This window comes from Luteibacter anthropi (genome assembly GCF_011759365.1).
Taxonomy (GTDB): domain Bacteria; phylum Pseudomonadota; class Gammaproteobacteria; order Xanthomonadales; family Rhodanobacteraceae; genus Luteibacter; species Luteibacter anthropi.
This window is the reverse complement of the sequence record NZ_JAARLZ010000005.1, coordinates 230,687-420,254: the sequence shown is the minus strand read 5'-3', so window position 1 is coordinate 420,254 and position 189,568 is coordinate 230,687. Positions and strand designations below refer to the sequence as shown.

Here is a 189,568-nt window from a genome sequence, read left to right as displayed (position 1 = left end):
CAAAGAACTAAACCAGCGACCTCGGCAGACACTGGGCTTCCAGTGTCCGGCTGAAGTACTTCATCAAACTGTTGCACCGACCGGTTGAGATCGCCCCGTGCCTCGGCAGGAAAGGCCGGCCATCCTGGCCGGCCCCGCTACGCGGCCTTATCCGCCCACTCCCCTCACCTCCATCACCTCGCGCCAAGGGCCGCCCCCGCCGCCTCTCCCCACGTGATCGCAGGCTGTTGTAGGAGCGCGCCTGCGCGCGACCGGTTATCGCGAATATGTTCATCGTTTCGATTCATCCGGTCGCGCGCAAGCACGCTCCTACAACGCTATGTGGCTACCGGAGGGGCGATCAGCCTTGCGATGACGCTTGCCCTGTAGGAGCGCGCCTCGCGCGCGACCGGTCAATACGAGGTGTCGATGATGTTCGCGACAACCGGTCGCGCGCAAGGCGCGCTCCTACGGAGAGGCGTGGTCGCGATGGTGTGGATGCATCCGAAGGACGAAACGACGTTCGTGTTGTTTCGCCTCGCGATGACCGGGATGGGATTGGCGACATCGGGTGTGGTGGCGTTCTGGGTGTTGTCGCGGTGGAAGGTGCAGGGTGTCATTCCGGTGGATGCATCGATGAAACGCGGCGTTGCTGTTTCTCCGAATCGCCGATGCGATCGGCTTCCACCCCTTTGGTAGCACCGTTGCGTTGTAGGAGCGTGCTTGCGCGCGACGGGTGATATCGAAACGATGATGATGTTCGCGATAACCGGTCGCGCGCAGGCGCGCTCCTACAACACGCCGCGATGACGTGGGGAGAGGCGGCGGGGGCGGCCCTTGGCGCGACTTGATGGAGGTGAGGGGAGTGGGCGGATAAGGCCGCGTAGCGGGGCCGGCCAGGAAGGCCGGCCTTTTTCGCCGAGGCAGGAGCCGAGTCGAAAAACCGCGCCCGCTACCCGTGCCCGAAGGGGCGAAGCCATAAGACACTAGCCGCGCAGCGGCTCTCCTTTCCCGAGGGACACCGTAGGCCGGCGCGCCAAGGGCCGCCCCCGCCGCCTCTACACCGCCACGTACCAGCGCCAAGCGCGAGGCCGACAGGCGAGCCCACCCAACAAAGCAAGACCCAACACAAAAACCACACTTCAGCGACACACGTTCACGCTCTCGCAACACCCCGATGCGTCACTGTGAGGGCTCCTCCGCGTGCCCGGGTCATTGGCACGATGCACACATACGGCCCGGCATGCTTGTGTCTACCCTGCAAGGAACACGAGTCACATGTCGGTAAGCACGCGTGCGCCTTTTCGTATTTATTACCTGCATCCGCGGCTCGCGGGGCCGCTGACCGCATGGAACGCATGGATCGAGCACGCGGCGTCGCTGGGCTTCGCGCAATTGCTGGTCGCGCCGCCGTTCGATGCATCGGCATGCGGTGACATTTTCGTGACACGCGATGTCGAGCATCTGGATGCGTCGATTGCCGATGGCGATGCCGAAGCAAGGCTAGGACAAATCGCAAAAGCCTGCCGGGCGAGAAAGCTTGAGCTATGGCTCGACCTTCCTCTGGATGAACTCGCTTCCGATGCGCCGCTTCGCCAGGAACACCCCGAATGGTTCCGGGCGGTTGCCGCGCAGCACGGTACGCCCGACCCACGCTGGACGCCCAGCGAAAGCGAGAGCGTGCGCTGGCGGCTCAATGATCCGGATGTGGCGGGGGCTGCCACGCAATGGTGGATCGATCGGCTGCGCCGCTGGGTGGCTGCGGGTGTCACGGGGTTTCGCCTGCTGCATCCACAGCGTCTGCCTGCCTCCCTGTGGAAGACCCTGATCGATGCCGTCCGGCGTGATGTGCCGGACGTGGCCTTTCTTGCATGGACGCCGGGGTGCACGCCCGAGCAGGTTGCCGCGATGCGTGGCGCGGGCTTCGATGCAACCGTCTCGTCGGCAAACTGGTGGGATTTCCACGCACCCTGGTTTGCGGAAGAGTCACAGCGTCTGGCCACGGTGGCTCCGGCACTCGCCTGTGCGGAAGAGCCTTTCGGTCAGCGGCTGGGCGATGAACTGGGTGAGGAAAACCAGCTCGATCATGCCTACCGGCGTGCGACCGCGTTTGCCGCGACGTCGCCGGCAGGCTGGCTTATGCCGATGGGCTTCGAATTTGCGGTGCACGAAGCGCTCGACGCGCGCCGTGGCGATGCGATCGACCCGGCAGCACTGAAAGCCAAAGGACTTCTCGATCTTACCGACACGGTGAAGGCCGCGAACGCGATCGTTAGCGAGCATATGGGTCTTGCACCTGCGATTGGCGTGCATGGTGGTGTGGCCTCATTCCTGACTGTTCAAGGCGCCGACCCGCGCACGGCGTCGTCTGCCACGCTGACCCTGGTCAATGCCTCGCTGGATCGCGAGGTCGCGGTGCAGGCGGCCGATGTATTCGTTGGCGCGGCCAGTCATTTCGGTCCTTGGGTGGCGCCGGACGGGCACCGGCTCTTCGATCAGGGCGAAAGTCTTGTGCTTGCACCGGGAGCTGTCATGACGCTGGATGCTTCACCTTCTGCACCTGTGGTTCGCAAGATCGGCGCGAGCGCGAAGAAAGACCTTCTCCAGGTGGCCACCAGGGGGCCGCGCGTCGTGATCGAGTCGGTCCAGCCCAGCGTCGATGGCGGTCTGTTTCCCGTAAAGCGCATCGTAGGGGAGGCGGTGACCGTCACGGCGGATATCTATGTCGATGGGCACGACGTGCTGGCCGCGCGCCTGTGCTATCGCGCACAGGACGAAAAAGTCTGGCGTGAAGTGCCCATGCTGCCGGTGAACAACGATATCCATACGGGCAGCTTCACGCCCACCCGCATTGGCCGGTACGAGTTTCGTATCGAGGCGTGGCGCGATTCGTTCGGAACCTATCACCACGAGCTGGAACTCAAGCACGAGGCGGGCGTTCCCATCGAGCTGGAGCTGGAAGAAGGACGGCGGCTGGTAGAAACGCGCGCGGCGTCGCAGTCGGGCGCAAAAGCCAAGGCGTTGCGCAGTCTTTCCGCTGCCGTGAACAAAGCCTCGGGAGACGAGCGCGTGGCGCTGTTGCTCGCCGACAACGCGGTTGAGCTGATGGCCGCCACTGACCCGCGCGAGCGGGCCACGGCGACGGATGCCTTCGTGGTGGAAGTCGACCGCCGCGAGGCGATGTTTGCCAGCTGGTACGAGCTGTTCCCGCGATCGATGACGGAGTCGAAGCAACACCACGGCACCTTCCGCAACACCATCGGGCGCCTGCCGGCCATCCGGGACATGGGTTTCGACGTGCTGTATTTCCCGCCGATCCATCCCATCGGCAAGGCCTTCCGCAAGGGGCCCAACAATACGCTTACGCCGGGCCCGGACGACCCCGGCAGCCCGTATGCCATCGGCTCGCCCGATGGCGGGCACACTGCGATCCATCCGCAGCTTGGCACGCTGGACGACTTCCGTGTGCTGCGCGACGCCGCCCACGAGCATGGGCTGGAACTGGCGCTGGATTTCGCCATCCAGTGTTCGCCGGATCATCCGTGGCTGAAAGAGCATCCGGAATGGTTCGACTGGCGCCCCGACGGCAGCATCAAGTACGCCGAGAACCCGCCCAAGAAATACCAGGACATCGTCAATGTCGATTTCTACGCGGATGGGGCGGTGCCTTCGCTGTGGCAGGCGCTCTGCGACGTCGTGCTGTTCTGGGCAGGAGAGGGCGTGCGTACCTTCCGCGTGGACAATCCGCATACCAAGCCGTTCCCTTTCTGGGAGTGGATGATTGCCCGCGTTCGATCAAAGTATCCGGGTGCGTTGTTCCTGTCCGAGGCCTTCACCCGGCCCAAGCCGATGTACCGGCTGGCCAAGGTGGGCTTCAGCCAGTCGTATACCTATTTCACCTGGCGCAATTCGAAACAGGAGTTCATCGACTACCTGACCGAGCTGACGACCACGGCGCCGAAGGATTTTTTCCGTCCCAATTTCTTCGTCAACACCCCCGATATCAATCCGTATTTCCTGCAGACGTCGGGACGCCCGGGGTTTTTGATCCGTGCGGCGCTGGCTACAACCCTCTCAGGGCTGTGGGGCATGTACTCCGGTTTCGAGATATGCGAATCGGCACCCATGCCCGGGAAAGAGGAATACCTCGATTCGGAGAAGTACGAAATCCGCATTCGCGATTTCAGCGAGCCGGGCAACATCGTTGCCGAGATCACCCGGCTCAACCAGATTCGCCGTGCACACCCGGCCCTGCAGACGCATCTTGGCGTGCGTTTCCTGCCGGCGAACAACGATCAGGTGCTGTTCTTCGAAAAGCGCCGCGGCGACGACCTGGTGCTGGTGGCCATCAGCATGGACCCGCATAACGCACAGGCCGCTGATCTCACTCTCCCCCTGGATGACTGGGGCCTGGCGGCCGACGCCACGCTCGACGTCCACGATCTTCTGCATTCCCAACCCATCGCCTGGCGTGGTCCGGCTCAGCATGTGTGGCTTGGCCTCGGCCAGCCCTATGCGATCTGGCATGTACGGCTACCCGGAGTCTGATCCATGGCAACACGCGGCAAAGGCAAGAAGCAGATCAAGGCGCCGGATTTTTCCAGTGATCCGCTCTGGTACAAGGACGCGATCATCTACCAGGTGCACCTGAAGTCGTATTTCGACGCGAACGATGACGGCGTGGGCGATTTCCAGGGCCTGATCGACAAGCTCGACTACATCGCGGACCTGGGCGTGAACACGCTCTGGCTGCTTCCGTTCTATCCCAGCCCCCGCCGGGACGATGGCTACGACATCGCCGAGTACAAGGCGGTGCACGAGGACTACGGCAAGCTGGCCGATGCGAAGCGCTTCATCAGCGAAGCGCACAAGCGTGGCCTGCGTGTCATCACCGAGCTGGTCATCAACCACACTTCCGACCAGCATCCGTGGTTCCAGCGCGCACGGCAGGCGAAGAAGGGCTCGGCTGCCCGTAATTTCTATGTCTGGTCGGATACGGATCAGGCCTACGACGGCACGCGCATCATCTTTCTCGACACCGAGAAGTCGAACTGGACCTGGGACCCGGTGGCGGGCCAGTACTTCTGGCATCGCTTCTTCTCGCACCAGCCGGACCTGAATTTCGATAATCCTGCGGTGCTGAAGGCCGTGCTCGACGTGATGCGCTTCTGGCTGGATATGGGCGTGGACGGCCTGCGCCTGGACGCCGTGCCCTACCTGATCGAGCGCGAAGGCACCAATAACGAAAACCTGCCTGAAACGCACGCGATCCTGAAGCTGATGCGTGCCGAGATCGACCAGCACTACCCGGATCGCATGCTGCTGGCCGAGGCCAACCAATGGCCCGAAGATACCCAGGACTATTTCGGCAACGGCGACGAATGCCATATGGCGTTCCACTTTCCGCTGATGCCGCGCATGTACATGGCGATCGCCCGTGAAGACCGTTTTCCGATCACCGACATCATGCGGCAGACGCCGGCCATTCCGGAAAACTGCCAGTGGGCCATCTTCCTGCGCAACCATGACGAGCTGACGCTTGAAATGGTCACGGACAACGAGCGCGATTACCTGTGGCAGACGTACGCCGCAGATCGCCGTGCCCGCATCAACCTCGGTATCCGTCGTCGTCTTGCGCCCTTGCTGGAGCGCGACCGTCGCCGCATCGAACTGATGAATGCGTTGCTGTTGACCATGCCGGGCACGCCGGTGCTTTACTACGGCGACGAGATCGGCATGGGTGACAACATCCATCTTGGCGACCGTGACGGTGTGCGCACGCCGATGCAGTGGTCGGTGGACCGCAACGGGGGTTTCTCGCGTGCCGATCCCGCCAGCCTGGTGCTTCCGCCGATCATGGACCCGCTCTATGGCTTCCAGGCGATCAACGTCGAAGCCCAGCAGCGCGATCCGCATTCGCTGCTCAACTGGACGCGCCGCATGCTGGCCGTGCGCAAGCGCTACAAGGCGTTCGGTCGCGGCACGCTGAAGTTCCTGTATCCGGGCAACCGCAAGGTGCTGGCTTACCTGCGCGAGTTCGGTGACGAACACGTGCTGTGCGTGGCCAATATGTCGCGCACGCTTCAGGCCGTGGAGCTGGATCTCAATCTTTTCGAAGGCCAGGTGCCGGTCGAGATCGTCGGTGGCACCTCGTTCCCCCCGGTGGGGCAGCTGCCGTATCTGCTGACGGTGCCGCCTTACGGTTTCTATGCGTTCCAGCTTCTGCCTAACGCCCAGATGCCCGACTGGCACGAAGTGCCGGCCGAAACCCTGCCGGACTACGAGACCCTCGTCTTGCGCGGTGCGCTGGTCGAAGGGCCCGTGATGGAACACCACCGGGGTGTGATCGAGAAGCAGGTGCTGCCGGGTTATCTGGCGGTGCGCCGCTGGTTTGCGTCGAAGGATCGCGGCATCGAGCAGGTAAAGGTGCTGCATGCCGCTCCGTGGCCTGATCGCGGTGACGACCTGATCTTTACCGAAATCGAAGCCACGCTGGCCGATGGGGGCAAGGAACGCTACAGCCTGCCGGTGGGTATCGTCTGGGAAGACGAAAGCCCCACCGCGCGGCAGCAGAACCTGACTCTCGCACGGGTACGCCGTGGCCGTCGCATCGGTATTCTCACCGATGGTTTCTCCCTCGATGCCTTCGCTTCCGGCCTGCTGATCGGGCTGCGCGCCGGAACGGCACTGCCGATCCATGGCGGTACCATCCGTTTCGAGAAGACGGATATCTTCGACACGACCGAGTTCGACACGGAGATCGAGAGTCGCTGGCTGACCTCGGAGCAATCGAACAGCTCGATGATTCTGAACGATGCCGGCGTGGTGAAGCTGTTCCGGCGTACGTCGGCCGGCATCAATCCCGAAGTGGAGATGGGCCGGTACCTCACCGAGCACGGCTACGCCAATACGGCGCAGCTGCTTGGTGAGGTGGTGATGATCGGCGATGGCGGCGAGCGCACGACCGTTGCCGTACTACAGGGTTTCCTGCGCAACCAGGGCGATGCATGGCGCTGGACGCTGGATTACCTGCGCCGCAGCTACGACGAATACAACCATTCCAGCCATGCCGCCGAAGACGCGCGTCGCAATGAGATCGAGGCGGGCTATGACGCCTTTGCCACGGCGGTAGGCACCCGGTTGGCCGAATTGCACGCCTTGCTGGCCCAGCCCACCGATATCCCTGCGTTCGCCCCCGAGCGTGCGAGCGATGCGACGGTGGCCGGCTGGGGTGCAGGTGTTCGCGAGCAGGTGGCGCGTGCGCTGGCCTCGGTCGACAGCACGGGCGGCATGCCGGATGAACTGGTGGCGGACGTGGAGGCCTTGCGCGGACTGGCCTCGACGCTGGACGAACGGATCGCCAGGCTGGCTAGGGCCGGGCACGGTGCGCCGATCACGCGCACGCACGGCGACTTCCATCTTGGTCAGATCCTCGTCGTCCAGGACGATGCCTACATCATCGATTTCGAGGGCGAGCCGGCACGCACGCTCGACGAGCGTCGTGGCAAGAGCTCGCCGCTTCGCGATGTGGCCGGCTTCCTGCGCTCGCTCGACTACGCGGCAGCCATGGCACGGCGCGGCGAGGATGGCCTGGCACCGGTGGAGGATGAAGGTTTCGCCGTGTACCTGACCCGCTTCCGCGAGCGTTCGTCGCGGGTGTTCCTCGAAGCCTATCGCCGGGTGCTGGATGAAGCCCCGGTGCGCTGGATCGATGCCGACGCGCTTGCGCCTGTGCTCGAACTTTTCGTGATCGAGAAGGCGGCTTACGAGGTGAGCTACGAAGCCGCCAACCGACCCGGCTGGCTCGATGTTCCGCTGCGCGGCCTGCTTCAGGCGGCACGCGGTGACACCGCCCAGGAACTGAAGGAGGATACGTGATCGACTCACGGACCTATGGTCTCGACAACCCGGCGGCGATCGATGCGCTGGTCGAAGGCACGCATGGCGACGCGTTCGCCGTGCTGGGCCCCCATGTCGCGAACGGCCGTCGCGTTGTTCGCACCTTCCAGCCAGGTGCCGACGGGGTCGAACTCATCGATGCCGGCGGACGGGTGCTGAAAGCGCTGGACAGGCTCCACGATGCAGGGCTGTTCGCAGGCGATACGGGAGACACCTCCGGTTACCGCCTGCGGGTGCGCTGGCCGGGCGCCACGCAGGACACCCACGATCCCTACGCGTTCGGTACGTTGCTCGACGAAGACGATTTACACCGCTTCGCGGAGGGTACGCATACGGGGCTGTTCCGCTTCCTGGGCGCGCACCCTTCAGTGGTCGATGGCGTGCATGGCGTGCGTTTCGCGGTCTGGGCGCCGAATGCCCGACGGGTGAGCGTCGTCGGTGACTTCGACAGCTGGGACGGGCGCCGTCATCCCATGCGAAAACGCGTGCCGGCCGGTGTCTGGGAGCTGTTCGTGCCCGGCCTGCTGCCCGGCGCCCGCTACAAGTACGAGGTGCTGGGCGCGGATGGTTCGCTGACCCAGCGCGCTGACCCCGTGGCGCTGGCCGCCGAGCTGCCACCTTCGACGGCATCCATCGTGGCCGACCCGGCGGCCTTTCACTGGACCGATGAGGACTGGCTGCGCCGGCGCGGCGCGCTGCACCATGCAGGCTCGCCACTGTCGATCTACGAACTGCATGCCGGTTCGTGGTTGCGCGGCCAGGATGGGCGTGAGCTGCACTGGGACGAACTGGGCGAACGCCTGATTCCCTACGTGGCGGGCATGGGCTTTACCCATATCGAGTTGCTGCCGGTTTCCGAGCACCCCTTTGGCGGCTCCTGGGGCTACCAGCCGCTGGGCCAGTTCGCGCCTACCTCGCGTTTTGGCACGCCCGAGGCGTTTGCGCGTTTCGTCGATCGCTGCCACGAGGCCGGCGTGGGCGTGATCGTGGACTGGGTGCCCGCGCATTTTCCGACCGATATCCACGGCCTTGCGCACTTCGACGGCACGCCGCTGTATGAGCATGCCGATCCTCGCGAAGGTTTCCACCAGGACTGGAACACGCTGATCTTCAACCTCGGCCGCAACGAGGTATCGGCTTTCCTTGTGTCCAGCGCCCTGGCATGGCTGGAGCGTTTTCATGTGGATGGCCTGCGCGTGGATGCCGTGGCCTCGATGCTTTACCGCGATTATTCGCGCAAGGCCGGCGAATGGGTGCCCAATATCCATGGCGGCCGTGAAAACCTCGAATCCATCGCTTTCCTGCGCCGGGTCAACCAGCTGGTGGTCGAGCGTCATCCGGACTGCATGACCATCGCGGAAGAATCCACGGCATGGCCGGGCGTCACGCGGCCGGTGGAGGAGGGCGGCCTGGGTTTCACCTTCAAGTGGAACATGGGCTGGATGCACGATTCGCTGGAATACATGTCGCGCGATCCCATCCATCGCCGCTGGCACCATGGCGAGATGACCTTCAGCATGATCTACGCGTACTCCGAGCGTTACGTGCTACCGCTGTCGCATGATGAAGTAGTGCACGGCAAGCGCTCGCTGCTGGGCCGCATGCCCGGCGACGAATGGCAGCGCTTTGCCAACCTGCGTGCCTATTACGGCTTCATGTGGGGCCACCCCGGCAAGAAGCTGCTGTTCACCGGTGGCGAGATCGCCCAGCCGCACGAATGGAACCACGACGCCCAGATCGCCTGGGATCTGCTCGACCATCCCCTGCACCTGGGCGTGCAACGGCTCGTGCGAGACCTCAACCGCGTTTATGCCGACACGCCCGCGCTGCACGCGCTGGATGCCGATCCGCGCGGATTCCGCTGGGTGATTGGCGATGACGCGGACCAGAACGTCTTTGCATGGATGCGCTTTGCCGAAGGCGAGGCGCCTGCCCTGGTCATCAGCAACATGACCCCCACGCCACGCCATGGTTTCCGCATCGGCGTGCCGCAGGACGGTCGCTGGCGAGAGGCGATCAATTCCGATGCCGACGCCTACGGTGGCTCTGGCGTGGGCAATGAAGGCGAACGCCATGCCCAGGCGGTGCCGTCGCACGGTTTCGACCACTCGCTGGTCGTCAGCCTTCCACCGCTATCCACGGTCATTTTCGTGGCCGACTGACGAGGACCCCGATGCCCGCTCTTCCCGAACGCATGCAGTCCGGCTCGCCGTATCCCCTCGGCGCGACCTGCGACGGCATGGGCACCAATTTCGCCGTGTTCTCCGCGCATGCCGAGCGCATCGAGCTTTGCCTGTTCGATCCCTCCGGCAAACGGGAGATCGCACGTTACGAGCTGCCCGAGTGCACGGATGAGATATGGCACGGCTACCTGCCACGGGTGCGTGGCGGCACGCTGTACGGCTTCCGCGCCTATGGTCCTTATCTGCCGGAAGAAGGTCACCGGTTCAATCCGAACAAGCTTCTGCTCGATCCCTACGCAAGGCTGCTTCACGGGCAGGTTCGCTGGTCGGACGTGCTGCACGGATATCGCGTGGCGTCATCACGGGCCGATCTGTCTTTCGACCGTCGCGACAGCGCGGCGGCCATGCCGAAAGCCGTCGTCGTCGATGAACCGATGCACTGGAACGGCGGCCATCGCCCACATACACCGTGGAATCGCACGGTGGTCTACGAGACCCACCTGAAGGGTTTCACGCGCAACCTCAAGCGCATCCGTCCGCATGAGCGGGGCACGTTCATCGCGCTGGCCGACCCTTATGTCATCGAGTATCTGGTGAAGCTGGGGGTGACGGCGGTCGAACTGCTGCCGGTACACGCCTTCCTGCAGGACCGTCGCCTCACGGAGATGAAGCTGCGCAATTACTGGGGCTACAACACCCTGGCGTTCTTCGCGCCCGAGCCGGCCTACCTGGCGGAAGGCGCGCTCAACGAGATACGCGCCGCCGTGCAGGCGCTGCATGCGGCAGGCATCGAGGTGATCCTCGACGTGGTGTACAACCACACCTGCGAAGGCAGCGAACTGGGCACGACGCTGTCGTTCCGTGGCCTGGACAACAAGAGCTATTACCGTTTGATGCCGGACGATCCGCGTTACTGCATCAACGACACCGGTACGGGTAACACCGTGAATACGGCGCATCCGCGCGTGCTGCAGCTGGTGATGGATTCGTTGCGCTACTGGGTGCAGACCTTTCATGTCGATGGCTTCCGTTTCGACCTGGGCGTAAGCCTGGGGCGCGAGGAGCATGGTTTTGATCCCAACAGCGGCCTGTTCGACGCCATGCGCCAGGACCCGGTGCTCAACAGCGTCAAGCTGATTTCCGAGCCGTGGGATATCGGCCCGGGTGGCTACCAGCTGGGCAACCATCCCCCGGGCTTCGGCGAGTGGAACGGCAAGTTCCGCGATGACGTGCGCCGGTTCTGGAAGGGTGATTCGGGCATGCGTGGCACGCTGGCCGGGCGTTTGCAGGCATCCGGCGAGCTTTTCGACCACCAGCGCCGCAAGCCCTGGTCATCGGTGAACTTCATCACCGCGCATGACGGCTTCACGCTGGAAGACCTGGTCAGCTACAACGACAAGCACAACGACGCCAACGGCGAAGACAACCGCGACGGCGGCAACGACAACGAAAGCTACAACCACGGCGTCGAAGGCCCCACCGACGATCCCACGATTCTTGCCACGCGCGACCGGGTCAAGCGAGCCCTGCTGTCGACCCTGTTCTTTTCGCACGGCACGCCGATGCTGCTGGGCGGCGACGAGTTCGGGCGCACGCAGCATGGCAACAACAACGCGTACTGCCAGGATAACGAACTGTCCTGGTACGACTGGAAGCTGGCCACCTCCGATCGCGGCAAGGAGCTCACCGATTTCACGGCAAGACTCGTTCGCCTGCGCGACCAGCATCCCACCCTGAGGGCCGCACACTTTCTTCGTGGGGACACCGAGGTGGTGCCTGGCATAAAGGAGGTCAGCTGGTTCGACGAAAGCGGATCGGAAATGACCCAGGAAACCTGGGACTACACGGAGGGCCGTCTGCTGGCCTTGCGCCGTGCGCAGTCCCAGGGTGAAAAGCGGGCCGATCTCACCCTTATCCTCATCAACGGTACGCCGGACATGCATGTGTTCCAGCTCCCACAGCCTGCGGTGGCCTGGCGCGTGCGCTCGGACAGTTCGAAACCGGGTGCTCCCGAGAAGGCCTGGCCGGAGGCGTCGATCGAGGTGGAAGGGCATAGCGTCATCCTGCTGGCGGCTTCCGCACGGGTGGAGCCGGCGGCATGACGAGCCGGTTCGTTCACGCCATGCCTTACGGCGCGAAGCCGCTGGGTGACGACAAGGTGCGCTTCCGGTTATGGGCACCCGATGTGGAGACCGTGTCCATCGAGTGCGACACGGGTCATCACTCGACCATGCGTGCGCTGGACGATGGCTGGTTCGAATGTGTCTGCCCGGCCCCGTTCGGTTCGGGCTACCGCTTCCGGGTGGGCAAGGATGTGGTCGTGCCCGATCCCGCTTCGCGTCGACAGCGCGAGGGTGATGTACATGGCTACAGTGTTGTCGTAGACCCTTCTTCCTATGCATGGAAGCACGATACGTGGCAGGGCCGGCCATGGCACGAGGCGGTGATCTACGAACTGCACGTGGGTCTTCTGGGTGGTTATCGTGGCGTGGAGATGGTGCTGCCGCACCTGGCGTCGCTGGGCATTACCGCCGTGGAACTGATGCCGATTGCCGAATTCCCTGGCGATCGCAACTGGGGCTACGACGGTGTGCTGCCCTATGCGCCATCCGCGTCCTACGGCACGCCCGACGACCTGAAGTCATTGATCGACACGGCGCACGGCCTGGGGCTGATGGTGTTCCTCGACGTCGTCTACAACCACTTCGGGCCGGAAGGTAATTATCTGGGCGCCTATGCCTCGCGTTTCTTCGATGAGGCCACGCATACGCCCTGGGGCGCGGCCATTGGCGTATCCACGCCACAGGTGGGCGATTACTTCGTGCACAACGCGCTCTACTGGCTTGAGGAATACCGGTTCGACGGGCTTCGCTTCGATGCGGTGCATGCCATCGGCAATCCGGGCTGGCTGGGCTCGCTGGCAGCGCGCATCCACGCGGCGATGGGATCGGAGCGCCATGTACATCTGGTGCTGGAGAACGAAGCAAACCAGGCGAATCTTCTGGGCAGGGGGCGTTTCGATGCACAGTGGAACGACGACTTCCACAATGCGATCCACGTGCTGCTGACCGGCGAGGACGAGGGTTACTACGCCCATTACGAGCCGGCAATGGACAAGCTCCTGCGCAGCCTTCGTGAAGGCTTTGCGTATCAGGGCGAAGTGATGGGCGACAAACGGCGCGGCGAGCCCAGCGCGCATCTCGCGGCCTCCCGGTTCGTCAATTTCCTGCAGAACCACGACCAGATCGGCAACCGCGCCTTCGGTGACCGGCTGAGCGCGATGATCCATCCGGAAACGATGGAGGCGGCACTGGTTCTTCTGCTGCTGGCCCCGTTCGTGCCGATGCTGTTCATGGGCGAGGAGTGGGGTAGTCGCACACCCTTCCTGTTCTTTACCGATTTCATCGACGAGCGGATGCGCCGCGCGGTGAGAGAAGGGCGTCGCAAGGAGTTTGCCGCCTTCGCAAGTTTTGCCGGGGAGGAAATCCCCGACCCCAATGACTACGACACGTTCACCGCCTCGATTCCCGAGCGCGATATCGCGCTGGGTGAAGCGCGGCGTACGTTCGTGCGCTCGTTGATCGCCGTCCGGCGCGAGTACATCGGGCCGCATATAGCCGACGCCCATGGGCAGGATGCACAGGCGCTGGGTGCACAGGCTTTTGTGGCGTCCTGGTCGTTGTCGGGGCGCACGTTAACGATCTTCGTCAATCTCGGCGACACCGACGTCACGATCGAACGGACACCATCCTCGTCCGCGGCGTGGCTGCATGGTGACGCCGCCACCGTTGCCGCCGTTTCGCGTGGCCTGCTCCCCGCCCGCCGCGCCGTTGCCTGCCTGGAGTCGTAACGCCGTGAATGCCCCCCTGGACGATCGTCTGGTCCTGCTTGCCGAACAGGCGGGCGTGGACGTGAACTGGCGCGATGCGCTGGACAGGCCCCGAACGACACCCCCTGACACCTTGCGCGCCGTGCTCCGGGCACTGGGCCTGCCGGCCGACACGAAGGACGACATCGATGCGAGCCTGCATCGCATCGAGGGCGAGCGTAGCGGGCGTACGCTGCCCCGGCTGGTCACGGCCGACGTGGCCGGCGAAATCCACCTGCCGCCGCTGCCCCGCGGACGTCGCTGGAAACTTATCGGTGCCGACGATGTTGCCGTGGGAGAAGGGGAGGTGGCTTCGGGCGGCGCATCCATTCCGGCACCTGCGGTGCCGGGCTACTACACCTTGCTGCTGGACGAGCAGGACGTGACGGTTGCCGTTGCGCCGGCGCGGGCGCTGGGTGTCGGCGAGATCCCGCGCATGCGTCGTGCCTGGGGCATGGCCGCCCAGGTTTCGGCGCTGCGTCGTCCCGGCGACGGCGGCCTTGGCGATTTCACCGCGTTGGAGCTATGCGTACGGGCTGCTGCCGAGAAGGGTGCCGATGCGCTGGCGATTAGTCCCGTGCATGCCTTGTTCGCTGCCGCGCCGGAGCGTTACAGCCCGTATGCTCCGTCGAGCCGCCTGTTCCTCAATAGTCTTTATATCGATCCGGTCCGGACCAGTGGCGAGCAGACCGTGCGCGCCGTGATCGATACGCACAACCTGCGGCAGGAACTGGCCGAACTGGAATGGCTGGAGCTGATCGACTGGCCGCGCGCGGCGCGCGCCAGGATGACGATCCTGCGATCGGTCTACGAATGGGCGTCGGTGGACTTCAATCATTCCGAACGGTTCGCCGCCTTCCGCCGCGAACAGGGCGAGCCACTGGAGCGGCATGCCCGCTTCGAGGCCCTGCATGCGGACTTCACCGCGCATGGCCGGCCGGGTGGCTGGCAGGGGTGGCCGGAGGCGTTTCGTGACCCGGCGGGTGCCGAGGTCGCTGCGTTTGCCCGCGAGCATTCGCGCGAGGTGGCCTTCCATGCATGGCTGCAATGGCTGGCCGCGCAGGGGCTGTCCGATGCACAGAAGGCCGCGCGGGATGCGGGGATGGGTATCGGTCTCGTGGCCGATCTTGCGGTCGGTGCCGACGCGGGCGGAAGCCACGCCTGGGCGCATCAGGCAGAGGTCTTCCATGGCCTTTCGGTGGGAGCACCACCGGATGCGTTGAACCGGTTGGGACAGGACTGGGGACTGACAACCTTCTCTCCGCGCGGCCTGCGCGAATCAGGATTCCGCGGATTCATCGGCATGCTGCGTGCGGCCCTGGCTTACGCGGGTGGCGTGCGCATCGATCATGTGCTGGGGCTGAAGCGATTGTGGATGGTGCCGCAAGGGGCAGGGGCGACCGAAGGTGCTTATGTGCGCTACCCGCTGGACGACCTGCTGCGACTGATTGCGCTGGAATCCCACCTGCATCGGGCCATCATCATCGGCGAAGACCTGGGCACCGTACCGTCGGATTTCCGCAAGAGCATTGGCGACAAGAACGTGCTCGGTATCCGCGTGCTGTGGTTCGAGCGCGCAGCCGATGGCGGTTTCATCGCGCCGGAGGAATGGTCGGACAACGCCATGGCCACCACGAGCACGCATGATATCGCGACGGTAGCCGGCTGGTGGAGCGGGCGCGACGTGGAATGGCGCAAGCGCACCGGACTCGATGATCCCGACGTGGACGAGGCCGCACAGCGCGAGACCGAGAGACACCGCCTGTGGAGTGCCTTGTGTGCATCGGGTTCTGCCTGGAACGCCGATGCCCCCCCGGCCCCGGACGATATCTCACCGGTGGTGGTGGCTGCCGCGAAACATGTGGCGCAGACGCCGGCCCCGCTGGCGATCTTTCCGGTGGAGGATGTGCTGGGCCTGCATGAACAGCCCAACCTGCCGGGCCCCACGGATGCCATTCATCCGAACTGGCGTCGACGCATGCCCGATTCGTCGGCGCGGCTGTTCGACGGACCCATCGCCCATGCCGTGTGCGCGACGATCGACCAGACACGGAATCGTACGTGAGCCCGCCCAGGTCCCTTGCGCGTCTGCAACTGCATGCGGGGTTTACCTTCGACGATGCGGCGCAGGTGGTGCCGTATTATGCGCGACTGGGTGTGAGCCATCTTTATGCATCGCCGATCCTGCGGGCAAGGCTGGGTTCCACGCATGGCTATGATGTCGTCGATTGCAACGAAGTCAGTTCTGAAATAGGTGGCGAAGAGGGTTTGCGTCGCCTCGTTGGGGCGCTGCGCGAGCATGGCATGGGCCTCGTGGTGGACATCGTGCCCAACCACATGGGCACCGGTCCTGAGAACGCGTGGTGGATGGACGTGCTGCGGCATGGCCGCGACAGCCGTTACGCCGGACACTTCGACATCGACTGGCAGTCGCCCGATCCACTGCTGCGTGGACGACTGCTGCTGCCCGTGCTGGGTGCGGGATACGAGCAGACGCTTCGCGAAAGTCACCTGCATCTGGTGCGCCGGCATGGCGAGTGGATGCTGCGCCTGTATGACGATTACCTTCCGCTGTCGCCCGCCTCGGTGCGCGACCTGACGGACGATGCGCCGGCGCAGCACGATCCCGGTAACGACGAAGGTCGCGCCCGGCTGCATGCACTGATCGAGAAACAGCACTATCGCCTGGCATTCTGGAAGCTTGCCAGCGACATGGTGAACTACCGGCGCTTCTTCGATATCAATGATCTCGTCGGCCTGCGCATCGAGCGCACGGCGGTGTTCGAGGACACGCACCGCACGATTTTCCGGCTGTATGCGGAAGGGTTGATCGACGGCGTTCGCTGCGATCACGTGGATGGCCTGGCCGATCCACGCCGCTATTGCCGGCAGTTGCGGCATCGTTTCGAGCGGTTGCGGTCACAGCGCCCAAAGGACGCGCCGCATGATGCGGCCTATATCGTCGTGGAGAAGATCCTCGCCGAGGAAGAGAGCCTGCGTAGCGACTGGCGCGTGGATGGCACCACGGGTTACGAATTCATGGACCAGGTCTCCGCCGTGCTCCACGACGAGGAAGGCGAGGCGCCACTCAGTGGATTGTGGCGCAGCCTGACCGGTGACGGTGCCGACTTCGCCACGCAGGCGGTCCGCGCGCGGCGACAGATCCTGGTCGACAGCTTCGAGTCGGAGCTGGAGCGTACCGCCCGTGCCTTGTTCGCTTCGGCGAGGGCTTCCGTGGTGACCCGGGATGTATCCCTCGCGGCGATCCGTCGTGTGCTGGTGGAACTGCTGGTGCATTTTCCCGTGTATCGCACCTATGTCGGTGGTGCGGGGCGTGATGCCGTCGACGAGGCGGTCTTCGCCCGGGCGGTGGAGGGCGCCCAGCGCACGGTGCGCGGAGAGGATGCGGACCTGCTGTACCTGGTCGCGACGTGGCTCGGTGGTGAAGCGCCGCGCAGCCTGCCACCCGGCCCGGTACGCCGGGCGCGGGAGCGGGCCATCGCCGTGTTCCAGCAGGCGACCTCGCCGGTGGCCGCCAAGGCCGTCGAAGACACGGCGGGCTACCGCTATGGGCGCCTGTTGTCGCGCAACGAGGTGGGCGTGGATGCGGCGCATCTCGCGCTAGCGGTCGAGGCCTTTCATCGTTTCGCGGTCGAGCGGGTGGAGACCTTTCCCCATACCTTGCTCACCACGGCGACCCACGATCACAAGCGAGGCGAAGATCTCCGGGCCCGACTGGCCGTGCTTTCGGAAGTGGCTGCACGCTGGGTGCCGACCGTGGAGCGCTGGCGCATGCGCCACGAAGCGTTCCGGCGTCGGGCGGAGGGGCGCATGGCGCCTTCGGCCGCCGATGAGCTGATGCTCTACCAGATGCTGGTGGGAGCGTGGCCGTTCGACCTGGAAGTGAGCGACGAAGACGGGTTGGAGGCGTTTGCCACGCGCATCGCCACCTGGCAGCGCAAGGCCTTGCGGGAGGCGAAGCGCTGGACGCGCTGGACGTCGCCGAACGAACCCTATGAAGACGCCTGCGAGGACTTCCTCCGGGCGATGCTCTCGGGGGAGGCTGCGGCCGAGTTGCGGGCTTTTGCCAGTTACATCGCGGTGCCGGGTGTGGCGAACGCGTTGGCCCAGGTCGTGCTGCGGCTGACGATGCCTGGCGTGCCTGATCATTACCAGGGCACCGACTACTGGGACTTCAGTCTCGTGGACCCCGACAACCGGCGGCCAGTGGATTTCGAGGCGCGTTCACGTTCCATGGCGCGGAATGGGTCGCCGCTCGATGCGCTGGCGGGGTGGCATGACGGGGTGGTCAAGCAGGCCGTGATTCATCGGCTGCTCTGCCTGCGCAAGACGCATCCGGCGCTGTTCGCTCAAGGGGGGTATCGCCCGGTGGAGGCGCAGGGGCCCGGGGCGGGGCATGCACTGGCCTTTCTTCGCGAGCATCGGGGACGGATGCTGTTCGTGGCGGTGGGGCGGCATCTGGCATCGTGGCTGGCGGGGGCCGATACGCCGGAGGTTCCGGTTGAATGCTGGGAGGGCACGACCCTCGCGCTGCCTGAGCGGGCATGGCGTGGGGTATTGGTCGAGGGCCAGCTGGAAGGCGGGGTGGTCCCGGCGGCCGCGGTGTTTGGTGGGTTGCCTGTGGCGGTCTGGGAGGCTGGGCGTTAGGGGCGGCCGGATTGGGTGGGGTTTTTCGGCTTCGCCGGTCGCGCGCAGGCGCGCTCCTACACAAGCCGGGCCGCCGAGCGCGCCTGCGCGCGACCGGCCGTGGCGACACCCCCAGAGCCGCCGCCCCCACCCTGTAGGAGCGCGCCTGCGCGCGACCGGCGAAGCCGGAACATCCACGCACGCCGCAAGCCCCCGTAACAAGGCCGCGCCTGCCCCCAGGGCCGCTACCACGCCCTCCCGAACCTGTCCACGACGATATGATGCGGGTTTCCCGAGCGAGGTATTCCCCATGGCCCACCCGACGGTCGTTCCCGTCCTTACCATCGACGGGCCTTCCGGGTCCGGCAAGGGCACCATCAGTCGCCTGGTGGCCGAGAAGCTCGGCTGGCGCCTGCTCGATTCCGGGGCTCTGTACCGCGCAGTGGGCTACGCCGCAGGCGAGCAGGGTATCGACCTCTCCGACGTGGACGCCGTCACCCGCTGCGCCCAGACCGTGAAGATCCGCTTCCAGGCCAGTCCCGACGGCGGTGAGACGCATGTGCTGGTGAACGGCCACGATGCCACGGACGAACTGCGCACCGAGACCGCCGGGGCGGCCGCTTCGGCCATTGCCGTCATCCCCTCCGTCCGCCAGGCCCTGGTCGACCTCCAGCTGGGTTTTCGCAAGGCCCCCGGCCTGGTCGCCGATGGCCGGGACATGGGTACGGTGATCTTCCCGGACGCCGCCCACAAGGTATTCCTGACCGCCAGCGCGGCCGAACGGGCTAAAAGGCGCTATAAGCAGTTGAAGGATAAGGGTCTAAGCGTTACACTTGCAGGCCTTCAGCGAGAGATCGAGGCGCGCGACGAGCGTGACGCGTCGCGGGCGGTCGCCCCGCTGAAGCCCGCCGAGGGCGCTGTGGTGGTCGATACCACTGGCATGCCCATCGAGGTGGTGGTGGCAAAGGTTTTCGCCGTGGTGCGTCCCTGACGCGTCCGGCACAACGCCCATGCAGTGCGCATGGGTTCTTGGCAACGGTGCCGGGGGGCACACTTGATATCTCCCCTGAGCACCCACAACCGGTGGGTCCCCTGACCGCTAGCGTTCAAGAAGCACGCCTGCGCCGGGTACGACCTTTCATAACCCTGGAATCAACATGACTGAAAGTTTTGCCGAACTGTTTGAACAGAGCCAGCAGGCCATTTCGAAGCTGAAGCCCGGCTCCATCGTCACCGGTATCGTTGTGGAAATCCGCAACGACGTGGTGGTGATCAACGCCGGCCTGAAGAGCGAAGGCATCGTTCCGATCGAGCAGTTCAAGGACGAAAACGGCGCTCTCGAAGTGGAAGTGGGCGACGAAGTCAAGGTCGCGCTCGACGCGCTCGAAGACGGCTTCGGCGAGACCAAGCTCTCCCGTGAGAAGGCCAAGCGTTCGATGGTGTGGGACGACCTCGAGCAGGCGTTCGACAAGGAAGAGACCATCACCGGCAAGATCTCCGGCAAGGTCAAGGGCGGCTTCACGGTCGACATCAAGGATGTCCGCGCATTCCTGCCGGGTTCCCTGGTCGACGTGCGTCCGGTCCGTGACCCGGTCTACCTCGAGGGCAAGGACCTCGAGTTCAAGATCATCAAGCTCGACCGCAAGCGCAACAACGTGGTCGTCAGCCGCCGCGCCGTCGTCGAGACCGAGTTCTCCGAAGAGCGCGAGAAGCTGCTTGAGCGCCTCACCGAAGGTGCGGTCGTCAAGGGCGTGGTCAAGAACCTCACCGATTACGGCGCATTCGTGGACCTCGGCGGCATCGACGGCCTGCTCCACATCACCGATATGGCGTGGAAGCGCGTGCGTCACCCGTCGGAAGTGGTCAACGTCGGCGACGAGCTGGACGTCCGCGTCCTCAAGTACGACCGCGAGCGCAACCGCGTCTCGCTCGGCCTGAAGCAGCTCGGCGACGACCCGTGGGTCGCCATCGCCCGCCGCTACCCGGTCGGCAGCCGTCTGTTCGGCAAGGTCTCCAACGTCACCGATTACGGCTGCTTCGTCGAGATCGAGCCGGGCGTCGAAGGCCTGGTGCACGTCTCCGAGATGGACTGGACCAACAAGAACGTCAACCCGGCCAAGGTCGTCCAGGTCGGTGACGAAACCGAAGTCATGGTCCTCGACGTCGATGAAGAGCGTCGTCGTATCTCCCTGGGCATCAAGCAGACCCGCTCGAACCCGTGGGAAGCCTTCGCCGCCATGCACAAGAAGGGCGACAAGGTCTCCGGCCAGATCAAGTCGATCACCGATTTCGGCATCTTCATCGGTCTCGAAGGCGGCATCGACGGTCTCGTCCACCTGTCCGACATCTCGTGGCAGGCATCGGGTGAAGACCTCGTCCGCAACTTCAAGAAGGGCGACGAAGTCGAAGCCGTGGTCCTGGCCGTTGATCCGGAGCGCGAGCGCATCTCGCTCGGCATCAAGCAGATGGAGCAGGATCCGTTTGGTCAGTTCATGGCGACCAATCCGCGCGGCACCGTTCTGAACGGCACCGTGAAGGAAGTCGACGCCAAGGGTGCGATCATCGACCTGGGCGAAGGCGTCGAGGGCTACATCCGTGCCAACGACATCGCCAAGGAGCGTGTGGAAGACGCCACGCAGCACCTGAAGGTCGGCGACCAGGTTGAAGCCAAGTTCACCGGCATGGATCGCAAGGGCCGTCAGCTCCAGCTGTCGATCCGCGCGAAGGACGAGGAAGATCTGGCCGACACCATGGCCGACTACCAGTCCGCCGCCGGTGGCACGACCAAGCTCGGCGCACTCCTCAAGGAGCAGATGAACAAGGCCGACTAACTGGCCTGATCGTCGGAAGAGGGGCGGTTCGCCGCCCCTCTTCATGCAAGATCCAAGTCTCGAGCCTCAGCTTTAAAGAAGAAAACAGGGGACCCATGACAAAGTCGGAACTCATCGAGGCGCTGGCGCGGCGCCAGACCCACCTTGCCTTCAGCGACGTGGAACTTGCCGTCAAGAGCGTGCTTGAGCAGATGAGCCAAGCTCTCTCCACGGGCGAGCGCATCGAGATCCGCGGCTTCGGCAGCTTCGCTCTGCACTTCCGTCCGCCGCGCATGGGGCGCAACCCCAAGACGGGCGATGCCGTGGCTCTGCCCGGCAAGCACGTCCCGCACTTCAAGCCAGGCAAGGAATTGCGCGAACGCGTGAATCTCGCCCTGGAAAACGACGCCGCGTTCTGACGCGGCGTTTTTTTATGTCCCTGTGGGCCATGGCCCATCCATTGCCGTAAACAGGCCTTGTCAACCTGTACGAAATCGTAATCGCGGCACACCACGCCATTCATGATTCGGGTACAGTCGCCGGATGCGTCTGATCGCCATCATCCTTCTGCTGCTGTTCGTCGCCGCCGGCATCGTTTTCGGCGCGCTCAATGCCGACCTCGTTCCCTTCGATTTCGGTTTCGCACGCGCCTCCCTCCCGAAGGGTGCCGCCATGCTGGTGGCCCTGCTGATCGGCTGGATACTGGGGGGCATCACCGCATGGGTGGGTACGTCCTTCGCCCATCAGCGCAGGCGCCCTCGTGCACTGGGTGACCGCAAGGCAGGCAGCGCGACGTCCGCATGAATCCTATCTGGCTGCTGGCGCTGATACCCCCGCTGGCCTTTGTTTCCGGCTGGTGGTTTGCCCGTCGCACGCATACGCGGCGTTCCGGTGAGCGGGTCAACGAGCTTTCCTCCGATTACTTTCGTGGCCTGAACTACCTGCTCAACGAGGAGCAGGACAAGGCGCTCGAGGTATTCCTGCGCCTGGCCGAATACAACCGCGATACGGTGGAAACCCATCTCGCGCTGGGCAACCTGTTCCGCAAGCGTGGTGAGGTAGACCGCGCCATCCGCGTTCACCAGCACCTGGTCTCGCGACAGGGGCTGTCCGACGAAATGAAGACCATCGCCCTGCTTGAACTGGGCGAAGACTATATGCGCGCAGGTTTGCTTGATCGCGCAGAGACGCTGTTCTCCGATCTCGTCGCGATGGACGCCCTGGCACCGTCGGCCTTGCGCCATCTGATTGCGATCTACCAGCACGAGCGCGAATGGCACAAAGCCATCGACCATGCGCGCCGCATGGAGGCCATGACCGGCGAAGACGAGTCGGCCATGATCGCCCAGTTCTATTGCGAGCTGGCCGAGCAATCGCGTCTGCACGGCGCGCGTACGGAAGCCCGTGACTATGTGCGCGAGGCTTTTTCCTGCCAGGCGGATTGCGTGCGTGCCCACATGATCGCCGGCCGGCTTTCGGCCGAAGACGACGACATGCCGGCGGCCATTGCCTCCTACGAGGCGGCCATTGCCGCCGACATCGCTTTCGTGCCCGAAATCCTGCCACCACTGCTCATTTGCTATTCGCGCTCACAGCAGATGGATCGCGCGGAGGACTTCCTGCGCGAGATCATGCAACGCTATCACGGCATTTCGCCGGTACTGGCGCTGACGCGACTCTACGAGGGCAGGGACGGTGAGCGCACGGCCATCGACTTCCTCACTGGCCAGCTGCGCAAGCGCCCCTCCGTCCGTGGTCTCATGGCGCTCATCGATGCCACCATGGACAAGGTGTCCGGCGAAGCCCGCGAAAATTACCTGATCCTCCGCGACCTGACCCGCAAGCTGCTGGAAGGGCAGGCCATGTACCGGTGCAGTCGCTGCGGTTTCGGTGCAAAGGCCCATCACTGGCAGTGCCCGAGCTGCAAGAACTGGGGCACGGTTCGTCCCATCCACGGTGTGGCCAACGAATGACGCTGCCGGTCATGGATGGGGTACAGACCCTGGCCGGCTGTACGGCCATTGCCTTCATCGTTTCCTTCCTTTGCGTCCGTGCCGCCATTGCCTACGCGCAGCGGCGGGGCATGCTCGATACCCCGGGGCGTCGTCGCTCGCACTCCATTCCCACGCCGCGTGGTGGTGGTATCGGTATCGTCCTGGGTGCGCTGGTGGGCATGCCGGCAGCACTTCTGCTGCTTCCCATGTCGCCGGGTGGCCCGGTGGTAGCCGCATTCACGGTGGCCACGGTGGCTGTCGCCGCCATCGGCTGGCTCGACGACCACGGTTCGCTGCCGATCCGGCCCCGTCTGTTCATCCAGCTGGCCGCCACTCTGCTTCTATGTGTGGCCGTGGCCGCGACGACGACCAGCCTCTGGTGGGCGCTGCCCCTGCTGCTGGCGGGTGTCTGGTGCATCAACCTGCATAACTTCATGGATGGCATCAACGAGCTGGCGGCCCAGCAGGCGATGTTCTTTGGTGCCGCCAGCGCGGCCCTGGCCTGGAGTGCCGGATCCCAGGCGCTTGCGGGGGCCGGCCTGGCCATGACGGCGGCATCCGCAGGATTCTGGTGGTTCAACCGGTCGCCAGCCCGTATTTTCATGGGTGACGTGGGCAGCGGCACCCTGGGCCTCTTTGTTTTCGCGATGTCCGCGATGCTCTGGGCATGTCGTACGAACTTGCTGTGGCCCGCCCTGGTGTTCTCGTCGGCCTTCGTCATCGACGCCACCTTGACGCTGCTCGTGCGAATGCTTCGTGGTGCGCGCTGGTACACTCCGCACCGCGAGCACCTCTATCAGTGGCTCGTGAGACGGGGTTCGTCCCACCGGCGGGTGGCCGCAGGCTACCTGGCATGGAACGTTCTCGTCTGCGTTCCCGTCGCATGGATCGCGTTCCGCCTGCCCGAGGCGGGGCCCTTGTGTTTCGTGGCAACGTATGTGGTAGGGGCAGCGGTCTGGCGTACTGGCAAGCGTTATTGCTTGCGTCGAAGGGAGCGACATGTTTCTGCGTAAGTTCATCGGCATCATCCACCCGCGTACCGCCGTGGTCGCCCACGACCTGGCCATGGCCGCGCTCGCCTGGTGGATCGCCAAATCGTTGCGCTATGCCCTGATGCCGTCGCTGGAGCCGGTCACCTACCTGCCGATGGAATTTCCCATCGTGCTTCTGGTGCAGGGCGCGGTGTTCAACTGGACGGGGCTCTATAAGGGCGTATGGCGGTTTGCGAGCCTGCCCGACCTGTGGAACATCATCCGTGCCACGGTGATCGGCTCGCTGATCATCGGCCTGGCCATGGTCATGTATTCGCGGCTCGACGGTGTGCCGCGCTCGGTGCTGCTGGTGTATCCGGTGGTGCTAGTCGTACTGCTGGGCCTTCCTCGCCTGAGCTACCGCTTCTGGAAGGACAGCCGCATCGACCTGTTCCAGTCCACCCCGACCAAGCGGGTGCTTATCGTGGGCGCGGATCGCGCAGGCGATGCGCTGGCGCGCGATCTTCGCCGCGACAGCCGTTACAGCGTGATCGGTTTCGTGGACGACAACACGGCCCTTCGTGGCGCGCAGATCGGTGGTGTTCCGGTACTGGGTACGGTCGACCAGCTCGCCGAACTGTCGCGGGCCGTGGCAGTGCAGATGCTGCTCATCGCGGTACCCGGTGCCAGCACGGCGCAGATGCGCCGGATCGTCTCGTATTGCGAAAGCACGGGCCTGCCGTTCCGCACGGTTCCGCGTCTCGAAGACGTCGTGGCCGGTCGCGCCCAGTTCAACGAGATCAAGGAAGTGGCCATCGAGGATCTGCTGGGTCGCGATGCGGTCGAGCTGGACTGGACGGCTATCCGCGAGAACGTCAGCGGCCGCCGCGTCCTGGTGACCGGCGGTGGTGGTTCGATCGGTTCCGAGCTCTGTCGCCAGGTTGCCCGGCTCGGCGCCCAGTCGCTGACCGTGGTGGAGATGTCCGAGTACAACCTCTACCGGATCGGCCAGGAACTGACCTCGGCCTATCCAGAGCTCATCTTCAACGGCGTGCTGGCGGATGCCCGCGAGGCGGTGGCGATCAACCGCCTGTTCGAGGAAACCCAGCCGCAGATCGTGTTCCATGCGTCGGCCTACAAGCATGTGCCGATGCTCCAGGGGCAGCTGCGTGAGGCCTTCCGCAACAACGTGCTCGGTACCCGCGTGGTGGCCAATGCGGCCGTGCGCTGCGGTGTCGAATCCTTCGTGCTGATTTCCACCGACAAGGCGGTCAACCCGACCTCGGTCATGGGTGCCTGCAAGCGCATGGCGGAGATCTGGTGCCAGAACCTCGCCGCGCATACGTCTACACGTTTCATTACGGTCCGCTTCGGTAACGTACTCGACTCGGCCGGCTCGGTGGTGCCGCTGTTCCGCAGGCAGATCCGCCAGGGCGGTCCGGTGACGATCACCCATCCGGAGATATCGCGCTACTTCATGACGATTCCCGAAGCCTGTCAGCTGATCCTGCAGGCGGCGAGCCTCGGCAAGGGTGGCGAGATCTTCGCGCTCGACATGGGCGATCCGGTGAAGATCCGCGACCTGGCCGAGCAGATGATCCGTCTGGCGGGCAAGCGTCCGGGTTCGGACATCCAGATCGTGTACACCGGTTTGCGCTCAGGTGAGAAGCTCTTCGAGGAACTGTTCCACCCCCTCGAAAACTACACCAGCACGACGCACGCCAAGATTTTCCAGGCCCAGCACCGGCAGGTGTCGTGGGACCTGTTGCAGACCCAGCTGGCCCGTGCCGAAGAGGCGGTGGCGCAGTTCGATGAAGATACCCTGCGCCGCTGCGTGTCGCAGCTGCTGCCGTCCTTCCGCTGGACCGAGCCGCAGAGCGACAACGTTGTGCCGCTACGACGCAATGAGAACGGAGACAACGCATGACCCAACCCCTGCGCACGGTCGTATTTCCAGTAGCCGGCCTCGGGACGCGCTTCCTTCCCGCGACCAAGGTGGTTGCCAAGGAGATGCTCCCGGTGCTCGACCGGCCCCTGATCCAGTACGCCGTGGACGAGGCCGTCGACGCCGGTGCCGACACGCTGGTGTTCGTCACCAATCGCTATAAGCATGCCATTGCGGATTACTTCGACAAGGCCTACGAGCTGGAAGCGAAGCTCGCGGAGAAGCACAAGGAAGAGCTGCTCAAGATCCTTCGTGACATCCTGCCGAGCCATGTCCGTTGCATCTTCGTCACGCAGCCCGAAGCTCTTGGCCTGGGTGATGCGGTACGTCGCGCCTCGTCGGTGGTGCAGGGCGAGCGCTTTGGCGTGATGCTCCCGGACGACCTGATCTGGAACAAGGGCAAGGGTGCGCTGCGCCAGATGGCGGAAGCCGCCGCCGCTCACGAGGCAGGCGTGATCGCCGTCGAGGAGGTGCCGGAGAAGGACACCGACAAATACGGTATCGTCGACGCCACGCAGAAGCTTGATGAGCGTTCTTCCGTCATCAAGCATATGGTCGAGAAGCCGAAGCCCGCCGATGCGCCGTCGAACCTCGCCGTGGTCGGTCGCTATGTATTGCCGACGGCTATCTTCGACTACCTGGAGAAGACCACCCCGGGTGCCGGCGGTGAAATCCAGCTGACCGATGCCATCGAAAACCTGTTGAAGGACAATGGCAAGGTGCTGGCTTATCGCTTCGAAGGCACGCGCTTCGATTGCGGCAACAAGGCCGGTCTTGTGCGCGCCACCATGGCGATGGCGCTCGAAGACCCGAAGCTTGCGCCGATCGTTCGCGAGTTTGCCAACAAGGCCTGAGCTTCGTCCGGTGGTCATCGCAAAGGGCCCGCCACTGGCGGGCCTTTTTTTGTTGAGGGGCAGGAGGCAGCCCCGTCGTTCCTGCGAAAGCAGAAACCCAGCGCCCCGGTTCACCAGCAAACACCGCCACGTTTCATCGGCTTGTGTGTAGGTAGCCCTCTCGCAAAAACCCACCGCACTGCACTGGGTCCCTGTTTTCACAGGGACGACGTGAGGGTTAGGTGGGGAGCTGCAATCTCGCAACCCGTCGTTCCTGCGAACGCAGGAACCCAGCGCCCCAGTCCACCAGCCAACACCGCCACGTTGCATCGGCTCGTGTGCAGGTAACCCTCTCGCAAAAACCCACCGCTCCGCACTGGGTCCCTGTTTTCACAGGGACGACGTGAGGGATAGGTGGGGAGCTGCAATCTCATAGTCCGCCGTTCCTGCGAACGCAGGAACCCAACGCCCCGGTTCACCAGTAAGCGCCGCTGCGTTGCATCGGCTTGTGTGTAGGTGACCCTCTCGCGAAAACCCACCGCACCGCACTGGGTCCCTGTTTTCACAGGGACGACGTGAGGGTTAGGTGGGGAGCTGCAATCTCATAGTCCGTCGTTCCTGCGAACGCAGGAACCCAGCGCCCCGGTTCACCAGTAAGCGCCGCTGCGTTGCATCGGCTTGTGTGTAGGTGACTCTCTCGCGAAAACCCATTGCACCGCACTGGGTCCCTGCTTTCACAGGGACGACGTGAGGGATAGGTGGGGAGCTGCAATCTCATAGTCCGTCGTTCCTGCGAACGCAGGAACCCAGCGCCCCGGTTCACCAGTAAGCACCGCTGCGCTGCATCAGCTTGTGTGTAGGTGACCCTGTCACGAAAACCTGTTGCACCGCCCTGGGTCCCTGCTTTCGCAGGGACGACGTGAGGGCGAATGATCAGGTTGTTTTTACAACGGCAGCGTAGGCAGGAAAGTGGGGCGCCTGAATGCCTGGGCTTTCTGCTCAACACCGTAAGCGATAGCGATCAAAGTCGGTTCGCTCCATTTCGTGCCGAAAAAAACGACACCCACGGGCAAATGATGCACAACGTCCACAGGCAGGGTGATCGACGGGTAGCCCGCGATGGCCGCGGGTGCGGAAACGCCGCCGATCGTGGGATCGCCACTGACTACGTGGTCACCAAGCAGCAGGTCGGTCGTGAATGCAGGTCCCCACGACGGCGCAAGCAGGGCATCGAGATGATCTTTCTTCAGCGCTGCATCGATGCCTTCCGGGCCGGCAAGACGGCGGTTGGTTTCGCGTTTTTCGATGTAGGAAGGATCATCGATTCCGCCTTTTGCCTGTGCGGCAACGAAAAGCTCCTGGCCGAACCATGGCATTTCCTTCTGCGCCATGCGTTCGTTGAAGGCGATCAGGTCGGCTAGCGTTTTCATGGGCTGATCCGGTCGCGTTGCCAGATAGGCGGCGATGTCGTGCTTGAAGTCCGTCAGCATGACGTCCAGTTCGCGATCGCTCAGCTCGCTCAGGTGAGGGATCTCGACGGGATCGACTACCGTGGCGCCCTGGGCCTTCAGTATGGCAATGGTTTTTTCCAGTGCGCGATCGGCATTGGGTTCGATACCTGCCAGGCGGCGTACGACACCGATACGTTTTCCACGGAGCGCATCCGGGTCGAGATAGCGCGTGTAGTCGGTCGCGTGACGATCCGCTTCCGCCGTGGCCGGGTCGCGTGGATCGCTGCCCGCTATGACGCCAAGCACCGCCGCCGCATCGGCTACGCTGCGCGCCATGGGGCCGGCAGTATCCTGCGTGGAGGAAATAGGGATGATGCCGGCACGACTTACCAGGCCAACCGTAGGCTTTATTCCCACCAGGCCATTCATCGACGCAGGACACAGGATCGAGCCATCGGTTTCGCTACCAAGCGATACCGTGGCAAACCCGGCAGCAACGGCAGCCGCAGAACCGGCACTTGATCCGCAGGCGTTCCGATCGAGGATATAAGGGTTGCGGGTGAGGCCGCCGCGCGCAGTCCAGCCACTGGTGGCATGAGGCGAGCGAATGTTTGCCCATTCGCTCAGGTTGGCCTTGCCCAGGATGATGGCACCCGCCTTGCGCAGTTTTTCGGTCACTGTGGCGTCACGTGGCGCAGGCTTTCCCAGCAGTGCGAGCGAACCTGCAGTGGTCTGCATGCGATCACCCGTATCGATATTATCCTTCAGCAGCACAGGAATGCCGGCCAGTGGTGTATTCGCAGGCACGTTCGCGGCAAGGGCGAGCGCATCCGGATTGGTTTCAATCACCGAATGGATCGAAGGGCCTGCCTGGTCCAGGCGCGTAATGCGATCCAGGAACAAGCGCGTAAGTCCTTCAGCGGTGAGTTCACCGGATGCATAGGCTTTGTGGATATCGGCAATGGACGCGAACGCATCATGGTCCACGGATGTACGTGCGCTCGCGTGCCCTGCGAAACAGGCCAGCGCGAAACCGGTGATCGTTGCCTTCAACGTTATGTGCATGGCGCCTCCCCCTGAATGACAAGAACGTGCGACCACGCATGTCGCCCATGGCTATACTGCCTGCATGCCACGTCCGTAGCGAGTGTGCGGACGCCCAAGGTATTGCCCAGGGAGAGCCACATGCGATCGTTCGTTCCATGGCTGGTTTTTGTATGGATCATGTCTTGCTTCGATTCCGTTGTCGCTGCCGATACACCGGTTCCCGACACGCTGGTGCAGCGCATCGCAGCATGCACCAGCTGCCATGGTGAGCGGGGTGAGGGCGGGGATAACGGCTTCAATCCCCGGCTGGCCGGCAAGCCGGCGGGCTATCTGTTTCGCCAGATGCAGGATTTCCAGAAAGGCCTGCGCCACTACCCGCTGATGGAGCATCAGGTGGCCTACCTGAGTCATGACTACATGCGGGAGATCGCGGAGTATTTCGCAGCACAGGATGTCCCGTATGTCACGCATCCGGCGCCGGGCGTCACCCCCGAGGCCATGGCCAGGGGAGAGCGGCTTGCCACGCAGGGCGATCCCACTCGCCGGATACCGGCATGCATGGCCTGCCACGGTACACAGCTCACGGGCGTGCAGCCTGATATCCCTGGCCTGGTCGGCCTGCCTTACGACTACATCAGTGCGCAGCTCGGCTCATGGCGCACCAATACGCGAAATACGACGGAGCCCGACTGCATGGCGACTATCGTCAGGCGATTGAGCGATGCGGATATCAGTGCCATTTCGGCGTGGCTGGCGACACGCCCCGTGCCGGAGAATGCGCATGCCGCCCCCGAGGGCAGCGTGACGCCTCCGCTGCATTGCGGCGTACTGGGGAGCTGACGATGCATGCCAAGCGATGGACACTCCTCTTCCTGGGGCTGCTTTTTTCCTGTGCGTCGCAGGCCGACGACATCGTGGAACGAGGTCGCTACCTCGCCACCATCGGCGACTGTGCGTCATGCCATACGGCACGCAATGGCAAGCCACTGGCCGGTGGTCGCGTCATCGGTACGCCGTTCGGCACCATACCTGCGCCCAACCTCACGCCGGATCCCGATACGGGTATCGGCCGCTGGACTGCCGATGATTTCTACCGCGCGCTTCACGAGGGCAAGGGGCACGATGGAACATCGCTGTATCCGGCGTTTCCGTTTCCCTCCTATACCAAGGTCACGCGTGCGGACAGCGATGCCATGTTCGCGTGGCTGAAAAGCCTGCCACCGGTGCATCAGCCCGCCTTGCAGGACACGCTGCGGTTTCCCTACCGCATGCGCTGGCTCATGGGTTCCTGGCGCACGATGTTTTTCGACAAGGGCGAGTACGAAGCCGATGCATCGCAGACGAAGGCGTGGAACCGCGGAGCCTACCTGGTGCAAGGCCTGGGGCACTGCAACGAATGCCATGCGCGTCGCAACAGCTTTGGTGCCGCAGTGACCGACCCCTATCTGGCTGGCGGCATTGTTCCAGTACAGAACTGGTATGCCCCCGACCTGTCCACGGGACCGCACGGAGGGCTGGCCGGCTGGACCGAGGCGGACATCGTCTCGCTGCTGAAGACAGGGCGCTCGCCACGTGGCACGGCGCTCGGCCCCATGGCCGAGGTTGTGATGAAAAGCACCCGCCACCTGACCGACGACGATCTGGCTGCTATCGCCACGTATCTGGTCGCATTGCCCCAACGCCCGGCGCGTCCGCTGGGCGAGTCGGCGGCCGGCTGGAAGGACCTGGTAGCCAACGGCAAGACGACCTACGACAAACACTGCGCCAGCTGCCATGCGGGAGATGGTCGCGGAAAGGGCGATGCCTATCCGCCGCTGGATGCAAACCCCACGGTGACCGAGCCTACGGGCATCAACGCCATTCGCGTGGTGTTGTCAGGTGGGTTTGCGCCTGCCACGGAAGGCAACCCCAGGCCCTATTCGATGCCGCCGTTCTCCCAGCGTCTCAGCGATGACGAGGTGGCGGGCGTGGTGTCGTACATCCGCCAGGCGTGGTCGAACAGGGCCATTGCCGTGTCCCCGGAAGACGTCAGGGCCTATCGGTCGGTGCCCGGCGAGTGAATCGAAACGATCCGGGCGAGATCCTGCCAGATGGCGGGGTTCCAGGAGCGGCGCGCCTGACCTGACGGGGAGGGCAGCACGAACAGGCGCGTCGCGCCCCACGAGATTTGCTGGAGGCCATAGCCGGCCTTCGGTCCCAGGGCTGCGCGTCCTGCGTGCTTGCTGGTGAAGGCCAGCATGCGTGGCTGGAAATGGGCCATCTTGGCGCGAAGGGAGCCTGCGTCGAAGGCATCGCCGGGGAGTTCGTCGTCGTTGCCGAAGTGGTGTTTCGACAGGTCGGTGAGTCCGATGCCGAAGCCATGGACGAGTGGAAATTCCGCTGGCGCGAGCAGGCGCGGCGTGAGTCCCACGGCAAACAGGGTTCGCCAGAACATGTTGCCGGGATGGGCGTAATAAGCGCCGTCCCGCGCCGACCGGGTGCCAGCCGCGGTGCCACAGAAGACGACGGCGAGCCCCGTGTCCAGGACGTCGGGCAGGATGGCCTCAGTCACGGGCGGGCGGATCGCCGACATCGCCGCGTTTGTCCTCGATGTAATAGAGCGGCCGCCGTTTTGTCTCGGCGTACGTACGGCCCACGTATTCGCCGATGAGGCCGATGGCCAGCAACTGGGCACCCCCAAGGAACAGGATCACCACCATCAGCGTGGGATAGCCGCGTACCGGGTCACCCCAGAACATGGCTTTCAGGAACACCCAGGCGGCGTAGAGAAAGGCCAGGAACGCAGCGGAGAAGCCCAGCCACGAGGCGACGCGCAGGGGCGCCGTGGAGAACGAGGTGACGCCCTCGATGGCGAGGTTGGCCAGCCGCCAGTAGTTCCACTTCGTCGTGCCGGCGTTGCGCGCATCGCGGTCGTACACCAGGGAGCTCTGCCGGTAGCCGATCCATGCGAACAGGCCCTTCATGAAACGCTGGCGCTCCCGCAGGGCATTCACCGCGGCCACGGCACGTCGGTTCATCAACCGGAAATCGCCGGTATCCCGGGGTACCGGCGTATGCGAGAGCCGTTCCATGGTGCGGTAGAAGGCGGCCGAGGTGAACCGCTTGAACCAGGTTTCGCCGTCGCGGCGGGCGCGGGTGGCGTAGACCACGTCATAGCCCTGGGCGGCCCGCTCGAGCAGGGCGGGGATGAGTTCCGGCGGATCCTGAAGGTCGGCGTCGATGACCACCACGGCATCGGCATCCATGTGATCCAGGCCGGCCGTCATGGCTGTCTCTTTGCCGAAGTTGCGCGACAGGCGCAGGGCCTGCACGCGTTCATCGCTTCGCGACAGGGCGTCGATCAGGTCCCATGTAGCATCCCGGCTGCCGTCGTCCACATAGAGAACACGGCTGCGCAAGGGCAGGGCATCGAGCACGGCAGCCAGGCGCCGGTGGAATTCACCGATAACCTCAGCCTCGTTGTAGGCGGGCACCAGCACGGCCAGGGTGGACGGGGTGGTCAAGCGACACCCTGGAGCAGGCGACGGCCCCCACGGGCTGCGGATAGAATGCCCGCCACGTCGCAGGCCTTGCGGTACTTCATTCAACGGATCCTCATGTCCAGGTTTTCGCTATCGCGCGGGCTCGCGGTGCTGGTGCTGCTGTGGGCCGCGCTGCATCTGCCGTTGCTGCTCGGCTTCCGCGTGCTTCCCGGCGACGCGATGAGCGAGTTCTATCCCGTGGCGTACTTTAATGCGCACAGTCTAAGGGAGGGACTGGCTCCATGGTGGAACCCTTTCATCTTCTCCGGGTATCCACAGATCGCCGACCCCCAGGGCATGCTGTTCTCGCCCCTGCTGACGGGCTGGATGCTGCTGCGCAAGGTGCCTGGCCCGACCTGGTTCATATGGGGTGCCCTGCTGCATCTGTTGCTGGGGGCGGTGAGCATGTTTGCTCTGTTGCGCCGGCTTCGCTCGGCCTGGCTCGGTGCGCTGGTCGGCGCGACGGTCTTCATGGCCGGAGGCGTTGCCGCATCGCGCATCCAGTACACGCCCATCCTTATCGTCTACTGCCTGCTGCCGCTGGTATTGCTTGCGCTGCTACGCCTGTTCGAGCAGCCCGGCGTGCTGCGTGCGGGCATGCTGGGCCTCGTGATCGGGTGGATCCTGGTCCAGCCTGTGCAGTTGACCTATTTCGTCGGATTGCTGCTCTGCGGGTTCACTGCGGTGTCGCTGGTCCGCCGGTGGCGTCGACAGCCTGGCGAGCCACACTGGAAGCTCATCGCCCTGCTGGTGTTCGCGGGTTTCCTCGGCGTAGTGCTCGCGCTGCCACAGCTGCTTTTCAGTTATGCCTTCGTGCAGGTATCCAACCGACCGGCACTTCCCCTGGCCGATGCGCTGGAGCGTGCCCTGGACTGGCGGAGCCTGCTGACCCTGGTCGATCCCAATGCCTTGCACAGCCTGCGTGGTCACTACGATGGCCCGGCCGATCCCATCGAAACATTCTTCTACGTCGGCGCGCTTCCGTTGTTATGCATAGGGTTCGGCGCCCGGCGCATGTGGGCCGAGCCGTCATGGCGGCGCTACCTCGTGTTCTTCGGTGTGGCGGCGTTGCTGGCCGTCATCTACATGGTGGGCGATCACACGCCGGTATATGCCCTGCTTTACGAGTGGTTTCCCGGCGTGAAACAGTTCCGGCGTCCGTCGGACAGTGCTTATCTCATCAATTTGCTGCTTGCTTTCGCATCGGCATTCGCCATCTCGCGCATGGATCTCGGCTGCCGGCGCCAGCTGTCATGGCTGTTCGGCCTGTCTTTCGCATGGCTGTTGCTGGCCAGCATCCACATGCGCGGCAATGGTGCCTCGTGGCAGGCGCCCAGCATCATGGCAGCGGTGGTCGCTGCTATGGCGTGGGGGCACGTCCGGTACAACCAGCGTATCGGCGTCGTTGCGTTCTGGATGCTGGCGCTGATCGTGGTGGACTACCGCTGCTTCAATCTCAATGGTGCGTTCAACCAGCGCGGTGACCCGGTGAAGCGGTTCCAGCGTGAAGGTGCCACGCATTTCCTTGCCGCGCGTTCGCGGGCTGAAGGCCACAACGGATTCGGGCCGCGTACGGAGACGCAGGAACTCGGCGCGGGATGGCGCAATAACTTCATCCTGGACGACATCCCTGCAACGCACGGTTACGGACCACTGCGCTGGTCGGTGTACGACCGCTGGTACGGCGCATCGGTGTACACCATCGGTGACGGGCCGCGTCCGCTGACGGACTACAACCCCGACCCCGGTGGCGCGCTGAACCGGCTGCTGGGGGTGCGTTACGTCGTCCAGCGTGCGGGCATGGGAAGTACGGACTGGCAGTCACCGTTGCCGGATGACGCACGTGTGTATGCAGATGCCAAAGTGGAGGTGCTGGAAAATCCGGCGGCCTATCCCAGGGTGATGACCCCGGTGCACGTTCGTACGCTTGCGCCGGGGCAGGCGCCTGCACCCGAGGCCTTTGCGGCTACCGATTTCGCCACGACGCTCTGGCTTACGCCGCGCGATGCCGCGGACGCGAGCGGCATCCCATCCCACTGTAACGGCCTGCGCCAACTGGACGGCACGGATGCGACACATATCCAGACCACGGTTCGTAGCTCTGGCGAAGAGGCCGGCTGGATCCTCGTGACAGACCAGGATTTTCCTGGCTGGGTGGCGCGCGTCGACGGCGTCGAAGTACCGTCGCACCGCGCGGATGGCCTGTTGAGGGCGGTCTGCGTACGGGCCGGGCCACACACCCTGACCTTCACGTTCCAGCCCTGGCGCATGGTTGCAGAGGCCTTCCGGCGCCCCGACAGCTGGCGCTGAATTTCCTGCGCCACGACATGTCGTGGACATCCGGGTGGTTAGGCTGGGAAACCATGAGCCTTTCCGATTGGGTGCCCGACATCTCGCATCCGTGGACGCGCTTCGCGCTGACCGTCGTGGTCGCGCTGGTCGCCGCGGGAATCCTCCGCCGGATGGCGCATGCCTTGCTTCGCCGCCTGGCGGTGCGTCACCCCATGAGTGCCGCTATCCTTGCCCGGGCGAGCGCCCCGCTGGATGTGATCGTGCCGCTGACGATGCTGCTGGTGTCGTTTCGCGGCGCCCCCGACCAGCCTGCACGGCTGATCGCCGGTGCCGAGCATCTGGTGGGGCTGGCACTGGTGGCGGCCGTCACATGGTTTCTCGTGCGTTGTGTCGGTGCGCTCGAAGCCACCGTGTCGCGCTTCAACCCGATCGACCTTGAAGACAATCTGCGCGCACGGCGCGTACAGACGCAGGCGCGCGTGCTCAGCCGCACGGCTATGGTGGTTATCGTGGTGCTCGGCACCGGCGTGGCGCTGATGACGTTTCCCGCCGTGCGTCAGTTTGGCGCGAGCCTGCTTGCATCGGCGGGCCTGGCAGGGCTTGCCGTGGGCCTGGCTGCCAAACCCGTGCTGGGCAACCTCATCGCAGGCATACAGATCGCACTGACCCAGCCCATCCGCATCGATGACGTGGTGATCGTGGAAGGCGAGTGGGGGCGCGTGGAAGAAATCACCAGCACTTATGTCGTGGTGAAGATCTGGGATGAACGCCGCATGGTCGTTCCGCTTCAGTATTTCATCGAGCATCCATTCCAGAACTGGACGCGCCGAAGCTCGCAGATCCTGGGCTCCGCCATGCTCTGGTTCGATTACGGGCTGCCGCTTGACCCCCTGCGCGACGAGCTGCAACGCATATGTCGCGAGGCACCCGAATGGGATGGCCGCGTCTGCGTGCTTCAGGTGGTGGATACCAACGACAAGGCCATGCAGCTGCGCGCGTTGATGAGCTCAGCCAACTCCGGCAAGTCGTGGGACTTGCGCTGCAAGGTGAGGGAGGGGCTCATTGCCTTCGTGCGTCGCGAGTATCCCGGGTTTCTTCCTCGCCTGAGGGGCGAGATCGGGAGCGCCGGGGAATCGTCGGCGCTCCCTGAGGCTGCCCGGACTCAGACCAGCCCGTGATCGCGTACGTAGTCACCGAGCAGGCTGTCGTGGTCTACGCCGAGCTTGCGCATGGCGTCACGCTTCTGTCGGCTGATGGTCTTTACCGATTTGCCTTCGCGGTCGGCTATCTGTTGTAGCGACATGCCGTTGACGAAGGATTTGATGACCTCTTTTTCCCTCGGCGAGAGGGGGGCACCCGGCATGGATGCAGAAGACTCGTCGGCTTCGTTGAGGATGTCGAGCAGGGTTTCACTCAGGTAGGTTTCACCTTCGTGGATCGCCTTGGCGGCGGTGGCCAGTTCATCCATGGGGGCCCGCTTGTCGATGACGCCGCGGGCGCCGCGGGTCAGCATCGAATTGAGGGCGGCCGGACGGTTGATCATCGTCAGGACGATGACGGCCAGTTGTGGATATTTCTCGCGCAAACGGTCGAGCAGGACAAAACCATCGTCCTGTTTGTCGGTTGGCATGAGAAAATCCGTAATAACCACATCGCAGGGTGTGGTCTCAAGCAGGGCGAGAAGCTCTTCCGGGCTTTTCGCTTCTCCTACGACGTCGATGTGCGCATTCCTTAGCGCCAGGGCACCTCCGACAAGGACGAGCGGGTGGTCGTCCGCCAGAATGACTTTGAGTGGCATGCCTCGATTTCTCCTTAAACTTGCATTGCGGTACAGCTGATATCAGACCGATTATGCCTACTAAGGTTCCACTTACGAAGACGAGGCAGTGACCCGAGCCCTATTTCTGTTAATCCTGCTCGTGCTGGCACCCCTGGCCCGGGCCGTTCCGGAGGGTGCGCTGTCGGCGCAGGACGCCGACTGGTTGCGCAAGCACCCGGTCTGGACGGTCGGCGCCTATCGCGAAGGCTATCCGCCCTTTGAGGAACTTCGTGACGGCGAGCTGGAGGGCCTGGGCCCGGACTACCTGAAGGAAATCGCACGCCAGCTCGGGGTGACCCTGCAGACGCGTGTCTATCCCAGCTGGCCGGCCCTGCTTGCGGCGCTTGCACGGGGGGAGATCGATGTCGCCACGTCGGTCACTCCGCTGGAGCAGGGCATGCCGGGCATCCGGGTGGGGGCCACGTATTTCGAGTCCCTGCCGGCGCTGGTGGAGCGCCTGGATGCAGCGCCCATCCATCGTCCGGGCGACCTCAGTGGCAAGCGGCTGGCCGTGCATGCGGGCTATTTCGATATCGCCGCACTGCGTCGCGAGTTGCCGGAAACCACCCTTGTGGAGACCGAATCCACGGCTGATGCATTCGCTCGCGTGCAATCGGGCGAGGCCGCGGCCTATATCGACAATCCCTATTCCGCGCGCGAGTTCATCGGGCGCCTGGGCATGGATCACGAGCTGGGGGTTGGCCTGCCGCTGGCGCTGCCGATCAGCTCACTGGCCTTCGCCGTGCCGGAAAAGCGTGCTCCGATCGGGCGGGCGATCGATCATGCGCTGGGCGAGCTGACGGCGGCCGACCATGGGCGCCTGCGTGCCCGTTGGGTGGGCCGGGATATCGCGCCGCGGCCTCGACTGGGCGGTATTCCCCTCAGCGAGAACGAAAAGGCCTGGCTGCACGATCTGCCGCCCCTGCGACTCGGCGTGGACCCGAGCTACGTGCCTTTCAGCCTCATCACGGGGCAGGGTGAGGCCGAGGGCCTGGCACTGGATTACGTGAGGGAAATCGCCGCGGAACTGGGTGTGCGCGTCACACAGGTGCCCAGTGACGACTGGGCCGGCACGGTGGAGAAGGTGCGGCACGGGCAGGTGGACCTGGTCGCGGCGATCAATCCGCAGAGCGCGACATCGCCCGATCTCGAGGCCAGCGTGCCCTACCTCGACTTTCCCATCATGATCGTCACCCGCGAAGGGTCTCCGACGATCGCCGGGCTGGACGACCTCGCGGGCAAACGGATCATCGGCAACGTGACGCGCGAGCCCATTCGCCGGCTGCTTGCGCAGGTGCCCAACGCGCAGATCATCGCCGCACCGACCGAGGCGGAGGGGCTGCGTCGTCTGGCCGCAGGCGCGGGCGATGCGTTCGTGGGCAACCTGGCGTCCATCGATTACCTCATTCGTGAGAATTTTCTCGGGCAATTGAAGGTCGCGGCACCTACGGGCGAAAACGAAGCCATCGCGATCGGCGTGCGCCACGAACTGGCACGGCAGCTGCTGCCGTTGGTCAACCGTGTCCTGGTCAACCTGCCGACCCATCGCCAGCAGGAAATCCGTAACACCTGGTTCGCCTCGCACTACGTGGTGGGGCCCACCTGGAAAGAAATCGCAGGGCGGGTGCTGCCTTTCGTTGCCGTGCTGTTCGCATCGCTGATCGCGATCAGCTACGCATACCTGAACCTGCGTCGTGAAACACGCCGGCGCGAGCGTACCGAGCGCCGCCTGGCGGAAGTGACGGCGCATGTGCCCGCCGTGGTCTACGAAGCCGTTCGCGGTACGGACGGCTCGTACAGCATGACCTACGTGGGTGGCGACCCGCAGTCCATCCTGGGCATGGAGCCCGGCCAGATGCTCGCCGGCGGAGAGAGCATGCTCGTGCCCGTGGCGGCGGAAGAGCGCGCAGCGATGCGTGAAGCCTTCGAGCGTTCGGCGCGCGACCTGCGCCCCCTGCACCTGACCGTGCGCGCCCAGGTAGGTGGTCGTGTCCGTTACCTTAGTTCCGACGCCGTGCCTCTGGCTGCGGCGGATGGCACGGTGCGCTGGAACGGCTACTGGGTGGATGTCACGGCGCAGGAGCTGGCCTCGCGTCACCTCGCCCATGCGCGCGATGAAGCGGAGGCGGCAACGCGCGCAAAGAGTGATTTCCTTGCCACCATCAGCCATGAAATACGCACGCCGATGAACGGCGTGATCGGCCTGCTCGACGTGCTCGAACGCACGCAGCTGGACGGATCGCAACGGCGCATGGTGGCTACGATCGAGCACTCGGCCGAAGCCTTGCTGCACATCCTCGACGACGTGCTGGATTTCTCCAAGATCGAGGCCGGTCATCTCACCCTGGATGCGCGCCCTGCCGATCCGCGGGCCATCGTGGAAGGTGCCGTGGCCATCATGGCAGGGCAGGCGGAGCGCAAGGGATTGAAACTGGTCGCGCACCTCGACGAGGCCCTGGCTTCATCGGTGCTTGTCGACGATGGCCGCCTGCGCCAGGTGCTGCTCAATCTGCTGGGCAATGCCATCAAGTTCACTTCCGACGGCGAGGTGTCCATCGAGGTGAGCGTGGCGGAGCAGGTGGGTGCCCGCCAGCGGCTGGTCATCGTGGTGATCGACACGGGTATCGGCATCCATGCGGCCAAGTTGCGTCATGTTTTCGCACCCTTCAGTCAGGCTGAATCGTCTACGACGCGACGTTTCGGCGGCACCGGCCTGGGCCTGAGCATTTCGCGACGCCTGATCGAGCGCATGGGCGGTCATATCGGCATCGAGAGCGAACCGGGGCAGGGCACACGCGTGACGGTGACGCTGGAGCTTCCCGTGATCGAGTTGTCACGCAAGCCGGAATCCGCCGAAGCAGCTCATGGCGCCGTGCAGGCAATGCATCCCGGAGCCCGCATCCTGCTGGCGGAAGACCATCCCGTGAACCAGGAGCTGGTGCGTGTGCAGCTAGGCATGCATGGTTACGCCTGTGATGTCGTCGACGATGGCGTTGCCGCCATGGAAGCGCTTGATCGTTCGTCGTACGACCTGCTGCTGGTGGACTGCCACATGCCCCGGATGGACGGCTATGCCGTGGCTCGCGAAATCCGCAGGCGCGAAGCTGGTGGCACCACGCGCCTGCCGATCGTGGCCATGACGGCCGATGCGCGTGCGGACCAGCGCGATCTGTGTCTTGCCGCGGGCATGGATGATCTCCTGCGCAAGCCCATTCGCCTGGAAGCCTTCCACGAGGCCGTGGAGCGCTGGCTTGGCCGACATGACGCGCCACTGCCGTCCCTCGACATGCCGCGTATGCGCCGGGCTTTCGGTTCCGACGAGAATGTCGCCCAGGTGATCCGTGCGGGTGTGACCACGACACGCGATGCGCTGGGCCGTCTTGCGCCGGTACTCGAGCGGGCGGAGCGGGAAGAAACGGCAGGCTGGATCCATCACGTCCTCGGCGGCGTCAACGTCTTCGGCACGTCCGACGTAGGTCAGCAGGGCGAGCGGCTGGAGCTTGCCCTGCGTGGCGGTGCGCCGGTAGACGTGGAAGCGGTCAGCCGGTTTGCCGAGGCCGTGCGTGAGTTCAATGACGGCCTGGAGCGCTTCGCCGAACGCCTCGTGCCCCTGGCGGGTGCTCAGTCGTAGTCGACGCTGAGCACCGCGAAACGTGTCCTGCCACCCGGCAGTTCGGCTTCGAATTCGTCGTCCACGCGCTTCTTCAACACGGCACGGGCAAGTGGTGAGTCGACGCTGATCCAGCCCAGTCGGGCATCCGTTTCGTCGGGGCCCACGATGCGATAACGCACGGTGTCGCCGGTATCCACGTTTTCCAGTTCCATCGTGGCTCCGAAAAATACGGCGTCACGCTGCGATGGTGCGGTTTCGACGACCTTGAGCACCGGGATGCGCTTGCTGAGATAACGCGCGCGCCGGTCGATCTCGCCAAGTTGCTTCTTGCGATAGATGTACTCGGCATTTTCCGAGCGATCGCCTTCGGCGGCGGCAGCGGCGAGGGCCTTTACCACCTCGGGCCTGACGGTGTGCCAAAGGTGGTCCAGTTCGGACTTGAGGCGTTCGAATCCGTCGCGAGTGATGATCGCGGTGGATGACGGCGAAGGTGGTCGCCAGCGACTCATGAGCGCACGCCTGCGCCAAGGGTATCGAGAAGGGCTTCGAGATCGTGCACGACAGGGTGTTCCGGATAAGCGTGGATAAGGGAGCGCGCCAGGGAGGCAGCGTCGTCGCGCCGGTCGAGGCGGTGAAGCATGCGCACGGCCAGCAGGCCGTAGTGCGGCGCGCCTTCGTCTTGTGGCCATGATTGCAGGTAGCCTTCGGCCAGGTGCAGCGCAAGACGCAGCATGCCACCGTGCGCGGCGACATCGGCCAGCGCGCCACAATTGGCTGGCGCATCGGGGATGAAGGCGGGATCGATGTCGATGGCATCCTGCACGACACCCAGTGCGCGGCGGGCTTCATGGCCGGTGACGAGTGCCGCAATCCATATCTGCGCATGCACGAGCAGTTCAGGACGCCTTTGCTGCGCGCGAAGCAGCTCCCGGTAACGCAGATGAAGCGGCGCAGGGGCAACGCCTTCGCGAAGGCGCTCGGTTAGGATATCCGTTGCGGCGGCCATGTCGGTTCGGGCGATTTCGTTGACGTGCTTCAACAGTGCCGTGTCGTCATCGGGAGTCACGGCCATGGCGAGTGACTCGGCATCGGGGCGATAACCGAGCGCTTCATGGCGATGCAGGATCAGCGCTCCCATGAGGTGAAAGTTGTACACGGTGAGATAATTGGCAATCGCGAAGTAGGCGATCACTCCGAAGAAACCCGGGCCATGATCGCTCATGGCGTACTGTGCCCCGCCCTGCAACAGGCTGGTGACCAGCACGACGCCGAACAAGGCCATGTAGTGGCCACCGAGCCGGCCGATTACCGCTACCCAGGTCAGCGGGTTCAGTGCCGTGAGCACGCCATCGAACGTGAGCGACATGGTGATCGCGGGCAGGATGAACGCGAATACCAGCGATACCAGAAAGCCCGGAATGCCGAACAGGATCGGAGCCAGCACGGCAAGCGCATTGCCCGTGACCTGGATGATGATCAGGGCGAGGCTGGTGCCGTCCCGGGATTCCAGGGCCACTTCCGGTGGTTCGGCATAGCCATCGGCGGATCGCCTCAGGCATTCGAAGGCATAGGCATAGATGGCGATCCAGCCGAGGCCGGTAATCAGCAGCTGGGTGCCCGGCAGGAATCCCAGTGTCTCGAACAGGGTGACGGCAACGATGACCATCGGGCCGGAGCCGCGCAGGGGATAACGAAAGCCGGTACGTATGCGCTCTCCGAAAGACGTTTCCGGGTCCAATCGTTCCAGGCGCATGTCAGCGCTTGCCACCAAAGATGCTGCCGAGGATGCCGCGCACGATCTGCTGGCCCGCGCGCGTGCCGACGCTGCGCACCACGGACTTCGTCATCGTTTCCAGAATGCCCTGGCGTCGCGAGGTTCCCAGTACGGCATCACGCACCGCGCCACTCCAGCCGCTATCGGTAGCATCCGCCGACTTGCCAGCGCTTTTGACTGCGGGCGCGTCATCCGCGTTCTTCTGGCTGGCTCGTGCAGCGAGCCGTTCCTCGGCGGATTCGCGATTCACCGACGTGTCGTATTTCGCGCCTACGGGAGAGCGCGAACGCACCGTTGCCCGTTCCTCGGCGGTAATCGCCCCGATACGGCATTCAGGCGTGGACACCAGCACCTTCTGCACGGGTGACGGGACGCCGCCTTCGCCAAGGGTGGAGGCGAGCGCTTCACCCGTGCCGAGCGTGCCGATGACCTCGGCCACATCCAGTTTCGGATTGCGTGCGAAGGTTTCAGCAGCCGCCTTGACCGCTTTCTGGTCGCGGGGCGTAAATGCCCGCAAGGCGTGCTGCACGCGATTGCCAAGCTGGCCCAGGATTTCGCCCGGCACGTCATCGGGATTCTGCGAGCAGAAATAGACGCCCACGCCCTTGCTGCGGATCAGTCGCACCACTTGTTCCACGCGCTGGCGCAGAGCGGCGGGTGCATCGTCGAAGAGCAGGTGCGCCTCGTCGAAGAAGAACACCAGCTTGGGTACATCGAGATCGCCTACTTCAGGCAGTTGCTCGAACAGCTCGGACAGCAGCCAGAGAAGGAAGGTCGAATACAGGCGGGGTTTCAGGATGAGCGTTTCGGCGGCCAGCACATTGATGACGCCGCGCCCGCTCATGTCCTGGCGCATCAGGTCGGCCAGTTCCAGGGCGGGCTCACCGAAGAAGGACTGCGCCCCGTCCTGTTCCAGGCGCAGCAGGGCCCGCTGGATCGCGGCGACGCTGGTGGCGCTGACAAGGCCATAGCGGGCGGAAATGTCTTTCGCATGCTCGGACGCAAACGCCAGCATCGCGCGCAGGTCGCCCAGGTCCAGGAGCAGCAGGCCCTCGTCGTCCGCCACGCGGAAGATGACCTCCAGCACGCCTTCCTGGGTGTCGTTCAGCTCCATCACGCGGGCGAGCAGGGTGGGGCCCATTTCGCTCACGGTCGCTCTTACCGGGTGGCCGAGCTTGCCGTAGATGTCCCAGAACACCACGGGATTGGCCTGGGGCTTCCAGGACGAAAGCCCAAGCCTGGCAAGGCGGCCCTGCAGCTTTTCGGTGGGAGCGCCGGCGGCCTGGGAGAGACCGGCCAGGTCGCCCTTGGCGTCGGCCAGGAAGCAAGGCACGCCCAGGCGGGAGAATCCCTCGGCCAGCAGCATCAGCGACACCGACTTACCGGTGCCGGTGGCGCCGGCGATCATGCCGTGGCGATTGCCGAAACGGGAGTCCAGCTCGACCGTGGTGTCGTCGTTGCGTCCAATGAGGATCCGGGACATGGCTATTCCTTAAGAAAGTCCTGAACAAGTTTACGCAACGGTATGCCGCTGCGGGAAAAATCCGGCCATTCCCCCTTGAGTTGCAGGGTGTCCGGGATTAACGTTGCGGGCATTGTCGTACCCGAGCCATGAGAATGCCTCTTCGTTTCCCTCGTTCTGCCATTGTCCTGTCCCTCGTCGTCCTGGCCGGTTGCGCGTCGGGCGGTGCCCCGCGTCCGGGCAGGGCCGCGCCGCAGGTCAATGTGTTGTACGACCGGATGAACCAGGCGAGCAAGGCTTACGAGGCGTCCATCGACCAGGCTCGCCGGGGCGACACCCCTCAGGCCGCGCAGACCCGCAAGCAGGCGCTCGACCAGCTGAAGGATGCCTCGGCACGGTGCAGCCTTACGCCGGGCTGCGACCCGCAGCGTTTTGCCGCCGTGTTCGATCGCCTGTTGCGCCTGAAGGACGGCAGCTTCATCGAGGGCGAGGACACCGACGACACGCCGCAGTCGGCCGAGGTCGGTGCCCAGCCGGGCGACGCCTCGGGCTCGCTGGCAGTAGGTGCACTGCCGCAGGCACAGCGTAGCGTCACCCTGCTCAAGGGCCAGAAGTTCGCCGACATGATGGTGATGAACGGCCCGGTGAAGGCATCGCTGGAAATGTGGCTCACCCAGCTGCGCCCGAACCTCATGGACGCTTACGTCAACTACCAGATGATGCGCTACAAGATGTGGCCGGCCTACAAGAGTGCCGACCTGCCCGAAGCGCTGCTGTTCGGCATCATGGCGAAGGAGTCGGGCGGCAAGGTGCATGCGGTGTCGCGCTCCGGCGCTTCGGGCCCGCTCCAGTTCATGTACGCCACGGGCCTGCGTTTCGGCCTGTCCAACGACAGCGGGTTCGACCAGCGCTTCGATCCGACGATGGCCGCGCAGGCCAATGCGCAGTACATCAACGAGCAGCTGGCCAACTTCAACAACAACCTCGAACTCACGCTGGCGGCCTACAACGGCGGCGAAGGGCGCATGCGTCGCATCGCCGCGGCGAATCCAGGCGCCGGCTTCTACGATCCGCAGATCTACGGCCAGATGTCGGCCGAAACCCGCGATTACGTACCCATGGTGCTCGCCGCCGCGTGGCTGTACCTGCATCCGGACAGCTACCACCTGCGCTGGCCGAAGATCGACGGCGAAGCAGGGCAGATCGTGCTGAAGCGCCCGGCCTCGATTTCCGAACTCACCATCTGCCTGGGCTCGGCCGAGGGCATGCAGGGCGGCTGGTTCCGCACGTTGCGTAACCTCAATCCACGCCTTGATCCGCAGGTGAGCCAGCCGGTGGGTACGCGGCTTGATGTGCCCAAGCAGCTGGAAAAGGCCTATGCGTCTGCCTGTGCGGATGGCCCGTGGCCCATCCTCGCCAGCGACCTGCACAACGCCGTGAAGATCGTCGCACCGCCGCCGCCTGCGGCCACGTCGGCAGCGCTGGCCAATGGCCCGGCATCTTCGTCGTCTTCTTCGTCGAAGCCGTCCTCTACGGCATCGAAGAGCTACACGGTGCGTCGCGGCGATACCCTTGTGAGCATTGCACGCAAGAGCGACTGCGCCGACGTGGAAGCCATTGCGCGCATGAATGGTCTCAAGGGGCACCAGTTACAGGTGGGGCAGTCCCTGCGCGTGCCGGTGTGTCGCTGAGCGGAATCAGCCTGCGGCGCGGGGTGCCATCCAGTCGGACGGTGCTTCGCGGCGCTCAAGGGCCGATAGCTCCTTGACCTGGCGCATCAGGCGGAGGATCTGCCGATGCAGTTCTTCCATGCCCGGGCGGTGCGAATCCAGCGTCTCGTGATAGACGGCGGCGATCCACAGGGCGACGCCACGCGTGGCGATCAACGGGTTTTCCGAGCGGGCCTTGGTGAGGCCGATGTCAGGCCCGTGGCCGTAGGTGCTGTAGCGTTCTTCCGGCGGGGTGCCGTACAGGTGCGGGAAGTCACATGCCGCTGCCTGCTCCATCTCGCGCCGAACCAGCTGCTGGAGATCGGCATGCGCGCGCACGGGCAGGTCGAGGACAACGCGCTCGATGTCGGCCAGCTGGCGACGCAGGCGGATCTCGCGGTTCAAGGCGATGAGATGGCTGACCAGACGCATGAACGACTTCCCCCAGTACGGATGCTTCCCGGCTTCGACGCCTCCCTCTAAAGAGGTATCGAAGGCCCGAAGCATACCGCCGGTCAGGTCTGAATGTAAGTCGTTTCGGTCACAATGTGACGCAATATGTCACGTTTTTGCGCCTGCCCAGTGACCCAGGCGCTGGCCCATCTGCACCACCTGCTGGGGCTCAAGGGCGTCGATCTCGTAGCCCTCGGGCAGCAGCAGGATCACGGTGGAGCCCATGTTGAAGCGGGCCATTTCGGCGAAGCGCTCAAGCGCGACGCCACGCCCGCTGCAGTCCACCCGGCGGATGTCGGCCGCGTAGGGCGGGATGGTCAGGCCGTCCCAGACCGTCGCGACGCTGGATACCAGGATGGCGCCCACCATCACCGACACGAAGGGGCCGTGCTCGCCGTCGAAGCGGCAGACCAGGCGCTCGTTGCGGGCGAACAGGCGAGGGATGGCCTCCACGGCGAACGGGGCCACGCTGAAGATGCGGCCCGGCACGTGCGTGGTCCCCTGGAGCCTGCCGTCCAGCGGCATGTGCACGCGGTGATAGTCGCGCGGCGAGAGGTAGATCGTCACGAAGCTGCCGTTGCGGAACGCCTCGGCGCTGGCCTCGTCGCCCAGCAGCTCGGCGGCGGTGTACTCCTGGCCCTTGGCCTGGAAGATGCGGCCGTCGCGGATGCGGCCCGACTGGCTGATGCGACCGTCGGCCGGGCACAGGATCGCCTGCGGATCGGGGTCGGCGCGGCGCGCATCCGGCTTCAGCTTGCGGGTGAAGAAAGCATTGAAGTGCTGGTACGCCAGCGGATCGGGCTGGGCGGCCTGGCTCATGTCCACGTCATAGCGCCGCACGATCTGCCCGATCAGGAAGTTCTTCCAGGGAGCCCATTCCCAGCGGGTGGCGTGGTAGACGATCCGCGACAGAAAGCGGTGCGGAAGAATGTATTGCAGCAGGACATTGGGCTTCATCGGCGGGAGTATAGACGACGCGCTTGCCCGCAAGACCATGCGCCTGCCGTAATCCCATAGATCGCGGCTATCGATGCAAAAATGATTATGAATTTCACTTTTTGATACATGGCACCTATCGTTTTGAGGCATGAAGCGCCACGACGAGATAGCGCCCATGGTCGACTACACCTGACGGAATTTCTTTCCGAGGGGCATGCGCTACGGCAATCCATCCATTGACGATGCCGTAAGACCACCTGCCAGTCGCGCTTTGGGTACGCAAGGTTGTCGATCCTGGGAAAGTGGCCGCTATTCAGGGCGTTGTGATTTGCGTGGCCGGATCGACATCTCGATCGTGTTGTCCAATGGCTTGGTTCGTTGGTTACCTCATTGCAGAATCGGCAGCGTGTCTTCTCAGGATGAGGCCAGGTATGTCGAGGATGCTCTTTGTTGCCCTTCTGGGGCTTGTGGTGTCATGCGGAACGCTCCCTCCCCGCAGAGAAGGGGCGGCGCAGTCGATGGCGCCACAAGATCGAGGGGATGCCGTTTCATCCACAGCGACAGTGGCGGCAGACGTTGCGATGCCCGCGTCGGTGGGCAGTCAGGCGCTGGCGGATATCCAGGGCTGGTACAACGACGTGGCGGTCAACTGCAATGCCAGCGTCAATCAGCCTGCCGTGCTGTGCAGCGGCGTGATGCTGCGCGCAACGGAGCCCACGCCTTCGTTTTTACCCTGGGATCCGAGCTCCAACTCGATTACCAGTGGTGGCATCTCGTTCTCGTATATCCGCAACGATGTCAATTTCACCAAGCTGGCGTACGGCCACAAAAACGGCTTCATCCTCTATCCGAAGAACAAGGCGCCGGGCAGCGATCTGTCCATAGAGGTGCTTTGTTCGTTTCCCATGGATGCCTCCACCAGTGACCGCAAGGACCAGGGATGTGGCCAGCATCCTCTCTACGCCGTACCTGCGAGGACCGAGGCATGTGACAAGCAGGGCCTGAACACACTGGCAGCCTGGCAGGCGTTCTACGCGCAGATCGGTAACGATGACCATCGGGGCCAGTGTGGATGGGGCGTACGCAAAGGCGAGAATGGGACGGCTGCGCGATTCATTCTGAGCCTGCAGGCCCATGAAGTCATGACGGGCTATCATCGCAACACCCAGAACGAATTGCGTCTTGCTACCTGGCCCACGGGCAGCGGCGCATCGCTTCCGATTCGCGCGTTCTTTTACCTGACCGGAGGGTTGTCCGACGCGCAGGACGACCAGCGGCGCTACTACCAGCAGTTCGGCGTTTTCGTGCCGGTTGTCAGGGTCAATCTTCCAGCGGTTGTCGGCGGTAAGGCGACGTTTGCTTACGTGACGGGCGAGCAGGTGATCGCAGATGGTGCCGGTGAGGTGTTCGAGCACTTCGAGGGGGAGCATCGTGGTGAGTTCACGACGCTGCGGGTCCGTGGCGGAATGATCGAGAACGCAAACCGGCCCGTAGGCTCTACGGAAATCGTCGATGTCGTCAATGCCTGGAACCATGTCAATCATCGGGCCGTGTTGCTTCGCAACGGCGCGAATTCCAAGGTCACGATGAAGATGACGCTTGCCTCTCCGGCTCTTGAAGTCTCGTTCGGATATGCTTACCAGGATGCTATTTCACCCACCGTTATGGCCTGGTATAGCGACAACACCACCCAGAGCTGGGGATTCAAACCCGCACCGAAGGACGGCAGGGAGTCTTTCAAGGCCAAGCCGGGCACACGCATCACGGCCTTTAGTGTGCGGGTGGAGGCGGTTGCTGCGTCGAAACTGTACATCGATAACATTGCATTGACCGGGGTGGTTGGCCCAGGCGATGTCAGCGGAACAACCGAGCCAGAGCCCTAGGCATCCCTTGCCGGATTGCGAACGCTCTTATCGCATAGCTTCGTCGGGCGAGGGACAATCCGCAGCCTTCGGCCCATAGGGCTCGTCCCCAAGGGGCCGCTTTCTCTTGAGTCTGCGCGCCCATGAAGCCATGCCGGAGCAGCAGCGCGCCCTGGCAAACGAAGTTCGCCTGGCGACCTGGCCGAAGGAAAGCGGCATACGCTTGCCGATACGTGCATTTTTCTACGTTCCGGCAGCCTCGGGTGCCCTCGCCAAGGCACAGGGTGACCAGCGCAGGTATCGCGATCAGTACGGCCTTTCCGTGCCCATCCTGCAACTCGTGCTGCCGGTCGGGGTGGGTATGCCCACCCGTTTCGATTACAACCCGGCTGACCAGGTGGCGCCTATGTAGGAGCAGGCGGTGTCCCCGGCATCCTTGGGCTATGGGGAGTGACCGCATATGTCGAAATGCGTCGAAAGATCAATTATCTACGAAACCAGCAACGGCATTTGCATAGCGATGGCCTGATCTCGGGATCCCATTGCTACTTCTCATGAGCAATGATGTGCTTCAGGTGCCTGACTCTGGTGTGGTGCCAATACACGTCTTGATGTGCAGGCGATGCGGGTCGGGAAAGGGAGTTCGCGATGAAAAGGATCTTTGCCGTACTTCTGCTGGTTGCGCTGGCGGCGTGCGACCACGTGCGGCCCGTCGCACCACCGGCCCCGCCAGGTTCAATCTCATCTCAATCGGTGCAATCGCCGTCGGGGGCGCCAGTTGCTGGCTCACCCCGGGCACTCATCGGTGATCAGGCGGTGGCCGACCTCCGCCGCTGGTATGACGACACCCGGTCGGATTGTGGGGGTGCCACGTCTCCGGCGTTCGTGTGCTCCGGCGTGATGTTGCGGGCTACGGCCAACAGTGCCAACTACTTGCCCTGGAATCCCAATCCGAATTCGACCGGAGTGTCGTTCTCGTGGATTCGCAAGGATACAAATTTCAGCAAGCTGGCCTATGGCTACGGCAACGGGTTCATTTTCTATCCGAAGAGCGAAAACGCGGCAGGTTCACAGGTCATCGATGTGGAGTGTGCCTTTCCACACGACGGGGGAACGAACGACCGGCCTTCGTTGAGTGGATGCGGGCCGACGACGCAGTATCCGCAGAGCAGCCGCCCCTGTGATGACCAAGGCATACAGACCTACTCGTCCTGGCTTCAGAGCTTCAATGGTCTGGTCAACAAGCATCAGGGGCAATGTGGATGGAGCATGCGGTCGTCGGCGCGGGCGAATCGCTTCACGCAATTCATCCTGGCCAGGCAAGGTATGGCCGTGGCGAACTGGAGTACTCAGAACGAATTGCGCATGGTGAAGTGGGCGCAGAACAGTATTGTGCCTGTGCGCGCCTTTTTTTACCTTCCGGGCATAGCCGGCGCGCTAGGGTATGCGCAAGAAGATCAGCGGCGCTACAAAATCGCTTTCAATACTTTTGTGCCGATTATTCGTTTGACACTTGCATCCTCGAAGAGCGATGCGGCGTCGTTTGCCTATGTGGGCGGTGATCAGGTGGTTCCCGATCCCGGGGACGGTGGTTCCGGGCCCGGCCCGGACCCGGGCCACGGGGATATCATTGACTTTGAAAATATCCCTTTGCAGGGACCTATCGATTCTACCCGCGGAAAAATCGAGATTCCATTGACTACCGGTTGGATCGAATTTGGCGGCTGGCTTAGCGGCGCACCGACGTATGTTGCAAACGCAGCCACGCCGACGCCCTTCATATCGGGCCACCACCTGATGACAATAACCCGGCCTGGGCAATATGACAGAATCGGTTTCACTGTGTTCCGTGGCGCATTCCGGTCTTTGGAAGTGAGCTATACCATCGAAGGCGGGAAGCAAGCCTACATGATGGCGGAGATAGGTAACGAGGACGAAATCAAATGGCTTAAAGGCAGCGGAACGCTAGTGTTTGACGCGAAAAAAACGGTTAATTTCGCCCGCGTGTCGTTTGAAGGTAACGTAAATGAAGCTCCAGTGACCATTCGTATCGATAACGTTAAAGTAAAAGAGTAAGGAATCAAGCAATGCTTGATCGGGCCAAGGCTGATGGAATAGCCCTAATGGCGAACACAATGCGGTCGCCCGATTCCTGCCTGGCTATGCATGTGCATGAGGACATGCCGCAGATGCAGCGAGCACAGGCGAACGAACTGCGCCTGGCAACATGTCCAAGGCACAGCGGCACGCGCTTGCCCATGCGCGCACGTCGAGATGTCCTGAGAGATCGCGGACAAGGTTCGCTCCTGAAGGGGGTGGCGTAGAGGGATCAGCGTTGAGAGGTAACGGGCAGGCTTATGTACGTGCCAGCCTCGCCGTCGCGCAAGACCGTCTGCGTCGCCTTTTTGTAATCCGCCGGCTTGGCGTTGAAGATGTTCGGCACGAAGGTCTGTGGATTGCGGTCGTACAGCGGGAACCAGCTCGACTGGACCTGCACCATGACACGGTGCCCCGGCTCAAATACATGATTCACCGTGGGCAGTGGAAAGTTGTAGGCCAGTGGCTTGCCCGGTACAAGCGCCTTCGGCTTGTCGTAGCCCTCGCGATATCGCCCACGGAAGATCTCCATGGCGATGGGTAGCTGGTACCCACCCATCGACGGCTTGTCTTCCACGTCATCCGGATACACATCGATCAGCTTCACTACCCAGTCGCTATCCGTACCTGTGGTGGAGGCCAGCAGGTGCACAAGCGGCTCGCCTGCCACGCCCATCGGTTTATCCAGCACGGGAGATACATACGTCAGTACGTCGGTACGTGTGGCGAACTGACGCTGGTCGTCCACCAGCCATTCGGGCCAGGTATCTTCACGCTCGGCGACCCCATGCGACCACGACTGGATCGGGCGCACGCGGTAGGGCACCGGTTTCGCCGGGTCGGAGATGTACTCGTCACTTCCCTTGTCCGGCACCTGCGTACCGAAGCCACCATGGGCTTCGACATACCAGCGCTGCATGGTCGGCGTGCAACCCTGTGCGCAGGACGAGGGCCATGTATCGAGCCGTCGCCAGGTGTTTTCACCGGTGACGAAGGCATTGACCGGAGAAACATCGGCCCTGGGTGCGCCATCCTTGAGGTATTGCGCGAGGAAAGGTCGCAGCATCTGCTGGCGGAAGGTCTTGCCCGTGTCGCTGCCAAGCTCGATGGCGCCGATGGTACTGGCGTTTTCCCATGTCTTCGCATGACGCCAGGGGCCGAGCACCAGCCAGAGCTTTTCATGGGAGGGGTCGCGCGGGGCGAGTGCACGGTAGACGGCCATGTCTCCGTAGTTGTCTTCCTGGTCCCAAAGGCTGTGGACGAGCATGGTGGGAACCGTCATCGGTTCGTTTGCTGCGATGCGGTCCAGCGCCTGCTCGGACCAGAAGTTGTCGTAGGCAGGATGGGCGAGGATCTTCTGCCAGAAGCCCAGCGCCTCCATGCCATGGGCGCGACCGATGTCGCCTGCCGAGCCGCCGTTGAGGTACAGGTCGTAGTCGTCGCGGTAAGCCGTGGTCCAGGGAATGTCGCTGCCGCGCGAGTTCACCATGCCGTAGATGTAGGGAATCATCTGCTGGCGGAAGGCACCCCGATGAAACCAGTCGTCGCCCATCCAGCCGTCGATCATCGGATTGATCGGTACGGCGACCTTGAGCGCCGGATGCGGATGGATGGTGGCGATCATCGCCTCGAAACCATCGTAGGAAATGCCGATGATGCCGACCTTGCCGTTGGACTCTGGCACCTGCTTCACCAGCCAGTCGATGGTGTCGTATATGTCGCTGGATTCGTCGATGTCGGTGGGATTGCCATGTCCGACCGGTGGCCGGTTCATCACGAAGTCGCCTTCGGAGCCGTGCTTGCCGCGGATATCCTGGATCACCCGGATATAGCCGTCCTGCACGATGATGTCGGCCGGGTTGTCGTACCCGCGCAGGGTCGTGCCAAGGCGCGGGCTGTCGGTGCGGTTGCCCATGCCATCGGCGCCGTAAGGCGTTCGCGTGAGCAGGATGCCCGCATGCCTTGCTCCCTTGGGCACGAGGATAACGGTATGCAGCTTCACGCCGTCGCGCATCGGTATGTTCACCGTGCGCCGTTCGTAGTCGTAACCGGCGTGGCTGGGAACGAAGTGGGCCGGCGTTTCCGTCGGCAGATCCTTGTAGGTGCGTTCGCCGCCGGTCACCGGAGCCGCGAGGGCTCCGGTGACGAGCGCGACGATGGACAGTCGCAATAACGGATGCATGGTGTCTCCGTCAGAAGTCGTAGGTGATGCCGAAGCGGGCGTAGCGCGGCGGCGTGTAGCTGATCACGCGCTGGTAGGCGTCGTTGACCGAGTGGATGCTGCCGGAAACGGGTTCGGTCTGGTCCGGGCGTTGCTGGTTGAGCAGGTTGAACACCGAGACGTTGAAGGCCAGCTTGCGATCGGCCCACAGCGGACGATACTCCACGTTTACATCCAGCAGTTCCTGCCAGGGCTGGCGACCCATGTCACCCGGGCGCGAGGCCACGCCGAAACAGAAGTGGTAATAGCTGCCGTAGCCCGCCGGGTCGGTCTCGGCGGCACCGTAGCGCCCCAGGCACTCCTTCGGGCGGCCCGACTGCACGGTGAGGTTGGCCGAGACCATCCATTCCGGTGCGATCTGGTACGAGCCGTACATCTTCAGCTGGTGCTTGCGATCGTTGGAGAGATAGCCGTTGGCGTAGTCCATCAGCGTGGCGTAGTCCCAGTCACGCGAGGCGGCGACCGAACCCTGACCGACGTCGGATCGCACCTGGCCTTCGGTGTTGCCGTAGCTGCGCGAGTACAGGTAGTCGATCTTGCCCGACCACTTGCCGTCGAACGGATGCGACAGGTACACGTCCAGGCCGTAGTAGTTGCGCTTGAGGTGGGTAAAGCCGAAGTCGTCGTTGGTCACCGTTACATCGGTATAGCCGCCATTGGCGTTGGCCAGCTGGTAGACGTTGGCGCGACCGGGATTGGACAGATAACAGCTGCCGATCGTCACCGACTTCAGATCCGCGCCCTGCGCGGCAGCGGCGCGCGAAATCGCACCGTTGTCGCAGACGTCGTCGAGCGCGTTGCGCAGCTTGCGCACCGTGGCCTTTGCGCCCCAGATCCAGGCCGGATCGAACTGGTGGTCGAAGCCCAGGATGAACTCGTCCTGGTATTCCGACTTCAGGTTCTTGGAGCTGACGGTCTTCGGGTCGGGCGGCTGGCCATATTCGCCGTTCGGTGACACGGCGCCACCGGTGGCCGACTTGATGAAGGTGACACCGGTGGGCAGGCCGTTGGCATCGATGCCGGTATAGGTGAAGTACTGGTTGGTGGCCAGCGAACCGGCGGACGTGCGCAGGGCCACGGAGGCCGGCATGGAAAGGTAATAGCGACCGGCGTTGCCGTAGATCTTCAGCGTGGAATCGCCCTTCACGTCATAGCTGAAGCCGAGGCGGGGTGCCCACTGCGGCTTGGTCAGGCGAAGGTACGGCTGGCCGGCCGGGTTGTAGTTGGTAAACGCATCGTTGCGCAGGCCCAGCGAGAGCAGCAGCTTGTCGTTGACCTGCCAGTCGTCCATCACGTACTGGGCGCGCTGGCTCACGCGAACCGTGGCCAGCGTGTTGTAGTGGCGGTAGTAGCCGTAATAGCCGGTGGCACCACCAGGATAATTGCCGACCTTGTCGACGAAGGGGTTTTCGCTGATGTTGAGGTTCGGATCGATCTTGCCGTACCACAGCTCGTAGCCGACGCCACCGATGGTGGTGCCGTCTTCGTAGTCCTTGGTGTCCTGGTTGTCGATGCCCGCCGTGATCGAGTGCGAGCCGATCTTGTAGTTGAGGTCCACCCGCAGGTTGCGCGCATTGGACTCATGCCCGGGGTTGTCCACCGTATCGAGGGTCTGGTGGTTGGTGATGGGCGTGCCACCGGTGTACGCAGGATTCTGCTGGTCGATGGCACCGATGAAGGGACCGACCACGCCGGTCTGAGCAGGTTCGTTATAGTAAGTCAGCTTCGACTTGCCATAAAGTGCTGTCAGCGTCAGGTCGTCGGTGATATAGCTGGTGAACTTGCCGATATAGATGCGGGCCTGCGTCTTGTCGGTTTCGCCGATGCTGTTGAAGCTGCCGGTGCTGAGCGTGTTGTAGTCGTAGTTGTACTTGCTGCCGCTCGTGCGATGCGTCTCGCCGACGCTCGTGAGCTCAAGGATGTTGTTGTCCGTGATGTTCCAGTCGATCTTGCCGTAGAACTTCGGGTCCTTGTACGTGTACTTCGTATCGTAGGAGTGATTCAGGTCGCCGACATTGTTGCCTTCCGTGCGGGCCGCTTCCACCGCGGCGAATACATACAGCTTGTTCTCGATCAGCGGGCCGCCGGCGTAGGCGCTGATGGTGCTGGTCCAGTCGCGGTTGTCCTTGTTGCGCAGGAAGATGCTGCCCTGGGTCTTTGCGTCACCGTGTACATATCGGATATCACGCGCATCGGACAGCGCAAACTCCGGCTCCCAAAGCACTTGCGCACCGAAGTGCCATTCATTGGTGCCGCGCTTGCCGACCTGGCTGATCACGCCGCCATCGGAGCGGCCGTACATCGCGGAATAACCGCCGCTCAGCACTTCCTGCTGGTCGATCGCGCCATAGGGCAGGCTCACGCCACCGAAGCCGCTGAGCGGATCGGTCGTGTTGAAGCCGTTGATGTAATAAGCGTTCTCGCTGACCGACGAGCCGGCAAAGGAGACCAGCGAGCCGCCGAAGGCGCCCTTGAAGCTGGCGATGCCACGCGATGCACCCGGGGCGAGCAGTGCAATGCCTTCGGCCGAGCGCTGCAACGGCAGGCGGGCCAGGTCGGCCGAGGTGATCACGGTGCTGGAAGCGACGGTGGCGACGTCGATCTTCGGCACCTGGTTGGCTGAAACGGTCAGGCCTTCGAGTTGCTGGGTGCCGCTGGCGGCTTCGAAGGAGACATCGGTGGCGGCACCGACACGCAGGGTGATGTTGTCCCGCGAGTCGACGACCGCGCCTTTCTTCTTGAGCGAGACCTTGTAGGTGGCCAGCGGCAGGGCTTCCACGGCATAACGGCCACGGCCGTCGATGCCGACTTCGCGGGAAAGACCGTTGCTGCCTTCGATGAGCACCGTCTCGCCATCGGCGATGGGCGCCTGGCCAGTGATGCGTCCGGTCGTAGCCTGGCCATGGGCGAGGCCGGAAAGCGACGCGGCGACGGCGGCGCAGATCAAGGTCCGTCGTAGGGAAGGTCGGGGTTGCATGGTAAAGCTCCAGAAGGCTTTCGATTGGGTGGGTATGGCTTCAATCGATCTAAAAATGCAGCGTGGAGCGGCCTTCCTGGCACGTCGTTTTCTTAGGCGTATTCGATGGCGCCGACGATGCCGGCAATGGCAGCGATGGCGCGGGATTTCTCGGCGCGGCGGTCGGTGACCAGTACGTCGATGCGATCGGCGGGGCACCAGGCCACGCGGCTGCGGACACCGACCTTGGCGTGGTCGGCGGCGATCATGATGGAACGCGCATTGGCACACATGGCGCGGGCGATCTCGGCTTCTTCCAGCTCGAAGCTGCTGGCACCGGCGGCGGCGTCGATGCCCACCGGCGAGAGGATGGCCAGGTGCGCCTGGTAACGGGCGATCTCGGCAATGGTGGCGGAGCCGTGCGTGCAGCCGATGCGTGCGTCGAAGCGGCCGCCGAGCAGGCGCACTTCGTTATCGGGACGTGCGGCGAAGCGGGTGGCGACGTCCACGGAGTTGGTGACGATGGTGAGGCCGCTGCGTGCGGAGAGCGCTTCGGCGACGAGGGTCATGGTGCTACCGGCGTCCATGAAAACGGTCTGGCCGCTTTCCACCAGGGACGACACCTTGCGCGCGATGGCGCGCTTCTCGCGAACACGGGTGGCGTGGCGGACATCGATCGGCGGTTCGTCGTCGGCCAGCACGGCACCGCCGTGGACGCGGCGGATCTCGCCGCGATCGGCCAGTTCCACGAGGTCGCGGCGGATGGTTTCGCGCGACACGCCCAGTTCGGTGACGATGCGCTCCACGGACACCTTGCCGCTGGCACGCAGCAGGTCACGGATGCGGGTATGTCGTTCTTCATGCCACATGGCGGCGGTCCTTCAATACGTGCAGGGCAAGGCGCATGGCGCCCAGTGCTAAGGCACCGGCCAGCACCACGCACATGGCGTATGCAGCGGCCTGCGCCAGGAATCCGTTTTCGTCCAGTCGCATCACGCTGACGGAGGCGAGGCCGAGGTCGGGGGTAACGAGAAAGATAACGCCGGACAAGGTCACCATCGAGCGCATGAACAGGTAGAAGAAACCGGCGATCGTAGCCGGTGCGGCGAAGGGCAGGATCGCATCGCGAAGCACATGCCGTGTGTGGCCGCCAAGACTGGAAACCACGTCTTCCAGGGCGCCCGGTACCTGGCGCATGCCTGCCTGCATCGTGAGGAAGGCCTGGGCGTGGTAGTGATAGAGGCTGCACGCCGCGACGATGGCTGCGCTGCCATACAACCACGCCGAGAGCGTCCCATGGTTGAACGCCAGCACGTAGCCCAGGCCAAGCACCATGCCGGGTACGGCAGCGGGCAGCGTGGCGAGGAACTGGATCGGTCGCGCCCAGCGCGGTGGTACGGAGCGCAGGCCGGCGGCCAGCGCGAAGATGAGTGCGATGCCGGCAACGGCGGCAAGCAGCGACACGCCAAGCGAGGTGGCAACCGGGCCATACCCTTCGGGCATGTCGAGGTAGTGCGCGAAGGTGATGGCCGGATCGTAAGGCCACAGGCGGACCAGGCTCACGTAAGCCACGGTGGCGACGACGGCAAGCATGGGCAGCAGTGCGAGCGCACCCCCGAGCCCGAGCAGGACATCGCGCAGCACGCAGCGTGACGCAACCAGGGGCAGGCCGACGACGCCTTCACCGGCGTCCTGGCGACGGCGCGCCATGCGACCCAGCGCCACGGAAAGCAGGGCGGGCAGAAGCAGGATGACGCCGAGCGTGGCGCCCATGCCGAAGTCCATCTGTCCGACCACCTCGCTGTAGATTTCCATCGCCAGCACACGGTAGTTGCCACCCACCACCACGGCGCTGCCGAAGTCGGTGAGCGTTTCGGTGAATACCAGGAAGGCGGCGGCTATCAGGGCAAAGCGCAGGCGCGGCAGGGTGACGTCGAGGAACTGGCGCAGCGGGCCGGCACCCAGCGACGCGGCGGCATCGTAATGCCGTGCGGGCGTGCGCTCCAGCGCGGCGGAAATCACGATCACCGCCTGGGGCAGGCTGTACAGCGTGTTGGCGATCAACAGGCCCCAGAATCCATAGATGTCGGTAGGCAGGCCAGTGAGGCGGTGTACCAGGCCGTTGCGACCCAGCAGGCAGACCAGTCCCAGGCCGATCACCAGCGACGGCGCGAGCATCGGCAGCAGCAGGATGCCGCGGATCAGTGCCTTGCCGGGAAGGCGCGAGCGGTGCAAGGCCATGGCGAGGCATAGTCCGAACAAGACGGTGGCGAGCGTGGTCGCCGCGCCGATCGCCAGGCTGTGCAGGGCCGCACGCGGCAGGCCGGGATCATCGAGCAGATGCGTGTAGTTGGCGAAGGTGATGTGTCCCTGGGCATCGGTGACACTGCGCCAGAGCACGGTGACCAGCGGATGCAGGAAGAACAGGCACAGCACTGCAACCGGAACGCCGACCAGCAGCCACGTACCGATGCGCGGCATCGAAAGCCCCCGTATCGTCGCTACGGCATTCATGCGCAGACCCATGCACCGCGAGCTGCGTTCACCATCACGGCTTCGCCCGGGGACAGCGTGCAATGGCCCGGCAGCTCCGCGATCAGCCGGCGGCCGCGCCAGTTCAATGCGGCGCGTGCGAGGTTACCGAGGAAGGTGATGTCCTCGATGACAGCCTCCCCGCGGGGATCGGCATCGATGTGCAGGTCTTCAGGACGCACGCAAAGCTCGAACGTGGTGTCCGCACCTGGCGGCCGTCGCTCCAGGAAACCCGGCATGGCCTCGCGCACGAAGGTCGTGGGCAGCAGGTTGGCACGGCCGACGAAGTCGGCTACGAAACGCGAGCGTGGACGCTCGTAGAGGTCGCGCGGCGAGCCGGATTGCTCGATGCGGCCGTCACGCATGCAGATGATGGTGTCCGCCATCGACAGGGCTTCATCCCGGTCGTGCGTGACCATGATGGTGGGAATGCCCAGCGAGCGCTGCAGGGCACGGATATCCGTACGCAGCTGGGCGCGCAGGCCAGGGTCCAGTGCGGATAGTGGCTCGTCGAGCAACAGCAGGTCGGGTTCAGTTGCCAGGGCGCGGGCGAGGGCGACGCGTTGCTGCTGTCCGCCGGACAATTCGCCCGGATACTTCCCGCCGGCATGAGCGAGGCCGACCAGGGTCAGCAGTTCGTCGACACGACGACTGACGTCGTTGCCCTTGCGAGCCTTGAGTTTCAACGGATAGGCGACATTGGCGGCGGCATCCCGGTCGGGAAACAACGAATACGACTGGAACACCAGGCCCATGCGCCGCTCGCTCGCCGGCAGCCGGCTGATGTCGCGGCCATCCAGCCACACCGTGCCGGTGTCGGCAGGCGTCAGCCCGGCGATGATGCGCAGCAGGGTGGTCTTGCCGCAGCCACTGGGGCCAAGCAGGCAGACGAAGTCGCTGGCCGCGGCGGCAAACGAAATGCCGTCCAGCACGGCCTGACCGTTCCAGCGCTTGCCCAGCTTGTCGATACGAAGATGCATCCGCGTTGTTTCCCCTGGGCTGGCGCGTCAACGCGTCAGCTTCTTGTACCTGGCGATGAGCGAGGTCCGTTCGCGGGCTGCCGCTGCGAAATCACGGGCGGGCAGGGTGGCGACGATGTCTGCGGGCAATCCGGCACGCTGTTGTTCGTCGGTGGGCACGCTGCCCGGCGCGGCGACGATTTCCTTGTAGCCTCGATAGAGCGCCGCCGCCTGTGGCGATGCCGTCCAGTCGAGAAAGCGCTTCGCATCGTCGGGATGCGCGGCGGCCGTCATCAATGCAGAGCCTTCCAGCTCGTAGCCACTGCCATCGGTGGGTAGCACCATATCGATGGGATAACCCTGGCGAATGGATTGCATCGCGGCAAACGCAAAGGAAATGCCGATCGGGAATTCACCGATGCGCGCAAGCTTGCACGGTGCCGAGCCGGATAGGGTGACCTGTCCGATGTTGCGCGACAGTTGCACCATGCGCTGCATGGCGGCGTCATCGCTGCCGTTGGCGGTCAGCGATGAAAGCACCATATAACCGGTGCCCGACGATGCGGGATCTGGCATGGCGATCTGGCCGCGGTACATCGGATCGCCCAGGTCGCTCCAGCGTCGGGGGGCGGGCAGGCCACGCTCCGCCAGCGCCTTGCGATTCACGCACAGCGCCGCGAGATAGCCGGTGGGAGCGAACCAGCGCGCGTCGCTTGCGCGGAATGCCGGGGGCATCGCATCGATGTTCTTGCTGTGCACCGGTGTCAGCAGTGCAGCGATGCGCGGCTCCTGCATGTCGGTGACGGCCATGCCCCAGACAACGTCGTTGCGTGGCTGCGCGGATTCCGCAATCAGGCGCGCGGCGAGATCGCCACTGGAAAGGCGCAGCACATGGATATCGATATCGGGCAGTGCCTTGTGCGCTGCATCGAGATACGTGGCGATCTCGTCGCTTTCCAGCGCGGAATACACCGTGATCGATCCGGCATGCGCCACGCCCTGCATCGCGGCGAAGCCGAGGAGGCTGGCGATGAGTTGAGGGTAAGAGGGCATGGCGGGCCGTTCGTGCTAAGGATCGTTGAAACGTGGTGTGATCGTGCCACATCTTGTGTGGCGATTTGGGTATATTTGCAAACCTGTGGCTTCAACGTCCACCGAAAAATTTTCGTTTTTGTCATCAACCCGCAACGTGCAAACGCTAGTTCCCGCACGTTCTTTCGCGAGGAGTGTCGCTTGAAGGAGCCGTTGTCCGCCGCAAGGCGGAAGGAGTTCGAAGACTTCGCCGCTGCCATCGCCGATGGTGCCAGATCCATGTCACTGCCACGTTTCCGTCGGCCGGTGGATGTGAGCCTGAAGGGCGACGCGAGTCCGGTGACCGAAGTGGACCGTGGCGTCGAGGCCATGCTGCGCGATCGCATCGAGGCCGCCTGGCCGATGCATGGCGTGCTGGGCGAGGAATTCGGTGCCGAGCACACCGATGCAGAGTACGTGTGGTCGATCGACCCCATCGACGGCACCCGTAGCTTCATTTCCGGCTGGCCGCTGTGGGGCACGCTGATCGCGCTGCTGCGCGATGGACGCCCCGTGCTGGGCGTGCTCGACATGCCTGCCTTGAACGAGCGCTGGATCGGGCATGTGGGCGTGGCGACCACCATGAATGGCGAGGCCTGTCGCACCCGCGACTGCACGTCGATTGCCGAGGCTACGCTGTATACCACCACGCCCGACATGTTCACACCGGACGAATGGGCGCGTTTCGACCGGACGAGCCGGGCGGCCTATGCGCGCCGCTTCGGTGGCGACTGCTATGGCTACGGCATGCTGGCCTCCGGCTATATCGATGCCGTGGTGGAGTCCAACCTGATGCCTTACGACTACCTGGCCATCGCGCCGGTCGTGCAGGCGGCCGGCGGCGTCATCACCGACTGGGAAGGGCGCCCCCTCGGATTGCACAGCGGCAGCCGCGTGGTCGCCGCTGCCACCCCGCAGTTGCATGCTGCCCTGATCGCATCGCTTGCCTCGGACTGACCCTATGTTTTCGCCCGATCGTCGCCGTTTCCTGCATGCCGCCGGTGCCACCGTCGCCGCCTCGCTCATTGCGCAGGGCTTTCCGGCATCCATCGCCAGGGCTCTGGCCACCAGCCCCGACCGGCGCACGGGCACCATCGCGGACGTGGGGCATGTGGTGATCCTCATGCAGGAGAACCGCTCGTTCGATCATTACTTCGGTTGCCTGCGCGGGGTCCGTGGTTTCAGTGACCCCCGCGTGCTCGAACTGGGCAACGGCGATCCGGTGTGGAAACAGCCGATGGCCGCCACCCACACGAAGCACTGGAAGTCGCGCGGCGTGGGCGACGACGTGGCCTGGGTCTATCCCTTCCACTTGGATACAGGGAAGACCGGCGACCATCATGAAGGCACCGATCACGGCTGGAGCACGGGACACGGCTCCTGGAATCTCGGGCACAACGACCGCTGGATCGAGCAGAAGCAGGACGTGCTCACCATGGCCTACCTGCGCCGCGAGGATGCCGCGTTCCATCATGCGCTCGCCGATGCCTTCACCATCTGCGATGCCTACCATGCCTCCGCGCTGGCCGACACGGCCATCAACCGCATCTACCTGTGGAGCGGCACGTCCGACCCTTCCGGCCGGCTCGGCAAGAAACCGAATGGCCCGGGTACGGAGGAGCGCGCGAATACCAACGGCTATACCTGGACAACCTACCCGGAGCGCCTGGAGAAAGCCGGCGTCAGCTGGCGCGTCTACCAGGGCGGCACGGGCGATCCGGGTTCGCCGACCGACAACTACACCGACAATTCCCTGGAGTTCTTCGCCGCCTATCAGGTGAAGGAGGGTGCCGACCCGCAGGGTGCGCTCGTGCGCAACGGCGTATCCACGCACACGCTGCGCGAGCTTCGTGACGACGTCATCCACGACCGCCTGCCGCAGGTCACCTGGATTGTCGCGCCCTATGAATACTCGGAGCACCCCAAGGCATCGCCGGCGGACGGTGCCTTCTATATCCGCCGCGTGCTTGATGCGCTGACGGCCAATTCGAAGGTCTGGAGTCGCACCGTCCTGTTCCTCAACTACGACGAGAACGACGGCTTCTTCGACCACGTGGTGCCGCCGGCGCCACCTCTGGCCGACGGGCAGGGCGGCAAGGTCTCGGCGGATATCGCGCCGGGCCTGCGCGATGAAATCATGGACCTCGATGCGCATCCGGGTATCTCCGGTCCGCTGGTGCCGGGTAGCGATCCGCTGGGGCGTCAGCCGGTCGGCCTGGGCAATCGCGTGCCGATGATCGTGGTGTCGCCGTGGACACGGGGTGGCTGGGTCTGCTCGGAAACCTTCGACCACACCTCGGTGCTGCGTTTCCTCGAAAAACGCTTCGATGTCGAAGAACCCAACATCAGCACCTGGCGTCGCGCGGTGTGCGGCGACCTCACCAGTTGCTTCGATTTCGCCGGCACGGCGGATGCCTCGGTGCCGACGCTGGGTGTGCCCCACGGCTCGGACGGCAAGGCACCCATTACGGTGCCTTCGACGCAGGTCATGCCGGTACAGGAGCCGGGTACGCGCCGCGCCCGGGCGCTGGCCTTTCGCTGGCATGTGGAGCATCGCCTCGACGCGGGTGAGAGCCATATCCGCTTCGTCAACGAGGGTGCGCTGGGCGCGGCCTTTCTCGTCTACGACGGACTGGATCGCGATGCGGCACCACGCCGTTATGCCGTGAGTGCCGGCGATCATCTCGAAGACGCCTGGGCGCTGGCCCCCAGGGGCGACGGATACGACCGGCGCATCCATGGTCCCAACGGCTATGTCTGCGCCCTGCGCGGTGCCTCGGATGACACTTTCGAAGCCACGCTTCGTGGCGTGGCCGGGGAGCGGCAGGTGCAGGTCATGCTGGTCAACCACGGAACCTCGCCGCTGGGCTGCCGGGTCGCCAATGCCTATGGCGAGGCCGGGCCATCGCTCATCACGCTGGCACCCGGTGCCACGCAGAGCCTGTCCATCGACCTGGCCGACAGCGCCGGCTGGTATGACATCTCGGTGACCCTGCCGGAGGCGCCGCGCTACCTGCGTCGTTTCGCGGGCCACCACGAGGACGGCCGGCCCGCCACGAGCGACCCCGGTCCACGCCGCTGAGTGGCCCCGTGGCGGGCGCGAGCAGGCCATGGACGGCTATACTCCTGTGTCAGCCACACTAGATATCCCCACGTGACCAGCGAACTGTCCTCCATCATCGATTTCATCCGCTACGGCGCCAGCCGTTTCTCGGCCGCCGGCCTGACCTTCGGGCATAGCCACGACAATCCGATCGACGAAGCCACGCACCTGGTCCTGGCTGCGCTGCACCTGCCGCCCGACCTGCCGCCGGCCTATGGCGCGGGCAAGCTGGTGGCCGACGAGAAGGCGAAGATCCTCGCCCTCATCGAAAAACGCATCGACGAGCGCGTGCCGGTGGCCTACCTGGTGGGCGAAACCTGGTTCGCCGGCCTGAAGTTCAAGAGCGACCGCCGCGCCCTGGTGCCGCGCTCGCCCATCGCCGAACTGATCGAAAGCGGCTTCACCCCGTGGCTTGACGACCGCCACGTCGAGCGCGCGCTCGACCTGTGCACCGGCTCGGGCTGCATCGGCATCGCCATGGCCGAGTACAACCCGCACTGGCAGGTGGACATCGTCGACGTCAGTGACGACGCACTGTCCCTGGCCAACGAAAACATCGTGTACCAGCACGTGGAAGGCCGTGTCCGTGCCGTCAAGTCCGACCTCTTCGCGGGCGTGAAGGGCGAGGTCTACGACCTCATCGTGTCCAACCCGCCCTACGTCACGAATGACGAATATGCCGCCATGCCGGCCGAATACAGCCATGAACCGGTCCTCGGCCTGACATCCGGCGATGATGGACTGGACATCACCCTGCGCATCCTCGACGAAGCGGCCGATCATCTCTCCGAAGACGGCCTGCTCATCGTCGAGGTGGGTGACAGCGAACATGCACTGGTCAACCTGCTGCCCCGCGTGCCGTTTGTCTGGCTGGAGTTCAAGGTAGGCCCCATGGGCATCTTCGCGCTGGAACGGCGCGACCTGGTGGCCCACGCCAACGAGATCGCCGCGGCACGCGCCGCAAGAAACTGAACATTTCACCGGAAGTACCGTGTCCTCCAATACGTTCGGCAAGCTTCTTTCCGTCACCACCTTCGGTGAAAGCCACGGCCCCGCGATCGGCTGTGTGATCGATGGCTGCCCGCCCGGCCTCCCGCTGGAGGCCGGCGAGTTCCGTGCCGATCTCGAGCGTCGTGCCACGGGGCGCTCGCGGCATACGTCGCAGCGCCGCGAGGCCGACGACATCGAGATCCTCTCGGGAGTCTACGAGGGCGTCACCACCGGTACGCCCATCGCGCTGCTCATTCGTAACACCGATGCGCGCTCGAAGGACTACGGCAACATCCTCGATACGTTCCGCCCCGGGCACGCCGACTACACCTACTGGCGCAAGTACGGCATCCGTGATCCTCGGGGCGGCGGTCGTTCCTCCGCACGCGAAACCACGATGCGGGTTGCCGCGGGCGTCGTCGCCAGGAAGTGGCTGGCCCAGCGATATGGCGTGATCGTGCAGGGCCACGTCAGCCAGATCGGTGACGTGCAGCCGCGCGGTTTCGATGCCGCTGCCATCGAGGGCAATCCGTTCTTCTGGCCCTGGGCCGAACAGGTGCCCGAGCTGGAAACCTATATGGATGCCCTGCGCAAGTCGGGCGATTCGGTGGGGGCGCGGGTGACCGTGGTGGCTGACAACGTGCCGGCCGGCTGGGGCGAGCCCATCTACGGCAAGCTCGACGGCGAGATTGCCGCCGCGATGATGTCGATCAACGCCGTCAAGGGCGTGGAGATTGGCGATGGCTTTGCCGCCGTCGCCCAGCGCGGTACCACGCATCGCGACGAGATCACTGCCGATGGCTTTCTCTCGAACCATGCCGGCGGCATCCTGGGCGGCATCGCCACGGGACAACCCGTGGTGGTGTCCATGGCCTTCAAGCCCACCTCCAGCATCCTGGTGCCGGGTCGCAGTGTCGACCGGGCAGGGCAGCCGACCGAGGTGGTGACCAAGGGCCGCCACGATCCCTGCGTCGGTATCCGTGCCGTGCCCATCGCCGAGGCCATGCTGGCCCTGGTGCTGATGGACCAAGCGCTGCGCCATCGCGCCCAGTGTGGCGACGTGGGCGAAGTGCCTCCGATGATTCCGTCCGCACCGGAAGGGGGCCCGCGATGAGCAAGCCGAAGGTCTGGGTATCGCGGCCGTTCTTCCCCGATATCGTCGACCGCCTGCGCGAGCATTTCGACGTGCGTGCCGAGGCGGAAGATCGCCCCTTCAGCCCAGCCGAACTCACCGAGCGCCTCGCCGATGCCGACGCCGCCATCGTCGGCCTGGTGGACCGCATCGATGCCGACGCCCTGGCGAAAGCGCCGAAGCTGCGCTTCGTCGCCAATCTCGGCGTGGGCTACAACAACCTCGACCTCGATGCCCTCACGGCCCGCGGGGTCGGTGCGTCGAACACCCCTGACGTACTCAACGAGACCGTGGCCGACTATGCCTGGGCGCTGATGCTCGCCGCTGCCCGCCGGGTGGGCGAGGCCGAACGCTGGCTGCGCGATGGCCAGTGGAAGGGCTCGCGCTTCGAGGGCTGGCTGGGGGCCGACGTGCACGGCAAGACCATCGGCATCCTCGGCATGGGCCGCATCGGCCAGGCCATCGCGCGCCGCGCCATGGGCTTCCGCGCTAAGGTGATCTACCACAACCGTTCGCGGCTGGACGCGGCCATCGAGCAGGAATGCGCCGCCACTTATGTGGACAAGGCCACATTGCTGGCCCAGGCCGATCACCTGATCCTCGTGCTGCCGTTCACTCCGGCCAATCGCCATACCATCGGCGAGGCCGAGCTGAGGGCCATGAAGCCCACGGCCACGCTCACCAATATCGCCCGTGGCGGCATCGTCGACGATGCCGCGCTGGCCCGGGCACTGGCCGATGGCGTGATCGCCTCGGCGGCGCTCGACGTGTTCGAGGGCGAGCCCCAGGTTCATCCGGACCTGCTCAAACTCGGAAATATCGTCCTTAGTCCGCACATCGCAAGCGCAAGTCGCGACACACGTCGCGATATGGCTTCGCTGGCTGTGGACAATGTGCTGGCGGCGTTCGGGCATGGTCCTCACGCCGGTCGGCCACCCACGATTCTCAACCCGGGTGTGCTGGCCGACGCCAGCTGACCCTCTACCCACGCCAACAAGAGCGAAGATGAGCAAGAAGACGAGTTACAAGGTGGCCATGGTGGGTGCGACCGGCGCGGTCGGTGAAACCCTCCTTTCGATCCTCGCCGAGCGGGACTTCCCGATCAGCGAACTGATTCCCCTGGCGAGCGAGCGCTCGGCGGGCGGAACGGTCGATTTCGCCGGAAAACCTTGTGTCGTCAAAGACCTGGCCAAATTCGACTTCGCCGACGTGGATATCGCCTTCTTCTCGGCCGGCGGTTCGGTCAGCCGTGAGCATGCTCCGCGCGCGGCGGCTGCCGGTGCCGTGGTGATCGACAACACCTCCGAGTACCGCTACCAGGACGACATCCCGCTGGTGGTCTCCGAGGTGAACCCGCACGCCATCGCCGACTACACGGTGCGCGGCATCATCGCCAACCCCAACTGCTCCACGATGCAGATGCTGGTGGCGCTGGCACCGATCCATCGCGAGGCGGGTATCGAGCGCATCAACGTCGCCACCTATCAGTCGGTGTCGGGCGCCGGGCGCAGCGGCCTGGAAGAACTGGGCAAGCAGACGGCCCAGATGCTCAACTTCCAGGAAGTCGAGTCGGCCAAGTTCCCGAAGCAGATCGCCTTCAACGTGATCCCGCACATCGACGACTTCCAGGCCAACGGCTACACCAAGGAAGAAATGAAGATGGTCTGGGAGACCCGGAAGATCCTGGAGGATGCCTCCATCCAGGTGAACCCCACGGCCGTGCGCGTGCCGGTGTTCTACGGCCACGCCGAGGCGGTGCACATCGAAACTCGCGACAAGATCACGGCCGAGCGCGCCCGCGAACTGCTGGAGCAGGCCGAGGGCGTGGTGGTAATCGACGAGCGCAAGGCCGGCGGCTATCCCACGCCGGTGACCGACGCCGCAGGCAAGGACCCCGTATTCGTGGGCCGCATCCGCGAGGACATCTCCCACGACAAGGGCCTCGATCTGTGGGTTGTCTCGGACAACATCCGCAAGGGTGCTGCCCTGAACGCCGTGCAGATCGCGGAAATCCTCGTGAGGGATTACCTGTAATGAAGTGCGCCGCCCTTGCCGGAATGCTCCTGATCGCGTTCGCCCCCACGGCGGGCGCGCATCAGGCCTCGTTGAAAGCGAAGGCGGCGAAAGCCGAGGCGGCGGCCCAGGCCGCCGCCGCTCGCGAGAAACAGAAACTCGAAGACTCCCGCGGCCAGGCCGCTACCGAGGGAGCAAAAGTTGAAAAGCTGAAGACCAGGGTCGACGCGCTGGAGGCGAACTCGCACGCAACCAGCAAGGCGCTGGACGAGCGCGATCGCAAGATCGCCGATCTCCAGCGACAGCTGGATGCGAAGCAGCATCCATGAAGCACCCCGGGCCGCTCCGGCCGGGTCAGTATCGGGGCGTGTACGGGCCTCGCGAACGACTTAACGTTGTCTCGTAAACCCCCGTGGCCGCTATTGTTAGTTGTTGCTGGGGTGCGTACAGTGGCGCCTTCGCGGTGACCCGCCCGACGAAGGCGCGCCGCCAGCACGGGTATTTGTTCGGGGGAAGCGATTAATGAACCGCACACTCAAACTGTCCATCATGCTGGCGCTTGCCACCGGCAGTGGCCATGTACTGGCACAGAACCTCGGGCCGGCGCAGGTGCGCTCGACCATGGATCAACCGCTGGTCGCCGAGATTCCGCTGACCGGCGTTTCCGGCAACACCGACGACATCCATGTCGCCCTGGCGTCGGAGGAAGCATTCTCCCGTGCCGGACTGAATCGCGAGGGCCTGCCGGTCGCGCTGAGCTTCGCCGTGGCGAAGAATGCCGCCGGTCAACCGGTGGTCCGCGTCACCAGCAGCGCGCCGGTGCGTGACACCTATCTCGACTTCCTCGTCGAAGTAGGCAGCGGCAACAACAAGGTGATCCGCGAGGTCACCATGCTGCTCGATCCCCCGGGCAGTACGCCGTCGGCACCCACGGCCAGCGCCGCCCCGGGGCCGCGTCCATCGCGCACCTCCGATGTGCCGGCGCGCGTGCCATCGGCTGCCGAGCCGACACCTTCCCGTGCGGAGGCTGCTCCCCGTCCTGTCGCGGAGCCCCGTCCCCAGGTCGCCGCTGCGCCGAAACAGCACGCCGCCGCCCCGAAGGCCGCCGCTGCGGCGTCGGGCCAGGTCGGCCCGGTGCAGCGCGGACAGACGCTGTCGTCCATCGCCCGCGAGAACGCAGGCGGTGGCGACCTGAACCAGGTGATGGTGGCCTTGCTGAAGGCCAATCCCGATGCCTTCTATCGCGACAACATCAATGCGCTGAAGACCGGTGCCGTCCTGCGTATTCCGTCGCCCGACGACATCAAGGCCCAGTCGGTGGCGGCCGCGCTCACCGAAGTGCGCCGCCAGAATGCCGATTGGCGTGCGGGTACGGCCCGTGCGCCGGCCGTGGTGGCCGATGGCGCCGCTACGGGTGCCGCACAGGGCGGCAAGAACAAGCCTGCGGCAGCCAATGACCGCCTCGCCCTGGTCCCGTCGAAGGACGGTGGCGAAGCCGCTTCCAGCCGTGCCGGCACAAAGGGTGGCACGGGCGATGCCCAGGTCGCCGGTCTCAAGCAGGACCTCGCCAGCTCGCAGGAGGCCGTGGCCTCGTTGCGCCAGCAGGGTGAGGAACTGAAGTCGCGCGTGACGGATCTCGAAGCGATCCAGAGCAAGAACGAGCGCCTGATCAGCCTGAAGGACGCCGAGATCGCCGAGCTCCAGCGCAAGCTGGGCGAATCGAACAAGGCGGGGGGCCAGCCGGTGACGGCGGCGGCACCTGCGCAGCCCGCTTCCACTCCGGCGGCAGCTCCCGCCGCCGCATCCACGGCCAAGACAGCCCAGGCCGTTGCGGCCGCGACGCCGGCCACGCCGGCCTCGGCCAAGGCACCCGCCACGCCGTCGCCGGCACCTGTCGCCGCAGCGCCGGGTGCCACGAAACCTGCTGCTACCGTCAAGCCAGCGGCCACGCCGGCGCCGGTGGAAGAAGATCCCTGGTATCTCCAGCCCTGGGCGTGGGGCGGTGGCGGCGTTGCGGTGTTGTTGCTTCTGCTGGCAGCCGTATTCGGCCGCCGCAAGAAGGCGGAGCCTGCGCCCGTGGCCAGCGGATTCGCGGGCGATTCGCTCGCCGACCGTTTCCCTGACGAGCCGATGATCAACGGCCTTGACGGCATCGACCCGGACCAGCGCGAGATCCTCGACGCCCTGGCCGAGCACCCGGATGACATCGGCCTGCATCTGGAACTGGTGAGCCTGTACTACGGACGCCGCGATGCCGAGCATTTCGAAGGCGCGGCAGAAGCCATGTTCGCGCACGTGGCCGACCCCGAGCAGCACGAGTGGCAGGAAGTACTCGGCATGGGTCGCGAGCTGGCGCCGACGCATCCGCTGTTCGGTGGCGAGCCCACGGACGAGGTCGACGAGTACGGCCACGACACCTATACCGCCTCGTCCACGCACCATCCGGACGATATCGCGGCGCTGGAAGAGTTCGACCTGGGCAACTACGTCACCGGCCCGGAAGACTCTGAAGCCGCGCCGCAGCCGCAAAAGCACAGCGAATATCACTTCAATTTCGACCTGTCGCCGGTACAGCGCGAAGAGGCGGAACATCGCCCGAATGCGCCTGACGTGTTCGACGTGGATGCGCCGGCCTCGCCCTATGCCGAGCCGCACACCCCGGCTGCGACGAGCAGCTTTGGCGACCTGCTCGCGGAAGAAACCCTGCGCGAGCCGGAGCGTCCGTCCTGGTCGTTCGACGACGAACTGCCGCCGGCCCATGCGGACACCACCCATGAAGGCTCCGTTGCACCGCATACATCGGAGCCGGATTTCGACGAATGGAAGATGGACGAGCCGAAGGCCGACGTATCGAAAGCCGAAGCGCCGTCGTTCGACCTGCCGAAGTTCGACGAGCCCAGCTTCGACGAGCCGAAGTTCCATGAGCCAAACCCGCTGGACAGCTTCAGCGACGATCCGGTGGATACCAAGCTCGACCTGGCCCGCGCCTATCTCGACATGGGCGACGCCGAAGGTGCCCGCCTGATGCTCGACGAAGTGCTGGCCGAAGGCTCGCAGATGCAGCAGGACACCGCGCGCCGGATTCTTGCCGACATCGTCTGATCCCAACGGCGCCTGACCCACGAAACGCCCCGCCTTGCGCGGGGCGTTTCGTTTCTGCCGACAGTTGAAGGGCGGGGCGACTACGACGATGGCACTACTCATTGCGAACGGTTCGCATTATCGTATGCGTCATTCAATCGTTCCCAGGGAATCCGCCCATGCACACCCTGCCAGCACGGCGCCGCCTCGGCGTCGCCTTGGCCCTTGCGCTTTGCGCCGGCCACGCCTCTGCCGCCGATGACCAGGACAAGAGCCGCACGCTCGACGCCGTGGTGGTAAAGGGCACCATCCTTGGCGCATCGCGCAGCGAAGACGTGAAGCACTACGCAGGCAGCCGTCAGGTCATCGCCAGGGACACGCTCGACAACGGCGCCAATCGCTCTCTCGACGATGCCCTGCAGCGCGTGCCCGGCGTGAAGATCTTCGACGAGACCGGTACCGGTGCGTTGCCGCAGATTGCGCTGCGTGGCCTTTACGAGAGCCGCAGCGGCCGCGTGCAGGCCCTGCTGGATGGCATTCCACTCTCGCTGGCGCCCTACGGCCAGACCAGCCTGTCGCTGTTCCCCGTCACCCTGAACCAGATCGACCGCGTCGATATCGTCCGCGGTGGTGCAGCCGTGCAGTACGGCCCCAATAACGTGGGCGGCGTCATCAACCTGGTGAGCAAGCCGATTCCCGAACGCTGGACCTCCGTGCTGGGCGAGCGCATCACCGCCTATGGTCGCGGCCAGATGCTGCGCGATACCTCGTTCTCCAGCGGAGGTTACCTCAGCCCCAACTTCGGCATGCAGGTGGATGCCGACTGGCAGAAGGGCGAGTACTTCCGCCAGCACAGTGCCACCAACGTAAAGAACGTGCGCCTGCGCACCGAATGGTGGCTGTCGGAAGACAAGGTGCTGAAGGCCGACATACAGCGCTATGTCGCCAACATGGACCTTGCCGGCGCGCTTTCGGTGCCGGACTACCTGCGTGATCCCCGTCAGGCCACGCGTCCGCTCGATCGCTTCAAGGGCACCACGACGCGCGCCTCGGTCACCTACGAGCAGGACCTCGGCAACTGGTGGATCTTCGACAACTCGCAGTTCACCTGGACCAACTTCAGCACCGACAGCGAGCGCAACTTCATCGTGGGCATGCGCCGCGCACAAACGGAAACCTGGCGCGACGACCTGCCGCCGCAGCTGTTGCAGAGCGCGCCGCGCGGTTTCAAGGTCTACGGCACGCAGCCGCAGTTCAACCTGCACATGGAAAACGGCGGCGTCACCCAGCAGTGGACGGTGGGCGCGCGTGCGGTCCGCGAGGACGTCGACTTCATCGTGGGCAACACGGGCCTGGACAACGGCGCCTACACCCTGGTGCGCGACTGGGGTTTCAAGGATCGCGCCTGGGCTGGCTATGTCAGCAACGCCATCGGCTTCATGGATGATCGCTTCGTCGTGACGCCGGGCGTGCGCTACGAGCACCTGGATGCCACCTACCGCAACCGCGCCAATGGCACCTCGTTCGAGAACAACGTGCGCAACTGGCTGCCGGGCCTGACCCTGGGCTACAAGGCTTCCGACAAGTGGTACGTCTACGCGGACGCCCAGCGTTCGCTGCGCGCACCACAGGTCACCCAGATCGTCTTCGGCGACAACCTCGATTCCGAGCTGGCGTGGAACTACGAACTGGGCGCGCGCTTCAACCCGACCTCGCGCACGATGATCCAGGCCGATGTCTATCGCATCGACTTCGACAAGCAGATCCAGCTCGACAACACCACGCGCACCTACGGCAACATCGGCAAGACGGTACACCAGGGTGTCGAGGCCAACATCGAGTGGTCGCCGGAGGCGCTCGATGGCCTGAAGCTCAACCTGGGGTATGCCTATCTCGACGCCAAGCAGAAGTCCGGGCAGTACGACGGCAAGCTGGTGCCCTACACCTCGCGTAACCAGATCACCCTGGGCGCGTCGTACACAGACGGCCCCACGGTCTACTCGCTGTCGAGCTACTACTTCAGCAAGGCCTACACCGACACGGCGAATACCAAGGCCGAAAACGCCATCGCCTCGGTAGGCCAGCTGCCGTCCTATGCGGTGTGGAACGCGCAGGTCACCCACACCTTCGCCACCTGGGGCACGTCGTCGCTGAAGGGCTCACTGGCCCTCAACAACATGTTCGACAAGAAGTACTGGTTCCGCGGCATCGACACCAGCCCCTGGGGGCGCCAGCCCGCGCCCAGCCGCAGCGTGACCCTGGGCGGCGAACTGACGTTCTAAACCCGTGCACGGATGCCATCACTCCGTGCACGGAATCGACACCCCTGTAGGAGCGCGCCTTGCGCGCGACAGCTTTTCGCGAAAACCGGTCGCGCGCAAGGCGCGCTCCTACAGGAGACAGGTAAACCCCAAAAAAAAGCGCCGCTCTCACGAGCGGCGCTTTTTATGTCATGAACCCTTACCTCAGCTATCGTCCCGCCAGCGCCGGAACCAGATGGCGCCACCGATCATCGCGATGCCTGCCAGTGCGCCGATCCATGCCGAAGGCTGGGCGAGTGCGCTGTAGTGGTAGGCGAGGTTGAACTTGCTGAGCGCACCGGCCGGGTCGTCGGAGTCGAGACCGGCAAGCCGGGAGGTTTCGCTGAGCCAGCCACCGGGGAGCAGGCTGCCGAGCAGGCGGGCGACCACGTAGTGCCAGTAGCTGTTGGTCAGGCCATGGAGGCCGGCCATCATGCTCATCCATGCCACGATCACACCGCTGCCCAGCGGAAGGGCGATGGCCCACAGGAACGGCTTGCTGCGTGCCCAGGCCGAGCAGAGCATCAGCCAACCCACGGTGGGCAGGGCCCAGATCGCATACAGCGGGATCAGCAGGATCAGGGTGCCGACCACCTTGAAGGGGTGGGCTTCCATCAGCAGCGGCCACAGGGAGAAGCCGTGATAGGTGCCGACCAGGGAGAACATCATCGCCAGCATCAGGCCGCTGATGACGCCCACCACCACGGCCACTGCTGGGGCAATCAGGATGGCGCTGACCAGCTTGGAAAGCACGGTGTCGGTGTCGGACAGCGGCAGCGACTTCCAGAACAGGATGCTGCGGTCGCGGCGGTCGTCGTACAACGAACCCAGGCAGTAGAAGAACACCACGATGGCGGTGACGACCAGCACCATCAACGTCACGCCGTAGAGCAGCCCGTCGATGACGGCACCGGCCTGTGCCAGGTCGGCACCTTCGTAGGCGCGGGAGAAGTTGGTGTGGAAGTTGCCGTCGCCAAAGCGCATGCGGGCTTCGCCGATGGCGATGAGCATGGCATTGATGACGAAAGTGACGATGCCGACCACGATGGGCGCGGTGATGAAGCCGCCCTTGTTCTCCCAGAACTCGCGCTTGACCAGCCAGTAGAAGGTTTTCATGCGTAGGTGCCCTTCATGGTGGCGACGAAGAGATCGCCGATCGACGGACGCCGGACTTCACCCAGGCGCTCCAGTTCGTGACGGCTGACGTTGTCGAACAGGAAGATGCTCTTGCCGAACACCTGGCGCTCGTCCATCGGATTCATCTGGCGGGCGCTGGGGGCCAGCTCGGCACTGACCAGCACCTCGATGAAGCGTTCGCCCACGGCGTCCATGTCGGCATCGAGCACGATCTTCCCGTCGCGGATGAACATGAGGTCGGTGAGGATGTGCTCGATCTCCTCGACCTGGTGCGTGGTGACCAGGATGGTCTTCTCCTCGTCGAAGTAATCTTCGAGTAGGGTCTGGTAGAACTGCTTGCGATAGAGGATGTCCAGGCCCAGCGTCGGTTCGTCCAGCACCAGCAATCTGGCGTCGATGGACATCACCAGGGCGAGGTGCAGCTGCACGATCATGCCCTTGGAAAGCTGTTTCACCTTCTGCCGCGGCTGGAGCTTGGTGCGCGCCAGGAAGGCGTCGCACTTGGCCCGGTCGAAACGGGGGTGGGTGTTGGCGACGAAGTCCACCGCATCGCCCACACGCAACCAGCGGGGCAGGACAGCCACATCGGCGATGAAGCAGACCTGCTCCATCAGCTTGTCGCGCTCCTTGCGCGGGTCCAGGCCCAGGACATTGAGCTGTCCGTCGAAGGTGGTAAGCCCGAGGATGGCCTTGAGGGCCGTGGTCTTGCCGGCGCCATTGGGGCCGATGAGGCCAACGATCCGTCCCGGACCGATCTCGAACGAGGCGCCGTCCAGGGCCAGCCCCGACTTGTAGCGCTTGCTCAGGCCATTGGCGGTGACGACCGCATTCATGACGGGTCCTTCGTGGGGCCATCGGCCTCACGCATCAGGGTTTTCAGGTCGAGGCCCATGCGCAGGAGGCGGGCGTACAGTGCCGGCCATTCCTCGCGCAGGAAGCGCTCCCTCTCACTCTTGAGCAGCGCCTCGCGCGCTCCATCGATCACGAACATGCCAAGACCCCTCCGTTTCTCAACCAGTTGTTCGTCGACCAGCTCCTGGTACGCCTTGGACACGGTGAGGGGGTTGATCTGGAAATCCCCCGCGACCTGGCGGACCGACGGCAGCGGGTCGCCTTCATTCAAGGCGCCGTCCAGGATCATGGCCACTACGCGTTCGCGCAGCTGGCGATAGATCGGGATGCTGTCGTTCCAGGTGATGGACATCTAATTCATTCCTTCGCCGATTGGCGCAGTGCGTTGCCAAACGAATAGTAGGGCATGCTCAGCTGTGCGCCGATAAGCGCTGCGGCACGATCTTCTGCGCTGCGCTTGATGGCGTCTGCCGCCGAGCCGAGCGAAGCCTCGGTGGCGAGCATGGCCTGGCGGACGTCGGCGTCCGTCGGGCGGACCGTCAACGACGGCAGGTCGGTGACCCGGATGCCGTTGACGTAGTGCGGTGCGGCGGTCATGGCGGCCACGCGGTCATCGAAGGAGCGCAGGGCGAACACGCTGGTCCCGGCGATCAGGATGGACGCGGACAGGGCGATGAGGTTCGGCGCTTTCATGGTTCTACGACTCCGATGACGTTCGGACAGGTGTCCGGATTTAGAGGGCCGCGACGCTGTCGGCGGTGCTGGCGTAGACGACGATGGGGGCCAGGTTCGTAACGCGGGTGCCGTTGATCTCGCTGAGCGGGGCGGCGGTGGTCGAGGTGCTGCTGAAGACCAGCAGGGCGGCCGTGGCGATGACGAAGGAGGCGGCCAGGGCGAGGTAGTTGGGGCGGTTCATGGCGTTCATGGTGTTTCTCCTCTAGTGAACTGGGTGACCGGTGTTGTAGTGAACTATAACACCAGATTTGTAGCCGTCAACGGGAATTTTGTGAATTTCCATATGACTTATGGCCTATGCCCGGCCGGGGTGTGCTGGTGAGGTAGCGATCCGGGCAGGCATGAGATGCACCGGTTTCGAAAAGGGTTTACACGCTCCGCACAGGGTTTTCTCACCCCCTGTAGGAGCGCGCCTCGCGCGCGACCGGGCATGGCAGGGCGCATCGCCATCTACCGGTCGCGCGAGGCGCGCTCCTACAAAAGCAAACGGCCGGCCCCGGTGGGGCCGGCCGTCGCCGGATCGGTCTCGCCGTGCGCCTTAGAGCTCGGCGCGGAACTCCACGCCGATGATGCGCGGGTCGTTCACGAAGGCCGTGCGGTTGTTGAAGTCGATACCGCCGGTGATCACGCGCTTGTTGGTGATGTTGCGACCATAGAGTGCGACCTCGCGCTTGCCGAAGTCCCAGTTGTAGCCGACGCGCAGGCCGCCTTCGAGGAAGGGCTTGCTGCGGAACTCTGCCGAGTCGTACAGGAAGAAGTTCACTTCGCTGCGGTAGTTCCAGTCGGTGTACACGAAGAACTCACCGCTTTCGCCGTAGGGAATGCCATAGCGGGCGGTCCAGGTACCGATCCACTTCGGTGCGTTCGGCAGCGGGTTGCCGTCGATGAGTGCATTGCCCGAGGCGTTCAGCGGATCGAGCACGGTGCAGCCGCCGCCGCACGGAGCCACCGCGAGATTGCGGTCCTTCAGCTCGGTGTGGTTGTAGCTGCCGCCGGCGGTCATGTAGAACTGCGGCGTCAGGTAGGCTTCGAGATCGAACTCGGCGCCGTAGCCTTCCGTCTTCTTCGCATTGATCAGCTGGGTGACATTGGTGGCACCACCCACAGCCGTGAGCTGCTGGTTATGCATGTTGTACTTGTAGATGTCGGCGTTGAAACGGATCTTGTTGTCTTCCGTCGTCGACTTGAAGCCCACCTCGTACGAGGTGATGGTTTCCGGCTTTGCCGTGGAGATGCTGTTGGCGAAGTTGATGCGGCCCTGCACGCTGGGTGCGCGGAAACCGTTGGCGATGCGGGCGTAGATGTTCGCGTTGTTCGAGAACTGCCAGGTGGCCGTCAGGTCGCCGCTCCAGCGCGCATCGACGGGATCCGAGGCGAGGGGACCCACCGGGCCGGTGAAGCCCAGGAAGCGCTGCGCCTTGAAGTCGCGCTTGTCGTGCGACCAGCGTGCACCGGCACGCACGTCGAAGGTGTCGGTGACGTTGTAGTCGGCCGAGCCGAACACGGCCCATGCCTTGGTGCGCTGGCTCTGGTTCACCCAGCCATTGAGCGCGTGGTTGTTGAGCGTGTCGTACGAATAGTTCGCGATGGCGATGTCTTCGTCGAAGTAGTACGTGCCCACCTGCCACTTCAGGCGGTCGGAGCTGTCGTTCGACAGGCGGAATTCCTGCGTGATCTGGCGATCCTTCGGCAGGGCATCGGCCGTCTCCGAATAGAACGGCGTGACGTAGCGGTTGCCGAGGCCGGCCTTGGCCGGGGTGCCGGAAGCGTCGTAGCCGCCGTCCACATCGCCCAGGCTGTAGGTGGTGGCGCGCTCGAGGCCCGTGATGGACGTGAAGTTGAGATCGCCGAAGTGCCAGTTCAGGTGGACGTTGCTGCCCCAGGTGAACAGGTGCTGCTTGTTGCGGCCGTCCTGGGCCACCTTGTCGCGATCGAAGCCGGACACGAACTGGTCGCTGCCCAGGGTGATGGCGTTGGCGCGATTGACCATGGCACTGCCGTCGAGCAGGCGGCCGTGCACGTTGATGAGGGCGTCGAAATCGTCCGAGGCCTTGTAAAGTGCCTGCAAACGCACGGCGCGGTCGTTGTAGCCGCCCAGGGCGTCATTCTTGCCGGTGTATTCGTTGTCGATCCAGCCATCGCGATGCTGGGCGATGGCGGAGACGCGGCCCGACCAGCTGGAGGTGAGCTTGCCGCCCAGGGCAGCTTCGGCGTTGGCCGTGCCGTATGAGCCATAGGAGACGCGGGCGTAGCCCTCGGTTTCCTGGGTGGGCTTGCGCGATTCGAACTTGATCACGCCGGCCGGGGAGTTGCGGCCGAACAGCGTGCCCTGCGGGCCGCGCAGCACTTCCACCTGGTCGAGATCGAACAGCGGGAAACCCTTGAGGATCGGGTTTTCCTGGACGATGTCGTCGTAGACCATCGAAACCGGCTGCGAAGCGTTGAGGTCGAAGTCGCTGTTGCCCAGGCCGCGGATATAGAAGCGGGGGAATTCGCGACCGTACGAGGTTTCGGCGTAGACGCTCGGCGCGCGCGAGGCGAGCTGGAGCACGCCGTCGCCGGCCTGTCCGAAGGCCTCGAGCTTCTCGCTCGTCACCACGGTCATCGAGATGGGCACCTTCTGGAGATCTTCGGTGCGCTTTTCGGCCGTCACGGTGACGGTCTGCAGCGTGGCCGTCTTGGCCGGGGCGCTGGAGGGCTGCGCGGGGGACGTGGCGTCCTGGGCGATGGCAGCGCCAGCGGACAGGGCCGTGGCGATGGACAGGGCAATGACGAGACGTCGCGGCGAGCGCGAGCTTGCGAGGGACATGGTTTTGGGTTCCGCCTGGGGGTGGTGCCTGGGTGAGAGTGCCTCGCCAAATCGCGGTCGAGCCGATCCCCTGGCGAGGGCGCGTCTGCCGCACATTATCGCTGTGACAGGGTGATGACGAAAGTGCTGCATTGCGCAAACCTTTGATCGGATTCGTCATAAACCCTGTCATATCACTGCAATCAGGGGTCGATAACTTGCCGGCCGGTTGGCAGGTTCTTGTCATTTATCGAAAGAAGACGACTGGATCGCCGACGTTTGAGTAATTTCTCACCCGAATCGGAGTTTCCGTCGCATGAAGAGATTTCCCCTGGCCGCCGCGTTCTGGACGATGTGCGGCACCGCCGCCGCGGAGGGCGAGCCACAGGCGGCCATCGAGCTGTACGTGGACACCACGACCCGGCAGATCTTTGCCGAGCCCGGTCCGGGCCGGCAGCGCCTGGGCCGTTTCGTGCAGGCGGGGGATGCGCCGGCTCAGGCTGCCGTGCAGGCGGCCCCGGCAGCGACGCAGGTGGCAACGGCTCCGGCCGTGGCGGCTGCGGCAAAGAGCAAGCCCTGGTACGAAAAACTCTCTATCCGCGGCTACGTGCAGATGCGCTACAACCAGGAAATCGGCGCGGGGGCGAAGGACCTGCGCTCACCGGGCGATCGTTTCATCGGACGGGAGCAGGGCTTCGGCATCCGCCGGGCGCGCGTGGTGATCAGTGGCGACGTCAGCGACCGGGTGTCGATCTATCTGCAACCCGACCTGGCCAGCACGCCCTCCGGCTCTACCACCACTCATTTCGCCCAGCTGCGCGATGCCTATGCCGATCTCTGGCTGGATGCCGACAAGGAATGGCGCATCCGCGCCGGCCAGTCGAAGATTCCGTTCGGCTGGGAAGACCTGCAATCGAGCCAGAATCGCATCGCGCTGGACCGCGCCGATGCACTCAACTCGGCCGTGCGCGATGAGCGAGACCTGGGCGTTTTCCTTTATTGGTCCCCGAAAGAGATCAAGGAGCGCTTTGCCTATCTGCAGAAGTCGGGCCTGAAAGGCTCGGGCGACTACGGCATGTTCGGTGTTGGTGTGTATAACGGGCAGGGCGCAAATCGTCCTGATCGCAACGACCAGCTGCACACGGTGGTGCACTTCAGCTACCCGTTCAAGTTTGCCAATGGGCAATACCTGGAGGTGGGCGCGGATGCATACGCAGGTCGCTACAAGGTGTCCACCGCGTCGATGACGATCGACGGGCGTAGCATCACGCCGGTGGTCGATGCGCCCGTGACAGGGTCTACTGATCGCCGCGTGGCGGCACATGTCATCTACTATCCGCAGCCTTTCGGTTTCCAGGCCGAATGGACGGTAGGCAAGGGGCCCCAGCTGGATATCGCGAATCGCAGCATCCGTACGCGCGCGTTGCGCGGTGGCTACGCGCAGGTGATGTACAAGTTCGACAGTGACAACGGCAGCTTCATTCCGTACGCGAAGTGGCAGACGTATCGCGGCGGGGCCAAGTTCGACACCAATGCACCGAAGATGTCGGTGGATGAGCTGGAGGCTGGCGTTGAGTGGCAGCCGTCGAATGCCGTGGAGCTGGCGGTGGCATTCGCCAATATGCGCCGCACGGACGTGGGATCGGCACCGTACCGGAAGATAGAAGGCAAGCTGCTTCGCGTGCAGTTGCAGGTGAATTACTGACGTCGTTCCTGTGAAAACAGGAACCCAGCACCCCAGTTCACCAGCACCGCGACGACGCTACATCGGCTTTGCGTAGGGGGTGCCCTCGCGACAACCCAGTGCCTCGCGCTGAGTTCCAGCTTTCGCTGGAACGACGGCTTCGGGTGGGGTTGTCGTTATCTTCCCTACTCGTCGTTCCTGTGAAAACAGGAACCCAGCGCCCCGGTTCACCAGCACTGTGATCACGCTGCATCGGCTTTGCGTAGGGGATGTCCTCGCGACAACCCAGTGCCTCGCGCTAGGTTCCAGCTTTCGCTGGAACGACGGCTTTGGGTGGGGTTGTCGTTATCTTCCCTACTCGTCGTTCCTGTGAAAACAGGAACCCAGCGCCCCGGTTCACCAGCACCGCGACCACGATGCATCGGCTCTCAACCGATGCAGCGCGTTACACGATCACTTCTTCTTCGGCGCCTTGGCAGCATCCGCAAGCGATTTCTCACGCACGGCCTTGAACTCGCTGCCATCCTTCCATACCGGCCACACATCGCTGTTGGCCAGCTTCTCGCCCAGCTTGTAAAAGGCAACCACGTTCTGCGTCACGCCAGTGAAGTCCCAGCGCATGTCGTAGACATCCGTCACCTGGTGATAGTGGTTCTTCACGTAATCCTCGGCCGCCGCTTCACCGGCTGCCTTGCCACCGTTCACCATATCGCTGCCGCCATTGGCGGCCAGTGCCGGCACGCCCGCCTTGGCGAAGTTGAAGTGATCCGAGCGGAAGTAATGGCCTTTCTCTGGCGTCGGATCGGCGCTCACCACGCGGCCATCGGCCTTGAGCACATCGGCGAACATGTCTTCCAGATCGCTCTGTCCACGACCGACCACTTCCATGTCCTTCGTCGGCCCGGTGACGGGCAGGGCGTCCATGTTGATGTCCGCCACGGTCTTCGCGAGCGGGAAGGGCGGATGGGCGACGTAGTACTTCGAACCCAGCAGACCGGACTCTTCCATCGTTACGGCAGCAAACACGACGGTGCGCTTCGGCTTGTCCTCGGCAAACTTACCTGCGATTTCCAGCAACGCGGCGATGCCCGTGCCGTTGTCGATGGCGCCGTTGTAGATCTGATGGCCCTTCAGTGCCGGGTCGTGACCCAGGTGATCCCAGTGGGCGGTATAGACCACGGCCTCGTCGGGCTTGTCTGTCCCCTTCACCATGCCGATCACGTTGTTGCTCAGCGAATGCGTGATGTTGCTATGCAGGGAGATGTTCGCCTTCGCATCCAGCGGTACGGCCTTGAAGCCACGCACATCGGCCTGTTTCGCCAGTTCGTCGAAGTTCTTGCCCGCCTTGGCGAACAGTCGCTGGGCAGCCTCATGGGTAAGCCAACCAGCCACGGGCAGGCGGGGTGCCGGGTCTTCGCTTTCGGGCAGGTCAAGGCGCGGCATGGTCCAGCCGCTCTGCACCACGTTCCAGCCGTAGGCGGCCGGGTCGGTCTGATGCACGATGAATACGGCAGCGGCTCCCTTGCGTGCGCCTTCCTCGAACTTGTAGGTCCAGCGGCCGTAGTAGGTCATCTCGCGGCCCTTGAACAGCTTCGGATCGTTGCCGTTCCAGCCCGGGTCGTTGACCAGCACGATCACCGTCTTACCCTTGACGTCGATGCTGTCGAAATCGTTCCACTGGGCTTCCGGCGCATCCACGCCGTACCCGGCGAACACGATGTCGGAATCCTTCAGCTCCACATCCGACTTCGCCTGGAGCGTGCCGGCGACCATATCCTTGCCAAAGGCGAAGGCCTCGGTGCCGCCGCCTTCGCTGACGTCGAGCTTGAGCGTGTCCTGCCCGGTCAGTTCGGTGGCGACGGCCGGAACGGTCTGCACCCACTCGCCCTTGTTGCCGGGCTGCAGGCCCATGCGCTTGAACTGTTCGATGATGTAGTTGGTGGTCAGGCGCTCCCCAAGGGTGCCCGGCTTGCGGCCGTCGTACTCGTCCGATGAGATAACCCTCAGATGAGCTGCGAAGTCACCGGCGGTGATCTCCGGGGTGAAGGTGTGCTGCTCGTTGGCTACCGCGGGAAGCGGCGGCGGGGGCGATGTAGACACTGGCGCGGGGCCCGGCGGGGCGGCCTTGGCCGGGGTGTTGTCGTCATGGGACTGGCAGCCGGCCAGGGTCAGGGCGGCAAGGCAGGCGAGTGCGAGGCGTCGCATCGGCAGGGCATTCCCTTCGTTTGTGGGTGGACACCGAGTGTAGCGATTGGGCGTGTCCTGTCACCCATGCCCCGGACGGGCGATAATGCACGGTTTTTCGCACCGGGAACCCCACATGCGCATCGGCATCGACTTTGGAACCAGCTATTCGGCGGCGGCCGCGGTGGTGGACGGGCAGCTTGAGCTGGTCCGCTTCGGCGAGGCGCGGCAGTTCCGCACGGCCGTGTTCTTCCCCGAGGTGGTGCCCGACGTGGACGACTTCGTGCTCACCCCCGCCCTGGAAGCCCAGGTGGAAGCCTTCATCCGCTCGACCCGAGCCGACGAGCGGCAGAACGGGCGCTCGCCGCGCCCTGACGGCACCCTGCGCCGCGACGCCATCCGCGTCGTACGGCGGCAGTGGATGGAAGAGCGCATCCGCGAGGCCTCGGGCTCGGTGGCCAGCTTCCAGGATGCCTTGTTCGGCGAGGAGGCCGTCGAGGCCTATCTCGAAGAGGGCACGGGCAACCTCATCGAATCCCCCAAGTCCATGTTCGGTTACCGGCTGGACCCCCGTGTGCGCAAGACCATCGTCAGCATCGCGGCCCATATCCTCGAGCACGTTCGCCTTGTGGCCACCCGCCAGTTCGGGACTCCGGTGCGATCGGCCGTGATCGGCCGGCCGGTCGAATTCCGCAGCTCCATGGGACCGGCAGGCGGCGAGCAGGCCCTGTCCATCCTGCGCGAGGCAGCCGGCGTGGCGGGTTTTGACGATGTGTCCTTCCTGGAAGAGCCGGCGGCAGCGGCCATGCACTACCACCTCTCGCTGGCGGAGCGGCAGCGCGCCCTGATCGTGGATATCGGCGGTGGTACCACCGACGTCGCCTACGCCGAGCTGGGCGCAGGCCAGCCCCCGGTCATGCGTCGCAGCTGGGGCCTGCCCCGGGGTGGCACCGATCTGGACGTGGGCATGAGCCTGCACGCCTTCATGCCGCTGTTCGGCAAGGATGCCGGAGCCGTGCCTGTGCACCATTTCGTGGAGGCGGCCAGTGTCCACAACCTCCCCAAGCAGCGTGAATTCCGCAAACAGGACTACCGCATGGTCGAAGAACCTTACGGTGCGCGCCTGCGCGCCCTGCAGGGCAGTGGCCAGACCACCCGCCTCAACCAGGCGGCCGAACGCATGAAGATCGATCTAAGTGGAAAGCCCTCGGCCAGCACCTCCCTCGAATTCATCGAGTCCGGACTGGCTGTTAATGCGGCTTCCGACGATTTTTTCGTGGCTTCGGAGGATTTTCTCGATCGAATTTCCAGGCTGCTGATTCAGGCCGGCGCGGATATTGAAGAGGCACCCTCGAGTATTTTCCTGACCGGAGGAACATCACGCTCGCCGCAGGTTCGCGACAGGGTGGCCGCAAGCTTCGAAGGCATCCCGGTGGTGCACGGAGACCCCTCGCTCGGCGTAGTATCCGGCCTTGCGCAGGCGGCACTTTTGCCAAATTCGTCAGATAGTTTCATCTGACGTTACGCGAAATCGGCATTTTCACAACGTACTGGCAATTCCTGCATTACATCGTTAGATATAAGCACGGGCGATTCGTGCCGGGAGCTAGCCGATCGCCCTATTTTGGGAGTATTTTCCAATAGCATGCAGGCTGGCGTGCTGGGACGTTTGTGGGGGGTAAATATGGGAGTGAGGTGCGTTCGGTTCAGGAAGGGCAACGAAAGGGGCGTTGCCGGGACAAAGCATCGCCACGTCGATACTGTCCCGCCGATGCGACAGTTGTTGAATAAGTTCCACACGGAGGTCCATGCATGAGCCGTCCATCCGATGTGCAGGGGTTGGAGGACTACGATCTGGTGACGCTGGGCGCTGCGCTCGGGGTCTGTGACGTCGACCTGCTTACCTTGAGTCCGGCACGTCCGCGTGCTGCCATCGCCACGAAGACCCATGACGGGGTCACCTACTTCAGTGCGCATATCGATTTCGACGTGCGCGGATCGCTTACCGTTCCCGACGATTCCTGCATGCTGGTCTACCTGCACGAAGCCGGTGAACGCAGCTGGTGCCAGGGCGTGGGCATCGAATCGGACATGGCCGTGACCCTGCTGAGGGGAACGCCCACCGATTTCATGTTCGAACGGGGCACGCGCTTCACCCTGGTGATTGCGCCTTACGCCCGGTTCCGCACGCGCTTCATGGCGTCGGACCACGCTGACGTCGATATGGCGGCGCAGCGGCTACGGTTGTTCTCGGTGCATTCCGAGCACCTGAAGCGGGCCTATCGCCAGATCCGTGACCGCGTGAACGAATCCGACGATACGGCCTTCGGCCCCGTCGAAGACCTGCTCGACGAGCACATCCGCGTGGCATTGGCCTCGTCGTCCGAGGAGAGGCCGGTGGCCTCCCGTGGTCGTCGTGCCCATTACCAGGTGATGCGCCGGGCAGAGCGGTTCATGCGGGCCAACCTGCGTCGCGACATCTACTCGCACGAGCTCTGCCAGGCGGCAGGCGCGAGCGAACGCGGATTGCGCTACGCCTTCGACGACCTGCTGGGCATTCCGCCCAATCGCTATCTCGCCATGCTTCGCCTGTGCACGGCTCACCGTAGCCTGATCACCGCGGAAGCCGGACGTCGTTCGGTGAAGTCGGTGGCGCTCAGCTGCGGCATGTGGGACCTCTCGCGCTTTGCCGAGAAGTACCGCAGCGTGTTCGGCGAGCAGCCGCGCGAAACGCTCACGCGCAGCGTGGCGGCCGAAGATCTCGCCGCGGCAGGCGAGGGAGGATATGACGGCTGGTGACCGTGATCGATTTGGCATTGTGCCGTTTAGGGCTAGCTGATTGCCGCAATTGATCAACGGTATCCGGGCGGGACACCTCTAATCGAACCCTACGCGTCCTGTACGCAGGGAAATCGAAGCGGGGGAGACTGCCGTGAAACGTTCAGTAGCCTTGTTCATGGGGCGCGTCGCGCAAGCGACGCGCCTTTTGTTTGTCGCATTCAGCCGCCTTGCCATGGTTCGTCTTGCGCTCGTGGCAGCCGTGGTTTTCCTCGCTGGCACTGCCGGCGCACAGCAGGCGGCCCCGCAGGCAGGCACTGTATCGAACGGTACCGTGACGCCTTCTGCCAGCAAGGAAAAGGCACCGGTTGCCAGGAAGGCAAAGAATAAAAAGGCGCAGGACGACGAGGACGATACGGCCACGACATCGTCTACGAAGGATGAAACGCCGGTGACCTCATCGGTGGCCGGTTCAGGCCCACTGAACACCTTCGGTGCAGGACGCCAGGCGCTTACGTCGTCGCCTGCAACGACCAACTTTGTCTCGGCACAGGGTATTTCGCCATCGATCATCGCCCCGGGCGATCCGCGTTATCCGCTGCCTGCGGAGCCTTTCCGAGCGGGCCTGATCCTCGGTTCCGGTGGCCTCATCGCACCGTCGAACACGTCGCTGGCGCCCACGATCACCACGTTGCTCAACCCCAGTTCGCAGTTCATCAACAGCGGCGCACTGAACCTCAACACGGTGAACATCACCGGTACGTTCCAGAGCCTGGGCATCGGCGCCGCGAACCTGGTGAACCTCACGCCCACATCGACAGCGATCAACGGCACGTTGCTCGGCCAGAACCAGCACCTGACGCTGCTCGGTGGCGTGACCTCCGACAGCTACATCACCAACATCAACCGCGGTACCGACAACTTCACCAACGGCGGTCTCGGCGGCATCCTGTTGCCGGGTGGTTCACCTGCATGGTCGGCCGACTGCGCCAGCCTGCTCGGCATTCCGCTCGCCCGCTGCTGGGCAGTCAATCCGGCGCAGGATAACCAGGTGATCGTCGGTGACCGGGCCACGGCCAACGGCTCGCAGGAAGTGGTGATCGGTCGCGGTGCGAGCCATACGCTGCCCGCCGAAGACGCCAATAACGTCTTCCCGGGCAATGGCCGTAACGATCCCACCAATCCTTCCGGCGTGCCGACCAACAACTTCGCCACGCGCAAGGGCAATTCCGTGGTGATCGGCGACAGTGCGGCGGGCACGGCAAACGCGCAGACCATCCTTGGCGCCAATGCGACATCCACCCAGGTCAACAGCGTCGTGCTGGGTAATGCCTCGCTGGGCGATCGTGCGGCACAGGCGGGGTATACCGCTTTCGGCCTTACCCCAGTGCAGAATTCCGTCGGTGCCGTCTCCGTGGGCAGCACAGGTAACGAGCGGCAGGTGTCGCATGTTGCGGCAGGCAGTGACAACTACGATGCGGTCAACGTATTGCAGCTCAAAGGTGCGCTCGCGGGCATCGGTGCACTCGATCTGCTGGCGGTGACCTACGATCCCGACGGCAGCGGCAACCCCACCAACTCGATTACGTTGAAGGGGACGGGCACCGGTTCGGTCGGCCTGCACAACCTGGCACCGGGTGTCCTGGGTGCGGCGAGCCTGGATGGCGTCAACGGCGCACAGCTCAACACCACCAATCAGGCGGTGGCTACGTATTTTGGTGGCACCACCACAGCCAACGCGGCCGGCGTGTTCACCGCGCCCACTTTCAATACACCACTGATCAGCACAAGCGGGGGCGTCACACCCGGCGTCGCCAATGACGTCACGACGGCCTTCAACAACGTCGGCGGTTCGCTGACCAGCCTGAATACGCAGATCGCCAACATTGCCGCGGGTTCGCTGCCTTATCTGAAAATCAATTCCACTGGCGCTCCCAGTACGGCCACCGGTACCGATGCGATCGCACTCGGTTCGGGCGCCAATGCAGCCAATAACAACAGCATTGCGCTGGGTGCGGGCTCCACGACCACGGTGGGTGCGCAGACGGGGTATACGGCCATCGGTCTTGCTACGCCGCAGAGCTCGTTGGGCGAAGTGGCTATCGGCACACGCAAGCTCACCGGTCTTGCCGCTGGTAGTGCACCCACGGATGCGGTGAACGTGGCGCAGCTGTCCGGCGTGAACAACGCCGTATCGTCGCTGGGCAAGCTTGCGGTGCTGTACGACGCGGACGGGTCGGGTAATGCGACCAACCACATCAGTCTCGTGGGCGCCGGCGCGGGAACGGTCGGACTGGGCAATCTGAGCGCCGGATCGCTCGCTGCAGGCAGCACCGATGCGGTAAATGGCGGTCAGCTCAATACGACCAACCAGGCGGTGGCCACGTATTTCGGTGGCACCACGGCGGCGAACAATGCAGGCGTATTCACCGCGCCCACATTCAACACGCCGGCGATCAGCACGACCGGGATCGTTACGCCGGGCACCGCGAACAACGTCACTACCGCGTTCAATACCGTAGGTGGTTCGCTCACGGCGTTGAATACCCAGATCGCCAACATCACGGCAGGCTCCCTGCCGTATCTCAAGATCAATTCCACTGGTGCACCCAGCACGGCTACCGGTACCGATGCCATCGCCCTCGGTTCGGGCGCCAATGCAGCCAACAACAACAGCATTGCGCTGGGCGCAGGCTCGACGACTACCGTTGGTGCGCAAACAGGCTATACGGCCATCGGCATAGCCACGCCGCAAAGCTCGCTGGGCGAAGTGGCCATCGGCACGCGCAAGCTCACGGGCCTTGCCGCCGGCAGTGCCCCGACGGATGCGGTAAACGTGGCGCAGCTGACCGGCGTGAACAATGCCGTCTCGTCGCTGGGCAGGCTTGCCGTGCTGTACGACGCGGACGGGCTGGGCAACGCAACCAACCACATCAGCCTCGTGGGCACCGGTGCCGGAACGGTTGGCCTGGGTAACCTGGGGCCCGGCGCGATCAACGCGACCAGCACCGATGCCGTGAACGGCACGCAGCTCAACACCACCAATCAGGCGGTTGCCACCTTCTTCGGTGGCACGACCGCGGCGAACGGTGCGGGCGTATTCACCGCACCGACGTTCGATGTTCCCGTAATCAGTAACGGTGGCGTGGTAACGCCCACCACGGCCAGCGACGTCACGACAGCCTTCAGCCGGGTCGGCGGCTCGCTGACCTCGCTCAATACGCAGATCACGAACATCAACGCAGGCAACCTGCCGTATCTCAAAATCAACTCGACAGGCGCCCCCAGTACGGCAGCGGGCGTGGACGGCATCGCACTGGGGTCCGGTGCATCCGCGGGCAACGCCAACAGCGTGGCGCTGGGCGCAGGTTCCGTTACCACGGTGGGCGCACAGACGGGCTATACCGCGATCGGCATCGCCACGCCGCAGAGTTCGCTGGGCGAGGTGGCCGTCGGTACGCGCAAGATCACCGGGCTCGCGGCAGGCAGTGCGGCGACCGACGCGGTGAACGTGGCCCAGCTCACCGGGGTGAACAACAGCGTCTCCGCCCTGGGCAAGCTGGCCGTGCGCTACGACGCGGACGGCCTGGGTAACGCGACCAACCACGTCAGTCTCTCGGGTACGGGCACGGGAAGCGTGGGTCTTGGCAACCTCGGTGCCGGCACGGTCACGGCAACCAGCCTCGACGCCGTGAACGGTACCCAACTGTTCGGTACCAATACGACGCTTGCGGGATACCTGGGTGCGGGTGCCGGTTTCAATGGCACGACCGGTACCTTCACGCCGCCGGCATTCTCCATCGGCGCCATCGACCTCGCGGGCAATGTCACGCGCAACACTTACGGCACGGTGGGACAAGCACTGTCCCAGCTCGACTCGTCGCTGGGCAACGTGAACATCCGCCTCAATGCACTCGACACGGGCGGTGCCCAGTATGTGGCCGTGAACTCCTCGGCGGTTTTGCCGACGGCAACGGGCGCGGAAGGGATCGCCATTGGGGGCGCCGCCACGGCGGGTGCCGCCGGGGGTGTTGCCATAGGCAACGGGGCCTCAGCGGCCAACGCCAACAGCGTGGCACTGGGTGCGGGTTCGGTGACCACCGTAGGTGCCCAGACCGGGTACACGGCGTTCGGCCTCACCGCGCCGCAGACCTCGCTCGGCGAGGTGAATGTGGGTACCCGCAAGATCACCGGTGTGGCGGCGGGCAGTGCGGCAAGCGATGCAGTAAACGTCGCTCAGCTCTCTGCCGTGAGTGGCGACGTGGGCTCGCTCGGTCGCCTGGCGGTGCGTTATGACGACGACGGTGCGGGCAACCCCACCAACAACATCACGCTGACGGGCGCAGGCACGGGCACGGTGGGTATCCACAATGTCGGACCGGGCGTGCTGTCGACCACCAGCCATGATGCAGTCAATGGCACCCAGCTCAACGCGACGAACCAGGCCGTGGTGACGTATCTCGGTGGCGGCACGACGGTGGATGCGGGTGGCAATTTCACCGGCCCGACCTACAACGTACCGGTGATTGGCACGGACGGCACCAACACGCCAGGTAACGCAGGCTCGGTCGGCGGTGCGCTGACGACCATCGGCGACTCGCTGGGCAACGTCAACACGCGCATCTCATCGCTCTACACCGGTGGCCTGAAATACGTGCAGGTGAACTCCACGGCCGCCGCCGCATCGGCGACGGGCGCGGAAAGCATCGCCATCGGTGGCGGGGCGACGGCGGCGAACGCGAACAGCATTGCGCTTGGCAATGGTTCGGCGACGACCGTTGGTGCTCAGGTGGGGTACACGGCCTACGGCATCACGGCACCGCAGACGTCGAACGGTGAGCTGAACCTCGGCAACCGCAAGATCACCGGCGTAGCCGCCGGCACGCTGGATAGCGATGCAGCCAATATCCAGCAGTTGCGTGCAGTGAGCACCGATGTCGGTTCGCTCGGTCGCCTGGCGGTGCGTTACGACGACGACGGTGCGGGCAACCCCACCAACAACATCACGCTGACGGGCGCAGGCACGGGCACGGTAGGTATCCACAATGTCGGACCGGGCGTGCTGTCGACCACCAGCCATGATGCAGTCAATGGCACCCAGCTCAATGCGACGAACCAGGCCGTGGTGACGTATCTCGGTGGCGGCACCACGGTGGATGCGGGTGGCAATTTCACCGGCCCGACCTACAACGTACCGGTGATTGGCACGGACGGCACCAACACGCCAGGTAACGCAGGCTCGGTCGGCGGTGCGCTGACGACCATCGGCGACTCGCTGGGCAACGTCAACACGCGCATCTCATCGCTCTACACCGGTGGCCTGAAATACGTGCAGGTGAACTCCACGGCCGCCGCCGCAACAGCGACCGGTGCGGAAAGCATCGCCATCGGTGGTGGGGCGACGGCGGCGAACGCGAACAGCATTGCTCTTGGCGGCAACTCCGCCACCACGGTGGGTGCGCGCACCAACTACGCCGCCTATGCGCTCACGACGCCGCAGAGCTCCACGGGTGAAGTGAACGTCGGCGGTCGGCAGCTCACGGGCCTCGCGGCTGGATTGTCGGATAGCGACGCCGTGAATGTCTCCCAGCTGCGTGCCGTCAACGACGGCGTGGCCCAGGCAACGGCGGGGGCAGTCAATTACGACCGCGACAGCGGCGGCAACAAGCTCAACCACGTCACCCTGGCGGGTGGCGTAGCGGGCACGGTGGGCATCGGCAACCTGGCCGATGGTGCGGTGGCGGCGGGCAGCCACGACGCGATCAGCGGCGGCCAGTTGTTCACCAGCAATGCCGCCCTCGTCGGGTTCCTCGGTGCAGGGGCGGCGTTTGATCCGCTTACCTCGACATTCACCGCGCCGACGTTCGCCCTGCGTCCCGTGGATGCGAATGGCAACGTCTCCAATGCGAGCTTCGGCAATGCAGGCGCCGCCTTCAATTCGATCGACGGCTCCGTCAATGCATTGAACGCACGGGTGAACAGCCTGGCGTCGGGCATCAACACGCCCTACGTCGCCGTGACCTCCACCCAGGCACCCGCCCAGGCCAGCGGTACAGAAAGCGTGGCCATCGGTGGCGGGACCGTCGCATCCGGCGCGAATACGGCGGCCTACGGCTCCCAGGCACAGGCAACGGCTGCGGGGGCGACGGCCCTTGGCGTCGGTTCGCAGGCAACGGTGGCCGGCGGCGTGGCCCTTGGATCAGGCTCCGTAGCCAGCCGCACGGGCAGTGGTACGGAAGCCTTCAGTGGCGTCGCCGTGCCAGCGCAGGGCGTTGTCTCGGTGGGCACGGCGGGTGCCGAACGGCAGATCGCCAACGTGGCCGGTGGCACGGACGACACCGATGCGGTGAACGTGCGTCAGTTGCGGGCGGTAGCCAACCTGGCGGGCAGCATCGGCGCGTCGTCCGTGCAGTACGACGACGCCACGCACGGTAGCGTGACGCTGAATCCGGGCGGTGCCGCCGTGCATATCGGCAACGTGGCGGCCGGCAGCATCGCGCAGGCCAGCGCGGACGCCATCACGGGTGGACAGCTGTGGCAATGGACGCAGAACACCGGCAATGCCTTCAGCAACATTGCCCTCTACAACAGCATCCTCGCCTTGCAGCAGGGCGGTAACGGTGGCGGCACGAATGGCGCACTCAGCGTCAACAACAGCAACAACCTGCCCAACGCGGCGTCTGCCGGTGGCAACAGCGTCGCTGCCGGTGCCGGTTCCAGTTCGTCCGGTGCCAACAGCACGGCCGTGGGCAACGGCGCACAGGCTACGGCACAGAACTCCGTGGCCGTGGGTGCGGGCTCGGTGGCCGATCGCGCCAACAGCGTTTCGGTGGGCAGCAAGGGCGCCGAGCGGCAGGTGACCAACGTGGCGGCGGGCACCGCCGATACCGATGCGGCAAACGTGAGCCAGGTAAATGCCGTACGCGCCAGTGGCGTCCACTACGATACGCGCGCGGATGGAAGCGTCGATTACGGCAACGTCAGCCTGGGTTCGGCGGGTACGCCGGCCGTGGTCCACAACGTGGGTGCCGGCACGGCCGCCACGGACGCGGCCAACGTCGGGCAGCTGAACCAGGTGGCCGACTGGTCGCGCAGCTACACCGACCAGAAGGTCAACGCCATGAACCGCACCATCCAGAACGCCAACAACCGGGCCAGCGCGGGTGTCGCCTCGGCGATGGCGATGGCCGGATTGCCACAGGCGACCACGCCAGGGCGTAACATGGCGGCCATAGCGGGCGGTACGTTCCGTGGCGAATCGAGCATCGCGGTGGGTGTGTCCACGGTGACCGACGGCGGCGGCTGGGTCTACAAGCTCAGCGGCACGGCCAATTCGCGGGGCGATGCCGGTTTCAGTGTGGGCGCAGGCATGGAGTGGTAACGATGGAGCAAGGGGCGACATTACCCGAACCGGTCAACTTCGGGTTGCCTTCATCGGGGCGTAGCGGTATTGGTATGGCCGGTCACATGTTCCCAGTCATGCCGAAACATCTCGATATACGGCTCATCGCTCCCTCCGGTTACGCGGAAGACCGCGCCGCCTGCCAACGTGGCATCGAACGCCTGCAGGCGGCCGGGCACACCATCCTCGGCGACGGCGTGGTCGATCGCGTCGCGCTGCGTTTCGCCGGCAGCGACGCGGAGCGTCTTGCCGACATCAACGCGCTTGCCGACCCCGATATCGCCTTGCCCGACGTGGCGATGGCGATCTGCGGTGGTTACGGCGCCATTTCCCTGCTCGAAGGTATCAATTACACCGGGCTGGCGGCACGTTTCCGCGAGTCGTCCTGCGTGTTCGTCGGCCATGGCGATTTCACCGTGATCCAGTGCGCGCTTTACGCGAAAGCGGGCATCGGCTCGCTGCACGGCCCGATGCTGGTGCAGGATTTCGGTCCCGCTTACCTGCGTGAAAGCACCTGGCGCCACTTCTGGCAGACCCTCCAGGAGCCCCGCACCGAGGTGGGCTGGATCTGCCCGGAGCCACAGCCCGACCTGTTGGTGGAAGGCACGCTGTGGGGCGGCAACCTGTCGGCGCTTTGCAGTCTCATCGGCACGCCGTACATGCCGGCCTTCGATGGCGGCATCCTCTACATCGAGGAAACCGGCGAGCAGGTCTACCGCATCGAGCGGATGCTCTACGAGCTGAAGCTCAGCGGTGTACTCGATCGCCAGCGCGCGGTGCTGCTGGGTGGCCTCGGTGGCCAGCGGGTAAGCGAGTACGATAACGGTTACGACCTCGATCACGCCCTGGAACGCTTCCGCCGCATCTGCGACGTACCCATGCTGCGCGGTCTGGTGTTCGGCCACGGTCCGGACAAGTGGACGCTGCCGTTCGGCGCCAGGGGATTGCTGAGGGTGAATGGTGGCACCGCCACGCTCACCGCCTTCGATTACCTGTATGCAGGGCGGACAGGCAACGAGGCGCCACGCCCCCGATACTGAAGGGCGCAAGTATTCAATTTGCAACAATCGGCGCCAGTTCCTTTTTCATCAAATACTTGCGATTTGCCGTCAGGTTCAAGCCCGGACCATTTTTGCCGATAACCGGCAAGGTTTCTCTCGGGAGTGAAGGGTGATGACGGTCAGGTGGCGAATCATTTTGACCATGGCAGGGGCTCTGGTGGCGGCAATCGTCATCGGGGCTACCGGCCTGGTGGCATTGGGGCGGACACAGTCCAGCCTCGAGTCGATGTACAGGGACACGCTGATGCCGATCGTCCATGTGACGAACGTGCGCACGGCGCTGACGGACCAGAGGGCGGCGTTCAACCGGGCGCTCGTGGTGGCGACACCCGAGGCAGTGGCCGAGGCGCGTCAGCGGATCGATGCCATCGGCGTGCAGCGTGAGAAGGCCTGGGGCGCCTACTACCCGGCACTGGTGACCAGCGACGAGGAGCGGGGCCTCGCCAAGGCCTTCATCGCTGCCGAGCAGGTGGCCGACCAGCGCCTGAAAGAAGGCCTGGACAAGGCCGCGGGCGACCGGGCGACCGCCGTGGCCTTCCTGATCAAGCAGATGGCACCGGCGCTGGACGCGGCGACCAATGGCATCGGGCAGATCGTGGCGGTGAATGAGAGGCAGGCCGACGAGGCCTTCGTCGCCTCGTCGCAGCGCGAGCACCAGATCGTAATGCTGACGATCGGCGTGCTGGTGGTATCCGGCGTGCTGGTGGCGCTGGCGGGGTTCCTGTTGATCCGCGCCGTGATGGTGCCGCTGCTGCGTGCACGCGATCTTGCCGGGCGCATCAGCCAGGGTGAACTCAACCATCACCTGCATGTCGACGGGAGCGACGAACTGAGCGACATGCTTCGTTCGCTGTCGGCCATGGACGTGAAACTGACCGAGATCGTGGGGCGCGTGCGCGACAATGCACGCCAGGTCACCTATGCGGCGCGCGATATTTCCGCCGGTTCCGACGATCTGTCCAGCCGCACGCAGGAGCAGGCGTCCTCGCTGGAAGAAACCGCGGCATCGATGGAGGAGATGACCGCCACCGTGCGTGAAAACTCCGAAGGCGCCGGGGTGGCGCGCGACCTCACGGTAACGCTGTTGCGCGATGCCACGACCGGTCGCAGCGTCGCGGTCGATGCGGTGAGCGCGATGGCGCAGATCACCGAGGCCAGCCGCAGTGTCGGCGAGATCGCCGTGCTGATCGACGAGATCGCGTTCCAGACCAACCTGCTTGCACTGAACGCCGCCGTGGAAGCGGCGCGTGCCGGTGAACAGGGCAGGGGTTTCGCCGTGGTGGCCGGCGAGGTGCGCGTGCTGGCCCAGCGCAGCGCGACGGCGGCACGCGACATCAAGAAACTCATCGGCGATGCCGCCGAGCGTGTCGATACGGGCTCCGTGCTCGTGCGTCGCACGGGGGAGGCGTTGTCGCTGATCGGCACGGGGGCCGACAAGGTATCCGGCATCGTCGGCAATATCGCGGCGGCTTCGTTGCAGCAGTCGGCGGGCATCGAACAGGTCAACAGTGCGGTCACCGCGCTCGATGAAGTCACCCAGCAGAACGCGGCCCTCGTGGAAGAAACCAGCGCCGCCAGCCGGCAGATGCTGGAACTGGCGGAAGAGCTGATGCGTCAGGTAGCGTTCTTCCATATCGATGGCGAGGAAGATCAGGCAACGGCGCCCGCGTCGACCCGGCGCGTATCGATGCCTTCGGTAACCCGTCCGCTGCCGAAGGCGGACCAGGACACGGTGATCTGGCAGGAATTCTGACCAGCCCCGGGGCAGGGATGCCCCGTTCATCTGCCAGCCAGCTACGAAGCGCCGTTCCCGGTAGCCTTTCCGCGACGTACTTCCTCGCGGCCCCCACCATGACCGACCCCCTGCATACACCGCACGATCGTGCGGCGCTTCCGCTCGCCCCTTCGCTGGACCAGGCGCTCGTCGATGCCCACATGCCGACGCGCCTGCCGCTGCTTGACGCACGCATCCTGCGCATCGGATTGCTTGCCGTCGTGCTCGGCATGGGCGTGGCGTGCGTGGCACGCCTGTTGACGATGCTGATCGGACTGGTGACCAACCTTGCGTTCTTCGGACGCCTCGACACCACGTTCGTCAGTCCGGCAGGGCACCACCTTGGCGCGTGGGTCATCGTGCTGCCGGCCGCGGGCGGCCTGGTCGTGGGTGCGATGGCGCGCTGGGGATCGCGGGCCATCCGCGGTCACGGCATCCCGGAAGCGATGGAGCAGGTACTCACCAACGAAAGCCGCATTCCTGCGCGTATGACCTGGCTGAAGCCGGTCTCGTCGGCGATTGCCATCGGCACGGGCGGTCCGTTCGGCGCGGAAGGGCCGATCATCGCCACGGGTGGCGCACTCGGCTCGCTGCTTGGCCAGCACCTGCCGGTAAGCGCCGACGAGCGGAAAACCCTGCTGGCGGCGGGCGCGGCGGCCGGCATGGCGGCAGTGTTCAGCGCGCCGGTCTCGGCCGTGCTGCTGAGTATCGAACTGCTGTTGTTCGAACGCCGCGCACGCTCGTTGTTGCCGGTGACGCTCGCCGCTGCGGCGGGTACGGGGGTGCGATTCGCGCTGGAGGGCCCGGGGCCGGTGTTTTCGATGCCTGCGCTGTCGGCCGTGGCGCCGATGGCCCTTATTGCCTATGCCTTGCTCGGCGTGGTGATGGGCGTGGCCGGTGTCGCCATCACCCGGCTGACCTATGGCATCGAGGATGCCTTCGAAAAGCTGCCGATCCACTGGATGTGGTGGCCGGCGCTGGGCGGCCTGGTGGTCGGTGCCGTGGGCTACGTGGCCCCGGCGACGCTCGGGGTGGGCTACGAGAACATCGTGGCCGTGGTGTCGGGGCACCTGGGCCTGGCAGCCATGGCATGGCTGGCGCTGGCGAAACTGGTGTCGTGGTCGGTCGCCCTGGGCAGTGGCACGTCGGGTGGCACGCTGGCGCCCTTGTTCACCATTGGCGGCGCGGCGGGTGGCGTGGCGGGCGTGCTGCTGGCGCAGCTTCCGTGGCTGCATGTGGACCCCCGCATGGCTGCGCTCATCGGCATGGCTGCGCTGTTCGCCGGAGCGACCCGCGCCCTGATGACCTCGGCCGTGTTCGTGTTCGAGACCACATTGCAGCCGCACGCACTGCTGCCATTGCTGGCGGCCTGCGCGACGGCCTACATCGTCTCGGGCTTGATGATGCGCCACACGATCATGACCGAGAAGATCGCCCGGCGCGGGGTACACGTGCCGACGGATTTCGTGGCCGACCACCGCCCTGATCACCCCCTGTAGGAGCGCGCCTTGCGCGCGACCGGTAAGACCGGTGCGCTGTAATGGTAGCCGCGGCACTGACGAGTACCTGCCTTGCCAGGGGCGCATGTTTTCGTGCGAGGCGTTCGCCCTGGACGGTCGCGCGCGAGGCGCGCTCCTACAGGGTGTGGGTTACTCAATGAAAAACCCGGCGCCTTGCGGCGCCGGGTTTTCGTTTCACAGCCGGGGCGGATTACTTGCCGGCGGTGGAGGCGGCAGCCGGCGCGGTGGTGTCGGCTGCCTTCTTGTGACCCTTCTTGTGGGTCGACTTCATCGTGCCGTTCTCGCTGCCGGCGGCGCTGGAGGCATCCGAGGTGTCGGCAGCCTTCTTGGTATGGGCCTTGTGATGGGCCGGCTTGGCGGCGGTGGAAGCGGCGGCCGGAGCAGCGCTCTGGTCCTGGGCAGCGGCGGAGCTGTCCTGTGCGAACGCGGCGCCGCTGAGGACAGTGCAACCAGCCAGCATGGCGAGGATCAGTTTCGTGTTACGCATGAAGAGATCTCCTTGGAAGCGATGGGGGTGTGCTACGGAACGTGCTGCTTCAAACGATGTACGTATTGCCTGTCACCCCGGCCCGGTGGCCGGGTGAGTGCTTACTTCGTGGCGGCCTTGGCCGGCTTGGTGGCCTTCTTGTGGTGCGTCTTCTTGTGACCGGCCTTGGCCTGCTGGTGAGCGGCGGCGTGATGGCCAGTGGCGGCCGGAGCCGGAGCGGCATCCTGCGCGAACGCAGCGCCGCTGAGGACGGTGCAACCCACCAGCATCGCGATGATCAGTTTCGTGTTGCGCATGACGACGATCTCCTTGGAACGAATGGCGCCATGAAAAGAATCACGATGCACGGCGCGTGGGCATCGCTTTACCGGTCAGACCGGATGTGTACGTTCGGTGCAGAAGCTAGCGCGTTTTATCTGAACAATGTCGTGGTCTATGCGACATTTCGTAGATTCCGTTCAGCAAGTAATTAGTCTGCGTTAAGTGACGGTACGGCGTGTGCGGCTTTGCCGGAAACACAGGCTGATGGGGCAATTTCTTGCGATTGCTCAGAATTCCAGCTCCTGGGCCGCGCACAGGTAGTCGACCATCGGCGCGAGGCGCTTGAAGTGGTCCACCACGAAGGGCAGCAGTTCCGCCGAACAGGCCATGGCTTCGTCGAATTCCTGGCCGGCGGCGTAGTTCTTCCGTTTCAGGTCTTCGATGAGTTCATGGTTGGGATCGAAGCCGCGGGGCGGCCGGGTAAGGCTCTCGCCCCAGAAGCTGTAACGCTCGCGGAAGGCCTTGGCCTGCGTCGCACGTTTCCACGAGTCGGGGTTGTCGGCCAGGAATTCGCGCAGCTTCTTCAGCACCGGCGGCTCCGGATGCCACATGCCGGCACCGACGAAGCATTCATCGGGCTGGATATGCAGGTAGAAGCCCGGGGCCGGGATCTCGTGCCGGCGTTCGTGGAAGAAGCGCGAGCCCTGCCAGCCCTTGTAGGGCTGCTTGTCACCCGCGAAACGGGTATCGCGGTGGATGCGGTAGAGCGAGCCGCCGACCTTGCGCGGATCAGCGCGGTAGTGCTCGCTGATCTTTGCCAGCGGGGCCTGGATATCGGTGATGAACTGGGTGAACGGCTCGCGCACGTGACGCTCGTAGTCGTCCTTGTGGGCGTGGAACCATTCGCGGTTGTTGTTGCGCACCAGCGACTTGAAGAAGCGGAAGGTGGCAGGGGAGAAATAGCTCTTGTGCGGCATGGATGGCTCGTTCAGCGCAGGTGGATCGCCCAGGCGTCCAATTCGTCGAGCAGGGCGTGCGGGGCGTCGGGCATGGCTCGCATGGCGGCCAGCTCCGCGGTGTATTCGTCGAAGGTGAGTGTTGTGAGCGGGCCACGGCGGGTGAGCCGGTCGAGGCGGAAGGCCTCCCAGCGGGCCTGTTCGTCTGCGTCGAGTGTTTCCGGCCAGTTCCTGGCCCGGTAGCGGAAGAGCAGCTCCGGATAGCGGGGGTCGCGGAACGGGAAACTGCGCGTGCCGAGCTGCCCGGGCGGGGTGGCCCGCACGTCGGCCAGCAGGGCGCGGTCCGCATTCGGCAGGAATGCCCCATAGAGGCCCAGCTCAGGGTCCTCGGCCGGCGGCAGGTCTGCTGCCCGTGCATAGACGCGGCGCAGCTTCTCGGCCAGCCCTTCCGCGGTGCGAAGCGTGACCAGATGGCGCTCCACGGCGTCCATGTCCAGGCCCAGGCGTTCCATGTTGGCACCCTTGAGCACGGACAGGGGGGCCAGTGCCGGGGCATGGTTGGCGCGAACGGTACGCAGGGCGATACGCTCGACCCCTTCGGGCAGGTCGGCCCGGGAGGTGAAGACGCGATCGGCGATGTCGCCGTCGTCCAGGGCCAGCAGGTCGGCCGGGTCGGCCGTGAGGTCGTAGACGATGACCTCGCCCTGTCGCGACGGGTGCGCGGCCAGCGGGGCGATCACCGTGAGGCAGTGCCGGCTGGCGGGATAACGGGAGGAGACATGCACCACCGGTGTCATGGCGGCCACGTCGAGCAGCTCGAAAACACGCTGCTTGCGGCGCAGGGCGAAATACCACTCCCACAGGCGCGGCTGGCGCTCCTTCAGCAGGCGGGCGAGGGCGATCAGGGCTTCCACGTCGGACAGGGCATCATGCGCGCGGTCCTGCTTCAGGCCGTTGGCGCTGGCCAGGTGCTCCAGCTTGAAGCTGGGTGTACCGTCGTCACGCGAGGGCCATACGATGCCCTCGGGGCGCAGTGCCTGGCACATGCGCACGAGGTCGATGAGGTCCCAGCGCGAGTTGCCGTTTTCCCATTCACGGCCGTAGGGGTCGTAGAAGTTGCGATAAAGCAGGTGGCGGGTGACTTCGTCGTCGAAACGCAGCGAGTTGTAGCCCACGGTGCAGGTGCCCGGGCGCGCGATCTCGTCGTGGATCGCCGCTGCGAACGCGGCCTCGCACAGGCCCTCGCGCTCGGCCAGCTGCGGGGCTATGCCGGTGATGAGGCTTGCGACGGGCTGGGGCAGGGAGTCTCGCGGCGGCTTGCAGTAGATCATCAGCGGCTCGCCGATGATCTCCAGGTTGGCGTCGGTGCGGATGCCGGCGAACTGGGCCGGTCGGTCGCGGCGCGGGTCGGCGCCGAAGGTTTCGTAGTCGTGCCAGTAGAAGGTCGGTTCGGCCATGACGACGATGATCGCATGTCACGACCTGATTTCGACGGCCCTTGCCGCTAGACTTCACCGCACTCAAAGGAGCCCCCATGTCGCAAGCGCACGAAGACAACCTCATCTGGATCGATCTGGAAATGACCGGTCTGGACACGGACAACGATTCGATCCTCGAGATCGCCACCATCGTGACCGACAAGGATCTGAACGTGCTTGCCGAAGGGCCGGTGTTCGCCATTTCCAACACGGATGCCCGCCTTCAGCAGATGGATGCCTGGAACCGCAACCAGCACATGCGCTCGGGCTTGTGGAAGCAGGTGGTGGAGTCGCATACCCATGCAGACCAGGCCGAGGAAGCCACCATCGCATTCCTGAAGAAGTGGGTGCCCGCCGGCAAGTCGCCGATGTGCGGCAACTCGATCTGCCAGGACCGCCGCTTCCTGCACCGCGAAATGCCGAAGCTTGAGCGCTACTTCCACTACCGCAACCTCGATGTTTCCACGCTGAAAGAGCTGTCACGCCGCTGGTCTCCGGACATCGCCAAGGGCTTCCAGAAGGACTCCGCCCATACGGCGCTGTCGGATATCCGCGACTCCATCGACGAGCTGCGTTACTACCGTCGTTTCATGGGCGCCATCGGCGGCCAGCAGCCGGGCTGATCCCATGAACTTCGACCCCTTCGCCGCCACCCTCGACTGCAACGGCCGCGCCCTGGTGCTCGACCGGCCACGGGTCGCAGGCATCGTCAACGTCACCCCGGACTCGTTCTCCGACGGCGGCCGGCACGACACCCTCGAAGCGGCCTATGCGCATGCGATGCGCCTGGCAGAAGAGGGGGCCGACATGCTCGACATCGGCGGCGAGTCCACCCGGCCGGGTGCGGACGACGTTTCCGCGGAAGAAGAAATCCGCCGCGTGGTGCCGCTGATCGAACGCCTTGCGGCCGCCACGACGCTGCCGATCTCGATCGACACATCCAAGCCCGAGGTAATGCGTGCGGCGGTGGGCGCGGGGGCAGGCATGATCAACGACGTGTTCGCGCTGCGCCGCGAAGGCGCGCTGGATGCCGCGGCCGAACTACGGGTGCCCGTGTGCCTCATGCATATGCAGGGCGAGCCGCGCGGCATGCAGGATGCCCCCTCCTACGACGACGTGGTGGGCGAGGTGCATCGCTTCCTCACCGATCGCCTGTTTGCCTGCGAGCTGGCCGGCATCGACCGCCGCCGCGTGCTGGTGGACCCCGGTTTCGGGTTCGGCAAGGATCTGGACCACAACCTGACCCTGCTGCGGGCGATGGGGCGGTTCGCCGAGCTGGGCGCTGGCGCCTATGCAGGGCTGTCGCGAAAGTCGATGATCGGCAGCCTCACCGGTCGCACCGAACCGGCCGACCGCGCGGCGGGCTCCGTCGCCGCGGCCCTCATCGCCGTGCAGCGGGGCGCCATCATGGTCCGCGTCCACGATGTGGCACCCACGGTAGACGCCCTGGCCGTATGGGCCGCAGTGAAGGCCGGCGACACGGCGCCCAGGATCGACAAGCCCACGATGCCGCGCTGGCCGGACGACGACTGAGTCCACATGACGGCGTATGATCCGTCGTCCCAGCAAGGAGTTAGAGCCATGAGCGAACGTAAATACTTCGGCACGGATGGCATCCGGGGCCGAGTGGGCAGCTATCCGATCAGCGCCGATTTCATCCTCAGGCTTGGCCGCGCCGCTGGCGCTGTCCTGGCGCGCCGCCGCGCAGCGGATCGTCGCCCGGCAGGTGTGGCCGGCCCCGATCGCCGCGACCACAGCCGCAAGGTCCTTGTCGTCATCGGCAAGGACACCCGCGTCTCCGGTTACATGTTCGAATCCGCCCTGGAGGCCGGACTGGTCGCCTCCGGCGCCGACGTCCGTCTGCTCGGTCCCATGCCCACCCCCGGCGTGGCCTACCTCACGCGCTCGTTGCGCGCCGATGCCGGCATCGTCATCAGTGCTTCGCACAACCCGCATCAGGACAACGGCATCAAGTTTTTCTCCGGCCAGGGCGAAAAACTCGATGACGAACTTGAGGCCGAGATCGAGGCGGAACTGGAGGCCGATTTTGCGACGGTGCCTTCGGAAACACTGGGCAAGGCCAGTCGCGTCGACGATGCCGTGACCAAGTACGCCGAGTTCTGCAAGTCCACCGTTAACGACGATTTCTCCCTGCGCGGCATGAAGCTCGTGCTTGATTGCGCGCATGGCGCGACCTACCAGGTTGCCCCCAAGGTTTTCCGTGAACTGGGTGCGGAGGTCTCCACCATTGGTGCCGAGCCCGATGGCCTGAACATCAATCGCGACGTCGGCTCGACAGCGCCGGATGCGCTGGCGCGCGCCGTAGTGGAGCGGGGCGCGGATCTCGGCATTGCCTTCGATGGCGATGGCGACCGCGTGCGCATCGTTGACCAGGATGGCAGCGTCACCGATGGCGACGACATGCTCTACGTCATTGCGCGCCACTGGAAGAAAAAGGCCGCGTTGCCGGGCCCCGTGGTGGGCACGCTGATGAGCAACTACGGCCTGCAGCGCGCGCTCAAGCAGATGGATATCCCGTTCGTCCGCGCCAACGTGGGCGACCGTTACGTGCTCCAGCAGCTCAAGGAGCATGGTGGTGCGCTCGGCGGCGAAACATCCGGCCACGTGCTGTGCCTGGACCGCTTCACCACCGGCGATGGCATCGTGGCCGCACTGGCGCTGCTCGAAGCCCTCGTGGACGACGGTGAAACCTTCGCGCAGGCACGCGCGGGTCTGGTCAAATTGCCGCAGACGATGATCAACGTCCGGGTGGAGGGCGCCAAGGCGGCGCTCGGCACCGACACCGTGAAACAGGCGCTGGCCGAGGTAGAGAACGTGTTGGAAGGCCGCGGCCGCGTGGTACTGCGCGCCTCGGGCACCGAGCCGCTGGTGCGCGTCACGATCGAGGCGGCCGACGCCGCGGAAGTGGAACGGCTGGCGGCGCAGCTCGCCAACGCCGTAAAATCGGCGGCCCAGGCCGCTGCCTGAGCCAACGCAGAGATCCCATGAAGAAGGTACCCACCCTCGACATCCGTCGCTACGACACCGATCGCGACGCCTTCGTCGCCGAACTCGGCGCCGCCTATCGTGAATTCGGCTTCTGCTGCATCAGCGGCCACGGTATCCCGAAGGAAGCCATCGACGGTGCGTACGACGCCTTCAAGCGCTTCTTCGCGCTGCCCGACGAGACCAAGCGCAAGTACCACATCCCCGGCGGCGGCGGTGCGCGCGGCTACACCCCCTTCAAGGTGGAAACCGCGAAGGATTCCAAATTCGCCGATCTCAAGGAGTTCTGGCACATCGGTCGCGAGATTCCGCGCGACTCGAAGTTCGCCGACGTGATGCCGCCCAACGTGTGGCCGGTGGAAGTGCCCGACCTGAAGGACAAGGGCTACGGCATCTACGAGGCGCTGGACCAGCTCGGCGCGCGCGTGCTGCGCGCCCTGGCCCTGCACATCGACCTGCCGGAGAACTTCTTCGACGACAAGGTGAACGTGGGCAACTCCATCCTGCGTCCGATCCACTATCCGCCCATCACGCAGACCGACGTGCCCAACGTGCGTGCCGGTGCGCATGAGGACATCAACTTCATCACGTTGCTGGTCGGTGCCAGCACGGCGGGCCTGGAAGTGCTCACCCGCGAGGGCGACTGGCTGCCGATCACCAGCGAAGGCGATGCCATCGTGGTGAACATCGGCGACATGCTGCAGCGCCTCACCAACCACGTCTACCCGTCCACCACCCACCGGGTCACGAATCCGAAGGGCGATGCCGCTCGCCAGCCGCGCTACTCGGTGCCGTTCTTCCTGCATCCGAACCCGGATGTGGTGCTCGACGTACTGCCTTCCTGCATCACGCCGGACAATCCGAAGCGCTATGAGACGCCGATCACGGCGCACGAGTATCTTCAGGAACGTCTGCGCGAGATCAAGCTGATCTGACCGCGGCTTAGCGGGTTTTTCACCGGGAGGGTCGGAACATCCACCCTCCCGGTTCCGTTTTCCGGAGATACCGATGCCTTCACGCCCGCGCCCCAGCAAGCGCGCCAAGCGCTCTGCACCTCGTTCCAAGGCCCAGCGCGCGCGCCGCCTGCGCACGGTGCGCGCCCGCGGCCGCGCCTGATACGGCCCCCTGTAGGAGCGCGCCTGCGCGCGACCGCTGCGGAGCTATGCATTCACGGCTCCGCAGCGGTCGCGCGCAGGCGCGCTCCTACACAAGACCTAGGGGGCGATCACATCCCCCACATCCGCTCGCTCTGCGCGATGCAGCCACGGATGCACGAACACCGCCCCCAGGATCACCGCCACGCCCAGATAGAACGTCCAGGCCAGCTCCCGCTGCTCACCCAGCAACGGAATGGCAAAGACGATGGCGTAGACCGGCTCAAGATTGGTGATCATCTGAGTGGCAAAGGCCGACATGTGCCGAAGCGCGGCCAGCAACGTCGCGAACGGCAGCAGGGTGCAGCCAAAGGCCAGCAATAGCAGCAGCCAGGTGTCGTGCAGGTCGGGCAGCACGAAGGCCGGATGCGCGAAAAAGGGCGCAAGCATGGTGAGGAACAGCGTGCCGGTGCCCAGTTCAAGGCAGGTGGCGGTGAAGATGTCGGCACGGTCGGCCAGCCGCTTGTTGATGGCGGCGAAGATGGCCACCAGCAACGCAGACAGCACGCCCACCGCCAGTCCCAGCCGCATGCTGCCCGGCATGCCTCCGGCGACCAGGGCCACGCCGGGAATCACGGCCACGCCGATCAGCAGTTCACGCGGATCGAACCGCCGCCGGGCGATCCAGGGTTCTACCAGGGCGAGAAAGACCGGTGCCGTCGCGAGACAGGTTGCGGCAACCGAGGCGTTAGCCATTTTCACGGCGCCGTAGAAGGTCAGCCAGTGCAGTGCCACCGTGACACCAGCCCCGGCGTAGGCCAGGCGAAGACGCCCGGACATGGCCCGCAGGCCGCGCCATACGCGAGGCAGGCAAAGCAGGGCCACCGACACCAGGCCCATGCGCCACCACACCAGGGGCAACGCAGGCAGGGTGATCAGCTTGCCGAGGATGGCGGTAAAACCCCAGAGAATCACGCAGAGGTGGACCTGGAGATGGGCTTTGCGGGTCGGGGTCATGAACCATATCGATGCAGGAGCGCGCCCTGCGCGCGGCTCTCCGGGCATCATACGGGTTCGGTGTGTCGGGAAACTGCCTCGATCTTTCGCTCTGGACCGGTCGCGCGCAAGGCGCGCTCCTACAAGGCAACGCGGACACCATCGCGGCGAGCGCTTGTGTAGGAGCGCGCCTTGCGCGCGACCGATCCGAAGGCCGTACCGCTATTTCTTCTTCGCCCCCGGAGGCGGCGCCTTCGGCGGACTGTTCTTGAGGTCATCCAGCAACGGCCGGCACTGCGCCGCATTGGCCTTGCCGCTCTCCGGTACCGCCAGCGGCGCCAGCGCGGCCACGGGCGCGGCGAACACCGCCAGTGCCACCGCACCGCCACCACGCAGGATCAGCGGCCCCGGATGCACGCCCGGCGACGGGTCCTTGAAGGTGCCATGCACATACAGCGGCGAGCGCAGCGAGAACAGCCGGAAACCCTTGGTATGCGGCACGATGTCCAGGTCGAGCTTCTCGGTCCGGAAATCGATGGTGCCGTTGACGTTGATAAGCGCCTTCTCCGTATCGAAGGCAAACAGCCGCGACTCCATCACGCCGTTGGTGGACACCAGATCGGCCGCCATGCAGTTGATCTTCACCACGTCGTCGCCAAACATCTTGTTGACCACGTAATTGCCGACGTTGAGGCCGGCGATCTCCAGCAGCGACGAGCTGATGGCACCGTCGTTGATAAGCAGCTTCACTTCGCCGTTCGAGCTGCCCAGCAGCGCGGCGGGCGAGTTGCCGGTAGCCGTCAGCGACGCATCGCCGTTCATTTCGCCGAACGCCGTCTGCATCGGGGCGAAGGTGGGAAACAGCTCCTTGAGCTTCAGATGCCGAGCGCCAAGATTGAGCCGGCCCTTCATCGGTTCGGTGGAACCATCGAGGCGGATATTGCTGCCCACGGTGCCGCCCGCCACACCAAACTTGAGCGGATCGAGCGTCAGCACCGCATCCTTCATCACCAGATGGGTATCGAGGTTCTGGATCGGCAGGCGCTCGCCATGGATGATCTTCGCGCCCGTGAAGTGCACATCTGCATCCATGGCATTCCAGCGGTCCGTCTTGAACGGTTCAACGGGGAGCACCTTGTCCGCAGGCTGCTTCACTGCATCGCCCCGCTCGGCTTTTTCCTTGTCCGAACCCCCGCCGATCAGCGGCGCCAGGTCGCTGAACAGCAACTGGTTGGACTTCAGCGTGCCCGTGAGGCTGGGGCGTGGCCCGCTGGTGGCGAAGGTAAGCGTACCGCCCAGGTCGCTACCGCCGACCTTGCCGGAGAAGTTCTCATACGTGAAGGTGCTGGCGCCCTTCTTCAGGCTGGCCTTCAGGTGGCCTTCCGTCGCGAATGGTGGCGTATCGGGCAGCGTCACACCGGTGAGGTCGTACAGGTGCGACATGCTGGTGCCGGAAAACCACAGGCGGATATCCAGCGCACCCAGGTTCATCGGGTCGGTGAGCGTGCCGACGAAGGCAATATGCGTATCGCCGAAGCGCGCATCGGCCTGCACCGGGAACGGGCGGTTGCCATCGCGCAGGGCCAGCACGCCGCCGGTACGAGCCTTGGCCGACACGGTGGATTTCTTGTAGGTGCCTTTCGCATCCCACGCGAAGTAATAGGTCTGCTGCTGTTTCGTGGTGTCCTGGCGGTCCTTTTCGTCCGCATCACCCTTGGCCATGGTCTTCGCGCTGGCACCGGTGGTCTTGCTTGCCTGCGCGCGCGAGTCCTTCTCCTGCTGCGCCATGATCTCGTCGAAGGGGATGCCGCGACCCAGTGGCGTCACGTCCACGCCCATGTCGATCTGGTTCTGCGCATCGGCGTAATCGATATGCCCCTTGTCGAAGGCAATCGCGTCGATCTGCAGGTTCCATTCCGAGGGGCCGCTGCTTTCCGGCAGCTTGAAAGTCCAGGTGTTTTCGCCTGTCTTCTGCCGTTGCAGATAGACGTTGGGTTGCCCCAGGCGAATCTCGGGCACCACGATGTCGTGGCTTATGAGGGGGAAGGGTGCAAGGCGGAACTGGATGGAATCCAGCGTGGCGAACTGCTTGCTTTTCGCCCAGTCGGGGTTTGCGACGGTGATGTCGCGCGCCAGGAAGTGCGGCCAGGGGATCAGCCCCACCAGGCCACCTTCGCCGGGCTCACGAGACCAGTGTGCGGAGAGGTCACCGTTGATGGCGAACGGACGCCCGATAGCCTGGGATACCTTGTCGTTGATAAAGGGCTTCAGCCGGTTCCAGTCGAAAAAGGCGATGAACAGCACGATCGCCACGATCAGCAGGACGATGACTCCCAGTATCCACGCCAGTATTTTCCTGCCACGCCGCATGCCATCCTCCTCACCAGTCTCACGAGGGCATGGATAACGCCCCGGGTGGCAAGGTTATGTGTTTGCGCTGCCCAGCGGTTAAGCGACGTCAAACCCCCGTGTAGGAGCGCGCCTGCGCGCGACCGGTGGAATCGAAACGATGAAGCGTTTCGCGACAACCGGTCGCGCGCAGGCGCGCTCCTACAGGAGCTGGGGTCAGGCTTGCCAGTAGCCCGTGGTTTTTACCCAGTCCTTGTCGATGCCACGTTGCTCGACGAGCAGTGAACGTAGCTGGCGAGCGCGCTTCGACTCCGTGGCTACCCACCAGAAGGTATCGCCCTGGGGGATAGGGAGTGTCGCGAGCGCTTCATCAAGTGAGGGCGACTCCCCGCGCACAAACCATCGCACTTCACGCGCGAGTGCCTGCTTCTCTTCGGCAGAGGCAATTTCGGCCAGCACGGTGACCTGCGCGCCCTCCGGCATTTCTTCCAGCCACCGGCCGATGGCTGGCAGGGCCGTCTCGTCGCCAACCAGCACATAGTGATCGAAGTCGGCCGGCACGATCATCGACCCGCGTGGCCCGCCCACGCCCACCTTGTCGCCGACCTTTGCCTTCTCCGCCCAGGTCGAGGCGGGGCCGTCACCGTGGATCACGAAGTCGAGATCCAGTTCGAGGGATTCCGCACGGAACTGGCGAGGCGTGTAGTCGCGGGCCGGGGAGGGCTCCTTGCCCTGCGGGTAAAGCGGGCCGTCCGGCGTCATCGTCGGCAGGTTGAACTCACCGGCCGAGGTGGGCAGGAAGATCTTTACATGGTCGTCCGGCGAGGCGCTGGGAAAGCCCGCCAGCTCCGGGCCATGGACCGTGATCCGCACCATGTGCGGGGTGATGCGGACGACGCGGGTGACCTCCAGAATGCGCATCTTCACGTCATGACGAACGCGCTGGATCAGGTGCTTTTCGCTCATCCCTGGCGCTCCGCAATGGCCTTGGCGGCGCTGGCGACGATCGCGGCCACGCGGCGGATCTCGGCCTCGTCCCACGACTTGTGATGGTTGAGCAGCTGGTGCTTCAGGGTATGCATGGCCTCGCGGACACCCTCGGGCACACCCATGCGGCGCATATGGCGCGACATGACCTGCAGGCGTTCGGTCAGGGCATCGAGGGCGTCGCGGTTCTCTTCGAGGAAGGCACGACCCTCGTCGGTGATGGCATAGAGCTTCTTGCCACCGGTCTCGGCCTCGACGCGGGCATAGCCCAGCTCTTCGAGCATGGTCAGGGTGGGGTAGATGGCGCCGGGGCTGGGGCTGTACTGGCCTTCGAACACTTCCTCGATGGTGCGGATCAGCTCGTAGCCGTGGCGCGGCTGCTCCTCGATGAGGGCAAGCAGCAGCAGGCGCAGGTCGCCGTTACCGAACATGCGGCCGCCGAAACGGCCACCACCGCGGCCCCCGCGACGACCGTCGCCCTCGTCAAAGCCGAAATGGTGGCCGCCACCACCGAAGCGACCGCCACGGCCGATGGCCGAGACATGCTCGTGGAAACGGTCGTGGCAGCGCTCCTGGAAGTGGCGCCTGGCGTGATGGAAGAAGTGCATGGGTGCTCTCCGATATATCGTACGTAGTGTTCGTACGATATATCTTAAGAAACACTCTTGCAAGCACCACCCCTGTAGGAGCGCGCCTTGCGCGCGACCGATGTGGCCGGGCGCCATGGCCTGACCGGTCGCGCGCAAGGCGCGCTCCTACAAGTAAGTTCAGCCGAAGGTGAAAGTGAAGGCGTGGAAGTTGGCCTTGGGGACCTTGATCGTCAGCACGTGGTCCTTGTAGCCATCCCCATCGAACAGGGTGTAGAGCATCGACTTCTGCACGGTGACCGGCGGCTGCGGTTTGCCATCGACCAGCACTTCCACGGTGACCGGATCATTGGCGCTGGCCACCATGTGCACCTTCTTCGCCTTGAAATGCAGGCGGATCTCGCCGCTGGCGCCGACCAGGCTGGCATTCTCCCGGCCGATCTCCCAGCGCCCCACCAGGGCGAACTTGTTCAGGTCCAGGCGCGACGGGGCGGTGAAGTCGCGCACGCCCGTGCGGGCACCTTCCGGGCTGGCATTGTTCTCGCTGCGGTCGCTGCCGAAATACATCTCCGGCGAGCCGAGCTGGGTGAAGTCCGGTGCGTCCTTGTCCATTTCGGCTTTGTCGTCGGCCAGTTTCGGCATGCCCAGCAGCGTGCGGATCGCGTTTTCCATCTCGGCGTAGTTGCCCTCGCCATAATGGTGCGCAATGACATTGCCGCGCTGGTCCACCAGGTATTCGGCCGGCCAGTACTTGTTGTCCCAGGCATCCCAGGTGGCCAGGTCGTTGTCCTGCGCCACCGGGTAGTTGATGTGGTAGCGGGCGATGGCGTCGCGGACGTTGGCCTCCTGCTTCTCGAACGGGAATTCCGGCGAATGCACGCCGATCACCACCAGGCCCTTGTCCTTGTACTGGTCGTACCAGCGGGTGACATGGGGCAGGGTGCGCAGGCAGTTGATGCAGGAGTACGTCCAGAAGTCGATCAGCACGACCTTGCCGCGCAGCTGCTTCATGGTGAGCGGCTTCGAGTTCTGCCAGGCCTCGATGCCGGCAAATTCCGGGGCGGTCTGCGCCGCGGCGGCCGGGCGGGCGGCGCCAAGCGCGGTGACGACGAGTGCGACGGCCAGCAGGGCGTTACGGAACGGGTGGCGCATGGGAACTCCGTGGTTCTTGGGGGTGCGTGGAGCAGACCGGGGGACACGCCAGCACCTTACACCCGCCCGGTGCGCTAAAATGGCTGCTTTGCCAGCCGCACGAGCCAGCCGTAGCGCCATGACCTCGATCAAGCAGGACGACCTCATCCAGAGCGTCGCAGACGCCCTCCAGTACATCTCGTACTACCACCCGGTGGACTACATCCGGAACCTCTCCGCCGCCTACGAGCGCGAAGAGTCCCCGGCGGCGAAAGACGCCATCGCCCAGATCCTCATCAACTCGCGCATGTGCGCCGAGGGCCATCGCCCGATCTGCCAGGACACCGGCATCGTCACCGTCTTCCTCAAGGTCGGCATGAACGTGCGCTGGGACGACGCCACGATGGGCGTGGAAGACATGGTCAACGAAGGCGTGCGTCGCGCCTACAACCATCCGGACAACAAGCTGCGCGCCTCCGTGCTGGCTGATCCGGCCGGCAAGCGCATGAACACCCGCGACAACACGCCGGCCGTGGTCAACGTGTCGATCGTGCCGGGCGACAAGGTCGACGTCATCGTCGCCGCCAAGGGCGGTGGCTCGGAAGCCAAGTCGAAGTTCGCCATGCTCAATCCGTCCGACTCCATCGTGGACTGGGTCATCAAGACCGTGCCGACCATGGGCGCCGGCTGGTGCCCGCCGGGCATGCTCGGCATCGGCATCGGCGGCACGGCCGAGAAGGCGATGCTGCTGGCGAAGGAGGCTCTCATGGAGCCGATCGACATCGTCGACCTGATCGCCCGCGGTCCGTCCAACCGTGCCGAAGAGCTGCGCCTTGAGCTGTATGAAAAGGTGAACGCGCTTGGCATCGGTGCGCAGGGCCTGGGTGGTCTCACCACCGTGCTCGACATCAAGGTGAAGGATTACCCCACCCACGCGGCCAACCTGCCGGTGGCGATGATTCCGAACTGCGCCGCCACGCGTCACGCGCACTTCGTGCTCGATGGTTCCGGCCCGGTCGCGCTCGATCCGCCGTCGCTGGAAGACTGGCCGAAGCTCACCTACGACTCGTCGAAGGGTCGCCGCGTGAATCTCGACACGATTACCCGCGAGGAAGTGGCCAGCTGGAAGCCGGGCGAGGTGATCCTGCTCAACGGCAAGCTGCTCACGGGCCGCGACGCTGCGCACAAGCGCATGATCGACATGCTCAACCGTGGCGAAACGCTGCCGGTGGACTTCACCAATCGCTTCATCTACTACGTGGGCCCGGTCGATCCGGTGCGCGACGAAGTGGTGGGCCCCGCCGGCCCCACCACGGCCACGCGCATGGACAAGTTCACCCGCCAGATGCTGGAAACCACCGGCCTGCTGGGCATGGTGGGCAAGTCCGAGCGTGGCCCCATCGCCATCGATGCCATCCGTGACAACAAGGCCGTCTACCTGATGGCCGTGGGTGGCGCCGCCTACCTCGTGTCGAAGGCGATCAAGGCCTCGCGCGTGCTGGCCTTCGAAGACCTGGGCATGGAAGCGATCTACGAGTTCGAGGTGAAGGACATGCCGGTGACCGTGGCCGTGGACAGCCAGGGCACCTCGGTACACCAGACCGGCCCGAAGGAATGGCGCACGAAGATCGGCAAGATCCCCGTCGTCGTCGAATAACTCATGTAGGAGCGCGCCTTGCGCGCGACCACTACGAAGCCATGCATTCACGGCCTCGTACCGGTCGCGCGCAAGGCGCGCTCCTACAGGGTATGCAAGAGCCTCCCCGGTAAGCGACCTCGCCACCGAAGGGGTAGGATCCGATCGCATCGGCGATTACGACGAAGCGAGGCGCCACGTGTGTCTCGCGATCTGCTCGTCCTCTTCCGTGCGTATCACCCGGCACTCGAATGGCCCGATCCAGCGCAATCCATCCAGGATCGCCGCGCGCGTCACCGCGTCGTTCTCTCCGATGCCTCCGGTGAACACCAGCAGGTCGATGCCACCCAGCGAGGCAACCATCGACGCGATCTGCTTGCGTGCCACGTGCACGAAGACATCCTGCGCCAGCCTTGATGCCTCGTTGTCCATCTCGTGGAGCCTGCGCATGTCGCTCGTGCCACCCGACAGGCCCTTCAGGCCCGACTCGCGATCCACCAGCTTTTCCAGCCGCGCGGCGTCGTAGCTGCGTTCGCGCATGAGGTAAAGTAGCACCCCGGGGTCGAGATCGCCAGGCCGCGTCCCCATGACGATGCCGCCCGTGGGCGTGAGTCCCATCGTGGTATCCACCGACTTGCCGTCCAGTACGGCACACAGGCTGGCGCCATTGCCCAGGTGCGCGATCACCGTTCGCGACGGCAGGGCATCGCCCAGTTGTCGCACGATCGATTCGTAAGACAACCCATGAAACCCATAGCGCTCGATGCCGCCTTCGCGCAGGTCGGCGGGAAGCGGCAGCGTCTTCGCCACGAGGGGCAGGGTGGCATGGAAGGCCGTATCGAAGCAGGCCACCTGCGGTATGCCGGGAAACGCTTCGCGTGCCCGCGTCACCATCTCCACGGCTGGCGGTACATGCAGCGGTGCGAATGCCTTGGCTTCCTCCAGCCGTTCCATCAGGTCGTCGTCTATGAGCGCATGCTCGCGGATATTGGGGCCACCGTGCACGATACGATGTCCCACGGCGTCGGGCATGGGCAGGTCACGCTCATGCAGTGCTTTCAGGATATCTGCCACCGGATCGGCATCACTCCCCGGTGCATCGGCCTGCGCGGTGAAAAGAGCCTCGCAATGATCATCCTTTACCCGGTAGAAACCGTACTTCAACGAAGACGATCCGACGTTCAGGGCCAGCACTCCGTGCGTATCAGCGGCTTCGCCTGTACCTGTCGCGCGCAGGCGCGCTCCTGCAGAGGGTGGCGCGACCTCGTCGCCCCCCGCCCCTTGTAGGAGCGCGCCTCGCGCGCGACCGCTCTCCACGAGCAACCCCCCAGTCACACCTCCCCCTTCCACTGCCAATCCCTTGCCTCCGGCAGATCCTGCCCATGCTCACTCACGTACAGCTTGTGCCGCTGTATATCCGACCAATACCGCTGCTTCGCCTTCTCGCGCTCTCCCGCAAGCCGCGGCACGCGATTGATCACATCCAATGCCAGCTGGAAGCGATCCATGTTGTTCAGCACCATCATGTCCAGCGCCGTCGTCGTGGTGCCTTCTTCCTTGTAGCCACGCACATGGAAATTGTCGTGGTTGTGCCGGCGATAGGTCAGCTTGTGCACGATGCCCGGGTACCCATGGAATGCAAAGATCACCGGACGATCCTTCGTGAACAGGTCATCGAAGACATCATCGTCCATGCCATGCGGATGCTCGTCCGGTGTTTCCAGCGACATCAGGTCCACCACGTTGACCACGCGGATGCGGATGTCCGGCACGTACTCGCGCAGCAACATCACGGCGGCCAGTACTTCCACGGTAGGCGCATCGCCGGCACAGGCCATCACCACGTCCGGGTCGTCGCCACCGCGGCCGGCCCATTCCCAGATGCCGGCGCCCGCCGTGCAGTGGCGCACGGCCGTTTCCATGTCCAGCCACTGCCAGTCCGGCTGCTTGCCAGCCACGATCACGTTGACGTAGTGACGGCTGCGCAGGCAGTGATCCGCCACCGACAGCAGGCAGTTGGCATCCGGTGGCAGGTAGATGCGCACGATCTCGGATTTCTTGTTTGCCACATGGTCGATGAAGCCCGGATCCTGGTGCGAGAAGCCATTATGGTCCTGGTGCCATACATGCGAACTCAGCAGGTAGTTCAACGACGCGATCGGCGGGCGCCAGGCCATCTGACGGGTGACCTTCAGCCACTTCGCGTGCTGGTTGAACATGGAGTCGATGATATGGATGAAGGCCTCGTAGCAGGAGAAGAATCCGTGCCGCCCGGTGAGTAGGTAGCCTTCGAGCCAGCCCTGGCACTGGTGCTCGCTCAGCATCTCCATCACGCGTCCATCGGGCGAAAGATCCGTGTCCACGTCCTCGTATGAGCCAAGCCAGGTCTTGTCGCTGACCTCGTACACGGCTTCCAGCCGGTTCGACGCCGTCTCGTCAGGGCCGAACAGGCGGAAGGTCTGCATGTTCTGGCGCATCACCTCGCGCAGGAAACGACCAAGCACGCGCGTGGCTTCCGCCTTGTGATCACCGGGTGTTTTCACATCTTCGGCAAACGGCGCGAAGTGCGGCATGTGCAACGGCTTGAGCAGGCCGCCGCCATTGGCATGCGGATTCATGCCCATGCGGCGCTGGCCGGTAGGTGCCAGTGAGGCGAATTCCTCGCGAAAGCGCCCCTTTTCGTCGAATAGTTCCGTCGGCTCGTAGCTTTTCATCCACGATTCGAGGATAGCGACATGCTCGTCGTTCTCAAATTTCGCGATAGGCACCTGGTGTGCGCGCCATGTGCCTTCCACGGGCTTGCCATCGACCACCTTCGGGCCGGTCCAGCCCTTGGGCGAACGCAGCACGATCATGGGCCAGCGCGGACGCTTTGCCTCCGAGGCATCGCCTTCGCGTGCTTCCTTCTGGATGCGCGCGATGTCGTCAAGGCAGCGATCCAGCGTGGCCGCAAAGGCCTGGTGCATGGGCTCGAATTCATGGCCTTCGACGAAGTGGGGCTCATAGCCATAACCACGCATGAGATCGCGTAGTTCCTCCGGTTCGATGCGCGCCAGTACCGTAGGGTTGGCGATCTTGAAGCCGTTCAGATGCAGGATCGGCAGCACCGCGCCGTCGCGCACCGGATTCAGGAACTTGTTCGAATGCCAGCTCGTCGCCAGTGCGCCGGTTTCTGCTTCACCATCGCCGACGATGCAGGTAACGACGAGGTCGGGGTTGTCGAACGCGGCACCGAAGGCATGCGACAGGGAATATCCCAGTTCGCCGCCTTCATGGATCGATCCGGGCGTTTCCGGGGCGACGTGACTGGGAATGCCGTAGGGCCAGGAAAACTGGCGGAACAGTTCGCGCATGCCCGCGACGCTGCGGTCGATATGCGGGTAGATCTCGGTGTAGGAACCTTCGAGATACGTGTGGGCCACGAGCCCGGGCCCGCCGTGTCCTGGCCCGATCACGTAGATCATGTCCAGGTCGCGCTCGACGATGGCGCGGTTGAGATGGGTGTAGATGAAGTTGAGGCCCGTGGTGGTGCCCCAGTGGCCGAGCAGGCGATGCTTGATGTGTTCCTTCGACAACGGCTCGTCGAGCAGGGGATTGTCGCGAAGGTAGATCTGTCCGACGGAGAGGTAGTTGGCGGCACGCCAGTACGCATGCATGCGGCGCAGGAGATCGGGTGACAGCGTTTCGCTCATGAGGCACTTCCGGAAGCCACGGAGACTCCGGCCAGCCTATGCCCCAGGAGATTGCAAGGATGTGAAGCGCGCGAGGATTATCTGGATGAGCCGACTTCGCGCGTGTTGTTTTCCATCACGCGGATGGCCTCGTCGGACGAATGCGTGACAGGTGACGAGGAGGATGCGCCACCATGGCTGCGTGCCCGCTCGGCCAGTTCGCGGGCCAGGGCGGGACTATCGGCCACTGACGTCGTTGCAATGCCGGGCTCCGGTTTTGCCGGTGCCACCGCAAGTGGCGGCGTCGCTGCTGATCCGGTGTTCCTGTGTGCAGGTGGGGTCACGGGCGCGGCGGTGGCTTCGACGGGAGCCTCCACGGCGGTCGGCCGTGACGATATCGCTCGCCAGGCAAACAGGCCCAGCAAGAGCAGGATCACCACGCCGAGCAAGAGGGGCACGAGCCTGGACTGTTCGGTACGTGCGGCACGACGCCGCGCAGGTGCCGCCTTGCGAGCGGCAACGCTGGCGTTGGCCATGCCCGGCATCACGGCATCGAGATGATCGGGAAGCTTCAGCATCACCTTGAGAACGTCGCCATCCACCAGCTGCAGGCGGGGCTGGCGGCGCGCGATGTTGCGGGCCTCGGCGCTGAAGCGGCCGCGCGTGACGAGGATGCCGCCCGTGGAGGCCTCGTTGAGCATGGCGCTCAGCAGTTCGTTGACCTCCTGCGGCGGCACTTCCAGCGTATCCCAGTGCTTGCAGCGGACGATAAGTGACTCGTCACCGCGGCGCAGGCGCAGGTCGAGACCGCTGCCCAGGGCTTTCAGTGACGGTGCCGGCGCGGCATGTTCCACGCGGTAACCCTGCGCGCGGTAATGCTCCGCGAGCAGGTGCTCGAAATCCTGCCAGCCCAGGCGCGCAAGCGCGTCCTTGCTGCTGGCGGGTGGGGTGTTCGCCGCAAACATGCGTGGATCCCTGCCAGGGTCGAATAAGGGTCAATAATAACGCGGCGTCCACAATGGACGGCAGGGGGTCAGAGCGGGTCGGCAAGCATGGCATCCACGGCACGCTCGATCTGGCCGGGCGTGGCGTCGGGATGCACCACCACGCAGCAGCCACCCTGAACACCGGTATGGGTAGCCACGGGGCAGCAGACCTCGCCATCCACCGCGCGCAGGGCAGGCGGGTTCATGCGCGGCTTGTCGAAAGCCCGCACGATACGGTCGCCGTCCTGTGGCCCCCCGGCCATGATGGTCACCCACTGGTACATGGGTGCAGTATCAGGGGGCTCTCCCAGTCGCGGAGGCGCCTTTTCGGCTAGCTCTCCGCCACCACGGCCATCGGCCTGCGCAGCTGGCTGCGGCAGGCGATCAGGCGCGCCTGTCCGATGCCCTGCGACGGCGTCGCCTTCAGCACCGAGCCCGGCTCGGCCAGTCCGTGTTCGATCAGCACGTCGAGCATGGCGATACGGCTGGCCGCCAGCAATGCCCGGCCCAGCGGGGTGCGCAGGCCGCCATCGGCGGGGTCTGCGCGCTCGGCAAGCGCCTGGAGCACGCGTGGTGGCAGTCCCCACTGCCTGGCGGCATGCAGGGCGATGCGCTCGGCTTGCAGCCCGGCGGCCGCCACGAACGCCTGGCTGTATCCCACGCCGGAAAGACCTCGCCATTTTTCCAGCTCGACCAGCACCGGCTGGACGCCTGTCTGGCTCACCAAGCCCGCCAGCCAGGACTCGAAGGGATCACCGTCCGGCTGGGCGAGAAAGGCGCTTGCGCGGGCGCTGCGGCCAGCCTGTTCCCACAGCCGCTCTCCCGCTGCCCGGCTGGCTGGTCCGGTATCCCGGCGCAGTACGGGCCGCATGGCCACCTGCATCACCACGCGTTGCAGGCCGTGGTAACCGACCCTCCCGAGTACGCCCGAGACATCGCGGACATGGCCGCCCGCCACGTGGGGCGAGTGATTCACGGCATGGACGACATCGTCGGCGAGCGTGGGATCGGCTTCGATACGGCGGACGAGGGCGAGGCTGTCGGTCCTGGCGCTGTGCAACGGACCTATCAGCGCCTGCACGGCGGCAGGCAGGCGGGGCAGCGTGGCGATGTCGATGCGGTCGCCGCCGAACGCATCGCGTACGTGACGCAATACGGCTTGCTCGTCTGCCGAGAGTGACGAGGAGCGTGCTGCGGGAAACCCGTAGACGAGCCGGAAGAAGCGGTCTTCGATATCTTCGGCGGTGAGTGCGCCGGGAGGGGCATCGAAATCGGCATCCGCGACGAGCGGGCGCGGACGCCTCGTGCGGGTGGGCAACACGCTGGGATCACGACGACCGAACAACGTCCTGAGGAACCGGCCGATCACGGTTTGCGCCCCCGCTCATGTGGTTGGGATGCAGTATATGCCGGCCATCTACAATGGAATGTATGCACTTTCAGCCTGTCAGCAAACTTGTCCTGCCTCCCGGTGGATGGCAGACCCTTCTCGACTTCCTCGAGGCGCGATTTCCTTCGATTCCGCGGCCGGTGTGGGCGGACAGGCTGGCGCGCGGCATGGTGGCGGTTGATGGCGCCATCGTGGGCGGGGATGCCCCGTACGTTGCCGGCGCGCTTCTGGCCTATCGCCGGGAGGTGGCGGACGAGCCCAGGATTCCCTTCGAGGAAACCATCGTCTATTGCGACCAGGACATCGTGGTCGCCGACAAGCCGCACTTCCTGCCGGTGATGCCGGCAGGGCGGCACGTCGAAGAAACCTTGTCGGTACGTCTGGCCCGGCGCCTGGGCAATCCCGATCTGGTGGCACTGCATCGCCTCGACCGCGACACGGCGGGTCTTGTGGTGTTTTCGGCAAGGCCTTCCAGTCGCGACGCCTATACGCGTCTGTTCCGCGAACGCCGGATCGCCAAGGTCTACGAGGCGATCGCCGCGCCTTTGCCGGGATGCGTGTTCCCGCTGGAGCGCGCCACGTGCATCGAGCGTGGCGAGCCATTCTTTCGCATGCGCGAAGCAGAAGGCCAGGCAAATGCCTTCACTCGCATCGACGTGCTCGCCCGCGAGGCGGACCGATGGCTTTATCGCCTGGAGCCGGTGACCGGGCGCAAGCATCAGTTGCGCGTGCATATGGCTGGCCTGGGCGCTCCAATCGAAGGTGACCCTTATTACCCTGTGTTGCGCGAGGTAATCGAAGGATTCGATGATCCATTGCGGCTGTTGGCGCGTGAATTGCGCTTCACCGATCCGCTGAGCGGCGAAGCGCGGGTATTTCGAAGTGAACGGAACCTGCAACACGGCGCACGTTCTGCCTCGACGTAAGCGGCTGCGAGGCGCAAAATAAGCGCCTCCCTCGCCATGCCTACCGGGATGACCACCGCTCCAGGCTTTCGCACCGTTGCCCTGATCATCGCCAGCGCGATGTTCATGGAGCAACTGGACGGCACCATCCTCGCCACGGCACTGCCGGCGATGGCCCGCTCGTTCGATGTCTCGCCGCTGCATATGAGCGTGGCGCTCACGTCGTACATGCTGAGCCTCGCGGTCTTCATTCCCGCCAGTGGCGTCATTGCCGACCGCTACGGTTCGCGCAATGTTTTCCGCGCGGCCATCGCGCTGTTCACCATAGGCTCCATTCTTTGCGGCATTTCCGGCAATCTGCCGCTGCTTGTCGTGTCGCGCCTGTTGCAGGGCATCGGCGGCGCGATGATGGTGCCGGTCGGGCGCCTGGTGCTGCTGCGCTCGGTGCCGAAGTCCGAGCTGGTCAGTGCGATGTCGTGGCTGCTGGTGCCTGCGCTGATCGGCCCCGTGGTCGGGCCGCCGCTGGGGGGCTTTATCGTCACCTGGATTTCGTGGCGCTGGATCTTCTACATCAACGTACCCATCGGGCTGGCAGGCATCTGGCTGGCAACGAAGTACATCCCGGATATCCGTCTTGCCACCAGGACGCCGTTCGACCGGCTGGGTTTCGTGCTGTCGGGCACGTCGCTGTCGTGTCTCGTGTTCGGTCTGGAAATGGCCAGTCGTGGTGTCAACGGCATCCTGTGGTCGTGGGGGCTCATGGGCCTTGGCATCGTGGTTGGTGCGCTGTATGTGCTGCATTCGCGGCGTAGTGAGCACCCCATCCTCGATCTTTCACTGATGCGCTTCACGACCTTCCGCCTGTCGGTGTATGCCGGATCGCTCACGCGCATCACGGCAGGCGCGGTGCCCTTCCTGTTGCCGCTGATGATGCAGCTGGGTTTTGGCATGTCGGCGGCGCATAGCGGTGTGGTCACCTTCGTTTCGGCGCTGGGCGCCATGCTCATGAAGGCCACGGCGTCGCCGGTGCTGCGCATGTGGGGTTTTCGCGCCACGCTGGTGTGGAACAGCGTGCTGTCGGTGATCTGCATCGGCTTGTGCGCCGCCTTCCGTCCTGACTGGCCGCTTTGGGCGATCTACACGATCCTGCTGCTCGGCGGCTTCTTCCAGTCGTTGCAGTTCAGTGCATACAACACGGTGGCGTATGCCGACGTGCCGAGCGAGCGCTTCTCCAGTGCAACGAGTTTCTACACCACCTTCCAGCAGCTGATGCTCTCGGTAGGCATCTGCGTGGCTGCCGCCGCGCTGCATGTCTCGGTGGTATGGCATGGCCGCGATCACGCGGAACTGGGCGATTTCAGCGTGGCCTTCATCGTGGTCACCGTGCTCTCGCTGATCGCCGCCCCCATCTGCGCCATGCTGCCACGCAACGCCGGCGCAGAAATGAGCGGCCACCGCGCCCGCTAACCACTCCTTGTAGGAGCGCGCCTGCGCGCGACCGGCGTGGCGGTGAGCGCCAGTGTATTAGCCAGTCCGGGTCGCGCGCAGGCGCGCTCCTACAAGGCAGGGTGCGCGGGCCTTTGTAGGAGCGCGCCTTGCGCGCGACCGGATTTCGCGGTGAGCTCCAATGTATCGGCCCATCCGGGTCGCGCGCAGGCGCGCTCCTACAAGGCAGGGTGCGTGGGCGTTTGTAGGAGCGCGCCTTGCGCGCGACCGGATTTCGCGGTGAGCTCCAATGTATCGGCCCGTCCGGGTCGCGCGCAGGCGCGCTCCTACAAGGGGAGGGGGAGCTGGTATTTCACCCAGGAGCCGACGATGCCGGGCATGGCCGATAGCCTTCTTGCCTGTGATACGAACTCGCGTCGCGGCACTTCGACCGCCCCCATGCTCATCAGGTGAGGGTTGGTCACCTGGGCATCGAGCAAGGGAAATCCCCATCCGTGCAGCAGCTGGCACAGCCCGGCAAGCGCCACCTTCGAGCCGCCCGTGTGCGCGGAAAACATCGACTCGCCGCAGAACAGCCTGCCGATGGCAACACCATAAATACCGCCCACGAGCGTGCCGCGATCCCACACTTCGACACTGTGCGCGTGCCCGAGCCGATGCAGCTCTTCGTACGCGGCAATCATGTCCCGCCCGATCCATGTCCCTGGCTGGCCATTGCGCGGCGCCGCGCAGGCCTGCATGACGCGGCTGAACGAGGTATCCGCCGTGAGTCGCCAGTTCGTCTTCGCCAGCTGCCTGCGCAGGCTGCGGCTCACATGCACGCCATCGGTACGAAAGACGCAACGCGGATCGGGCGACCACCACAGGATCGGCTCGTCTTCGTTGAACCAAGGGAACACACCCTGCGAATAGGCCGCAAGCAAGCGTTCGGCCGAGAGATCACCGCCCCAGGCCAGCAGGCCATTGGGCTCATCAAGGGCACTTTCCGGCGTAGGAAACAGCGCCGGGCGCGACGGGTGCAATTGCGGCAGGCGGATCATCGGTCGGCGTAGGGCGAGTGGGTCATGAGCTCGTCGCGATAGGCGTCGCGATGGCCGGCCTCCTGGACCAGCGCCTCTGCCACCGCGCGACGGAAACCATCATGCGCTATGTAGTGGCGCGAATGGGTGACCGAGGGCAGGAAGCCCCGGGCCAGCTTGTGCTCACCCTGCGCACCCGGCTCGAAGCGCGTGATGCCTTCGCGGATCGCGTAATCGATGCCCCGGTAGTAGCACAGCTCGAAATGCAGCCCGGACACTTCGACGCTGGCGCCCCAGTACCGACCGTAAAGCACGTCACGGCTGCGGATGAACAAGGCCATCGCCACGATATCCTCGCCATCCCGCGCCATGGCGACCTGCACGGCGGGACCGAGCGAGGCGCCAAGGTGATGGAAGAAACGGGCGGTGAGGGCAGGGTGGTTACCCTTCATGTCGAAGGTGAGTTCGTATAGCGCATGGATCTGCCGCCACTGCGCGTCGGACAGCGTATCGCCGCCGCGCATCTCCAGCGTGAGGCCGGCGGCGTGTGCGTAACCGCGCTCCTGGCGGATGTTCTTGCGCTTCTTCGAGTTCAGCGCCGCGAGAAAATCGTCGAAATCGCCATAGCCCCGGTTATGCCAGTGGAACTGGTAGTCGGCGCGGACCAGCCAGCGCTCGTCGAAGGCGGGGAGATCGTCGTCGGCCAGGAAATTCGCATGTACCGATGACAGCCCCAGCCGGTCGGTTTCTTCCACCAGCGCCTCGACCAGGCGGCGACGCAAGGCGGGCGCATCCTCACCGTCGCGCACCAGCAGGCGCGGGCCCGGCACGGGCGAATAGGGCGATGCAACGAGCAGCTTGGGGTAGTAATCGCCGCCGGCCCGCTCCCAGGCGGCAGCCCAGCTCCAGTCGAAGACGAATTCGCCGTGCGAATTGCCCTTGAGATAGGTGGGTGCGGCGGCCAGCAACCTGCCGTCTTCGAAGAGGGCGATGTGCCGGGGGCGCCAGCCGTAGGCCTCGCGCAGGCAGCCGGTGGTTTCCAGGCCGGCGAGGAAGGCATGGGATACGAAGGGATTGCCGTCCGGGACGAGGGCGTCCCAGTCGGCAGGAGCGATGTCGGCAAGGCCGTCGAGGAAACGGATCCCGTTCATGCCGGACGGCCCCGCGCCCGTGGGCGCAGGGCCTTCGCCTTACGGATTGATCGGCATCTGCTGGTCGAGCCAGCGTTCGGCATCCAGCGCGGCCATGCAGCCGAAGCCGGCCGAGGTGATGGCCTGGCGGTAGACGTGGTCGGCCACGTCGCCGGCCGCGAACACACCCTCCACGGAGGTGGCCGTGGCCATGCCGTTCAGGCCCGACTTGATCTGGATGTAGCCGTCCTTCATCTCGAGCTGGCCTTCGAAGATGCCGGTGTTCGGCGTGTGGCCGATGGCCACGAAGAAGCCCTGTACTTCAAGGTCGCGCTTCGCGCCGGTGTTCACGTCCTTCACGCGCACGCCGTTCACGCCGGAGTCGTCGCCCAGCACTTCGTCGATCTGGTGGTTCCACACCAGTTCGATCTTGCCGGCCGCGGCCTTCTCCATGAGCTTGTCCTGCATGATCTTCTCGGCGCGCAGTTTGTCGCGGCGGTGCACGAGGTAGACCTTGCGGGCGATGTTGGACAGGTACAGCGCCTCTTCCACGGCGGTGTTGCCGCCACCGACCACCACCACATCCTGCTCGCGGAAGAAGAAGCCGTCACAGGTGGCGCAGGCGGACACGCCGCGGCCCTTGAACTTTTCTTCCGAGGCGATGCCCAGGTACTTGGCGGTGGCGCCGGTGGTGACGATGATGGCGTCGGCGGTGTACTCGCCGCTGTCACCCTTCAGGCGGAAGGGGCGGTTCTTGAGATCCACGCTGTGGATGTGGTCGAACACCATCTCGGTTTCGAAGCGCTCGGCGTGCTCCGCCATGCGGCGCATCAGCTCCGGACCCTGCACACCCTTCTCGTCACCCGGCCAGTTGTCCACCTCGGTGGTGGTCATCAGCTGGCCGCCCTGCTGCAGGCCGGTGACCATCGTCGGCTTGAGGTTGGCGCGCGCCGCGTAGACGGCGGCCGTGTAGCCGGCGGGACCGGAGCCGAGGATCAGCAGACGGCTGTGCTTGGGGGTGCTCATGTATAATCCTTGGGTTTACTGCGGCGTATGGTGCATCGACGTACCGCGGGCCTCCCCGGGGGGAGGTGACTCGTGTTCAGGCCCGGAAGAATGGGGAACACCGAGGTGCGATTCAAGACATGCGCTGCATGATACCGATGCCCGGTCACCCCCGGGGGCGTCGGGCCGTGGCATGATGCCGCGAAACGTCAATCGAGGTTGGTAGTTAAGTGGCGCGCAGCGCGAAAGTCGTGAAAAAGCAGGCCAAGGCCCAGGTCAAGGCCCAACGGGAAGGACTGAGCGACGAGCTCAAGCGCCGGCTGCGCGAGGCCGGGGCGCTCCTGTTGCTGCCGCTCGCCCTCTACCTGCTGGTGTGCCTGCTCAGCTACAACGACCAGGACCCCAGCTGGGGTCACATGGGCGTGGCCGAGCACGCCACCAATTTTGGCGGCCCCGTGGGCGCCAATATCGCCAACATGCTCCGCTACATCTTCGGGCTGGTGTCGTACTGCTTCCCGTTGCTGCTGCTGGCCCTGGGCATCCAGGTGATCCGCCATCGCGGCGAGCGCAACGTGCAGGCATGGGAGCCCTCGCTGCGGCTTATCGGCTTCGTGTTCTTCTTCATCACCGCGCCGGCGCTGGCCTACCTGAACATCGACATGCCGGTGCTGCCCGAAGGCCCCGGCGGCATCGTGGGCAAGTGGGTGGGCAGGGGCCTGCACAACGCTTTCGGTGACAAGGGCGCGCCGCTGCTGTTGCTGGCGGTGGGCCTGATCGCGGTCACGCTGGCCACCGGCCTTTCCTGGTTCAAGCTGATGGACTCCACTGGCGAGCTGGTGGTGCGCATGGGTGGCTGGTTTGGCGGCAAGGTGCGCCAGGCCCCCGAGGTGATGGCCGCCCGCTCGGCCCGTGCCGAGCGCGAGGTAGTGAAGAAGGCCGAGGCGGTCAAGCAGGCCAAGCGTGAGCCGGTGCGCATCGAGTCGCCGGTGAGCACCGTGGTGACCAAGAGCGAGCGTGCCGTTCGCGAAAACCAGATTCCGCTGTTCACGGGCGCATCGATGGATGGCGAGCTGCCGCCGCTGTCGCTGTTGGACGACGCCCCCCCGCAGGGCCCGGGGTATTCCGAGGAAACCCTCGAAGTGCTCTCGCGGCAGGTCGAGCTCAAGCTGCGCGACTTCAAGATCGAAGCCCGTGTGGTCGGCGTGTATCCGGGCCCGGTCATCACCCGTTTCGAACTGGAGCCCGCCGCCGGCGTGCGTGGCAGCCAGGTCTCCAGCCTCGACAAGGACATCGCCCGCGGCCTGTCCGTGGTGAGCGTGCGCGTGGTGGACGTCATTCCGGGCAAGAACGTCATCGGCCTGGAAATCCCCAATACCAAGAAGCAGATCGTCTACCTTTCCGAAATCCTCAAGTCCGAGCGCTACGACCAGGTGAAGTCACCCCTGGCGCTGGCGCTGGGCAAGGACATCGGCGGCAAGGCCGTGGTGGCCGACCTGGCGAAGATGCCCCATCTGCTGGTGGCCGGCACGACGGGTTCGGGCAAGTCCGTGGCGGTGAACGCCATGGTGCTGAGCCTGCTCTACAAGAGCAGCCCGAAAGACGTGCGCATGATCATGATCGACCCGAAGATGCTAGAGCTGTCGGTCTACGACAAGATTCCGCACCTGCTGGCACCCGTGGTCACCGACATGAAGGAAGCCGCCAACGCGCTTCGCTGGTGCGTGGCCGAGATGGAGCGCCGCTACAAGCTCATGGCCGCCGTGGGCGTGCGCAACCTGGGTGGCTTCAACAAGAAGGTCCGCGAGGCAGAAAGCGCCGGGCAGCCCCTGCTCGATCCGCTGTTCCGCGCCAACCCCGACATGCCGGGCATGGTGGCCGAGCCGCTGGAACCGCTGCCGCATATCGTCATCATCATCGACGAGTTCGCCGACATGATGATGATCGTCGGCAAGAAGGTCGAAGAGCTCATCGCCCGCCTGGCACAGAAGGCCCGTGCGGCCGGCGTGCACCTGATCCTGGCGACCCAGCGCCCGTCGGTGGATGTGATCACCGGCCTCATCAAGGCCAACATCCCCACGCGCATCGCCTTCCAGGTGTCGTCGAAGATCGACTCGCGCACCATTCTCGACCAGTCCGGCGCCGAAGCCCTGCTGGGTCACGGCGACATGCTCTACCTTCCGCCCGGCACCGCCACGCCCGACCGCGTGCACGGCGCCTTCGTGGACGACCACGAGGTGCACAACGTGGTGGAATGGCTGCGCGCGCAGGGTGCGCCGAACTACATCGAAGGCGTGCTGGAAGAAGTCCAGTCCACCGCCGACGGCAAGATCATCAACGAATCCGGCCTCCCGCAGGACGCCGACGGCGATGCCGACAGCGACAACGCGCTCTACGACCGCGCCGTGCGCGTGGTGACCGAGACGCGGCGCGCGTCCATCTCCGGCGTGCAGCGTCATCTGCGCATCGGCTACAACCGCGCCGCCCGCCTCGTCGAGCAGATGGAGCAGGACGGCATCGTCAGCGCGCCGCAGCACAACGGCAACCGTGAAGTGCTCGCGCCGCCGCCTCCGAAGGACTAACACCCCATGACTCCCATCAAGCCGGGGACGCTGCGCCAGCGCCCCTGGGGACTGCTCGTCACCGGCGATCTCGTGCCCACCGACGAGGTGCTGGACGAGGTGCAGAGCATCTTCGAGCTGAATCCCTCCATCCCGGGCCTGGAACTGCGTGCCGACGATGGCCGCGCCTGCTCGGTCGTGCGCGAGTACGCCAGTGGCCACACGGCCGAGGTGGACGATGCGCTGGAAGTGATCTTCGCCGAACAGGCCGAGATCGCCGAGATCGTGGTGGTGGGCCAGGAAGCCCGCCCGCTCCATATCGCCACCCGCGACGCGCCGTTCTGGCATCGCGACGGCAAGGCCATCGCCGACATCAGCGAGAAGATGGAGGCCGGCGAGATATCACCCGCCGAGGCCATCGACATGCTTAAGTCGCTGTTCGAGACCGATCGCTGACAATCGCGCCGACACTTACGGAATCCATGCCATGAAACGCCTGCTGCTTGCCGCGACGCTGTCCCTCCTCAGCCTGCCGACCTTCGCCGCCGGTCCGGCGCGTGACCGCCTCGATGCGTTCGCGAAGGGGCTGCATTCGATCACCGGACGCTTCAGCCAGACGCTTAGCAATGCCAACGGCGACGCGGGCAAGACGAGCACGGGCACGCTGGCCTTGCAGGCCCCACGCCAGTTCCGCTGGGAGACCACGGCTCCGTACAAGCAGACCATCGTGGCCGACGGCAGCCGCGTGTGGTTGTACGACCCCGACCTGGAGCAGGTCACGGTGCGCAGGCAGAGCAGCGAAGAAGCGCAGAGCCCGCTCACGGTGCTTACCGACCTGTCGCAGCTCGACAAGGGCTTCAAGGTGACGGAGCAGGGCGAGCGCGATGGCCTGCAGTGGCTGCGCCTCACCTCCACCAGCAAGGACCCGCAGTTCGATCATGCGGACCTCGGCTTTGACGCCGGCGGCCTCGCACGCATGGAGTTCAAGGACCAGCTGGGCAACACCACCCGCATCCAGTTCGCGGGCTGGCAGAAGAACGCCGCCGTGCCGGCTGACACCTTCAACTTCGTGCCGCCGCAAGGCGCCGACGTCATCGGCGACGCCCCGGTCATCCAGACCCAGCCCATTCACTGATGCTTCCCCTGTAGGAGCGCGCCTCGCGCGCGACCGTGCATGCCGGCACATCCGGTCGCGCGCGAGGCGCGCTCCTACAGGGGTGATTCCACCCAAATATGACGGTTTCATGCCAGACTCCGCCCCGAACATCGGATGTGGAGGTGCTGGGGCATGTATGTCGTCTGGGCCATCGTCGGCGCAATCATCGGCGTATTCGTAGGTCAGAGTGTTGCCGGCGCGGTTGCCGGTTTTGCCATCGGCCTGCTCTGGGCACGAACCTCCCAACTGAGCCGTGACCTCGACGAAGCCGTCCGCAAGCTGACGGAATCGGCAACGAAGCCGGCACCCGTGCAGCGCTCCGAGCAGTCAGTCACGTGGCCCACGGCGGACGAGGTCCTGGCGCGCCAGCCGGGCAGCCCGGCGCACCCATCCGATCTGACAGGCCGGCCCCCGGCACCCATCGGCGCAACAGCCTCCACGTCGACGCGATCGGTGCCCCCGCCGATGCCCGCCGAGGCCGCTACTTCTGCGCCCGTGCCCGCATCATCCGCATCCGCATCCGCATCCGCATCCGCATCCGCATCCGCTTCGGCACCGGCACCGGCACCGGCGCCGGCACGGGAGGCTTCAGCGATACCCGCCGCACCGACCGGCCCATCCTTCGCCGATCGCGCTGCCTCGGCGGTGAAGCGCTGGTTCACCGAAGGCAACGTGCCGGTGAAGGTCGGCATGCTCGTGCTGTTTGCCGGCGTTGCCGCCTTCCTCAAGTACGCCTCCGACATCGGCCTGCTGCGCGTGCCCATGTCCGTGCGCCTTGCGCTGGTGGCGCTCGTCGCCATCGCGGGTGTCGGTTTTGGCTGGATGCAGCGCGAGAGACGCCGGGCGTTCGCGCTGTCGTTACAGGGCGGCTCGCTCGGCGTACTGGTGATGACGGTATTTGCCGCTTATCGCATGTACGACCTGATCGGCCCGCTGCCGGCCTTTGCACTGCTGGTGATCTTCGTGGCCGGCCTGTGCGTGCTGGCCGTGTTGCAGGACGCACTTGCCCTGGCCGTGCTCGGCCTGCTGGCCGGCTTTGCCGCGCCGATCATCGCGTCGAGCGGGCAGGGCAATCATGTGGCCTTGTTCTCGTACTACGCCGTACTCAACCTCGCGATCCTGGGCATTGCCTGGAAGCGCTCCTGGCGCATCCTCAACGTGCTGGGTTTCGTGGCCACCTTCGGCATCGGCACCGCCTGGGGTGCGCTCCGTTACGACCCGATGCTGTTCAACAGCACCGAGCCTTTCCTGGTGCTGTTCTTCCTGCTTTACCTCATCGTGCCCTGGCTGCACGTGCTGCGTTCGCCGGACCGGCGCAAGGCAATCCTCGATGGCTGCCTGATGTTCGGCAACCCCATCGCCAGCCTGTTCCTGCAGGCGGCGTTGCTCGACTGGGCGCCCATGCCGCTGGCGGTATCCGCCCTCGTGGCGGCGGCGATCTACGTCGGCATCGCCTTCGCCATCCGCAAGCGCGACGACATGGGCGTGTTGCGCGAGACCTGGGCCGTGCTTGCCGTGGCCTTCGCCACCATCGCCGTACCGCTCGCACTGAGTGCCAGTGTCACTGCCAGCGTCTTCGCGCTGGAAGGCGCGGGCCTGGTGTGGCTGGGCTTCCGGCAATCGCGCCGCCTGCCGCGCTGGTCGGGCGTTTTCCTGCAATTGCTGGCGGCAGGTGCATGGGGGCTCAACGCGCTGTTCAATCATCACTACGGCGACATGCCGATTCTCAATGCACAGTTCATCGGTGCGTTGCTGCTGATGGTCGGCGGTGCGGCAAGCGCATGGCAGTTTGACCGCCATGGTCGTTCGCAGGGCGTGTCCAGTCTTGCCCGCATCGGTCTCGCCGCGTGGGCACTGCTGTGGTGGTTCGTAGGCGTGGGCGTAGAGATCGCAACATTCGCCACCGACGACACCACGGCTGCGGCGTGCTGGCTGGCCGTGATCGGCATCATCGCGTGGCCCGTGGCCGAGGCCAGTCGTCGTGCGCACAAGCTCGACCTCGGCGTAGTGCTGGCTTTCGTGGTGCCGCTGTCGATCTTCGCCGGCGTACCCGTGCTGATGGGCGCGGGGCAGAGTGGCGTACAGCCTTTCAGTGTGTGTCCGCTGATCGCCGTCGCGATATCTGCTATCAGCAGCTGGTTGGCCATGCGCGCCATCACGGCGCATCGTGTTGTGGCGGTGGCGGCGAGCGTCGCCTGGTGGCTGCGCTGGCTGGTGTTCATCGGCGTCGGCACCAGCGTGGCTTACGGCTTCCGCATGCCCATGCTCGTGGCGGATGGCTGGGTGAGCGCAGCTTTCGTTCTGCCGACGCTTGTGCTGACAGCGCTCGCACTATGGTGGCCGCGTCCTGTCGTGGCACCGTCGGCGGCGCACGCGGAGGCGATTCGCGCTGCGCTTGGTGGCTTGCTGTTCTTTGCGACGGCCCTGATCGGCATTGGCCTGCTGTTCGTCTCCGGGCAGGCGGCGCCGTTGCCTTTCATTCCCGTGCTCAACCCCGTGGACCTGCTGCTGGTTGCGGTGCTTGTACTGGTCTTCCGCGCACTGTCCGACGACACATTGCCGCACGGCGTGCGCGTGACGCGACCGGTGGTCTTTGCCGTGTGCTTCTTCGCCTTTGCCACCAGCGCCACCTTGCGCGCCGTGCATCACCTGGCGAGCGTGCCGTGGGACGACACGATTACCCGATCCAGCCTTGCGCAGCTTTCGCTCACCGTGGTGTGGAGCGTGATCGGTGTGCTGGCCTGGGTGCTGGGCTCGCGTCGCGGGCAGCGCATGCTGTGGATGGCCGGTGCGGGCATCATGGGTCTCGTACTTGCGAAACTGCTGCTGGTGGATCGCAGTCACCTCGGCAACCTGTTCGGCATCGGTTCCTTCATGGCGTATGGCCTGCTGTGTACCGTCATCGGCTATCTCGCGCCGGCACCGCCGCGCCAGAGTGTTTCCCCTTCCGCGGAGCCTCCTCATGCGTCGTGACTGGCGTATCGCCTCGTTCCTTTTCGGCCTGACGACCACCCTTGCCGTGGCCGCCGATGCGCCGGGCTTCGCCTGGGCCTACACGCTCGATACGCCAGCCGGTGCCAGCGCCTATCTGATCGAACTGCCGCAGGACGCCTACGCCTGGGCCAGCCCCGATGCGGGGTTGGCCGACGTCATCGTGGTGGATGCAGACAACCGCCCCGTGGCCATGGGCCCGTATTCGGCTGCTGCCCCGGGCTTCCATCCCGTGACGCTGGATACGCCATTGCGTGCCGTCCCGCAGACGGCAAGTGGCGTGGCGGGACCACGTATCCAGCGCAACACCAACGGCGACATCGTGATCGATCCCGGCGCACCGGTCGTGCCGGGCACACCGACGCAATGGCTGTTCGACGCCCATTCGCCGGTCTCGGCCGAGCGCCTGGAATTCCCTGCATCCACGCACGACGTAAGCCTTACGGTGGACGTGGATGCGAGCACCGACCTGCAAACGTGGAGCCCCATCACGCGCGGCGCTTCCATCGTGACCCTGGGGCAGGGCGAAGGCGCGGTGGATGCGCGTGTGCTGAAGCTCAGCGGCTCGCCGATGCGCTACTACCGGGTCAGCGTCACCAAGGGCGAGGCACCCTGGGATACGAATGGCGCATCGTCGGTGACGCTGTCCGGCACCGTGGAAGATGCCTCATCGAAGGACGAGGCGGCACTGCAATGGACAGTGGTCACGTCATCCGACAGCAAGACCAGCGGGCAGGGCGTCGATTACGACTACGACCTTCCCGCCGCACTCCCGGTAAGCCGCATCCGTGCCCGACTCGGCGGCGGCGACAACGTGGCTCGTCTGGACATCACAGCCGTGCAGGGGCCCATGAGTGGCGAATCGCTCGGCACCATCGTGCTCACCCCGGGGCAAGCCGCCGATCACCCGCTGGAAGTGCCAGTAGCCCGTCGCCAGCACCTGCGCGTGCACTCCGGCACGCCACTGCGTGAGCCGCCCAGGCTCGACGTGGGCTGGCGTGCGGACCGCTTCGTCTTCCTGCCCGAAGGCAAGGGGCCTTATCGCCTGCTGGTCGGCAGTCGCAGCCTGCGCCGCCCCAGCTGGCCCATTGCCGAAGCCATCGCGTCGCTGCGCAAGGGCGCCGATGCCAGCTGGCGCCCCGCGCTGGTTCGGGTCGGTCCGGGTGAAGAGCTGGAAGGCCGCAAGGTTCTCGACGCCCCGGCGGCGCCGTTCGACTGGACCCGTCCGCTGCTCTGGGTGGTGCTGCTGCTCGGCGCGGCCGTGGTGATCGGCATGGCCACCAGCCTGCTGCGCAAGCCGCCCCCGCCGGATTCAGGGGAGCATTGAGGCATCGTGCACGGTGAACGCGCGATAATGCGAGTTCACCGAACGTAACGAGCCTCATGTTTTCCCAGTCCCCCGGTCTGTTCGCCGAACCCGAAGCGCTGAAGCCCCTGGCCGAACGCATGCGCCCCCGCTCCCTCGACGAGGTGGTGGGACAGGCGCGCGTGATGGGCGAGGGCAAGCCGCTGCGCCGCGCGCTGGAAGCAGGGCGCGTGCATTCCATGATCCTGTGGGGGCCGCCCGGTTGCGGCAAGACCACGCTGGCCCTGCTGGTGGCGCGCTACGCCGACGCCGATTTCCGCGCCATTTCCGCCGTGATGAGCGGCCTGCCCGATGTGCGCAAAGCGCTGGCCGAAGCGGAAGGCAATTTTGCGCAGGGTCGCCGCACCGTGCTCTTCGTGGACGAGGTGCATCGCTTCAACAAGGCGCAGCAGGACGCCTTCCTGCCCTACATCGAGCGGGGCGTGATCCTGTTCGTGGGCGCCACCACCGAAAACCCCTCGTTCGAGCTCAACTCCGCGTTGCTCTCGCGCTGCCGCGTGCACGTGCTCGACGCCGTGAGCGTGGATGCCATCGTGGCCGCGCTGCGCCGCGCACTGGAAGACAGCGAACGCGGCCTGGGCGAACTGGGCCTCGACGTGGACGACACCACGCTCAAACTCATCGCCAGCGCCGCCGACGGCGACGTACGGCGCGCGCTCACCCTGCTGGAAATCGCCTCCGAACTCGCCGAAGGCGGCAGCATCGACCAGACCACGCTGGAGCAGGTGCTGGCCGACCGCACGCGTCGTTTCGACAAGAGCGGCGAGCAGTTCTACGACCAGATTTCGGCCCTGCACAAATCCGTGCGCTCGTCCGACCCGGACGCCGCCGTGTACTGGCTCACCCGCATGCTCGACGGCGGCTGCGATCCGCTCTACCTCGCGCGCCGCCTCACCCGCATGGCGGTGGAGGACGTGGGCCTCGCCGAACCCCGCGCCTGGCGCATGGCCCTCGACGCCTGGGACACCTTCGAACGCCTCGGCAGCCCCGAAGGCGAGCTAGGCCTCGCCCAGCTCGCTATCTGGCTGGCCGTGGCCCCGAAGAGCAATGCGGCCTACATGGCCTACAACCGCGCCAAGGCCGTGGTAAAGGAAATGGGCACCCTCGACGTCCCCATGCACCTGCGCAACGCACCCACCAAGCTGATGAAGAACCTCGGCTACGGCACCGGCTACCAGTACGACCACGACGCCGAAGGCGGCATCGCCCTCGACCAGCAATGCCTGCCCGACGAACTCGTCGACACGGTCTTCTACGAACCCGTAGACCGCGGCCTGGAACTGAAACTCCGCGAAAAACTGACCACCCTTCGCGCCGCCCGCACCAAAGCCCGCAAACCCAAACCGTAGGAGCGCGCCTGCGCGCGACCGGTTTTCGCGAAAAACCAACATTCTTCGCCCATCCCGGTCGCGCGCAAGCACGCTCCTACAGCCCTCCAAAACCCCAAATTCCATCCCGGCGCACTCCACGGGACCGAATTTGCGATAATCACGGGTCGAATCAAATGGAACCCGACCCATGCTGGATCCCGCCCTCCTGCGCGGCAAACTCGCCGAAACGGCCGAGCGCCTCCGCGCCGCCCGGAAGTTCGACCTCGACGTAGCCACGATCGAGCGCCTCGAATCCGAGCGCAAGGCGCTTTCCACCGAGACGCAGGAGCTGCAGAACCTGCGCAACACCCGTTCCAAGGCCATCGGCCAGGCCAAGGCCAAGGGTGAGGACGTCGCCCCCCTGATGGCCGAGGTCGCCGGCATCGGCGACAAGCTGAAGGCCAACGAGCACGCCCTCACGGAAGTGCAGGCGAAGCTCACCGATATTGCCCAGGGCATTCCGAACATCCCGGACGAGTCCGCCCCCTTCGGCAAGGACGAGACCGAGAACACGGAAATCCTCCGCTGGGGCCAGCCCCGCTCCTTCGCCTTCGAAGTAAAGGACCACGTAGACTTGGGCGCTCGCCACGGCTGGCTCGATGCCGAGGCCGGCTCGAAACTGAGCGGCGCCCGCTTCACCGTGCTGCGCGGCCAGCTCGCGCACCTGCACCGTGCGCTCGCCCAGTTCATGCTCAACTTGCACACGGTCGAGCACGGCTACCTCGAACACAACGTACCGCTGATCGTGAACCCGGACGCCATGCAGGGAACCGGCCAGCTGCCCAAGTTCGAGGAAGACCTCTTCCACACCCACGTGGGCGAAGCCAGCCGCTACCTCATCCCCACGGCCGAGGTGGCCCTGACCAACCTCGTGCGCGAGAGCATCGTGGAGGCCGACGCGCTGCCCATGCGCTTCACCGCCCATTCGATGTGCTTCCGCGCCGAGGCCGGCAGCTACGGCCGCGACACCCGCGGCATGATCCGCCAGCACCAGTTCGAGAAGGTGGAAATGGTGCAGATCGCCACCCCGGACACCAGCTTCCAGCAGCTGGAGGAAATGGTGGGCCACGCCGAAGCCGTGCTCCAGGCCCTGGGCCTGCCGTACCGCAAGGTGCTGCTGTGCACGGGCGACATGGGCTTCGCGGCGGTGAAGACCTACGACCTCGAAGTGTGGCTGCCCAGCCAGAACACCTACCGCGAGATCAGCAGCTGCTCCAACTGCGGCGACTTCCAGGCCCGCCGCATGCAGGCCCGCTGGCGCAACCCCGCCACCGGCAAGCCGGAGCTGGTACACACCCTCAACGGCTCCGGCCTCGCCGTCGGCCGCACCCTCGTGGCCGTGATGGAGAACTTCCAGCGCGAAGACGGCAGCATCGAGGTTCCCGAGGCCCTGCGCCCGCTCATGGGCGGACTGGAAGCCATCGCTTAAGCGTTCAGGTACAATCGTCGCGCCGGGGCAACCCGGCGCGACGACGCGATACAACGCTAGGCTGCAATGGCCGGCGTGCGAAAAACACGGAGAGATGGCCGAGTGGTTTAAGGCAGCAGTCTTGAAAACTGCCGTAGGTGCAAGCCTACCGTGGGTTCGAATCCCACTCTCTCCGCCAAATGAGTTTTTCTTTTTATAAATCAATGACTTAAGTTGTTGGCAAAAAGAGCTCATCGGGACACAAATCGGGACACAAAAGGTTCCCGATGCGCATTCCGCACTATCTGGTTAAAGCCCCGAGCGGTGTCTTCCATTTCCGTCGACGCATGCCGGCTGTGCTTCGGCATCTGCTTGGCCGTAGCGTCATCAAGAAGAGTTTGCAGACGCGCGACGTCGGGCTTGCCCGCGACCTCGCCCTCGGTCTTTGGCGTGCGTATGATGAGTTCCATCAACACGTCAGGGTCGTTGGTATGACAGGGAAGAAGTGGGATGTTGACGAACTGGCGGCGATGCTCAAAAAGAAGGGCAAGCGCTACCGGCTGAAGATGCAGCCGGACGGCACTCTGGAGCTCGAAGTCAATGGTCCGGAAGACCATGCACAGGCCATGGATGCCATCGCTCAAATTGGTGATATGAGAAAAGAAGCCCTGGTCCAGCGATGGATGCGCGAAGAGGGCTTTTCGCTGGATGAAGCACCTGTTGCCACGCGCAGCGCTCCCGGGCCAGTGGTTCCTCCAGCACCAACTGCATCTCTGTCCACATTTGCCGCGCCCCAGGCGGTTACCCGCATCGACCGCGCAGTGGATGGTTGGCTCACCGATATTACATCCGGTACTTTGCCCAAGACTTTGGTCATCAAGCGATTGGCCATCACTGAATTTGGCAAGTTCTTCGGGATGAAGCGCTTTGTCCATGAGGTGACGCGTGCTGAGATTGGCAGGTGGGTGAGTCATCTTCGCGAGCAGAATCTCGCTACGCCAACCATCGTCAACAAACTCTCCTATCTGAAAGGGTTTCTTGAATGGGCTAAGGGGAAGGGCTTCATTGATTTTCCGCGCAACGACTCCCCAGCCTCTGGGCACGTCGTTTATAAGGCCCGGGAAAAGCGTCTGCGGAAAAAGCACGGGTTTAAAGCCTTCAACGACGCGCAGCTTAAACTGCTTTTTGCCCCGGACAACATCAAGCGCTTGTCTGCCGAGGCGCGACTCGGCGCATGCATGGGGCTCTATATGGGGGCTCGTGTCTCAGAAATTGGACAATTGGCTCTGGTTGATTTCTTCGATGTGGATGGCATCCCATGTCTTCGCATCACGAATGAGGGTGATGGGCAGAGCACGAAGAATGATTTCTCGAACAGAACTATTCCTGTCCATCCTGAGCTCATCAGAATGGGGCTACTGAAGCGGGTGGAACGCTTGCGGAGTATGGGCGAGACGCGGTTGTTTCCGAAGGTGGGGAAGGGCGCCATCAATGGCTCTGGCGATTGGCTGTCGAAAGCGTTCGCCCGCTACGTGGGACTCGTCCTGCCTAAGCCCGACACCGGGAAGCTTGGTTTTCATTCGTTCCGCAAAACGGTGGTTCAAACTCTCCAGGCAGCAGGTGTGGCGGCAGAACTCCGCGCCGCTTACGTCGGGCACGAACTGGACGATGAGCATCACGCCAGTTACGGGATGGATGCGCCGAAGCAACAGGTGTTGGATGCCATTGGCAAGCTTGATTACCCGATTAGGCCAGGGGCGGGAGTATTCGCTTGAGTTTTAGGTGGCGCAGGTCTTCCGGTCGCAGCCTTTGAGATGGCCAAGACTCAACCTTTTCCCCAAACAGGGGCGGTTGATATGGGATATCAGATGAAGATGCTGCTACGGCTCGCTGCGCAAGCGATGGTGGTGCTTGTAGTGGGATGGCAGCAACGGTCAAGATTTGGAGCGTGACGAACTGATGAGCTACGTGATGGCTAAATTCGCGCCAGAACCCATTTCTTGGAGTACACATCGCCAAAGAAAATCGCGGCGACAGCTCTACTATGATGTTGTGATTTTTGATGAGCGAGGAGCTTATCCGCGAGGGACGTATGCGCTAACGGATTCCGTTTTCCATGCGGATGATGAGATTGCTTTTTCAGTTGTTCGCGGACGTTCTTGGAGCGATCTGGACCCTGAGTTGCCTTATACGGAGGTAAGTGCATTACTGCCAGGCCACATGCGATTAATAGCATCTTTTTTGCTATGCGAAGAGCGAGGGGGGCGGCGTTTCGTTTTTTATCCGGCAACCCCACGGGGGCTTAGGCTAAACGCCCAGCGCCTTCGGTTGGCGTCTCCAGATGTCATTAGTCAAATTCGAGAATTGGTTCTCGCCCGATGCGAATCTGAGCGAACGAGTCGGCAACCCCGTTTGTTTCGTCCGCCCGGCCCATCGTTTAACGTTCTGGATCCCGAAGACTTTGCGGTGCGGCGGCTAAGAGAGTTTTTCTACGCACTGAATCCGGTCAATTACATTGTTTATCGTGGCTTATACGCCTTGATGAAGGCTGACATGCTGGCTTGTCATGAAGAATTTTGGGAAGAGGCAACAATTGCCTGCTACGTTGCACTTGATGCCTCCTTTGCCGCCGTACGTGAAGTGCTCGAGGCAGGAGGCAAGGTCAACCCATCGGCTCGTGATGTAGCCATGTGGGTACATGAGCACTTCAACGATCCTTTTGGCTTACCCGAGCCTGGGCCTGATGACCGCTACTTCGGGGAGATGTATGAGCAGCGCATCATGACGCTGCACCCCAGCAGTAGGTATGGAGAAATGCCGGTAGCGCCTCTCATGATGGAGGACTACATGTTCATGCGAAGGGACATACGGGAGTTCTTCGCTTTTTTAGTAAGTGGTCGGCATGGAGAGGACTTCATGTTTGATCTCGACCTTCATCGTGGGCGTTGTGGCCCTTCGGCCAGAAGAAAGAGTAAACGAACATAGATATCGCTCGCTGAGTGTCATTTTGCGAACAGCCAGTGGCGATGTTCCATAGGGTGGAAATAAGTCGATGCTTAAGATTTGCACATAATCGGCGAATCTTATTTTTCGATCTAGAAAGTGAGTCGCTAAATCACTGCACTTGACGAAATGAAATTCTTCGCCAGGATGGTTGGCCCGCACGCAGGATTTAAAATGACTTCACCCTATCCTCCCCATCTCATGAATCGATTTCCGAATCGAGTGATTCCCAAAGTCTTCACGCCGGAAGAATATGACCGGCCTTACGACCGCCCGCAAACGGCCGAAGAAATCGCTGACTGGCTGTATGCTGACCGCTATTATATGGCCCCGGCCACAGCGGATATCAAAAGCCACGCCCCTGACGCAGAGTGGGTTTGCTGGAGCCTAGATGCCCCTATTATCAAAAATGAGACATGGCCCTATATCGATGTTCATCCTATCAAGAATCTTGGGTCATTCATCAAGCGATGGGATGCCTTCGTTTCGAGTGCCTTGGTCAAACGAGAATTGGAAGAAAAGCTGATTCCGGCCTTGGTCGATGGCCCTCCCGAAAATATTGATATGACCCGCGCTTGGTTGTTGAACGGGTCGAGCAGTACGGCGGGAGTCCCAGAGATATTGCTTACCCTTGGGCATGCAAGCCTTGTGAGCATGACGGAAAACCCTCCAGATTGGGTGAGCCGAATGTCACCCAGGCAGTGGCGGGAGGGGGCGGCCAGGAAGAGAGATCCATTGTTGTCTTTTTTCCCAATTAAGCATGTCCATCGTCTCCTCCAAGAAGCTGAGCGCCAGCGACTTCTATTATCGATACAGCATGCGGAATCTGTTTGTGTAGCCAAACGAATTTAGCAGATGTTTCATATGCCTTAGAACGTCATGCGGGTACTAGGTGTTGCAGTAACTTGCCTTTCAGTTATCTGTTTTATGATCTCTGATTTTTGTTCTTCATCGGCTGGCTGAGCGTCTATTTCGTGGAATTCAATTAAGGCGGAAAGGTCGCTTAAGCCTTGCACTTCGGCGCTCTTTATTAATTCATTATATTTATTGGTTTCTTCGATTCTTTTCCGCAGTTCTTGCTCATCTTTGAACCATTGGTTGAAATAGAAGATTCCCGAACGAATCGATGTTTTTCTCGGTAGTGTTTCAATATAGGTTATATTTCCGACTCCATCTATAAATTCCTTTACAAATGCAATTACCTCTATTGTTAGGCTGAAGTGCTCAATAATTTCGGGCTTTTCTTCAACGACTACTGCTAGTAATTTTCCACTCATTTCGCTCTCTTTTATAAGTGTTTAATGACTATTGGATTTGGTAAAGGACTTCGCTTCCTTTCATGCGGCGGACTTCGATAACGAACTGCGAAATATCAGGAACCGCATAGTCCACGAGGATCTCCACTACGTGAGGAACTGGATTGTTTTTTCGATTAACGGGATATTCGTCGAATCGTCTGAATATCTCGGGCCCTCTTGGGACTGGCATCGGAAATGTGTTGCCAGAATTCATATGACAAAGCCACATTTCATGTCCATGAGCGGCGACCAGTGCTTGGGTATCTACTGATAGAACATCATGCTCAAGGTGGCGGTACTGACGGGCGTTCAATAGATTCTCAAGGCGATGTTCTTGTGCCCAGAAAAAGACTTTGCCATTTATCAGCCTGTACCAGGCTTCTGGAGTAGTGCGCCCGCCCAGCGCTCGTAGCAGGCGACTAGGAGGCATTGGAATTTGGTCGCGGAGTACGATTGCTTCAGGCGCACCCGGTATCACAGTCATCTTTGTAGCCCGCTGCTCGCTCTCAAGGCGAGCACGCTGAACCCCGCTTACTTCGAAGTGGTCAAGAGTTGCTGTAGCAGACATCAACCCTCGGTCGCGAATTGATGTCCAAGTACCGGCCTCTGCCATGTGGTAGATGGTCGGATAAAGTTCGATGAGACGATCAGGATGCATCACGGTCCTTGGAGCGGAGTGCCGTCCAGGTACGCCGGTCTATGACTGTGCGAAGGTCACCAGTGCCGTCGTCTTCGCGTGGAAAGCGGGTATTGATGAGTGAGACGGGCGCTTGAGAAACCCGCTCGAGATTCTCAATGAAACGGATGGTCCGTTCGTCGAGTTGTTCAAAACGTCGGGCGTTCCGGTTCGACTTGCGCACGTAGTCGGCGAAGGCTAAGACGATGTCTGTGGGGGCATTGAGTGCGCATGCTTTCCTGAACTGCTCCCACTCGAACCAGCCCACACGGCGCTTGCGATTGGTCGTCGAGGTCTTTTCGGCGGCTTTCAGGGCGTCGGCGTCGAGCTCGGACCACTCGGCAATCGCATCGAACGTCGTCTCGTGCTTGAGTGGACCGGAACTCCGTCCCTCGTCCCCATCGGGGTTGTCAACTCGGATAGGCATGGGGCGGATGACCATGAGGATTTTACGTACGCGGCTCGGCGAAATGCCAGCTTCGGCAAGGCATCCTGCAACGTTCGTGTCGCGCGAAGTTACATGCGAGTAGTGGCCATGAAAAGTGCTCAGTCCGCTCCCTTGTGTACCCTCGAGAAGGATCGACTTGCCCGCGCGATAAGCATCCTCGAGTCGGTCCACTGTGTTGCCCCGCCAAGCGCCTGCGTGCCCGACGTATTGAGCTAGTTCCGGTACATCGCGGGCAAGGCGGACCGTGCCCTTGCCGCGCTCGGTGATGCGTCGTGCTGCCGCAAAGCCCGAACCTGACCCGGTCGAACCGATGGCTCCGACGACGCTAGATTTTTCAGCATCGCGATCCGATTCTTCGATAATTAATGCTTGCGGGTCGATGAAGAGCCTTTCGCGGGTGATGCGGCACTCCCGAATTTCCTTTAGGAGACCATCCAGCCAGATGGTCATGCCGGGGCCAAGAAGGATGCGTGCGGTGACGTCGCGCGACCCAGAGGGTAGGTGGTGATACGTATAGGGTCCGTCGATACTAGCAACCGTATGGCCTGCATTCGGGCCTCCAACTCGCACCATGACGTCGTACTCGCGAGCGAGGTAACCAACGACGTTTCCCTTTCCCTCGGAACCGTATTGGCCGCCGATGATTACATCGACGCATCGCACATCAGGTGGGGTAAATAGTCGAAGGTGAGCCGCGACCTGAACAAGGGTATCTCTCGCGTCGCATCGGTCAGTGTTAATACGTACGTCGGCGTCACGTTTTAGAGCAACGACCAAAGTGTCATCGCTCAAGTGGTCAATGTTTGCATAAGCTACGGCATCGACTTCTCGCCCGAGTTGTTCCTCATAACGAGTATGTAGGGTTTGTGCGCTTGCCCAGAGATGGACGTGGAGTAGGGCGGAACCGAACTTTCGACGAAAAGCCTGAACCTGAAGGGGGCTGGTGACATGGTCGATAACCACGCCTTGGTATTCGGTGAGTCCACCTATGATGTCAATAGTCTCGTCAGCTACCCATCGATATTGGGTGGACTTGTCGAGTTCGCGACCCCGTGCAAGGAGTGTTGCCCGATCCGATGTGCCAGCCTGGGCTGCGAGAAGCTCACGGGTGCGGATGGCGCGGAACTGGTACTCGCGCTCGAGCAGTCCGGTCAGGCCGCTCTTCCCCGAACCGGTTTTTCCACTGATGATGACGACGGGACGACTGAACATCTCAAGCCCCCCACATCAGCTGGATGCGTGATACGACCTCCTCGGTCGGCAGCGCGTTCGTGTCAAAGACGATGTCTGCCCGTTCGATGAGCCCCCGTGCGGCCACTTCGTTCGGATGCGCGATGGCCTCATCGTAAGGCGTGTCGACGGCCTCCTTTCTGCGCGTGTAGCGGTCACGGAGCACGTCCTCCGGCGCGGTCAGGTGCACATGGCGCACCGTGAGCCCGAATGCTGTCCTGAAATGCGCCACCTGCTTTGGCTTTCGCGCGGCGTCGAGCAACCAGTACGTAGCGTCAGGCTGCAGCGCGAACGACGGCAGTGCCACATTGTCGACCACCCAACGGTAGTCGGTCTCCAGGTCGAGGCGGTCACCTAGCTCCTGGAGCTGCAGGCGCTGGCCTTCCGCTCCAAGTCCCGCGCCGTACTGGCGCAGGTACCCGCTGGTGCTTAGCCGCGAAAAGCCCCCGTCTGTTTCAAGACGGGTTGCCACCGCTGTCTTGCCAGCGCCTACGGCGCCACTCAACAATAGCATCCGCTCCATTACCATCCGTGTATTCCCCCTGTTGCGCATGGACATGCCCCCTGCATGTCATGTCTAGCGAGAGACTACTGCATATCACGGTGCTCATTCCATCGCCGAAAATGTGCATTCTTGGGTTAATGGGCATGAAGGAAAATCTACCCGAACGGGTTGGTGGCTTTGGATATCGAAGTAACTTTGTCGTCGACATCGCGCATATCGCACCGATCTCGGCGCCAGTGACTTGTCGATGCACCGTCACGACAGGACAAAGTCAGTGAAAATTTGATCCTAGGTAGGGAAAGTGGGTGCGAGTAAGATTCGCGCCGAACAGGGAGCAGGAACGTCGCATGCGTATGAGAAAAATCTCCATTAAAAATTTCCGCAACTTCGTCGATTTTTCGGTCGACATCGGAGAAAATGCCGTCATCCTTGGTGAGAACCGGGTCGGAAAGTCAAACCTTCTGCATGCCCTGCGTCTGGTGTTTGATCCGACGCTTCCCGATTCAGCACGTCGTCTCCGGCTTGAAGATTTTCCAGATGGAATTCGGCGGCCCCTGCCAGCGGATGCGAAAATTACCATCGCGGTCGAACTCACGGATTTTGACGAGAACAAGCCGCTTATTGCGGCGCTCGAGCGTTGCCTTGTCTCAACCGACCCTCTAGTGGCCCGCGTGACCTACCGGTTCCAGCCACGTGAGGGCCTCGCCGGTCTGCCGAGGACAGAGGCGGACTATGACTTCGTCGTCTTTGGTGGGGAGGAGCGCGTCCCATTGCTGCATGTCGGTCACGATGTGCGCCGCGCGATTCCCATTGACCTCTTTCCCGCCCTCCGGGATGCGGAAGGTGACCTTGCGCGCTGGTCACGTTCACCGCTTCGCCCACTCATCGACCGCGCAGCGGCGACTATTGATGAGAAGGTCTTGAAGGCCATCGCTGACGACATCGATAAGGCAACGGCGGCCATTACCGACATTGAGCCCCTGGAGTCCGTTGTAGACAGTGTCAATACCCAGCTCAAAACCATGGTGGGCCCGACCCATGCGGTTGATACCAGCCTCGGGTTTTCACCGACTGAAGGAACACGCCTGGTACGAGCCCTACAGCTGATGATTGATGGCAATCGTAGGGGTGTTGCCGAGGCGAGCCTCGGTTCGGCCAATGTTCTTTACCTCGCCCTCAAGCACCTGGAGATGCAGGCTCTGGCGGACGAAGGAGTCAGGCAACACACGTTCCTTGCCATCGAAGAGCCCGAAGCGCATCTCCACCCCCATCTCCAACGGCTCATCTACAGGGCATACTTGAGGACGAAGGATGGCCCTAAACAGGAGAACCGAGCGCGGAGCATCCTGCTGACCACCCACTCTCCGAACGTCGCGAGCGTCGCACCGCTCTCCGACATTGTCGTGCTGCGATCCTCCAGAGGGTCAACCGTTGGAAAGAGCCTGCACAAGGTCGGCAGTGCGCTGACTGACACCGACCGGGACGACCTCGAGCGATACCTCGATGTGACCCGGGGGGAGCTCTTCTTCTCGCGCGGTGTGCTCTTGGTCGAGGGGGATGCGGAGAAATTCCTCATCCCGACCCTGGCCGCACTGCACGCCCCGCCCCTTGACCTTGATGCGATGGGCGTGACGGTCTGCTCGGTGTCGGGGACAAACTTCGTCCCTTACCTCAAGCTCATTGGTGGGGCAGGACTGAACATGCCGTTTGCGCTGCTCACCGACTTCGACCCACTCGATTCAAAGGCAAGCCAGCAAGACGTTGAAACGTACGATGAAGATGAGGATGACGGCTACGGCCAGTTTCGTATCGTCAAGCAGATACTTCCGCAGCTGGTCGACGGCGAAGTTCTCGCAGAGATGGATTTTTACGAAAGAGTGGATGCTGCCCCGGACTTCGGCGTTTTTCTCAACGAGTACACATTCGAAGTCGACCTCTTCAGGTGCGGAATGCACACGCATTTCCGTGACGCGGTGGCCGGGCTGACCACCAACAGGGCCATGAAGGTGCGCTTCGAGGGCTGGGCCAATGTGCCTGAGACAATGGACGAGGTCCGCTTCCTCAAGGACATCGATTCCATCGGGAAGGGGCGTCTGGCACAGCGCCTCGCGTCTCTGCTTATCGAAACCCCGCCGTCGGCCATTCCTTCGTACATCAGTGATGCATTCGACCATCTCGTCGGGCTTCTGGAGCGAAACTGATGGGCTGGCGCGACCACGTGGCGGACATCCGGAAAAACGAAGGCCAGTCGCAGGCCTTCGATTCGACCGGCAACTGCGTCATTCTCGCCGGACCAGGCAGCGGCAAGACGCAGACCATCACCATGAAGGTTGCGCGGCTACTCGACGAAGAAGTGCAGTTTCCTCGTCGCATCGCCTTTGTGACCTATTCGAACGGATGCGCAAACGAAATTCGCTCCCGCCTCCAGAAGCTTGGCGTCGTCGATGATAAGCGGGTTGAAATTGCGACGGTCCACGGGTTGTGCCTGACGGAACTCATCATTCCCTTTGCGCATCTGGCTGGTGTGGGGGTGCCCAATCCCCTCGTGGTCGCTTCGGCCGGACAACGCAGGCAATTCATGAACGATGCCTACCGGGCGGTCCATGGTGGTGGCGCGCTGCCCAATTGGTTGGAAACCAAGGCCTCCGCGCTTCGCATGGAGATGCCGGACCGAACGTCGGTCGAGTGGTTGAACATCCAGAGTGAGGAGCGCCGCTTTGTCGATGAGTACGAACGCCGTCTCCGGACAGCGGCCCTTATCGACTTCGACGGCATGGTGCTCGCCGGTTTGCAACTTATTGAGGGGTTCGAATGGGTGCGAAAAGTCGTGCGAGCCAAATTCCCAATTCTTGTCGTAGATGAATACCAGGATCTCGGCGTATCGCTGCACCGCATGGTCATAACGCTGATGCAGAAAGCCGGGGTTCGCGTCATTGCAGTCGGTGACCCAGACCAAGCCATCTTCGGATTCACAGGCGCCCGTCCTGAGCTGCTCCTTCAGCTCGCCGAGCTTCCTGGAGTTGAAAAGGTCTACCTAAAGAATAACTACCGATGCGCCCCGGCCATCATCAATGCATCTAGCGTGGTCCTCGGCAAGGCTGTCCGTGGGGCTGCTGGCGGTGGCCGCGTCACGATCCACGCTATACCGCCCAACGTTGCCGCCCAGGTGGCTAACGCGCTCGACGAGATCGTCCCCGCAATTCTGGCGGCAAATGAGGACTGGACCCTTGGAGATATAGCGTTTGTTTACCGCAGCTTCAGGGAGGGTAGCCTCGTTGCCGCTGGCGCCGACGAGCGGGAGCTGGCGTATTCGCGGTACGACAACGGCTCCCCCATTCGTCGCACACGGTTGCTCGAATGGATGGGGTCGGTCGCCCGCTGGTGCGTCACCCCCCTTGGTCGCGCAGATAACAGTATCCACGACCTCTCGCTTGCGCTGCTCCGTCTGATGGGCTTGGCCGCCGACTCGTCGGCTGGCCAAGCGCTGCATAGGAAGTTCCTCGGCTTCATCTTCAAGGGGCGCCATGCCGAGATGCCGTTGCGCAAATGGACGGCCGGCATGCTTAAACTCTTTCTTGCCGGCGCATTCGCCGAACGGGCGAGCCTCGTCGACGAGGCAAAAGCGGTTGATGATTTGCTTGAGGCGTGCAGAGAGGGCAACCCTCTGGCGCACTTCACCGTTCAGAACCTTGCCATGCAGGGTCGCGACCCCGATCGCCTTTATCTCACGACCCTCCACAGTGCCAAAGGGCTCGAGTTCAATGCAGTCATCATGATAGGGATCGAAGAGGGTGCCTTTCCGCACTACCTTTCTGATGACAAGGGTATCGCGGAAGACAGGCGCCTGTTCTATGTCGGCGTGACCCGCGCAAAGCACGAAGTGCATCTCATGTATTCGAATACCGCTTCGATCTTTCTGAAAGATCTCCTGGTGCGCGGCGTGGCGGCCTGCCTCTGACTAACCTTGACTCCGGCCGATACATTACAAAAATCGGGAGAGCGCGTCTTAGTGTTGGTTTCTCCAACACGACACTAATAGCGTCGCTCGCCAGCCGGCTCCGCAGACCCTTCGGGCCGAAAAGCCGAAAAGCCTTCAAAGCAGGGCGCCTGGCTAAGTCGGCGCCCTTTCTTTTGGATGAACATTCATCGCTACGCGCCCACATCTAGAAATCCATTTGGACGTCCAAACGATTGACAAGGTCGCATTCTCTGCTTTGATAAGTGCGACGTATTGTCCCGTTTTCGATTCCGCCCAGGATGGGCATCTCAGCCAAGGAGGGCTCATGACCGAAACCCCCACTCCCGCCAAACATGCTCGACATGCCCGCCCGCATCTGACGACACACTCCCGGGCGAGTGGACACTCCTCGGTTGCCGGTGCCGCCTACCGGTTGGGCTTGAAACTCATCGACGACCGTACCGGCAAAACCCACGATTTCCGGAAGCGCAAACTGGGGGAGGAAATCGTCCACGCCGTCACCATCGTGCCGACCGGCGCCCCTGCGTGGGCAACGGACCCACAAGAACTCTGGAACCGGGTGGAGGCCTGTGAAAACCGCAAGGACGCCCAGGTGGCACGGGACTACCGAGTCCCCATTCCTCTCGGTCTGGACGACAAGCAGGCAGGGGCCCTCGCCGAAGAGCTCGCCCGGTTCATCAGCAATGCCCTGAATGTTCCGGTCTCCCTCGGTCTTCACCGCGATGCCGACCGAGACGTCTTGGGCGAGGTTAAACCCACCGAGAAACAGGGCTACCACGCTCACCTGTACTTTCCGACCAGAGTTTTGCTTTCGGACTCCGATGACCTTCGCAGTCCGGAGCACGGTCATGTAGAGCAGGATGAGCGGCAGGGCGAGGGTGAGGATGCCCAGCCTGGCGAGAGTGGCCCATCGACTGGCTTCGGGGCCAAGCTGGCCATTCTGTCGAACAAGCGGACCTCTGCGGCGTGGGTCGAATCCTTCAACCAGACATGGGCGGAGGCATGTAATCGCCATCTGGCCGAGGCGGGCAGGACTCCTGTCATTGACCACCGGAGCTACGTCCGCCAAGGGGTATCTGAGGCTCCCCAGCCCAAAGTCGGTCAAGCCGCCACAGCGATGGAGCGGAAGGGGATGCAGACCCTGCGGGGGAACTTGCTTCGAAGTGCCCTTGCGGTTGGAGTGGCCGAGCAGCGAGCGACAGAAATCACTGACGAAGCCATTCGTGCGTCCGTGGGGGTGGACATCACGGCACGTATCCTAGCCCGGCGCAAGCGCTTCCCCCAGCAAACACACCCAGCAGCCATTCCATCCCCCCGACGTCCGCTCTTGGCCACCCCAGGCGTATACCCACGTCGGCCGATTCGCACATCTGCCCCACCCACGAGCTTGGAAGCACACATCCGGGCGGTGGCACGACCGCCCAAAAATGAAGCGGAATCTCAGGCTCTGGAGCGGTCGGTTAAGTATGCCCTTTACTTAGAGGAGGTAATCAAGTCCGCCATAGCTCGGATGGATGAATGTCTTGCTCTACGAAAGCAGGTCGAGCGAGCCCAGTCGACCGAGAACGATTTACTGTTCCGGCTGGATGTCAGTAGAGCGGACCGCGTTCGCGCCCTTCGAAAACTGCGCTCGATTGAAGCCCGTCAGGCGTTTCGGATTCGTCTGATTCGCTCTGGTCTGCCTCTCCAAGACCCCCGTCACGTGCATGCGGAAGATGTCTCGCGACTGACAGACAATGTTCGCGTTGATGAAGCCGGCTTGCTCTCGCTCCGTCGGCAGGCCAAGGGGGCGCTCCGCCGGCTTCAGAGGTCGGAGTACGTGCTTCAACAAGAAAGGGCCAAGCTTAAAGAGGCGGCACAAGCTCTGCTCAATAGTTCGCGTCCGTCATTCGAACAAGCCCTAAATTTTTTGCCCACCCATTCCGCAGCTCTCGTTCGCGACGTGATGGAGATGGATGCGCCGGAGCCGACCCCATCATCAGGGGAGTCAACGAATGACGGTCAGGGCAGTGGCAGTGATGGTCAGGCTGGAGGGGCGACGGCCGGGCGGGCGATGAGGGAACGAAGTACATGGGTAAGCCGAGCGGCGGGCGTGCCGCCCCCAACGCCAGCCGAGCACCTCAGGAGATTTCCCCGACTTTAACGATTCGCCTTGATGCGGACGACGGCGTGGGGAAGTAGGACGCTTCACTCCACTTACTAGAACCACCGAGGTCGGCTCCAGTAATCCAGCAATGCCATCACGAATTGCCCACATTGTCGTGGCCATCCTGTCTCCGTTGGTGCTGACCCCTCCCCCCACGGCGCACCTCCAAGCCGCCTCCTGGTTGAACAGGGGCGGCTTTTTTTGGACTGACCTCTGTATCGACGCTGCCGTCAGCGGTTACGCCCGCTGCTGCAAGCGAACCTCGCCCCGGGCATGCATTTTTTGCAGCGTCCGCACCTGGTCGTCGTTGAGCTCAAACGTGGGAAAGCGTCCATCAATGGCGACGACCAGTTTGCGCTGGACAGCATGCAGGGCCACCGGAGGCATCAGATGCGGATGGGTCCCGGTGCCAGCCAGGGCCGAGCCATCTTTCTCAATCGCTACGTAGTCAATGCTGGGACCATCTTCAAAGCGAATGGCTTCGATGGCCGGCGCTCCCTTGGCGTTCCGTTGTTCTCGGCAATACCGGAGCAGGTCATTGCAGGCCGCTTTCCACGCTTCACCGATGCGTCCCCAGTCTGGACCGAGAACAGGATGCTTGCGGACCCATGCGTTGAGTGCTTTGGCAGTATCGGGAGAAGCCTGGACCACCGCGAGGGTTCTTGCTCGGACTCTCGCGGTCTCCGGGTTCAGCAGTCCGTCGATGGGTTCGGGCCATTCAAGAATCATCGTCAACGTAAAGGCGCTGATGTTCGCATCTGCTTCGAAATACTGGGTTTCAAATCCCACGCGGCCGAGCGGGATGGTTTTCGATACCAAGTCATTGGGTTCGGAGATATGCAGCATGCCGTCCGAATGGATGACCAAGGTCACGTTTGCCGTTTCGAACTCGGGTCTCAAAGAGCGCCTTACGCGGTCGGCGCGCATCGACAAAGTAATCGCAATTGCCATCACGACGATGATGGCCGGCACCACGGCCACGGCCCACAATGCTTTCTCGTCGGAGTAGGACAGCGTGGGCAGCGTGGGCGTCGTCACCGGACCACTATGAAAGAAGAACACCACGCCGGCGATGATGGAAAACACCCCTCCCAATTGCATGTAGAGGGCGATGCCGGCAGCAAGACGAGCAAACGGGATGCGCGCGACCCACGTGTTGGCGACGACGATGAGTACCACGCCAAAAATGCACCAAAAGAATGCGCTGAACATAGAACCATCCTTGTATAGGGGAAGGGGAGTTGGCCTAGAGCCGCATCGAGAGCACCCGGGCGCCTACTGCTTCAGCGCGTAGGTCGAATACGAGACGTAATGCCCCGAAGCATCAAAAGTCAGACGGGTCGCCTCCAGGTCTTGCTTTGGCCCTTTGCCGATAAACGTGCCCACGATGGGGATAAAGTCTTTCGCGTCCATCTGGGTCGATGAGAAGGAATAGGCCAGCACCGTTTTGCCATCGTCTTGGCGAGTGACTTGGGAGGGTTCTCCGAACAGCTTTTTGGCGTCATCAATGGTCGAGACTCCAGGCCTCATCTGTCCGAGCTTCTGCAGGTCCATTTTCTGTCCCTGGGTGGCGCAACCGGCCAGCAGAAGGGCGGTGAGGGCAAGGACGGCAACCGGTTTCTTCATGAATTCCCCCAGAGGTGGTGTTTTTGGCCCGGACGGGCGGTAGGGCGGCTTGAATCTGGCCGGCGGGAATGAGTGTATAACAACTCGGAATATTCTTAGACGGAATATAAGAAGAAGGCATTTAGCGTTCCTTCACCAAACAGGTGAAGCCATGCCGAAGCGCCAGACCGGAACCGCGTCCATCCACAGCGAGGAGTACAAAGCCTTTTGCGGCTTTCTCGCCGAAACGCGTGTGGCCCAAGGCATTACCCAGGTGGAGCTCGCTCGGCGCCTCGGGGTATCCCAGCCCTATATCTCCCACGTCGAGAAGGGCGATGTCCGGGTTGACCCCATTCAACTCATCCGGTGGCTCGAGCAATGTGAGGTCGACCCTAGCGAGTGGTTGGTCCAGCTCTACGCCCGGGTCCAACGCATCAAACCCGGTCGGCGTCTCCGGTAACCCCAGTTCTAACGTCTACGACGGCTGGTCAGTCAGGCCAGCCGTGCCCGCGCAACGACGAAAGGGAGCGCGGCTTGGGGTCGATATCCTGTGCTCTGTCGATGAGCCCCGGGCCGCTGCAAGTTCATCGTCCTTTCGGAAGCGTACAGACCGGCTCGGCGTCTCCGGCTTTTCTGTTGAAAGACATTTATGAGCCTCCCGTTATTGGACCTCCCATGGGCTCTATACCGACGGTGTCGCCGACGGGATACCGCAGCCGCCGGAAGCCTGTTTGACAATTTCGCCGCCGGAACCATGTAGGTCCTAGATCAGGAAATCGCTGGCATCAACAAAAGACAGGCTGCCGATGGCAGCCCGTCGCGTTACCCGGACCAATCACCCTTACGCCGCCCGGTCATACACCTCCGCGATGCGCTCAAACCGCGCCTCGTCCTCGGCCGCCTGCTCGAAGGCCTGCTCATACTGCGCGGGCACATAGGGCAGATGTTGGAGTGGCATGAACTGCATGTTGCTCATCGACTGCTGCATGTCGAGCAGGTTGAGCCTCAGCACGTAGTGCTTACGGAGAATCGAATCTCCTGCACTGTGCCCAAGCATGATGGCGATGCGCGCATCGGACAGACCGGAGCGTTCGCCGGCGGTGGCAAAGTTGTGGCGGAACGAATGGAACACCTTCTCCTTCGCCTTGATGCCACATGTTCGGCGCAAAAACGAGCGATTGAACCAGTCGGATGTCGTGTCCCCCGGCCCGTTGGCACCCCACACCAGACCGGGGAACAAGGTGACACGGCCCCAATTTTTGGCTTGTTTGACGAAGTCGAGAAAGCCATTTTTTATCAAGACAGGGTGAATGGGCAATGTGCGCCGCGACTGGTTATTTTTCAGTCGCTGGCCCGGCCGGTCACGGGTGACATCGATGCACCACAGACCATCGATGAGGGACACATCATCGACGTAGATTTGCGAGAGCTCGTTGACGCGAAGGCCCTGGTAGTAGCCAAGGAACCGGGCCCAGTACTGGTGGGGCTTGGTAAATGTCTTGTCGTGCTTGGGATGGAACAACAACTCGAGCTCATGCGGGTCAAAGGGCTTTCGCCGCTGACCCCGGTCGTCGGTTGATGAAAATAAACGCACCCCCTTGAGCAATCCCGGCACCACTTCGTGGCGGTTTTCCAGCCAACAGAAGAACGTGCGGAGCAAATCGATGTGGCGCTGCTGGGTGCCTACGTCAATCGGTGCGTCGCCCAGACGCTTTGCCTTGGTGACCACGGCAGGAGCTTTCATCAAGCGATAGTCGCGCCGCTTGCTTGCATGCGGCGGCCAGACACTGATGGCGTGCAAAAACACGTCGACATCGCCAGGCCCGAGCTCACAGAGACGCTTGTCGCCAACGAGTTCTGTGAGGATGCGCAGCGTCCAGAGCCCGCCGATGGTGGAAGACCGCGAGGTTTTCTTTTGTCGAAGGTAATCAACATAGACCGGGTACCGGTCCGAGAGCGTGACGTCCGACTGGATGACGAATGTTCCTGTGTGCTGCGGGGCACCTGCCTGCACCAGTGCCGGGTGCTGCCAGGTCGGGTTCGCGGACAGGCCACGCCTGCTGCGGGTGATTTCATCGACTGTCGGGCGCAGGGTGAGATCAACGGGGACGGCGGGACGTAGGGTTTTCCGTCGCACTTCAGCGATGGCCATGACATGCTGCGCGGAAGGGGATGGTTCGAAGGGGGCGTCGGATTCAACCTCGATACGGGCGAGCTCATCGTCGGCCATCGTCATGATGGCGTGCTCAATCGCCTTGCGTTTGAGCACGGCGCGGATCTGGTGGATGGGTTTTGCCGTCCGGGTCATGACGCGGTGGCCGTCCTCAGTTTCACCAACATGCCGCACGCGGACTGCCGGCGCAGGGGCCGCGTCGATGCTGCGGATGAGGTCGGAGGCGTGGGGGTAGGGTGGTACAGGAGGGAGGGGGCGGGGTGGCGTGCGGGGCGCAAGGCGGCGGGTACGGGGCGCAACAACAGGAGCTGTTTTCTCGGACATGGGGATACCTCGTGTAGGGGATCGAAATCGACGGTGACATCCCGTCGAGTGAGCGGCCGATACAACTGGCCTCCCTTCATCAAAACGAGGTTCTCCTTTTTGTCAATGGATCAAGTCCGACTATTTTCTTGACTTTTTCAGTTGAAAGTTAGCAATCGAGATGGACGTCCATTTGCGTTCGTAGGGTCAATGTCGACTCCGTTGCTCAAGGAAATCGAGGGTCTTTTCAACCCAGAGCGATTCGGCAATGGTGCCGGGTACCGAGCGGTTCCACGTGGTGCGAAGCGTCTGGATAACTCGTCTCGCCTCTTCGCGACCTTTGCGTGGGGGCGGCGTTTCGCTGATCGCTGAGACAGGAAAACCCCGCCGTCGGAGAGTGTAGATATCGCGGATTGCCTCGCCGACCGCATCGGTGGACGTCGCTCCGATGACGCGGTCGACCAGTAGGCGGAGTCGCAGCCGCTCGTCTGGACGAAACAGGGATGGGTCGAGCTCGGCAAGCTCGAAGACAGTCCGCATTACCAGCGGCATGTTGTCGAGCACGTACTGCAGGCCGGAAAGGTCGGACACAGGGATGTCACGCCAGCTCGGTCGCTTAACGTTCGGCAGCTTCTCCCGGGTATCGGCCACGCTCCCGGGGTCGACTGCAGCCGTGCCCCGACGGCTCTCCCGGTGGCGGCGTCTGACGGGGGTGTGAGCATCCCCGGATGGGGCGCTCTGTAGTGGATGGTCGGTCGCTTCGTCGCGCATTGGTTTGTCCTTAGTAAGTATTACTGACTTGACTGGGGGCAAAACCCAACTCCTGGGAAAAGTGTTTAGTTGCAAAGGGTTGTGTACTTGGGGTCTTGATGCGCGACAAACCCCAAAGTGGCTTACCTTCACGCTAATAAAGGTCATTGGCGCTTTGCGTTCGATACAGGGTCTCCCTTGACGGTTTCCAAATCCTGGTTAGGTTGAATGGAACACCTAGCCCAGGAGCAACCATGCACGGAAAGCCAGCGAACCCATTGCAGCAGACAACATCGGAAGGCGCAGCGGATGACATGACGCGACTTCTCGAGCATGCGGTACTCAACCACGACGTCAGGCGAATCTGGAATCAGCTTGCGCTGGGCGGCAATCCGAACATTGAGTGTGGGATTGACGAGACGTACGACGGGGAAGACTTCTATGGTCTGACCGTTACGTCGCTGGCAGCGCTTGTCGATTCGGCACGCGATGGCCTCTTGACCCTGCCACTGCTGCTCTCGTCCAGGGCGGACATCGGCCAGGTTGATTCGAAGGGTCGAACCCTCCTGCACTTCGCTAGGAGCCGACCGGTGGTCCGGTATCTTATCGAGAACGGTGCACCGCTGCCGAACGGGATGAGGCAGCCGTTGCTGGATGCGCTGTCAGAGCCACCAGGCAAGGTGTTGTTTGACGACGATGTCGAGTTGGCCTATCGCGATGGTGATGGCGCGGATCCGCTGTTTCTTAGAAGCCTCCGTCGGTCGTCCCATGAGTCCTTCCCACTTCTCGAGCCTCCACTCCTGCCGCAACCCGTATGGCACGTGGCCCTATCCGAGGATCTGTTCCATGGCTTGCTGGAAGCCAGGTATCTCACGCCGGACCACGAGCGGGCATCAACAGACTTTCTCTACGGAACGGGCCGTGCACCGCTGACGGCGCAGTTCAGCGCTTCTGTTGAAATCGAGCGGGCGCTGCTCGATGGGGATGCCGGCCGCGTCATGAGTTGCGTGGAGCATGGTGCCCTTGATGGGATTTGCCGGTTCCGCTACGTCTGGCATGAGGGTCGCGCCGATGAACTCATGTTGGAGCAGCTCACTGCCGCCGGTCTCGCAATCCTTCTCGACAGCGAAGCGGGCCGGCCAGACCTGGTCAAGCTGTGTGTCACAAAGGCGGCGCTCAACAGCATTCATGGTGCTGGAGGAGCAAACTTGCTGCACCTTGCCCGGGACCCCAAGGTCGCACGGTGGCTTCTTGAAGCAGGCGTAAACACATCGCTTACCAATGATGACGGCGTGACGGCAGAGGAATCGCTTCCGCCGGAGGCGCGGGCGGTGGTTACACAATGGCGACTCTCGCGGGCACTGCCTGCTGCACAGGACGCACCTCGTACCTCCGGGTTGGACATTGCCCGGCTTTAGGCAAGCTTGGCGAGTCCTCTGTCGGCAGAGGACTGCGCGTGCGTCACGCGACGTCAAGGCGCCGGTTATCGGATCAGCAAACGTGTAAAGCACGCACGAAGGACAATGTAACTAAAACACTCGTCAGATTGGCTTTTCGGTTATATCTCGCAGCATCGGTGGCCGAGTGCTTTGCGGTGCAGCTCTACGTTGGTGCTCGAAACATGCCTTGCGGACTTGACGGACAACCAGCCTTGGTTGATACGGAGGACGTCGACTTCTGTGGTGCCTCCCTTGACTCCTGATGTAGGCCAGACCAAGGCATCGCCTTAAAGTCAGCTTCTGGCGCGGGGATGACCCATATTGGCGAAGAACAGACCGTTGCCAATACTCGCGAGCGGCTGGTTCGAGCGCATGACTAGAGTCGACGGAGCCGCTGAGTTCCAGTCACCGTACTGGTGGTATTTCAACCCATAACTTTGTTTCGGTGTGTTTGCAAAACAAAGGCATTAATCAGGCGAATTAGTAATGGACGCCGTTATAGGCTGCTGGAGTCGAAGGAGTCTTTGTAGGGTGATCCCGCGCGCGCTTGTAGGGGAAATCCTACAAGTCGAAAGTCATTGCGACTTGAGATCCATTTCACCAGCGAAACGCTTTTATTTGCTTGGCGGGCAAAAAAAAGAGACGAAGTTCTTGTAATGATGCAGTTTATCTCGAATTTACACAGCATTTTGCGCTTGCAAGCTGCACATTACTAGGCAAGATATGTGCACGAATTGAGCTGGTTTAGGGGCGCATCCTGGCTAGAGAAATCTTCATGTCGCGAGAGAGCCTCACTTAGGTCCAAGCCGCCTTATGAATTTCAGCATCATGCGGTCCCAGGCAACTTCGCCGATTAGGGACAGAGAAGTTTATGCCTTCGCGACAGATTCCCCCATTTAGCTATCCCCAATTCGAACAGTTCTCAGAGTCAACAAAGCGTCTGATTTCGGATGCGGATCGAGCTCTACTGCAGCTGGACGAATATTCGGGTCGACTTCTTTTGACGACGCTAAAGCTGGTGTCATCGTCGAAGAGCTTTGTGCCCTTGGGTGGTCCCTTTGACACCTTGATGCATCCGCTATCGAAATTTTCCGTGCGATCGGAGAGATCGTACAACGAAGAGGCCTATAGAACCGTCAGCGAAAGACATGCCTTGTTTACCGCTGGTGATCTCAAGGCGCGTCAGCTAGAGCAGTCGTTCCCTGCATTTCGAACGTTGATTGAGAGCATATCGAACGATGTAATGGGTAAGCCGAACCTGATACGGCACGATATCTTTGTAGGAACATCGTACGACAGTGCTGGCGTACGATGGCTCTTTCTTCATCCTTCTATCGTCGATAGAGAGATGCAGCGACTTTACTCATTTCTTTCTTCTGATCATTCTGGGTCAAGCGTTTATCGTGCTGCCGTGTTCATGACAGCATTTCTCACCATTCATCCCTTTGCCGATGGAAATGGTCGTGCAAGTCGAGTGATAGGGAATCTTCTTCTTTTCGGTGATGCGGAAACCGCCTACAGAAAGTACCTACCGCTCAAAGAGCTCATGATCATCGGTCAGGGTGGTTTCGATATTGCCTGTCGCCAGGCGCGATTTTTTGGAAGAGCATCGATTGTTTGTCGGTGGATAGCCACCGCTATTCTCTTGATACGGGAATTACAAGGCGTCGATATGAGGAAATCAAAGGGAATGCGTGAACTTGAGGTGGTAGCGCCTTGAGTTCGGCATATGTAAGTAACTTAATCAGAAGGGATAAAAATGCGTAATCTAACGCGTGCTGAACTGTTCCTCATTTCTGGCGGTGATAACACCTTAACATCGATCCATGTCTACCCAGATCCGGGCGGCGGGACTCCTCCGGGGATTGGCGGTGGCGGTGGCGCCGGCGGTGGCATCTTGGGATCACCTACGACCTCGGGTACTCACAACGTTTATGATCGTGACTACACCTCCAAAGTAGCGAACGAGAACAATCCAGGAAACCTCGTTGCTAATAGTTGGACGGCTGCGCATGGTTCGGATGGAAGTACTGGCGCCTTTGCCAATTTTGCTACGGAGCAAGATGGACGGCAGGCGTTGGGTGATCTTCTCGACGCAAACTATTACAGCAGCACACCGACGTCACTTTCACATGATGGATACAACGGAGGCAGTGCGGCGGCCCAGAATATTGAGTCAAACAATATCAACTCCTATATGGCGTCGCACGGGTATACCAATGCACAGAACGATCAGATCAACTCGATGAACAACCAGGAGTTCAATGTGATGCTTGATGCCATCACGAACGCCGAAGGCGGTACCAACATGTAATGCCCTGGGGCCGGCACATTATCTGGCCGGCCCTTCCCACAATATCAGAGGTTTATATGACCCGTGCATTCGCACTCGCCGTCTTCCTTATGGCGTCGGCCACCACTGCATTCGCTGCCAATAAAGAAGTCAAGGCAGATAGCGACACTCAGGCCATTGCAGTAACCCAAGATCAGTCGTCGCCCTGGCTTCAGGCTGAGGTTCGCAAAGGCGAGGTAGAACACGTGGGGCAGGGAAAGACCACCTATTTCTACCTTCACTTGCTGACACCGATTAACTTCGTCGCGGCCATACGAAAGGACAATTTCTCGGGGAATGCGTTTCATGTGTATGACCTGTCCTTCGGATCGGCCGCTGGCGACCCGGCCGGAAGCAACATCGAATCTATGGTTGGCAAGACTATTTGGATACAGGGTCGAGTGAGTGCCCTACCCACTGCCCATGCTCCAACTTCGATGTATATCTTGGTCACAGCGATGAAGCAGTAACGCAGACTGTCAGCGCTATACAAAAACCATCTCGTTTCGAGGGAGTGATGCAGCCAGAAATTCAGAGCAGGGAAGGGCTTCTTCGGATCGAGGTGGTCAATGCGCGACAAGCGTCCGCCTTTGGAAAAGTGAGGCTGGTTGTTCCCGTTAGTGCCATGATGATCGCATGGCTTGGACTTTTATTGACCTTGGCCCTCGCGGTATGGCTGGTTCTAGGACATTACACACGACGCGTTCATGTGAGCGGAGTCCTGTCTCCGGTCGGCGGGCTCGCGCCGCTTGAATCCTCAACGCCAGGAATTATCACGCGTGTTCTTGTGCAAGAGGGTGATGCCGTTTCCGCAGGAACCCCACTCCTCCTGATTACCCAGGAGGAAACGGCAGCAACAACGGGGGACACCCGTAAATCAATCAGTGAGGCTCTTCAGCAGTCGCAGACGAGCCTGGCGGAGGACGTTCAGTTAACCAGTCGATCGGCGGATGACCAGCGTAGAACATTGATATCCGATCACGCTTCACTTCAGCGTCAGCTTGCGCAAATCGATGATCAGATTTCCATATGGCGTGCCTCAAGCGATCGTCAGGGCGCGATACTGGAGAAAATTCATACCAAGCTCGCCGCCGGCGTTGTATCGGACGTTCAGTTAGAAGAGATGGAGTCTCAGCAGGACAATGCGCGCGGGCAAGTCTCATCCCTTCAAAGAGATCGCCTTCAACTCGCTCAGCAAATTGCGGAGAATGAAGCGCAGCAGCGGCAAGTTCCTATTGATGCGCAGCAAAAACGCAGCGATTTTCAAAGAAAGATTCTGGACTCGAAGCAGATTTTGCTACAAACGGAGGCCGATAGATTAATCGTCGTTCGTAGTCAGGTAGGTGGGACTATAGCGAACCTCCTGGTTCATCCCGGTCAGTCGGTAACGACCGGGCGTTCACTGCTGACGATTGTCCCGAAAGATGCACGAATGCAGGCGGAGTTATTGGTTCCAAGCCAGGCTCTGGGCTTCCTGAAAGAGGGTGATCGGGTGATTCTTCATTACGCCGCCTACTCCTATCAAAAATTTGGCTCCGGCGACGGAAGGATTTATCGCATTTCAAAGAGCGCCATGAATTCTGAAGATGTGCGCATACAGTCCGAAGCGCAATCAGGTTCCGATCCCATGTATCGAGTCATCGTGAACCTCGATCGCCAGACAATATCTGCGTATGGCGAGGAAAGAAATCTCACGTCTGGTATGTCCCTAGATGCCGACATCATGGTCGAGCGACGCAGTATGCTCGAATGGGTGTTTGAGCCATTGTATGGCATGGCTAAACGATAAGGGTGCACCAATGCAGTACGCATATCGAGATGATGGCAGCGAGTTTGAAGGGGGAGGGCATGATGAGGCTCCCGCGACGCTCTTCTTCGGTTGGAAGCGCCGTGTTCCTGTGCTACGGCAGACGGAAGCAGCCGAGTGCGGGTTAGCCAGTCTTGCCATGATTGCAGGATACTACGGTCATCGCACCGTACTTAGTGATCTACGTAAGATTTATCCGGTTTCGACAAAAGGAATGACGCTGGCAGATGTCGTGCAGTGCGCCGAGTTGCTAGGTCTTGCATCGCGTCCGGTAAAGTTGGAGATGACGGAAGTCAGTAGCCTAAGTACTCCCTGCATCTTGCATTGGAACATTACCCACTATGTCGTGTTAGAGCGTGTCACCAAGGGGTATCTGCATATCATCGATCCAGCGATGGGTCCGCGACGCATTCGGATTGATGAGGCTAGCGATCACTTCACTGGCATAGCGGTCGAGTTTACTACGGCAGCATCTTTTGAACGAAAAGATGCGCCACCTCCGCTGTCTATGCGAAAGCTGGCAGGTAAGATAACCGGGCTTAAGCGTTCCATAGCGACGCTTTTTGGCTTGGCCATGGTGTTAGAGGTTTTCACGCTTATTGCACCTCAATACCTTCAGATGACGGTCGATCAAGTTCTCGCAGACAAGGATCGCGATCTTCTTGTCTTTCTCGGACTGACGTTCCTGGCGGTGCTTTTCGCTCAGACTGTTGTTTCTGCCGTTCGTACATGGGCCCTGATGTGGGTCGGTAGTCAATTCGTCTTTAATTGGACTGGGAACGTATTTCGACATCTTCTGAGACTGCCGCAGCCCTACTTTCTCAGTCGACACATTGGCGATATTTCTTCCCGTTTCGCTGCCATTACGACCATCCAGCAAACCTTAACCACTCAGCTTGTAGCGGGCGTCCTTGATGGCGCCATGGCGCTTATGACCTTGATGGTTATCATGGCCTACAGTTGGCTGATGGCTTCACTTACGCTACTGGCAGTTGTCCTCTATGGCGTGGCGCGCCTTCTGTATTTTCGTAGCTTGAAAGAAGCTAACTTAAGTCAAATCACGATGGATGCTCGCAGGCAAAGCCGATTCATCGAGGCCGTTCGTTGCGCCCAAACGATCCGCCTTGCGAACCAGCAGTCAGTCAGTACCGCCCGATACTTGAATGCCACCGCAGACGTGCTCAATACGCAGATTTCTGTTCAAAAATTGTCTCTCGTATTTGACGCAATTAACTCTTCGACGGCTGGTTTGCAACGAATCGCCATGCTATGGATAGGTGGGTGGTTGGGCATGAAGGGGAAGCTTTCTGCAGGCATGCTCGTGGCGTTCGTCGCATACGCTGACCAGTTCGTTACTCGATCGATGAGCCTCATTGATTACCTGATACAACTTCGCCTTCTTAGGTTGCAGGGTGAACGACTCGCCGACATTGTCATGACCGAGCCGGAGAGGCACCTGCAAGGTTCGTATCTCGGAGAGATTGAAGATTCGTCCATCAGAATGGAGGGCGTTTCATTTCGTTACGGAGCGGGTGAGCGTTGGGTTATCCACAATTGCAGTTTTCATATCAAATCAAGCGAATCCGTTGCCATTGTTGGACCTTCCGGGTGCGGAAAGAGTACGCTCCTTAGGGTTATTACGGGGCTTATTGATCCATATTCAGGTGCTGTCTTTGTCGGTGGTGCAGACCTCCGGAAGATCGGTAAGTCCCGATTCCGCTCTTTGTGCGGGATAGTCATGCAGGATGACCACGCTCTCACTGGTACCATCGCTGACAATATTTCGATGTTCGATCCATCGAGTACCATCGAGAAAATTGAAGATGCAGCGCGATTGGCTCAGTTGCACAATGACATCATAGCCATGCCGATGGGCTATAACAGCTTAGTGGGCAGCATGGGATCTGCTCTTTCCGGTGGCCAGCTCCAGAGAATGCTTTTGGCACGCGCACTGTATAGAAAGCCAAAATTTCTCCTTCTAGACGAGTCATCCAGTCACCTGGATGTGGCAACGGAAGCACTGATAAATGCGGCGATTTCGGAGCTAAAGATAACACGTGTCATCATTGCTCATCGTCCGGAAACGATACGTAGCGCCGACCGCATTCTTTTGTTTGAGAATGGCCAGATTAAAGAAGCCGGCGCAACTTACATGGATCGACACGATGCGCATAAAAGTCACATCGCCAGTGAAACTTTAACGAACTCCGGTGATTCAACACGCGTGTCGTGACGACTTGGTATCCGCTTGGTTTGTATGTGGCGTTGCTTGAGCATTCCCCTCGGATCTCAATCCGCCCTCAAGGTTCTGACCACGGTTTGGTGGATCAGCCCAAGCCGATGAGCCAGTAGACGCTTCCGGTAGGGTGGTGGACATTGAAGAATGTTATAGATATCGGTAGGTTAAGTAAGGTCCCCTTCGTAAGGGGGCGTGATGGTAAATGTTCTCTTTGATTAGGCCCTCTTGACGGCCCTCAAAAATCCGGTAGACAGAATGTCTAAGCAAGAATTTCTTAGAGATTATCTCTTATAACTATTCGATCTCATCAACAATGAAGTTTCTCTAAATTAATCTACGCATCTTCAGCCGGAAAAGGACTTTCCATGAAAACACCACCAGCCCCCCATCTCGCCCGCTACTTCTCCAAGTGTGGCCTTACCCTCCACGCCAGTCTCGATTACGACGTGGACGGAAAACGAACCACCTGGTGGTCCCTCGCTCAAGCCGAAAACGGCAAAGCCTATCGGCTGGGCGTACATATGAGCTTTCACTCCACGGAAGACCTCTGGTCTGCATGGAAGGATTATCAGTCGAATCTGCATCTCCAACATGCTCATGCGCTGCGTTTCGTTCGGCACTTCCTCCAGCACGAGAAAGAACACTTTGAGCCGTTCAACGCATGGCTCGACCACAATGCCATTGTGAAATCAGCACAAGCCGATGAGCTTGACACGAAGTGCTGGCCATGGACCTCTGCTCAGACATCTCTCGACCGCCGTGACCGCCTACTCGTTTATGGGCATCCATGGACCGACACGCCGACGGTGGCGGTGATTGAACGGTGCACGAAGCATGCGGAATCGAAGGGATGGGCCCGACGTGCCATTCGAATTGCACGGTTTGACCAACAATCGGCGACACGCTACACCGAAGCGATTCGCGACTTGGTTCAGGACGAGCGCCGACGTCGGCTTGAGCAAAACATCCGGCGAGCAAGAGTGAGAAGGGCTGCGCTCCCTCGAAAACGCATCTGATGGGTTTAGGGGATGGGGGTGGGGCAGGTAAGCCCTTTGAATATTCGATATAGATGGTGAGGCAATGCTGGCCAACACGGACACCGTGGAATCGAGATAGAGAGGGTGTTGGAGGCGAGTTTGGGCCAGAGGCTCGTTACTTTCACCGCAACTGCTTTCGGATATTTGCTACTTGCGTCCGGATGGCATCCAGCTTGTCGGATGGGATTCGGTCGAGCGACCGCCATTGCATGGCTGCTCTCGGATGGTGCCAGAACCGCTCCCGGTGGCGGTCGAGGAAATCCCAATACAACGTCGTAAACGGGCAAGCGGAGCCCCCGGTTGCCTCTGACGGGTTGAAGCGACAGCCCTCGCAGTAATTGCTCATCCGCTCGATGTATCGGCCGGAGGCCGCATAGGGTTTCGAGACCATGCGGCCGCCGTCTGCAAACTGGCTCATTCCGAGCGTGTTGGGCGCCTCGACCCATTCCACGGCATCGGTGTAGACCGCGAGGTACCACTCGTGGACTTGGTGCGGCTCGACCCCTAGTAAGAGAGCGAAGTTGCCCGTCACCATGAGTCGCTGAATATGGTGGGCGTAGCCCGTCGATAGGGTCTGCGAGATGACTTCCCGCAGGCACTGCATGTCGGTATCGCCGGTCCAGTAAAACCCTGGAAGGGCCGCATGCGCCTCCAGTGCGTTGGAGGCCAGCAGGCGGTCCGGGTTGAGCCAGTAAACCCCCCGCACGAACTCTCGCCAGCCTAGGATTTGGCGGATAAAGCCTTCTACGGAGGAGAGTTCAACGCGTCCTTTCTGGTAGCGCTGAAGCGCGCCGTCGACGACCTCCCGAGGGGACAGGAGTCGGAGGTTGAGACTGGCCGACAGGCGGGCATGGTAGAGCAACGGCTCCCCCTGCCACATGGCGTCCTGGTAGCGGCCGAAGGCTGGGAGGCGATGGTCGAGGAAGTCATCCAAGGCTATCAGTGCCTCATCCCGGGTGGTTGGCCAGTCGAAGCTACCCAAGTCTCCCGGGTGGTCAGTGAGGGCGCTTGCTACGTCGGAGAGGACCTGCTGGGTCAGTGCATCTGGGGCAAAGCTTCGGGGAGCGGGCAACCAGCCCGGACCCTCGTGGCCGAAGTGCCCACGATTTTGGGCGTCGAAGTTCCATTTTCCTCCGATGGGCTTGGCCCCCTCCATCAGGATGTTTTCCCGCTGCCGCATCCAGCGGTAAAAGTGCTCCATGCGTAGACTGGTTTTGCCCTTGGCCCACGACTTGAAGTCGGCCGTTGTGCAAAAGAAGTGGATATCTGGCCGCTCGACATACTCGACGCCCTGCGCCTTGGCGCAGGCCTGGATAGCCACTCGGAGGCGATGCTCACCGGGGCGGACGAGGATGAGGCGGCGTGGCAGATGCTCCTGGAGGGTGAGGGCAAGGAGGTCGACGAGGTCGTCCGGGCCCGGGTCGGTCAGCGACGTATAGAGGAGGGGGAAGCGGTCGGGTAGGGATGCCGCAAAGTGACGCATGGCCGAGAGAAAGACGGCACTCCGTACCTTCGATGACCAGACATATCGAGATTCGCCTACGCGCTCGGCCATCCAGACGCAGTCTTGCGACGGGTCAAAATCGTCAAAGACGAGTGAATCTGCATTGAGTTGGTCACCGAGGACCACGACAAGATGGCGCATAAAGGTCGGGAGTTTGCTTGGTGTGCCAGAGCCGAGCCGAACGTTACCCCAACTTCCGTGTTTGGGGTGTCCGCATGGCACTGAAGGGGTTGCCCCGGCCATGCGTGCAGGAAGCGAGAGGGCTTTGGGGCGGTATTGTCGCAGCCACTTCACGGGTGCGGCTGGATGGTGGGCCTTCCCAGCCACCGCCAGGACCGAACCATGGATGCCATCCAATTGCTCAAAGCCGACCATAAGTTGGTCAAAGGCCTGCTCGCCGAACTAGCTGATACCACGGAGCGAGCCACCAAAAAGCGTGCTGAATTGCTCCATGAGATTCAGGTCAACCTCAAGGCCCACACGACCATCGAGGAAGAAATCTTCTACCCCGCCTTCAAAGAAGCCGGAAAAAGGGCCGAAGCCAAGATGTACTTCGAGGCCCTCGAAGAACACCGGGCTGCTGAAGACCTTGTGCTTCCGGACCTGCTGCAGACAGACGTGGGCAGCGTGGAATTCTCCGGGCGAGCCAAGGTTCTCAAAGAACTCATTGAGCACCACGCCGGCGAGGAAGAAAAGGAGATGTTCAAAGATGCCAAGGAACTGCTGTCTGCCGAAGAGCTTCGGGACTTAGGGGCCCAGATGGAAACCCGGAAAGCAGAAGTCATCGCCTCCTTCCAATAAGTCAAGAGGGCGCTCTCTCACACTTTCTGGAGGATTGAATTGCCACGATGCGCCGCCCATCTTCTGGAGCGCCATCGTGGCATCGATTCGAATTTATGTGATGTATCCCGCAGGCCGGAGCCATACCTGGCACGTCTCGGTTGATGGCGGGGAGGGAGAGGATTTTAGAGATGGCCTCGCCGCCCTCACGGCTGCGTGTGATAAAGCTCGTGCTTTGGAAGAGATGGGGCACGATGTCCAGGTTCGTCAGGAGGATGCCGATGGGACTTGGCACGTGGTGCGAGAGTAAGCCCCAACCATCTCATCAATGGCAGCAATGCCCTCGATGAGATTGGCTGGTACCGTCTGAGGACGGAATACCTCTATGGGCGCCATACACCCGCGTCACAGCCTCGGCATTACGATTCGCACGGGTCGAATCGGAGCGAGCCCCGCGCATGACCCTATTGGCGGCTCGAGCTCCTTTTAGGCCTCTCACTTCCTGATGGGAGAATGCTCATGCCAGAGAAAAAAACGGCGGCGAAGGCCGCTCACGCCAAGCGCCAAGGCAAGTCGGCATCCACGCAGGCTGGTGAATATGTGCATGAAGAAATCAAGCACGTTCGCGAAGGCAAGCACGGCGCCCGTTCTGCGAAGCAGGCCATTGCCATTGGCCTGTCGAAAGCCCGCCGAGCTGGAGTGAAGGCGACGCCCTCGAAGACCGCCAGCAAGGCGACGAAGAAGAAGGCCACCCAGGATACGAAGGCTGCAAAGAAACGCTCGTCGGGGACGGCTGCGAAGAAGTCGGCCGCCCGCAAGCGCGCCAGCACCCAAGCGCTTAAACGCGAGGGGAGTGCTGCGGTGTCTAAGCGTGCGTTGTCGGCTCAGGCGAAAAAAAGTGCAGCGAAGCGAACATCTGCCAGTAAGTCTTCTGCAGCGAAGAAAGCTGCCAAAACGAAGGGAGCAAGTGTTCGGAAGTCTGCCGCGAAGAAGGCGGCACGTACGCGAGCGCGGAAAGCCTCGTAATCCAGCGGCATTGCACCCGCATAGCGCAGGGACGCGCTGCTTAGCCTTGGGTTCCGATGGGCCCGAAATCTCAACGAGGAAGAGCATGTCTTGCGACATCACCTCTATCGAAGCAAAGTCAGGGGTCTGGTGCCTTCGCTGTGAACTGGCTTACCAGGCGGACGAATTTCGCAATAGAGGCTCACTCTTTCACGCACTCTTCCACGCCGGCATTGAGGAAAGACCTGCGAGGAGGCCACACAGCGAGGCTTGCTGCTCGCTTGGTGCCGTTCCCTAGAGGACGATGTTAGTCGCCTGGTCGAGGGCCTCATTTAACTCGTCTATGGTGAAAGGCTTGACCAGTTTGATTGCGCCAATCGGCGCTTCGCTGGCATCCTCCTCCGGGTCTGACAACATCACCACGGTTTTCATCTCCGGATTCTTGGCCCGAACGTCGGCCAGATAAGCCCCTGACCTGTCCTCGCCAGGAGCCGGAATGGCTGCGACGAGAAAGGCCACTTGGGCATCGGCCAACACAGCCTTCGCTCCGCCTGAATGGGTCGAGGCCACTAAGACCTCATAGCCTCGGGTGCGTAGGGCATCCGCAACGGTATCGGCCAGCATGGGGCGGGGTTCGATGACCACCGCGATGGGGGGTAGGTCCTGGTGGGACATGGGAGCCTCCTTTGGCCAGCCTAGGATGGTTGTACCGCATCCTGCCGGACCCACCAAATCCCATCAGGTTTTTCATCTTTTTATAGCGAATGCGTGGGTACCTTTTACAATCTACTCCCCGACGCGATGGAGGCGACAGTGAGTGGTTCGACGTATCAGTGCGCTTTCTCGGTCACGCCTGCCGAAAACGGCTATGTGGGGGCGTACACGGTCTTAGATGAGGCTGGGGATGTCTTGGAAACTTGGCAAGGGCATACCGCTTTTCCCACTCGGGGCTTGGCACTCGCCGGTGCAAGGAGCCGCGCAGACGCCGCAGTGCGTGCCCTTACCGCTCTTACTGTGGTGCCCAAGCCCGGCTAGCACGCTGGCGGTCCCAAAGGAGACGAACGCCGCACCACGGTGATTTTCCCGTTGGGCTCCAAGCGAGCGGTCTGAACCTCGTCGTCGGCTTCCAGCCCTGCTCCGTGGAGTGCACGGTCGAGTGCTGCATCGGGCAGGCTTTGGCTTCGGAGTGCCTCGGCATCCCGTTTGCCTTGGCGGATAAGCAGGGTGGGAAATCCTTCAACCAGCCGGTTGAATCTCGGGTATCGGGTGCAAAGCCACGCCAGCGCCTTGTCCGTAGCCAGAATGCTGCCCACCCCAATGAAGGGTCCCAGGAGGCCCTGGTCCTCTCCGATGATGGCGGTGCGAAGCGTGCCGCCCGCCAGAGCGATGATGACGACATCAAAGGCCGACATTTCCCCAAAACTTCGCTTGCCGGCGAGGCGCATGAGAACGAGCAGGCCGAGATAGGTGATGACGCCACGCACGACGAACGTCCACCAGGGGGCGGATAGGTCAAAGGTGTGAGCCATGGGCGTTCTCCGGGATTCGGTGCCACTAGGAGAGTCCCTGGCGGGTGGCGAAAATGAGAACACCCAACGGCTTCCTTATTCCTGCGTATTCGTGACGGCCGAGGCGGTTACAGAGAAGCGTATCTGCACCGACATCGGAGCTTGAGGTATCTGTTCTGGGCCTGAAAAACATGTCCTAAAAACGGAGGTCGCAGGTTCTCACGAATACGGGAATATCGTTTCGCGGCAACTTCACGCCCTGCGCTCAAGCATCCAACTGCCCCTTGCTGGAAGACCGCCATGCCGAAGTCCGATGTGACGTCATCCGAGCCATGGTGGAAGCGCTTAAGCGCGGGATTGGTCACGGGAGCTGCTGACGACGACCCGAGTGGCGTAGCGACTTATTCCCAGGTCGGCGCTAAGTTCGGTTACGCGACGTTATGGACCTTGTTGCTGGCGTTGCCACTGATGATTGGCATCCAGATGGTCAGTGCGCTCATCGGACGAGTCACAGGGAAAGGCCTTGCCGACAACATGGTGGAAAACTTTCCCCGGGGGCTGGTCTGGGGCATCACCACACTCCTCGTTATCGCCAACGTGATCAATATCGGTGCTGACTTGGGAGCGATGGGAGCAGCCGTCAACCTCCTGGTCGGAGGTCCCGTCGTTGCCTATGCCGCCTGCTTTGCCATTCTCTCGACGTTCCTTCAAGTGCGGGTTCCATTTTGCCGGTATGCCCCGATTCTGAAGTTCCTGGCCTTGAGTTTGCTGACGTATGTAGCAACGGTCCTGGTGGTCAAAGTGCATTGGGGGGCGGCGCTAAAAGGGACGTTTATTCCTGCTTTCCAAGGGACATCGGCCTATGCCACGGCTGTCGTCGCCATCTTGGGAACCACCATCAGCCCGTATCTTTTTTGTTGGCAGGCCGCTCAAGAAGTCGAAGAGGTTTTAGACAGCGATGAGCGAAGGCCATTAAAAGACGCCGTCGACCAGGCACCGGATGCGTTCAAGCGTATCGCCATCGACACGTCGTTCGGTATGTTGGTATCCAACGTGGTCGCATTCTTCATCATCTTGACGGCGGCCGTCGTGCTACATGCACACGGCAAAACCGATATTCAATCGTCTTCAGAAGCCGCCGAGGCTTTAAAGCCGGTCGCCGGCCGGTTTGCGTTTACGCTCTTTTCCATGGGGATTATCGGAACCGGCCTTTTGGCCGTGCCGGTGCTGGCCGGGGCGACGGCGTACTTTGTCGCTGGCACCCTTCGAGTGCCCTATGGCCTCGAGCAGAAGCCGAAAAAAGCAAAGGTCTTTTATGGCGTGTTGATAGGGTCCATGGTCGTTGGAGCGCTTTTGAATATGATGCCGATTGACCCCGTCAAAGCCTTGTTTTGGAGCGCAGTCGTCAATGGCCTCTGTGCTGTGCCCATGATGATGGCCATCATGGTCATAGCGCAGCGTCCCCAAACCATGGGTACGCTGGTCTTGGGCCCAGGGCTTCGCATGCTGGGGTGGGCGGCGACCTTGGTCATGGGCATAGCGGCCATCGTCATGTTTGCCACGATGGGGAAGGGCGGCTGAGGCCGCCTTGTATGGGCGGGGGATTCTTTTCCCGTTGCATCCGTTTGGCTTCTGTCTGCGTATCTACCTATGCCTCCGCCCGGAGGTTGTCCATAGGGAGAGGAGTCATGAAGTCGTTACGTCTGATGAAGGGGATGCTTGCTTGCTCCCTCATGGTTGCTGCCGGGGCCTCCATAAGTGCGCCTGCCGCCTCCGGTGAGATGCAGACCACCGTCATGGTGGGCGGCGCCGCCATGTATCCCAACCGAAACATCATCCAAAATGCGGTCAATTCCAAAGACCACACCACCTTGGTTGCGGCGGTGAAGGCCGCCGGGCTGGTCGATACGTTGTCGGGTCCGGGCCCATTTACGGTTTTCGCACCGACCAATGAAGCCTTTGACGCCTTGCCGAAGGGAACGGTGGAGAATCTGGTCAAGCCGGAGAACAAAGATACTTTGACCAAAATCCTCACCTACCACGTGGTGTCGGGGCGTTTGACCAAAAGCGATATCGAATCGCAAGCGGCTGCCCATAACGGTACGGTGGAATTGAAGACCGTCGAAGGCGAGCCCATCACTCTGAGCAAAGACGGTGGTCAGTGGACGATTACCGATGCGAAGGGTGGAAAGGCGCATGTGACCATTGCGGACGTCATGCAGTCCAACGGCGTTATCCATGTTATCGACAAGGTATTGATGCCGTAACGGTCTCGGGGTTGGGACGGTTCGGACCTGCATGGAGGAGCGCAGGGTGCTCCTCTTCCATCGGTCATTGCACTAATCAGTGAGGCGGTGGGGCAGGGACAGCAAGTCCACGTTGAACGGCTGTGGGCTATGGATGCTCATTCATCGGGGGCGTGGTATTTTCGCTCCATGATGGACTCCGCTACCTCCTGTGCGTAGCTGCGGAGATGCTCCATGGTGCTGAAGATGAGGCCGACTGTTTCGCTTTGACCAGAGCCTATGGCCTTCACTTCGTCCAGAAGGTATCGGCTGTTCTCGAGGGGCTCCACGCGGGCAATCCAGGCCGAATCTCCCACGCCCCCGGAAATCACTTCTTTGAACGGCATAGCGTTACCTGAAACCAAGCTCGGTCCGCTGATGGTGAACGGAGCGAGCTCGGTTGGCAAGGAGTGCCAGTTGGATATTGCTGAAGTCACCCACCCGGTCAATGGGAACCAGATGACTTCGGATGTAACAACGTATGCGGCGTTGGAAAAACACCCATATGATTGGGCTTTAGAAAGCGTATTGGTACGTTGATTAACCTGCTTGGTTGAGTGCATCTATCAGCGTATCGGGTCCGTCTTCTGTGAACATCGCATTTTGACTGTGCAAGGTCTCTGCAATCGCCGTCTCCATCCGCGTCAACATGGCGCTTTCGTACTGTTCCAATGCTTCGGTCAGAGATAAATGATGATGACCGGTAAGCGCTTCGGTCAGTTCCAGTGCGTCGAGCATGGCGTAGTTTGCACCTTTTCCCGTAAAAGGCGGCATGAGGTGTGCCGCATCACCGAGCAAGGTGATGTCCGAACGAGGTATCCAATCTTGCTTGACTGGATAGTGATACAGCGGCCAGGGCTGGAACACATCGTCTGAGCTTTTTAGCATTTCCTGTAAGAGGGGAGACCACCCCTGGAATTCTTGCAAGAGCCTTTTCCGTGCATGTTGGGCAGCGGAAAAGTCGATGGTTGAACTCCATTCCTCCGGGACACGAAGTGCCACATAGATGCGGACACTGCCATCTCCATTGCGTTGGGCTAGGAGTCCTCGGTTATTTCCAAGGGCGAGGATGTTTCCAGGCCCCACCAAGGTAGCGATGTCTGGACTCCGATGGTCGACGTCTGCAACCAGGGTTTGAACGAACGTCACCCCACTGTAGGTTGGGCGCGTGACCTTTGAGACGAGCGCGCGGCAGGCGGACCAACCTCCATCACAGGCCAAAACAAGGTCGGCGCCCACGGTCGTCTGCTCGAAACTCAGTTGGACCTGACCTTCACCGCGAGTCGTGCTGATGAGTCGATGACCCCACCGGACGGTTCCGGGGTTCAGAGAACCGAGAAGCAATGCGCGTAATGCGCCCCGGTCGATTTCTGGGCGGCTGCCGGACTCATCTTCGGCTTTGAGTTCACCGCACAATTCGCCTTGTTGGTTGAATATCTTCGAATGCTGACCGTCGGGTCGGGATATACGCTGAAACGCCTCCCCCAGTCCTGCAGCTGCTAAGGCGCGTTGCCCGCTGTCTTCATGCAGGTCTAAAGAGCCGCCTTGGGTGCGGGCGTCGGCAGCCGAATCACGCTCGTACACGACGACGTCGATGGCTTGTTGTTGAAGAAGGCGGGCCAAGGTCAAGCCGGACGGACCGCCGCCCACGATGGCGATACGGAGGCCATGCAGTAGGTGATTCGATGGGAGATGCCGGTTGTTAGACATGGGCAAGTCCGCCATCGACGGTGATTTCTGCGCCGGTGGTATACGACGAGGCATCCGATGCCAGGAACAAAGCGGCTTGAGCGGCTTCGGTGGGCTTACCCCAGCGACCCATAGGCACCATCTGGGCCACATAGTCTCGGATGGCCGGGTCGTCGGTGGCGGCCTGGGTCAATGGAGTCACGGTTGCGCCAAGGGTCAGCACATTCACCCGAATGCGTCGCGCGAGCATGCTTTCGTCCATCGCAAGCGTGCGGCCAAAGCTGCGAACGGCTCCTTTGCTTGCGGCATATAAGGGGTCTCCAGGCCGGCCCTTGCCAGCGGCGACCGAGCCCGTCAGCAACACCGATGCGCCGTTGCTTAAAAAGGGAAGGGCATGGACCACCGTAAAGATGACCCCTTTGATGTTGACGCCCATCAGCGCATCAAAGTCCGCTTCGGTCGTCTTCTCGATGGATGGGGCATCTGAGATGCCGGCGTTCGCCATCAGGACATCAATGCCACCCAGTTTCCCGGCAAGGCATTCAATGGCTGTCGCCAAGCCCCGTGGCGACGCGACGTCGGTGGCCTCGCCATGAGCGCCGGGGCCAAGGCTTGAAAGGGCCGTCGCCAACTTCGCAGGGCTCCGGCCGATGAGGGCGACCTCGGCGCCTTCATCGACGAACAATCGGGCGGTGGCGAGACCTATTCCGCTTGTGCCACCTGTTATCAGGACTTTTTTTCCTTGCAACCGCATGAGGGCATCTCGCAAGTCAACATGTGTTGAATTAGGCGCCTCTCCCCTTGCCTTGTCAACAGGTGTTGATATGCTGTGCCTCATGACCACCGCCCACCTACCAAAGCCTCGCAAGAACGCCGGTGCTTCCCGCGACTCCGAAGCCACCCGGGCCCGTATCCTGGAGGCCGCACAAGTTCACTTCTCCCGAAACAGTTTTGAGGGCGTAGGCCTTCGTGACTTGGCGTGTGATGCTTCGGTCGACCCGGCGCTCGTCATTCGCTACTTCGGGTCCAAAGAGGGGCTGTTTCGTGAGGTGGCCTCACAAGCGTTCGGCACCGAAGACTTTCTACAGCCACCTTTGAGCGAGATGCCGATGAGGGTGGCAGCCCTCTTGCTTGGGCCAGCGAATCAAGAGGCATGGCGAAGCGGCTACAACCCACTTCGGGTGCTGCTTTGTTCGATAGGCAGTCCCGTTGCTGGGCCGATATTGGCGGAGTATTTGGACCGCGACTTCATCGAGCCGCTGGCGATGGCCATGCGGGGCGAGCAGGCCGATGAGCGGGGCGTTGCTCTCGCTGCACAAATTCTCGGGTTTGCCTTGATTCGAGTCGCACTCGATGAACGAGAGGGCGCGGCGGCTCGATTGAACGCATTACACCCTCTATTGCTGAATAGCCTAGAGGGGCTCGTCGAGGGCCAGCGGTAAACCGATTCGGTCGAGAAGAGGGGAGAACTGCAGTACCTCTTGAGGGTCGAATCAGGTTGACGTCGGAGCGAGGGGTTTGTGCGACTTCGTTGTAGAAGGCGTGAACTCAATTTCGGCGTGCGTGGACAGGGTTATTACAGGCATGGGCCTAGCCTCAATCCCTCACCTGGAGGACCCTTCATGTCTCAAGACCACAAGAAACCCAACCTTGTTGACCCCACCACGCAGTATCCTCGGCCGCCGTTTGATACCCCCAAACAATCGGCTCCAGGCACCGTCGACAAACTCCAGCCGCTCGCCGACCATGGTGAAAAGACTTACGTCGGTTCGGGACGTCTATCGGGTCGTCGTGCGCTGATTACGGGTGGTGACAGTGGCATCGGTCGTGCGGCAGCTATTGCCTTCGCAAGAGAAGGCGCGTCGGTCGTCATCACGCATCTCCCCGAAGAAGCACACGATGCGAAAGAAGTGGTGGAGCTCCTGAAAGGCGAGGGCGTCCAGATTCGGTCCATCGCTGGTGACCTAAAAGACGAGTCCTTCTGCATTTCTTTGGTCGAGCAGGCTTCAGACTTTCTGGGCGGCCTCGACATCTTGGTCAATGTTGCGGGCAAGCAAACATATCAGGAAAGCATTGCAGACTTGACGACTACGCAATTCGACGAGACGTTCAAAACGAACGTCTACGGCTTGTTTTGGCTCTGCAAGGCTGCTTTGAAGGTCATGCCGGCAGGTTCAACCATCGTCAATACGGCCTCCATCCAGGCCTACCAGCCCTCTGACATCCTGGTTGACTACGCCTCGACCAAAGCTTGCATTGTGGCGTTTACCAAGGCGCTGGCGAAGCAGGTCGCGGAGAAGGGCATTCGGGTGAACGCCGTCGCTCCGGGACCCATTTGGACGGCTCTGCAACCCTCCGGTGGCCAGCCGATGGAGAAGATTCGCGATTTTGGCGCCAGCGTTCCGCTCAAACGCCCCGGTCAACCGGTCGAGTGCGCCCCGTTGTATGTACTCCTGGCCTCGAATGAATCCTCGTTTGTGACAGGCGAAACCTATGGGGTAACGGGTGGCAATCCCTTGCCGTGATGGACCCGGGGTTCGCCAGCCAGCCCACGCTTTCGCCTTCGTGATGGGAGGAGATAGGTTATGAAAATAGCCTTATTTCTTCTGGCGCTCATGGTGCCAGTGACCGCATTGCACGCGCAGTCGGCGCCGGCATCTAGTCATTCTTGGCAGACCCCGACAAAGGTCGAGCATCAGACGGTGGATTCGCATCCGCAGCAGGTCAACGATACGCCGCAGCCTGACGCCGACAAGACGAACAGCCGAATCACGGATGGATTGAACACCAAGACGCTTTAACAGCGCATCCTCCACCATTTATCTTGGTAAAGATATGGATATATAACGATAATTTCGCTTTTTTAGGATTCTCGGCCCATCCTCTTTATGCACTCAAATGAACCAATCCCTGGAAGGCTTTCCCTGGGTACCAGGGCATCTTGTCAAGATCGTTGAATCCCGGCACAGATTGCATATATCGGAGCATGCGATCCCGCATAGGCGCGTCGGGCAGGGGGCCGCGCATTGCGCCAAGGTTCTCACTCATGTGTTCTGGATGGGTGGTTGCTGGCAGTGCACACGTTACCGCAGGATGGGAAATGGCCCATTTTAGGAAGAATTGGGCCCAGTTATGAACGCCGATGTCTGCGGCAAAGTCCGGTAGGGGCCGTCCCTCGACTATCTTGTGCAGGCGGGCCTTCTCAAGCGGCATGTTGAGCATCACGCCAAGCCCCCTTCGTTGCGCCGCCGGAAAAATGCGTTCTTCGGCTGCACGTGAATACATTGAATATCGCACCTGCACAAAATCGATGGGTCCATTTTCGACCCACCACCCCAACGGCTCAAAATAACGTGGATCGTGATGGGTGACACCGACATAGCGGATGCGGCCCTGCTTCTTCATTTCGTTGAGGAAGGGCAGCATGATCTCGACATTGGTAAGGCTATGCACCTGAATCACGTCGATTTGGTCGCGCCAAAGACGTCCCATCGACTGATCGAGACTGCGTTGTCCATGACTAGTGTCGCTAAGGTAGTCGCCGGTGACCCATACCTTATCCGTAAAGAATAATTTGTCGCTAAGTCCCAAGGCACTGGACAACTCGCCGACGTTGATTTCGGCATTCCCATAAAGGGGTGATGTGTCAACAACCCTTCCGCCGCCATCATAGAAACGGCGCAAGACTTCGAGATGGGTGTTACGTGGTTGTCCAGATCTAACGTCGAAGGTCATGAATGATCCCATGCCGATGGCGGGCAGAGACTCCCCTGAGTGAGCAATGGTTTTCCGAAGGATATCCGGCGAAGCGACAACGATATTCTTAGAAGCGGCGGTGGTGGCGGCAAGCTCGGAGGCGTGAGCAGTCGCCAGGGCTATAGCTCCTGCTCCGAGTCCGCCGATGAACTGCCTTCGGGTCAGAGGTGCGATCGACTCAAGGTCAGGTGTAGTCATGTGCGAGGGTCCACGGATGAGGGGAGGAAGTTCCCATTTGATTTATGCGGAAGTCGCCTGGCGTTCCAGCAAGACCGAGCCAATGCCGAGAAGAGCTGCGATTGAACCGACAAGGAAGACGGATGCGTATCCGGCAGTGGACGCCAGAATGCCGGTCATCGGGCCAGTAACACCGTAGGCGACGTCCTGGAACGCGACGAATCCACCCAGAGCGGTGCCACGACTGTGGGCAGGAATCTTTTTGAGCATTTCGACGCCAAGCGCGGGAAACAAAAGTGAACAACCCATGCCGGAGAAAAATGCGCCGAACAGGGCGGTTGCTTCGTTGGGGGAAAGCCAAAGCAGGCTTTGTCCCATGGCTTCCACGGTCAGCGAGGCGATGGCCACCGCGTAACCGCCGATACGGTCGGGTACATGGCCGAATAAGACGCGCATGACGGCATAAGCCGCGCCAAACAAGGTCATTGCCAAACCTGCATGGGTCCATCCACGTGAGGCGAAGAACAAAGATGAGAACGCGCTGATGACGGCGAAACCGACACCTTGTAACAAGAGACTGAAACCGCTTCGCCATATCAGCCCGAGCACGCGCTGCATGGGCACCCGGATGCCGGCGGGCGAGAACGCAGCAGGAGTCCTCCAGGCGATGGCGCATCCGGTCAACGGAGCGATAATCGTGGTCGCAATACCTGTGGTAAATCCAGCATGACGGTAGATCACCATGCCGAGCGGTGCACCGAGAGCGACCGAGGCATACATTGCCATACCGTTGAGTGACATCGCCCTGCCAGCATTTACGGGGCCAGCCCGGGCAATCATCCAGGCAACCGAGCCGGTGACCAGTTGTCCTTCACCGACGCCCGCCAGGATGCGGCCGACGAGGAGGATGATAAGGGCCGTCGTTGGCGACGCTGTTAGTGATGCTGCAATGACATAGATAAGGCCCGACAGTGCGCAAATCAGAGCTCCACGTGTCGCTGAGAGCTTTCCGCCCTGAGTGTCCGCCACGCGACCCGCATAGCTTCGAGTCAAGACCGTGGCAAGGAATTGGAGGCCGACAGCAACCCCGACGATGACATCGCCATAACCGAGCACTTGATTGACGAATAAAGGGACGATTGGCAGGGGCAGTCCGACCGAGATAAATCCGAAGAATAGGGCAAGGGCGATCGGAGCCATGGCTCGGCCTGGGCTCTTGGATTGGGAGGACAGCGGAATAATCTGTGTAGTGGAGCGACGTGTATGCATCTTGAGTCCAGGGGTGGACGACGATCTAAAGGTGCGCAACAAGAAGGAGAGGCCTGCCGCAGTGGTGCGACAGGCCTCGGTGGAGCAGGTTCTACTTAGTTGGCTGGCTGGAGTCGCGGGAATGCATCCTCAAGTACGTTCGGCTGGTACCCGGAGGCATTGAAGAGGTACTCACGAGAGGCTTCTGTGGCGCGTCGGATCGTCGTGAGGTCGACGTCAACCAGTTGTCCCTCGTGCTTACGCAGACGCCCTGCCACCATCACCGTCTTTACGTCGTTGCGGTTGGCCATGTGGACGACGTTTCCGACCGCATTGTGGGAGGGGAAGATGCTGATGCCATCGGTACGAATCATGATGAGATCGGCCTGCTTACCTGGAACGAGGCTGCCGGTGCGCCGCTCCAGACCCATGACGCGCGCTCCGTCGATGGTTGCTGCTTCGAGAATTGGGCGAACGTGGGTGGGCGAAGGTGCTGCGTAATCACCTTCGGCACGACGCTTTTGACCGAACATTCGTTGCATGGCGAATGCTGCGTGCATTTCGCCGAACATATCTCCGCTTTGCGACGTATCGATATCGATGCCCAGTGCGGGACGAATCCCGTATTCCAGCGCCGTCTGGTACGGAAAGCCATCCGTTTCCAGGCCAAACAAGGCATCCGAGCGCGGGTTCACCGTAACATTGACTCCAGTTTCGACAAGGACTCGCCAATCATCGCCAGTCAACCTGACGCAGTGATTGAACACATTGTCCGAACGAAGCAGGCCCTGGGCTTGCAAGGCGCGCAAATTAGACGGGCTACCGTCCCAGTTCCCGAATTCGCTGAGGATTCGACAACCGTACTCGCGCGCGGTCGCCCAATGTTCGGCATCCGGAGTATTGGCAAACAGACCGATATTGACGGCTGCGTCGGTGGGGCGCTTCAGGCGACGGACTTCGCCGGGCCAGTGTTTGACGGTAAGTCCCACCGGCTGGCCGACCATATGGAGGGCGCGAATTCCCGCTGCATCGAACGCATCTAATGCGGCATCGGTATGCTCGGGCGACAGGCTGTTGTGAGCGGCGTCCAGGATGCTGGTGATGCCGGCATCTAGGCAGGTCAGGCTTGTCAGCAATGTAGCCAGGTGCATGTCCTGCGGGCGGTAGTGGCGACCGATTGCGAAGGGTATCGCCTCAAAATAATCGTTCAGCGTTTCGACATTCGGCAAAAGTCCCCGCAGCAAGCCGAGCCAGGCATGCTGGTGCGGATTGACGAAGCCCGGCATCACGATATGGCCGGTGGCGTCGATGACTCGTGCGTTGTCAGCACTTAGGTTGGGGCCGACGGCGGCGATTCGCGAGCCTTCTACAAGAACGTCCGCCACGGCGAAATCGCCCATGGCGCTGTCCATCGTCAGAACGGTGCCACCCTTGAACAGAATTCGTTCGTGAGCTTGATTTTGCATTGTCCTATCCATCCATCTTCAGGTTGTCTGTAGGGAGCGCGCGAGGGCGGGATCCCATTACTGTTGGCAGGCGGTTGGCCTAGCCAGTGGGGGAATCTTAGGGATTGACATTTATTTACTGAAGTGCGTGTATGTCTGTACACTGTTGACCGCTAAGCAGGAGTGGTGATGAGTTTTGACGGACGCTTGCTGTCGGGTGTCGCTGTACTGACCGCAGTGGTGGAAAGTGGGAGCTTTCGGCGCGCAGCCGCCGTGCTCGGCATGTCTGACTCCGGCGTGGGCCGGGCCGTAGCTCGCCTGGAGACGCGCGTGGGGATACGTCTGCTAGACCGCACGACTCGGTCGCTGGCGCTAACCGAGGAGGGCAGGCGGTTCTACGAGCGCGTCGTTCCGGGTCTTGCCGATATTGAAGAAGCGGCGGAAGAGCTCTTAAGCTCAACGGCTTCGGTTCGGGGGAAGCTCCGGGTCGACGTCGATCCGTTCTTCCTGCGCACGAAGCTGGCTGACGGACTCCCTGGTTTTCTCGGGACGTACCCTGAGGTCGAGCTCGACTTGCTCACCCGGCAGTCGGTCAGTGACTTGGTTATCGATGGGATTGATGTAGCCCTTCGCTTCGGCGAACCCCCTGTCTCATCGTCTTATGCCTCTCGACAGTTACTGGACACACGGGTTTTGACCGTCGCGTCGCCCGGATATTTGGAGCGGCATGGTCACCCAGTGCATCCAGCCGAGCTGGCACATCACGCTTGCATTCATTTTCGCAATCCAACGACGGATCGTGCGTTTCCCTGGGAGTTCCACAGTAAGGGAGAGATCCTGACGATTCCGACGTCGACCCGGCTGATGGTCAGCGACGTGACGGCCATGCTGCGTGCCTGTGCTGGAGGTGCAGGCATCGCGCAGACGATTGAGGTGGGTACCGAAGACCTTATCGAAGCGGGGCAGCTGGTCGTTCTGTTCCCGGAATGGCCGGATGAGCGTTTCAGCTTGTATGCCATCTATCCATCGCAATACGATCCTTCAGCGCGAGTGCGAGCCTTTCTGGAATTCGTGCTCAAGGCGATTAACCCTTCAAGCGAGCGATACTGAAAACACCATGACGTTAGATGGTCGACTTCTTACTGGCGTGAGTGTGCTCGCGGCTATTGTCGAAACGGGTGGCTTTGGACGCGCCGGGGAGTTGCTCGGAATCACGACATCCGGGGTGAGCCGATCGCTTTCCAGGCTGGAGGCGCGAGTTGGTGTTCGGTTGCTTGACCGTACTACGCGCTCCGTTAGCCTGACGGAGGAGGGACGGCGTTTCTATGAGCGTGTCAAACCGAGTATGGAAAGCATCGAGGAAGCAGCCTCAACGGCTACGGCCTCCGCTGCTGTCGTCCAAGGTCGACTGCGAGTCAACATGGATCCGCTTGTAATGCGCCTTCTGGCGAATGGGCGTATTGGAAGCATTCTGGACGCCCACCCTGGCCTGAGCCTAGAATTGCTTTCCCGGGAGCAGATTGGCGACATGGTTGGCGAAGGGGTTGATGTGGCGGTGCGATTTGGGGAACCCGTTGGGGTCTCTCTCATTGCACGAAAGATTGCTGACTTAAAGTTGATCACGGTAGCGTCACCTGAATATCTCAAGCGCACTGGTCGGCCGAGTCATCCCGACAAGCTTCAATTGCACGATTGTATCTATCTTCGAGACCCCATTACGTCCCGGCCTTTTTCGTGGGAGTTTCATGGAAAAGGGGGTGCACTTACCGTCAAGACACGAAGCCGCCTGTGTGTGAGCGACGCGTCTACGATGCTTTCAGAATGCCTCGCTGGAACCGGCGTCGCCCAGGTTTTTTCCGTTGTTGTTCGAGACATGGTTCAGCGCGGTGATCTCGTTGAGTTGTTTCCTGATTGGGGTGAGGAAACATTCCCCCTGTATGCGTTATATCCCTCCCGAAAGAACCTCCCCATGAAGGTCCGGGCTTTTGTCGATTTTATTGTCGATACAGTTAAATAAGTCGTTGCTGGCAACAGCATTCCAGAATAATTCCAAATTCGACCTTGTCGCCTAAAGGATCGCCTAAGCAAGAGTGTAACCAAAACCAAGCGCAGTCCATCTGTTAGTGCACCAAGCCCGCTGGCGCCTTCTGACCTCGATGTTGATGTTTCGGGCATCGATTATGTGATGGCCGAAACACAGGTAACTGCCGGTGGCTCTCGCCGGATATTCAGTCGTCCGTTTGGCCCACATCTTCGAAGTGCAAGGGGGTGGTGCTGGTCCGGCGGAAATCCGATCCGTATTCATGGTCAAACACCGATAGCGCCAGATTCCCATCCAGTCGTTCGGAGACGATTCTAAGGTGCGTATATTCTTCACTGACGGAGATGATACCCGGGGCTACATTTGCGATCACCGTAAACGATGCTCCCGTGGGAATCCCCTTGTCATGGTAAAAAACCCCAAAGAATGACTCTGGTCCGGTGTAAACAGGTTCTTCCCCATCGTCCGGATCTACAGGGAGTGGGTCTCCGGCATCAAATTCCTTTCTACGGTCTCCAATGGTCACAGTGACTCTTGCATTGATGGCGGCAGCGCCATGATTGGTCACAGTTAGAATGGCTCTGCGGACATTCCCTGCGGAATCCGACTGGTAGTCTCCGGATACGGTATACGCTGGGGCAGTACTGATGAGTTCGGCATTCCAGCGCACTCGTTCGGCGCGCAGGTCTTCGCGGCGTTTTGCCTCTTCGGCCCGCATCTGATCGCGCTGGAGGAAGAAGGCTCGGGCTGTCCAGGCGAGAGCGGTCGGGGCAAACACCCCGCCTAGCCACGATCCGACGTGATCAAGTTCCTCAAGGGATGGCCAGTGACCTCCAGGTCGGAACCAGCCGGCGCCTGCAAGCAGAGCAACTGAGGTGCCAGCGGCGAGACCCGTTAGGCACGCGAGCGTACGGGTCCCCGTGTCAAAGCCTTTCCAGGTCTTTTGAAAACGCCTGAGCCATGCCCATTTTTTCGATTCCTGCACCGTCATTGAACGTCCCTTGTTTTGAATCGCTACGGACTAGCTTTCCTATCATATGCGAGAGCCAGAGCGGCTTTAGGCCATAGATACTGCGACGGGAAGACTTTTTGACACTTAGCCCCTCAGGAATGCCGCCGCCTGCTCAAGCCTGTCTGTAAGGTCGACCACCGCGTCGGCATAACCCGGGAGAGGATGAATGCCCGGAGGGCCCAGAAGACTGACCACCCGTCCGGCAGACGCGCGGAGGTCCGGATTGGTTGCGACCGCAGGCTTTTCGACCAGTTGCCCGGCCCGGAAGCGGGCTTCGGTGAGGTCTCCATCGAGCAGCGCCTCGCTCAAGGCCACTGCCTCGATGAGCAGCTCGGCTGCTTCAAGGACCGCTTGTTCGTCCTGCATCGATTTTCCTCCCTCTGTTGCCCACCATTGTAAGCACGAATGGTGGGCCTGTTTCATGGGTGATACGGAGCACAGTACAGGCTTCAATTGGACGTGAGAGCGGCCTAGAGTAGGGGGATGGCAGGGCCCCGAATTCTTCTGCGGAGGTGCCCATGGCTTCGCGCCTAGAGTCCCCGGATGTTTTCCTTCCGGTTGCAGCTTATGTGCGTGTCTCGACTGACATGCAGAAGTACTCCCTGGCAAACCAACAAGACGCGCTGTCGGCGTATGCCGACCTGCACCACATGCATATTGTAAGAACCTACAGTGACGACGGGAAAAGCGGCCTGACCGCTGAAAATCGACCCGGGCTTTTGTCCTTGCTCCACGACATTGGTAGTGGGCACGCTCGATTCCGAGGGGTTCTGGTGCTGGATGTGACGCGTTGGGGACGATTTCAGAACACCGATGAAGCGGCGTATCACGAGTTCCTTTGCTGGAAAAGTGGGGTCAAGGTCTTTTACGTTGCTGAACTCTTCGAAAACGATGGAAGTCCCTTTTCCATGGTGTTCAAAGGGCTCAAACGTGCCATGGCCGCCGAGTACAGCCGGGAACTGTCCATCAAAGCCTTCGCCGGCCATCGTCGTCTTGCCAGCTTGGGCTACCGGCAGGGCGCCACCCCCGGGTTTGGCATCCGTCGGATGTTACTCAGTGCCGATGGTGAGCCCCGAGGGCTGCTCAAGAATGGAGAGCGGAAAAGTATCAAAACGGACCGCGTCGTTCTGGTGCCTGGGCCTCCTGAAGAAGTCGCCCTGGTCCGTTGGATGTTTGAGCACTATTTGAAAAATGGCAACTGCGCGGCCATCGCTCGTGAACTCAATGCGCGAGGCATCCTCTCCGACCGGGGAAAGCCCTGGGTGTATGGGACCATTCGCAATCTGCTTGATGCCGAGAAGTATGCGGGGCGGGTCGTTTACAACCGTGCCAGTAAAAAGCTGGCGGGTCCCCAGGTCAAGAATCCGGAAAACGAATGGATAAGGCACGAGACTGCCTATGAGCCCGTGGTGCCGCCCGAACTCTTCGAAGCGGTCAAGGCGCGACGCATGAAAGAAAAAACCTCGCTCTCCAATGCCGAAGTTCTGGACAAGGTGCGAGCTATTTTGCAGCGGGAGGGAAGGCTTTCACGGGGCATTTTAGAATCTGAGCCCGACCTTCTTTCTGGTCGTGTTCTCATTGACCGCTTTGGAAGCCTGACGAAGTTGTATGAGATGGTGGGATTCAAACCCAGTCGGGATTTGAAGCATGCGAAGGTCTGCAACTGGCTGACGGTTTGGCGTCGCAGCCTGACCGACTTTACCCGCGAATGGCTCTCGGATGAGGGGTCCCATGTCGCCGAGCGGGATTGGTGCCTCCAGGTCGACGGGCTATGGACGGTGTCGTTTACGCCCATCCATGTTAACCAGGCTGATGATGGGCGCCTTCGATGGATTAACTATCGTTCCAACACCGATGCTGACCTCATCGTCTTTGCTCGTATGGCGCACGGAGAGTCCGCGCCACTGGACTATTTTGTGCTCCCGCGCGCGGTGTTCTCCGAACTACCGAAGACGTTTTACTTGAAGAACACGCCTGACTTGGAGAGTTGTCGATTCTCCTCTTTGGCCATTCTCGGTGAGCTCGCTCGAGTGTCTCGGATGGAGCCAGGAGACGGCGAAGGTGATGGTCTCGATGAAGGAAGAATGACCACCGGTAGCAGTGACGGGTGCATCCATCTTGCCGCCAGTGCTTGTCGGGCCCGTCTTGGGGCGTTTCGAGAGGCGATGCGCATTCTTCTGAGCGACAAAGGAGCGAGGGGGATGTTGGCCCAGTGTGGGTACTTGCGACTCGGTCAGGCTCGAATCGGTCGCCGCGCCGAGAACGGCAGCACAGACGGGGTAGTAGTGATGGAGAGCATGGTGGTATCACGCCTGGTCTCGGCCGTCCTCCGCGAACCCGAATTTACCCGATGGATGGCGACCAAGTACCCCGATGAGATGGGAGTGCTCAGTGGGGTGAGTGCCGGGCAGGCGATGGACGGGTTGGGGGCGAGGCAGCAGGCATAGTCCATCTTCCGGGTGCGCCACGAAGATTCGGTAGCACTAGAAAAGCATGGCTGAGATAACGCCGAATGTGTCCATTATATGCACCTGGAGTGATGCATGAAGGCGAACCTTAAGGGACTTGTTCAGTGGCTTAAGCTCGAAAATGGCAAGGGGATGATGCTCCTCAATGGGCTGGTACTTGGCTTGCTCGAACACTACAAGGGTCTCGAGTTCGGTCAAGTGACTCTCTGACCGTGCTGCTTCGCGGCCCTTGATGGGTCTCTCGACCGGCGCCGAGCCGATGAGCGGGTCCGCCGCGCGGTACATTTGGCGATGACGCGAGCTACTGACGAGTTATGGTTACCATGTGATGCATTGTCCATGCTCTCTGCCCGGGCGTTACGCGACCGCCAGTTCGAACGCAATCGTTTCGCTTTGTGTTGACGGCGTCCAAATACTTATGGCCGGCATGTCATGCACGGTGCGGTGCGGTGCGGTAGAAAGGCTGGGGCAGCTGACGTACGTTGTCACGGCGAGCAAGTCACGGCTTCGTGATATTCGCACGGCTTAACTTAGTCGCAGTAATTGAAGTGAGCTGGATTCCCGTCCCATGGCGTGTAATATCTGTTTCCGTCCCAATAGCCTACCCGTGAGGCATCCCTGTCGGTCTTGGCCCGTGTTATGTGCGGTGCAGTGTGAAATGCGAGCGCTGCCTCGCTCATGTCGGGAATGACGTAGCCCATCTGTCCGTAGCCATCGTGGGAAACCGTGAGAGAGGGTAGAGTCATGAGAAGGGCTGCGTATTTTGTTTCCTTGACGACCATGGCGAAGGCGTTGATAGTCATGTTGTATCCGTATGTTGCGTGCACAATGCGAGCATCCGGCCGATAACGGAGTTCCAGAAGCAACTTTTCTACTGAGTCTCGTGAAATAAGAGAAGCTTTGTCGGTGACAACAACCTCGCTGGCTGCTCTGCACCACTCCGACACGTCGGTCGATGTTGCAAGGGTCAATGCACCCTGTGAGGCAAGTGCAAAATCCTTTGCACTTGGGAGGTAGCTTGACGTCGTGACGAAGATCCCGTGTGTGGCACGCTCGTTAGCCATGACGCCGCGAAGGGCGGCGACAGGCTCTAGCGAAATCTTGTTGTCCCGCCTGTAGCGCTTGGCCTGGACAAGGGTGTGGACATCGCCGAGTGGACCCTTCCACAATCGCACGTCTGCTCCACCGTCACCGGTTCCCGGGCCGAGCACCGCGCGAAACCCTTGGTTCTGGAATACGCGGAAGAGTAGAACCTCGAGCTCACGCCAGTGAAGCCGCTCGAGGTCGTCGGGGCGTTTGTGGAAATGCTCGTATAGTTCCGCGTGTACATCGGCACAGTCATCTTTGATGAGGCTGCAGACCCATTTCCAGTGGAAATATTGCCGATATGCTTCGGCACGTTCGGTGTCTTCAGTTTCTAGGTAGGCCACTCCACTGACGTTGTCCCTACGTTCAAACAGAAAGCCCATGCTGTCGAAAATGTCGTGAAATTGGGACTCGTCAATTCCGTCGTAATCCCCGTCGATTGCGCCGCCCAGAGTGCCTTCGTACCAAAGGACGAGGCACTCCGGCGGATCGCCGGGTTCAGCACCTACGTGGCTTTCAAACGTCTTGAACCCACAGTCGTGCCAAAGCCCGCGCTCTTCGGCCCATGTCTGCACGCGCCGTTTGAGCTCATCAATTTCAGCCACGACCCGTTGATCGTTCCACGACGAGGCAGCAGAAGGGTGCGGGCTAGCTAGTTGGATTGGATGGTATGACATGGCGCCTGACCGTGGCCTTGGATAGAACCATTCTGCCAGTACAGACAAGCAATTTTATCCAGTTATCTGGCCAGGCCTGCTTTGTGGGAGTCCGATGGCGACGTGCCCTTGGAAGGGAGTAATGTCAACTGTTAACGCAGGTCACAATTTGGTTGGTTCGATGAAGGCGCGGTACCGGGGCTGAGCCGATGTGTTATCGGCAGCGCACGCGCGGTCGAGCTTTGTTGGGCGGCAGCCGATATGCTATCAGGCGCGCACCTATTATGCTTGTCGGAATGGGACGAACTGTCCCTACTGTCAGTTACTGTCTGAAGTCTCACAAGGAACATTCAATGGATGAAAAGGTGATGTCACTGGAAATCGAAGAACTCATGGCCGACGAGCGTTTGGTCAGACTATGCGAACTGCATCGGACGGGTGACAGTATCTTCGATGTCATCCGTCTTACGGAAATGCAGCACTCGGCGATGTTGGCATGGATGCTAGATCCGAAGGAGGGGCACGGTCAGGGCGATGAAATCCTTCGGGACTTGCTGGTGGCGGCCTCCGTCGCCTGCCAGGGAACCAATGCGTTGCGTAAAAATTCGGCAACGGCTTCTTTTTTTAGGGCCCGGCCTCCCTCTGCGCTGCGCGTGGCTAGCTTTGCCTCAGCGTTTACCGTCAAAGAGTTCGGCGCAGGCAACGGCCGTTTTGACTTGTTCGTCGTCGACCCGCAGAACAAATTCGTCCTAGTCATCGAGAACAAGGCTGGGACGAAGCACCAGCGCAAGCAGCTTGATAGCTATGCGACAGAAATCAAGAGCCTACTTGCGGCTAACCCGCATTTGAGGGATTACGAGAGGGCATTTATTGCACTCGACACCGATTTTGACCCTGATTTCGACGGTGAGCGTGAGGCGGAAAATAACTGGGTACACCTCGGGTACGAGTGGCTTGAGACTTCGGCCTCTAGGGCACAGAGCCATCTCGATCGCGGTAACGCATCGGCGCGGCTGGTCTCCGCCTACTGTCAGGCACTCTGGCAGTTCGAGCTGCCGCGAACGAAGGAGATAGAGCGTCTGGCGGCAGAGCTGCACCGAGACTATCCGGGGGCAGTCAGCGAGATTGCTGACTTGGGTGTAGGGCGTACAGAGATGACATGGCTTCGGAACGCCACCATTGATCGCGACCTGATCGCCTTCGGGCTTCAGAACAAGAGCGTTATCCAGACCCTGAGGAATACCAACGGGATGGCCGCTGTACGCCTTGATCTCATCGACGCGCTGGGTATCAAAGAGGAATATATTGAGTCCGAGGCAAGAAACGTCAATATATGTCCCCGGGAGGCCAAGGGCCTCGGAAATGGGCATGAATGGCCGGTTTACATCGAGGCCCGCGCCGTTGGAGAAAAACAGGATCGTTTCAACGTCTTGATTGTCTGGCGCGGCCGCAAGGCGAGCACGCCGGAAGTTGCCGAGGCACTCCGTACTGCGCTGATTGGGCTCCATCATGAGTTTGCCCAACGGCGCGATTCGAGCTGGCGCCGTGTGAGAGTCGGTGAGAACGTTACGCTGCCGTCCCTCCGAGGCCTGGTCGCCGAATGGGAGGGGAAAATTCTGTCGGCAATCCGAAGTCAGGGATTGTGACAGCAGGGGTGGCAACCCTAAACCGAGGGGCGGCAGGGTGCGGTCGACCACAGGGTGACGGCGGTTTCGGGTGCATGATCTGGTCTGTCCTGTATGCGGAGCGACCCTTCGCCGAGATGCGCAATTCTTTTAGGCCATAGATGGATGTAGGCGCTGTGAGGGGCGTTCTGCCAAGATTTGCAATCCAAATTCTGTCTGGACACGGGCTGTATTGGTATTCTCCGCTCATGCATCGGCCCAGCTGCTTTCGAGATCAGTGCAGCGCAAGCTCTTGCCATTGCGAGAACATAGGGAGGTGCCGTCATGGCAACCGAATCGGTCATTGATGTTTTTCCATCCGTTATCTACGACATCTACCGGGCGAAGGGTAAAGGATTGCGGAAAATGGCGGACGACCCGCATGCGCGGAACCTCGCGAGGGCCTTTGCGACGACCTTCATCCGGGAGCGGGAAAAGGACTTCAAGAAGACCTCGGGCACAAGTCCCAAGGGGGCATCGGTCGTCGATCAGCGCATGATGGGAAACCGCGTTTTGTCGCACGCTGACCTGATGGCGCAATACTCGGCCATGCGGCCTGACGACTGGGTCGCGATCGCTACGGCGGCCTTTTACCATGGTCGTTCGCAAAAGCATCTAACCGACAAGCTCCGCGCGAGCGAAAAGCCAGTGAACGACGGGCAAAACTGTGATGAGAAGGGGGACTACGCTGCAAAGACTGTCCCTTGGCGGGTTGATCTCATCGAGCGAGGGCTTGCGCGGCGCGGAACGACGTCGGACGCCAGGGAGGGGGCATGAGTAGGGACGACAAGCCGCTTCCCGTCAGCGAGCCCAAGTCTTTCGAGTTCGAGGTGCGCTGGGACTGGGTAACCGGTGCAGAGCTCGCATCGATACTCGCTAAGCCTACCAAGGATGGGGAGCCCGGTAACGCAGATCAAATCGATGTGCTGGCGATTTTGTCAAAGAAGATTTCATGGGTCGTCGAGGTTGACGAGGACGGCAACACCACGGCTATCGTCGGCTCACCAGTAGTCGGATCCATCGATCCAGAGCTGATGCGGCGGGCGCTCGTGAAACTGGGGGCCCGCATCGAGCGGATGTCGGCATTTGAAGCGGTAAGCCGGCCTTGGACGAGCGTCGAGGCCCGGAAACCCTGGGCAGGAATGGTCGGCGCAGCACTGGAGGCTATGGCGGTGGTTGCGGAGGCGGGAGAGTCCCTGACCGAGCGGTATGTATTGGAGAAAGGCCTCCCCACAGCGGCGCGACCTAGGATCTTCAAGCCCCTCTAAGGCGGGGATCAAACGGCGCAACCGTTCTTATCCCCACAAGTGTTCGGAGCTCCCCCAACAGGAGCTCCGAAATGTCTGCCTCGAACAATCCCAGGGTCCGTCACCCCCTCGCCACCCCGACCTCGGGGCATCGGCGGCGGGCATCGCCTCCTGCGCGGCCTGCGCTCGTCGCGCGCAACTCCTCGGGCTTTGCCTTCGACCGCACGGTCGGGGAAGAGACGTGGCTGACGCCGCGCTGGCTTGTCGATGCCCTCGACTTGCCGCACAACGCCGACGTCGACCCCTGCGCCCCGCCGGTGCGTCTCTGGAAGACTGCGCGCCGCCATTTCAATAAAGCCCAGGATGGTTTTAACCGCACTTGGCGTACGTCCGATTTCTACTGGGTCAATCCGCCCTATGGGCGGGAATGTGCGGCCTGGATGGAAAAGCTTGCAAACCACGGCAACGGTCTGCTGCTTATCTTCGCGCGTACCGACACGGTAGCCTTTCATGACTTGGTTTTCGGTCATGCAAACACCTCGGCCGTTTTCTTTTTCAAGGGGCGATTGAAGTTCGCCAACAAAGATGGCGAGCAAGTCGGCACTGCTGGCGCACCCTCCGCTCTTATCGCCTATGGCGAGAAAGCCATGCGCATTCTCGATAAGGCTATTCATTCGGGTTCGCTTGAAGGGCATCTTCTGGTTCTCAATCGCTGAATTGCGATCCCTTTAGAGGTAGCCCCATGTGAGGGCCCAGAATCTGTCGAGGTGAGTCTCGCCTGTTATCGTTCCTGATGAGTGCATAGACTTACTAGGTTCTCAGAGTAGAGAGGACAAAACTCTTTTACAAAATTTCGCATTCGCTAGTCATGAGTGAGTGAATCTAACATTGCGAACTGTGGAGCGATGTCCGTAACTGTCATCGTCACCTTCGGGCGACAACGTCGCATTCTCCGCAGCGAAAGCTGGGTGGATTCGTTATGGCCGATAGGTTCCAATGGAGAGGGAGTCACCGCGAGGGTGGCGATTTTACCGATGGATGTTGTTTGGTAGGTACTGGCGAAGCGCTCAGGCGACGTCGAGCACGCGCCAGCCGGATGCCGTCAGCGCGTCTAGATCACCCGCAACTAGACGCGAGCTGTTGATGGACAGACAAAGGAAGCGGGATGGGCGGGATGCGCCAACATAGACGTGCCGCAGCAAGTTCGGAAGGCTACCGGGTGGCTTTCTTTCGGCGGGGCGTCCGGTGAGACGGCGGAGCGCTTCGGCAACGTCAAAGCGTCTTGAAGGGTGGCCAAAGCATTCGAGATAGAGGGTTGCCAGATGGGTCTCTCCCTTGGCCATTGCAACCGTGTCGACGGAGATGATAACGGATTGACCATTAACCTCGACATGGATCCCGTTCGGGCGTTCGATGGGCAAAGCGTCATCGTCATCGGGCGTCTCGAATATCGGGAATGCCGCGAATTCATTGGCCGACGTCCCTGGCATCAACGGTGCGAGTGCACCGTGGAGCCTTGAAATGACCTTCTGCTGGCTGTCCGTGCTCCGGCCGGCAGTCTTGTCCAGGGCGATGTGCCGGCAGGTCATAAGTATATTGGACACGTCGTACTCCGCCTCCCTGAATGCGCGGAAAAGGCGCCATGGCTCGCGGATGTCGGCGGCCATCGGGGCCTTAGCCTCCCTCAATGCTAGGAGCATGATGCGACGTACACCCTTGACGAAGCGATGCTTTCCGTTAGGTTGGGGGTCCCGAGCGAGACCAGGATGAGATTCGATTCCCTCCAATTTCCGGACGCCCTTGAGCCGTGTCCCCGAGTCGCCGGCTTGGATCCCATGGACCCGTGCGTCATTGAAATGGTCCGCTGCTTTGCATCGGCTGGTTTGCGATTGCATCGCCTCTCGCAGTTTGATGAGGGCAGTTGCGCGGACCGTTTTTATTTGGTGGATGAGTCGTTGGTGCCTTACGCAGTCAATGGTCGGATAGGTGCGCCGAGCCTGGCTGCGCTGTGCGCCGACTGGTTCGCGATGAGTCGCTACCTCGTTGCTCAACATGGCAGGGCGGCGGAAGTGGCCCGTCGGTTTCTCTCTCTCGATGAGGCGGGTCGATTGGCGTTGCGGGCATGGGTCTCGAGCAATGGCGCTTACCGCCCGGAGGGTCGCTGGTATGACGAGGCAGGGCTGGCGGATTGGCCCTGGCGACATCGATATGAGGCAT

144 protein-coding genes and 1 tRNA gene are annotated in these 189,568 nt (G+C 62.5%); 85 read left to right on the top strand and 60 right to left on the bottom strand.

The window, feature by feature from the left end:
- Positions 1-408 precede the first annotated feature (408 nt).
- The 16 genes from HBF25_RS11700 (at position 409) to HBF25_RS11625 (ending at position 27,150) form a co-directional block, all read left to right on the top strand.
- Positions 409-678 carry a hypothetical protein gene (locus HBF25_RS11700; protein WP_166948570.1) on the top strand — a complete coding sequence of 90 codons (270 nt, stop codon included), beginning with the start codon at positions 409-411 and terminating at the stop codon, positions 676-678.
- Positions 679-1,257: 579 nt separating this feature from the next.
- Positions 1,258-4,527: a maltotransferase domain-containing protein gene (locus HBF25_RS11695; protein WP_166948568.1), complete on the top strand. Its 3,270-nt coding sequence runs from the start codon at positions 1,258-1,260 to the stop codon at positions 4,525-4,527.
- Between the two features lie 3 nt (positions 4,528-4,530).
- On the top strand, positions 4,531-7,857 hold the full coding sequence (gene treS, locus HBF25_RS11690) for a maltose alpha-D-glucosyltransferase (RefSeq protein ID WP_166948566.1): 3,327 nt from the start codon (positions 4,531-4,533) through the stop codon (positions 7,855-7,857).
- The gene (gene glgB, locus HBF25_RS11685; RefSeq protein ID WP_425483462.1) at positions 7,854-10,040 is read left to right on the top strand and encodes a 1,4-alpha-glucan branching protein GlgB; all 2,187 of its coding nucleotides are present in this window, start codon (positions 7,854-7,856) and stop codon (positions 10,038-10,040) included. The genes treS and glgB overlap by 4 nt, the downstream gene beginning before the upstream one ends.
- Positions 10,041-10,051: 11 nt before the next feature.
- A complete protein-coding gene (glgX, locus tag HBF25_RS11680; protein WP_166948564.1) occupies positions 10,052-12,163 on the top strand; it encodes a glycogen debranching protein GlgX in 2,112 nt (703 codons plus the stop codon).
- Positions 12,160-13,911, top strand: a complete 1,752-nt coding sequence (treZ, locus tag HBF25_RS11675; protein ID WP_166948562.1) for a malto-oligosyltrehalose trehalohydrolase — start codon at positions 12,160-12,162, stop codon at positions 13,909-13,911. The genes glgX and treZ overlap by 4 nt, the downstream gene beginning before the upstream one ends.
- 4 nt (positions 13,912-13,915) lie before the next feature.
- Positions 13,916-15,994: a 4-alpha-glucanotransferase gene (gene malQ / locus HBF25_RS11670; protein WP_208392537.1), complete on the top strand. Its 2,079-nt coding sequence runs from the start codon at positions 13,916-13,918 to the stop codon at positions 15,992-15,994.
- On the top strand, positions 15,991-18,597 hold the full coding sequence (gene treY / locus HBF25_RS11665; RefSeq protein WP_208392536.1) for a malto-oligosyltrehalose synthase: 2,607 nt from the start codon (positions 15,991-15,993) through the stop codon (positions 18,595-18,597). The genes malQ and treY overlap by 4 nt, the downstream gene beginning before the upstream one ends.
- Positions 18,598-18,886: 289 nt before the next feature.
- Entirely contained in the window at positions 18,887-19,567 is a 681-nt protein-coding gene (cmk, locus tag HBF25_RS11660) for a (d)CMP kinase (protein WP_166948556.1), read from the top strand.
- 166 nt (positions 19,568-19,733) lie between these two features.
- The gene (rpsA, locus tag HBF25_RS11655) at positions 19,734-21,407 is read left to right on the top strand and encodes a 30S ribosomal protein S1 (RefSeq protein ID WP_166948554.1); all 1,674 of its coding nucleotides are present in this window, start codon (positions 19,734-19,736) and stop codon (positions 21,405-21,407) included.
- Between the two features lie 95 nt (positions 21,408-21,502).
- Positions 21,503-21,805, top strand: coding sequence for an integration host factor subunit beta (locus HBF25_RS11650; RefSeq protein WP_166948552.1), 303 nt, complete (start codon positions 21,503-21,505; stop codon positions 21,803-21,805).
- 124 nt (positions 21,806-21,929) lie between these two features.
- Positions 21,930-22,190 carry a LapA family protein gene (locus tag HBF25_RS11645; protein ID WP_166948550.1) on the top strand — a complete coding sequence of 87 codons (261 nt, stop codon included), beginning with the start codon at positions 21,930-21,932 and terminating at the stop codon, positions 22,188-22,190.
- Positions 22,187-23,359 carry a lipopolysaccharide assembly protein LapB gene (gene lapB / locus HBF25_RS11640; RefSeq protein ID WP_166948548.1) on the top strand — a complete coding sequence of 391 codons (1,173 nt, stop codon included), beginning with the start codon at positions 22,187-22,189 and terminating at the stop codon, positions 23,357-23,359. Before HBF25_RS11645 ends, lapB begins: the two co-directional genes overlap by 4 nt.
- Entirely contained in the window at positions 23,356-24,393 is a 1,038-nt protein-coding gene (locus HBF25_RS11635; RefSeq protein WP_243853184.1) for an MraY family glycosyltransferase, read from the top strand. Before lapB ends, HBF25_RS11635 begins: the two co-directional genes overlap by 4 nt.
- Positions 24,380-26,278, top strand: coding sequence for a polysaccharide biosynthesis protein (locus HBF25_RS11630; protein WP_166948546.1), 1,899 nt, complete (start codon positions 24,380-24,382; stop codon positions 26,276-26,278). Before HBF25_RS11635 ends, HBF25_RS11630 begins: the two co-directional genes overlap by 14 nt.
- Entirely contained in the window at positions 26,275-27,150 is an 876-nt protein-coding gene (locus tag HBF25_RS11625; protein WP_166948544.1) for a UTP--glucose-1-phosphate uridylyltransferase, read from the top strand. The genes HBF25_RS11630 and HBF25_RS11625 overlap by 4 nt, the downstream gene beginning before the upstream one ends.
- Before the next feature lie 923 nt (positions 27,151-28,073).
- On the opposite strand, the gene HBF25_RS11620 is transcribed toward HBF25_RS11625, so the two are convergent.
- Positions 28,074-29,645 carry an amidase gene (locus HBF25_RS11620; protein ID WP_166948542.1) on the bottom strand — a complete coding sequence of 524 codons (1,572 nt, stop codon included), beginning with the start codon at positions 29,643-29,645 and terminating at the stop codon, positions 28,074-28,076.
- A gap of 120 nt (positions 29,646-29,765) precedes the next feature.
- Between HBF25_RS11620 and HBF25_RS11615 the strand changes: the two genes are divergently transcribed.
- Both HBF25_RS11615 and HBF25_RS11610 read left to right on the top strand, forming a co-directional pair.
- Entirely contained in the window at positions 29,766-30,467 is a 702-nt protein-coding gene (locus HBF25_RS11615; RefSeq protein WP_166948540.1) for a c-type cytochrome, read from the top strand.
- A 2-nt stretch (positions 30,468-30,469) separates the two neighbouring features.
- Entirely contained in the window at positions 30,470-31,687 is a 1,218-nt protein-coding gene (locus HBF25_RS11610) for a cytochrome c (RefSeq protein ID WP_166948538.1), read from the top strand.
- On the opposite strand, the gene HBF25_RS11605 is transcribed toward HBF25_RS11610, so the two are convergent.
- Both HBF25_RS11605 and HBF25_RS11600 read right to left on the bottom strand, forming a co-directional pair.
- Positions 31,663-32,199 (bottom strand): mismatch-specific DNA-glycosylase, encoded by a 537-nt coding sequence (locus tag HBF25_RS11605; RefSeq protein WP_166948536.1) that lies wholly within the window; start codon positions 32,197-32,199, stop codon positions 31,663-31,665. The two genes, HBF25_RS11610 and HBF25_RS11605, sit on opposite strands and share 25 nt — an antisense overlap.
- Entirely contained in the window at positions 32,171-33,130 is a 960-nt protein-coding gene (locus tag HBF25_RS11600; RefSeq protein ID WP_166948534.1) for a glycosyltransferase family 2 protein, read from the bottom strand. Before HBF25_RS11600 ends, HBF25_RS11605 begins: the two co-directional genes overlap by 29 nt.
- 93 nt (positions 33,131-33,223) lie before the next feature.
- On the opposite strand from HBF25_RS11600, the gene HBF25_RS11595 reads away from it, so the two are divergent.
- Positions 33,224-35,458 (top strand): hypothetical protein, encoded by a 2,235-nt coding sequence (locus tag HBF25_RS11595; RefSeq protein ID WP_166948532.1) that lies wholly within the window; start codon positions 33,224-33,226, stop codon positions 35,456-35,458.
- A 53-nt stretch (positions 35,459-35,511) separates the two neighbouring features.
- Positions 35,512-36,618 carry a mechanosensitive ion channel family protein gene (locus tag HBF25_RS11590; RefSeq protein WP_166948530.1) on the top strand — a complete coding sequence of 369 codons (1,107 nt, stop codon included), beginning with the start codon at positions 35,512-35,514 and terminating at the stop codon, positions 36,616-36,618.
- On the opposite strand, the gene HBF25_RS11585 is transcribed toward HBF25_RS11590, so the two are convergent.
- On the bottom strand, positions 36,603-37,238 hold the full coding sequence (locus HBF25_RS11585; RefSeq protein ID WP_166948528.1) for a response regulator: 636 nt from the start codon (positions 37,236-37,238) through the stop codon (positions 36,603-36,605). The genes HBF25_RS11590 and HBF25_RS11585 overlap by 16 nt on opposite strands.
- 88 nt (positions 37,239-37,326) lie before the next feature.
- On the opposite strand from HBF25_RS11585, the gene HBF25_RS11580 reads away from it, so the two are divergent.
- Entirely contained in the window at positions 37,327-40,890 is a 3,564-nt protein-coding gene (locus tag HBF25_RS11580; protein WP_166948526.1) for an ATP-binding protein, read from the top strand.
- On the opposite strand, the gene greB is transcribed toward HBF25_RS11580, so the two are convergent.
- The 3 genes from greB to HBF25_RS11565 are packed head-to-tail and all read right to left on the bottom strand — an operon-like array spanning position 40,881 to position 44,129.
- On the bottom strand, positions 40,881-41,381 hold the full coding sequence (greB, locus tag HBF25_RS11575) for a transcription elongation factor GreB (protein WP_166948524.1): 501 nt from the start codon (positions 41,379-41,381) through the stop codon (positions 40,881-40,883). The genes HBF25_RS11580 and greB overlap by 10 nt on opposite strands.
- On the bottom strand, positions 41,378-42,640 hold the full coding sequence (locus HBF25_RS11570; protein ID WP_166948522.1) for a tetratricopeptide repeat protein: 1,263 nt from the start codon (positions 42,638-42,640) through the stop codon (positions 41,378-41,380). The genes greB and HBF25_RS11570 overlap by 4 nt, the downstream gene beginning before the upstream one ends.
- On the bottom strand, positions 42,627-44,129 hold the full coding sequence (locus tag HBF25_RS11565; RefSeq protein WP_166948520.1) for a helicase HerA-like domain-containing protein: 1,503 nt from the start codon (positions 44,127-44,129) through the stop codon (positions 42,627-42,629). The genes HBF25_RS11570 and HBF25_RS11565 overlap by 14 nt, the downstream gene beginning before the upstream one ends.
- A gap of 134 nt (positions 44,130-44,263) precedes the next feature.
- Here HBF25_RS11565 and HBF25_RS11560 point away from each other — a divergent pair, with 134 nt between their 5' ends.
- Complete coding sequence (locus HBF25_RS11560) at positions 44,264-45,799, top strand: transglycosylase SLT domain-containing protein (protein ID WP_243853183.1); 1,536 nt, start codon at positions 44,264-44,266, stop codon at positions 45,797-45,799.
- A gap of 6 nt (positions 45,800-45,805) precedes the next feature.
- On the opposite strand, the gene HBF25_RS11555 is transcribed toward HBF25_RS11560, so the two are convergent.
- Together HBF25_RS11555 and asd are read right to left on the bottom strand one after the other, a co-directional pair.
- Entirely contained in the window at positions 45,806-46,249 is a 444-nt protein-coding gene (locus HBF25_RS11555) for a hypothetical protein (protein ID WP_166948516.1), read from the bottom strand.
- 129 nt (positions 46,250-46,378) lie between these two features.
- The gene (gene asd, locus HBF25_RS11550) at positions 46,379-47,227 is read right to left on the bottom strand and encodes an archaetidylserine decarboxylase (protein WP_166948514.1); all 849 of its coding nucleotides are present in this window, start codon (positions 47,225-47,227) and stop codon (positions 46,379-46,381) included.
- A gap of 413 nt (positions 47,228-47,640) precedes the next feature.
- On the opposite strand from asd, the gene HBF25_RS11545 reads away from it, so the two are divergent.
- From HBF25_RS11545 to HBF25_RS11535, 3 genes are all read left to right on the top strand, one after another.
- Positions 47,641-49,092 carry a hypothetical protein gene (locus HBF25_RS11545; RefSeq protein WP_166948512.1) on the top strand — a complete coding sequence of 484 codons (1,452 nt, stop codon included), beginning with the start codon at positions 47,641-47,643 and terminating at the stop codon, positions 49,090-49,092.
- A gap of 106 nt (positions 49,093-49,198) precedes the next feature.
- The gene (locus HBF25_RS11540) at positions 49,199-49,483 is read left to right on the top strand and encodes a hypothetical protein (protein WP_166948510.1); all 285 of its coding nucleotides are present in this window, start codon (positions 49,199-49,201) and stop codon (positions 49,481-49,483) included.
- Positions 49,484-49,719: 236 nt separating this feature from the next.
- Complete coding sequence (locus HBF25_RS11535) at positions 49,720-51,147, top strand: hypothetical protein (protein ID WP_166948509.1); 1,428 nt, start codon at positions 49,720-49,722, stop codon at positions 51,145-51,147.
- Positions 51,148-51,400: 253 nt separating this feature from the next.
- On the opposite strand, the gene HBF25_RS11530 is transcribed toward HBF25_RS11535, so the two are convergent.
- From HBF25_RS11530 to HBF25_RS11505, 6 genes are all read right to left on the bottom strand, one after another.
- A complete protein-coding gene (locus tag HBF25_RS11530; RefSeq protein ID WP_166948507.1) occupies positions 51,401-53,350 on the bottom strand; it encodes a CocE/NonD family hydrolase in 1,950 nt (649 codons plus the stop codon).
- A 10-nt stretch (positions 53,351-53,360) separates the two neighbouring features.
- Positions 53,361-56,366: a TonB-dependent receptor gene (locus tag HBF25_RS11525; protein ID WP_166948506.1), complete on the bottom strand. Its 3,006-nt coding sequence runs from the start codon at positions 56,364-56,366 to the stop codon at positions 53,361-53,363.
- 92 nt (positions 56,367-56,458) lie between these two features.
- A complete protein-coding gene (locus HBF25_RS11520; protein ID WP_166948504.1) occupies positions 56,459-57,214 on the bottom strand; it encodes a DeoR/GlpR family DNA-binding transcription regulator in 756 nt (251 codons plus the stop codon).
- Positions 57,204-58,871, bottom strand: a complete 1,668-nt coding sequence (locus HBF25_RS11515) for an ABC transporter permease subunit (protein ID WP_166948502.1) — start codon at positions 58,869-58,871, stop codon at positions 57,204-57,206. The genes HBF25_RS11520 and HBF25_RS11515 overlap by 11 nt, the downstream gene beginning before the upstream one ends.
- The gene (locus HBF25_RS11510; RefSeq protein ID WP_166948501.1) at positions 58,856-59,857 is read right to left on the bottom strand and encodes an ABC transporter ATP-binding protein; all 1,002 of its coding nucleotides are present in this window, start codon (positions 59,855-59,857) and stop codon (positions 58,856-58,858) included. The genes HBF25_RS11515 and HBF25_RS11510 overlap by 16 nt, the downstream gene beginning before the upstream one ends.
- A 27-nt stretch (positions 59,858-59,884) precedes the next feature.
- Complete coding sequence (locus HBF25_RS11505; protein ID WP_166948499.1) at positions 59,885-60,889, bottom strand: ABC transporter substrate-binding protein; 1,005 nt, start codon at positions 60,887-60,889, stop codon at positions 59,885-59,887.
- A 180-nt stretch (positions 60,890-61,069) separates the two neighbouring features.
- Here HBF25_RS11505 and hisN point away from each other — a divergent pair, with 180 nt between their 5' ends.
- The 9 genes from hisN (at position 61,070) to HBF25_RS11460 (ending at position 73,508) form a co-directional block, all read left to right on the top strand.
- Complete coding sequence (gene hisN, locus HBF25_RS11500; protein WP_208392535.1) at positions 61,070-61,864, top strand: histidinol-phosphatase; 795 nt, start codon at positions 61,070-61,072, stop codon at positions 61,862-61,864.
- Between the two features lie 4 nt (positions 61,865-61,868).
- Entirely contained in the window at positions 61,869-63,989 is a 2,121-nt protein-coding gene (locus tag HBF25_RS11495; RefSeq protein ID WP_166948496.1) for a phosphocholine-specific phospholipase C, read from the top strand.
- A gap of 72 nt (positions 63,990-64,061) precedes the next feature.
- Complete coding sequence (gene prmB, locus HBF25_RS11490; protein WP_166948494.1) at positions 64,062-64,982, top strand: 50S ribosomal protein L3 N(5)-glutamine methyltransferase; 921 nt, start codon at positions 64,062-64,064, stop codon at positions 64,980-64,982.
- A gap of 19 nt (positions 64,983-65,001) precedes the next feature.
- On the top strand, positions 65,002-66,114 hold the full coding sequence (aroC, locus tag HBF25_RS11485) for a chorismate synthase (protein ID WP_166948492.1): 1,113 nt from the start codon (positions 65,002-65,004) through the stop codon (positions 66,112-66,114).
- A complete protein-coding gene (locus HBF25_RS11480; RefSeq protein ID WP_166948490.1) occupies positions 66,111-67,109 on the top strand; it encodes a 2-hydroxyacid dehydrogenase in 999 nt (332 codons plus the stop codon). The genes aroC and HBF25_RS11480 overlap by 4 nt, the downstream gene beginning before the upstream one ends.
- A 28-nt stretch (positions 67,110-67,137) precedes the next feature.
- Positions 67,138-68,166: an aspartate-semialdehyde dehydrogenase gene (locus HBF25_RS11475; protein ID WP_166948488.1), complete on the top strand. Its 1,029-nt coding sequence runs from the start codon at positions 67,138-67,140 to the stop codon at positions 68,164-68,166.
- Positions 68,166-68,474, top strand: coding sequence for a hypothetical protein (locus HBF25_RS11470; protein ID WP_166948482.1), 309 nt, complete (start codon positions 68,166-68,168; stop codon positions 68,472-68,474). The genes HBF25_RS11475 and HBF25_RS11470 overlap by 1 nt, the downstream gene beginning before the upstream one ends.
- Positions 68,475-68,667: 193 nt before the next feature.
- Positions 68,668-71,247, top strand: a complete 2,580-nt coding sequence (locus HBF25_RS22410) for a FimV/HubP family polar landmark protein (protein WP_166948481.1) — start codon at positions 68,668-68,670, stop codon at positions 71,245-71,247.
- A 158-nt stretch (positions 71,248-71,405) separates the two neighbouring features.
- Positions 71,406-73,508: a TonB-dependent receptor family protein gene (locus HBF25_RS11460; RefSeq protein WP_166948479.1), complete on the top strand. Its 2,103-nt coding sequence runs from the start codon at positions 71,406-71,408 to the stop codon at positions 73,506-73,508.
- 183 nt (positions 73,509-73,691) lie between these two features.
- Here the strand turns inward: HBF25_RS11460 and HBF25_RS11455 are convergent, their stop codons facing one another.
- The 6 genes from HBF25_RS11455 to HBF25_RS11430 form a co-directional block, all read right to left on the bottom strand.
- Positions 73,692-74,642, bottom strand: coding sequence for an ABC-2 transporter permease (locus HBF25_RS11455; RefSeq protein ID WP_166948477.1), 951 nt, complete (start codon positions 74,640-74,642; stop codon positions 73,692-73,694).
- The gene (locus HBF25_RS11450) at positions 74,639-75,496 is read right to left on the bottom strand and encodes an ABC transporter ATP-binding protein (RefSeq protein ID WP_166948475.1); all 858 of its coding nucleotides are present in this window, start codon (positions 75,494-75,496) and stop codon (positions 74,639-74,641) included. Before HBF25_RS11450 ends, HBF25_RS11455 begins: the two co-directional genes overlap by 4 nt.
- Positions 75,493-75,867: a GntR family transcriptional regulator gene (locus HBF25_RS11445; RefSeq protein ID WP_166948473.1), complete on the bottom strand. Its 375-nt coding sequence runs from the start codon at positions 75,865-75,867 to the stop codon at positions 75,493-75,495. The genes HBF25_RS11450 and HBF25_RS11445 overlap by 4 nt, the downstream gene beginning before the upstream one ends.
- A 5-nt stretch (positions 75,868-75,872) precedes the next feature.
- Positions 75,873-76,208, bottom strand: coding sequence for a hypothetical protein (locus HBF25_RS11440; RefSeq protein WP_166948471.1), 336 nt, complete (start codon positions 76,206-76,208; stop codon positions 75,873-75,875).
- 40 nt (positions 76,209-76,248) lie between these two features.
- The gene (locus HBF25_RS11435; RefSeq protein WP_166948469.1) at positions 76,249-76,440 is read right to left on the bottom strand and encodes a hypothetical protein; all 192 of its coding nucleotides are present in this window, start codon (positions 76,438-76,440) and stop codon (positions 76,249-76,251) included.
- A 348-nt stretch (positions 76,441-76,788) separates the two neighbouring features.
- On the bottom strand, positions 76,789-79,059 hold the full coding sequence (locus tag HBF25_RS11430; protein ID WP_166948467.1) for a TonB-dependent receptor: 2,271 nt from the start codon (positions 79,057-79,059) through the stop codon (positions 76,789-76,791).
- Positions 79,060-79,354: 295 nt separating this feature from the next.
- Between HBF25_RS11430 and HBF25_RS11425 the strand changes: the two genes are divergently transcribed.
- Positions 79,355-80,743, top strand: a complete 1,389-nt coding sequence (locus HBF25_RS11425) for a porin (RefSeq protein ID WP_166948465.1) — start codon at positions 79,355-79,357, stop codon at positions 80,741-80,743.
- Positions 80,744-81,175: 432 nt separating this feature from the next.
- Here the strand turns inward: HBF25_RS11425 and HBF25_RS11420 are convergent, their stop codons facing one another.
- Positions 81,176-82,927, bottom strand: coding sequence for a M28 family metallopeptidase (locus HBF25_RS11420; RefSeq protein WP_166948463.1), 1,752 nt, complete (start codon positions 82,925-82,927; stop codon positions 81,176-81,178).
- 115 nt (positions 82,928-83,042) lie between these two features.
- Here HBF25_RS11420 and HBF25_RS11415 point away from each other — a divergent pair, with 115 nt between their 5' ends.
- From HBF25_RS11415 to HBF25_RS11390, 6 genes are all read left to right on the top strand, one after another.
- Entirely contained in the window at positions 83,043-84,425 is a 1,383-nt protein-coding gene (locus HBF25_RS11415) for an Hsp70 family protein (protein ID WP_166948461.1), read from the top strand.
- A gap of 293 nt (positions 84,426-84,718) precedes the next feature.
- Positions 84,719-85,705, top strand: a complete 987-nt coding sequence (locus HBF25_RS11410) for a helix-turn-helix domain-containing protein (RefSeq protein WP_166948459.1) — start codon at positions 84,719-84,721, stop codon at positions 85,703-85,705.
- Between the two features lie 133 nt (positions 85,706-85,838).
- On the top strand, positions 85,839-93,065 hold the full coding sequence (locus tag HBF25_RS11405; RefSeq protein ID WP_166948457.1) for a YadA-like family protein: 7,227 nt from the start codon (positions 85,839-85,841) through the stop codon (positions 93,063-93,065).
- A gap of 98 nt (positions 93,066-93,163) precedes the next feature.
- Complete coding sequence (locus HBF25_RS11400) at positions 93,164-94,126, top strand: LD-carboxypeptidase (protein WP_166948455.1); 963 nt, start codon at positions 93,164-93,166, stop codon at positions 94,124-94,126.
- Between the two features lie 133 nt (positions 94,127-94,259).
- A complete protein-coding gene (locus HBF25_RS11395; protein WP_279588198.1) occupies positions 94,260-95,900 on the top strand; it encodes a methyl-accepting chemotaxis protein in 1,641 nt (546 codons plus the stop codon).
- A 98-nt stretch (positions 95,901-95,998) separates the two neighbouring features.
- On the top strand, positions 95,999-97,420 hold the full coding sequence (locus HBF25_RS11390; RefSeq protein ID WP_166948610.1) for a chloride channel protein: 1,422 nt from the start codon (positions 95,999-96,001) through the stop codon (positions 97,418-97,420).
- A gap of 211 nt (positions 97,421-97,631) precedes the next feature.
- On the opposite strand, the gene HBF25_RS11385 is transcribed toward HBF25_RS11390, so the two are convergent.
- The 4 genes from HBF25_RS11385 to sbcB all read right to left on the bottom strand — a co-directional run bounded on the left by HBF25_RS11385 (position 97,632) and on the right by sbcB (position 100,602).
- Complete coding sequence (locus tag HBF25_RS11385; RefSeq protein ID WP_166948451.1) at positions 97,632-97,928, bottom strand: hypothetical protein; 297 nt, start codon at positions 97,926-97,928, stop codon at positions 97,632-97,634.
- 101 nt (positions 97,929-98,029) lie between these two features.
- Entirely contained in the window at positions 98,030-98,224 is a 195-nt protein-coding gene (locus HBF25_RS11380; RefSeq protein WP_166948449.1) for a hypothetical protein, read from the bottom strand.
- 252 nt (positions 98,225-98,476) lie between these two features.
- Positions 98,477-99,166 (bottom strand): DUF2461 domain-containing protein, encoded by a 690-nt coding sequence (locus tag HBF25_RS11375; protein ID WP_166948447.1) that lies wholly within the window; start codon positions 99,164-99,166, stop codon positions 98,477-98,479.
- A gap of 11 nt (positions 99,167-99,177) precedes the next feature.
- A complete protein-coding gene (sbcB, locus tag HBF25_RS11370; RefSeq protein WP_166948445.1) occupies positions 99,178-100,602 on the bottom strand; it encodes an exodeoxyribonuclease I in 1,425 nt (474 codons plus the stop codon).
- A 77-nt stretch (positions 100,603-100,679) separates the two neighbouring features.
- Between sbcB and orn the strand changes: the two genes are divergently transcribed.
- From orn to HBF25_RS11350, 4 genes are read left to right on the top strand one after another with little or no spacing between them, the layout of a single operon-like run.
- Positions 100,680-101,246, top strand: a complete 567-nt coding sequence (orn, locus tag HBF25_RS11365) for an oligoribonuclease (RefSeq protein ID WP_166948443.1) — start codon at positions 100,680-100,682, stop codon at positions 101,244-101,246.
- A gap of 4 nt (positions 101,247-101,250) precedes the next feature.
- A complete protein-coding gene (folP, locus tag HBF25_RS11360; protein ID WP_166948441.1) occupies positions 101,251-102,156 on the top strand; it encodes a dihydropteroate synthase in 906 nt (301 codons plus the stop codon).
- A 48-nt stretch (positions 102,157-102,204) separates the two neighbouring features.
- Complete coding sequence (glmM, locus tag HBF25_RS11355; protein WP_166948439.1) at positions 102,205-103,611, top strand: phosphoglucosamine mutase; 1,407 nt, start codon at positions 102,205-102,207, stop codon at positions 103,609-103,611.
- A gap of 17 nt (positions 103,612-103,628) precedes the next feature.
- A complete protein-coding gene (locus tag HBF25_RS11350) occupies positions 103,629-104,564 on the top strand; it encodes an isopenicillin N synthase family dioxygenase (protein WP_166948437.1) in 936 nt (311 codons plus the stop codon).
- 279 nt (positions 104,565-104,843) lie between these two features.
- Here the strand turns inward: HBF25_RS11350 and HBF25_RS11345 are convergent, their stop codons facing one another.
- The 5 genes from HBF25_RS11345 to HBF25_RS11325 all read right to left on the bottom strand — a co-directional run bounded on the left by HBF25_RS11345 (position 104,844) and on the right by HBF25_RS11325 (position 110,794).
- The gene (locus HBF25_RS11345) at positions 104,844-105,740 is read right to left on the bottom strand and encodes a DMT family transporter (protein ID WP_166948435.1); all 897 of its coding nucleotides are present in this window, start codon (positions 105,738-105,740) and stop codon (positions 104,844-104,846) included.
- A gap of 201 nt (positions 105,741-105,941) precedes the next feature.
- Positions 105,942-108,089, bottom strand: coding sequence for an AsmA family protein (locus tag HBF25_RS11340; RefSeq protein ID WP_166948433.1), 2,148 nt, complete (start codon positions 108,087-108,089; stop codon positions 105,942-105,944).
- 195 nt (positions 108,090-108,284) lie between these two features.
- Complete coding sequence (locus tag HBF25_RS11335; protein WP_166948431.1) at positions 108,285-109,034, bottom strand: siderophore-interacting protein; 750 nt, start codon at positions 109,032-109,034, stop codon at positions 108,285-108,287.
- On the bottom strand, positions 109,031-109,663 hold the full coding sequence (locus HBF25_RS11330; RefSeq protein ID WP_166948429.1) for a PadR family transcriptional regulator: 633 nt from the start codon (positions 109,661-109,663) through the stop codon (positions 109,031-109,033). The genes HBF25_RS11335 and HBF25_RS11330 overlap by 4 nt, the downstream gene beginning before the upstream one ends.
- A 159-nt stretch (positions 109,664-109,822) precedes the next feature.
- Positions 109,823-110,794, bottom strand: coding sequence for a thioredoxin family protein (locus tag HBF25_RS11325; RefSeq protein ID WP_166948427.1), 972 nt, complete (start codon positions 110,792-110,794; stop codon positions 109,823-109,825).
- 118 nt (positions 110,795-110,912) lie between these two features.
- On the opposite strand from HBF25_RS11325, the gene HBF25_RS11320 reads away from it, so the two are divergent.
- The gene (locus HBF25_RS11320; RefSeq protein ID WP_166948608.1) at positions 110,913-112,430 is read left to right on the top strand and encodes a fumarate hydratase; all 1,518 of its coding nucleotides are present in this window, start codon (positions 110,913-110,915) and stop codon (positions 112,428-112,430) included.
- 156 nt (positions 112,431-112,586) lie between these two features.
- Here the strand turns inward: HBF25_RS11320 and HBF25_RS11315 are convergent, their stop codons facing one another.
- The 5 genes from HBF25_RS11315 to HBF25_RS11295 form a co-directional block, all read right to left on the bottom strand.
- Entirely contained in the window at positions 112,587-113,573 is a 987-nt protein-coding gene (locus HBF25_RS11315; RefSeq protein WP_208392534.1) for an acetate/propionate family kinase, read from the bottom strand.
- A 167-nt stretch (positions 113,574-113,740) separates the two neighbouring features.
- A complete protein-coding gene (locus HBF25_RS11310; protein ID WP_166948425.1) occupies positions 113,741-116,101 on the bottom strand; it encodes a phosphoketolase family protein in 2,361 nt (786 codons plus the stop codon).
- Positions 116,102-116,178: 77 nt separating this feature from the next.
- Positions 116,179-117,045, bottom strand: coding sequence for a restriction endonuclease (locus HBF25_RS11305; RefSeq protein WP_166948423.1), 867 nt, complete (start codon positions 117,043-117,045; stop codon positions 116,179-116,181).
- 68 nt (positions 117,046-117,113) lie between these two features.
- Entirely contained in the window at positions 117,114-117,350 is a 237-nt protein-coding gene (locus HBF25_RS11300) for a hypothetical protein (RefSeq protein ID WP_166948421.1), read from the bottom strand.
- 47 nt (positions 117,351-117,397) lie between these two features.
- Positions 117,398-118,435 (bottom strand): HDOD domain-containing protein, encoded by a 1,038-nt coding sequence (locus HBF25_RS11295; protein ID WP_166948420.1) that lies wholly within the window; start codon positions 118,433-118,435, stop codon positions 117,398-117,400.
- A gap of 62 nt (positions 118,436-118,497) precedes the next feature.
- Between HBF25_RS11295 and HBF25_RS11290 the strand changes: the two genes are divergently transcribed.
- The gene (locus HBF25_RS11290; protein ID WP_243853182.1) at positions 118,498-119,382 is read left to right on the top strand and encodes a pseudouridine synthase; all 885 of its coding nucleotides are present in this window, start codon (positions 118,498-118,500) and stop codon (positions 119,380-119,382) included.
- A gap of 48 nt (positions 119,383-119,430) precedes the next feature.
- Complete coding sequence (locus HBF25_RS11285; protein ID WP_243853181.1) at positions 119,431-120,828, top strand: MFS transporter; 1,398 nt, start codon at positions 119,431-119,433, stop codon at positions 120,826-120,828.
- A gap of 305 nt (positions 120,829-121,133) precedes the next feature.
- Here HBF25_RS11285 and aat read toward each other — a convergent pair whose 3' ends face one another.
- The 3 genes from aat to trxB are packed head-to-tail and all read right to left on the bottom strand — an operon-like array spanning position 121,134 to position 123,982.
- Positions 121,134-121,847 carry a leucyl/phenylalanyl-tRNA--protein transferase gene (gene aat, locus HBF25_RS11280; RefSeq protein ID WP_166948414.1) on the bottom strand — a complete coding sequence of 238 codons (714 nt, stop codon included), beginning with the start codon at positions 121,845-121,847 and terminating at the stop codon, positions 121,134-121,136.
- Positions 121,844-122,977: a GNAT family N-acetyltransferase gene (locus tag HBF25_RS11275; protein WP_166948412.1), complete on the bottom strand. Its 1,134-nt coding sequence runs from the start codon at positions 122,975-122,977 to the stop codon at positions 121,844-121,846. Before HBF25_RS11275 ends, aat begins: the two co-directional genes overlap by 4 nt.
- Before the next feature lie 39 nt (positions 122,978-123,016).
- A complete protein-coding gene (trxB, locus tag HBF25_RS11270) occupies positions 123,017-123,982 on the bottom strand; it encodes a thioredoxin-disulfide reductase (protein WP_166948410.1) in 966 nt (321 codons plus the stop codon).
- Positions 123,983-124,212: 230 nt separating this feature from the next.
- Between trxB and HBF25_RS11265 the strand changes: the two genes are divergently transcribed.
- The 11 genes from HBF25_RS11265 to HBF25_RS11215 all read left to right on the top strand — a co-directional run bounded on the left by HBF25_RS11265 (position 124,213) and on the right by HBF25_RS11215 (position 138,665).
- Entirely contained in the window at positions 124,213-126,540 is a 2,328-nt protein-coding gene (locus tag HBF25_RS11265; RefSeq protein WP_250876874.1) for a DNA translocase FtsK, read from the top strand.
- A gap of 6 nt (positions 126,541-126,546) precedes the next feature.
- Positions 126,547-126,975 (top strand): hypothetical protein, encoded by a 429-nt coding sequence (locus tag HBF25_RS11260; protein ID WP_166948406.1) that lies wholly within the window; start codon positions 126,547-126,549, stop codon positions 126,973-126,975.
- A 31-nt stretch (positions 126,976-127,006) separates the two neighbouring features.
- Positions 127,007-127,654 carry an outer membrane lipoprotein periplasmic chaperone LolA gene (lolA, locus tag HBF25_RS11255; protein ID WP_166948404.1) on the top strand — a complete coding sequence of 216 codons (648 nt, stop codon included), beginning with the start codon at positions 127,007-127,009 and terminating at the stop codon, positions 127,652-127,654.
- A 153-nt stretch (positions 127,655-127,807) separates the two neighbouring features.
- A complete protein-coding gene (locus HBF25_RS11250) occupies positions 127,808-130,648 on the top strand; it encodes a DUF2339 domain-containing protein (RefSeq protein ID WP_166948402.1) in 2,841 nt (946 codons plus the stop codon).
- Positions 130,638-131,993 (top strand): DUF3999 family protein, encoded by a 1,356-nt coding sequence (locus HBF25_RS11245; protein WP_166948400.1) that lies wholly within the window; start codon positions 130,638-130,640, stop codon positions 131,991-131,993. Before HBF25_RS11250 ends, HBF25_RS11245 begins: the two co-directional genes overlap by 11 nt.
- A 56-nt stretch (positions 131,994-132,049) precedes the next feature.
- Positions 132,050-133,381 (top strand): replication-associated recombination protein A, encoded by a 1,332-nt coding sequence (locus tag HBF25_RS11240; protein ID WP_166948398.1) that lies wholly within the window; start codon positions 132,050-132,052, stop codon positions 133,379-133,381.
- A gap of 169 nt (positions 133,382-133,550) precedes the next feature.
- A complete protein-coding gene (serS, locus tag HBF25_RS11235; RefSeq protein WP_166948396.1) occupies positions 133,551-134,831 on the top strand; it encodes a serine--tRNA ligase in 1,281 nt (426 codons plus the stop codon).
- An 88-nt stretch (positions 134,832-134,919) separates the two neighbouring features.
- Positions 134,920-135,009 (top strand) — tRNA-Ser (locus HBF25_RS11230).
- A gap of 88 nt (positions 135,010-135,097) precedes the next feature.
- Positions 135,098-136,585, top strand: coding sequence for a DUF6538 domain-containing protein (locus HBF25_RS11225; RefSeq protein WP_166948394.1), 1,488 nt, complete (start codon positions 135,098-135,100; stop codon positions 136,583-136,585).
- 184 nt (positions 136,586-136,769) lie between these two features.
- The gene (locus HBF25_RS11220) at positions 136,770-137,795 is read left to right on the top strand and encodes a hypothetical protein (protein WP_166948393.1); all 1,026 of its coding nucleotides are present in this window, start codon (positions 136,770-136,772) and stop codon (positions 137,793-137,795) included.
- A gap of 147 nt (positions 137,796-137,942) precedes the next feature.
- On the top strand, positions 137,943-138,665 hold the full coding sequence (locus HBF25_RS11215) for a hypothetical protein (protein WP_166948391.1): 723 nt from the start codon (positions 137,943-137,945) through the stop codon (positions 138,663-138,665).
- A 17-nt stretch (positions 138,666-138,682) separates the two neighbouring features.
- Here the strand turns inward: HBF25_RS11215 and HBF25_RS11210 are convergent, their stop codons facing one another.
- Genes HBF25_RS11210 through HBF25_RS11195 form a run of 4 tightly spaced genes read right to left on the bottom strand, consistent with a single transcriptional unit; the run spans position 138,683 to position 142,024 of the window.
- Positions 138,683-139,090: a hypothetical protein gene (locus HBF25_RS11210; protein WP_166948389.1), complete on the bottom strand. Its 408-nt coding sequence runs from the start codon at positions 139,088-139,090 to the stop codon at positions 138,683-138,685.
- 28 nt (positions 139,091-139,118) lie between these two features.
- Positions 139,119-139,769 carry a DUF7002 family protein gene (locus HBF25_RS11205; RefSeq protein WP_166948387.1) on the bottom strand — a complete coding sequence of 217 codons (651 nt, stop codon included), beginning with the start codon at positions 139,767-139,769 and terminating at the stop codon, positions 139,119-139,121.
- Positions 139,759-141,447, bottom strand: coding sequence for an adenylosuccinate synthetase (locus tag HBF25_RS11200; RefSeq protein WP_166948385.1), 1,689 nt, complete (start codon positions 141,445-141,447; stop codon positions 139,759-139,761). The genes HBF25_RS11205 and HBF25_RS11200 overlap by 11 nt, the downstream gene beginning before the upstream one ends.
- Position 141,448: 1 nt before the next feature.
- The gene (locus HBF25_RS11195) at positions 141,449-142,024 is read right to left on the bottom strand and encodes an AAA family ATPase (RefSeq protein WP_166948384.1); all 576 of its coding nucleotides are present in this window, start codon (positions 142,022-142,024) and stop codon (positions 141,449-141,451) included.
- Between the two features lie 293 nt (positions 142,025-142,317).
- Between HBF25_RS11195 and HBF25_RS11190 the strand changes: the two genes are divergently transcribed.
- The 3 genes from HBF25_RS11190 (at position 142,318) to HBF25_RS11180 (ending at position 148,092) form a co-directional block, all read left to right on the top strand.
- On the top strand, positions 142,318-144,171 hold the full coding sequence (locus HBF25_RS11190; protein ID WP_166948382.1) for an ATP-dependent nuclease: 1,854 nt from the start codon (positions 142,318-142,320) through the stop codon (positions 144,169-144,171).
- The gene (locus HBF25_RS11185) at positions 144,171-145,928 is read left to right on the top strand and encodes an ATP-dependent helicase (RefSeq protein WP_166948380.1); all 1,758 of its coding nucleotides are present in this window, start codon (positions 144,171-144,173) and stop codon (positions 145,926-145,928) included. Before HBF25_RS11190 ends, HBF25_RS11185 begins: the two co-directional genes overlap by 1 nt.
- A gap of 325 nt (positions 145,929-146,253) precedes the next feature.
- Positions 146,254-148,092, top strand: coding sequence for a MobA/MobL family protein (locus HBF25_RS11180; protein WP_279588197.1), 1,839 nt, complete (start codon positions 146,254-146,256; stop codon positions 148,090-148,092).
- Positions 148,093-148,332: 240 nt separating this feature from the next.
- On the opposite strand, the gene HBF25_RS11175 is transcribed toward HBF25_RS11180, so the two are convergent.
- On the bottom strand, positions 148,333-149,307 hold the full coding sequence (locus tag HBF25_RS11175) for a hypothetical protein (RefSeq protein WP_166948376.1): 975 nt from the start codon (positions 149,305-149,307) through the stop codon (positions 148,333-148,335).
- Positions 149,308-149,370: 63 nt separating this feature from the next.
- The gene (locus HBF25_RS11170; protein ID WP_166948374.1) at positions 149,371-149,721 is read right to left on the bottom strand and encodes a hypothetical protein; all 351 of its coding nucleotides are present in this window, start codon (positions 149,719-149,721) and stop codon (positions 149,371-149,373) included.
- A gap of 151 nt (positions 149,722-149,872) precedes the next feature.
- Here HBF25_RS11170 and HBF25_RS11165 point away from each other — a divergent pair, with 151 nt between their 5' ends.
- A complete protein-coding gene (locus HBF25_RS11165) occupies positions 149,873-150,160 on the top strand; it encodes a helix-turn-helix domain-containing protein (protein WP_166948373.1) in 288 nt (95 codons plus the stop codon).
- Between the two features lie 381 nt (positions 150,161-150,541).
- Here HBF25_RS11165 and HBF25_RS11160 read toward each other — a convergent pair whose 3' ends face one another.
- Both HBF25_RS11160 and HBF25_RS11155 read right to left on the bottom strand, forming a co-directional pair.
- Positions 150,542-152,197 carry a site-specific integrase gene (locus tag HBF25_RS11160; protein ID WP_166948371.1) on the bottom strand — a complete coding sequence of 552 codons (1,656 nt, stop codon included), beginning with the start codon at positions 152,195-152,197 and terminating at the stop codon, positions 150,542-150,544.
- Positions 152,198-152,383: 186 nt separating this feature from the next.
- The gene (locus HBF25_RS11155; protein WP_166948369.1) at positions 152,384-152,827 is read right to left on the bottom strand and encodes a hypothetical protein; all 444 of its coding nucleotides are present in this window, start codon (positions 152,825-152,827) and stop codon (positions 152,384-152,386) included.
- A gap of 353 nt (positions 152,828-153,180) precedes the next feature.
- Between HBF25_RS11155 and HBF25_RS11150 the strand changes: the two genes are divergently transcribed.
- The 7 genes from HBF25_RS11150 (at position 153,181) to HBF25_RS11120 (ending at position 161,759) form a co-directional block, all read left to right on the top strand.
- Positions 153,181-154,344 carry an ankyrin repeat domain-containing protein gene (locus HBF25_RS11150; protein WP_166948367.1) on the top strand — a complete coding sequence of 388 codons (1,164 nt, stop codon included), beginning with the start codon at positions 153,181-153,183 and terminating at the stop codon, positions 154,342-154,344.
- 892 nt (positions 154,345-155,236) lie between these two features.
- The gene (locus HBF25_RS11145) at positions 155,237-156,085 is read left to right on the top strand and encodes a Fic family protein (protein ID WP_166948365.1); all 849 of its coding nucleotides are present in this window, start codon (positions 155,237-155,239) and stop codon (positions 156,083-156,085) included.
- Positions 156,086-156,124: 39 nt separating this feature from the next.
- The gene (locus HBF25_RS11140) at positions 156,125-156,679 is read left to right on the top strand and encodes a hypothetical protein (RefSeq protein WP_166948363.1); all 555 of its coding nucleotides are present in this window, start codon (positions 156,125-156,127) and stop codon (positions 156,677-156,679) included.
- Between the two features lie 56 nt (positions 156,680-156,735).
- Positions 156,736-157,167, top strand: coding sequence for a hypothetical protein (locus tag HBF25_RS11135; RefSeq protein ID WP_166948361.1), 432 nt, complete (start codon positions 156,736-156,738; stop codon positions 157,165-157,167).
- A 47-nt stretch (positions 157,168-157,214) separates the two neighbouring features.
- Positions 157,215-158,486, top strand: coding sequence for an HlyD family secretion protein (locus tag HBF25_RS11130; RefSeq protein ID WP_166948359.1), 1,272 nt, complete (start codon positions 157,215-157,217; stop codon positions 158,484-158,486).
- A gap of 10 nt (positions 158,487-158,496) precedes the next feature.
- Positions 158,497-160,737: a peptidase domain-containing ABC transporter gene (locus tag HBF25_RS11125; protein ID WP_166948357.1), complete on the top strand. Its 2,241-nt coding sequence runs from the start codon at positions 158,497-158,499 to the stop codon at positions 160,735-160,737.
- A gap of 371 nt (positions 160,738-161,108) precedes the next feature.
- Positions 161,109-161,759 (top strand): hypothetical protein, encoded by a 651-nt coding sequence (locus HBF25_RS11120; RefSeq protein ID WP_166948355.1) that lies wholly within the window; start codon positions 161,109-161,111, stop codon positions 161,757-161,759.
- Between the two features lie 142 nt (positions 161,760-161,901).
- Here the strand turns inward: HBF25_RS11120 and HBF25_RS11115 are convergent, their stop codons facing one another.
- Positions 161,902-163,425 (bottom strand): cryptochrome/photolyase family protein, encoded by a 1,524-nt coding sequence (locus HBF25_RS11115; RefSeq protein WP_166948353.1) that lies wholly within the window; start codon positions 163,423-163,425, stop codon positions 161,902-161,904.
- 201 nt (positions 163,426-163,626) lie between these two features.
- On the opposite strand from HBF25_RS11115, the gene HBF25_RS11110 reads away from it, so the two are divergent.
- Positions 163,627-164,085 (top strand): PA2171 family ribosome-binding persister protein, encoded by a 459-nt coding sequence (locus HBF25_RS11110; protein WP_166948351.1) that lies wholly within the window; start codon positions 163,627-163,629, stop codon positions 164,083-164,085.
- 498 nt (positions 164,086-164,583) lie between these two features.
- Positions 164,584-165,090, top strand: coding sequence for a DUF6496 domain-containing protein (locus HBF25_RS11105; RefSeq protein WP_166948349.1), 507 nt, complete (start codon positions 164,584-164,586; stop codon positions 165,088-165,090).
- Positions 165,091-165,363: 273 nt separating this feature from the next.
- Here the strand turns inward: HBF25_RS11105 and HBF25_RS11100 are convergent, their stop codons facing one another.
- Entirely contained in the window at positions 165,364-165,744 is a 381-nt protein-coding gene (locus HBF25_RS11100; protein WP_166948347.1) for a DNA-binding transcriptional response regulator, read from the bottom strand.
- 356 nt (positions 165,745-166,100) lie between these two features.
- On the bottom strand, positions 166,101-166,598 hold the full coding sequence (locus HBF25_RS11095; RefSeq protein WP_166948345.1) for a DUF421 domain-containing protein: 498 nt from the start codon (positions 166,596-166,598) through the stop codon (positions 166,101-166,103).
- Between the two features lie 279 nt (positions 166,599-166,877).
- Here HBF25_RS11095 and HBF25_RS11090 point away from each other — a divergent pair, with 279 nt between their 5' ends.
- Together HBF25_RS11090 and HBF25_RS11085 are read left to right on the top strand one after the other, a co-directional pair.
- Positions 166,878-168,158, top strand: a complete 1,281-nt coding sequence (locus HBF25_RS11090) for an NRAMP family divalent metal transporter (protein ID WP_166948344.1) — start codon at positions 166,878-166,880, stop codon at positions 168,156-168,158.
- 125 nt (positions 168,159-168,283) lie between these two features.
- On the top strand, positions 168,284-168,844 hold the full coding sequence (locus HBF25_RS11085; RefSeq protein ID WP_425483464.1) for a fasciclin domain-containing protein: 561 nt from the start codon (positions 168,284-168,286) through the stop codon (positions 168,842-168,844).
- A gap of 137 nt (positions 168,845-168,981) precedes the next feature.
- Here HBF25_RS11085 and HBF25_RS11080 read toward each other — a convergent pair whose 3' ends face one another.
- Genes HBF25_RS11080 through HBF25_RS11070 form a run of 3 tightly spaced genes read right to left on the bottom strand, consistent with a single transcriptional unit; the run spans position 168,982 to position 171,389 of the window.
- Entirely contained in the window at positions 168,982-169,425 is a 444-nt protein-coding gene (locus HBF25_RS11080; RefSeq protein ID WP_166948341.1) for a hypothetical protein, read from the bottom strand.
- The gene (locus HBF25_RS11075) at positions 169,403-170,572 is read right to left on the bottom strand and encodes an FAD-dependent oxidoreductase (RefSeq protein ID WP_166948340.1); all 1,170 of its coding nucleotides are present in this window, start codon (positions 170,570-170,572) and stop codon (positions 169,403-169,405) included. The genes HBF25_RS11080 and HBF25_RS11075 overlap by 23 nt, the downstream gene beginning before the upstream one ends.
- Positions 170,565-171,389: an SDR family NAD(P)-dependent oxidoreductase gene (locus tag HBF25_RS11070; RefSeq protein ID WP_208392533.1), complete on the bottom strand. Its 825-nt coding sequence runs from the start codon at positions 171,387-171,389 to the stop codon at positions 170,565-170,567. Before HBF25_RS11070 ends, HBF25_RS11075 begins: the two co-directional genes overlap by 8 nt.
- On the opposite strand from HBF25_RS11070, the gene HBF25_RS11065 reads away from it, so the two are divergent.
- From HBF25_RS11065 to HBF25_RS11055, 3 genes are all read left to right on the top strand, one after another.
- Positions 171,388-171,993, top strand: coding sequence for a TetR/AcrR family transcriptional regulator (locus HBF25_RS11065; RefSeq protein WP_166948339.1), 606 nt, complete (start codon positions 171,388-171,390; stop codon positions 171,991-171,993). The two genes, HBF25_RS11070 and HBF25_RS11065, sit on opposite strands and share 2 nt — an antisense overlap.
- Positions 171,994-172,173: 180 nt before the next feature.
- Entirely contained in the window at positions 172,174-173,076 is a 903-nt protein-coding gene (locus HBF25_RS11060; RefSeq protein ID WP_166948338.1) for an SDR family oxidoreductase, read from the top strand.
- 60 nt (positions 173,077-173,136) lie between these two features.
- Positions 173,137-173,352 (top strand): hypothetical protein, encoded by a 216-nt coding sequence (locus HBF25_RS11055; protein ID WP_166948337.1) that lies wholly within the window; start codon positions 173,137-173,139, stop codon positions 173,350-173,352.
- Positions 173,353-173,437: 85 nt separating this feature from the next.
- Here HBF25_RS11055 and HBF25_RS11050 read toward each other — a convergent pair whose 3' ends face one another.
- The 3 genes from HBF25_RS11050 to HBF25_RS11040 form a co-directional block, all read right to left on the bottom strand.
- On the bottom strand, positions 173,438-174,505 hold the full coding sequence (locus HBF25_RS11050) for an aldo/keto reductase (protein ID WP_166948336.1): 1,068 nt from the start codon (positions 174,503-174,505) through the stop codon (positions 173,438-173,440).
- Between the two features lie 42 nt (positions 174,506-174,547).
- Positions 174,548-175,753, bottom strand: coding sequence for an arabinose transporter (locus HBF25_RS11045; RefSeq protein WP_166948335.1), 1,206 nt, complete (start codon positions 175,751-175,753; stop codon positions 174,548-174,550).
- 95 nt (positions 175,754-175,848) lie between these two features.
- A complete protein-coding gene (locus tag HBF25_RS11040; RefSeq protein ID WP_166948334.1) occupies positions 175,849-177,198 on the bottom strand; it encodes an amidohydrolase family protein in 1,350 nt (449 codons plus the stop codon).
- 168 nt (positions 177,199-177,366) lie between these two features.
- Here HBF25_RS11040 and HBF25_RS11035 point away from each other — a divergent pair, with 168 nt between their 5' ends.
- Together HBF25_RS11035 and HBF25_RS11030 are read left to right on the top strand one after the other, a co-directional pair.
- Positions 177,367-178,287 carry a LysR family transcriptional regulator gene (locus tag HBF25_RS11035; protein WP_166948333.1) on the top strand — a complete coding sequence of 307 codons (921 nt, stop codon included), beginning with the start codon at positions 177,367-177,369 and terminating at the stop codon, positions 178,285-178,287.
- A gap of 7 nt (positions 178,288-178,294) precedes the next feature.
- Positions 178,295-179,194 (top strand): LysR family transcriptional regulator, encoded by a 900-nt coding sequence (locus HBF25_RS11030; RefSeq protein WP_166948332.1) that lies wholly within the window; start codon positions 178,295-178,297, stop codon positions 179,192-179,194.
- 211 nt (positions 179,195-179,405) lie between these two features.
- Here HBF25_RS11030 and HBF25_RS11025 read toward each other — a convergent pair whose 3' ends face one another.
- Together HBF25_RS11025 and HBF25_RS11020 are read right to left on the bottom strand one after the other, a co-directional pair.
- Complete coding sequence (locus HBF25_RS11025) at positions 179,406-180,209, bottom strand: hypothetical protein (protein ID WP_166948331.1); 804 nt, start codon at positions 180,207-180,209, stop codon at positions 179,406-179,408.
- Between the two features lie 105 nt (positions 180,210-180,314).
- Complete coding sequence (locus HBF25_RS11020; RefSeq protein ID WP_166948330.1) at positions 180,315-180,596, bottom strand: hypothetical protein; 282 nt, start codon at positions 180,594-180,596, stop codon at positions 180,315-180,317.
- Between the two features lie 152 nt (positions 180,597-180,748).
- Between HBF25_RS11020 and HBF25_RS11015 the strand changes: the two genes are divergently transcribed.
- Entirely contained in the window at positions 180,749-182,677 is a 1,929-nt protein-coding gene (locus tag HBF25_RS11015; protein WP_166948329.1) for a recombinase family protein, read from the top strand.
- A gap of 96 nt (positions 182,678-182,773) precedes the next feature.
- On the top strand, positions 182,774-182,908 hold the full coding sequence (locus tag HBF25_RS22405) for a hypothetical protein (protein ID WP_279588196.1): 135 nt from the start codon (positions 182,774-182,776) through the stop codon (positions 182,906-182,908).
- 320 nt (positions 182,909-183,228) lie between these two features.
- Here HBF25_RS22405 and HBF25_RS11010 read toward each other — a convergent pair whose 3' ends face one another.
- Positions 183,229-184,389: a restriction endonuclease gene (locus tag HBF25_RS11010; RefSeq protein ID WP_166948327.1), complete on the bottom strand. Its 1,161-nt coding sequence runs from the start codon at positions 184,387-184,389 to the stop codon at positions 183,229-183,231.
- 404 nt (positions 184,390-184,793) lie between these two features.
- On the opposite strand from HBF25_RS11010, the gene HBF25_RS11005 reads away from it, so the two are divergent.
- The 4 genes from HBF25_RS11005 (at position 184,794) to HBF25_RS10990 (ending at position 188,067) form a co-directional block, all read left to right on the top strand.
- A complete protein-coding gene (locus HBF25_RS11005; protein ID WP_166948326.1) occupies positions 184,794-186,086 on the top strand; it encodes a PDDEXK-like family protein in 1,293 nt (430 codons plus the stop codon).
- Positions 186,087-186,389: 303 nt separating this feature from the next.
- Positions 186,390-186,881, top strand: coding sequence for a hypothetical protein (locus HBF25_RS11000; protein ID WP_166948324.1), 492 nt, complete (start codon positions 186,390-186,392; stop codon positions 186,879-186,881).
- Positions 186,878-187,372 (top strand): hypothetical protein, encoded by a 495-nt coding sequence (locus tag HBF25_RS10995; protein ID WP_166948323.1) that lies wholly within the window; start codon positions 186,878-186,880, stop codon positions 187,370-187,372. The genes HBF25_RS11000 and HBF25_RS10995 overlap by 4 nt, the downstream gene beginning before the upstream one ends.
- Before the next feature lie 71 nt (positions 187,373-187,443).
- Complete coding sequence (locus HBF25_RS10990) at positions 187,444-188,067, top strand: DNA N-6-adenine-methyltransferase (RefSeq protein WP_166948321.1); 624 nt, start codon at positions 187,444-187,446, stop codon at positions 188,065-188,067.
- A gap of 351 nt (positions 188,068-188,418) precedes the next feature.
- On the opposite strand, the gene HBF25_RS10985 is transcribed toward HBF25_RS10990, so the two are convergent.
- Positions 188,419-189,018 carry a hypothetical protein gene (locus tag HBF25_RS10985; protein ID WP_166948320.1) on the bottom strand — a complete coding sequence of 200 codons (600 nt, stop codon included), beginning with the start codon at positions 189,016-189,018 and terminating at the stop codon, positions 188,419-188,421.
- Positions 189,019-189,568 lie beyond the last annotated feature (550 nt).

Bases quoted from the DNA above. Each gene is read 5' to 3' on its own strand.
- HBF25_RS11115 (WP_166948353.1), bottom strand. From the start codon at position 163,425: ATGCGCCATCTTGTCGTGGTCCTCGGTGACCAACTCAATGCAGATTCA.
- HBF25_RS11700 (WP_166948570.1), top strand. From the start codon at position 409: ATGATGTTCGCGACAACCGGTCGCGCGCAAGGCGCGCTCCTACGGAGA.
- HBF25_RS11170 (WP_166948374.1), bottom strand. From the start codon at position 149,721: ATGAAGAAACCGGTTGCCGTCCTTGCCCTCACCGCCCTTCTGCTGGCC.
- HBF25_RS11020 (WP_166948330.1), bottom strand. From the start codon at position 180,596: ATGCAGGACGAACAAGCGGTCCTTGAAGCAGCCGAGCTGCTCATCGAG.
- HBF25_RS11420 (WP_166948463.1), bottom strand. From the start codon at position 82,927: ATGCGACGCCTCGCACTCGCCTGCCTTGCCGCCCTGACCCTGGCCGGC.
- HBF25_RS11445 (WP_166948473.1), bottom strand. From the start codon at position 75,867: ATGTCCATCACCTGGAACGACAGCATCCCGATCTATCGCCAGCTGCGC.
- HBF25_RS11060 (WP_166948338.1), top strand. From the start codon at position 172,174: ATGTCTCAAGACCACAAGAAACCCAACCTTGTTGACCCCACCACGCAG.
- HBF25_RS11080 (WP_166948341.1), bottom strand. From the start codon at position 169,425: ATGCACTCAACCAAGCAGGTTAATCAACGTACCAATACGCTTTCTAAA.
- HBF25_RS11160 (WP_166948371.1), bottom strand. From the start codon at position 152,197: ATGTCCGAGAAAACAGCTCCTGTTGTTGCGCCCCGTACCCGCCGCCTT.
- HBF25_RS11380 (WP_166948449.1), bottom strand. From the start codon at position 98,224: ATGCGCAACACGAAACTGATCATCGCGATGCTGGTGGGTTGCACCGTC.
- HBF25_RS11275 (WP_166948412.1), bottom strand. From the start codon at position 122,977: ATGAACGGGATCCGTTTCCTCGACGGCCTTGCCGACATCGCTCCTGCC.
- HBF25_RS11095 (WP_166948345.1), bottom strand. From the start codon at position 166,598: ATGGCTCACACCTTTGACCTATCCGCCCCCTGGTGGACGTTCGTCGTG.
- HBF25_RS11385 (WP_166948451.1), bottom strand. From the start codon at position 97,928: ATGCGTAACACGAAACTGATCCTCGCCATGCTGGCTGGTTGCACTGTC.
- HBF25_RS11375 (WP_166948447.1), bottom strand. From the start codon at position 99,166: ATGCCGCACAAGAGCTATTTCTCCCCTGCCACCTTCCGCTTCTTCAAG.
- HBF25_RS11145 (WP_166948365.1), top strand. From the start codon at position 155,237: ATGCCTTCGCGACAGATTCCCCCATTTAGCTATCCCCAATTCGAACAG.
- cmk (WP_166948556.1), top strand. From the start codon at position 18,887: ATGGCCCACCCGACGGTCGTTCCCGTCCTTACCATCGACGGGCCTTCC.
- aat (WP_166948414.1), bottom strand. From the start codon at position 121,847: ATGATCCGCCTGCCGCAATTGCACCCGTCGCGCCCGGCGCTGTTTCCT.
- HBF25_RS11040 (WP_166948334.1), bottom strand. From the start codon at position 177,198: ATGCAAAATCAAGCTCACGAACGAATTCTGTTCAAGGGTGGCACCGTT.
- HBF25_RS11450 (WP_166948475.1), bottom strand. From the start codon at position 75,496: ATGAATGCGGTCGTCACCGCCAATGGCCTGAGCAAGCGCTACAAGTCG.
- HBF25_RS11180 (WP_279588197.1), top strand. From the start codon at position 146,254: ATGACCGAAACCCCCACTCCCGCCAAACATGCTCGACATGCCCGCCCG.
- HBF25_RS11015 (WP_166948329.1), top strand. From the start codon at position 180,749: ATGGCTTCGCGCCTAGAGTCCCCGGATGTTTTCCTTCCGGTTGCAGCT.
- HBF25_RS11340 (WP_166948433.1), bottom strand. From the start codon at position 108,089: ATGCGGCGTGGCAGGAAAATACTGGCGTGGATACTGGGAGTCATCGTC.
- HBF25_RS11110 (WP_166948351.1), top strand. From the start codon at position 163,627: ATGGATGCCATCCAATTGCTCAAAGCCGACCATAAGTTGGTCAAAGGC.
- HBF25_RS11200 (WP_166948385.1), bottom strand. From the start codon at position 141,447: ATGTTCAGTCGTCCCGTCGTCATCATCAGTGGAAAAACCGGTTCGGGG.
- rpsA (WP_166948554.1), top strand. From the start codon at position 19,734: ATGACTGAAAGTTTTGCCGAACTGTTTGAACAGAGCCAGCAGGCCATT.
- folP (WP_166948441.1), top strand. From the start codon at position 101,251: ATGAACTTCGACCCCTTCGCCGCCACCCTCGACTGCAACGGCCGCGCC.
- HBF25_RS11005 (WP_166948326.1), top strand. From the start codon at position 184,794: ATGGATGAAAAGGTGATGTCACTGGAAATCGAAGAACTCATGGCCGAC.
- HBF25_RS10985 (WP_166948320.1), bottom strand. From the start codon at position 189,018: ATGGCCGCCGACATCCGCGAGCCATGGCGCCTTTTCCGCGCATTCAGG.
- HBF25_RS11335 (WP_166948431.1), bottom strand. From the start codon at position 109,034: ATGAGCGAAAAGCACCTGATCCAGCGCGTTCGTCATGACGTGAAGATG.
- HBF25_RS11330 (WP_166948429.1), bottom strand. From the start codon at position 109,663: ATGCACTTCTTCCATCACGCCAGGCGCCACTTCCAGGAGCGCTGCCAC.
- HBF25_RS11030 (WP_166948332.1), top strand. From the start codon at position 178,295: ATGACGTTAGATGGTCGACTTCTTACTGGCGTGAGTGTGCTCGCGGCT.
- HBF25_RS11470 (WP_166948482.1), top strand. From the start codon at position 68,166: ATGAAGTGCGCCGCCCTTGCCGGAATGCTCCTGATCGCGTTCGCCCCC.
- lolA (WP_166948404.1), top strand. From the start codon at position 127,007: ATGAAACGCCTGCTGCTTGCCGCGACGCTGTCCCTCCTCAGCCTGCCG.
- HBF25_RS22410 (WP_166948481.1), top strand. From the start codon at position 68,668: ATGAACCGCACACTCAAACTGTCCATCATGCTGGCGCTTGCCACCGGC.
- greB (WP_166948524.1), bottom strand. From the start codon at position 41,381: ATGAGTCGCTGGCGACCACCTTCGCCGTCATCCACCGCGATCATCACT.
- HBF25_RS11590 (WP_166948530.1), top strand. From the start codon at position 35,512: ATGAGCCTTTCCGATTGGGTGCCCGACATCTCGCATCCGTGGACGCGC.
- HBF25_RS11460 (WP_166948479.1), top strand. From the start codon at position 71,406: ATGCACACCCTGCCAGCACGGCGCCGCCTCGGCGTCGCCTTGGCCCTT.
- HBF25_RS11185 (WP_166948380.1), top strand. From the start codon at position 144,171: ATGGGCTGGCGCGACCACGTGGCGGACATCCGGAAAAACGAAGGCCAG.
- asd (WP_166948514.1), bottom strand. From the start codon at position 47,227: ATGAAGCCCAATGTCCTGCTGCAATACATTCTTCCGCACCGCTTTCTG.
- HBF25_RS11105 (WP_166948349.1), top strand. From the start codon at position 164,584: ATGCCAGAGAAAAAAACGGCGGCGAAGGCCGCTCACGCCAAGCGCCAA.
- HBF25_RS11125 (WP_166948357.1), top strand. From the start codon at position 158,497: ATGCAGTACGCATATCGAGATGATGGCAGCGAGTTTGAAGGGGGAGGG.
- HBF25_RS11650 (WP_166948552.1), top strand. From the start codon at position 21,503: ATGACAAAGTCGGAACTCATCGAGGCGCTGGCGCGGCGCCAGACCCAC.
- HBF25_RS11435 (WP_166948469.1), bottom strand. From the start codon at position 76,440: ATGAACGCCATGAACCGCCCCAACTACCTCGCCCTGGCCGCCTCCTTC.
- HBF25_RS11325 (WP_166948427.1), bottom strand. From the start codon at position 110,794: ATGCGCCACCCGTTCCGTAACGCCCTGCTGGCCGTCGCACTCGTCGTC.
- HBF25_RS11195 (WP_166948384.1), bottom strand. From the start codon at position 142,024: ATGTCCATGCGCAACAGGGGGAATACACGGATGGTAATGGAGCGGATG.
- HBF25_RS11610 (WP_166948538.1), top strand. From the start codon at position 30,470: ATGCATGCCAAGCGATGGACACTCCTCTTCCTGGGGCTGCTTTTTTCC.
- HBF25_RS11220 (WP_166948393.1), top strand. From the start codon at position 136,770: ATGAGCTACGTGATGGCTAAATTCGCGCCAGAACCCATTTCTTGGAGT.
- HBF25_RS11595 (WP_166948532.1), top strand. From the start codon at position 33,224: ATGTCCAGGTTTTCGCTATCGCGCGGGCTCGCGGTGCTGGTGCTGCTG.
- HBF25_RS11440 (WP_166948471.1), bottom strand. From the start codon at position 76,208: ATGAAAGCGCCGAACCTCATCGCCCTGTCCGCGTCCATCCTGATCGCC.
- HBF25_RS11410 (WP_166948459.1), top strand. From the start codon at position 84,719: ATGAGCCGTCCATCCGATGTGCAGGGGTTGGAGGACTACGATCTGGTG.
- HBF25_RS11250 (WP_166948402.1), top strand. From the start codon at position 127,808: ATGTATGTCGTCTGGGCCATCGTCGGCGCAATCATCGGCGTATTCGTA.
- HBF25_RS11120 (WP_166948355.1), top strand. From the start codon at position 161,109: ATGAAAACACCACCAGCCCCCCATCTCGCCCGCTACTTCTCCAAGTGT.
- HBF25_RS22405 (WP_279588196.1), top strand. From the start codon at position 182,774: ATGAAGGCGAACCTTAAGGGACTTGTTCAGTGGCTTAAGCTCGAAAAT.
- serS (WP_166948396.1), top strand. From the start codon at position 133,551: ATGCTGGATCCCGCCCTCCTGCGCGGCAAACTCGCCGAAACGGCCGAG.
- HBF25_RS11175 (WP_166948376.1), bottom strand. From the start codon at position 149,307: ATGTTCAGCGCATTCTTTTGGTGCATTTTTGGCGTGGTACTCATCGTC.
- HBF25_RS11455 (WP_166948477.1), bottom strand. From the start codon at position 74,642: ATGAAAACCTTCTACTGGCTGGTCAAGCGCGAGTTCTGGGAGAACAAG.
- HBF25_RS11055 (WP_166948337.1), top strand. From the start codon at position 173,137: ATGAAAATAGCCTTATTTCTTCTGGCGCTCATGGTGCCAGTGACCGCA.
- HBF25_RS11070 (WP_208392533.1), bottom strand. From the start codon at position 171,389: ATGAGGCACAGCATATCAACACCTGTTGACAAGGCAAGGGGAGAGGCG.
- HBF25_RS11035 (WP_166948333.1), top strand. From the start codon at position 177,367: ATGAGTTTTGACGGACGCTTGCTGTCGGGTGTCGCTGTACTGACCGCA.
- HBF25_RS11620 (WP_166948542.1), bottom strand. From the start codon at position 29,645: ATGCACATAACGTTGAAGGCAACGATCACCGGTTTCGCGCTGGCCTGT.
- HBF25_RS11085 (WP_425483464.1), top strand. From the start codon at position 168,284: ATGAAGGGGATGCTTGCTTGCTCCCTCATGGTTGCTGCCGGGGCCTCC.
- glmM (WP_166948439.1), top strand. From the start codon at position 102,205: ATGAGCGAACGTAAATACTTCGGCACGGATGGCATCCGGGGCCGAGTG.
- HBF25_RS11630 (WP_166948546.1), top strand. From the start codon at position 24,380: ATGTTTCTGCGTAAGTTCATCGGCATCATCCACCCGCGTACCGCCGTG.
- HBF25_RS11525 (WP_166948506.1), bottom strand. From the start codon at position 56,366: ATGCAACCCCGACCTTCCCTACGACGGACCTTGATCTGCGCCGCCGTC.
- HBF25_RS11555 (WP_166948516.1), bottom strand. From the start codon at position 46,249: ATGCGTCTGGTCAGCCATCTCATCGCCTTGAACCGCGAGATCCGCCTG.
- HBF25_RS11475 (WP_166948488.1), top strand. From the start codon at position 67,138: ATGAGCAAGAAGACGAGTTACAAGGTGGCCATGGTGGGTGCGACCGGC.
- HBF25_RS11425 (WP_166948465.1), top strand. From the start codon at position 79,355: ATGAAGAGATTTCCCCTGGCCGCCGCGTTCTGGACGATGTGCGGCACC.
- HBF25_RS11560 (WP_243853183.1), top strand. From the start codon at position 44,264: ATGCCTCTTCGTTTCCCTCGTTCTGCCATTGTCCTGTCCCTCGTCGTC.
- glgX (WP_166948564.1), top strand. From the start codon at position 10,052: ATGCCCGCTCTTCCCGAACGCATGCAGTCCGGCTCGCCGTATCCCCTC.
- HBF25_RS11205 (WP_166948387.1), bottom strand. From the start codon at position 139,769: ATGCATCCTGATCGTCTCATCGAACTTTATCCGACCATCTACCACATG.
- HBF25_RS11615 (WP_166948540.1), top strand. From the start codon at position 29,766: ATGCGATCGTTCGTTCCATGGCTGGTTTTTGTATGGATCATGTCTTGC.
- HBF25_RS11345 (WP_166948435.1), bottom strand. From the start codon at position 105,740: ATGACCCCGACCCGCAAAGCCCATCTCCAGGTCCACCTCTGCGTGATT.
- HBF25_RS11585 (WP_166948528.1), bottom strand. From the start codon at position 37,238: ATGCCACTCAAAGTCATTCTGGCGGACGACCACCCGCTCGTCCTTGTC.
- HBF25_RS11415 (WP_166948461.1), top strand. From the start codon at position 83,043: ATGCGCATCGGCATCGACTTTGGAACCAGCTATTCGGCGGCGGCCGCG.
- HBF25_RS11510 (WP_166948501.1), bottom strand. From the start codon at position 59,857: ATGCATCTTCGTATCGACAAGCTGGGCAAGCGCTGGAACGGTCAGGCC.
- HBF25_RS11625 (WP_166948544.1), top strand. From the start codon at position 26,275: ATGACCCAACCCCTGCGCACGGTCGTATTTCCAGTAGCCGGCCTCGGG.
- HBF25_RS11545 (WP_166948512.1), top strand. From the start codon at position 47,641: ATGTCGAGGATGCTCTTTGTTGCCCTTCTGGGGCTTGTGGTGTCATGC.
- HBF25_RS11635 (WP_243853184.1), top strand. From the start codon at position 23,356: ATGACGCTGCCGGTCATGGATGGGGTACAGACCCTGGCCGGCTGTACG.
- HBF25_RS11075 (WP_166948340.1), bottom strand. From the start codon at position 170,572: ATGTCTAACAACCGGCATCTCCCATCGAATCACCTACTGCATGGCCTC.
- HBF25_RS11350 (WP_166948437.1), top strand. From the start codon at position 103,629: ATGAAGAAGGTACCCACCCTCGACATCCGTCGCTACGACACCGATCGC.
- HBF25_RS11520 (WP_166948504.1), bottom strand. From the start codon at position 57,214: ATGTGGCATGAAGAACGACATACCCGCATCCGTGACCTGCTGCGTGCC.
- HBF25_RS11695 (WP_166948568.1), top strand. From the start codon at position 1,258: ATGTCGGTAAGCACGCGTGCGCCTTTTCGTATTTATTACCTGCATCCG.
- HBF25_RS11000 (WP_166948324.1), top strand. From the start codon at position 186,390: ATGGCAACCGAATCGGTCATTGATGTTTTTCCATCCGTTATCTACGAC.
- HBF25_RS11065 (WP_166948339.1), top strand. From the start codon at position 171,388: ATGACCACCGCCCACCTACCAAAGCCTCGCAAGAACGCCGGTGCTTCC.
- HBF25_RS11310 (WP_166948425.1), bottom strand. From the start codon at position 116,101: ATGAGCGAAACGCTGTCACCCGATCTCCTGCGCCGCATGCATGCGTAC.
- HBF25_RS11045 (WP_166948335.1), bottom strand. From the start codon at position 175,753: ATGCATACACGTCGCTCCACTACACAGATTATTCCGCTGTCCTCCCAA.
- HBF25_RS11535 (WP_166948509.1), top strand. From the start codon at position 49,720: ATGAAAAGGATCTTTGCCGTACTTCTGCTGGTTGCGCTGGCGGCGTGC.
- HBF25_RS11505 (WP_166948499.1), bottom strand. From the start codon at position 60,889: ATGCCCTCTTACCCTCAACTCATCGCCAGCCTCCTCGGCTTCGCCGCG.
- treS (WP_166948566.1), top strand. From the start codon at position 4,531: ATGGCAACACGCGGCAAAGGCAAGAAGCAGATCAAGGCGCCGGATTTT.
- HBF25_RS11090 (WP_166948344.1), top strand. From the start codon at position 166,878: ATGCCGAAGTCCGATGTGACGTCATCCGAGCCATGGTGGAAGCGCTTA.
- HBF25_RS11395 (WP_279588198.1), top strand. From the start codon at position 94,260: ATGACGGTCAGGTGGCGAATCATTTTGACCATGGCAGGGGCTCTGGTG.
- HBF25_RS11190 (WP_166948382.1), top strand. From the start codon at position 142,318: ATGCGTATGAGAAAAATCTCCATTAAAAATTTCCGCAACTTCGTCGAT.
- HBF25_RS11150 (WP_166948367.1), top strand. From the start codon at position 153,181: ATGCACGGAAAGCCAGCGAACCCATTGCAGCAGACAACATCGGAAGGC.
- HBF25_RS11100 (WP_166948347.1), bottom strand. From the start codon at position 165,744: ATGTCCCACCAGGACCTACCCCCCATCGCGGTGGTCATCGAACCCCGC.
- HBF25_RS11215 (WP_166948391.1), top strand. From the start codon at position 137,943: ATGAAATTCTTCGCCAGGATGGTTGGCCCGCACGCAGGATTTAAAATG.
- HBF25_RS11400 (WP_166948455.1), top strand. From the start codon at position 93,164: ATGCCGAAACATCTCGATATACGGCTCATCGCTCCCTCCGGTTACGCG.
- HBF25_RS11050 (WP_166948336.1), bottom strand. From the start codon at position 174,505: ATGACTACACCTGACCTTGAGTCGATCGCACCTCTGACCCGAAGGCAG.
- HBF25_RS11530 (WP_166948507.1), bottom strand. From the start codon at position 53,350: ATGCATCCGTTATTGCGACTGTCCATCGTCGCGCTCGTCACCGGAGCC.
- lapB (WP_166948548.1), top strand. From the start codon at position 22,187: ATGAATCCTATCTGGCTGCTGGCGCTGATACCCCCGCTGGCCTTTGTT.
- HBF25_RS11320 (WP_166948608.1), top strand. From the start codon at position 110,913: ATGACCTCGATCAAGCAGGACGACCTCATCCAGAGCGTCGCAGACGCC.
- HBF25_RS11430 (WP_166948467.1), bottom strand. From the start codon at position 79,059: ATGTCCCTCGCAAGCTCGCGCTCGCCGCGACGTCTCGTCATTGCCCTG.
- HBF25_RS11245 (WP_166948400.1), top strand. From the start codon at position 130,638: ATGCGTCGTGACTGGCGTATCGCCTCGTTCCTTTTCGGCCTGACGACC.
- HBF25_RS10995 (WP_166948323.1), top strand. From the start codon at position 186,878: ATGAGTAGGGACGACAAGCCGCTTCCCGTCAGCGAGCCCAAGTCTTTC.
- HBF25_RS11305 (WP_166948423.1), bottom strand. From the start codon at position 117,045: ATGTTTGCGGCGAACACCCCACCCGCCAGCAGCAAGGACGCGCTTGCG.
- HBF25_RS11225 (WP_166948394.1), top strand. From the start codon at position 135,098: ATGCGCATTCCGCACTATCTGGTTAAAGCCCCGAGCGGTGTCTTCCAT.
- HBF25_RS11300 (WP_166948421.1), bottom strand. From the start codon at position 117,350: ATGTACCAGTGGGTGACCATCATGGCCGGGGGGCCACAGGACGGCGAC.
- HBF25_RS11240 (WP_166948398.1), top strand. From the start codon at position 132,050: ATGTTTTCCCAGTCCCCCGGTCTGTTCGCCGAACCCGAAGCGCTGAAG.
- HBF25_RS11565 (WP_166948520.1), bottom strand. From the start codon at position 44,129: ATGTCCCGGATCCTCATTGGACGCAACGACGACACCACGGTCGAGCTG.
- treZ (WP_166948562.1), top strand. From the start codon at position 12,160: ATGACGAGCCGGTTCGTTCACGCCATGCCTTACGGCGCGAAGCCGCTG.
- HBF25_RS11140 (WP_166948363.1), top strand. From the start codon at position 156,125: ATGCGTAATCTAACGCGTGCTGAACTGTTCCTCATTTCTGGCGGTGAT.
- sbcB (WP_166948445.1), bottom strand. From the start codon at position 100,602: ATGGCCGAACCGACCTTCTACTGGCACGACTACGAAACCTTCGGCGCC.
- HBF25_RS11605 (WP_166948536.1), bottom strand. From the start codon at position 32,199: ATGTCGGCGATCCGCCCGCCCGTGACTGAGGCCATCCTGCCCGACGTC.
- HBF25_RS11495 (WP_166948496.1), top strand. From the start codon at position 61,869: ATGTTTTCGCCCGATCGTCGCCGTTTCCTGCATGCCGCCGGTGCCACC.
- HBF25_RS10990 (WP_166948321.1), top strand. From the start codon at position 187,444: ATGTCTGCCTCGAACAATCCCAGGGTCCGTCACCCCCTCGCCACCCCG.
- HBF25_RS11165 (WP_166948373.1), top strand. From the start codon at position 149,873: ATGCCGAAGCGCCAGACCGGAACCGCGTCCATCCACAGCGAGGAGTAC.
- HBF25_RS11130 (WP_166948359.1), top strand. From the start codon at position 157,215: ATGCAGCCAGAAATTCAGAGCAGGGAAGGGCTTCTTCGGATCGAGGTG.
- HBF25_RS11390 (WP_166948610.1), top strand. From the start codon at position 95,999: ATGACCGACCCCCTGCATACACCGCACGATCGTGCGGCGCTTCCGCTC.
- HBF25_RS11290 (WP_243853182.1), top strand. From the start codon at position 118,498: ATGCACTTTCAGCCTGTCAGCAAACTTGTCCTGCCTCCCGGTGGATGG.
- HBF25_RS11135 (WP_166948361.1), top strand. From the start codon at position 156,736: ATGACCCGTGCATTCGCACTCGCCGTCTTCCTTATGGCGTCGGCCACC.
- HBF25_RS11210 (WP_166948389.1), bottom strand. From the start codon at position 139,090: ATGAGTGGAAAATTACTAGCAGTAGTCGTTGAAGAAAAGCCCGAAATT.
- HBF25_RS11645 (WP_166948550.1), top strand. From the start codon at position 21,930: ATGCGTCTGATCGCCATCATCCTTCTGCTGCTGTTCGTCGCCGCCGGC.
- trxB (WP_166948410.1), bottom strand. From the start codon at position 123,982: ATGAGCACCCCCAAGCACAGCCGTCTGCTGATCCTCGGCTCCGGTCCC.
- orn (WP_166948443.1), top strand. From the start codon at position 100,680: ATGTCGCAAGCGCACGAAGACAACCTCATCTGGATCGATCTGGAAATG.
- HBF25_RS11480 (WP_166948490.1), top strand. From the start codon at position 66,111: ATGAGCAAGCCGAAGGTCTGGGTATCGCGGCCGTTCTTCCCCGATATC.
- HBF25_RS11285 (WP_243853181.1), top strand. From the start codon at position 119,431: ATGACCACCGCTCCAGGCTTTCGCACCGTTGCCCTGATCATCGCCAGC.
- HBF25_RS11260 (WP_166948406.1), top strand. From the start codon at position 126,547: ATGACTCCCATCAAGCCGGGGACGCTGCGCCAGCGCCCCTGGGGACTG.
- HBF25_RS11515 (WP_166948502.1), bottom strand. From the start codon at position 58,871: ATGGGTCTGCGCATGAATGCCGTAGCGACGATACGGGGGCTTTCGATG.
- HBF25_RS11025 (WP_166948331.1), bottom strand. From the start codon at position 180,209: ATGACGGTGCAGGAATCGAAAAAATGGGCATGGCTCAGGCGTTTTCAA.